This is a genomic window from Bacteroides sp. AM41-16, assembly GCF_003603495.1.
In the GTDB taxonomy this organism is placed as follows: domain Bacteria; phylum Bacteroidota; class Bacteroidia; order Bacteroidales; family Bacteroidaceae; genus Bacteroides; species Bacteroides uniformis.
The window spans coordinates 1-230,686 of the sequence record NZ_QTNE01000004.1; the positions used below are offsets into that span (position 1 = coordinate 1).

General features: G+C 46.9%; 202 protein-coding genes, 2 tRNA genes and 2 pseudogenes (1 of these 206 cut by a window edge). 85 read left to right on the plus strand and 121 right to left on the minus strand.

All coding sequences use genetic code 11. The features are described from left to right. Positions 1-254 precede the first annotated feature (254 nt). Both DW896_RS04975 and DW896_RS04980 read right to left on the minus strand, forming a co-directional pair. Positions 255-800 (minus strand): BRCT domain-containing protein, encoded by a 546-nt coding sequence (locus DW896_RS04975; protein ID WP_005807148.1) that lies wholly within the window; start codon positions 798-800, stop codon positions 255-257. A 69-nt stretch (positions 801-869) separates the two neighbouring features. Then, positions 870-1,778, minus strand: a complete 909-nt coding sequence (locus DW896_RS04980) for an IS1595-like element ISBbi1 family transposase (protein WP_005807145.1) — start codon at positions 1,776-1,778, stop codon at positions 870-872. 12 nt (positions 1,779-1,790) lie between these two features. Between DW896_RS04980 and DW896_RS04985 the strand changes: the two genes are divergently transcribed. Continuing rightward, positions 1,791-3,020: a hypothetical protein gene (locus DW896_RS04985; protein ID WP_227250250.1), complete on the plus strand. Its 1,230-nt coding sequence runs from the start codon at positions 1,791-1,793 to the stop codon at positions 3,018-3,020. 165 nt (positions 3,021-3,185) lie between these two features. Here DW896_RS04985 and DW896_RS21360 read toward each other — a convergent pair whose 3' ends face one another. Further along, positions 3,186-3,383 carry a hypothetical protein gene (locus DW896_RS21360; RefSeq protein ID WP_032534579.1) on the minus strand — a complete coding sequence of 66 codons (198 nt, stop codon included), beginning with the start codon at positions 3,381-3,383 and terminating at the stop codon, positions 3,186-3,188. Between the two features lie 403 nt (positions 3,384-3,786). Between DW896_RS21360 and DW896_RS04990 the strand changes: the two genes are divergently transcribed. The 13 genes from DW896_RS04990 (at position 3,787) to DW896_RS05055 (ending at position 12,334) form a co-directional block, all read left to right on the plus strand. Then, a complete protein-coding gene (locus DW896_RS04990; RefSeq protein WP_005807140.1) occupies positions 3,787-4,200 on the plus strand; it encodes a single-stranded DNA-binding protein in 414 nt (137 codons plus the stop codon). Between the two features lie 234 nt (positions 4,201-4,434). After that, a complete protein-coding gene (locus tag DW896_RS04995) occupies positions 4,435-5,190 on the plus strand; it encodes a ParA family protein (protein ID WP_005807138.1) in 756 nt (251 codons plus the stop codon). Between the two features lie 7 nt (positions 5,191-5,197). Then, entirely contained in the window at positions 5,198-5,452 is a 255-nt protein-coding gene (locus DW896_RS05000; protein WP_005807137.1) for a hypothetical protein, read from the plus strand. A 22-nt stretch (positions 5,453-5,474) separates the two neighbouring features. Continuing rightward, positions 5,475-6,095, plus strand: a complete 621-nt coding sequence (locus tag DW896_RS05005) for a CatA-like O-acetyltransferase, family 2 (RefSeq protein WP_005807135.1) — start codon at positions 5,475-5,477, stop codon at positions 6,093-6,095. Positions 6,096-6,097: 2 nt separating this feature from the next. After that, the gene (locus tag DW896_RS05010; protein ID WP_005807134.1) at positions 6,098-6,637 is read left to right on the plus strand and encodes a GNAT family N-acetyltransferase; all 540 of its coding nucleotides are present in this window, start codon (positions 6,098-6,100) and stop codon (positions 6,635-6,637) included. Positions 6,638-6,657: 20 nt separating this feature from the next. Continuing rightward, positions 6,658-7,056 carry an SRPBCC family protein gene (locus tag DW896_RS05015; RefSeq protein ID WP_005807132.1) on the plus strand — a complete coding sequence of 133 codons (399 nt, stop codon included), beginning with the start codon at positions 6,658-6,660 and terminating at the stop codon, positions 7,054-7,056. After that, on the plus strand, positions 7,053-7,550 hold the full coding sequence (locus tag DW896_RS05020) for a GNAT family N-acetyltransferase (protein ID WP_005807130.1): 498 nt from the start codon (positions 7,053-7,055) through the stop codon (positions 7,548-7,550). The genes DW896_RS05015 and DW896_RS05020 overlap by 4 nt, the downstream gene beginning before the upstream one ends. A gap of 392 nt (positions 7,551-7,942) precedes the next feature. Further along, entirely contained in the window at positions 7,943-8,200 is a 258-nt protein-coding gene (locus DW896_RS05030) for a hypothetical protein (RefSeq protein ID WP_005807128.1), read from the plus strand. 45 nt (positions 8,201-8,245) lie between these two features. After that, a complete protein-coding gene (locus DW896_RS05035) occupies positions 8,246-9,976 on the plus strand; it encodes a ParB/RepB/Spo0J family partition protein (RefSeq protein WP_005807126.1) in 1,731 nt (576 codons plus the stop codon). A gap of 422 nt (positions 9,977-10,398) precedes the next feature. Next, entirely contained in the window at positions 10,399-10,842 is a 444-nt protein-coding gene (locus tag DW896_RS05040; RefSeq protein WP_005807125.1) for a JAB domain-containing protein, read from the plus strand. A gap of 531 nt (positions 10,843-11,373) precedes the next feature. After that, positions 11,374-11,652: a hypothetical protein gene (locus DW896_RS05045; RefSeq protein ID WP_005807124.1), complete on the plus strand. Its 279-nt coding sequence runs from the start codon at positions 11,374-11,376 to the stop codon at positions 11,650-11,652. A gap of 7 nt (positions 11,653-11,659) precedes the next feature. Then, positions 11,660-11,932 (plus strand): hypothetical protein, encoded by a 273-nt coding sequence (locus tag DW896_RS05050; protein ID WP_005807122.1) that lies wholly within the window; start codon positions 11,660-11,662, stop codon positions 11,930-11,932. Between the two features lie 33 nt (positions 11,933-11,965). Then, positions 11,966-12,334, plus strand: coding sequence for a hypothetical protein (locus tag DW896_RS05055; RefSeq protein WP_005807120.1), 369 nt, complete (start codon positions 11,966-11,968; stop codon positions 12,332-12,334). Between the two features lie 65 nt (positions 12,335-12,399). Here the strand turns inward: DW896_RS05055 and DW896_RS05060 are convergent, their stop codons facing one another. The 3 genes from DW896_RS05060 to DW896_RS05070 all read right to left on the minus strand — a co-directional run bounded on the left by DW896_RS05060 (position 12,400) and on the right by DW896_RS05070 (position 15,826). After that, a complete protein-coding gene (locus DW896_RS05060) occupies positions 12,400-12,789 on the minus strand; it encodes a WG repeat-containing protein (protein ID WP_018666016.1) in 390 nt (129 codons plus the stop codon). A gap of 320 nt (positions 12,790-13,109) precedes the next feature. Further along, positions 13,110-13,643 carry a glycoside hydrolase family protein gene (locus DW896_RS05065; RefSeq protein ID WP_005807116.1) on the minus strand — a complete coding sequence of 178 codons (534 nt, stop codon included), beginning with the start codon at positions 13,641-13,643 and terminating at the stop codon, positions 13,110-13,112. Further along, positions 13,640-15,826 carry a type IV secretory system conjugative DNA transfer family protein gene (locus tag DW896_RS05070; RefSeq protein WP_005807115.1) on the minus strand — a complete coding sequence of 729 codons (2,187 nt, stop codon included), beginning with the start codon at positions 15,824-15,826 and terminating at the stop codon, positions 13,640-13,642. Before DW896_RS05070 ends, DW896_RS05065 begins: the two co-directional genes overlap by 4 nt. 151 nt (positions 15,827-15,977) lie before the next feature. On the opposite strand from DW896_RS05070, the gene DW896_RS05075 reads away from it, so the two are divergent. Together DW896_RS05075 and DW896_RS05080 are read left to right on the plus strand one after the other, a co-directional pair. Next, positions 15,978-16,697 (plus strand): DUF6088 family protein, encoded by a 720-nt coding sequence (locus tag DW896_RS05075; RefSeq protein ID WP_005816027.1) that lies wholly within the window; start codon positions 15,978-15,980, stop codon positions 16,695-16,697. Continuing rightward, positions 16,694-17,686: a nucleotidyl transferase AbiEii/AbiGii toxin family protein gene (locus DW896_RS05080; RefSeq protein WP_005807111.1), complete on the plus strand. Its 993-nt coding sequence runs from the start codon at positions 16,694-16,696 to the stop codon at positions 17,684-17,686. The genes DW896_RS05075 and DW896_RS05080 overlap by 4 nt, the downstream gene beginning before the upstream one ends. A gap of 48 nt (positions 17,687-17,734) precedes the next feature. Here the strand turns inward: DW896_RS05080 and DW896_RS05085 are convergent, their stop codons facing one another. From DW896_RS05085 to DW896_RS05220, 27 genes are all read right to left on the minus strand, one after another. Further along, positions 17,735-18,406 (minus strand): DUF1566 domain-containing protein, encoded by a 672-nt coding sequence (locus tag DW896_RS05085; protein ID WP_005807109.1) that lies wholly within the window; start codon positions 18,404-18,406, stop codon positions 17,735-17,737. Between the two features lie 8 nt (positions 18,407-18,414). Next, positions 18,415-18,927, minus strand: coding sequence for a hypothetical protein (locus DW896_RS05090; RefSeq protein WP_005807106.1), 513 nt, complete (start codon positions 18,925-18,927; stop codon positions 18,415-18,417). Next, the gene (gene traN / locus DW896_RS05095; protein WP_032534606.1) at positions 18,924-19,775 is read right to left on the minus strand and encodes a conjugative transposon protein TraN; all 852 of its coding nucleotides are present in this window, start codon (positions 19,773-19,775) and stop codon (positions 18,924-18,926) included. Before traN ends, DW896_RS05090 begins: the two co-directional genes overlap by 4 nt. Before the next feature lie 46 nt (positions 19,776-19,821). Beyond that, on the minus strand, positions 19,822-20,601 hold the full coding sequence (locus DW896_RS05100; protein ID WP_005807102.1) for a site-specific DNA-methyltransferase: 780 nt from the start codon (positions 20,599-20,601) through the stop codon (positions 19,822-19,824). Then, positions 20,598-20,951 carry a hypothetical protein gene (locus tag DW896_RS05105; RefSeq protein WP_005807100.1) on the minus strand — a complete coding sequence of 118 codons (354 nt, stop codon included), beginning with the start codon at positions 20,949-20,951 and terminating at the stop codon, positions 20,598-20,600. The genes DW896_RS05100 and DW896_RS05105 overlap by 4 nt, the downstream gene beginning before the upstream one ends. 14 nt (positions 20,952-20,965) lie before the next feature. Further along, positions 20,966-22,111 (minus strand): conjugative transposon protein TraM, encoded by a 1,146-nt coding sequence (gene traM / locus DW896_RS05110; protein ID WP_005807097.1) that lies wholly within the window; start codon positions 22,109-22,111, stop codon positions 20,966-20,968. Next, complete coding sequence (locus tag DW896_RS05115; RefSeq protein ID WP_005807095.1) at positions 22,108-22,497, minus strand: hypothetical protein; 390 nt, start codon at positions 22,495-22,497, stop codon at positions 22,108-22,110. The genes traM and DW896_RS05115 overlap by 4 nt, the downstream gene beginning before the upstream one ends. A gap of 12 nt (positions 22,498-22,509) precedes the next feature. Then, positions 22,510-23,124 carry a conjugative transposon protein TraK gene (traK, locus tag DW896_RS05120; protein WP_005807093.1) on the minus strand — a complete coding sequence of 205 codons (615 nt, stop codon included), beginning with the start codon at positions 23,122-23,124 and terminating at the stop codon, positions 22,510-22,512. A gap of 6 nt (positions 23,125-23,130) precedes the next feature. After that, complete coding sequence (locus DW896_RS05125; RefSeq protein WP_005807091.1) at positions 23,131-23,523, minus strand: hypothetical protein; 393 nt, start codon at positions 23,521-23,523, stop codon at positions 23,131-23,133. 42 nt (positions 23,524-23,565) lie between these two features. Further along, positions 23,566-24,699 carry a hypothetical protein gene (locus DW896_RS05130; protein ID WP_005807089.1) on the minus strand — a complete coding sequence of 378 codons (1,134 nt, stop codon included), beginning with the start codon at positions 24,697-24,699 and terminating at the stop codon, positions 23,566-23,568. Positions 24,700-24,720: 21 nt separating this feature from the next. Continuing rightward, entirely contained in the window at positions 24,721-25,479 is a 759-nt protein-coding gene (locus DW896_RS05135) for a DUF5045 domain-containing protein (protein WP_005807087.1), read from the minus strand. 18 nt (positions 25,480-25,497) lie between these two features. Continuing rightward, entirely contained in the window at positions 25,498-26,223 is a 726-nt protein-coding gene (locus DW896_RS05140; RefSeq protein WP_005807085.1) for a hypothetical protein, read from the minus strand. After that, on the minus strand, positions 26,220-28,751 hold the full coding sequence (locus tag DW896_RS05145; RefSeq protein WP_026314711.1) for a hypothetical protein: 2,532 nt from the start codon (positions 28,749-28,751) through the stop codon (positions 26,220-26,222). Before DW896_RS05145 ends, DW896_RS05140 begins: the two co-directional genes overlap by 4 nt. An 11-nt stretch (positions 28,752-28,762) precedes the next feature. After that, complete coding sequence (locus DW896_RS05150) at positions 28,763-29,242, minus strand: DNA-directed RNA polymerase subunit alpha C-terminal domain-containing protein (protein WP_005807080.1); 480 nt, start codon at positions 29,240-29,242, stop codon at positions 28,763-28,765. An 11-nt stretch (positions 29,243-29,253) separates the two neighbouring features. After that, complete coding sequence (locus DW896_RS05155; protein WP_005807078.1) at positions 29,254-31,959, minus strand: helicase HerA domain-containing protein; 2,706 nt, start codon at positions 31,957-31,959, stop codon at positions 29,254-29,256. Positions 31,960-32,063: 104 nt separating this feature from the next. Beyond that, positions 32,064-32,360, minus strand: a complete 297-nt coding sequence (locus DW896_RS05160; RefSeq protein WP_005807076.1) for a hypothetical protein — start codon at positions 32,358-32,360, stop codon at positions 32,064-32,066. Positions 32,361-32,372: 12 nt separating this feature from the next. Further along, entirely contained in the window at positions 32,373-32,750 is a 378-nt protein-coding gene (locus tag DW896_RS05165) for a DUF4134 domain-containing protein (protein ID WP_005807074.1), read from the minus strand. Positions 32,751-32,799: 49 nt separating this feature from the next. Further along, the gene (locus tag DW896_RS05170; protein ID WP_005807072.1) at positions 32,800-33,123 is read right to left on the minus strand and encodes a DUF4134 domain-containing protein; all 324 of its coding nucleotides are present in this window, start codon (positions 33,121-33,123) and stop codon (positions 32,800-32,802) included. Between the two features lies 1 nt (position 33,124). Further along, positions 33,125-33,580: a hypothetical protein gene (locus DW896_RS05175; RefSeq protein ID WP_005807070.1), complete on the minus strand. Its 456-nt coding sequence runs from the start codon at positions 33,578-33,580 to the stop codon at positions 33,125-33,127. A 246-nt stretch (positions 33,581-33,826) separates the two neighbouring features. Then, a complete protein-coding gene (locus DW896_RS05185) occupies positions 33,827-34,714 on the minus strand; it encodes a toprim domain-containing protein (protein ID WP_005807068.1) in 888 nt (295 codons plus the stop codon). Positions 34,715-34,819: 105 nt separating this feature from the next. Next, the gene (locus DW896_RS05190; RefSeq protein WP_005807066.1) at positions 34,820-35,920 is read right to left on the minus strand and encodes an AAA family ATPase; all 1,101 of its coding nucleotides are present in this window, start codon (positions 35,918-35,920) and stop codon (positions 34,820-34,822) included. Then, positions 35,898-36,293, minus strand: a complete 396-nt coding sequence (locus tag DW896_RS05195) for a helix-turn-helix domain-containing protein (RefSeq protein WP_005807064.1) — start codon at positions 36,291-36,293, stop codon at positions 35,898-35,900. Before DW896_RS05195 ends, DW896_RS05190 begins: the two co-directional genes overlap by 23 nt. 179 nt (positions 36,294-36,472) lie before the next feature. Continuing rightward, positions 36,473-37,165 (minus strand): hypothetical protein, encoded by a 693-nt coding sequence (locus tag DW896_RS05200; RefSeq protein ID WP_008781591.1) that lies wholly within the window; start codon positions 37,163-37,165, stop codon positions 36,473-36,475. Positions 37,166-37,370: 205 nt separating this feature from the next. Further along, positions 37,371-38,504: a site-specific integrase gene (locus tag DW896_RS05205; RefSeq protein ID WP_005807062.1), complete on the minus strand. Its 1,134-nt coding sequence runs from the start codon at positions 38,502-38,504 to the stop codon at positions 37,371-37,373. Positions 38,505-38,758: 254 nt separating this feature from the next. Then, positions 38,759-38,902, minus strand: coding sequence for a hypothetical protein (locus DW896_RS21440; RefSeq protein ID WP_165860114.1), 144 nt, complete (start codon positions 38,900-38,902; stop codon positions 38,759-38,761). A 248-nt stretch (positions 38,903-39,150) separates the two neighbouring features. Next, a complete protein-coding gene (locus DW896_RS05215) occupies positions 39,151-39,798 on the minus strand; it encodes a hypothetical protein (protein ID WP_119992932.1) in 648 nt (215 codons plus the stop codon). Between the two features lie 105 nt (positions 39,799-39,903). Continuing rightward, positions 39,904-40,830: a site-specific integrase gene (locus DW896_RS05220; protein ID WP_119992934.1), complete on the minus strand. Its 927-nt coding sequence runs from the start codon at positions 40,828-40,830 to the stop codon at positions 39,904-39,906. A 58-nt stretch (positions 40,831-40,888) separates the two neighbouring features. On the opposite strand from DW896_RS05220, the gene DW896_RS05225 reads away from it, so the two are divergent. Continuing rightward, entirely contained in the window at positions 40,889-42,034 is a 1,146-nt protein-coding gene (locus DW896_RS05225; RefSeq protein WP_165860115.1) for a restriction endonuclease subunit S, read from the plus strand. On the opposite strand, the gene DW896_RS05230 is transcribed toward DW896_RS05225, so the two are convergent. Then, the gene (locus DW896_RS05230; RefSeq protein ID WP_243634822.1) at positions 42,027-42,680 is read right to left on the minus strand and encodes a restriction endonuclease subunit S; all 654 of its coding nucleotides are present in this window, start codon (positions 42,678-42,680) and stop codon (positions 42,027-42,029) included. The genes DW896_RS05225 and DW896_RS05230 overlap by 8 nt on opposite strands. On the opposite strand from DW896_RS05230, the gene DW896_RS05235 reads away from it, so the two are divergent. Beyond that, positions 42,670-43,254 (plus strand): restriction endonuclease subunit S, encoded by a 585-nt coding sequence (locus DW896_RS05235; protein WP_119992940.1) that lies wholly within the window; start codon positions 42,670-42,672, stop codon positions 43,252-43,254. The two genes, DW896_RS05230 and DW896_RS05235, sit on opposite strands and share 11 nt — an antisense overlap. Here DW896_RS05235 and DW896_RS05240 read toward each other — a convergent pair. The 11 genes from DW896_RS05240 to DW896_RS05300 all read right to left on the minus strand — a co-directional run bounded on the left by DW896_RS05240 (position 43,247) and on the right by DW896_RS05300 (position 59,905). After that, the gene (locus DW896_RS05240) at positions 43,247-44,437 is read right to left on the minus strand and encodes a restriction endonuclease subunit S (protein WP_119993033.1); all 1,191 of its coding nucleotides are present in this window, start codon (positions 44,435-44,437) and stop codon (positions 43,247-43,249) included. The genes DW896_RS05235 and DW896_RS05240 overlap by 8 nt on opposite strands. A 5-nt stretch (positions 44,438-44,442) precedes the next feature. Then, positions 44,443-45,849, minus strand: coding sequence for a RhuM family protein (rhuM, locus tag DW896_RS05245; RefSeq protein ID WP_165860116.1), 1,407 nt, complete (start codon positions 45,847-45,849; stop codon positions 44,443-44,445). A gap of 7 nt (positions 45,850-45,856) precedes the next feature. Then, complete coding sequence (locus DW896_RS05250) at positions 45,857-47,410, minus strand: type I restriction-modification system subunit M (RefSeq protein WP_119992942.1); 1,554 nt, start codon at positions 47,408-47,410, stop codon at positions 45,857-45,859. 4 nt (positions 47,411-47,414) lie between these two features. Further along, positions 47,415-48,119, minus strand: a complete 705-nt coding sequence (locus DW896_RS05255) for a GIY-YIG nuclease family protein (RefSeq protein ID WP_119992945.1) — start codon at positions 48,117-48,119, stop codon at positions 47,415-47,417. 13 nt (positions 48,120-48,132) lie between these two features. After that, positions 48,133-50,961 carry a type I restriction endonuclease subunit R gene (locus DW896_RS05260; protein ID WP_119992946.1) on the minus strand — a complete coding sequence of 943 codons (2,829 nt, stop codon included), beginning with the start codon at positions 50,959-50,961 and terminating at the stop codon, positions 48,133-48,135. Between the two features lie 25 nt (positions 50,962-50,986). Continuing rightward, positions 50,987-51,268, minus strand: a complete 282-nt coding sequence (locus tag DW896_RS05265) for a helix-turn-helix transcriptional regulator (protein WP_119993037.1) — start codon at positions 51,266-51,268, stop codon at positions 50,987-50,989. Positions 51,269-51,423: 155 nt separating this feature from the next. After that, positions 51,424-55,050 carry a hypothetical protein gene (locus DW896_RS05270; protein ID WP_119992948.1) on the minus strand — a complete coding sequence of 1,209 codons (3,627 nt, stop codon included), beginning with the start codon at positions 55,048-55,050 and terminating at the stop codon, positions 51,424-51,426. A 157-nt stretch (positions 55,051-55,207) separates the two neighbouring features. Then, positions 55,208-56,485, minus strand: coding sequence for a type II toxin-antitoxin system HipA family toxin (locus DW896_RS05275; RefSeq protein ID WP_119992950.1), 1,278 nt, complete (start codon positions 56,483-56,485; stop codon positions 55,208-55,210). Between the two features lie 3 nt (positions 56,486-56,488). After that, positions 56,489-56,809 (minus strand): helix-turn-helix domain-containing protein, encoded by a 321-nt coding sequence (locus tag DW896_RS05280; RefSeq protein ID WP_119992951.1) that lies wholly within the window; start codon positions 56,807-56,809, stop codon positions 56,489-56,491. A 154-nt stretch (positions 56,810-56,963) separates the two neighbouring features. Beyond that, positions 56,964-57,239 (minus strand): hypothetical protein, encoded by a 276-nt coding sequence (locus DW896_RS05285; RefSeq protein ID WP_119992953.1) that lies wholly within the window; start codon positions 57,237-57,239, stop codon positions 56,964-56,966. A gap of 965 nt (positions 57,240-58,204) precedes the next feature. Beyond that, the gene (locus DW896_RS05300) at positions 58,205-59,905 is read right to left on the minus strand and encodes a response regulator (RefSeq protein WP_005835907.1); all 1,701 of its coding nucleotides are present in this window, start codon (positions 59,903-59,905) and stop codon (positions 58,205-58,207) included. Between the two features lie 407 nt (positions 59,906-60,312). On the opposite strand from DW896_RS05300, the gene DW896_RS05305 reads away from it, so the two are divergent. From DW896_RS05305 to DW896_RS05320, 4 genes are all read left to right on the plus strand, one after another. Next, entirely contained in the window at positions 60,313-61,488 is a 1,176-nt protein-coding gene (locus DW896_RS05305) for an MFS transporter (RefSeq protein WP_005826523.1), read from the plus strand. A gap of 168 nt (positions 61,489-61,656) precedes the next feature. Continuing rightward, positions 61,657-63,093, plus strand: coding sequence for a Na+/H+ antiporter NhaC (gene nhaC, locus DW896_RS05310; RefSeq protein WP_005835906.1), 1,437 nt, complete (start codon positions 61,657-61,659; stop codon positions 63,091-63,093). Between the two features lie 66 nt (positions 63,094-63,159). Next, on the plus strand, positions 63,160-63,750 hold the full coding sequence (locus tag DW896_RS05315; protein ID WP_005826513.1) for a DUF4251 domain-containing protein: 591 nt from the start codon (positions 63,160-63,162) through the stop codon (positions 63,748-63,750). A gap of 90 nt (positions 63,751-63,840) precedes the next feature. Further along, entirely contained in the window at positions 63,841-64,503 is a 663-nt protein-coding gene (locus DW896_RS05320; protein ID WP_005826511.1) for a response regulator transcription factor, read from the plus strand. Here the strand turns inward: DW896_RS05320 and mnmA are convergent. After that, positions 64,494-65,558, minus strand: a complete 1,065-nt coding sequence (gene mnmA / locus DW896_RS05325; RefSeq protein WP_005826509.1) for a tRNA 2-thiouridine(34) synthase MnmA — start codon at positions 65,556-65,558, stop codon at positions 64,494-64,496. The genes DW896_RS05320 and mnmA overlap by 10 nt on opposite strands. 22 nt (positions 65,559-65,580) lie before the next feature. Then, entirely contained in the window at positions 65,581-66,867 is a 1,287-nt protein-coding gene (locus tag DW896_RS05330; RefSeq protein ID WP_009036643.1) for an O-acetylhomoserine aminocarboxypropyltransferase/cysteine synthase family protein, read from the minus strand. Positions 66,868-67,051: 184 nt separating this feature from the next. Between DW896_RS05330 and DW896_RS05335 the strand changes: the two genes are divergently transcribed. Together DW896_RS05335 and DW896_RS05340 are read left to right on the plus strand one after the other, a co-directional pair. Further along, positions 67,052-68,473 carry a S41 family peptidase gene (locus tag DW896_RS05335; protein WP_050756838.1) on the plus strand — a complete coding sequence of 474 codons (1,422 nt, stop codon included), beginning with the start codon at positions 67,052-67,054 and terminating at the stop codon, positions 68,471-68,473. 13 nt (positions 68,474-68,486) lie between these two features. Next, complete coding sequence (locus DW896_RS05340) at positions 68,487-69,392, plus strand: DUF4595 domain-containing protein (protein ID WP_009036641.1); 906 nt, start codon at positions 68,487-68,489, stop codon at positions 69,390-69,392. A gap of 8 nt (positions 69,393-69,400) precedes the next feature. On the opposite strand, the gene DW896_RS05345 is transcribed toward DW896_RS05340, so the two are convergent. Continuing rightward, positions 69,401-70,213, minus strand: coding sequence for an alpha/beta hydrolase family protein (locus tag DW896_RS05345; protein ID WP_005826503.1), 813 nt, complete (start codon positions 70,211-70,213; stop codon positions 69,401-69,403). A 94-nt stretch (positions 70,214-70,307) separates the two neighbouring features. On the opposite strand from DW896_RS05345, the gene DW896_RS05350 reads away from it, so the two are divergent. The 9 genes from DW896_RS05350 to aat all read left to right on the plus strand — a co-directional run bounded on the left by DW896_RS05350 (position 70,308) and on the right by aat (position 78,507). Continuing rightward, complete coding sequence (locus DW896_RS05350; RefSeq protein ID WP_005826501.1) at positions 70,308-71,600, plus strand: hemolysin family protein; 1,293 nt, start codon at positions 70,308-70,310, stop codon at positions 71,598-71,600. Positions 71,601-71,644: 44 nt separating this feature from the next. Next, a complete protein-coding gene (locus DW896_RS05355; protein WP_005826499.1) occupies positions 71,645-72,124 on the plus strand; it encodes a copper resistance protein NlpE N-terminal domain-containing protein in 480 nt (159 codons plus the stop codon). A 160-nt stretch (positions 72,125-72,284) separates the two neighbouring features. Beyond that, positions 72,285-72,719, plus strand: coding sequence for a DUF6078 family protein (locus DW896_RS05360; RefSeq protein WP_008663796.1), 435 nt, complete (start codon positions 72,285-72,287; stop codon positions 72,717-72,719). A 503-nt stretch (positions 72,720-73,222) separates the two neighbouring features. After that, the gene (locus DW896_RS05370; RefSeq protein ID WP_009036640.1) at positions 73,223-73,672 is read left to right on the plus strand and encodes a DUF1016 N-terminal domain-containing protein; all 450 of its coding nucleotides are present in this window, start codon (positions 73,223-73,225) and stop codon (positions 73,670-73,672) included. Continuing rightward, the gene (locus DW896_RS05375; protein WP_022401630.1) at positions 73,662-74,519 is read left to right on the plus strand and encodes an SDR family NAD(P)-dependent oxidoreductase; all 858 of its coding nucleotides are present in this window, start codon (positions 73,662-73,664) and stop codon (positions 74,517-74,519) included. Before DW896_RS05370 ends, DW896_RS05375 begins: the two co-directional genes overlap by 11 nt. 43 nt (positions 74,520-74,562) lie before the next feature. Next, entirely contained in the window at positions 74,563-75,252 is a 690-nt protein-coding gene (locus DW896_RS05380; protein ID WP_119992959.1) for a glycine zipper family protein, read from the plus strand. Between the two features lie 32 nt (positions 75,253-75,284). Continuing rightward, on the plus strand, positions 75,285-75,596 hold the full coding sequence (locus tag DW896_RS05385) for an ATP-dependent Clp protease adaptor ClpS (protein ID WP_008663802.1): 312 nt from the start codon (positions 75,285-75,287) through the stop codon (positions 75,594-75,596). 15 nt (positions 75,597-75,611) lie between these two features. Next, entirely contained in the window at positions 75,612-77,852 is a 2,241-nt protein-coding gene (locus DW896_RS05390) for an AAA family ATPase (protein WP_119992960.1), read from the plus strand. 4 nt (positions 77,853-77,856) lie between these two features. Next, positions 77,857-78,507 carry a leucyl/phenylalanyl-tRNA--protein transferase gene (gene aat, locus DW896_RS05395; RefSeq protein WP_008663806.1) on the plus strand — a complete coding sequence of 217 codons (651 nt, stop codon included), beginning with the start codon at positions 77,857-77,859 and terminating at the stop codon, positions 78,505-78,507. 90 nt (positions 78,508-78,597) lie between these two features. Here aat and DW896_RS05400 read toward each other — a convergent pair whose 3' ends face one another. From DW896_RS05400 to DW896_RS21865, 3 genes and pseudogenes are all read right to left on the minus strand, one after another. Beyond that, complete coding sequence (locus DW896_RS05400) at positions 78,598-79,455, minus strand: MBL fold metallo-hydrolase (RefSeq protein WP_009036635.1); 858 nt, start codon at positions 79,453-79,455, stop codon at positions 78,598-78,600. A 58-nt stretch (positions 79,456-79,513) separates the two neighbouring features. After that, positions 79,514-80,854 (minus strand): sensor histidine kinase KdpD, encoded by a 1,341-nt coding sequence (locus DW896_RS05405; RefSeq protein WP_119992962.1) that lies wholly within the window; start codon positions 80,852-80,854, stop codon positions 79,514-79,516. Between the two features lie 63 nt (positions 80,855-80,917). Continuing rightward, positions 80,918-81,110, minus strand: a pseudogene (locus tag DW896_RS21865) (hypothetical protein); the annotation flags it as partial. Between the two features lie 451 nt (positions 81,111-81,561). Here DW896_RS21865 and DW896_RS05420 point away from each other — a divergent pair. From DW896_RS05420 to DW896_RS05430, 3 genes are read left to right on the plus strand one after another with little or no spacing between them, the layout of a single operon-like run. Then, the gene (locus DW896_RS05420; RefSeq protein WP_165852961.1) at positions 81,562-83,190 is read left to right on the plus strand and encodes an RluA family pseudouridine synthase; all 1,629 of its coding nucleotides are present in this window, start codon (positions 81,562-81,564) and stop codon (positions 83,188-83,190) included. A gap of 38 nt (positions 83,191-83,228) precedes the next feature. Then, positions 83,229-83,699, plus strand: a complete 471-nt coding sequence (locus tag DW896_RS05425; protein ID WP_057097627.1) for a GNAT family N-acetyltransferase — start codon at positions 83,229-83,231, stop codon at positions 83,697-83,699. A gap of 12 nt (positions 83,700-83,711) precedes the next feature. Next, on the plus strand, positions 83,712-84,101 hold the full coding sequence (locus DW896_RS05430; protein WP_005826473.1) for a VOC family protein: 390 nt from the start codon (positions 83,712-83,714) through the stop codon (positions 84,099-84,101). Positions 84,102-84,105: 4 nt separating this feature from the next. Here the strand turns inward: DW896_RS05430 and nfo are convergent, their stop codons facing one another. From nfo to DW896_RS05445, 3 genes are read right to left on the minus strand one after another with little or no spacing between them, the layout of a single operon-like run. Continuing rightward, entirely contained in the window at positions 84,106-84,948 is an 843-nt protein-coding gene (gene nfo, locus DW896_RS05435; protein ID WP_005835868.1) for a deoxyribonuclease IV, read from the minus strand. Positions 84,949-84,952: 4 nt separating this feature from the next. Continuing rightward, positions 84,953-85,270 carry an MGMT family protein gene (locus tag DW896_RS05440; protein ID WP_005826471.1) on the minus strand — a complete coding sequence of 106 codons (318 nt, stop codon included), beginning with the start codon at positions 85,268-85,270 and terminating at the stop codon, positions 84,953-84,955. A gap of 58 nt (positions 85,271-85,328) precedes the next feature. After that, a complete protein-coding gene (locus tag DW896_RS05445) occupies positions 85,329-85,811 on the minus strand; it encodes a PepSY-like domain-containing protein (protein WP_035449484.1) in 483 nt (160 codons plus the stop codon). Positions 85,812-85,956: 145 nt separating this feature from the next. Between DW896_RS05445 and DW896_RS05455 the strand changes: the two genes are divergently transcribed. Genes DW896_RS05455 through DW896_RS05465 form a run of 3 tightly spaced genes read left to right on the plus strand, consistent with a single transcriptional unit; the run spans position 85,957 to position 87,089 of the window. Then, positions 85,957-86,415, plus strand: a complete 459-nt coding sequence (locus DW896_RS05455) for a GNAT family N-acetyltransferase (protein ID WP_005835863.1) — start codon at positions 85,957-85,959, stop codon at positions 86,413-86,415. A gap of 36 nt (positions 86,416-86,451) precedes the next feature. Continuing rightward, entirely contained in the window at positions 86,452-86,730 is a 279-nt protein-coding gene (locus DW896_RS05460; protein WP_005835861.1) for a zinc ribbon domain-containing protein, read from the plus strand. Between the two features lie 2 nt (positions 86,731-86,732). After that, entirely contained in the window at positions 86,733-87,089 is a 357-nt protein-coding gene (locus DW896_RS05465; protein ID WP_008663812.1) for a nitrous oxide-stimulated promoter family protein, read from the plus strand. On the opposite strand, the gene DW896_RS05470 is transcribed toward DW896_RS05465, so the two are convergent. From DW896_RS05470 to DW896_RS05480, 3 genes are read right to left on the minus strand one after another with little or no spacing between them, the layout of a single operon-like run. Next, complete coding sequence (locus tag DW896_RS05470) at positions 87,035-87,241, minus strand: hypothetical protein (RefSeq protein ID WP_005835857.1); 207 nt, start codon at positions 87,239-87,241, stop codon at positions 87,035-87,037. The two genes, DW896_RS05465 and DW896_RS05470, sit on opposite strands and share 55 nt — an antisense overlap. Positions 87,242-87,243: 2 nt before the next feature. Then, a complete protein-coding gene (locus DW896_RS05475; RefSeq protein WP_005826461.1) occupies positions 87,244-87,708 on the minus strand; it encodes a MaoC family dehydratase in 465 nt (154 codons plus the stop codon). A 22-nt stretch (positions 87,709-87,730) separates the two neighbouring features. Further along, positions 87,731-88,477: an SGNH/GDSL hydrolase family protein gene (locus DW896_RS05480; protein WP_098032588.1), complete on the minus strand. Its 747-nt coding sequence runs from the start codon at positions 88,475-88,477 to the stop codon at positions 87,731-87,733. A gap of 212 nt (positions 88,478-88,689) precedes the next feature. On the opposite strand from DW896_RS05480, the gene DW896_RS05490 reads away from it, so the two are divergent. From DW896_RS05490 to DW896_RS05510, 5 genes are read left to right on the plus strand one after another with little or no spacing between them, the layout of a single operon-like run. Beyond that, positions 88,690-90,561 (plus strand): PAS domain-containing protein, encoded by a 1,872-nt coding sequence (locus DW896_RS05490; RefSeq protein WP_119992964.1) that lies wholly within the window; start codon positions 88,690-88,692, stop codon positions 90,559-90,561. A 23-nt stretch (positions 90,562-90,584) separates the two neighbouring features. Continuing rightward, a complete protein-coding gene (locus DW896_RS05495) occupies positions 90,585-90,995 on the plus strand; it encodes a secondary thiamine-phosphate synthase enzyme YjbQ (RefSeq protein ID WP_005826454.1) in 411 nt (136 codons plus the stop codon). Positions 90,996-91,007: 12 nt separating this feature from the next. Then, on the plus strand, positions 91,008-91,733 hold the full coding sequence (locus DW896_RS05500) for an SDR family oxidoreductase (RefSeq protein WP_005826453.1): 726 nt from the start codon (positions 91,008-91,010) through the stop codon (positions 91,731-91,733). Positions 91,734-91,775: 42 nt separating this feature from the next. Then, positions 91,776-92,756, plus strand: coding sequence for a lytic transglycosylase domain-containing protein (locus DW896_RS05505; RefSeq protein WP_005826452.1), 981 nt, complete (start codon positions 91,776-91,778; stop codon positions 92,754-92,756). Positions 92,757-92,781: 25 nt separating this feature from the next. After that, on the plus strand, positions 92,782-93,450 hold the full coding sequence (locus DW896_RS05510; protein ID WP_009036622.1) for an MgtC/SapB family protein: 669 nt from the start codon (positions 92,782-92,784) through the stop codon (positions 93,448-93,450). 6 nt (positions 93,451-93,456) lie between these two features. On the opposite strand, the gene DW896_RS05515 is transcribed toward DW896_RS05510, so the two are convergent. The 3 genes from DW896_RS05515 to DW896_RS05525 form a co-directional block, all read right to left on the minus strand. After that, the gene (locus DW896_RS05515) at positions 93,457-94,230 is read right to left on the minus strand and encodes a TIGR03915 family putative DNA repair protein (protein WP_009036621.1); all 774 of its coding nucleotides are present in this window, start codon (positions 94,228-94,230) and stop codon (positions 93,457-93,459) included. Continuing rightward, complete coding sequence (locus DW896_RS05520; RefSeq protein WP_008663816.1) at positions 94,227-95,492, minus strand: putative DNA modification/repair radical SAM protein; 1,266 nt, start codon at positions 95,490-95,492, stop codon at positions 94,227-94,229. Before DW896_RS05520 ends, DW896_RS05515 begins: the two co-directional genes overlap by 4 nt. Positions 95,493-95,586: 94 nt before the next feature. Beyond that, the gene (locus tag DW896_RS05525; RefSeq protein WP_005826447.1) at positions 95,587-95,763 is read right to left on the minus strand and encodes a histone H1; all 177 of its coding nucleotides are present in this window, start codon (positions 95,761-95,763) and stop codon (positions 95,587-95,589) included. A 149-nt stretch (positions 95,764-95,912) separates the two neighbouring features. Between DW896_RS05525 and DW896_RS05530 the strand changes: the two genes are divergently transcribed. From DW896_RS05530 to DW896_RS05555, 6 genes are all read left to right on the plus strand, one after another. After that, entirely contained in the window at positions 95,913-96,554 is a 642-nt protein-coding gene (locus DW896_RS05530; protein ID WP_008663818.1) for a helix-turn-helix domain-containing protein, read from the plus strand. A gap of 220 nt (positions 96,555-96,774) precedes the next feature. Continuing rightward, on the plus strand, positions 96,775-98,163 hold the full coding sequence (locus DW896_RS05535; RefSeq protein WP_005826443.1) for a sodium:alanine symporter family protein: 1,389 nt from the start codon (positions 96,775-96,777) through the stop codon (positions 98,161-98,163). Between the two features lie 86 nt (positions 98,164-98,249). Further along, positions 98,250-98,876, plus strand: coding sequence for a hypothetical protein (locus DW896_RS05540; RefSeq protein ID WP_005826441.1), 627 nt, complete (start codon positions 98,250-98,252; stop codon positions 98,874-98,876). A 163-nt stretch (positions 98,877-99,039) separates the two neighbouring features. Then, positions 99,040-101,136 (plus strand): KamA family radical SAM protein, encoded by a 2,097-nt coding sequence (locus tag DW896_RS05545; protein ID WP_119992966.1) that lies wholly within the window; start codon positions 99,040-99,042, stop codon positions 101,134-101,136. A gap of 54 nt (positions 101,137-101,190) precedes the next feature. After that, positions 101,191-101,766 carry a uracil-DNA glycosylase family protein gene (locus DW896_RS05550; protein WP_016273281.1) on the plus strand — a complete coding sequence of 192 codons (576 nt, stop codon included), beginning with the start codon at positions 101,191-101,193 and terminating at the stop codon, positions 101,764-101,766. Between the two features lie 75 nt (positions 101,767-101,841). Next, positions 101,842-101,914, plus strand: a tRNA-Trp gene (locus DW896_RS05555). A gap of 57 nt (positions 101,915-101,971) precedes the next feature. On the opposite strand, the gene DW896_RS05560 is transcribed toward DW896_RS05555, so the two are convergent. The 4 genes from DW896_RS05560 to DW896_RS05575 all read right to left on the minus strand — a co-directional run bounded on the left by DW896_RS05560 (position 101,972) and on the right by DW896_RS05575 (position 104,668). Continuing rightward, positions 101,972-102,517, minus strand: coding sequence for a radical SAM protein (locus DW896_RS05560; RefSeq protein WP_005826427.1), 546 nt, complete (start codon positions 102,515-102,517; stop codon positions 101,972-101,974). Next, entirely contained in the window at positions 102,504-102,836 is a 333-nt protein-coding gene (queD, locus tag DW896_RS05565; protein WP_005826426.1) for a 6-carboxytetrahydropterin synthase QueD, read from the minus strand. Before queD ends, DW896_RS05560 begins: the two co-directional genes overlap by 14 nt. A gap of 105 nt (positions 102,837-102,941) precedes the next feature. Beyond that, positions 102,942-103,775, minus strand: a complete 834-nt coding sequence (locus DW896_RS05570; RefSeq protein WP_117719936.1) for a phosphodiester glycosidase family protein — start codon at positions 103,773-103,775, stop codon at positions 102,942-102,944. Between the two features lie 20 nt (positions 103,776-103,795). Then, positions 103,796-104,668: a pyridoxamine kinase gene (locus DW896_RS05575; protein ID WP_022401645.1), complete on the minus strand. Its 873-nt coding sequence runs from the start codon at positions 104,666-104,668 to the stop codon at positions 103,796-103,798. A gap of 35 nt (positions 104,669-104,703) precedes the next feature. Here DW896_RS05575 and DW896_RS05580 point away from each other — a divergent pair, with 35 nt between their 5' ends. Beyond that, complete coding sequence (locus tag DW896_RS05580) at positions 104,704-105,063, plus strand: YbaN family protein (protein WP_009036614.1); 360 nt, start codon at positions 104,704-104,706, stop codon at positions 105,061-105,063. Positions 105,064-105,172: 109 nt separating this feature from the next. Here DW896_RS05580 and DW896_RS05585 read toward each other — a convergent pair whose 3' ends face one another. The 4 genes from DW896_RS05585 to DW896_RS05600 all read right to left on the minus strand — a co-directional run bounded on the left by DW896_RS05585 (position 105,173) and on the right by DW896_RS05600 (position 107,188). Then, positions 105,173-105,751 (minus strand): nucleosidase, encoded by a 579-nt coding sequence (locus DW896_RS05585; RefSeq protein ID WP_119992968.1) that lies wholly within the window; start codon positions 105,749-105,751, stop codon positions 105,173-105,175. A gap of 158 nt (positions 105,752-105,909) precedes the next feature. Continuing rightward, positions 105,910-106,200, minus strand: coding sequence for a transcriptional regulator (locus DW896_RS05590; protein ID WP_005826416.1), 291 nt, complete (start codon positions 106,198-106,200; stop codon positions 105,910-105,912). A gap of 16 nt (positions 106,201-106,216) precedes the next feature. Next, on the minus strand, positions 106,217-106,801 hold the full coding sequence (locus DW896_RS05595; RefSeq protein WP_005826414.1) for a hypothetical protein: 585 nt from the start codon (positions 106,799-106,801) through the stop codon (positions 106,217-106,219). A gap of 12 nt (positions 106,802-106,813) precedes the next feature. Continuing rightward, the gene (locus DW896_RS05600) at positions 106,814-107,188 is read right to left on the minus strand and encodes a DUF2141 domain-containing protein (protein ID WP_034525507.1); all 375 of its coding nucleotides are present in this window, start codon (positions 107,186-107,188) and stop codon (positions 106,814-106,816) included. A gap of 529 nt (positions 107,189-107,717) precedes the next feature. Here DW896_RS05600 and DW896_RS05610 point away from each other — a divergent pair. The 4 genes from DW896_RS05610 to DW896_RS05625 all read left to right on the plus strand — a co-directional run bounded on the left by DW896_RS05610 (position 107,718) and on the right by DW896_RS05625 (position 110,857). Then, a complete protein-coding gene (locus DW896_RS05610; RefSeq protein ID WP_005835817.1) occupies positions 107,718-108,032 on the plus strand; it encodes a hypothetical protein in 315 nt (104 codons plus the stop codon). Between the two features lie 14 nt (positions 108,033-108,046). Continuing rightward, positions 108,047-108,337, plus strand: coding sequence for a cell division protein ZapA (locus DW896_RS05615; RefSeq protein WP_005826408.1), 291 nt, complete (start codon positions 108,047-108,049; stop codon positions 108,335-108,337). A 125-nt stretch (positions 108,338-108,462) separates the two neighbouring features. Further along, positions 108,463-110,001, plus strand: coding sequence for a ribonuclease Y (gene rny, locus DW896_RS05620; RefSeq protein WP_005835816.1), 1,539 nt, complete (start codon positions 108,463-108,465; stop codon positions 109,999-110,001). Between the two features lie 85 nt (positions 110,002-110,086). Further along, positions 110,087-110,857 carry a copper homeostasis protein CutC gene (locus tag DW896_RS05625; protein WP_008663843.1) on the plus strand — a complete coding sequence of 257 codons (771 nt, stop codon included), beginning with the start codon at positions 110,087-110,089 and terminating at the stop codon, positions 110,855-110,857. A gap of 256 nt (positions 110,858-111,113) precedes the next feature. Here DW896_RS05625 and DW896_RS05630 read toward each other — a convergent pair whose 3' ends face one another. Together DW896_RS05630 and DW896_RS05635 are read right to left on the minus strand one after the other, a co-directional pair. Beyond that, positions 111,114-111,716: an OmpH family outer membrane protein gene (locus DW896_RS05630; protein ID WP_005835815.1), complete on the minus strand. Its 603-nt coding sequence runs from the start codon at positions 111,714-111,716 to the stop codon at positions 111,114-111,116. Positions 111,717-111,741: 25 nt separating this feature from the next. Continuing rightward, positions 111,742-111,975 (minus strand): hypothetical protein, encoded by a 234-nt coding sequence (locus DW896_RS05635; RefSeq protein WP_005835814.1) that lies wholly within the window; start codon positions 111,973-111,975, stop codon positions 111,742-111,744. A 238-nt stretch (positions 111,976-112,213) separates the two neighbouring features. Here DW896_RS05635 and DW896_RS05640 point away from each other — a divergent pair, with 238 nt between their 5' ends. Together DW896_RS05640 and DW896_RS05645 are read left to right on the plus strand one after the other, a co-directional pair. Next, a complete protein-coding gene (locus tag DW896_RS05640; RefSeq protein ID WP_117652687.1) occupies positions 112,214-113,671 on the plus strand; it encodes an aminoacyl-histidine dipeptidase in 1,458 nt (485 codons plus the stop codon). Positions 113,672-113,710: 39 nt separating this feature from the next. After that, entirely contained in the window at positions 113,711-114,769 is a 1,059-nt protein-coding gene (locus DW896_RS05645; protein WP_005826396.1) for an endonuclease/exonuclease/phosphatase family protein, read from the plus strand. Here DW896_RS05645 and DW896_RS05650 read toward each other — a convergent pair. Genes DW896_RS05650 through DW896_RS05660 form a run of 3 tightly spaced genes read right to left on the minus strand, consistent with a single transcriptional unit; the run spans position 114,766 to position 118,170 of the window. Further along, positions 114,766-115,935: a mechanosensitive ion channel family protein gene (locus tag DW896_RS05650; RefSeq protein WP_008663850.1), complete on the minus strand. Its 1,170-nt coding sequence runs from the start codon at positions 115,933-115,935 to the stop codon at positions 114,766-114,768. The genes DW896_RS05645 and DW896_RS05650 overlap by 4 nt on opposite strands. 58 nt (positions 115,936-115,993) lie before the next feature. Further along, positions 115,994-116,677, minus strand: coding sequence for a response regulator transcription factor (locus DW896_RS05655; protein ID WP_098032583.1), 684 nt, complete (start codon positions 116,675-116,677; stop codon positions 115,994-115,996). Between the two features lie 38 nt (positions 116,678-116,715). After that, positions 116,716-118,170, minus strand: coding sequence for a sensor histidine kinase KdpD (locus tag DW896_RS05660; RefSeq protein WP_035449511.1), 1,455 nt, complete (start codon positions 118,168-118,170; stop codon positions 116,716-116,718). Positions 118,171-118,368: 198 nt separating this feature from the next. Here DW896_RS05660 and DW896_RS05665 point away from each other — a divergent pair, with 198 nt between their 5' ends. Both DW896_RS05665 and DW896_RS05670 read left to right on the plus strand, forming a co-directional pair. Continuing rightward, positions 118,369-119,235: a GLPGLI family protein gene (locus tag DW896_RS05665; protein WP_008663855.1), complete on the plus strand. Its 867-nt coding sequence runs from the start codon at positions 118,369-118,371 to the stop codon at positions 119,233-119,235. Positions 119,236-119,254: 19 nt separating this feature from the next. Continuing rightward, entirely contained in the window at positions 119,255-121,852 is a 2,598-nt protein-coding gene (locus tag DW896_RS05670; RefSeq protein WP_098032581.1) for a carboxypeptidase-like regulatory domain-containing protein, read from the plus strand. Between the two features lie 10 nt (positions 121,853-121,862). Here the strand turns inward: DW896_RS05670 and DW896_RS05675 are convergent, their stop codons facing one another. The 7 genes from DW896_RS05675 to DW896_RS05705 all read right to left on the minus strand — a co-directional run bounded on the left by DW896_RS05675 (position 121,863) and on the right by DW896_RS05705 (position 129,703). Next, the gene (locus DW896_RS05675) at positions 121,863-122,540 is read right to left on the minus strand and encodes a phosphatase PAP2 family protein (protein WP_098032580.1); all 678 of its coding nucleotides are present in this window, start codon (positions 122,538-122,540) and stop codon (positions 121,863-121,865) included. 3 nt (positions 122,541-122,543) lie between these two features. Further along, complete coding sequence (locus tag DW896_RS05680) at positions 122,544-124,442, minus strand: LTA synthase family protein (protein ID WP_035449516.1); 1,899 nt, start codon at positions 124,440-124,442, stop codon at positions 122,544-122,546. Between the two features lie 115 nt (positions 124,443-124,557). Further along, on the minus strand, positions 124,558-125,214 hold the full coding sequence (gene fsa / locus DW896_RS05685; RefSeq protein ID WP_005826385.1) for a fructose-6-phosphate aldolase: 657 nt from the start codon (positions 125,212-125,214) through the stop codon (positions 124,558-124,560). A gap of 102 nt (positions 125,215-125,316) precedes the next feature. Further along, a complete protein-coding gene (locus DW896_RS05690) occupies positions 125,317-126,789 on the minus strand; it encodes an ATP-binding cassette domain-containing protein (RefSeq protein ID WP_034532826.1) in 1,473 nt (490 codons plus the stop codon). Between the two features lie 10 nt (positions 126,790-126,799). Beyond that, the gene (gene pulA, locus DW896_RS05695) at positions 126,800-128,797 is read right to left on the minus strand and encodes a type I pullulanase (protein WP_035449519.1); all 1,998 of its coding nucleotides are present in this window, start codon (positions 128,795-128,797) and stop codon (positions 126,800-126,802) included. Positions 128,798-128,831: 34 nt separating this feature from the next. Further along, a complete protein-coding gene (ruvC, locus tag DW896_RS05700) occupies positions 128,832-129,401 on the minus strand; it encodes a crossover junction endodeoxyribonuclease RuvC (protein ID WP_005826381.1) in 570 nt (189 codons plus the stop codon). Further along, positions 129,398-129,703 (minus strand): DUF4286 family protein, encoded by a 306-nt coding sequence (locus tag DW896_RS05705; RefSeq protein ID WP_005826379.1) that lies wholly within the window; start codon positions 129,701-129,703, stop codon positions 129,398-129,400. Before DW896_RS05705 ends, ruvC begins: the two co-directional genes overlap by 4 nt. 103 nt (positions 129,704-129,806) lie before the next feature. Between DW896_RS05705 and DW896_RS05710 the strand changes: the two genes are divergently transcribed. Beyond that, a tRNA-Ala gene (locus DW896_RS05710) sits at positions 129,807-129,880 on the plus strand. Positions 129,881-129,974: 94 nt separating this feature from the next. Continuing rightward, positions 129,975-130,897, plus strand: a pseudogene (locus DW896_RS05715) (urea transporter). Here the strand turns inward: DW896_RS05715 and DW896_RS05720 are convergent. The 4 genes from DW896_RS05720 to DW896_RS05735 all read right to left on the minus strand — a co-directional run bounded on the left by DW896_RS05720 (position 130,825) and on the right by DW896_RS05735 (position 139,472). Continuing rightward, positions 130,825-132,021 carry an MFS transporter gene (locus DW896_RS05720; protein ID WP_119992970.1) on the minus strand — a complete coding sequence of 399 codons (1,197 nt, stop codon included), beginning with the start codon at positions 132,019-132,021 and terminating at the stop codon, positions 130,825-130,827. The pseudogene DW896_RS05715 and the gene DW896_RS05720 sit on opposite strands and share 73 nt — an antisense overlap. Before the next feature lie 114 nt (positions 132,022-132,135). After that, positions 132,136-133,473 carry a RagB/SusD family nutrient uptake outer membrane protein gene (locus DW896_RS05725; protein WP_119992972.1) on the minus strand — a complete coding sequence of 446 codons (1,338 nt, stop codon included), beginning with the start codon at positions 133,471-133,473 and terminating at the stop codon, positions 132,136-132,138. A gap of 19 nt (positions 133,474-133,492) precedes the next feature. Beyond that, complete coding sequence (locus DW896_RS05730) at positions 133,493-136,786, minus strand: SusC/RagA family TonB-linked outer membrane protein (protein ID WP_119992974.1); 3,294 nt, start codon at positions 136,784-136,786, stop codon at positions 133,493-133,495. Positions 136,787-136,829: 43 nt separating this feature from the next. Continuing rightward, positions 136,830-139,472: a zinc-dependent metalloprotease gene (locus DW896_RS05735; protein ID WP_009036591.1), complete on the minus strand. Its 2,643-nt coding sequence runs from the start codon at positions 139,470-139,472 to the stop codon at positions 136,830-136,832. Between the two features lie 356 nt (positions 139,473-139,828). Here DW896_RS05735 and pheS point away from each other — a divergent pair, with 356 nt between their 5' ends. The 6 genes from pheS to DW896_RS05765 all read left to right on the plus strand — a co-directional run bounded on the left by pheS (position 139,829) and on the right by DW896_RS05765 (position 147,559). Beyond that, positions 139,829-140,863 (plus strand): phenylalanine--tRNA ligase subunit alpha, encoded by a 1,035-nt coding sequence (pheS, locus tag DW896_RS05740; protein ID WP_005826371.1) that lies wholly within the window; start codon positions 139,829-139,831, stop codon positions 140,861-140,863. A 106-nt stretch (positions 140,864-140,969) separates the two neighbouring features. Next, on the plus strand, positions 140,970-142,166 hold the full coding sequence (locus DW896_RS05745; RefSeq protein WP_005826370.1) for an MFS transporter: 1,197 nt from the start codon (positions 140,970-140,972) through the stop codon (positions 142,164-142,166). Further along, the gene (nth, locus tag DW896_RS05750; protein WP_005826369.1) at positions 142,163-142,837 is read left to right on the plus strand and encodes an endonuclease III; all 675 of its coding nucleotides are present in this window, start codon (positions 142,163-142,165) and stop codon (positions 142,835-142,837) included. Before DW896_RS05745 ends, nth begins: the two co-directional genes overlap by 4 nt. A gap of 88 nt (positions 142,838-142,925) precedes the next feature. Next, positions 142,926-144,185 (plus strand): phosphoglycerate kinase, encoded by a 1,260-nt coding sequence (pgk, locus tag DW896_RS05755; protein ID WP_085929901.1) that lies wholly within the window; start codon positions 142,926-142,928, stop codon positions 144,183-144,185. Positions 144,186-144,259: 74 nt separating this feature from the next. After that, a complete protein-coding gene (locus DW896_RS05760; RefSeq protein ID WP_005826362.1) occupies positions 144,260-145,285 on the plus strand; it encodes a porin in 1,026 nt (341 codons plus the stop codon). Positions 145,286-145,366: 81 nt separating this feature from the next. After that, entirely contained in the window at positions 145,367-147,559 is a 2,193-nt protein-coding gene (locus DW896_RS05765) for a tetratricopeptide repeat protein (RefSeq protein WP_005826360.1), read from the plus strand. Here DW896_RS05765 and DW896_RS05770 read toward each other — a convergent pair. From DW896_RS05770 to DW896_RS05795, 6 genes are all read right to left on the minus strand, one after another. Next, entirely contained in the window at positions 147,556-148,137 is a 582-nt protein-coding gene (locus DW896_RS05770; RefSeq protein WP_005835770.1) for a Maf-like protein, read from the minus strand. The two genes, DW896_RS05765 and DW896_RS05770, sit on opposite strands and share 4 nt — an antisense overlap. A 46-nt stretch (positions 148,138-148,183) precedes the next feature. After that, positions 148,184-148,714, minus strand: a complete 531-nt coding sequence (locus DW896_RS05775) for an HAD family hydrolase (RefSeq protein ID WP_005826358.1) — start codon at positions 148,712-148,714, stop codon at positions 148,184-148,186. A gap of 79 nt (positions 148,715-148,793) precedes the next feature. Beyond that, positions 148,794-149,591, minus strand: a complete 798-nt coding sequence (locus tag DW896_RS05780) for a Rossmann-like and DUF2520 domain-containing protein (RefSeq protein ID WP_119992976.1) — start codon at positions 149,589-149,591, stop codon at positions 148,794-148,796. A 4-nt stretch (positions 149,592-149,595) separates the two neighbouring features. Next, positions 149,596-149,931: a hypothetical protein gene (locus DW896_RS05785; protein ID WP_022401668.1), complete on the minus strand. Its 336-nt coding sequence runs from the start codon at positions 149,929-149,931 to the stop codon at positions 149,596-149,598. 2 nt (positions 149,932-149,933) lie between these two features. After that, complete coding sequence (locus tag DW896_RS05790) at positions 149,934-150,470, minus strand: nitroreductase family protein (RefSeq protein ID WP_119992978.1); 537 nt, start codon at positions 150,468-150,470, stop codon at positions 149,934-149,936. Between the two features lie 93 nt (positions 150,471-150,563). After that, positions 150,564-151,844, minus strand: a complete 1,281-nt coding sequence (locus tag DW896_RS05795) for a DUF4026 domain-containing protein (protein ID WP_165852959.1) — start codon at positions 151,842-151,844, stop codon at positions 150,564-150,566. 102 nt (positions 151,845-151,946) lie between these two features. Between DW896_RS05795 and DW896_RS05800 the strand changes: the two genes are divergently transcribed. Continuing rightward, positions 151,947-152,930: a GNAT family N-acetyltransferase gene (locus DW896_RS05800; protein ID WP_034532827.1), complete on the plus strand. Its 984-nt coding sequence runs from the start codon at positions 151,947-151,949 to the stop codon at positions 152,928-152,930. A gap of 12 nt (positions 152,931-152,942) precedes the next feature. Here DW896_RS05800 and DW896_RS05805 read toward each other — a convergent pair whose 3' ends face one another. From DW896_RS05805 to DW896_RS05835, 7 genes are all read right to left on the minus strand, one after another. Then, entirely contained in the window at positions 152,943-155,522 is a 2,580-nt protein-coding gene (locus DW896_RS05805) for an alpha-amylase family glycosyl hydrolase (protein WP_119992982.1), read from the minus strand. Positions 155,523-155,698: 176 nt separating this feature from the next. After that, entirely contained in the window at positions 155,699-157,024 is a 1,326-nt protein-coding gene (locus tag DW896_RS05810) for an alpha-amylase family glycosyl hydrolase (RefSeq protein ID WP_005826350.1), read from the minus strand. Between the two features lie 81 nt (positions 157,025-157,105). Further along, positions 157,106-158,716, minus strand: a complete 1,611-nt coding sequence (locus DW896_RS05815; RefSeq protein WP_119992984.1) for a SusE domain-containing protein — start codon at positions 158,714-158,716, stop codon at positions 157,106-157,108. A gap of 24 nt (positions 158,717-158,740) precedes the next feature. Further along, on the minus strand, positions 158,741-160,360 hold the full coding sequence (locus DW896_RS05820) for a RagB/SusD family nutrient uptake outer membrane protein (RefSeq protein WP_005826347.1): 1,620 nt from the start codon (positions 160,358-160,360) through the stop codon (positions 158,741-158,743). 11 nt (positions 160,361-160,371) lie between these two features. Beyond that, on the minus strand, positions 160,372-163,374 hold the full coding sequence (locus DW896_RS05825) for a TonB-dependent receptor (protein WP_057256366.1): 3,003 nt from the start codon (positions 163,372-163,374) through the stop codon (positions 160,372-160,374). A 719-nt stretch (positions 163,375-164,093) separates the two neighbouring features. Beyond that, entirely contained in the window at positions 164,094-166,571 is a 2,478-nt protein-coding gene (locus DW896_RS05830) for a glycoside hydrolase family 2 TIM barrel-domain containing protein (RefSeq protein WP_119992986.1), read from the minus strand. A 28-nt stretch (positions 166,572-166,599) separates the two neighbouring features. Next, on the minus strand, positions 166,600-167,775 hold the full coding sequence (locus DW896_RS05835) for a glycosyl hydrolase 53 family protein (RefSeq protein ID WP_098032306.1): 1,176 nt from the start codon (positions 167,773-167,775) through the stop codon (positions 166,600-166,602). A 215-nt stretch (positions 167,776-167,990) separates the two neighbouring features. On the opposite strand from DW896_RS05835, the gene DW896_RS05840 reads away from it, so the two are divergent. The 6 genes from DW896_RS05840 (at position 167,991) to DW896_RS05865 (ending at position 178,627) form a co-directional block, all read left to right on the plus strand. Next, positions 167,991-168,995 carry a LacI family DNA-binding transcriptional regulator gene (locus DW896_RS05840; protein ID WP_008663890.1) on the plus strand — a complete coding sequence of 335 codons (1,005 nt, stop codon included), beginning with the start codon at positions 167,991-167,993 and terminating at the stop codon, positions 168,993-168,995. Positions 168,996-169,014: 19 nt separating this feature from the next. Further along, positions 169,015-170,388, plus strand: a complete 1,374-nt coding sequence (locus DW896_RS05845) for an MFS transporter (RefSeq protein WP_035449528.1) — start codon at positions 169,015-169,017, stop codon at positions 170,386-170,388. A gap of 321 nt (positions 170,389-170,709) precedes the next feature. Then, a complete protein-coding gene (locus tag DW896_RS05850; RefSeq protein ID WP_098032307.1) occupies positions 170,710-173,028 on the plus strand; it encodes a family 65 glycosyl hydrolase domain-containing protein in 2,319 nt (772 codons plus the stop codon). Between the two features lie 157 nt (positions 173,029-173,185). Continuing rightward, a complete protein-coding gene (locus tag DW896_RS05855) occupies positions 173,186-174,238 on the plus strand; it encodes an efflux RND transporter periplasmic adaptor subunit (protein WP_034523118.1) in 1,053 nt (350 codons plus the stop codon). Positions 174,239-174,288: 50 nt separating this feature from the next. Further along, entirely contained in the window at positions 174,289-177,318 is a 3,030-nt protein-coding gene (locus DW896_RS05860; RefSeq protein WP_098032308.1) for an efflux RND transporter permease subunit, read from the plus strand. Positions 177,319-177,352: 34 nt separating this feature from the next. Beyond that, complete coding sequence (locus DW896_RS05865; RefSeq protein WP_098032309.1) at positions 177,353-178,627, plus strand: TolC family protein; 1,275 nt, start codon at positions 177,353-177,355, stop codon at positions 178,625-178,627. Between the two features lie 89 nt (positions 178,628-178,716). On the opposite strand, the gene DW896_RS05870 is transcribed toward DW896_RS05865, so the two are convergent. From DW896_RS05870 to DW896_RS05910, 9 genes are all read right to left on the minus strand, one after another. Beyond that, the gene (locus DW896_RS05870) at positions 178,717-179,952 is read right to left on the minus strand and encodes a sodium ion-translocating decarboxylase subunit beta (RefSeq protein WP_005826328.1); all 1,236 of its coding nucleotides are present in this window, start codon (positions 179,950-179,952) and stop codon (positions 178,717-178,719) included. After that, the gene (locus DW896_RS05875; protein WP_005826327.1) at positions 179,952-181,790 is read right to left on the minus strand and encodes a biotin/lipoyl-containing protein; all 1,839 of its coding nucleotides are present in this window, start codon (positions 181,788-181,790) and stop codon (positions 179,952-179,954) included. The genes DW896_RS05870 and DW896_RS05875 overlap by 1 nt, the downstream gene beginning before the upstream one ends. A gap of 39 nt (positions 181,791-181,829) precedes the next feature. After that, positions 181,830-182,087, minus strand: coding sequence for an OadG family protein (locus DW896_RS05880; protein ID WP_005835732.1), 258 nt, complete (start codon positions 182,085-182,087; stop codon positions 181,830-181,832). A gap of 192 nt (positions 182,088-182,279) precedes the next feature. Next, complete coding sequence (locus tag DW896_RS05885) at positions 182,280-182,771, minus strand: HU family DNA-binding protein (RefSeq protein WP_005835731.1); 492 nt, start codon at positions 182,769-182,771, stop codon at positions 182,280-182,282. Between the two features lie 451 nt (positions 182,772-183,222). Then, positions 183,223-183,357 (minus strand): hypothetical protein, encoded by a 135-nt coding sequence (locus DW896_RS21810; RefSeq protein ID WP_005826323.1) that lies wholly within the window; start codon positions 183,355-183,357, stop codon positions 183,223-183,225. 221 nt (positions 183,358-183,578) lie between these two features. Further along, the gene (locus DW896_RS05895; RefSeq protein WP_005835727.1) at positions 183,579-185,153 is read right to left on the minus strand and encodes a peptide chain release factor 3; all 1,575 of its coding nucleotides are present in this window, start codon (positions 185,151-185,153) and stop codon (positions 183,579-183,581) included. 21 nt (positions 185,154-185,174) lie between these two features. Further along, positions 185,175-186,029 carry a dTDP-4-dehydrorhamnose reductase gene (gene rfbD / locus DW896_RS05900; protein WP_005826319.1) on the minus strand — a complete coding sequence of 285 codons (855 nt, stop codon included), beginning with the start codon at positions 186,027-186,029 and terminating at the stop codon, positions 185,175-185,177. A 60-nt stretch (positions 186,030-186,089) separates the two neighbouring features. Then, positions 186,090-186,635, minus strand: coding sequence for a DUF4924 family protein (locus DW896_RS05905; protein ID WP_005826317.1), 546 nt, complete (start codon positions 186,633-186,635; stop codon positions 186,090-186,092). A gap of 37 nt (positions 186,636-186,672) precedes the next feature. Further along, a complete protein-coding gene (locus tag DW896_RS05910) occupies positions 186,673-187,326 on the minus strand; it encodes a LysE family translocator (RefSeq protein ID WP_005826316.1) in 654 nt (217 codons plus the stop codon). A gap of 140 nt (positions 187,327-187,466) precedes the next feature. Here DW896_RS05910 and DW896_RS05915 point away from each other — a divergent pair, with 140 nt between their 5' ends. From DW896_RS05915 to DW896_RS05940, 5 genes are all read left to right on the plus strand, one after another. Continuing rightward, complete coding sequence (locus DW896_RS05915; RefSeq protein WP_005835722.1) at positions 187,467-189,719, plus strand: family 20 glycosylhydrolase; 2,253 nt, start codon at positions 187,467-187,469, stop codon at positions 189,717-189,719. Positions 189,720-189,907: 188 nt separating this feature from the next. Continuing rightward, a complete protein-coding gene (gene purL / locus DW896_RS05925; RefSeq protein WP_119992989.1) occupies positions 189,908-193,612 on the plus strand; it encodes a phosphoribosylformylglycinamidine synthase in 3,705 nt (1,234 codons plus the stop codon). Positions 193,613-193,785: 173 nt separating this feature from the next. After that, the gene (locus DW896_RS05930) at positions 193,786-197,829 is read left to right on the plus strand and encodes a two-component regulator propeller domain-containing protein (protein WP_117703682.1); all 4,044 of its coding nucleotides are present in this window, start codon (positions 193,786-193,788) and stop codon (positions 197,827-197,829) included. 17 nt (positions 197,830-197,846) lie between these two features. Then, complete coding sequence (locus tag DW896_RS05935) at positions 197,847-198,389, plus strand: chromate transporter (protein ID WP_034528571.1); 543 nt, start codon at positions 197,847-197,849, stop codon at positions 198,387-198,389. A gap of 70 nt (positions 198,390-198,459) precedes the next feature. Continuing rightward, the gene (locus DW896_RS05940; protein ID WP_005835643.1) at positions 198,460-199,029 is read left to right on the plus strand and encodes a chromate transporter; all 570 of its coding nucleotides are present in this window, start codon (positions 198,460-198,462) and stop codon (positions 199,027-199,029) included. A gap of 52 nt (positions 199,030-199,081) precedes the next feature. Here the strand turns inward: DW896_RS05940 and DW896_RS05945 are convergent, their stop codons facing one another. Beyond that, positions 199,082-200,593, minus strand: a complete 1,512-nt coding sequence (locus tag DW896_RS05945; RefSeq protein ID WP_119992992.1) for a glycoside hydrolase family 10 protein — start codon at positions 200,591-200,593, stop codon at positions 199,082-199,084. A 40-nt stretch (positions 200,594-200,633) separates the two neighbouring features. Beyond that, positions 200,634-202,583: a sensor histidine kinase KdpD gene (locus DW896_RS05950; protein ID WP_119992994.1), complete on the minus strand. Its 1,950-nt coding sequence runs from the start codon at positions 202,581-202,583 to the stop codon at positions 200,634-200,636. Positions 202,584-202,767: 184 nt separating this feature from the next. Here DW896_RS05950 and uvrA point away from each other — a divergent pair, with 184 nt between their 5' ends. Beyond that, positions 202,768-205,551, plus strand: a complete 2,784-nt coding sequence (gene uvrA / locus DW896_RS05955) for an excinuclease ABC subunit UvrA (protein WP_119992997.1) — start codon at positions 202,768-202,770, stop codon at positions 205,549-205,551. Positions 205,552-205,650: 99 nt separating this feature from the next. Here uvrA and DW896_RS05960 read toward each other — a convergent pair whose 3' ends face one another. Further along, the gene (locus DW896_RS05960) at positions 205,651-206,829 is read right to left on the minus strand and encodes an energy transducer TonB (RefSeq protein WP_119992999.1); all 1,179 of its coding nucleotides are present in this window, start codon (positions 206,827-206,829) and stop codon (positions 205,651-205,653) included. Between the two features lie 112 nt (positions 206,830-206,941). Between DW896_RS05960 and DW896_RS21445 the strand changes: the two genes are divergently transcribed. Beyond that, positions 206,942-207,124 (plus strand): hypothetical protein, encoded by a 183-nt coding sequence (locus DW896_RS21445; RefSeq protein WP_044467943.1) that lies wholly within the window; start codon positions 206,942-206,944, stop codon positions 207,122-207,124. Positions 207,125-207,332: 208 nt separating this feature from the next. On the opposite strand, the gene DW896_RS05965 is transcribed toward DW896_RS21445, so the two are convergent. Genes DW896_RS05965 through DW896_RS05975 form a run of 3 tightly spaced genes read right to left on the minus strand, consistent with a single transcriptional unit; the run spans position 207,333 to position 209,498 of the window. Continuing rightward, complete coding sequence (locus DW896_RS05965) at positions 207,333-207,821, minus strand: outer membrane beta-barrel protein (protein ID WP_044467944.1); 489 nt, start codon at positions 207,819-207,821, stop codon at positions 207,333-207,335. A gap of 25 nt (positions 207,822-207,846) precedes the next feature. Then, positions 207,847-208,068 carry a hypothetical protein gene (locus DW896_RS05970; protein ID WP_005826297.1) on the minus strand — a complete coding sequence of 74 codons (222 nt, stop codon included), beginning with the start codon at positions 208,066-208,068 and terminating at the stop codon, positions 207,847-207,849. Then, positions 208,068-209,498 (minus strand): carbon starvation protein A, encoded by a 1,431-nt coding sequence (locus tag DW896_RS05975; protein ID WP_008663941.1) that lies wholly within the window; start codon positions 209,496-209,498, stop codon positions 208,068-208,070. Before DW896_RS05975 ends, DW896_RS05970 begins: the two co-directional genes overlap by 1 nt. Positions 209,499-209,620: 122 nt before the next feature. On the opposite strand from DW896_RS05975, the gene DW896_RS05980 reads away from it, so the two are divergent. Further along, entirely contained in the window at positions 209,621-211,078 is a 1,458-nt protein-coding gene (locus DW896_RS05980) for a glycoside hydrolase family 10 protein (RefSeq protein ID WP_234130887.1), read from the plus strand. On the opposite strand, the gene DW896_RS05985 is transcribed toward DW896_RS05980, so the two are convergent. Then, on the minus strand, positions 211,062-212,270 hold the full coding sequence (locus DW896_RS05985; RefSeq protein ID WP_044467947.1) for a hypothetical protein: 1,209 nt from the start codon (positions 212,268-212,270) through the stop codon (positions 211,062-211,064). The two genes, DW896_RS05980 and DW896_RS05985, sit on opposite strands and share 17 nt — an antisense overlap. A gap of 128 nt (positions 212,271-212,398) precedes the next feature. Here DW896_RS05985 and DW896_RS05990 point away from each other — a divergent pair, with 128 nt between their 5' ends. From DW896_RS05990 to DW896_RS06000, 3 genes are all read left to right on the plus strand, one after another. Continuing rightward, positions 212,399-213,577: an ATP-binding protein gene (locus DW896_RS05990; protein ID WP_005826292.1), complete on the plus strand. Its 1,179-nt coding sequence runs from the start codon at positions 212,399-212,401 to the stop codon at positions 213,575-213,577. 41 nt (positions 213,578-213,618) lie between these two features. Continuing rightward, positions 213,619-217,176: a pyruvate:ferredoxin (flavodoxin) oxidoreductase gene (gene nifJ, locus DW896_RS05995; RefSeq protein ID WP_119993003.1), complete on the plus strand. Its 3,558-nt coding sequence runs from the start codon at positions 213,619-213,621 to the stop codon at positions 217,174-217,176. A gap of 92 nt (positions 217,177-217,268) precedes the next feature. Then, positions 217,269-217,457, plus strand: a complete 189-nt coding sequence (locus DW896_RS06000; RefSeq protein ID WP_117601458.1) for a hypothetical protein — start codon at positions 217,269-217,271, stop codon at positions 217,455-217,457. Positions 217,458-217,519: 62 nt separating this feature from the next. Here DW896_RS06000 and DW896_RS06005 read toward each other — a convergent pair whose 3' ends face one another. The 8 genes from DW896_RS06005 to DW896_RS06045 form a co-directional block, all read right to left on the minus strand. Further along, on the minus strand, positions 217,520-220,279 hold the full coding sequence (locus DW896_RS06005) for a substrate-binding domain-containing protein (RefSeq protein WP_119993006.1): 2,760 nt from the start codon (positions 220,277-220,279) through the stop codon (positions 217,520-217,522). Positions 220,280-220,350: 71 nt separating this feature from the next. Then, complete coding sequence (locus DW896_RS06010; protein WP_005826288.1) at positions 220,351-221,238, minus strand: carbohydrate kinase; 888 nt, start codon at positions 221,236-221,238, stop codon at positions 220,351-220,353. Between the two features lie 234 nt (positions 221,239-221,472). After that, positions 221,473-222,639: an MFS transporter gene (locus tag DW896_RS06020; RefSeq protein ID WP_035449592.1), complete on the minus strand. Its 1,167-nt coding sequence runs from the start codon at positions 222,637-222,639 to the stop codon at positions 221,473-221,475. A gap of 18 nt (positions 222,640-222,657) precedes the next feature. Continuing rightward, the gene (locus tag DW896_RS06025; RefSeq protein WP_117749336.1) at positions 222,658-224,472 is read right to left on the minus strand and encodes a GH32 C-terminal domain-containing protein; all 1,815 of its coding nucleotides are present in this window, start codon (positions 224,470-224,472) and stop codon (positions 222,658-222,660) included. Between the two features lie 136 nt (positions 224,473-224,608). Next, complete coding sequence (locus DW896_RS06030) at positions 224,609-226,093, minus strand: glycoside hydrolase family 32 protein (protein ID WP_119993008.1); 1,485 nt, start codon at positions 226,091-226,093, stop codon at positions 224,609-224,611. Continuing rightward, entirely contained in the window at positions 226,093-228,228 is a 2,136-nt protein-coding gene (locus DW896_RS06035) for a glycoside hydrolase family 32 protein (RefSeq protein WP_119993010.1), read from the minus strand. Before DW896_RS06035 ends, DW896_RS06030 begins: the two co-directional genes overlap by 1 nt. A gap of 73 nt (positions 228,229-228,301) precedes the next feature. Next, positions 228,302-230,086: a RagB/SusD family nutrient uptake outer membrane protein gene (locus DW896_RS06040; protein WP_119993012.1), complete on the minus strand. Its 1,785-nt coding sequence runs from the start codon at positions 230,084-230,086 to the stop codon at positions 228,302-228,304. A gap of 19 nt (positions 230,087-230,105) precedes the next feature. Continuing rightward, on the minus strand, positions 230,106-230,686 hold the 3' portion of the coding sequence (locus DW896_RS06045) for a TonB-dependent receptor (RefSeq protein WP_119993015.1). 2,491 nt of this gene lie beyond the right edge of the window; only the last 581 of its 3,072 coding nucleotides appear in the window; its start codon lies beyond the right edge, outside the window — the gene reads right to left on this strand; it ends in the stop codon at positions 230,106-230,108.

Sequence of the window (230,686 nt, forward strand, 5' to 3'; positions counted from 1 at the left end):
TTAGACGCAAGAAGGACGCTGAAGAGCTTAGTTGCGGATTTGAGGTTATCGTTTGTTTTTGTTGCCACTAACGGGAAACGCATTGGCGAAGTGGCGGATAAATTGGACAAAAAGTTCAATTTAGCAGTGACGTAGCCGATGTGTTTCCACAGAAGCTAAATTATTAAAAAAAGCTGAATGTGGAACACATTCGGCGGAATAAAATGCACAAAAGTTGAGTTTGGCACTTAACCCGCCATTTTGCCAATGCGATGTTATATGCCGTATTTTTTGATAAGATAATTTAAGTCAGCTTCGTTTAAAATTCTAATGTTTGCTTTTTTTGATTGGTTTAAGTCGTTTATTTTTTGGATTTTTGACCAACCACAATCTTCACCTGCAAAAACAAAATCTACTTTACCTGTTATTCCTGATTTTATTTGTCCACCAATTTTCATTAGAAAAGTTTTTATTTCTTCTCTTTCTATTGAAAAGTTGCCCGTAATAACTATTCCTTTTCCTATTAAATCAATGTTTTCAAGTTCGTTTTGAGTTATTTGATAATTTGATAAATGCTCTTCATTTTCTTCTAAAACATCTTCACTTGGTTGATTGAAATAATTATTATTTGTTTTAGGCTGGTCATCAATTTTTCTTATTAGTTCTTGATAACTTGGATACTTGTCAGTCAATTCGCCAAATATTAAAGCACAAAGTTTTGCATCGAATTCTGGGTCGTGATGATTTGTTACTTCTAAGTCCAAACTCTCTGCTAAATCTTTTATTTTTTTAGGCATCCCAAGTTTATCTGCAAATAACATTGTGTCAATATAACTTATGACATATGGTTTTAAATTATAATGTTCATATAGATTTTTCTGATTATCCGTTTATGCACCTGTTATATTCGCAATTACTAGTCTGTCAAAGAGTTTGTCTCCAAAATACCGTCTGTTTAATTTGTAAATAAACTCGTTGAGATACAACTGTAAGTATTTCCTTTTGATTTTATGGTAGTTGCCCAGCAATGTCCGTTTTGCATTACTGATTGCGATATGCACCCATTTGAGTGTTTCCTTGGTGGTTTTGGCGTCTGATTTCTCGGTGACGTGCAATTCCACCAGATCGGAGATGTCAACGTAAGAAGTGCTTTTGTCCGAAAATACGATGGCATCATCCTCCATGCAGTCCCTGACCACGCCGTTGATTCCTTCACTTTGATGGCTATCCAGTACCCTGGCCTTGAAATAACGCACATGCTTCTCCTTTTTGCCCGTTTCGATATCTTCCAACGGGGTGCTTTCGGCCATCACCGCAACGTTCTGCTTTCCCTCGGCTCCCCGGCCACGTGTACCCTTGCCTCGCTCGATTTCCTTACTGGCCACCGAAAAGTAACCCTCATCCAGTTCTATCATCCCTTCCAGTGTATACCTTGCATCCCGGTTGCCCATCGCCCTGCGGAGTTTGTGTACCATCGCCCATACCGGTTCGTAACGCTTCAATCCTAATTGCTTCTGGAGTTCGTTGGTGGAGAATCCCTTTTTTGTGCAACTCATCAGGAACATCGTTTTGTACCACACCAGAAACGGCAGCTTGGAGCTCTCCATGATCGTACCGCTGCGCAACGAGGTGCGGAAACGGCAACCTTTGCATTCATAACTCCATTTACCCTGTAACCAATAATGGGAAGTGCCCCCGCATCGCTTGCAGACAACCCCTTCCTTATCACGCTGCTCCTTGAAATGCAAACGACAATCTTCCTCCGAACCGAAATGAGCCGTAAAACTGAATATGTTCATAATCCCTGCTTTTTGAGCGCTAATATACTAAAAATATTAGGTGTGTTTGCGGAGAATCAGATTAACAAAGATTCTGTAAAAATATTGAATCAATATCTTGTAGAATTTATGGCCGCTAAAAGAATGGATTTGATATGTTGTTGCCAGTCAGAAATTGAATTTGATTTAGGAGCTATTGATTTGCCATTCGAAATAGAATGTACAAATGGTAAATTTAAGGATATCAGCCCAAATGCTAAATCTAACTATCAAATCTGTATATCACCACACTTTGCTAAAATTCAAAGCTGGTTTAATGGTAAGATCATATTTAACCATGAATCATTGAAAAGTATTATTGAACGGATGAAGACAAGTGTCAACTATATTATAGGAACAGATGTTAATGGTGCTCCGATAGCTTCTACGGTTGCAACAGATCCTTATACTCCTGTTTTTTTTGATAAAAAAGTACAAGCGTATTATAATTATCAAGGATGCCGTATAGAAGAATTACGTATCATAAGTCCTAACTTCACCTTAAGGTGCGATAATGACCATAATGATTATGTGGTGGTGTTTTTACGTGATATTCAAGACCTTCCTTATCGCGAACAATGTATATGGAAAGGTTTTAATATTACTCCTGACGGCAGAACATTTAGCAAACTTTTTCAAAAAACGATAATTGAAGGCAAATGGAATGGTGTTGCACAGTCTATAGACTTTGTCTTTCGAGATTTGTATAAAACCTTTGTCGCTAAATGGGAGGAGAAGTATGGTTGGAAACTGTTTAAGTCATTAAATGGAATCCAGGCAGAATATTTCAATCAAATTTGTATTCTAAATAGAGATGATTATGAAGCTCTTACTGACCTTGTAAAATATTTATCACTATTGCTACAAGAAAGCCTTGATTTGGAAATGATGGAAATGATTATTCCTGCTAAAACTGAAATCAAAGAAAAAGTAGTAAATGGTGAAAAAACTAAGGAATCAACTAAAGAAAAACCCTTATCACATCTTGATAGAATTTTAGAAACACTCAATATTGAAGGCTACAATTTTATTGTATTTCTCAGGAATCTTCAATCCTTACGTTCCTATATGCTTCATCGAAATAGTAAGAAATTAGATAAAGACAAAAAAAGGGCTTTTGAGTATTTCGGCTTAAATGAAGATAAATCAAATTCCCAGTCGGTTTCAAATAATGTATTATCGCTCGGTGCAACAGCTATTTCAAATATGATAAAACAATTGTAAATACATGTGTTATTACATCAAGATCTACATCTTTCAAAATTGAATCCTTTTCTATCCGGCTTTCCCCACCCGAAAATTAAGGTATGATGTCTGTGCCGCGGTCCGCCCTCCACTCCAAGGTACGGAAGGCTGTGCCCGATCAACGGCAGTCTGCATCATACCGCTTCATGCCGGAGCTTCGACCTGTCGAAACAACCGGTATTCCGCTATATGGGCATCCTGCCTGGTTGTTGCTCCGGCACATTCCGCCTTCTGTCCGTAGCTTTTCTTTCCGGGCCGACGGCGTCGTGGGCAAACGGTGACACATTCTGCTTGTGCCGTCCGTCGTGCCTCCGGCATGTCACAGGCAGAAAGAGTCCCCATTTTGTTTGCCCGGCAGACCGTTTCTTTTACCCGCCCAAGCCGTCATTCATCACTTTTATAAACATCCCCTTATATATACGGGACAATTCTGCCTTTTATATCTGTATCGGGATTACCTTCTCTCGTCATACCTTGCCTGCCGCCGCGTAGGTTTTATCAGGTGCGAATGTAGGCTGTCGCGCCTGATTCTTCCGTTTTGAAGTGCATTTTGAAGGAAAATCTTCCTTGCCGGGCAAGAGTATTTTGCTTCAAAAAAACGTCGAATGGGCTGTACCGACATCCTTGTCATGCACCATAAAACCCCAAGGCGGTCCGGCAGAAAGGATCCGACCAGAGGGAAGAAAAAAACAAAGTCACAGGTAATGGCAGGACTAACCACCTTGCCGCAAAACATTTTCAAATTATGCTATACATTCACACTATCGGTCGCATCGGAAAGGATTGTCAGGTTATCGAGGGTACACACGGTTCGTTTATTGCTTTTGACATGGCAGTAGATGACTTCTCGCACGGAAACGCCGTTACCACATGGGTAAGGGTACGCAGCAACAAGGAAAACCATATCCGCCTCTCCGAATACCTCACCAAAGGGCGCATGGTCCTTGTCGGGGGAACATTGTCAACTTCACTGTGGAAGGACAAAAACGGCGACAGCCAGATCCAGCTCTCCATCACGGCGGATGCCCTGGAGTTCATCAATACCGGTAAACGGGAAGGTACAACCTCCGAAGCCGACGGCCAAGCCGCAGCTGCCGATAACGCACCAGTTCCTCCGGCGGACATGCCACAGGACGGGGAGGAAGACCTTCCGTTCTGACATCTTCCGGAAAACGGTCACGGATGTAGTATTTACTAATTGTAGTAATTTAGGAGATTAGTAAATCCCGGGTTACGAAAAATAGTAGATACTACATTTAGTGGCTAAGTCTTTTAGTAGAGTAGTAAATACTACGATACTAAAATATGTTATAGTAGTAAAATAGTAAATACTAATTGTAGTGAAGACTAAAAATAGTATTATCTTTGTACCAGAACATTAAGACTCTGAATCATGACAAAAATTATAGCAGTTCTGAATCATAAAGGTGGGGTCGGAAAGACAACCACTACCATAAATCTCGCTGCCGCACTGCAGCTGAAGAAAAAACGTGTGCTCCTGATCGACATGGACGGTCAGGCAAACCTCACGGAATCCTGCGGCCTGTCCATCGAGGAAGAACAGACCGTGTACGGGGCGATGAAGGGCGAATACCCTTTGCCGCTGGTCGAACTGAACAACGGCCTTGCCATCGTTCCCTCGTGCCTTGACCTGTCGGCTGCCGAATCGGAACTTATCAACGAACCTGGCCGGGAACTGATACTGAAAGGGCTGATTGCGAAGCTGCTTGACAGCCGGAAATTCGACTATATACTGATTGACTGTCCGCCATCGCTGGGACTGCTCACGCTCAATGCGCTTACCGCATCGGACTTCCTGATTATCCCGGTACAGGCACAGTTCCTCGCCATGCGCGGTATGGCAAAGATTACGAATGTGGTTAAAATCGTCAGGGAACGCCTGAATCCGGGACTGAGCATCGGAGGTATCGTGATCACCCAGTTCGACAAGCGCAAGACGCTTAACAAAAGCGTGTCCGAGCTCATCAACGATTCTTTCTGCGACAAGGTGTTCAAGACCGTCATCCGGGACAACGTGGCTCTGGCGGAAGCTCCTATCAAGGGTCTGAACATTTTCGAGTATAACAAAAACAGCAACGGGGCCAAGGATTATATGGACTTGGCGCTGGAGGTACTGAAACTAAAGTAAAAACAATATGGGCAAAAGCGATTTATTGAAAGACGGTATGAAAAGCGGCCTTGACGGGCTGCTTTCATCAACCAAAAAATCCCCGCAGAAAAAAGAAACGGTTCCGGCCAAGGCGGAAAAGGAACCGGCGGTGCATTGCAACTTCGTCATTAACAAGAGCATTCATACCAGGATGAAATACCTGGCCATCGAAAAGAACATGTCTCTCCGTGACATCGTCAACGAGGCCATGAGAGAATATCTGGAGAAGCATGAAAAATGATTGAAAATTTGAAAGACGCACTATGAGAGAAATAAATCCCAAAGAAACCACCCGTGCATACGCATTTGAGCTTTGGATGAAAGCCCCGATGCCGATGGTTACATTTTTCAAGACTTTGGATGTCAGTCGTCTGGTCAAAATCAGCAAAAAGTCAGGTATGAAATTCAATATGCTGATGTGCTGGTGCATCGGCAAGGCGGCAAGCGGTATCAAGGAATTTTATATGCTGCCTGTCGGAGACAAATTGATGCAATATGATGCCATTGCGGTTAATACCATTGTTATGAACAAGGACAATGAGGTCAGTTCATGCGATGTGCCCTTTTCTGATGATTTGCAGCTATTCAATGAAGATTATCTGAAATTGACAACGGAAGTAGCACAAAGCTGTGAGAACCACGACTTGACTGAAAGCATGGTAATAGGAACTTCCGCACTGGCCCAATATGAAATTGACGGTGCGGTAGGTATGTACAGCGGTATCTTCAACAATCCGTTTATAATATGGGGCAAGTACCGTAAGGGGTTCTTCAGGACGACACTGACGGTTTCATTCCAATTCCATCACACTCAAATGGATGGGGCACATGCTGCAAAGTTCCTGGATCGCTTGCAGCAGGAAATCAATAAATTACTTGTATAGCGATGAATATGGAAACACAAAGATTGATACTTCGTCCCTGGACAGAAAACGATGCAGAGTCTCTTTATAATTATGCCAAAGATCCTGCTATCGGCCCCATTGCCGGGTGGCCTCCTCATACATCTGTGGAAAACAGCAGAGAAATAATACGCGATATCCTTTCTGCACCCGAGACATACGCTGTAGTATTGAAAGAAACCAATGAACCGATAGGCAGTGTCGGAATTATGTTCGCTGATGGCGTACACAGTGCGGATATGCAGGATGGAGATGCAGAAATAGGATATTGGATAGGTGTTCCTTATTGGGGACAGGGACTTATACCGGAAGCCGTACAACGTTTGTTGAAGCGTTGCTTCGTCGAACTTGATGTGAAACGGGTCTGGTGTGGACATTATGACGGAAACATCAAATCCCGCAGGGTAATGGAAAAATGTGGATTCAAGTACCATCACACAGAAGAAGGAAAGACTTCTCCGTTAGGAGATATCCGTACAGAACATTTTACTTTGCTTACCAGAGAGGACTGGAAAAAACGGTAAGAGAAATATAAAAATGTCCCATGATAAGAACTACGATAAAATCATTTATACAGGCTGATTTGGAATCTGTCTGGCATTCTGTCACTTCACTTTACGACTATTCATGGCGAAGTGACATAAAGGACATAGAAGTTTCCGACGAGCGCCATTTCAGGGAGATAAGTAATGAAGGCTATGTCACCTGTTTTACTGTTACTGTTATAGAGCCTTTTCTAAAATATTCATTTCTTATGGATAATGTGAACTTTTCCGGGGAGTGGACGGGACATTTCAGACAGGCTGAAAATGGAACGGAAGTGATTTTTACAGAGTCAATTAGCCTAAAGAAATGGTGGTTATATCCTTTTGCATTGTTGTATTTGAAATTACAGCAGAAACGGTATATAGCTGACCTGAAAAGAAAATGTGAACAAGAATGAACGGATCGGCCAAGTATATAATACGCCATTTGCAAGGTAGTGAGAACCATTTGCTAAGAGAATTTCTTTACGAAGCGATTTATATCCCTGAAGGAGTCAAACCGCCCTCAAAGGACGTGGTGGATTTACCTGAACTGAAACTGTATATTGAGGACTTCGGAAAGAAAAAAGATGACTTTTGTCTGGTCGCAGACTGTGAAGGGAAAGTGGTCGGTGCAGTATGGGTACGTATTATGAATGATTACGGACATGTGGATGACAGGACCCCATCGCTCTCCATATCCCTATATAAGGAATACAGGAGTAAAGGCATAGGAAGCCATCTTATGCGTGAAATGTTTCGATTACTTGAGAGCAAAGGATATAGTCGCGTCTCTCTGTCCGTACAAAAGGCGAACTATGCCGTCCGAATGTATCTAAAACTTGGATTTAAGATCATCCATGAGACTGAAGAGGAGTTTGTCATGCTTAAAGATCTCTCACTATCCTACTAAAGACGGACAACCTCTTATATATGTCATCTTCTTCAAGAAGACATCTCCCTATTATATTATAGATTACCGGTAAATTATCGGTAATCTTTTTCTTTTATAGTTCCATAGAACATTTCTTTTATAATTCATCTTTTACCGCTTTCCGGCTTCATTCCCGCCGCACCGGCCTTGGTTTTATCAGATGCAAAGGTCTGCTGTCGCGCTTGATCCTCCGGCTTGAAGTGCATTTCCTGCAAATTCTTCCTTTCTGTGAAAGAGTAATTGGCAGGAAAAGCCGTCGTATGAAGCTGTACCGACAGCTGTAAACCGCATCCATAAAACCCCAAGGCGGTTCAAACGGGAAAAGAACCGACCAGAGGGAAATAAAAAAACAATTCAAAATTGACATCGACATGGATAAAATAAGATTGGTAGTTTACAACGAATATGCACTGGGCTATATCATGCCCCAACAACCCGACAAGGTTTGCACATTGGCAGACAGGACTACGCTCGGCGCACCGTTCCGGACAATGCTTGAACCCTATTTCATCGGAAAGAACGATACCGTAAGGCTGGCCGGCAGGAAAGACTTCGACACGTTCCGGCTATCGTTCGGGGGGTACGACAATACGCAAATGTACGAGTATGACACCAACCAACAGGAATAGCAGTAATCAGAAAATCAATGTATAACAAATCAAAATTTATGAATTATGGAAACAATGAACATTCAATCAGTAGCAGAGAAGAACATCGTATCAGTAGTTTTGGCAGATATTCAGCCGAGTAACTATAACCCACGCAAGAATTTTGATGTAGCAAGCCTTGCGGAATTGGCGGAAAGCATCCGTCAGCAGGGCGTCCTCCAGCCTATCGGGGTGCGTCCCATTGCGGAGAACCGCTTTGAAATCATATTCGGGGAACGCAGGTATCGTGCCTCACTCATGGCAGGACTGGAAGAAATTCCGGCAATCGTTCTGAATGTTTCGGACGAGACCGCCGAAGAAATGGCGGTGACGGAAAACCTGCAACGCAAGGATGTAACCCCTATCGAGGAAGCAAACGCCTATCAGAGGCTGATAGAAAGCGGACGGCACGACATTCAGTCTTTGGCCATGCAGTTCGGCAAGAACGAGACCTATATCCGCACCCGACTGAAGTTCGTCTCCCTTATCCCCGAAATAGCAGAATTGTTGGAAAAGGATGAAATCACTATCAGCGTGGCAAGCGAAATTTGCCGATATGGCGAGGACATCCAGAGAGAGGTTTTCGACAAGCACTTGAAAGAGGGTATCATGTTTGGCAGTTGGCGAGGCATGAAAGCGACCGAGGTGGCAAAGAACATCGAGCGCCACTTCACGACAGACCTTGAACGCTACAACTTTGACAAGACCCTTTGCCTGTCATGCCCCCATAATACCAACAACATGACATTGTTCTGTGAGGGAACATGCGGAAAATGCGCCAACAAAGGCTGTCTTGATGAAATGAATGCCGCATTTTTGACGGAAAAGGCAATAGAGACCATTAAGGCTTATCCTGCACTATCTCTAAGCCATGACGCATATTGCTATAATGCGGATGCGGTTAATCGCCTCAAGGAAATGGGCTATGAGGTTGTGGCACTGCAATGCAGATACAAAGACTACCCGACACTTCCCGAAGAGCCTGAAGCCGGAGAATATGATACGGAAGACGAATATAAGGAAGCTAAGGTTGAGTATGAGCAGGATATGAACGATTATATGGAAGAGGGCAAGGAACTTGTACGCAGGGCAGAAGTAGGCGAAATATCGCTCTTCGCACGGATTGGGAACGAAGACATTGTCAAATGTTATGTGGAGAATTCCATGATGAATGCCGTCAGTGGACAACAGGCAGGACAGGAACAGCTTTCCCCGATTGAAAAACTGGACAAGCAGGACAAGCGAAACAAGGAGATTGCCAGGGAAAAGACCGTGGAAGATACCAAAAAACAGATTTTGGAAGTGGATATGACCGAAACCAAGTTCGGGGCTGACGAAGAAAAGATGATTTATTTCTTCCTGCTTTCATCGTTGAGAAAGGAACACTTTGCCGCCGTTGGCATAGAGGGAGAACATTCGCCCTATCTGTCCAACGAGGACAAGACAAATATTGTGGCCAATCTTACCCCAAAGGCAAAAGCCGTCATCCGCAGGGATTTCCTGATTGAGAATTTCAAGAACGCATACGGAAGCAACGCCATAGCCGACATGTTGCTTGAATTTGCAGGAAAACACATGCCGGAAAGACTTGCCGACATCGAGAACGGACATAATGAAGTTTACGAAAAAAGACATCAGCGCATCGAAGAAAAGAAAGCCGTCCTTTTGGTGCAGGAACAGGCCAAACAGGAAGCAGAGCAGACTGAAGCCGATGCGGACAACGAAAAACAACCTCAATCCCAAGAGGTTGCTGCTTGACCATAATTCATAGTTGATTTCAGATGCAGGGCGGAGAAATCCGTCCTGCTTTTCTGTTGAGTGCCGGAGGCAGACCGGCGCCGCCTGACCTTTTTTATACACCTCCCTGTCTTTCGGCAGTCTCCGTCTGCTGAAACAGTACGGACCGGGTTCTGGCTGATTCCTACAGGCCGCACGGGCGGTCTTCCGTCATCGGCCGGCCCGGATAACCTTTATAGCCGGACCTCTTATAATACCCCGGTAGTCTCAACATTTGTTTTCAGCGAAGTTACAGCATCTTTCCGGACAAACGCAAGATCCGGGTGAATTTGGGAAACAATCTCCAATCCTGCGGATAGTATTCTTTCCCAAAATCTTGCACGAAGTCCAGACAGAGCTGTGCACGGGCGAAAAAAATTGTTTCACCTTAAATCTTCGTTATTATGAATACATTTTCTTTCCCTCAGATTTCAGTAAATTACAAGGATGCCGATGCTGCAAAACGTACCTTGGTAAACTCCTCCAGAGTGAGCTACGACATCTTCAAGGAGGCATACGATGAATGTATGCAGCATCATGAGGAATGCTGGGTGATGTTCCTCAATCAAGCCAACAGGCTTCTCGGACTCTCCTGCATATCAAAATGCGGCATCAGCCAGACCGTTGTGGATGTCCGTATCATCCTGCAGACGGCTCTTCTGGCCCATGCCTCGGGCATAATCCTCAGCCACAACCACCCGTCAGGCAACATGGTGGCCAGCTCCAGTGACAATGCCATCACAAGCAAACTCAAGAAAGCCTGCGAAATCCTTGACATCACTCTCCTTGACCATATCATCCTCTCGGATACAGGCTATCTGAGCTACGCGGACGAAGGGATGCTTTGACAGCATCTCTTTTCACGGCAAATCCCGTTATACTGCCGCCCTCATGTGCGCCAGGCGGAGACTGTTATAAAACCTTCATGCACGACGGCAGCCCTGGGCTGCTGTAAGCACTCCGGTCCGGATCTGTGGCTGATGACGGAATCCGGCACGGGCCGTATTCTGCCATCGGCCGCTCCGGGAACCTTTATAGCGGCACCTGTTTTAACGCCGTCCGTCATAAGCCCCCGCCACCACCCTTATCCCTTTCTATTTTCCCTCTTGTATTGACATGAGAGTCATTTCTTCTTTCGTCGTCCTTCCCGTCGCCGCGTGGACTTTACTGGTGCGAATGTAGGCGGTCGAGCCTGTTCCCTCCGTTTTGAAGTGCATTTCCTGCAAATTCTTCCTTTCTCTGAAAGAGTAATTGGCAGGAAAAAACATCGGGAGAGGCTTTGACGACCGTCTATCGATGCACCGTAAATCCCGAAGCGGCTCCTCCGAAAAGGAGGCCGAACAGAGGGAAGAAAAACAAAATCGTTAAATATCAGAATTATGGACAAGGACATCAAAGAAAGCAGAGAGTACCGTCTCGCTAAAGACTGGGAAATGGCAGTCAACAATTACAGTTTCAATCCGGCTCGATTTGCAGCAGCAATACCGACCATGCACCCGACACTGCAGCAAAGCCTGTATAGGTTGATTAAAGAGTGCATCAAGGTTATGGCGGATGACAGCCGCAGGTACGACGAACGCAATATGGCTTCGCACGAGGAAGCGAAATGTATCATGGAGTACCTGAAAGAACACGGGAGAAACATACCATTAAAGTGATAGACCGATGAAAAAGAAAGAGGTGGAATTTGCCGGCAGAACTTATTCTTGCCGTGTGGTGAAATCAAATGAAGGTGAAGAACTCCTTATCGGCTCAACAGGTTTGCTTGACGCACTCCAGCCCGGTAGTTTCGACAGCGAGAACGAGGGCTTTGCGAGTAAGGAGGCTGAGAAATTATACGATGAGATTTTTTTCTTCACCGATGCCGGAAGTCTTGAGCTGCCGGATGACGAGCTGGTTGAGATGCTGAAAGAAGACAACCCGGAATGGTTTGAATAAAATGAATATATAAATCTATTAAAAATCAAGATTATGGATAAAGAGTATGTAATGAGAGTGGCTGCGACAATTCGCGAACAGCTGGTAACGATGACCGACACGCCGGTCCTTATGTCATGGGGCATCGGGGAGTTTATGGCAACAGTATTCAATGACCTGCCGGGACTGAAATTCCATGTAAACGGAAGACTCTTCCAAGGGGAAGTGCTGATCTGTCTGAACGGCTCGGACTATTATGAAGTATATCTCCGGAACGGGACAGACATAGAGTGCCTCAGTGACGAAGTCTGCTTCGATGAACTGGGAGAACTGATAGACCGCCATATTGAAAGCGGAACTGACAAAGAGGAATATGCACGCTTCTGTGAACAGGCAGCCATGTCATTCGGATTTGGCAATTGAGGAAGTACTGTACTTATAGGCTAACCCCGAAGGCTCGCATCTGAACCTCCGGGGTTATTGCTGTGTTATGGATGTGTTTTGTCCTTGTCTGTATCTTGATTCTCACACCGGTTCCCTTGTTTGTCAATGTAGTACCAGTCATCACTTTCCCAATACCAGTGCTCGCTGCCGGAGCCTGCCACCTCTTTCCGTTCCCCCGAATCGGTGACTTTCGCCTTGCCACCCTCGAATGGATAGCCGAAGGCAAAACGAGGACGGATGACGGTCTTGCCTGTCTCGTCTGCGTAACCGATACGCCCTTTCCGGTCCACTATGCGGTACAGTCCTTCACTTACATAGTCGTCTCCGTTGTCATATTGAAACGCTGCATAATGTCTTGCACTGCCGCAACTGCACAGCAGCAATACGGCACTCAGATAAATGATAATCTTGTTCATGATGCGGGTTGTTTTCATTTGATAATCTGTATTTGTTAATGTCAAGGCAGCAGGAACTGCATGTTGAAACGGCAGAACAGCATCCTTCTTTCCCTGATTATATTCATGTCTTCTTTTCTCCATATTCCATTCAATGATACCAAGTAAAAAGCCAGAAGATTAAACACAAATCAATCAGCCACAGACCAAGCGGCAATAGTAACTGAAGCCAGAAATATTTTTTATCCTTTTTTTTCAGGATATCGGCGGTAATAGGCTTGTTCTCTCGCTTTTGTGAAATATTTCTTTTCTATCCTGGAAAATTGACGGAAATACACCGAAAGATTCTCCCTTCTTTTTTACTCTTCAAAAAGCAGCAGATATTCCACCTTCCTTCTCCGCTCGATGCTCGGAACTACCTTGCCTTTATAGCAGCGGAAGGAAATGTACTCCTTGTAAATATCCCTGTTTCCGGCTTCCAGTTTTTGTATCAGCTTGCTTTTGGGAAAGTCTTTGCTACCTAAAAGCCGGTACGGGCCTACCTGGTAGGCAAGACACGAGAGCAACGTAGAATCACGCCCGAATCTGCTGAACAGACGGCAAAGTTTCATCATGTCCGCTCGCAGGATGGAGTCTCCCTGAGCTTTTGTGATGTCGTTGGTAAAACTCTCTCCGGGAAGAACCTTATGACCCCATCCCACATAGGGCCAATGTTTTTTCTCACCATGCCAACCCTCATAGTATTTCGTGCATCTGATTGCCCTCTCCAGCGGTGGCAGCTTGTATATGGACAGTTGGGCAGTTCCCGTTTCTGTCCCATGCCTTTCCTTCCCATAGACTGTTGCCACTGCAGATACCAGCAGTATGATGACAAACATCCTTACGTGCTTCATTTCGCACCCCGTTTGTTCAACACATCCTTGATCATCTCCTTCACGTCCTGACCCACCTGCACGAAGTTCTTGTACAGGATGCGTTCCCGTTCCTCCCTCGATTTGAAGGTGTAGAATCTCGGCAGCGGCACATACGCGGCTTCCTCTTTCTTTATCTCTCCCATATCGAAGTCCGTCTTGCAGAAAAACTTTGTGGTCTTGAACTCTTCCGACTCCTGAATGTTCATCGAGCCGCCTACGCCGGTCTTGGTTTTCACGAAGTCCCTCGCTGTCTGCCCGCATATCCATCCCGTTGCCATATCGGAAATCTTTGATGCCGGCACCAGACTGTCCATGTTCTCGTTCAGGTTAATGCTGGTCTTGTCACGGTCAATGGTCACGCCCTTCTTCACTTGCACGACCTTACCGAAAATGTCATTCGACAGCCATTCCAGTGTCTCTTTCGAGCGGGCCGAACCGCTGACCACGTTACCCACGGTCGTGATGATCTTCTGCATACCTACCTTGCCGTAGTCGGCCTCCAGCTGCGGCAGCTCCTGGAATCCCAAGGTCACGCTCACCTTGTTGCTTCGGGCAGTTCCTATCAGTCGGTCTATCTTGTGGAAATACAGCGTCGGCAGCTCGTCCACGATGATGCTCACCGGGATGTTCTTCCCTTGGCCTGTATTCACTCGGGTGACAAGACGGTTCAGGATAAGGGCGTTCAGCGCACCGATAATGCTCTCCATCTCCGGGTCGTTGGCGATGAGCAGGTAGCTCGGGTTCTTCGGATCGCTCACCTTCAGGTCAAAGTCATCCCCGTCACGGTGGAATATCCAGTACGATTCCTTGGTCGCCAGACGGGACGTATAGACACGCAGCGTACCGATCATACCTTCCAACTGCTCCATGGCCTTGTTCCTGAAGGCAGTCTGGAACGGCCCGAGCAGCGGTGCCACCTCGTTGTCAGTCTCCAGTACCTCAAAGATGGTCTGATAACTTTCGTTCAGGAACGATAATATGTGCGGCATGTCCGAATACTTTCCCAGCCAGTAGGCCGGCTCCACGATGTTGCCGCCCTCTTTGTCACGCACGACTCCGGTCGGCTTCCAGAATTTGGTTTCCGGGTCCTGACGTTTCTCCGCATACAGCATGTTTCCGTCCTTGTCATACGGCTCCCGTTCGTAATTGACAAAGAAATAGATGCAGGCAGCAAGGAAGTTCACAGCGGATGTCTGGAAAAACTGGTCGCTTCCGCCGCCACCTTCCTTCTTGCCCTTCTGCAATGACTCGAGCAGGGTTTCCGCCGTCTCACTGGCTGCCGCCAGGTTGTTGATGTATTTTGCCTGAATAGGATTGACACGACGGCTGTATTCCACGTCCACGAAGTTGATCATGTTGAACTTGCACCCCTTGGGAACTCTTCCAAGTTTCTCGTTCAGCTTGTAATGGTAGTAAAGTTTCGTGGCAAGTGTCGGGAATTTATAGTCATATACAACCATGGCAAACCCCTTGGCACTGTGCTGACGGATGAACGGTTCAATGATACTGAATGTTTTACCCGAGCCGGGAGTTCCCACGACCCACGTCCCGCGGAAAGGGTTGCTGATACTGACCCATCCCTTGCGGAACTTCCCCTTGTAATAGTAGCGCATCGGGATATTCACGCTGTATTTGTTCTCCTGAATCTCTTCGCTCTGCTCGAAACTCTCGTTCTCGAAGTTGAAGCGGTCCTTCATCAGGCCCTCCTTGATGAACTTGGAGATATTGTCCAGGGCTATATGTACCAGTATCACTCCCACGAGCGAAGCCGCCATGTATAGGATACGGTTCAGCGGCAGCGTATAGAGCCGCATTTCCATCGGATGTCCGAACAGCCATACGGACAGGACAAGCAGAAGCAGTCCGCCGGTCAGGGGAAAAATCACCTGCTTGCGGGCGTTGAACTCCAGATGCTTCTTGTTCCTCGTACCGATACAGGTGATGCAGATCAGCAGTATCGTGGCTATCTTGCTGTACACGAGATGGCCGTCCTGATAGATCGTCCATCGCTTGATACGTCCGTGGATGTCAGTCAGTATGCCGCCCCACTGGTCGAATACTGCCGGGTCAATGGCATACTCGAAGAACTCCAGCAGAACCGACACATAGACGACTGCACGGAATATCTTGTAGAATCCTTGTAACTCTTTGCTTTCTTCCATTTTTTATAGCTTTTTTATTGGGTTGTGGTTCTGATCGCCTCGGATATTGTTGGACTTGATTATTTTGATTCAGACGAAAATAAATGTCATGTTTTTGCAGTAAAAAACAAGACTTTTCTTATATTTGCATCCGGAACAAAACGATTCGATTATGGTGATTACTAAACAGGTACAGGAAATACTGGACGCCACGCCTCCGGGCAAGGTGCTTACCATTGCCGATTTCAATGTGCTGCCGGAGTACCAGCCTGCGTTGGTCAAGGCACTCAGCCGTCTGGTGGCAGAAGGCTCTATCTGCAAGATTGCCAAAGGACGGTACTACAAGCCTAAACAGACGGTGTTCGGCACATTGAAGCCTCCGGTGGCAGAGGTGGTCAAGGACCTTCTGGAACGTAACGGCAAGCCAATCGGCTATATGACCGGTACGGCAGCATTTGCGCAGTTGGGGTTGACGACACAGATCACATCGGCCATTACGATAGGCACGAACAAATACCGCCGGCCTATGAAACGGGGCGAATACAGCGTGTCCTTCCTTGTACAGCCTAATGCAATCACACGGGAGAACATTCCTCTGCTGCTGATCCTTGACGCGCTCAAATTGCTCCGTGAGATTCCGGCAACATCACCTGACGATTGTGTGCGGGGCGTTGCTCGGCTGATAGCCGCTCTGTCCGAAGGCGATCTGGAGAAACTGGCGGACCTGGCCGAAAATTACCAGCCGTATGTCCGGGCATTGCTGGGTGCCATTCTGGACAGTCTTGGAGCTGACACCCGACAATTGCGTGCGACACTCAATGGGGTCACGACCTACAAACTTCCTGTCACCGCACAGGCTTTACCCACCAAATTAAAATGGAACATCGTATGAGACTACACGAGAATCAGCAACTGTTTGCCGATGCCATAGAAGCGGCTGCACGTCCGGTACAGGACGGCGGACTCGGCATCAAGAGTATCTTTATCGAGAAAGACTATTGGATCTGTCGTTCGCTGTCGCTTATGGCTACCGGAGACAAGGATAATCGTGCCATTTTCAAGGGCGGAACTTCCCTGACCAAGGCCTACGGCATCGGGGCACGTTTCTCCGAGGACATTGACGTGGCCATCGCCGAAGCATGGACACTGAGCGGAAACCAGCTAAAGAACCTCATACGCCGTACATCGAAGAATATGACAGCCGGACTGGAGGAACTGGTCATCCCCGGCATGACAAGCAAGGGATCGCATTACCACAAGGCGTTTTACACCTATCCACGGGCCATAGATACGGAACAGGTCGGAGCAATCCGGGCTGGGCAACTCCTGGTAGAAATCAACAGTTTTGCCAATCCATATCCTTTCGAGCGGCGTTCTCTCTGCAGTTTCCTGACAGAGTTCCTGCAGGCTACCGGCAACAACCGTATGATAGAGGAATACGGGATGCAGCCGTTCGAGGTCAATGTGCTTGACCGTCGCCGCACGCTGACCGAGAAATTGGTGTCACTCATCCGATGCTCGCTGGCCAATCTGTATATGCCGCAGTTGACGGCCAAAATCCGTCATTTCTACGATCTGCATCATCTGCTGAAAGATGAAGAGTGCCTCACGTATCTTCATAGCGATGCTTTCCCCGAAGATTTCAGGTCACTGCTCGAACACGACCGGCAGAGCTTTGACAAGCCCGAAGGCTGGCGTGACCGGCGACTGGAGGAGTCCCCGTTGATGACAGATCTGCCGCAGGTTTGGGGCAACTTGCAGACAGTTTACATGGGTGAACTCCCGGATTTGGCATATCGTGCCATTCCGGCCCCCTCGGATGTCGAGGAAAGCATACGTCGCTTGATGGCATTACTGCGTGAATTCGGCTCTGGTTTGTAATCGTATGTTGTCCAACAATGTCAAAGAACGCAATCGTATATCTCTGGTTTACCGGTTGATGGTTATAATCGGGCGTACCTTGTGCGCCTGTGTCTTGGGTGTTTCCTGTATGGCTCCGCTGCCCATCGAGTAAAGCCAGGCTTTTGCCGTTTCCTGTTCGGCCACTTCCGTGGATGTCCAGTACCAGCAGTCGCCGTCGGTCAGGGGCAACGGATCGCCCCCGCACTGTTCGATGACAGGATTTACCGTTTCCCGGATAGTATATAGCAGACGCATCTGTGCCACCGACGGAACGTATGCGCTCTGCCCGTAACACCAGAGGTCAAAGACCGCTTCCGCCATCGGCGAAGCCGTTTCCTTCGTTTCATATAGAGCGAATGTATTGGCATTGCCGTCATGTGCCGCGAGGTCCGCAGATGTGCCTTGGGCAATACCGAGGCTGTCGGCAAATGCCTGCGGGGTGATGTCCCACAGGTAAACCGCGTAGCCGTTTCCTTCCGCACCCTCATGCTGCCGGGTGTCGAACACGACGGCCACAGCCTTTTTCCCGGATTGCTGGTATTCCGTGTAGGACAAGGCCGTTCCGTCCTCGCACAGGACATGTCCCGGGCGGACAGCCGTGTCCGGTACGTCTATATGCGCGTCACAACCTGTCACGGCGACTGCTGCGACAAGTACCGGTACGAACCGGCTCACCTTTCTGAAAATGTTCTGTTTCATCTTTTCCCTTATTTTATCGGTAGTTTCACACCAAGGGCTACACCTACCCGAAGCAGATCCGCGCCCTTTATCATCAAATCACTCTTCGCCTGCCAGTACAGCGTCCATCCGGACCGCAGCACGTAATTGTGCTCGTAACCGAAATGCAGGCCGCCCAGGAACTTCTTCGTGTCGCTTCCTGCCGAAGCTCCTATACGCAGGTTGCCGTAATGATTGCGGCCCCGTACCACGCAAGGCTTGTATGCCACGCCAAAGCCATAGGTGCGGTAGTTGCGCCAGAAGGATTCCGGACAGATATGGCCGCACGGGCCGCATTCGGCCCACTGCAGGTAGCCGTTGGCAAAGAACTCCCACGCGTGCCGGTAGTTCATTTCATGTTCGTATGAAAACGTCACGTCCATACCGTTCCTGTAAAGCAGCCCGACCCCCAGTGAAAGACGGCCGCTGTTGCGTTGTGCGTTCGCGCTGAAGGCAAGGCACATGCAGGCAAACATCAGAATCAGAGTCTTTCTCATAATCATTCCTCCTCCAGCAGGTCAGCGTTAAACGAATCGGCAGACAACACATCCTCATAATCGATGTTCAGGCTGATATTGCGGCCGCTGATTTGCTTTTCCGTCATTTCGACAGTCAGCAGCTTGTCGTTCGGGAAGGTCATCTTCTTGATGACAAGCACATTCCTGTAGCCATGTCGGAATGTCTTTCCCGGTTCCAGTATCATCGCCGGAGTAAGCTCGATAGTCTGGGCGTTGGTGGCCTTGGCGAGTTTCTTGTCAACGAGCTTTACCCTGATCTCATCGATGTCGAAACGGATGTTCGTCTTGTTCTCTATGGAAAAGTCTATGAAGAAGTAGTCCCCGACAGAGTATATGTTGTTCAGGCGCATCACCATACGGTGTGCCTTGGTGGCCACATTCCTGATTCTCGCCGGAGAGTTCCAGATCCGTCTGGCAAAGCGCGTCATCTCGGCGGTTGACATCGATACTGCCGGATTGTTGTAGGCGTTGCGCTCGTGAGGGAGTATCTCCTTGTCCGTTACGGCTTCCTTAAGCCGTGTGGTGTAAACCAGCGCGTATTGCGTGCGGTAGCGTTCCGTGATGACGGTCACGATGGCAATCACCTCGCCGTCCTCGTGCCCGGCTTCTTTGGGTTTCAGCCGTACAATGTTGTCCAAAGGCTGGTCGCCAACCACCTTGTCGGTGGAAATGTCCACCATGCGTACCGGCTCCGATGCCGTGATGACGGTCGTCACCTGTTCGTTGACCGTCAGTTGTTCCATTTCCTCGTAGGTCGTCTGCGCCTGTGCATTCCGCGTTCCCAGCAGTCCGGCTGTCAGAAGAAATACCGTTCCGATTTTCTTGAGATTCATATTCATGTCGTTGATTGTTTATATTCCATTTGTTTTTCTTTTACCCTTATGTCGTCGTATGTATTCGCTCCAGTTCTTCCCGGATACGGAGTTCGGCGATGTCGCAGTACTCCTTCACGGTCTCGAATCCGATATAGTGCCGTCCCGAACGGATTGCGGCAATGGCAGTCGTTCCGGACCCGATGCAGTTGTCCAGCACGGTGTCCCCCTCGTCGGTGTAGGTGCGTATCAGGTACTCGACCAGTGCCACAGGCTTCTGGGTCGGATGATAGAATGCCCCTGTCTTGTGTTCTTTCGGGATGAAAATGACCGATGTCGGATATTTGTTGTCCGCCATGCGTACCGGTACCAGCTTCATCTCCCCGTAGCACCGGTTCGTGAAACTGCCTTCCGTCATGCTGCGTCCATGGTTTCTCCTTTCGGGAGGGCACGGTGTCATCTGCGGATGATACACGGGCTGCTTCATGTAGAACACCAGAATGTCCTCATGCTGGCGCAACGGCATCCGGTTGGCATTGAGATGGCCCGTAACACGGTCCTTCTGCCATACGAGGTTATAACGCCAGATTCCCGGTTGGGAAAGCATGAGATGCGCGGAGAATATTCCCTGGGCGAACAGGATTATCGGACTGTCCGGCTTGATAATCCTACGGTACTGCTCCCACAGCGGACCGAGGGGTATCTGCCTGTCCCAACATGCTGACCGGTTGCCGCGGTTCAATACACCGTAAGGCAGGTCGGCGATGATGGCATCGACGCTTCCCTCCGGCATACGGCTCATGCCTTCCAGGCAGTCCATGTTGTATATCTTGTCCGTCTCTATCATATCGCGTTGTTTTTCGGCCCTCCAAGCTGCAGGGCACTCGCCCAAGTACAACGTCCCTTCCGGTTTTCCCGGACCTCACACTCCCAGAAGGTATTCATCTCCGCGTGCTTGAAATTGACCGCCCCGTCTCCCGGCCCGTAAAAGCCGGTGTATTTCTGGAAGGCGAACAAGGCGATTTTCCGCCCGTCCTCTGCCAGAAAGTTGCATATTAGGGCGAAGCGTCCACCTTTCTGCCACCATTGGGTACTCACGAGTTGCCCGACGAATGTTTCGGCCTTGTCGGGAGCGAGGAAGTCATCGTAGTAAAAGCCGTCCGTTCCCTCATGTAGTTTTGAAATATCTGTTTCCATTGTCTCGAACCTTTTTATTTCCTTTTTTCCTGACCATTGACCAGATAGACGAAAGTCCCGTATTTCAGCTTGACCTTGTTTTTCTTGATGGCCTTGCTGATGGCGTTGCTCGTCTTCTGGTAAGCGTTGTTCACCGCCTGCATTCCCCATTGGGCGAGGCTGTTCCCTGTAGTTCCGGTACTCATGCTCATGTTGCCCGACATGGCACTGCTGGCCACATCCTTGCTCGTTTCCCGGAACTGGCTGTTCGGTACATACAGGCCCTCCATACCGTCCGTGTCATAAAGCGCGAGACTGACCTTCACAAGCTCGTCGTCCACAAGGATGCTGTTGATGTTTCCCTTGACACGTCCGGACGAGAAGCCGCTTACCGTGGCGTACAGGTACGTACCCCGTTTCACTACGCACTCGTCTATTTCCACGTCATCCAGCAGGCGCAGCCTGATGCGCGAGCCGTCCACAGCCTTGATGTCCTCGTCTATGATGGCCTGGATCAGCTTCGGTTCACGGGCATCCTTCGCCAGCGTGTTGAAATAGTCCGAGGTGGTCTTCACCTTGCGGACTACCGCGCTGGGCGGTTCGTCTGCCGACGGTGCTTGCACCGGACGTTTCTCCTCGTCGATGGTGCCGGCCTCCGGTACATTCTGCGGCGGAACGGTGTCCGTGGTATCCGCCTCTTCAGGGGGCATCACCATGTTCTGTCCTTTCAGCCGTGCTTCGGCAAGGGCCTTTTCCAACTCCGCGAGTGCTTCCTGTTCACGCTCTTTGGCGGCGGCAATTTCCGCTGCCGCTGCTTTTTCCTGCTGTTGCTCATCGAGCAGGGCGATGTCATCCTGCGTGTATTGTGATTCATATTCTTCCTTGTTTTCATCAGGTTCGTCTCTTTCTATGTTGCCGACCGCCGAGTAGTCCTGTATCTTGCCCCACGATTTCTCCATGTTCTCGTATTTGCTGCCAATGCCGTCATCCTTGATCTGCGCTTCCGGCAGTTCCGGATTCAGGAATTCCGTTGTCTGCAGCGTCTTGTCCGGTATATCCGCCGTTTCAGTATGAAACAGGTCGAATATGAAGTAGGACGCACCGAGCAGAGGGATATAAAGAATGGCAGGGAGCATGTACTTCGGCTGTCTGAAATTGATTTTCTCAAATATCTTTTTCATGGCAAGTCTGTTTTGCTACGGTTTGTATTTCCTGTCCCGGTTTCCCTCAGTTCCTCTTCCTGCAACATCCTGTGCCGCTCCCTCAATACCGAATCCTGCATCTCTGTCGCTGTCCTCTCCGCCGGCTGGTGACGATATACCACTGTTATACGGTAGATGTTCCATGCCAGCCCGCCCAGCACGAAAGCGAACACGATGACCAGAAAAAGAGTACGGTGCACGTTGGCAAAGCCCTGCACCTTGGCTGCCGCCTTGTCTATACGGGTCGCCTTGGCAAACTTGCGTCCGGCTTCCACATCACGCTCATAGCGTTCCTTGTACTTCGGATCATTCCTGTCAGGCATCTTTTCGCCCAGCAGCATCCGTCTGAATCCCTTGATGTTCATATCCTTGATTGTTTAATAGTTGCTCTTGCTTTTCTGTTCTATATCCTTGTTAAGGAGAGTGCGCCAGTTCACTATCAGCAGACCGTGAGGGTTGTTCTCCGTTCTCGGTACACGCTTGAGCTGACCGGCTGTCACCAGCTCACGCATCAGGATGTTGCTTCTGCGTTCGATTCGCTGGCGGCCGTAATAGGTGAACTCCATGGTGCTCTTGTCAAAGCGGATGCTGTCACAATAAATCGAGAACACGGCACTCGTGCCGAGGATGTTGGAGTAAAAACCTTTCTCCTTAAGAGTGTTATATTGCGCCAGACCTGTTTCGTCCACCAGATACATCGCCTTTTCCATCGTGTATTTGATGTATTTATCATCAGGCGGCAAGGTGAAGAAATAGTGGTGGAACATCTCCACATGGCTTTTGGCTTCCACATCGAGCGTTTCCTCCATTGTGGTGCGGTTGACAAGAATGGGCACGTTGCCGTCCAGCACGTACACCTTTTTCTGTGCATCCGACACCATTGTCCTGGCTGTCCAGATGCTCGATACGCTGATGATGACACATCCCACGAGAAAAGCCGTGCAGATAATGCCCACCAGCCGTATCTTGTTTTCCAGATGCTTGATAATCATATCGGTTTATTGTCTTATTCTATTCAACTTCATTACATATTCATTGTGCAGCATCGGTATGATTGCTCCGTATGACTCCTTTTGGAGTTTCTCAAACTCCTTGGTGGTGATTTCCGTATAAAGTCTCAGTATGACTATCTGCACAAACACCCACCAGATGCCACGCCTGCGTTTCGATCTGTTTTTCTGCAACTTGGCGAGTTGCAGGCGATAGGTCAGATAAGTCGTCAGTGGGACGAAATACCGATCATCCAGGTCAAAGGCATCGTCCAGTTCCTTGTACTTCTGGTCGGGACGTTGTTCCGATACATGACGGATTTCTTCTTGTACGCGCATATTCACATAGTTCACGAACCGTCTGTCTTGATACCATTCTTTGATTTGTTCTTGTACGTTCATACTTTTTTATTTTTAAGGATTGTTGTTTATATGTTTTTTATCTTATCTCATGATTGCCCCGATACCGCCTGTCGCTGTCATCTTGGCCTGCTGTGCCACGCCTTCTCCAAAATTTCTCGTACTGAAGGCCGTGTCGCCCTCCGGTATCATCCACGCCGCAAGGTCAGGTACAAGGTTCAGACATTTCAAGGCTACAATGCTTGCCGCCATCAGATAACCGGCGGAGAAGAAACTGTTCTGCAGGTAGGCCGCCATTGTCTGCTCGCTGGCCGTGATTGCGGTCAGGTTTTCCACCTGGATGCACAGCACGATGTCGAAAAGGAGCAATACATAGAAGCCCACGAAGTAGAGCATGGCCCCGTAGAAATGTACCGTCAGGTAACGTGTCAGCCATTTTGCCCAGGAACCTTCCCATTTCGGCAGCAGAGAGAACGCCCATTGCAACGGGCCGAATATCGTCAGCATACCGAGCAATATCTGCTGGCAGTAGATCGTCGCCCACCAGCCTATGCGGAACACGACAAGGGCAATCAGCATGATGATTTTGTCTATTCCCACGACGACACCGGCCGTCAAGGAGGTGAACCACAGTTCCGCCGCATCCTTTTCCATGCTGGTCACTTCATCCACACCGGTCTGTTCCATGGTCGCCTCGATAAGGTTGGGGTCTGATGTTCCCGTGTGGGCGACATCCGCCTGTGCCTGCAGGCTGTGGTACATCGTGTCCCTTACGTGGATGAGCTGCTGCACTTCCTCGAACTTGTCCGCTATCTGTGTGGCTTCCGCCTCGTACAGGTCATGCGTGTACGAACCGATGCAGTTCGGGATGTAGGATAGGAAGTCCAGAAAACACCAGTTGCTTCCGCTGCCGGCCATACCCGTGTCTGCAGGCGGATACCACCAGCAGAGAACGATGGAAACAGCCAGCGGTCTGAACAGCTTCATCACATCCAGCGGCTCATGCTTCACCATCATCTTGTAGGCCATACCTGCCGCCATGACAAGCGAGAACAAGGCGGCCAGAGCCATGCACATCTGCAGTATCCACCAGAACGGCCCCTGCGAACCCGTAAACGTCGCGTCCGTGAGGAACTCGTTCGTTTGAAAAATCACATCGTCAATCTCCTCCTCAAGAAGATTGATACCGAAATCAGTGAGTATATTTCCGTCTGCCATTTGCCGTCTGTCTTTTTAGTTTCACCTGTTTACACTCTCTTCACCGTCACCTCCGGAACTGCCGCCCGACTGTGAGCCACGCACCGCGAGACGCGATTCGTTCCAGCGGCTCATGGCTTCCCTGATGACGCTGCCTTTGTCCAAGGTACGGTCCGAGGTCGCGTTCAGCAGGTTGCTCGTCAGGGTGGCATTCTGCCGTTTGGCGAGATAGCTGACAAGAATCTCATTCTGCTGCACCACGTCTTCGTAGATTCGCAGATACTCTTTCTTCCGCTGCGCATTGGGCATATAGGCATCCCTGGTAGCATCAATGGCGCACTGGAAAACATGGTAGTATTCCGTCCAGCGTTCCCTGTCCTCCGGGGTGCCCCCGGCAGGAAGGATACGGTCGATGTTACGCTTCATCCTTTCCATCTGGCCGTTGATCTTGTCACCTTCGGCAAGCCAGGCGATATCAGCCTGTCGGTCTGCCACGTTCAGGGCCTCTATTTTCGCGCGGCTCACCAATGCCGAATCGATGGATTCGGCTTCGTCCGTCTGGTTATAGAGGTTGATGCCGGCTGTCGTGCGGAACCCCAGTTTGTTCTTTGCCGCTGCCGATTTCTTGTATTTGTTGTGTAATGCCCAGTAGTACAGTTCCGGCGTGAGGGAGCCCGCACCGGTTTCCATGACCGTAATCTGGTTCTGCTTCGGCGAGTCGTGGTTATAGGTCACATACTGCGCCTGTGCCGTTGCTGTTGCAATGATCGCAACCGTCATGAGCATGAGTTTTCTGTTCATCTTTTTTCCCTTTTATCGTTAGTAATCCAGCCTTCCGGAGTTGCGCCAACGTCCGAAGGCTCCTTCAATTATCTCCTGTTTGGTATGTTCACGGTATATCTTCGACTTCCAGTAGCCGATTCTTACCTGTATGTATCGCCAGGTCTCCATATAGGCCCGGTTCAGATGCCGTTCGATGTCGTCCAGAGACCTGTTCACGGCCTCCAGCACCATCAGCAGATCCGAAGTGGAGCAGGCCGCCGCTCCCGTGGCATACAGCGCCAGGTCGCTGACCGACTTGTAGAGTTGCTCCCCGTCATGGGCTATATCCCGTATGGCTTTCTCGTTGATGGTGATGAGCAGGGCGTCGGAGGGTTCGATGCGTCCGCGTTTCAGCACCTTCTCGTGAAATGCCTCCAGCATCGACTTGTAGTCCGCTATCCGGTCACTTACCGTATTGTAGGTGTTCTTTGCGTTCAATACCGTGCGTAACGACTGGTACATCACATCAATGACATCAAAGGCACGGGTGTACCGGTCAAGGTCGATATTCAGTTCCTTGTATTCGCCGACCTCCTTGCGGCTGTATTCGTGCAGCAGCTGGTTGCTGTACTCAAGGGTACTTCGGGCCAGCAACAAGCTACGCTGCTTCTTATGGTCATTGATATAGGCTTCAACGGACACCACGTCGAATGTCCATTGTGCTTTGACGACATCAGGCAGGAGTGCAAGCAGCACTATGGTTATCAGCAAGGCCCGTTTCATGGTCTTTCCTCCTTTCTCCCGCTTCGCAGGCTACGGGCGTTTTCCACCCAACGGTCATGGCATTCTTCCACGAGAGTGAGGCGTCGCCCTTCGTCCATATTCAGATCCGGAAGGACATCCTTCAGCACGTCGATGATGCTGCGCTTGTAATGCATCATCTTTTCCAGGGATACCAGGTCGGCGTATATCTGCGTAATCCGGGAATCCACTTCACGCGCGATTTCAAGACGGTCACTTGACCACAGCAGGTGGTACACCTCTCCGGTAGAGGTATCTTCCATCGGGGTGGTACGGGCATATTCCGTCGTGATCTTGCATGACGGATGCTCCCGGGCGATTTCCGCGATACGTTCATTCACGATCCGCTCTTTTTCTTCTTCCGGAAGGTCCGGGTCGAATGTCAGCACGTCGGCCACATACGTGTCGGTGTATTGCGAGGTCAGTTCCCAGCTGATCTGTACAATGGCACGGTGAATCTTGATGCCGAGGAAGTATTTCGGCTTGCGTGCTATGCTGATGGTTGCCTTGAAAGTTATCTCGCCGTCTATATTCGGCATGGTCGCCTTGCGGACGAACGTGTATCCGTTCCACGAACCGCCGTCCTGCCACGACAGACTGTAGGCAGTCTTGCAGTCCTGCATGATGGCCGGGATACGGTAGTAGTCGTCCGTCGGCACGTCATTGTCGTTTGCCGCTTCCTGCTTCGCATCCGCGTATTCCTTCTGTTTCTTCTGCCACTCGGCCAGTTCTGCCTTCAACTCTCCGATACGCGTCAGGTTGGCGTTGTACTGCTGCCTGTAAACGGCAGCATCCTCCACACTGGCCTCGGATATTTTCTTCAGCAGCTCCTTGTTCTCATCCTCCAGTGCCTTGATCTGTGATTGAAGCATGGCTACCTGGTTGTCTGCCTCCCGTATCAGCTCATCCAATTCCGAAAAGTCAAGTTCATTTTCCGTCACGGAGGTCTGCATGGAGCAATCCTTGGTATGGGCATTGGGTGAACCGCCGCATTTCCTGCATTTGTACTGGGTCGAACCTTGGCCCAGAGTAGCCCCGTCCGAGCAGGTGACGCTGATGGTCACGCTCTCGCATCCTTTAAGTTTGGCGGCATCCGTTGCCTGATAGTAGTTCCACGCGTCGGAAGCTATGTAATAGACATAGCCGTCCTCGTTTTCGTTGAATTCCGACAGACGGGCATTGAGCTGCGCCTTGAAGGTCTCCAGATCCATAGTGTAGGAATCGAATATCTCTTCATACACGATTTCCTCATGGTTCCAGCTTTTCTTGACATGTATCTCGTAGGCGTAAGCCTTCTTTGTCTGCTTGCCGCCGCGGCTGATGATGTAGGCGTTCTGCCAGTAGTTGATGCTGTAAGTGTTGCCGTCATTCTGGTTGTTGAGCTGCTGTACACGGTTTCTCGACCATCCGGCATATCGTTCCGAGTTGGAGAGAGCCTGTTCCCGCTGCGAGGCATTGGGATAAAAACCGGGGTCGCTCGTTTCGAAACGGGTCCACTCACCGCCGTTCAGGATGCTGTTGTCGTCCGTGGGCGGGTAATAGTCACACAATGACACGCTGCCCTGGTCACGTCTGGCGATGTACCAGCGCTGCGTGTAATAAGTCCCGGCTTCGTCGTCTATATAGTCACTGATCCAGCCGGCAAGGTCGTAATCCCCGAACTCGAACAGGCCGGCCACGTTGTCAGGACCGCCGATCTTGTCCAGCAGCAGGTTCCCGATACCTTGTTCCGCTTCCTCGAACAGGCCGGAGTAATGGTCGTACAGGTTGGCAATCTCGCTGACCTTGCCCGAAAGCAGGTTATGGAACATACTTTCAGGCAGCAGGGCATCGCCGAGATTACCCGCACCGGCCGTTGCCAGACCGACACCCAGATTGTAGAGATTGTCAAGGTCGCTTTGCAGGTTCTCCCGTGTAAAGCGGTCAGGAATCCGGGAAAAATCGTCCAGCATCCGCTGCCAGTCTATACCGCCCAGTTCCGAAAGTTTCAGCAGAGGCACGACCTCGCTGTTGATCTCCAGAAAAGCGATGTCCGAGAACGAAAGTGTACTGTTTGTCACAACGCTTTCGAACTGCATACACAGGCTCTTCGTCTCATCGCACACCTTCATCAGGTAGCTACCCCAGTGGATCGCTGTCTGCGGGGAGTGAAGCATCTGCTTTGCCACCACCCAGATTTTCGGTATGATCTTGTCGGCCACCATGTGGTAGATACGGCGGTAATAGTAGTTTTCCGTGCTGCTACACCAGATACCGAGGTCCGAGAGTGCTTTGTGTTCCAGAAATTTGGAAGAGAAAATTCCGGCTGCCGCCACCTCCGCCGCCGTATAGTGCTTCAGGATGTCATCGACCTGCTCACGGTAGTAGCTTTCAGCCACGACCTCCGTACCGAACGCGGCTGCCATTGCCGCCACGGTACGTGCGTCATAGTTCACGCTGTAATACTGGGCGTGGACATGCTGCGTGAAGGCAAGCAGCAGAACTGCAAAGACAAGTGACAGTCGCTTCATGTTCATTCTGTTCAACGGTTGAAAATATTACCTCTCCGCTTGCTGCGGTTGTTCTTCTCAGGTACTCCCTGCAGGGCCAGTATCAGCTTCTCTGCTTCCTCCATAGCCTCGTATGGGGACAGACCCCTGTATCTGACATACAGGTCTCTGGCTACTTCATACCGGCGCTGGTCCCACTTGACCTCCTCCGATTCCTCGAAACGCATGATGGTAGTGACGTCTTTGTCATCCTCGGTTTCAAATCTCATATATGCGTCCAGATCCTCTTCGGTCATGCCCAGTCGCAATCCGAAATTGCCCAGCATTTCTTCCATGTGCGCGATGCTCCTTTCCCCCAAATGGCGGAAATGAAGCAAGTCCCAGTTGCTGTGCAGGCACAGTTCCCGGATGGTGGCAATATCGTGGCTGTTGCACACGTTGCGGATGCGGAGAGCGTAAGGCTCAACACTGAACAGTTCCGCTATAGGTCGGTCTATATCAAATTTTCCCATTGTATCTGATTTTATTGTTTTGCTTTCAGGTTCAGTACCCGTCCGGCCTCGTTGACCTTCTGGGCGAATGTCAGGGACTTGCTGATGCCGCTGGCATCCCAGTCCCGGCAATAGGCTTCGATGGCTTCCTGATGGCTGCACCGGAGCTCCCTCTTGTAGAGTTTCAGGGCTTCCTTCTCAGCACGTTCGGTCGTGTAGGTCATGTAGCATTCATGCGGCTCTTCCACGCCATACACGCCGCTTGTCGTTCCCCTTCGTATGAATACCTCCCGGAAGAACGAACGGCCGTCCTTGTTGTCCAGACGGTTGATCGTGAATATCTTCTTGCAGTCAACATCGGTGAGCCCGAGAATGGCCTTGATGGTGTCGAAACGCTCCTTGAACTTGCTTTGGTCAAGCAGCATCACCACGTCGCTGTTGTTGATGATGGCCTCTTTAACGATTTCACTGCCGATGATGTCCTGTATCTCCTGTGTCACAACGCCCACGCTGGCCCAGAACTTACGGGCCGTCTTGTACATGAACTTGATGTACTCGGCCATCAGCGGACTGGCAATGGCTTTCCAGGCTTCCTCGATGACAAGCACCTTGCGGTTCTTCTTGATTCGCATCTTCTGCAGGAACACGTCCATGATTATCAGCGTGACAAGCGGGAACAGCAGCGGATCATCCTTTATACTGTCAATCTCGAACACCACGAAGGTCTCGTCGAACAGCGAACTGTCCATGTTCTCGTTCAGGGTCTTTTCATGGTTGCCGCCCCTGTAGAAGTCCTTCATCATGTAGCGGTAAGTCGAGAGGTCTATGCCCGAAATGTGGTTCTCGTGACAGATGTCCGGAATACGCTGGACGGAGTATTCGTAAAATGAATTGAACGAGAGTTCTTCCACCTTCAACTCCTTGCGCCTGCGTTCCATTTCGTCTATCATGCACTCGATACGGCTGTTCCGTTCCTGCTCGCTTTCCTCACGGTTCCCGTCACGGTTGCGTTCGTCTATGGCGAGGCTTTTTCTCAGGTCTTCCCGCTGCATGGGCGTGAAGCCGTCGAAGCCGTTGAAATACGCATCGTAATAATCGGTGATTACATTTTCCACCAGACGGTCTTCCGTCTTCGTGACTGTTCCCTGCGTGCCCTTCCAGATCAGCAGGACAAGATTCTTTAGGAAGCCGGTCTTTTCCACGTTCATCTCTTCCTTGTGGATACGAAACGGGTTCATCGTGATGGGGCGTTCCTCCGTGTAGCTGATGTACTTGCCTCCCAGATACTCGCACAATCCCTCGTAGGAGTTTCCGGTATCGACCATTACGATGTCTGTACCCTGTTCGTGCAGCTGGCGCACGACAGAGTTCATGTGGAAGGATTTCCCGGAACCGCTCGGCCCGAGGGCAAAAAAGTTCGAGTTGTCCGTCAGCTTCTGTCTGCCTTCCTTGCCGGTGATGTCGATGGCGACAGGCACTCCCTGGCGGTCAGTGTAATAGACTTTCACCGGGGTGTCTTCGCTGTGCTGCACACGTTCCTTGTACATCAGGCACATCGCCGCGTCCGATAGGGTCAGGAACCGGTCATACTCTTCATTCAGGCTGTAGCAGTTGCCCGGGAACGAGCCGACGAACAGCTCCAGCTGGTTGTAGGCTCGTTTGGAAATATGGATTCCCATTCTACCGAAAGCATTCTCCAGATGATTCGTACACTTCTGCAGGTCCGTATCGCCGGACACGGCCACTATAAGGTTGAAATGGCTGTACACGAGCTGCTTGCTCTCGCGGGCAATCACCTCCTGTACACGTTTTATGTCTTCGACCGCTGCCTGGTTGCTCGGGTTGGGAATGCTCGCGTGCCGGTTCTTCTTCTTGTCCAGCAGCGAAAGTTCACGCTTCTGGTTGGGAAGGAAGATGACCTGGTTATAGACCACTGTATCGGCATTCGGAATGCTGTCAATGGCCGAGACAAGATCCACGGGCATTTCCGTGTTGTTCACTTCTATATTGGTATAGGGTCTGATCATCGAAGGCAGCGAGATGCAGTCCACGTCCACGAGACTGTACACCTTGCAGCGCTTGTCACCCATCGAGACGCTCTCGTCGTCCGACTTGAAGTTCGTCATCGAGATAATACGGTCCTTGAAGTTCATGGCGAAATACCGGTCCACGTAATCGCTTGCCTCGGATTTGTTCAGGAAACGCGCCTGCACGCCGCTGTCCCGCAACTGGTCCTGTACCTTGCGGATCTTGACAAGGAAATCACGCCATTTCTTGTTGTCGAACGAGAAAAGGCGGCTTTTCCTGGCTTCCTGCGTGATGGTCAGGTAACACATGCTGTCCGTGTACGCCCTTCCCTTGAAATACCGGAAATACGATTCAGAAAGGAACTCCTGCTTCCCGGTATCCTCGTTGACAAAACGCTTCCTCACGAAGATGTCCTGCTTGTGAATGGCATAACCTTCTCCCAAGGTCAGGGCAAGGGCGGAGAACAGATGCGTGAAATCGTAGTAGCTGTCTATGTTCGCCGAATACTTCTGTACCGGATTCTCGATCTTCAGCATGGCGGAATATTCGCCCGTCTTGGTGTACAGGACACCCACGCCTTCCGTGTCTTCCACCGAGAAATAGATGTCCTGGAAGATACGCTTGCGCTTGCCTCCGGTACCGAACGCATGGACGGATATGGCCATACCCGCGCATAAGGCAACGAAAATCAGGATAATGTATAGGGTCATTTCAATATACGTTCAATTAAATAGGGGTAGGCCCGTATCTCATACGAACCTACCCGCGTTCAACATTCAATATAGCCACACATTGCTGTGATGGTTTAATTTTGTCAGACCTTACGCGAGTAGGCATAGACGAACACGCCTCGGTCCGTTCTCTTGCTGTGCAGACCTTTCCGCTGCTTGAAGATGATTAGCACGATGCCCACCGACAGAATGACTGTCAGCGCGGCCAGTCCGGCCACGAATCCGGCAAGGCAGTAAGCGGCTATGAAGCCCGCGATGGCTCCGCCTGCCGTTCCTGCCGCCCAATAGATGTAGCGGCCCTGCAATCCCATCACTTCAAGAGGACGTTGCAGCCCCTTGAACAGCGGATAGTCCGGATAACGTGTTTCCTTGCTTTTCATCCCTCGGTACTTTTATGCGTCAATGCCGAAAAACAAAGGAAGAGCCTGTGCTGCTGCAATCAGGAAAAGACATGCACCAACCACCATCATGATCTTCTTTTTGACATCCTGCTCTTCGTTGTTCATGGCGATGTAAACGGAGATGGCGCCGATAATGGCGACTACACCGGCGATGGCATAGCAGAGCTTGACCATGACTGGTACATACTTGACAATTTCCTCCGCCACGGTAGATAGTGCGGTAGTACCGGCTGAATAGTCGCCGGCCGTACTCTGGGCCATTGCCGTGGTACCAGAGAACAAAGTGAGTGCAAGCATCTTCACTTTGGTGGAAACACCTTGGATGAATCCTTTTGCCTTTCGGCACATTTGTTTTACTTTCTGAAACATACTTGATCGTTTTTGAGTTAATATTTATGTATTGGATTGTTAAACAGCCTTATATGCGATAACCGAAAAATGCCGGAAGTACGATGGAGGCCCCGATGATGAACAGGCACGCGCCAAGCAGCGATAAAAAGGATTTGACGATGCCGTCCTCTCCAGTGTTCATCTTGATGTAGATCTGGAAGGCGGACACGATGACCAGAACGGATGCGATGGAGTAGCATATATACAGGACATACAGCATCATCGTGACCACGAAGTCGTGCATCGTGGCCAGCGCATCCGCTCCCCAGCTGTAGTTCACGCTGCCGCTCTTGGCGAAAGCCGCATAGGGTACAAGAATTAACAGGCATACTATCTTTTGCTTAATCGACATGCTACAATTTGTCTTTAATTGGTTTCCAGGCCATCTCCGGACGATTTTCCAGTTTGCCCCTGGAAAGCATCGCCTTGTACATTTCATCTGCACTGAAGCCATCAGACAGGTAGGGCGTGGTTTCCTCCATCTTTTCCTCCGCCTTGGCTTTGAGACGCTCCAGTCTTTCTTCCGGGGTCTCCTTTGTCTCCGGCTTTTTGTCCGCCGGCTTCTGGTCGGTGGCAGAATCGCCGCCTGATGCTGTTTCAGTATCGTATTGCTCGTTGCCGACACGGAACCCGGTTTCACTCTCGCTCACGGCAACACTCTCTTCGTCCTCCAGTGTGCCGAGGTCGAAAACTTCCTCCTCTGTCTTGCCGGTTCTCCTTTTTCCATAGAGATCCTGCATAATGATGACCGCGTAATAAATGAGGTACGCGACCGTCAGAACAATGGCAAAAATGAAATATGATCTCATATCTTTTAGTATGGATATTGAATTTTGTATTAGTTTGATTTCACAAATAAAAAAGGAGAATTTCGAACTACGAAATAATTGTGTATTAAACGGATGTTTTCTTTACAAGATTTATATCGATTTTGAAAATCGTACTATAAAATCGTACTATATCGCCTTAATGAACGGGAAAAATGAAGAAGTCAGGGCATAAAAAAAGCCCTCCGTTCAGGAGGGCTTCCATTGGCAGATTCGCTTTTTTTTAGGTCAGCGTTTCTTGCCTCGCAAGCAATCATTCAGATCCTTGTATTCGCTATATCGGACAGCTTCGTTGCTGACCCGTTCGCCGTATAGTCCGGCTATGGTTTCCACGGTCTTTTGCCCGGCAAGGTCGTTGTCGAGATAACAATGTATATGCAGGTATCTCTGCAGGTACATCAATGCCTTTTTCAGGTTGTTTACGGAGTTCATGACAAGGTAGTCGCAAGGCTGGTCTATACAAATGGTCCAGTTGCATGACTGCTTCAATGTCAGGTAAGACAGAAAGTCCATGAACCCCTCGAACACGCAGACCCGTTCCTGTATCTCTCCGCACTGATGTCCGATCAGGGAGATGTCCTTGTTCTTGATACATCCTTTATAATAGGCGTTGCGCATTTCATATCCGCCCGAAACATTACCGAACGCGAGGGCAAAATAATGCCGGTCACGCAATTCATAATGGATTTCCTTGCAGAACATACGTCCTATGTCAGCATCTATTTTCCGGGACTGAAGGTAAGAGTATAACGCGTGATGCCGTAACGGGACGACAATCAGATTTTTCATATCCGATTCCACGGGACGGGGCGGAAGAGCCTGGAAACGGACTTTCGGCAAAGGCATATCGCTGGAATGCCGCCCGATGTATGCCAGTACCTCGCTTACACTTTCAGTCTGGTAAAGGTATTTACCCAATTCCACGAGGTCGCCTCCGGTGGCCGCCCCAAAATCATACCATTCGTTCAACCGGTCATTGACCTTGAACGACGGCGACTGCTCATCCCTTAACGGCGAGAGATACCAGTACTGATCCGATTTAACGTATTGCGCATGGTGGCCGAGCTGCGCCAGAAAGTCCACTATGCGTACCTGTTTTGCTTCTTCTATAGTCATGGCTGTTTTCTTTCACTTGTTCACACGGAAATGGTTTAGTTTAGTTTTATTCCCTATATATATACATACTAAAGTAAACTGAAATATATATGCCCGCGCCCGGCTTCATTCTTCATCAAAAAGCCTTGCTTCCGCGGGGGTCATGTCATAGTAGAACAGCTTGTCCTGCTTGACAACAAGTTTAAGGTTGTCCGTCAGGTACTGCAGCAGTTTTATCATGACACTGCGGCCACGTTTGAAGCCTATGTTTTCATAAGAGGCGATCAGACGTTGCAGTACATTCTCAAAGCCCCTGATGGGTTTGCCGTCAAAGGCAGCGGAAAGGGCTTCCCGGTGCTGCTCGATGCTCAGCTCCGTAAAGCTTGTCCGTTGCCTGGGCTTCGGGGTGTCACCGAACGTGTGCCCTTCGGCGATGACCGGGAGCCCGTTGTCGTCCACGGTGAACGCGAAGGGTTTGAACTCCTTTTCCCGGATATGCAGGGCATGGACTTCACTGACAGACGGATTCTCGTTGCATTTGCTGATGACCAGTACTGTTTCCGCCTTGTTGCTCATCTCCGTACCGATATGGCCTCGTACATTGTTGTCCCCTTTGTTCAGGTGCAGCACGCAATGGATATGCAGGTCGTAACGAGAGGACCATTCCATCATTTTGTTGATTACCTCCACCGATTCGCTGGTGCTGTTGATGTCCAGCATAAGGTCGCGGATACCGTCAATGATAACCAGCCCGTAACCTTTACCCTGACGAAGGGCATAGTCTATCACACTTATACGGACTGTCGGAGAATACTCCCGCAGGCAGATGAAATCAAGGTTCTCGCTGTCTGCTGTGGTAGGAAGCCCGGCCAGACGCAGAATACGTTCCAGCACCGTGTGACAATGATAGCGGCTCTGCTCGGTATCGACATACAGGATCCGGCGTTTGCCTTCCGGCAGATGCGCCCGGTAGTTCAGCACCTGCTTACCTGCCAGGGAAGCGGCGACAAGGGCGGAGACATTGAATGTCTTCTTGGATTTTGCCTTGCCGGTCGATGCACTGAAATTGCCGAGAGTCGCTATGGTCGAATTGTCAATCCAGATAATTTGCGGCGGGGTCTCGTATGTATCCGTCGCCTTGATTTGGGAAGCTGAAAGAATATCTGACAGACGGGTCTCTTCCAATCCCATTCCCGTCTTCTGGTCAGTTCTTCTTTCGTTTTCCATGGCGTTTCTCGTTTAAGAAGGGTTGTACTGCTGCCGCCTCGTGTGCCATCCGCGTGGCATCATCGACGGCAAGTTCATGATTCTGCAGGAGCCATTCGTCCAGTTCCTCCTTGGCAAAGTAGATCATCTTGCCGCGAGGCTTGTAGTGAGGAATCTCCTTGTTGGCCGTAAGTTTATACAGCATACTTTCTGATACCCCGATGTACATGCAGGCTTCCGAAAAAGTAAAGACCTTTTTGGTCGCGTAAATGTTCTTTTCCAGCAATTCCACCCGTTCCAGAAAGCTCTCGACCGGTTCCAATTTCCGGATAATCGCTTCAAGGGCCGTGAGCCGTTCGCTCAACCTTTCCATGAATGTCAATCTGTTGGACATATTATTCGTGATTAAATTAGACAATAAGAGATGCACCTCTGTTTGTAACGCGTTGTATACAGAGGCAAAGGTAGAGTGTGAATATCTAAAAGCATTGGATGACAGTATGATACCGGTTTGGTAGCATATCAGTTATCATACTTTTGCTTTTCACATGGTTGACTTCTTAGCACTTCCTTTCATTCCTTCAGTTGGCTTACAAACTTTCTGATATTGTAAGCGGTTGAAGTCATTTTGTTCCTGACCAACGAAAGCGTGGTGGATATGCTCGTTGCGGATATGAAGTGCGAGCCGTCCTTGGATTGCAGGAAACGCCCTCTTTCGAGGACTGATTGCCAGTAAGGCTGAATGAATGAATTCTCAAGAAGGGCATCGAACAGGATAGCCACACGGCGCACGCTGTTCACCCGAAGACAGAAACCTATCTTGCAGGAGAAGAGAGATTCCATGTCGTCAATAGTTACGGGAGAACAGAACAGATGATAAGTATTGGCGCAAGAAACGATACCGGCCAGTTGTTTGCGCGAAAGACTGCAGTCAAAAGAAAGAAATGAAAACTTTGCCGGATTACAATCGGAAGATGCCAGTTCCGATGTGTCATACTTCCGCTTTAGTTCCATGCACTCCTCGAAAGAGAGGCTCGGGGCGGAAAAAAGCGGTTGGATAAGGTAGGGGCAGTCGGTCAGCAGTCCCTTGACGATGTGGATGTTCATTTCGTGGCAGTTCCGACAGACCGCGTTATCGCAGTCAATATACCGGTGACTGTTCACAAAATCCTCCACATAACGGCGATACTGTTTGCCGTGGATTTTGACCTCCTGGAGATAAACTGTTTTTGCTTCGGTAAGCAGGGCGAAAAGTTCTTCCGCCACGTCCTGTGCCGATTCAATGTGATGCGGGTGTTTGCTCCCCTCAAAAAGAGAGAAGGCCTTTGTCAGCTCTTGTCATGTCGATTTACATTTTATTGGTTTATAATAATATATCATCATAAAGGTATCGTTTTTCGATTGTATCTGCAATCGATGACGCCCTTAAAATATCTACTTGTAAATTTGACATGATATGGTATATCATTGGTCACTCAAACAATCCGTTGACCAGGTTGACCGCATCATCCTTTTTCTGGTTGATGATTTTGGCGTACACCTGTGTCATTTTCACGTCAGCATGGCCGAGCAGCTTGGATGTCGTATATAAGTCTGCTCCGAGTGTCAGCATCATCGTCGCGAACGTGTGCCGCGCCGTATGGAATGTAAAACGCTTGTTTATTCCCGCCGCTTTTGCCCATGGTTTGATAAGAATATTGACCATTGCTGGGGACGGCAGGTCAAACACATGGTCATCAGGAGTTTTGTCTCCACGCGCAGGCATCCACTTCAACGCTTCCGGGGAAAGCGGAAGATAAATCGGTTCCTTGGTTTTCTGCATTGAAACCGACAGACGGTATTGTCCACGATCAACGAATACATCTTTCCATTGCAACTTGATTATATCACTGATTCGCAGACCGCAGAAACAAGAGAACAGATAGGCACCTTTCACGGATTCATTTTTCATCGGGGTTGCGATCAATGCACGCACCTCTTCAATGGTCATGTATGACCGTTTGCTTTCAGGCAGACGGATCTTTTCCGACTTGCTGATTTTCGTGAAAGGATTGGACTTGATGATCTCGGCCCTGACAGCCGCATTCAAGGCTCCGTTCAATACCCGGTAATAAGTATGCAGTGTGTAATTCGACACTCGTTTGCCTCTGGAACGGTATTCGGACTGAAGGTAGTCAAGATAATTCTGGCAGAATGTCTTGTCTATTTGATCCATCAACATACGTTCTCCCGCATAATCCTTCAAGATGCGTATAGTGATGTCAATTTGATAACCGTCCTTTTTGCCACGCTTGGCCTGGTTCTCCTTGTAGGTATTCATCCAGTCAAGCAGGTAAACTCTCTCTTTGGTTTCTATACCGGCCTCGCCGTTGGTCAGCTCGATAATACGTTTGGACTTGATGGCATTGGCGGCATTCATAGTCGCCTGATTCTGCCGACGGGCATTGTTATCCGTTTCCGGAATGAGATACAACTTAAGATATTCGTATGTTCGTTTTCCGAAACGGTATATATCAAGATACAGACTTTGGCTTCCATCTGCCAGCTTCTTTGTCCGAAGGCGGACAGGCTCTTTTACTTTTGTAGGCTTCTTTACTCGTGGCATATCGATCCCTTCATAATTTTGTTTCTGTTGCAAAGATATGAATAAAGGTCGATATTGAGAAACAAACGAGAAACAAAATTGTACCGAAAAAGAACCAATCAACTGAAAAGAAAGAAAACAACTGAAAACATCAAGTACACTATAATCAATTGTAAATAAGCGGTTTTATTTGCACTTGTTTAGCTCTTGTTTTCATTTTAGGGCTTTACTTTATAAATCTGGACAATTTACTTAAATTTCTACGGGAGTATAAGTTAACTACTGCCCAAAGTACGCAGGAGCAAGCCGAAAAATTCGGGCAATCTGTACTTGATAAGTTCCTTGGCCAAATTCAAGACAAATGGGATGAAACTGAACGGAAAATCCACCAGGCAGACAACTATATTCTCATACCGCATTCGGTATTCTATATTCTGATTATCATTCTGGTTGTCCTCTCTTCTTTTTTCGCCGGCATTATAATAGCTAATGCAGAGATTTTGCACTCGGTATTGATTTGGAAAGTTGCTATTGGTTGTATTCTCATAGCTGTTTGGGGGATTGGAATAGCGGTAATTGTGCAGAAGTTTTTGGCTAGGCGTAAATAAACGAAAAGTCTCAATTGGATAGAATTACTATCGGTTGAGACTTTATTTTCATACTTGAATTAATCTTCTAAATCCCTTGCAACTTCAGGGAAATTATCTTTAATAGTTCCTTTAATACCGCCATGTATAGAATACTGCTTGATTTGAGTAGTTTGAGCTTTTGAAGATTCATGCTCTTCTTTTGAATACAGAATAGGAATTGGTTCAGACTGATAGTAGTTTATCCTATCTGTATTTATATATCTTACCTCATATGCCTCTTCAAAAGGAGTTATGAGATATATCTTTATTGATGCATCAAATGTGTATATCTGTTGACGGCATAATTCTCCGGGCAAAATAGCCTTTGTTTCTCCTTGCCGTATTTGAATATAATCGCTTTTTGGTTTTAACCTTACATCTAAATGATGACGAGCCTCATTTATCATAATGCGATACACTTCTACCGGATACGAATTATTTTTAATCTGGATCTTCAATCCCCACATCGTATCATTCTTCAAACTTATCTGAATTTTGGGATATATGTTACTTCCAGCTTGAATGCGCTCTAATTGATAATGACGTGAGTACATCTCAGCCATTTGCGACAAACTATCAATCTGTTTCTGAGTCCCTTTCTGATTTATTAAGACAAGAATAAAAGTTGCAGCTGTAGCCAAGGCTCCCAAGGCCATAATACAATCAACAATAATCTCAAATAACATAACTACCTCCTAAAACGACATTCAAATATACAACATAATTCTGAATCACAGAACAATTGAGAGCGAAGAAATTACAGTATTAATTCCCTCGCTCTATACATAACTTTATTTACCCAGTGACTTGAAAACCTTGGTAATGCAACGCTTTTTCTGCTCCATATTGGGATGAACATATAAATCCAACGTAGTTGAAATGTTGGAATGCCCTAATAATACGCTGACTGTTTTATAGTCACAACCGACTTCTATACAGCGAGTCGCGAAACTGTGGCGAAGTCCATGATACTTCAGCTTGGGAATATCAAGTTTCTCCATAAGCCTTTTATAGTAGTTGCGATATGTGCGTGGCTCTGTCGGACGCTCATCATTAGTAAGAATGTAATAATCGTCATTAATTACTTTTTTCAAAGGCTTTAACATAGTAAGCAATTCTTTGTTTATCGGGATTTCACGGCAAGAGTTTTTTGTCTTTGGCGTGTTGATGACCAGCTCTGTATGTTTTCTCTCTCCTTCTATGATATAGATGCGTTCTATCGTCCGGTTAACGGTTAGAATCCCGTCATATACATTGATGTCGCTCCATTTCAAAGCACAGATCTCCCCTATACGCAGACCGGTACTAAGGCTGATATAGATACCAAGTCCCGGAAAGGAAAAGTGGCTCTGAATATAGTTCAGAATCTTTTTATGATTTGCCACGGACAAGACCTCCAACTTTTTACCAGCAACGTCTGTTGGGTACTTAATATCCCATTCGTAATAGTTCATCCATTCGTTTTTCACCCCGAATTTCATAACCATCTTCAGAACAATCAAAATGTCTTTAACAGATTTTACGCTCAATCCGCCTTCCAACTTTTCAAGTACAAATCCTTGTACATCATGTTCATGAAGTTCGTTACTCTCACCAAACTTTGGCAAAATATGATTTTCGAGAATCAACATATAAGCTGCCATTGTTGACTGTTTTACATACGGTCGCTTGTCTTCTCGCCATGCGTCCGAAATTTCTCTAATTGTCTTCTGAATCATAATCTCGAATTTAATTGGTTCTAATAATTAGAGAAATATAATAGGTAATGTTCCCCATTTGAGATTTCCTGAGTTTAGTGGGGAGTGGAAACGAGTCGAGCTTAAAGATGTCGCTGAGTTCCAAAAATCAAGGATTCCCGCAGATAGTTTAGACGCATCCTGTTATATCTCTACCGAGAATCTTATCCCAAATTTTGGAGGAATTAAGGAGGCTTCCTCAATTCCCACCGATGGAAATGTAATGGCAATTAAACCTAATGATATTCTTATATCTAACATCCGCCCATATCTGAAAAAGGTATGGCAGTCTGACCGATTTGGTGGTTGTAGTGCCGATGTGTTTGTTCTTAGGACTACTCGATGTCAAAGCGACTTCTTGTATAATATCATTGCCTCAGACAAATTCATAAACTACGCAATGTCAGGGGCAAAAGGCGTAAAAATGCCAAGAGGTGATAAACGACAAATGGAAGAATTTGAGTTCTCAATACCAGCTATAGAGGAACAGAATAGAATATCCCGTTTACTTAGCCTCCTCGATGAGCGCATCGCTACCCAAAACAAAATCATTGAGAAATATGAATCCTTAATTCAGGCAATTATTTATCAGAAAAAGACAGCTGGAATAAGCAAAGGTGATTGGCAGAAAACGGAATTAAGCAACGTTCTGCAAGAACGAATCGAAAAGAATATAAATGGTCACATCATTTGTTCTGTTTCCGTCAGTAAAGGTGTCGTTAATCAGATTGAATATCTTGGACGTTCTTTTGCGGCAAAAGAAACACTTCATTACAATGTCGTTAAATACGGTGACATTGTTTACACGAAAAGCCCTACCGGAGATTTTCCGTATGGTATCGTGAAACGCAGCTATATTAAAAATGACGTTGCGGTTTCACCACTATACGGTGTCTATATGCCGGTAAATGACTACATCGGGGTTATTCTGCACTTCTATTTCATGCAACCAAGCAACGCTTTCAATTATTTGCATCCACTTATACAGAAAGGGGCAAAGAATACCATCAACATTACTAACGAACGTTTTTTGAAAAACTCTATCCCTCTCCCCAAAGCAGAGAATGAAGCAATCTATATTGCGAATACCTTGATAAGCATTCAGAAAAAGATTGATATAGAGAAAAAAATGTTGCGGTCATATGAAAAGGAGAAACAATATTTGCTGAGTAAGATGTTTATATAAACAACTGGCTTAAGAGGTGATTTTTCTGTTCACAAAGCAGCTTGGCTATGCTCTTTTCAACGGAAAGTTTATCTGAATAGGTTTTGAGGGCTGAATATATCTTCCTCTGCCTTTCTACTGTTGGAAAAGAAAAAACTTTCTTCATAAAGTCATTCTTTTGTAGATTAAAGCGTGTACTGCCTTGCGCCAGCGGAAAAACCACCTTTCTAAACGATTTTGTTGAAACATAAAATGCTAAGAAAGGAGGGAAAATCTTATTTTCATCTATAATATGGATGCCAAAGCAGAAACTATTTAGGTATAATGGATAAGTGTCTCCCAAATACACAGCTCCCATTCCAACTTCCTCTGCCGTTTCAGATGACAAGGTGAAAAGAATATCGCCATAATGGACAACTGATTGTTGTTCTGTTTCATTGATTTTGACTAAACCTACATTAGCCGTATCAATGATTTGATTCTGATAGACATTCATATATGTTATGTACGGACAGCCTTCACCAAAATCTTCTGCACTTTTACCTAATAAGCCGGAATACGGTTCTCCAAAATCGTTAAAGGACAATTTAACTTTATGTTGTTCTGATTCTATTAAAGCATCACACATTGCCTGAATTAAGGATGATTTTTCGGTTATGTCCGCCATTGTTGATAGACTCTATTCATCTATAAATGGCGAGACTTATTCTTTTCATCAACTTTTTGAAGTAGCCAATGAGAAGAATAAAAAACTTATCTATAAGAATGTTCTTTCTGCCAGCCAAGAACTTGGTATGATTGAGCGTAGCGATATAAACATAGACATCAAATTTGAACAAGACAGTATTAGTGGGTATAAGATTGTCCGCAATGGTGATTATGTAGTACATCTTCGTTCATTTCAAGGAGGTTTTGCTTTCTCTGATAGAACAGGAATATGTAGTCCGGCGTATACAATCCTACGTCCAAATGATTTAGTGGGATATGGTTATCTGTCTCATTTTTTCACATCAAAACTGTTTATTAAGTCTCTTAAACTTGTAACATACGGCATACGTGATGGACGCTCTATCAATGTGGACGAATGGCTGAATATGACAGTTACCCTTCCAAACATACAGGAACAGGTACGCATCCTTACAATAATAAACGCCATTGATGCAAAACTTCACATTGAAATTAAGAAACAATCCTGTTTGTTTAGACAAAAGTCTTATTTACTGAATACCATGTTTATATGAACATCTGTTTCAGTAAATGTGATTTTTGTGTGGAGCACGACATTTGTAAACATTTATTTACTGCTAATGTTTTCTCTATCGTTTCAAGGATAAAAATGATTGATTTAGATTTTTCTTTCTCCATCACAGGAAAACTCATATTCAATATGTCATCGCCATTGAGATTTGCAATAGCTCCATTACCCCCTTGCAGTGATTGATACACTAACCTCTTGTATCTTCGTGATTGCATTAACCATTTTGCAAGGGGATGTGATGTCCGATAGATACCGCAAAATGCACCTACTGTAGATTGTCCATCGTTAAATGGGTAATATGAGTTTTTTCCTACAAGTGCAGAAGAGCCATTAGCCATACAAATAACAATATCCCCTTTTCGTAGAATTTGGCTTGTAGCAGGTGTCCTACTCACATAAACGACTTCTCCTTTGTCTACATGGTTACCATAATTCAAATTATTTGCTCGGATTACAGCCGTGGCAGCTTTATTTTCTGTAACATCTTCATTTGCATAAGTTAATCCTCTTACAAAATAACCTATATCGCCTAATTTGAGCAATTCACTATTTCGATTACACAATAGCATTTCAACAATGGCGGACTTTAATTTCTTCAAATCCTTAATGATTTTGTTTTGGGTGGCGATGCGCTCATCAAGTAACGAAATGAACTTTGCCAATTTCATTTGTTCGCTACTATTTGCAAAATAGAAAGAAATATTCTTCACAATATCAGCGGATAAGTTACCCTGACCACCTTGTAGATAAGTTTGAAGTAACTTTTCGACATGCTTTTTCCAAACAGACTCAATGAACTTCTTATTCTGTGTTGTACGAATACATAATATAGCCTGATTAATAGCCCCCTTAATTTGACCAATTGCAATATCACCACTTGTAGCTCCATATAATGCTAAAAGTAAATCACCAATCTCCACCATTTTAGCAGCAGAATTATTCAAACCTTCTTCGGTTATAAAAAGTTCTGTCTTATTCATATGCAATTCTCCTGAACGAATAAAAGGAATACTGCCATCGTAATATTCTTTCTTTGAAGAAGACGGTGTTCCTCCTGAAAAGAAAGAGCATACATCTGATAACTTATATTTTCCCCACTCATCCGTAAACTCAGGAAATCTCAAATGGGGAACATTAAGGACTTTATTTTCGTTATTATCTGCCATAATCATTATTCTTTATCGGGATTGATATCAAACGGCAACAATTTGTCACCATCATTAAACCGGTCAAAATCAGAGACAAACGAACGGTCTTGAATCACTTTGTATTTTTCATACTCACCATACGCCTTCTTTTGTGCTTCTTCTTGAGAAACTTTACCGGCTGAATCTTGTGCTTGATAGTCCATTGTAGCAAGAAACTGTTCAAGACGTTGCTTCCAGTCGGCCATCGTTGTAATGATATGGCGTTGGGCTCGCAGCTCTGCAAATTCAAGAAATGCGTTAGTTACGCCGTTAAGTTCGGAAACCTCTTTGTCTGACAAGTAGTTCTTTGCCACAATCGTATCGGATTTCTGGACTCTGCCATCGGGAGCTTTCTTCCAAGTGGTCAGTCCCATGTGCGGCATTTCCGAGTCGGCACGTTCATATACTATTTCGGCAGCAGTACGATGAGTTACAGCCAAGTGCATCATGTTTTGCACCATTTTGAAGAACAATTTGGTACAATCCGACTTCGGGTCGTAATCCGCACTGCATTCGGCATAGATGTCTGTTATCTTTTGGTAGTATCTGCGCTCTGAGGTACGTATCTCACGAATACGCTCCAGTAAATCGTCAAAATAATCTTTGCCAAAGTGTTTTCCCTGCTTCAAGCGTTCGTCATCAAGCGCATATCCTTTAATGATAAATTCCTTCAATACAGATGTAGCCCAGATACGGAACTGGGTGGCTTGATAGCTATTGACACGATAACCTACCGCAATAATAGCATCCAAATTATAGAACAGCGGTGTACGTTCCACATCCCTTTCTCCCTCTGATTGAACTATCTCAATTTTTCGGATAGTTGCCTCTTTGGTAAGCTCGCCTGTTTCGTAAATCTGACCAAGATGATAGTTGACAGTCCGTACATCCACCCCGAACAAATCGGCCATACGCTTTTGTGACATCCAAAATGTTTCACTGTTGAATATCACTTCTATTCGTGCCTCGCCTTGCGCCGTTTTATACAGCAAAATGTTAGAACTCAACGAATTTCGCATCAATTCGTTTGTCGAAATTGTTCGAGTAAAATAATCGCGAGCTTGTTGTACCAACACTTTTTTGACATCGGCATTTTCGGCAACAATCATACATGCCATACGAGACAGACGGAAGATATTGACCTTACGGAATGAACCGCTTCCAATCCTTACCATATCAACCGCTTGGTTGAAATGGTCGTCTACATTCATTCCTTTTTCACCTGCCACCTTGATAGCCTTGTCTATGACTCTTTGGAATTTCCAATAAGCCGAATAGCCCATAGCAGCGCACAGGTCGCGAGAACTCCAGTATTCGTTTCCGCCCTCATCCTGACGGCGTATATTGCCGAATGATGGACGCATTTCGGGGATGTTGTCTATCTCTGCCATAGTGTAATTATTCAACCAGCCCCAATTCTTTCAAATATACCTCTATCTCCTTATCCAATTCGGCTCGCTTGGCTTCCAATTCCTTTATTTCAGCCATCACAGCTTTGATGTCGATAGGCTCTTCTTCCTCAAAAGTATCGACATAGCGAGGAATATTCAGATTATAGTCATTTTCGGCAACCTCCTGTAAAGTAGCAAGATGACTATACTTTTCAATTTCCTTGCGGTCACGGTAGGTTTCTACAATCTTCTGTATATGCTGAGGGCGGAGTTTGTTTTGGGTCTTGACCTTTTCAAACTCTTTGCTGGCATCAATGAACAAGATATTATCGTCTTCCTTACGGCATTTCTTCAATACGAGAATACAGGTCGGAATACTTGTACCATAGAATATATTGGCTGGCAAACCGATAATAGCATCGATATAGTTTTTCTTCTCTATCAGGAAGCGGCGTATAACACCCTCTGCATTCCCTCGGAACAGAACTCCGTGCGGAGCAACGCAAGCCATCGTACCACCTTCATTGAGGTGATGAACCATATGCAGAATAAAAGCATAGTCGGCTGTTTTCTTAGGTGCAAGTCGTCCTGCTTTACTGAAACGGTCGTCGTTGTTGAATTTGTCGGCAGCACTCCATTCGGCAGAGAACGGAGGATTTGCAACCACTGCATCGAACTGCATATCATCGAATGCGTCCCATTCAAGCGTATCGCCATTCTCTATTTTGAAGCTGCTGAATCGGATACCGTGCAGCAACATATTCATTCGGGCAAGGTTGTAAGTAGTCGGATTTTTCTCTTGTCCGTAGATATATGCTGCCTTACCAATACTTGCCGCACGGAGCAATAGCGAACCACTACCACAAGTAGGATCATAAACATTACGCAACCGGTTATGCCCAAGAGTAACAATCTCCGCCAATATGCGGCTGACCTCTTGCGGAGTATAGAACTCACCGGCTTTCTTGCCTGCACCGGCAGCAAACTGACTGATCATATACTCATAAGCATCGCCCAAAATATCAATCTCCTGAGAGGCCTCCACTCCGAATTTTATATCATCAAGTGCAAGCAGAACATTGCTTACAAGCGTATTCTTGTCATCGGCTGTCTTTCCGAGCTTAGGGGAAGCAAGGTCAATATCCGAAAACAGACCACCAAAATCCTCTTCGCTGTCACGTCCGAGCGTACTATCCTCAATGCGTTTCAATGAACGTTCCAGCATCGGAAGGATATTTTCTTTCCGCTTGATAGCTTCGATTACAGACGAAAACAAGAATTTCGGCTCAATGAAATAGCCTATATTTTCCAAGCACTGGTTCTTGACCTCTTCCTGCAATTCCGCAGCATCCGAATCGGTCATTTCCCATAATTCCTTGAATGTAACTTCATCATCCTCCAATGCACTGTTGGCGTATGTTTCTATCTTCTCCGACAGGTATTTGTAGAAAATGAAGCCCAAGGTAAAATACATGAAATCGCTTGCCGACATATTGCCGCGCAAACGGTTTGCGACCTCCCAAAGCTGGTCACGGAGTTTCTGTTGCAGTTCTTCGCTCATATCTTTATTGCTCTATATTATCTTGTATTACATCACTTTCCGGCAATGGTATATTGCTCTCTATTATACTTCTCAGGTCATCTAGCACTTTCCCTTTATATGAGAAATATTTTGCCCCTTGATATGCACCCGATGTATTCCGTTTCTCTTCCGGCATAAACGTACCGACAAAAGGGGACAATTTATAAATACGCCCTTCGTATTCAACGGAATCATCGCTTGCCACCTTGACTTCCGTATCCGTAGGAATAAATGTAACGCATTCTCCTATTTTAATACCGACCATACTGAATTTGAAACGGCCTCGCTTTACGGTTCGTTTCTGCACGACAGGCAATGAATCTTTTTCGTTATGGCAAACCGGTTTATTATCTACATAGACCGTAACAACCGCATCATCAATCATCTTGGCTATGTCATTGAATATATCCAAAGCTATTTGCGGCGGCACATTGAAAAACTCCCGATTCTGACGAATACGCAAATCCGTCAACCGATCAATAGTCTTATGTACATGCTTTTCAACATCGTTATATTTGATCGTCTGAATAGTTGCATAAATCTCAAAAGGCAACGGAACAGCCGTATTATCAAGTTCCTTGGAACGTATATCTACAGGCCGCGCACTTTTACCGATTTTGACCCAATCCTCACGAAAACTTGGATTAGTCAAGATATACACATATCCGGGTTCATTTGTCTTTACCATATCAGTATTTCTTTTAATCCCAACTGAAAGTGCGTATGATATTACGCAATCTGTCTAAAATCCTCGTCAACGCCTTTCTCGTCTTTATCAGTCCGAGATGCTTCTCTTTCAACGCCTTCTGTATGATTTCCGGCTGTTCTTTTTGCAGATAATCATATTCTTTGAGAAAGTGATTCAATACTGATGACGATATATCCTCTTCCTCAGCCAATGAGTTGACGGCATTTTCTCGTTCAACGGCAATATAGCGGTTCAACCGTTCTTCCAAATCGCTTGTACCGTCAACCTTGCCTCGCTGCATCATGAAGTTTTCCTTATCGTCATCCACATTCTTTTGAATGAAGCCATCGATAAGTTTGGCCTTGCTGCGCATTTCAGCATCTTTAATCATCGTGTCAATGATATTTTGGCGGCGTTCCGCGTAATCGGCACTATATGGGTCAAGTTCTGCAATGAGTTCAAGGATATATGCCACATTGATAACGTCGCTATGCAAAAGTTCAAGGCAGAAATCAACATCGCCGAGGTCTCCATCATCCGGAGTATCTGTATTATCATCCGGTTTGGGTGACGGTGCTGGATCGACAAGTGCAAAAGTATCATGGATATCAAGATACTTACTTCTGAAATCCATAAACTGCTGTTCCGTCATGCCGAGATCATCAGACTCTTCATTATAATCCTCGTATATCTGTATTTCAGCATGTTTACGGATAATATCACGGAATGCCAAGACAAACTCCTTCTTAGCTTTTTCACTCTGCAAAAGGTCTATGCAATTTGTGTCCGGATATTTCTTCAGGAAATCGGTAGCAAGCACCTTGTATTCCTGTTTGACTTCTTCAAACGGAGGTCGCACTATTTCTTCCGGATTGTTGCTGTTGCTGAATAATTTGATAGCTGCATCTACATTGCTTTTCAAATCACGGAAACATACAATCTTTCCGAAGCGTTTCTTTTCATTCAGCACACGGTTCGTCCGGCTGAATGCCTGCAACAAACCGTGGTATTCCATATTCTTGTCAACATAGAGCGTATTGAGTTTCTTGCTGTCGAAACCGGTAAGGAACATTCCGACAACAAGGCAAAGATCAAGCGGCTTCATATCAGCTCGCTTCTTTTTCATACGCAGGTTGATGTCATCGTAATATGCACGGAAGTTCTCTGTCGTAAACGATGTACCGAACATTTCGTTATAGTCATCCATGATAGCTTGCAGCTCATCGACTTCGCCTGCACTGTCATTCAGATAAGAACCTGTACCCATTCCTGTCAGTTCATCATCCTGACTTCCATTGGCTGCATAGGTAAATACTGCCCCTATACGAATCTTGGGATTCAGTTCCTTGAATATCTTGTAATAGCGGATAAGCATCGGCACTGACTGCACAGCAAACAGCGCATCGAACTCTCCGTCAAATGTTGACTTATTGAAATTATTAAGGATGAATTTGGCAATTTCCGTCATGCGGTTGGTACTGCCGTTCTGCACTTCCTCACTGCCATGATAGTACTCCACGAGGAAGCCAAGTACATTTTCATCAGCAATGGCGTCCTTAATCAGATAACGATGCAGACAGTTGCCGAACACCTCTTTGGTCGTATGACCATCAACTGCATTCTCTGTAAAAATAGGAGTTCCGGTAAATCCGAATATCTGGGCATTATCGAAGAATTGCATAATCTTCTTATGGCTCTCCCCAAAGTGGCTGCGGTGGCACTCATCGAATATCATCACGATACGAGAATGGCGTATCGAATCAATCTTGCTGCTATACCAAGTTTTGCTTACGGCAGCATTGAGTTTCTGAATGGTGGTAATGATAATCTTGGAGTTACTATGTAAGCGTTTTACCAGTTCATCGGTATTGTCTGTGCCGTCAACGGCTCCAGGTTCGAAGGCTTCGTATTCCGACTGTGTTTGTGTATCAAGATCATGTCGGTCGACAACGAACATTACCTTATCTACATCATCCAACTCCGAAACAAGCTGTGCAGTCTTGAATGAAGTCAATGTTTTTCCTGCTCCTGTCGTATGCCAGATATAACCGTTATCATTGGAGTTCTGTACCCGATCCAATATCTTTTCTACAGCATAGAACTGGTATGGGCGCAACACCATCAAGCACTTATCACCCTCATGCAATACGATGTATTTCCCGATAATCTTGCCGAGCGTACATTTTTCCAAGAAAAACACAGCAAACTTATCCAGTTCATTGAACGGCAGATTTGCAGCATCCGTCCAGTTGAATGTAAACTTATATCCGCCATTGGGATTGTTGGCAAAATAGCGAGTATTTACGCCATTGGAGATAACAAACAGCTGAATATAGTCGAACAGCCCATGAAAGGATGTCTTATGATAACGTTGAATCTGATTGTATGCTTGTTTGAGTTCTACACCCCGACGTTTCAATTCAATCTGAACCAAAGGGAGACCATTGATAAGAATCGTCACATCATAGCGACACTTTTTTCGCCCCTCCACCGTAATCTGGTTCGAAACCTGAAACTCGTTCTGACACCATTGGGTACGATTAAGGAATTCTACCCAAATGCGCTGTCCGTTAGCAGTATCAAGAGGATATAGGTCACGAAGTTTCTTTGCCTTTTCAAAGCGAGTACCACCTTCCAGATATATCAATATCTTCTCAAACTCTTCATCCGTAAATGAGTTACGACCAACTTCCGCCAGCTGTTTCTTGTTGTGAATTTCCAACTGCCGCTTGAAATTGGCATAAAGATTATCTTCTTCGGTAATCTGAACATACTCGTAGTCCATTTGCCGAAGTGTGGCTATCAGTCCGGCTTCCAATGCCGCTTCGCTCTGTATTGACATATTCTTGCACCCTGTTATAGTGTTATTACTTATCTATTCCGGCTTGCAGTATTCTGACACCTAATGCATTTTCTATTTTGCACAAGGTTTCCAATGACAGATTCTCGCGACCTTTCAACACCTTGGAGACATATTGCTGAGTGCAATTCATCTTCTCGGCCAACGCTCGTTGTGTCATGCCAAGTTCTCCCATTCGGTTCGACATGATTGCTGCTATAGCCTGCGAATGGCACATCCACTTTTCGTCTTTAGTTTCCACCGTTTCTACGTCAAATCCTAAAACCGTGTCTATCTGTTCTTCAGCCATTGTGTACATCAAAAATACCTTTGCCTTACTCTGTAGGCAAAGGTACTATAAATAATCGAGACGGCACAACTTTCAGGTTGTTTTTACTATCACTAAATTAACATATACTATTTGCAGAATAAATATCATATGATTATCATCAATTTATTTTTTTATTAAGAGAGAATTATCAACGGGTGACTAATCCGAAGTGCGTCCATTAGACACTGATGCCATATATCGTTTTTATAACAAATAAATTCTTTTTGAATTAACGACACACAAATTTCTGGAGTTATCGAAGAGAACATCACGGATAGCATATTTGTTGCACCTGCGATTTTTGAAGGCTCAATTATCCCTTCAATCAAACTCTTAGCTGCATCTAGACCACTTACAATAGATTCAGGGTTATATTTCACATTTTTCAAACATGTTTGATAATTATTCGGATTGTTATTGGACATTAAATCATATTGAGACCGAATATATTCAGATAGTATAGGATAACCGACATTTCCACACTCAAGCATAAACTGTCCCCATGTATCTGCATTCTCAATATCCATTAATGTCAGCCACTGATATACTGAAAGTGTTGGGAATAGATTTATGAAACGCTTCTGAAAACACCAATCTTCCGTTAGTAACAACATTCCTTTTCGTATAAGCAGCAAACTTTCCACTTCTATTCTCCATAACTGACTGTCATTTTGTGCAAGATCCATATTGATAATTTCCTCTATAGTCTCAACACAACAATGTTTTCCAATCCAATTTTCAAGCGACTTTAACTTATTCCAAAGAATAGTTTTACGTTCATCAATCACATCATAGCCAATCTTGTCAACAATATGTTGAGATATAAACTTAGGCGTTCCTTTTTCCTCGTTGAGAAGTTGCTCTCTTATAAGTAAAGATACAGATTTGGGCAAGAAGAATTGTTTGTCATACTTAAGCCCATATCTACGGTCAAATTCGTAGAGCGACACCAAAGAGGTTATATCCAGTGCTATTTCTTTTTGCTCCCATCCTTTACATTTTTCAAAGACAAGCTTAAAAAATTTGACAGGTATAGAACAAACCATGAATTGTTGCCCAAATAACTTTTCGTATGTATCCGACATCCATTCATGATCGTTAATAAAATTGATAAGAGACATCTCTCCATTTTGATATTGAGCAAGCAATGCCTTTTCCTTTGCAATAACATCGTCTGTCTTTCCTGCCATTTTACGAAGGGCTCCAATCGGATCATTTGCAAAATCAAAGTCATCTACGGAAAACATTTTAATATTTTTACTACCCTGATTATCACTAATATCCTTTAAAATATCACGTAATAATTTGAAGTATTTTGAATGTATTGCTTGAACTTCAACCAAAACAGGCACTTTAATAATAATCTCTTTCTTATCTCCAATTCTACAACCTATTAATTCTTCATAGATAGAACCTTTAGACACAACACACTCTTTTGTATTACCTTCATAGAATAATGTAATAAAATCTCCGCATTCAACAGAATCTTTCTCTTCTGAAACCAACTTATCCACGCCAGGATTTATGTGCATAGTGAACAAGAAATCTTTAAGATTTTGATCTTGAGTTCGAACAATCTGGTCATAAAGTAAGTCAAGAGCAAAAGGAGTTTCATTGATGGCATGATAAACATTAAATAAGATTATTGTTGTTTGAGCCGGAAGAACCTTATTTACAAACTTAGTCTTCAGTTCTATTATTTCACTTTCATGTCCTTCACATCGATATAATGACAGAACATGGTTTACCCATGCATTTATGTCATCTGGAATTTGTTTGACTAATTCAGATGTTATTAAAAGACAGCTTTCATAATTTCCTATTTGGTTAGATATATCCAATTCAAGAGACAGCGTATTTGGGTCCATCTGCCCAACCTCGCGAAGTTCGATGAGCAAATGATATAATTTTTGACTATATGATTTATCATATTGATAGTACTCTATCAATAGATGTGTTCGAATATCAAGAACCTTGTGGTCTGCAGTAGATTCAAGAATTTCAATAGCATCAGGAAGATTTCCCTTCTCTTTTACTATAATAGCCATATAAGGTGCAATAGAATCAGGAAAATCATCTTTATGCTGTAAAATAAAATCCGTATCAACTTTATTGCCATCCTTGAAGTCTAAAAACAAAGAGAAAGCAGTTTTAGCCATCTCACTTTCAAAACGTAGATTGTAAACATATTCCTTTGTAGAATCGTAGAAATTATATATAGTTGCAAAAAAATAGTGAGCAAAGTGATCAGGAATTGAGATTTTTTTCTCGCAAGCGCATTTTAGTATCTCAATGCACTCCGGTAAGTCATTATGTCTTATAGCAAGAACGAATCTCATATTCAAGATTGAAACAAGGCTATCTCCTGTATACAGACCAAGCAACTCCTTAGCCTTATTATATTGTCCTACATCACTAAGTAAAATAGCATATGCAAGGTTGTATATTTCCTCCATGCCTTTTGATGGTTTAAAACTTGTAAATGCAGTAAGCCAAGACTTATCTTGATTACCGAAATATCCGGTTACCGCATGCAGAAATATAGTATCGGGAAGAGGATTCTCAATTTCCGTTTTTCCCAATTCAGTCAAAAACTTATCCAAAAGTCCAAAGAGTTCCTTGCACTGAAGAGTATTCATGTCTCTTACATTCTTATAAAGAATAAAAGACTGGCAGAAACGAGTTGTTGCTACAGACAAATCCATTATCCATAACACAAAGTTCTCTATAGTAATGGAATTAAGGGAATGATAATGATAACAGGCAATATCAACTCCTAAATCATCATTCTTTCCACCTCCAAGCATAATACAAGTCGCCAACGCTTTCTCTAAGTCAATATTTGCAGGAATTGCTTTAACGGCCTCAGTCAAATCGTCTGTCTGCATTAATTCCGATACATATCCCCAAAAATTATAGGGAGCAACACTTCTCAACTCCTTTGAGTATATATCAGCATTAGCATAATCACGAGAACGACAGGCTTCATAAATTGCTCCTGTAAGAATATGCTCATCACTTTTTTCTGCCTTTTTCATCAAATTATACGCACATTCATGATATGATTTACTATTACCACCCTTTGCAAAACGAGCACACTCTCCCTGTAAATATAAGATGGTTGCCTGCAGAGAATAGTCATCTTGATAATGAACCTGTACCTCACTCCATATCGTATCTAGATATTTACTGGCAGTTTCAACTTTTAGTGTATTAATACTCTCTTTTAGATTGGGTAATAAGCTCTTAACAGACGATGACGTACTTCCTAACCTAGAAAGAATCTCATTCAACTTTTCGCCCATATTTTTATCATTAGAAAGGAGTTGCTCATTCTGCTTTTCAATATTTTTTGTACGATGCAATATTTTTTTTATCGTTTCAGTAACATCATCACTCCTGTATCGCCAAAAATAAAATATCACGACCAAACTGTTGATTATTAAAAATATGTAAGAAGAAGCGCTTCCAAAAGAATCCCATTGAAATTCAAGAAATAATTTTCCAAAGCCATTCTGCTTGTCGTACTCTAGCACAGCACGGATAATAGGATAAGCCAACGAAGCTCCACCATAAAGGATGCACGAAGTTTTCAAATACAACATTACTACTTTTGTTGGTGTACCTTTACAAAAGTAATCTGTCACCTTCAATGTGACAACTCGAAGTAAATCTTGCCAAAAAGACACATCTTGATTGCGATGTCTAAACCGAAGAATGCTGAAAATAATGAATAATATTATAAAATAAATAATCGTCATACCAACCTTTTAGTTTCTATTCATAACACTCCATATTTTACAAATCGTTTGGGGATTATTATGTCACACAAACATTATGTTTTTGTTGCATAATCTAAAACCTAATCCCTATTATTGCGTGTAAAACAAATCAACAGCCTCATCTCACTCGAAATTTTTATGCACAAGAATATTTATGCCACTTACACCGTTCATCTATTACGCCCGCAAACATATCCACCTCTCTCTTGGAAATACTTAATCGTGTTGCCAACTCTCTCCATCCTTTTACAGCTTCAATTACCTCAAAAATAATTTTTTCTGCTGTTTTGCGATTTAGCATGTAGTCTTCGCAAACATCCAGCAAAATACTCAGTTCTGCTTTATTAGAGGTTGATGAAACCAGCAGACTTTGATACTCATTCAAAGTGGGGTTCATATCGTATGCAGGAGAAAGTGTCCAACCTTTTGCTGTCAAAAGAAAACCGTGATTGCGGAAATGGTCATCACTATTGCCAATGCAGATATTGAAAGCAACACGGCGATAAAGTTCATGCAGATTCTCTTCCACGTTTGTACAGTTCTGGATTATGAAATCGACAATATCCAGATAACCGTATCCTGTAGTTGCGTTATCGCCGTCATTGAGTCCCAATAAAGTCATTGCAGAAGCAAAGTGAATTCGTTTTCCCTCTTGGACTCTATCGAAGCGTTGAGAAAGCAATGTGTGGTATTTCTCTCCGGTAGCCAGCACTTTGGTCTTGGCGGCATTTATACCGGCTTTTGCAGCAAGAAGGTGGCTAAAATGCTCCCAAAGTCCGGCATCGTAATCATCCTTACGAGAAGGGAACTTCGCAATATAAAGTGTTTTATCCGTGTCAATCACACTGGCTTTAGGTCTTGCACCTCCCAATGAAGAACCGGGTTGCACGAGTTGGGCAACCCATTTCCTGTCAGGCAGGACATTCCCCTCTTCGCTTTTCTCAATTTCCGCACTGGCTGCAATCAACTCCCTTATATCCGTCAGAGGTGGGATTTTCAAAGACTCACTTACATTTATAAATCCTCCGTCTTTTGACTCCTTGAAACGGAAAGCACCCATCCGGGAAAAGTCATCTATACCTATCAAATAGTCGAAAGAAGACAATCTCCGCACCGGTCGCTTCTCTTCCATCGCAGCAATCTGCTCACGTCGCAACAACAGTGTTCGCCCCCAACGATCCGGCAAAGCATCCGAAAAACATCCGAATATATCTTTCTCCGGTTGCGTATATTGCTGTCCCGGATAATTATTGAGGTCATCACTCAGGAACAAATCTCCGTGTTTCTTCAACCATCCATCGTTGAAGGTAAAACAATAGCTGTCCGAGCCACGAAGAGATTCATAGCTTAACTCGCCAACGAGTTCTGTTTCCTTGAGCCAATCAAAATCGGCATATACATATAGTGTCTTCATCGTTTACTCCTTTTTTGAAGCACGTTCCCTCGTCTTCAAACTCAAATCCTGCAAGGCTTTTCCCAATTTGTCTTCTTTGGCCAGCCACAGAATATCATCGTCAAGCTGTAAAGCATACAGCACACGCAAGTAGATTCCGATTGCTACTGTCGGTGCGCCTTTCTCTATTCGGGATACGGTCAACGGAGAACAGGTGGCACGTTCAGCCACCTGAGCCACACTCAGATTCCTGCGCAAGCGAGCCAGTTTAATTTGCTCTCCCACAACCAACATCTTCTGCTCCAATTTCCGGGGCAACTTGGTCCCCATTGTATTTTTAGACATATTCAACACATCATATAATATGCAAAGATATTACTTTTTATCTATTTAATGATATGTTGAAGGTAAAAAATCACAAGATTAAAAGAAGTAGCCCTTCATAATAAGAACTGAACCTATGCAATTAATGCACAGATTCAGTTCCCAGTCATTTAGCTTACTCCATTGATTCCCGAATAATTCGCAGAGTATCTTTCTTATACTCCTTGCGGTCATATTCAAATCCTCTGCACATCCAACAACTACACGGAGTACCTGTTGTTTTGTAAACTTGTGCCCATTTCTCTTTTGCCAATTCAAACCAACGGGGATGCTCATAATAGCTTCCATCCTCACGAATGATGCAATGACCATAAGCGGCATAAAGAATCATGCGAGCCTTAAACACACGAGCCATTTGTTGGCGTCTCCAAAATTTGTTTCTTTTGTCCATCGTCTCTTTCTATTAAAGTTAGGATGAACGATGATGTTACTTTGGTGAGACTTAATATATCCATAGAATTATACCTTTGAATGTTATTCAGTTTGATGACGCAGAATCTCTTTATATCTTTCCGGGTACAAAGTTGGCACAAATATTCGATATTATATCAGTATAGGTATAATTTATAGAGACTTTGAGTCGCAAATTATGAAGGCTAAGACAAGCACAATACAAGGGTTCTACACTTTTTCAAGCGAATAAATCGGATTCGTTACACTTTTCCCAACGAATCACCTCCATTGCACAACATTTTTTCAAGCGAATCACAGCGTAAATTACCAAAACCAACTTTACTTTATCTCCGTACTCATATATACGTGCATTAAAGTAAAGCTAACAAAGGGAGAAAAAGAGATGGCTTCGCCATGACTGAGTCAAATCAGACCTACAGACACTCTCTTTTGGCTGCGAAAAATAGAAATAACCTAAATCAAAAACAGAGCAAAACACAATTCCGACCAAGGCACAAAATGATGACAAAAGCTAATCCGAAAATCCGTGAATCCGCCTTCCATTTTGCAGCCCGAATCGGCGAAATAATCACCGATATGCCTTATCTTTGCGAACTGGAGGTTTCGGGGCGAAAGAGAGCGATTTTCCCCATTTTCCCTCTGTTTTGAGATTAGTAACGAAGAAAAGTGTTAAATCTGCGATTTTTGACGAAAAAACAAGTGAATTTTCGAGCAGTCTATCTTTTAATCCATAAACTATTGATAGTCAACTGACATAATATGCTGCATCGGCAAGTAAAGCTAATCATATATACCCAGTTATCCCCAAAACGAAAACGATGAGAGATTTTCCTTTATAGATAGCTTAGGATGTTCAGTTCTCCTATCTCCCATTTCAAAACAAAGGCTGTCCATTATCTAATATGTGACAGCCTTTCTATGAAAGTTTTCTTCAGATAAATATCATACTTTTTTCATAAACTCCTTCGGTGTTTTTCCAAAATACTCCTTATACCTGCCTCTGAAGTTTTTCAGATTTCGCATACCCACCATTTCAGCAACCATAGTCACAGAAAATTTTCCGCTTTCCAAAAGTTCCCGTGCCTTCTCCATCCTGATTCTCGAAATCAAATATTTGGGTGCTTCTCCCGTCAACAACTTCCACTTATTATAAAAGGTTGTCCGGCTCATGCACATCCTGGAGGCAATATCATCTACTGTCAAATCCTCTTTATCCATATTCTCCATAATGTAAAGCTTCACTTCATTCAAAAATGCCAGATTGGCATCCTGCTGAGCCCGCTCCATAGGTTTCGTTAAAAAATCTTCTCCAAAAACTTTCTGAAGAAATGTCTTCCGAAGAAAACGGCTATTATTTATCAATATGGATATTTCCACTTTAAGGTCCTCCAGATTAAAGGGCTTACATACAAAGAGATCAGCCTGAGAAGAACAACGCTTTTCCCGCCGTTTCACATCAATGTGCGCCCCCATCAATATCACCGGAATAAAGGAGGTGTCCCTCGACGTCTTCAGTTTAGAAGAAAGTTCCTCACCGCTCATACCTTTCAACATGATATCACAAATCACCAAATCCGGATACTCTTCACATATTACCTCCAATGCTTCCTGACCGTCATCAAAGCTCCTCACTACAAAACATTCCGATAAACGTTTCTCAAGATAATCCTTGAATCCCTTGTCATTATCCGCAAGTATCACTAAAGGTCTATCCATATTTTTTTTCTTCGAGAAACCATGGAAAGCTATTTCCGACTCATTCACCTGAAAAGTGTCCGGAATATTTAAGGATGTATACCCCCCCGAAACCGCACACGAACATCTTATGGGAAATCGAAGCAGAGCCTCCTTTTCCAAAGTCAGTATTTTCCCGTCACATATATTCATCAACTTGTCAAAAAACACACCGCCCATGCCATACTGCTTGCCATGCAGAGGTCGCAGAATAGGAAGCCGCGACGAGTACCATCTGCAACATTTCAGAAATCGCTTGTTGCCTGTATCCTTAATCCTGATTGCCCAGTAATCTCCCTTCAACGAAACCTGCATCGAGAGATGCGTTTCCGGCAGAGAACACTCGATGGCACTCAATACAAACCGGTCGATAACCGGAGATATCTTTCCCGGATCAAACCAAGCGCTTGCATAGTCAAAATCCGGAACCAAATCCAGCTTCATCTGTAACCCGGCCACATGAGACTGTAAAAAAGACACTTTCTTCCTCATAAATGCGCCGATTTCATGTTCTGCAACTACCAGGCTACCAGAATTGCCAAATAGTCGTTTCAACTCCATCAACGCTATCAAGTGCTGCTCCAGCCCGCCTATATGATGAAGTGCAACAGCCAGTTCCTTCTTTATGTCTTCCGGACAGTCTCCTTCGTAAACTGCCCCTAACGGTGTCTTAATCAAAGAAATGGGATTACGTATGTTTTGAAAGGTATCAATGAAATACTGATTTCCCTCTTTCAGTAAATCTCTTTCTTCACTGATACAGAGTAAATGGAACAAAAGCCAACATAATATACAGATTCCACTAGCCACTATTGGCAGAACAGACCAGGGAACCTTATGATATACGCCGATGGATAGCAGGAAAACGCATAATGACACTACTATTATTATTATCGATAAATGTTTCATACTATTATAAGTTTAAGTAATAATGATTCATACTAATATATACCCGAGTTTTCAGTCAATAGCAGGATAATCCCAAGTATGTCATCAGGAGGCGGTCTAATGGGGGAACGGTAGGTTCCTTGAGTCATCGAATTCACCTTACCAACCCTCGTTTGCTAGCAGAGCCTGCATTTCGTCCACCTGTATTTCATACCCAGCAACTCTCTAAACCATTCATTTCCCATGCCCAACGTATCTTTAAATATCAATACAACATTCCGCTTATCCAAGATAGCTCCAATCAATTATTCTCAAACAAAATAATAGTATAACAAACGGAAAGGCTAAAAAGATGATACCACTTCACACATATTCTTATCATACTCACATATCTTGCGCATGAAACAGAAAGACATTATCTTTGCAGCATGAAACAAGAACTGAAAGAAAACGGAGGATTACCGGCACATATACTCTGGACACTTGCTATCGTAGCTGGCGTGTCCGTAGCCAACTTGTATTACAATCAACCCCTGCTTAATATCATGCGGCATGAATTGGAAGTTTCTGAATTCAAAACGAACCTCATTGCCATGATTACACAAATCGGATATGCGCTGGGATTATTGTTCATCGTCCCATTAGGAGACCTCTATCGACGCAAGAATATCATCCTAACGAATTTCTTCCTACTCATATTTTCCCTTCTAGCCATTGCCATGGCACCGAACATCTACATCATCTGGGCAGCATCACTCATTACCGGCATCTGCTCCATGATACCCCAAATATTTGTACCGATTGCCTCGCAATTCTCACGCCCCGAAAACAAGGGACGGAATGTAGGTGTCGTCATCTCAGGATTACTGACTGGAATACTTGCATCACGTGTTGTCAGCGGATTTGTGGGTGAAGTGCTTGGCTGGCGTGAAATGTACTTCATCGCCGCTGGAATGATGTTACTATGCGCTATCGTTGTATTAAAGGTACTACCGGACATACAACCGACTTTCCAAGGCAAATATTCCGGGCTGATGAAGTCTCTTTTCTCATTAGTAAGAGAATACCCCTCTCTACGAATCTACTCGATACGTGCAGGACTGGCCTTTGGCTCATTCCTTGCCATGTGGTCCTGCCTTGCATTCAAAATGGGAGAAGCCCCGTTCCATGCATCCAGCGATGTCATCGGCATACTAGGGCTCTGCGGCATTGCCGGAGCCTTAACCGCATCTTTTGTAGGAAAATATGTAAAAAAGGTAGGCATACGCAATTTCAACTTTATCGGTTGCGGAATGATTCTGCTTGCATGGGCCTCGCTCTTTTTCTGCGGAAACAACTATGCAGGTATCATTACCGGTGTCATTCTTATAGACATAGGCATGCAATGTATCCAACTCAGCAACCAGACCAGTATTTTCGACATCTACCCGTCTGCCTCCAATCGGGTAAATACGATTTTCATGACCACTTACTTCATCGGCGGCTCTTTGGGTACCTTCCTTGCAGGAAGCAGTTGGCAGACTTGGGGATGGAGTGGCGTGGTCGGCACCGGCGTTATTTTAACAATAATATCGTTGTCCATCACCCTTTACAGCAAGAAATAACAAGGATACTATCATTTTTCCAAGCAAACGCAAAGATTTGATAATTTTTATTTGTCATGCAAAGGATAAGGAAGATATTGAACAGAATTGTTATACCTTTGTCGCATCAAACTATAAACGACAGATTGATAATAGATTCGTCAACCAAGCATAGTCAAAAACAACCCTATGAATTCAGCAAAGAAAATACCCTCTCCACTCGTTTCTCTATTTCCCATCGCTTTTCTCGTAGGAATGCTGTTCGCCACCATCCATACTTTCGGAAGTGACGCCTTGAGTGGAGGAAGCCAGATTTCCCTGCTTGCCACCACTGGTATGTGTGTCTTTATCGGCATGACTTTCTACCGCATCCCTTGGAAAGATTATGAACTTGCCATCACCAACAACATTTCAGGTGTTGCCACAGCTATCATTATTCTATTGATTATCGGTGCTTTGAGCGGCACATGGATGATAAGTGGGGTGGTACCTACCCTTATATATTATGGTATGCAGATTATCCATCCGAATTTTTTCCTTGCTTCTACCTGCATTATTTGTGCATTGGTATCAGTAATGACGGGAAGTTCATGGACCACTATCGCCACCATCGGTATCGCCCTTTTGGGCATAGGTAAGGCACAAGGTTTTGAAGAGGGATGGATAGCCGGTGCCATCATTTCGGGAGCCTATTTCGGAGACAAAATTTCACCGTTATCGGATACCACGGTCCTTGCCTCATCCGTAACGGAAACACCGTTATTCAGCCATATCCGCTATATGATGATCACCACCGTCCCCTCTCTCCTCATCACCCTTGTCATCTTTACAGTAATGGGACTCACACACGAAACGAACAATACACAACAGATCGCGGAATTTACGGCAGCATTGGACGCCAAATTCAACATTACTCCCTGGTTACTGGCTGTTCCCGTGATTACGGGAATACTGATTGCCCGGAGAGTGCCTTCCGTCATCACACTCTTTCTCTCCACTCTGCTGGCAGGGATATTCGCCTTCATCTTCCAACCGGGACTACTGAATGAGATAGCGGAAGGTGGGAATATGTTCAAAGGGATAATGATGACATTCTATGGCAGTACCAGTCTACAAACTGACAGTGACATGTTGACAGAACTGATTGCCACACGAGGTATGGCAGGAATGATGAATACCATCTGGCTCATCATCTGCGCCATGTGTTTCGGTGGAGCCATGACGGCAAGCGGCATGCTAGGAAGCATCACTTCCCTATTCGTCCGCTTCATGAAGAATACAGCCAGCATGGTAGCATCCACCGTATGTTCCGGATTGTTCCTGAACCTTGCCACGGCAGACCAGTACATCAGCATTATCCTCACCGGAAACATGTTCAGCAACGTTTACGCAAAGAAAGGCTACGAAAGCCGGCTACTTAGCCGTACCACGGAAGATGCCGTTACCGTCACCTCCCCGCTTATCCCATGGAACACCTGCGGCATGACGCAAGCCACCATTTTGAGTGTACCCACACTGACCTACCTTCCCTATTGCTTCTTCAACCTTATCAGTCCGGTAATGAGTATCTTTATTGCTGCTATCGGATATAAAATAATTAAAAAACCGGTGAACAATCCTGGATAGGCATTGTTCTTGCAATAAACTTATAACGAACAATTTATTTAAACCTAAACAAAAAAAGATTCGATTATGAAAAAGTTTATTGCATTAGCAGCAGTAGTATTGGTAAGCATGGCAACAACGACCATGTATGCACAAGAGAGTAGAGCTGAAAAGCGCGCAGACCGTAAAGCCCAAAGAGACGCAGAACGTGCACGCCTGAAAGCTGAAGAACAAGCACAGGATGCCATTTCGTACGATGACGCAATGGCGGCCTTGAAAGCTCACCAGTTCGTAATGGAGGCAGACCAAGTGATGTTCCGCAACGGACAGACCGCATTTGTAAACTCCAACACCAACTTCGTATTGGTCAACCAAGGACGTGGCACCGTGCAGGTAGCCTTCAACACCGTATACCCAGGTCCTAACGGCATTGGCGGTGTAACAGTAGACGGAACCGTATCGGACATCCAAATGACTACCGACAAACGGGGCAACGTGAATTGTAACTTCAGCATCCAGGGTATCGGCATTTCCGCCCAGATATTCCTTACGCTGACCGATGGCGGGAACAACGCAACCGTAACCATCAGCCCGAACTTCAACTCCAACACCATGACTTTGAGCGGGAACCTGGTTCCGCTGGAACAATCCAACATATTCAAGGGACGTTCCTGGTAAAACCCTTATATAAATATATATATTCCCACTCCGCCACAAATCACACTAAAAAGTGTACATTTGTAGCGGAGTTTTTTATATACCAATGTCATGAGAGAATTTATCATTGCAGACAATCAAGATATCACCAAAGCAGGCATGATGTTCCTATTGGGCAGACAGAAAGACACCTCCCTGCTGCTGGAAGCCGACAACAAGGCAGAACTGATACAGCAACTACGCCTGCATCCCACCGCCGTTGTCATTCTGGACTATACCCTTTTTGATTTTTCGGGAGCTGAAGAGCTAATGGTACTTCACGAACGCTTCAAGGAAGCCGATTGGCTACTCTTTTCCGACGAATTGAGCCTACCGTTCCTGCGCCAGGTATTGTTCAGCAGCATGGCATTCGGCGTAGCGCTGAAGGATAATTCCAAAGAAGAGATACTGACCGCACTACAATGCGCCTCACGCAAGGAGCGATTCATCTGTAATCACGTCAGTAACCTGCTGCTCGCAGGCAACGGTTCCTCCTCCCCCACTCATCCTACCATCAAAGATGATTTACTGACTACTGCCGAACGGAGCATCCTAAAAGAGATAGCCCTGGGGAAAACAACCAAAGAAATAGCTGCCGAACGAAACCTCAGCTTCCATACGGTAAACAGCCACCGGAAGAATATCTTCCGGAAACTGGGTGTAAACAATGCGCACGAAGCCACCAAATATGCCATGAAGGCAGGCATCGTAGACTTGGTGGAATATTATATATAAATCTCCCCGCTCCCGACACACAGCCGGGCATCAGCATCATACACCACTCCGAACTGGCCCGGAGCAATGCCTTGCAGCTTTTCTTCCGAAACAATGCGGTAACCCTCCGCCTCCTTTTGCAACCTGCCTTTGACAAACTCCGGCGTATGGCGTATCTTGAAAGTCACCTCCACCTCTTCCTGCGCTCCCTTCCAGGGATTATCCGTAATGAAATGAAAATCGTACATACGGAATTCATAGCCGTATTGCAATGCCGTATCACATCCGCGGGACACGTAAATCACATTCTCCTCCACATCCTTGCGGACAACAAACCACGGTCCTCCACCCAACCCCAATCCTTTACGCTGGCCGATGGTATGAAACCAATAGCCCCGATGCTTGCCCAACTTTCTACCCGTTTCCAACTCCACAATATCCCCTTCCCTTTCGCCAAGGAAACGGCGCACAAAATCATTATAATCAATCTTTCCCAGAAAGCAGATGCCCTGACTGTCACGACGTCTGGCGCTGGGCAATCCGGCACGCAGGGCTATGTCACGAACCTCATTCTTCATCAGTCTGCCCAATGGAAACATCAGTTTGGAAACTTGCAGATAATCTATCTGTGCCAGAAAGTCGGTCTGGTCTTTCACGGAATCGGCAGCGGTACCGAGCCATGTCTTTCCATCCCTCAACACCGTAGTGGCGTAGTGCCCGGTTGCCGTGACATCGAAATCCTTCCCCACACGTTGCTCAAAGCACCCGAACTTTATCAGCTTGTTGCACATCACATCCGGATTGGGAGTCAAGCCACGTCTTATTTTATCAATGGCATAAGCCGCCACCTGGTCCCAATACTCCCGGTGCAGGTCCACTACTTCCAACGATAATCCATAACGCCGGGCAATGGCAGAAGCCATCTCCATATCCTCTTCCGCAGAGCAGTCCATATAATCGGCATCGTCCCTCCCTATTTTGATATAAAATAGAGAAGGACGGTAACCTTGTTCGCAAAGGAGATGTACCACCACGGAGCTGTCTACACCTCCCGACAATAATACAGCAATATTCATTCTATCGTATACTGTTATTCTTTTAAATTCTGTCAAATGCCTGGGACAAGTCGTCCAGCAAATCATCGATATGTTCTGTCCCGATGGAGAGGCGGACCGTGCCCGGTTTGATGCCTTGTTCTTCCAATTCCCGTGCACTCAATTGGGAATGGGTAGTGGTGGCAGGATGGATAACCAGGGATTTCACATCAGCCACATTGGCAAGCAACGAGAATATCTGTAAACTGTCAATAAACGTCTGCGCTTCCTTCACACCGCCCCGCACCTCAAACGTAAAGATAGAACCGCCTCCATTCGGAAAGTATTTCCCGTAAAGCGCGTGGTCAGGATGCTCGGGCAGGGACGGGTGGTTCACGGCAACCACTTTGGGATGCTTCTTCAAGAATTCAACCACTTTCAAGGCATTCTCCACATGACGTTCCACGCGAAGCGACAACGTCTCCAATCCTTGCAACAGAATGAAAGCATTGAAAGGACTGATTGTGGCACCGGTATCACGCAACAATACGGCACGGATACGGATGGCATAGGCAGCAGGACCGGCAGCGTCGACGAAACGTACTCCATGATAACTCGGGTCCGGTTCCGTCAGTTGGGGAAACTTCCCCGAGGCCACCCAGTCGAACTTGCCGCTATCTACAATAACACCACCCAAGGACGTACCATGCCCTCCGATGAACTTCGTTGCCGAATGGACTACAATATCTGCCCCATGCTCTATGGGACGAATCAAGTAAGGAGTACCGAAGGTGTTATCTATAATCAGAGGAATCCGGTGACGGTGTGCTATTTCAGCAACGGCATCAATGTCAATGATGTTGCAATTCGGATTTCCCAGCGTTTCAATGAATACTGCCTTGGTATTCTCCTGAATCGCTTTCTCGAAATTGTCCAGATTGCCCGGGTCCACAAAAGTAGTGGTAACCCCGTAGACAGGCAATGTGTGGGCCAGCAGATTATACGTTCCACCGTAGATGGTCTTAGCTGCCACGATATGGTCGCCTGCACGGGTGATATTCTCAAAGGCATAAGTGATGGCTGCCGCACCCGAGGCTACGGCCAATCCGGCAACACCGCCTTCCAGAGCCGCCACACGTTTCTCGAACACATCCTGGGTGGAATTCGTCAACCGCCCGTAAATATTCCCCGGGTCCTGCAAGCCAAAGCGGGCTGCCGCATGGGCCGAATTACGGAATACATACGAAGTTGTCTGATAGATAGGTACGGCGCGGGCATCAGTTGCCGGGTCGGGTTGTTCTTGTCCAACGTGAAGTTGTAGAGTCTCAAAGTGCAATTTCTTTGTTTCCATTGTCGTTTGTATTTTAGGTGAATAAACCGTTTCTCATTCGGATGTTGCAAAGATAGAGCGATAAGCCGGGGCAGACAATGACACAGATTAGGGAATTTTATACCACAATTGTGGTAGATAAGCAAGCTATTTTCTATCTTTAGATAAGATAGACTGCATTTCGGCAAAACTTTTTCATGCAAGCATGAAAGTTCTGCACTCAATTTGCACTATCTTTGCCCCCATGAAAGCAAGAAATATACTGATACTCATATTGGGAACCCTGATTCTTCCCATTTATCTGACTTCCTGCGGGGTGGACCGCTGGAAAGAGTATGCCGGACAGACCCAGACAGACCGCTGGATTGACGATACCATGCGTGTGTGGTACTATTGGGTAGACGCTATCCCCCATACCAACGACTTGAACTATTTTCAAGCCCCTTTCACTTTCTTTGCCTCGCTCAAATCCGAAGAAGACAAATTCTCCACCATCGACAGTCTGGTCAGCATCACCACTACCCGCAGCATCCCCTATACGGATTACAGCTACGGATTCCAGTTCACTACCAACCAGATAGAAGTAGAAGGAGAAGAGAATGCCATTGTTGCACAGATTCTTTACGTTGCCGACGGAAGCCCGGCCTCGGAAATCGGGCTAAAACGGGGTGACTGGATTATGAAGATGGACGGGAACTTTATTACTGAACAGAATTATAAGAAACTGTATGGAAGTAGTGCCATGGAACTTACAGTAGGTTATTACGACGTGGAGAAAAATGCCATCGTTGCTTACGACAAACCCAGACAGATAGCATCGGCGCGTCCCGTCAACGACAACCCGGTGCACTATAAGAATGTATATACATCAGGCAGCAAGAAAATAGGTTATCTGGTCTACAACCACTTCAGTTCCGGCCCCACGGACAACAGTAATGAATATGACAACGACCTGCGCAGCGCATTCCAATATTTCGCATCACAGCAAGTCAACGAATTCATCCTTGACTTGCGCTACAACAACGGTGGATTACTGAGTTGCGCAGAATTGCTGTGTACCATGCTTGCACCTTCCTCCGCCTTGGGACAAGAGTTGGGGTACCTGGAATTCAACAACCGCTTCAATCCGCAGATAGTACCGTTCACCCTGAATTCCGGACTCATCGGAAACGGAGCAAACCTAAACCTGAATACTCTCTACGTACTTACCAGCAGCCAGACTGCCTCCGCCTCCGAAATGGTGATTAACTGCCTCGACCCGTATATGGATGTTGTCATAATCGGCGGTACTACCGTAGGCAAGAATGTAGGTTCCAGGAATTTCTCCAGCCCCGAACTGATGATAACGATGAATCCCATCGTCTGCAAGATATACAATTCGGAAGGGAAATCTGATTATGAATCCGGATTCCAACCGGCCTACTCGGGATATGTAGTGAATGAGATGAGCGACATGTCACGTTTCCTGCCCTTTGGAGATACCAACGAAGCCTTATTGAGCACTGCACTCGGCGCCATCGACGGAAGCATACAACCGCCCGCACAAGAAGATACCCGTTCTTTAAGAGTGACCACTCTCGCAAACTCCATTGAACGTCGGGCAAGCCATGCCGTACGCATCAAATAAAAAGACAAATAGGATGAAACTAAACAGAAGAGTTACAATCATCACCCGATTTTCGGGAATCATGTTCAGCCTGCTGTTGCTCGGCGGACTGGCAGCTTGCAGCGATGATAACAATGGCAGTGATACGCCAGAACCGGAGCCGTCAACCTACCCCACCACTCCTTTCTCCAAAATCGAACTCAAAGAAGTGATAGAGAGCGATGCGCAACCGGTTACTGCCACCCACACCTACCTTTACAACAGTGCAGGCAGGCTGACCAGCTACACCGGCAAACAGAGCTTTACAGCAGGAGACGAACTCTTCGAGATAGAGAATACCACTACTGTCGAATACAAGGACCATCAAGCCGTGATAACCGACGAAGCAGGTACAGTATCAACCTACACGCTGAATGACAAAGGTTATGCCACCACTTGTACCAGTCAGGATATGGCAGGAAATACCCGTACTTACACCTTCTCCTACCTCATCAACACCGAAGACAAATACTATCTGGAAAACATCACAGAAAAGCTGGACGACGGAAAAGAATACTCATTCATTACAATAGACTACAGCAACTTCCGGGCATTGCGCATACAGCAAAAGGTTGACACTTTTGAGCACAACAGTACGGCTACCACACCATCAGACAATGAAATTGCAAATATCTCCGAAATACCAAGCCTATTCATTACGGACATGTATCCGCTTTCCATGCATGCGGTTGCCATATACGGGAAGATATTGGGAGAACCTGCAAACTATCTGATTACCCAACTCATCCCGGACAGCAACGGAGAAAGTGAAGAGACCACCACCTATACTTATACGTTAGATAACCGGGGTATCGTCACTTCCTGCCATGCAGTCGTCAGGCATATAAGGAACGGCTACGAGCAGGACTACACACGCACCGTGAACTATACCATCGAATAATAAGTTACTTACTTCTTAAAGAACTTGTCGAAGAAAAGGACGTGATAGTCTATGGAGTTGTTCCAATACGTTCCGGTATGTCCACCGGGACGGGTGATGAAGTCATGGTCTATCTTCCTTGCCAGCAGCCGGTTGTGCAAGTCCTTGTTCACTTCAAGAAAGAAATCGGCCTCACCGCAGTCGATGATTAGCGCCAAGTCTCCATTTACAATCTTATCCAGCTGGTTGACCACCGTATGCGCATCCCAAGATGCCTTGTTGGCAGCAAACTCTCCCAACTGCTTGTTCATTTCCCAATTCTGGGGGAACGGCCGTATATCCACTCCTCCACTCATACTGCCCGCTGCACCGAACACATCCTTATGACGGATAGCACTCCACAAAGCACCGTGGCCGCCCATACTCAATCCACTGATGGCACGCGCCTTTCTATCGGGAATGGTAGCATAGTTCCCGTCTGTATACTTCACCAATTCCGAGGTGACAAAAGTCTCATAACGGTAGGCAGGATTCTCCGGACTGTCCCAATACCAACTGTTCTTGCCGTCCGGACATACAAATATGATTCCTTTCTCATCTGCCATCTGCGGCAATTCCGGCTTCAGCTGCACCCAGCTCCGCGCATTGCCGCCATAACCGTGCAACAGATAAACCACCGGACAAGCCTGCTTGCCGATAGCCTTATCAGGCAATACATACACAACTTTTACATCCTTATTCATGGCTGCACTTCTTACCAACACCGTGTCTACACGTGCCGCCTGCAACATCACGGCAGACAGACACCACAAAAGCCCCAAGGCAATAATTCTTTTTTTCATCTATTTATTGTTTATTTTTTCTAACGGATGGCAATATTAACAATAAATACTGAAAAATCATTATCTTTGCCTCACAAACTATTCAAAATCCACTATGGAGTTTATTATCATTCTACTTTTACTTATTCTGAACGGCATTTTTGCCATGTATGAAATCGCTTTAGTCTCCTCAAGTAAAGCACGCCTTGAAACTCTTGTCGGAAAAGGGAACAAAAGAGCCAAAGGAGTATTGAAACAACTGGAAGAACCCGAAAAATTCCTCTCCACCATCCAAATCGGTATTACTCTTATCGGTATCGTATCCGGTGCCTATGGTGGTGCCACCATCGCTGATGACGTAGAACCGCTGTTCGCCCTCATTCCGGGAGTAGCCGCCTATGCCAAGACTCTCGCCATGATTACCGTAGTAGCCATCATCACCTATCTGTCGCTCATCATAGGCGAACTGGTGCCCAAGTCCATCGCCTTGAACAACCCGGAACGATGGGCCACCATGCTCAGCCCCTTCATGATTGTGCTGACCAAGATTTCCTATCCGTTTGTATGCCTGCTGAGCGCTTCCACCAAACTGATGAACAAACTCATCGGACTGAACAGCGGCGAAGAACGCCAAATGACACAAGACGAACTGAAGATGATTCTGCACCAAAGCTCGGAACAAGGCGTCATCGACAAAGACGAAACGGAAATGTTGCGTGACGTGTTCCGCTTCTCGGACAAAAGAGCGAATGACCTGATGACCTATCGCCGCGACATCGTCGTGCTCCATCCCACAGACACACCGGAAGAGGTGCTGCGTATCATCCACGAAGAACACTTCAGCAAATATCTCCTGGTGGAGCGGGGAAAGGACGAGATTATCGGTGTGGTTTCCGTAAAGGACATCATCTTGATGATGGGCGGCGAACAACCCTTCAACTTACGTAGTATTGCACGCCCTGCTTTGTTTATTCCGGAAAGTTTGTATGCAAAGAAAGTTTTAGAGCTGTTTAAGAAGAACAAAAACAAGTTCGGAGTTGTTGTAGACGAGTATGGAAATACAGAAGGTATCATCACCCTGCACGATTTGACGGAAAGTATCTTCGGAGACATCCTCGAAGAGAATGAAACGGAAGAAGAGGAAATCGTTGTTCGTCAAGACGGTTCCATGCTGGTGGAAGCTTCCATGAATCTGGATGACTTTATGGAGGCGATGGGCATTATGAACTATGATGACCTGAAAGAAGAAGACTTCACCACCTTGAGCGGTCTTGCCATGTTCTTGATAGGACGGGTGCCGAAAGCCGGAGACTTGTTCAGCTACAAAAACCTGGACTTCGAAGTGGTGGATATGGACCGCGGACGGGTGGACAAGCTGCTCGTCATCAAGAAAGAAGAAGATGAATAACAAACGCTATTGCGTCTTTATAATTAACTTAAACCATTAAAGCAATGAAAAAAGTAATGATGATTGCAGCCCTTGCCGCTGCATTGGTATCCTGCCAATCAAAAGGAACTCAGAACAATGACGCCGTCGCCATGGACGAAAGTGTAATGGCTGTTACCGGCAATGACTCGTCTGCCGTAGCCGTATACGAAGGAATCCTTCCCGCCGCCGACGGTCCGGGCATCCAGTATGTATTGAGCGTAGACAGTGTAGGTCCCGACGGAGAAAGCGGCTACACGCTGGTAACAACTTATCTGGATGCCGAAGGCCCCGGAAAGAACAAGAGCTTTACTTCCAAAGGAAAGAAAGAAGTTATCCAGAAAGACGTCGACAACAAGAAGAAAACAGCCATCAAGCTGACCCCGAACGACGGGGACACTCCGGTGTACTTCGTAGTAGTGAACGACACAACCCTGCGCCTTGTCAACGACAGCCTGCAGGAAGCAGTGAGTGACTTGAATTATGACATCATCCAGGTGAAATAGTCCATCCATACTTATAAGAAAGAACGGTACAGCCGGAATTACTGAATTCAGTGGTTCCGGCTGCTGTTTTTTCAATGAGGGGGCATTTCAAACAAGAGAACAGAAGGCTATATCAAAAAGTTAGTGCTATCTTTGTCGCTTCATCAAAGTATATATAAACATGAAACATTCTTCCGAGAAACCTTTAGCACCTGCCAACTACTCACGCTGTTTCAACAACCAATGCCCGAAAGCCGACAACTGCCTGCATCGCTTAGCCGCCCTTCGCGATACCCCCGAGTACCCGTCCATCCGCATCATCAATCCACTGTGTATTCCAGAGGATAGCAGCCAATGCGCCTATTTTCAATCGACACAAAAGATACATGTCGCGTGGGGAATCAGCCACTTGCTCGATGAAGTTCCCTACAAGAATCTCCAACCTCTGAAAAGCCAGTTGATAGCCCATTTCGGCCGCGGAAAATACTACCGCTTCTACCGGGAAGAATCTTACCTTTCCCCCGAAGACCAGAACTATATCCGCAGAACTTTCCACCAATACAACATTCCGGGAGAACCGGCTTTCGACTCTTACAGCGAGGAATACAAATGGTAGAAAGGTAATCTTCAGCCCCCTTTTCATATCATTTTATCACTGAAAATATAGATAACACTTTAGTTCACAACGGTGAACACTTTGTTACAACAGTAAGAAACAAAGTGTTCACATACTATGAAACAAACTGTTTTCTTTAACGGAACAAACTGTTTCCTACTAATGAAACAAACTGTTCTCCATATTGAAACAAACCGTTCTCCTTAGGGAAACAGACGGATTCCCTTTTGAAGCCCTACAAGGGGAATAATTATCGCCTGCGAAAATATAGGAGGAAATACAGCGACATAGTGCGATACCTATTCTCTGCAAAACGGGTGAACGTGTTCGGGAGGATATTGCAGCAACACGGGATGAGGTAAAGGAAAGAGAGGGGGAGATGGTATATTGTGTGGTAAAAGTGGAGAGGTAGAAAAGACGGAAAGGATTACAGTTGAAATAAATTCTTTTTCTTAACTTTGTGAAATAGAAACATCGAATATGACGATGAAGAAAATAAAAAGATGAAAACAACACTATCTATAAATCAACCGTTCAAGGATTGGGTAAACCACCTAAAACAAGACATTCGTAGTGCACAGATTAAAGCGGCTGTACGCGTGAACAGCGAACTGCTTCACCTTTACTGGCAACTGGGGGCAGAAATTATAGAACGGCAGAAAGAAATGACTTGGGGAAGCGGATTTCTCGAAGAGTTGAGTCGTGAGCTGATGGCAGAATTTCCTGATATGAAAGGGTTCTCATATAGAAACATACGCAGTATAAAGCAGTGGTATCTATTTTATAATGAGCCATATACAATTTGGCAACAAGTTGTTTCCAAATTAGGTGAAGAGAAATTTTTCTCCATCCCTTGGGGGCATCATCTCTATATCATCTCCCAATGCAAGGAAGTGAACTTATTCGGAGAAAGACAGTTAAACAATAAAACCGGAAACATATATGGCCGATAATTATCTTGAAAATCAGTACGAGCAATACCGGGCACGCAAAGCAGCTTGGGAGAAAGCGAAAAAATCCGGTAAGGCACAAACGCTACATAAGCCGACACTTCCCCTCAAAAAAGGCGGAAAGAAAGTTTTCGTGACCGGAGGTGCCGGGGGTATTGGCAAAGCCATTGTAGAAGCCTTCTGCAAGCTTAATTACCAAGTAGCCTTTTGTGACAAGAATGAACTGGAAGGACAACAAACCGCCCAAGCCACCGGAGCACAATTCTATCCCGTCGACCTAAACAGCAAAGAAGCATTGGAACTTTGCCTGCAAAATATTTTCAAGGAATGGGGGGATATTGACATCATTATAAACAATGCCGGCATCAGTGAATTCTCTCCCATCACAGAAACGAGTGTGGAGACGTTCGATAAAATATTGTCTGTGAATTTACGTCCGGTGTTCATTACTTCACATGCGTTGGCAGTACACCGCAAAAGTCAAAACAGCACGAATACCTACGGAAGAATCATTAATCTCTGTTCTACCCGCTATCTGATGAGTGAACCGGGCAGTGAAGGATATGCAGCTTCCAAAGGAGGTATCTATTCATTGACGCATGCGTTGGCTTTATCGCTTGCAGAGTGGCACATCACGGTCAACTCCATCTCTCCGGGCTGGATTCAGACACACGATTATGAACAATTACGGGCAGAAGACCATTCACAACATCCCTCCGGACGGGTTGGCAAACCGGAAGATATTGCCCGTATGTGCCTATTCCTATGTCAAGACGAGAACGACTTCATCAATGGCGAAAACATCACCATTGACGGAGGCATGACCAAAAAGATGATTTATCGGGAATAGCCCTTTTATAAAACAATCTGTCCAACATAATAATGATAGGCTTATGAACATGAAAAAGTCTTTTATAGGAATCCTGGCAGCAACCATCATCCTCAGCGGATGCGGCACAAGCCAGATGGCTGCAGGCGACCCTAACGCAGTGCTTGCAGGAGCTGCCATCGGAAGCAATGTAGGCGGTGCCATCGGCGGGCTGATAGGTGACAGTAACGGAGGCTGGCGAGGAGGATACCGGGGTTCCGCCATAGGCACCATCATCGGGACCATTGCGGGAGCTGCCATTGCCAATGCAGCCACAGCCCCCCAAAAGCAGGAGGAGTACAGCTACCGGATAGAAAGGACACAGCCCTATCCCCCGCAATCCGGAAGACAGCCGCAAGCATCGGCCATCGACCACTTGAGGATACGGAATATACGTTTCATTGACGACAACCGCAACCACGTCATCAATTCGGGCGAAAACTGTAAAGTGATTTTTGAAATCATGAACGAAGGAAACAAAACAGCCTACAACGTAGTGCCGGTGGTGGTGGAAACCACGGGCATGAAGCGTATTTACATATCGCCGTCGGTCATGATAGAGCAAATAACTCCGCGCAACGGTGTGAAATACACCGCCAACATCAGTGCCGGAGAACGGATAAAGACGGGTAACGTCACCATACGCATAGCCATAGCCGACGAGTACGGAGACGAATATGACTGGCAGGAGTTTTCGTTGCCCACACAACGGTAGAACAATGTCTTAACAGTAGTTTTTAAAAAGAAATGGAACAACAGCAATCTTCTTTCAAAGAAAAAGAACGCATAGAATTACGGGAACCCCGACGCTTTAAAGTCACCATCTACAATGATGACTTCACCACCATGGAGTTTGTGGTAAAAGTACTCACCACCGTCTTTTACAAATCATCGGTAGAAGCGGAAACACTGATGCTGCAGGTGCACAAGAGCAACTCCGCGGTAGTGGGCATCTACTCATACGACATCGCCCACTCCAAAGTACAGAAAGCCACCCGCATGGCACGCAATGAAGGTTTCCCCCTCCGGCTCACCGTCACCCCGGAGGAAGAAGAATAAGAAGAAAGAAACAATATGGATATAAAAAATACGATATTCGTAAACCAAGCATTCGCTTCCGCACAAAGAAAGGCCGAGTCTTACCGGCACGAGTTCATCATGCCCGAACATCTGCTGAGCGCCATTATAGAGCAGGAACCCTTTATCCACACCCTGCAAGATACCTTCTACAATTATGTGGAGCTCAGCATCTCGCTGGAAAACTATCTGACGGAAGAAGTGGACACTGTCCCCGACAATGTGGAATACGAGTTGGGACTTTCCGTCCAGCTCAGCTCACTCCTGCAACATGCCTATACGGTGACAGAGTATTCCAGCGCCGAAGAGCTGGATGTTCCTCATCTGATACAAGGCTTGCTGCAACTGGAAGATTCCTGGGCATGCCATTTCCTGAAGGAAGCAGTCGGCGGCGACCTGCCCGAATTCCTCAGCCTGCTCATCACCCACTACGAAGAAGCGGAGCTGGCAGAAGAAGCAGGCGGTACGCCATCTCCCGATGAACAAGAGAAAACAGAACCGTGGCGTAACTACGTGACCTGCCTCAACGACCATCTGGCAGGCCACAACCCGCTTATCGGCAGGGAGATGGAGTTGGAGCGAACCATACAAGTGCTCTGCCGCAAAGAAAAGAACAACCCGTTGCATGTGGGCGAACCCGGTGTAGGCAAAACAGCCCTTGCCTATGGGCTTGCCGCCCGTATCGAAGCGGGCAACGTCCCCGAACGGCTTGCCGGCTTCCGCATTTATGAGCTGGACTTGGGCAGTCTACTGGCAGGCACACAATATCGCGGCGATTTCGAGAAGCGGCTGAAAAGTATCATGGAAGGCATCGGTCGTGAGGGAAATGCCATCGTCTACATCGACGAGATACACAACCTGATAGGCGCCGGACGCACGGGTGAAGGCTCCATGGATGCCTCCAACATGCTGAAACCCTATCTGGAAACCGGGGTAATACGTTTCATCGGCTCTACCACCTACGACGAGTACAACCGCTACTTCGCACGCAGCAAGGGACTGGTACGCCGCTTCCAGCAGATAGACATACTGGAACCGAACATTGAAGAAGCCATACATATCGTAGAAGGCCTGAAAGAGAAATACGAAACCTACCACGGCGTCACCTACGAGCCCGACGTCATCCCCTATGCCGTAAAGGCAAGCGCCCGCTACATCAGCGACCGTTTCCTGCCCGACAAAGCCATCGACCTGGTGGACGAAGCAGGAGCTTACCGGGAAATACATCCCACAGACTCCGGAGAACAGACCGTGGACAAGGCACTGATAACCGACATACTGGCACGTACCTGCAAAGTCAATGCCCTCGCCATGAAAGAGGACGACACCACCGCCTTGGAAAGCCTGCACGAACGCATCAGCTCCCGCATCTACGGGCAGGAAGAAGCCGTCCGTCAGGTGGTGGAAGCTGTGCAAATGTCCAAAGCCGGACTGCTGGACGAAAACAAACCGCTGGCAAGCCTGCTCTTTGTAGGCCCCACCGGAGTAGGAAAGACCGAAGTTGCCAAAGTGCTCGCCGCCGAGCTGGGCATCGCCCTGCAACGTTTTGACATGAGCGAATATACCGAAAAGCATACCGTAGCCAAACTGATTGGCTCGCCTGCCGGCTACGTGGGTTACGAGGACGGCGGCCTGCTGACCGACGCCATACGCAAGACTCCAAACTGCGTACTATTGCTCGATGAAATAGAAAAAGCGCATCCCGACGTATTCAACATCCTGCTGCAAGTAATGGACTATGCCGTACTGACCGACAACAAAGGACGGAAAGCCGACTGCCGACACGTGGTCCTCATCATGACCTCCAATGCCGGAGCACAATATGCCCGCCAAGCGTCCATCGGCTTCAACAGTCAGGTCACCGCCGGAGAAGCCATGCTGAAACAAGTCAAGAAAACCTTTAAGCCCGAATTCATCAACCGCCTCTCTGCCACGGTGGTCTTTCATGACATGGACCGCCCGATGGCATCACTTATCCTCGACAAGAAACTCGGAGAACTAGGCAGCAAGCTGTCTTCCCGCCAGGTGGAAATGGTATTGAGCCAGGAAGCACACGAATGGCTGCTCCAACGGGGTTTTATTCCCGAATACGGCGCCCGGGAGATGGACCGCGTGATAGCCGCCCACTTGAAACCCTTGCTGATGCGCGAAATTCTGTTCGGTACATTGAAGGCAGGAGGAAAAGTCCGCGTGCAAGTGGAAAACGGAGCATTGAAACTACAACCCGCAACCGAATAACGATATGGTCTTTCAACTGACGGATAAACTTGCTTTCCCCGACCCTCACTACGGCGACCCCGACGGGTTGCTCGCTGTGGGCGGTGACCTATCCATTGACCGCCTCATCCTGGCGTACTCCAACGGCATCTTCCCCTGGTACGCATTTCGGGAAGAACTGATACAATGGTGGTGCCCGATGGACCGTTTCGTCATCTTTCCGGACGAAATCCATATCTCCCACTCCATGCGTACGCTCATCAACAAAGGAAAGTACGAAATCACCTTCAACGAAGCTTTCCAAGACATCATACAAACCTGCGGAGAATTGCGGATGGAACAAGAAGGAGCCTGGCTCGGAACGAAGATGATGGAAGCCTATACGCACCTGCACGAACAAGGATTCGCCGCCAGCGTGGAAGTATGGGAAGAAGAGCAATTGGTAGGTGGGCTGTACGGAGTGACCCTGGGACGTTGTTTCTTTGGAGAGAGCATGTTCTCACTTGTTCCCAGCGCCTCGAAGCTGGCCCTCATCCATCTGGCCCAATTCTTCAGGGAACATGGAGGCGTCATGATAGATTGCCAGTTCGAAACCCCTCACCTCAAAACAATGGGAGGCAGGCACATCAGTTACGACGAATATATGACATACATCGAACAAGACTGCCGCTTCTAAAAGTAAAAAGGAATAACGAGGGGCTCAGAACTATCCGCGCCTAAATATAGCATAATGAAAGTACTCATATACTTTTGACACTCTCCCATTCTATTTGAAGGCCGGAGCAGGAAGATGCATACCTGCCATCGTCAATTGGTTGTCCTTGGCATATTGGAGGAAATACTTGCGTGCTTTCACGGCAGCTTCCTTATCCATATCATAGGAAGCGCAGTATTCCGGATGCTCCAACTGAAGGGCCGCACCATGGATGAGGTCACCAATCACCAGTAACTTGCCACTCTGGAAAACCGTATGACCGGGAGTATGACCGACTGCCTCCATGGCAACCACATTACCCGGCAAGGTATCGCCAAACTCAAACAGATGCAGCCGTTCCTTATAGGCATCCATCGTCTTTACGACCTGCGCCTTCCTTTCGGCAGGCATTGCCATCCAGGCATCATATTCCACTTTTGATGCGTACACTTCGGCATTCGGGAAGACTACACTGTCTCCCTTCATCATTCCACCGATATGGTCGCCATGGAAATGGGTAAGATACAGATATCCAATATCTGCCGGAGAGATACCCAAAGATTGTAATCCGGGCAACAGACGACTGCCGGGAGCTCCCATTCCCGTATCAAAAAGGATACGGATACCATTCGTATCTACCAGGAAGGTGCTCATGGAAGAAGGAATACCGCCTTGAAGCGACAAACTTTCCATCAATTCATCGCTTGCATCCGGGAAAATCGTTCTCGGCATCAAATGCTCACCAGCATTATCCTGAATCCAAGTGACCTGCACTCCCTCCAGTTGCAAGGTCTTTACGCCACTGCATGTTACACCGACACTATCCATACTTACATCTTCATTTGTTTGTTTCTTTGTCCTGCTGCCGCAACCCGCCATCAGCAATGCTGCTGACACAACAACCAGGCACGTCCATGTCTTGTTTTTCATCGGTACAGAGTTTTTTATCCATAAATATTGAAGTTCGCACAAATATAGGCAAATAAAATCATTCGGCACACGGATGTCTGAACCAAAAACGGCTGCCGACTCCCAATTCCGACTCAGCACCGATAGTCCCGCCAAGATGCTCAATGATACTTTTACAGATGGACAAGCCTAAACCCGTGCCCTTCGCAAAGGTATTAAGCTTTACAAAGCGGTCGAACACAGTAGCCACGGCATCCGGAGCAATACCCATACCGGTGTCCGTCACAGAAAACTCTATCTGACCGGTACCTTCCACCGGATGATATTCCAAAAGGATCTGCCCTTCACTGGTGAACTTCAAAGCGTTGTTTATAAAATTGGTGACCACCTGCATCAGACGTTTCTTGTCGGTATAGATACGGTAATCGGGCAAGTCGGGAGCCAACAGAACCGGTACAGCCTTGTCTTCCTTTATATCATAGTTGCGCATCACGTCCTTACAGAAGTCACTGACATCCACATACCCCATATTATAATCAAGTGTTCCCGCTTCTATCTTTGCCAAATCCAGAATGTCGGATATCAGTTGCAAGAGCAGTTCCGTATTCTCCTGCATGATGGCAAGGTATTCCTGGCGTTCTTCCCTATCGTCCAGTTCGGCAATGATGCTTGCAAAACCGACAATGGAATTGAGCGGAGTACGGATTTCATGACTCATATTGGCCAGGAAAGCAGACTTCAAGCGGTCCAGATGTTCTGCCTTATCCTTGGCGACCCGCAATTCCTCCTCTATCTTTTTCTGATGGTCGATATCCACACTGGTAATGACATGCGCCATCTGCCCGTCCACCCAAGCAAAGGCTGCACTGAACACGCGAAACCAACACTTGTCAAATGGCCGTTGATAATCCCACGAATAGACTTTGGTGGGGTGTCCGTTTTCATCTATCAAATGCCTCTTTGGGCAGAACTCACACTCCCCCGTCTTGTCCGAGTAGAGGGCCTCCCAGCATTTTTTCCCCCAGAAATGCTCGATACCGCCATATGGTTCCACCATAGACCTATTGGCATACAACATATCGTGGGAATCGAAAGAGTTGACGTAAATATCAACGCCCATATTATTCATGATACTGCCTAATGTATTGCTGGCCCTCACTTCCCTTTCCTTATATTCCCTGACCGCAATTTCCTTAGAGAACGAGCCCAGCAAGAGATGAATGATTTGCAACTCCTCTTCCGTGAGATAGGTCTCTTCCTCCCTGCCTGCAAAACCTATGAATCCGATGATTTTACCCTCAGTATCTTCAAAATGCCTGATTAACAAAGAATCCTCACCGTAGAAATCAAGAATGTCAATATCGTCCCATGAAGCATCCGCATTTCTGTTTCCATAGAAAGGTTTATCCCGAGCTTTCATAGCATCGACATGCTCCTTTTTTCAACTCTCCCATATCGAAACGGGGTTTCATAGTCCCACCTTCATTTCCAATCGTTTCTTTCAATAAGAAATAACGGAATCCGTCAGTCTGATAGATAAACCCTTTCGTAAAGTCATAGTAGTTGCAGAAATCGGTCAACGATTCAATAACTTTCCTTTCATTGGGTTCATTGCTATTCAACCGTTCTAAAAAATGAAGCAAGAATATGTTTAATTTCTCTTTGTTTTTGCCCATATAATCTTTTGAAAAACTTTAAGGCGCTAATATACAACTTTTTAAAGAGAAATAAGTTTCTTTTATATATCCAGGAAGTTTAAAAAACAACCATTCCCCAATAAAACAAAAAAGGCAATAACTTAATTTATTTTACAAGTATCACTAAGGCAAAAGCTCTTCATCCGTATTCATACGACAGCATAACATCTAAAGTATACAAAAAGAAGTCTATGGAAGAAGAAAATATCCGAGACAGATTAATAGTCATTTTTTAAGGATAACAGAGTTGCCAATTTATCAAAAACAAAGTTAATTCACACATATATACATATTTGTATAAACGGAGAATAAGTAAAACTTTCCCAAAGATGTTTTTTTCTTCATAAGCGCTACAACCTATATACAACGAAATAAAGATTTGCAGTACAAACGGTCTGTTATGAGAGAAATATAGTATCTTTGCAACATGATGTTGCACCGTTTTACTACTTCCATAACCGACATTCCGCTTCCGGAAAGGTTCACCTATCCTTTCTGCTATACTCCGCACCCATTATGTATATTGGCAGCCAAAGAAGTACAAAGCTATCTTACCCGACAAACTGCATGGAAGGACGAACTGCGCCAAGGCAAAATGTTCGGGGTACTGATTGTACAAACCGAGCATGGAGAAACCGGATATTTAGCTGCATTCTCAGGCATATTGGCCGGAAAGAACCTACATCCCTTTTTTGTTCCTCCCGTATATGACTTGCTACAGCCACAAGGCTTTTTCAAGATAGAAGAAGAGAACATCTCTTCCATCAACCGCAACATCCGGCAACTGGAAAATGACAAAGCATATGCCGCCTTATCAGCAGAGCTTGCCCGGACCATTCAGTCAGCAGAAAACATACTGGCAACAGCCAAAGCACAGTTGAAAGAAGCCAAAACAGCCAGAGAACAGCGCAGAAAAGAAAAAGAACTCAATGCGCAGGAAGAAGCCGAACTGATACGGGAAAGCCAGTTCCAAAAGGCAGAATATAAACGCCTGGAACGTTCATGGAAAGCAAGGATTACCACACTGCAAACGCAGACAGAAGACTGGGAAAGACGGATTTCAGCATTGAAGTCTGAACGTAAAACCCGCTCTGCAGCATTGCAGCAAAAGCTATTCGAACAGTTCGGGATGCTGAATTACCGGGGAGAAGTCAAGAATCTCTGTGAGATATTCGGGCAGACCGTGCACAAGACACCTCCTGCCGGCGCAGGTGAATGTGCGGCCCCCAAACTGCTGCAACAAGCTTATCTGCACGGATGGAAACCTATTGCCATGGCCGAGTTCTGGTGGGGTGATTCCCCCAAGACAGAGATACGCCATCACGGCCACTATTATCCGGCTTGCAAAGGAAAGTGCGAACCTATACTGCAACACATGCTGCAAGGTCTACAAGTAGAGGAAAACCCCATGTTGAAAAGAATGCAGGTACCCTCCCAAAATTTGGAGATTGTTTATGAGGACCCATGGCTTTCGGTCATCAACAAACCGGCAGGAATGCTGTCTGTTCCCGGCAAGGAAGATGCAGTCTCCGTCTATAGCCTGATGCGTGAGCAATATCCCGAAGCTGACGGTCCCCTGACGGTGCATCGTCTCGACATGGCCACTTCCGGTTTAATGCTCATTGCCAAGACCAAGCGTGTACACCAGAACCTGCAGGCCCAGTTCAAGAACCGCCTGGTCAGGAAACGTTATGTCGCATTGCTCGAGGGTATTGTCCCAAAGGACAAAGGTACGGTCGACCTCCCGCTTTGCCTGAATCCACTTGACCGCCCACGGCAAATGGTACACACCGAACACGGAAAGCCCGCCATCACCGATTATCAAGTTCTGGAACGTCTGGACGGGAAACGGACCCGTATCGCTTTCTATCCGCGCACGGGAAGAACCCATCAGCTACGTATACATGCAGCACACCCGCTTGGCTTGCACTGCCCCATCATCGGTGATGAACTTTACGGGGAGAAAGCAGACCGGCTTTATCTGCATGCCGAATACTTAGAATTTACCCACCCTATAACGGGAGAAACCGTAAGGATTACCAAAGAAGCTGAATTCTGACTGCCTACTGATTAATAACCAGCAAAGTAATGCAATAAATGATGATACTCCGACCTACCCCACAAGATTATGACGAACTGTTGACCGTCTGGGAAGCCTCTGTCCGCAGCACACACCACTTCCTGGCAGAAAAGGATATACAGTTTTACAAACCACTGATAAGAGAGCAGTACTTTCTTGCCGTAGAGCTTTACATCATCCGCAACGAAAAAGAAGAAATTGCCGCCTTTATGGGACTGAGCGATGAACTCATCGAGATGTTGTTTGTCCGTCCCGACCAACAAGGTAAGGGATACGGAAAACGGCTCATGGAGTACGCCGTCCACCAAAAACACATCCACAAAGTGGATGTAAACGAGCAGAACGGACAAGCTTGCCGATTTTACCAACATATGGGATTCCAAGTGGCCGGCCGGGACGAAACCGACCCGATGGGAAAGCCTTTCCCTATTCTGCACCTGCAATTACCAACCCCACCACAGATTACTCAGATTGAACACAGATTATAATTTAGCAAACTTATGAAGATACATCACATCGCCATCTGGACCTTCCAACTGGAAGAGATGAAAGAGTTCTACACACGTTACTTCAACGGGAGCAGCAATGAAAAGTACATCAACCCCAAAAAAGGATTCGAATCTTATTTCCTTCACTTCGATGAAGGAACGGATTTGGAACTGATGAGCCGTACGGACATACAGAATACCCCTATTGAGGAAAACAGACTGGGACTGACCCACTTTGCCTTTGCCTTCGACAGCCAGGAAGCTGTCCTCCGACAGACAGAACGGCTACGTACAGCGGGATATACCATCGCAGGAGAGCCCCGTACCTCCGGCGACGGATATTTTGAAAGTGTCGTCCTCGACCCGGACGGTAACCGTATAGAATGTGTATTCAGGGCATAGTCTCTCAATCAGAGGAGACAAAGCTTCTCAACAGTTTTATCTCCTCTGCCCAAAGCGATTCATCGGGCGTCTCCAAAATAATAGGTATACCGTCAAAACGCACATCTTGCATAAAGCGCCGGAAGAAATCCATACCTATCAGCCCCTTGCCGATGCTGTCGTGACGGTCTACTCTGGAGCCGAGTGCTTTCTTGGAGTCATTCAGGTGTATACCACGCAGATAGCCGAAACCTACCGCTGTGTCAAACTCCTCAAACACCTTGTCATACTCATTCACTATATCATAGCCTGCTGTATACGTGTGGCAGGTATCAAGGCAAACTCCAACGCGAGACTTGTCATCCACCCGGTCAATGATATGTCCCAGCTGCCAGAACTCATTTCCCACATTGCTACCCTGCCCGGCTGTGTTCTCTATGACAGCCACCACATCGTGCGTCTTGCCCAATATAAGATTAATGGATTCAGCGACCTTGTCCAGACACTCTTCCACGGAAATCTTATTCAGATGGCTGCCCGGATGAAAATTCAGTAACTTCAGCCCTAATTGTTCGCAGCGCTGCATCTCATCCAGAAAAGCGGCACGGCTTTTCTGTAACCCTTCTTCTTCGGGATGCCCTAAATTTATCAGATAACTGTCGTGAGGCAGGATATAGCGGGAATCGAAGCCAAGCTTCCCACAATTTTCCTTAAACACCCTGATACTCTCCTCCGTCAGCGGCCTTGCCACCCACTGACGCTGGTTCTTGGTAAACAAGGCAAAAGCATTTGCCCCTATCTCACTGGCATTGACGGGAGCCGCTTCCACTCCCCCACTGGCCGATACATGTGCACCTATAAATTTCATAATCTTATTGTATTTGCTCTTTCATGAATTCCCACTGGCATTTTTTCATGTCCACACACCCATTCTTTCTGAACGTCACGCCCTCTGCCTCCAGCAAAGCCCGCTGTTCCGCCCAGCACGGTGCCAGCCTGCCCTGGCTGTTCACTACCCGATGGCAGGGCAAACACATGCCGTCGGGCACATCGTGCATAGCATGTCCCACCATGCGCGAACATTGAGGTCTTCCGACAAGATAGGCTATCTGTCCGTACGTCACCACCCGCCCCGGAGGGATTGCGGCCACTACATTATAAACCTCCTGCTGAAAAGTGTCTTTGTCCATAAAAGTCTGGTTTGGGAAGGCAAAGATATGATAAATTCAGCAGGTATGCGAACAGACGTTACAAGAAAGTGGCTGCGCCGAGCGGATTGTATGTATAGGTGACATTACGGGCACGGATGATTTCGCCCGTCGGGGTAAACAATATCTGATATTTCGTCTGGAGATTTGCCATCCCTACCTCTACCGCCACGATGGACTGCCATTTGGGAAACTGTACCCAAGTGACATTCTGCACCATCCCTCCGGAATATTCACTGGCGGCAAAAGCATTGTAAACGGCAGGGGGCACTTCGTCCATTGTCTCCCAGTCCGTCTGTTGCATTACCCATTGCGCCTGCCCGTCAAACCAGACTTTCGTATCAAAACCGTTCATCAGGAAATCTGCCACATAATAAGATTCATCATGTGACCAGGCAACATCATCTACCGTAGGATACATTTTCTTCAGTGCAGCCTGTACATCAGCAGGTGCCCAATCGGCAGAAGCCGAGACTGATACCATCAGCATCAAAACCAGAAAAGAGAATTTCAACTTACTCATAACTTCATCAGATTATCATGTTATGAGAAGAACGGCGTATGGCAGATTTTGTTCACCGGCAACTCTCAACCATTCAACAGTTAAAAAGAGATATCCATTGTAATTCAATAGAAAATGACTAACTTCACACCAGAAATTCAGAAATATGATAAGAATACATCCCATATCCGGCAACAAAAAGCAATATCTTGACCTGCTGCTGCTTGCCGACGAACAAGAGTCCATGATTGACCGTTATCTGGAACGGGGAGAGATGTTCATCCTATCCGATAATGATACAGTCAAAGCGTCTTGTGTAATCACCTGCGAGGATAAAGGAATCTACGAAATAAAGAGCATAGCTGTCTATCCGGAATACCAGCGCCAGGGATATGGAAGACAACTGATAGCATTCGTTCTTGAACATTATAAAGACCGGTGCCATACTATGCTTGTCGGCACTGGAGACAGTCCGCTAACCATCCCCTTCTATGAAAGCTGCGGATTTGCATACTCACACCGGGTACCCGATTTCTTTATCGATAATTACGACCACCCCATATTTGAAGGAGGCAAGCAACTGAAAGACATGATTTATCTGAAAAGGACGCTTCAACCAAAATAATATTCTATATTTGCATATCACTTAACTCCACACATTATGGAAGCTAAACTTTGCCAAAGCTGCGGAATGCCCTTGTCATCTGCAGAAGTACTCGGAACCAATGCCGACGGTAGCCTCAACGAGGAATATTGCACCTATTGCTACCAGCACGGCAATTTTGCACAAGACTGCACTATGGACGAAATGATAGAACATTGTGCACAGTTCACCGACGAATTCAACAAGGATTCCGGAATGAATTTCACTAAAGAGGAAGCCATTGCCGGTATGAAAGAATTCTTCCCGACCTTGAAACGCTGGCAGTCCAAACAATAAACATGCCATCCCGTATCGAGCAGGAAAAACAGACAGTAGAACGGATGGTCCGCCTCTACTGCCGGAAAAAGGAAGGTAACAAGCAATTGTGTCCCCGATGCGAGGAATTGCTGGGATATGCCCGCATTCGTCTTTCACGCTGTCCTTTCGGTGAGAATAAATCCACCTGCAGGCAATGCAGCATTCACTGCTACAAGCCCGAAATGAAAGAACGGATGCGTGAAGTCATGCGGTATGCCGGACCACGGATGCTGTTGTACCATCCCGTGGCGGCACTCCGCCATTTGTGGCAGGAGTATGTCCATCAGTATTTCACCAAACGTTTCGGAGTCCCGCGCCAGGAACAGCACAAACAATAAACCGTATCCTGGTCGTATCCCTCCAACGAGGAGGTGCCGTCCTTAGGTACAATCTCACCTTTGTCAGAGATGTAGACCGGCAGGCGCTCACCTTGTCCGTTCATCACAAAAAATGCCCCCACCTTGCATTGGGGGCATACCATCTTACGCATAATCAATTGAAATAATACAAAAATATAGCCACCCCTTCCAGTGCCTTCTTCTTTTCACCTTGTATTTCGATGGCAAACTTTATTTCCGCCTTTGCCACACCGCGCAGATTCGACAGAGATTGCAAATGGGCAACCAGTCGGATGCTCTGTCCGGACAATACCGCCTGACCGAACTTCATCTTGTCCATACCATAATTAATCATCATCTTCAGGTTGTTCACTTCAATAATCTGGTTCCACAGATATGGCAACATGGACAAGGTGAGATACCCATGTGCAATAGTGCTCTTAAAAGGACTTTCCACTTTGGCGCGTTCCGTATCGACGTGTATCCACTGATGGTCCAATGTCGCATCAGCAAACAGATTGATACGCTCCTGAGGGAGCTCTACATATTCCGAAACACCGATTTGCTGGCCTACCAGCTTTTCAAAATCCTCGTACGAGTTGATAATCACTTTTTCCATTACTCTCTATTTTATTGATAAATTATAAATTCACGCGCTTTATCCACATATCCGCCATTCGTTTATGCCCTGCAGGAGTAGGATGGATACCGTCCCAAATCCAATAGGTGTCCTGAGAAGCCGGAGCAGTGCCGAGAATTTCATCGAACATCGCATTATAAGGAAGAAATACCGTCTGATAGTCCTTCGCTATCCTCTCTACGATGGCGGCACAGCGACGCACCAGACTATCACGTTCTGCAAAGTCCTCACTCTTACGCATATTGCCGACATTGACAACAAAAGGAGTGCCCAGCACTATCTTCAATTCCGGATTGGCCTGCAAAGAACGGTCAAGCAAGGAACGGTAACATTTCTCCCATCCTTCAAAATCAAAAGGCTCTTTTTTGTCACCCTGCAGATAGTAATGTACATCGTTTGTCCCCACCAAGACGGAAAGCACATCCGGTTTCATTCCAATGACATCCTCTTCCCAGCGTTTCTCCAAATCCCGGAGAGTGTTTCCACTGATGCCACGGTTAAAAAAAGCATATTCCTTTTCCGGGAAATCTCCTTGATAATGACTTGCACACAAATACATATAGCCGCTACCGTAAATATGGTTCATATCCCAAAGGCTTCGTTCCGCAGTCGGTTTGGGCATCCCGCAGGCATTTCCCCAGTTACCGTCCGTGATAGAATCTCCGATAAACAAGACACGCGGGCCGCTTGCATGGAGTAAGAGTGATATGCAGAAAAAAACTATTACAAAGAGTCCAATACGCTTCATGGCATTTTCTTGTTAGAATGTAAAAATTGCAACAAATATACGTCTTATTCCGGCAAGTACAAAAACTCGGGTACCTTTTTCCCATTTCCCAAAAACACATATAACCCTTATTTTTATTTCCGTTCATCACAGATTAATTTGGAAATAATGTATCTTTGTCAATATCTTAATTGTTGTGACAGAACAAAAACATCACTATCAAAGATTCCGGTATGAATTCTAAATTTGATTATGACTTACTGTCAGCAATGATGACCAATGCCAATATGGGATGGTGGGAAGCTGATTTAAAGACCGAAAGCTACATTTGCTCCGAATATATCTCCCGGTTGCTGGGACTGGATGAGGATGGAACCATCAGCTTTAAAGATTTCAACAAACGTATCCTGAAAGAGGAACAACGGCATACTACCACACATTCCTTCGACAATATCCGGCAGACACAAGAGACTGTATATCTGCTCAACACAGTAGAGGGTCCAACGTGGATAAGAAGCAAGATATGCCTGCAGAGAACCGATGAAAACGGTAATGTCAAAGTCTACGGCATTGCCGAAACACAAGACGGTCCCGACATGTCATCGGCATCCCAAGCCTTACAAGAGCGTAACCGTCTCCTCCATAATATTTATAAATATCTTCCGGTAGGAATTGAGCTCTATAACCGAGAGGGAATATTGATAGATATGAATGACAAAGAGCAGGAAATGTTCCATCTCAAACAGAAAGAAGATCTACTTGGAATTAATATTTTCGAGAATCCGATTTTCCCGGAAGAGATGAAAAGCAAGTTAAGAAAACATGAAAATGCAGACTTCACTTTCCGGTATGACTTCTCTAAAATAGGCAATTACTACAAGACACAGAAGAAGACGGGCACCATAGACCTTGTAACCAAAGTCACAAGCCTTTACGACGATAATCACAACCTAACCAACTATCTGCTAATCAACGCAGACAAAACGGAAACGACCGTCGCTTACAACAAAATACAAGAGTTCGAGAGCCACTTTGAGCTTATAGGTGACTATGCCAAAGTGGGATATGCCAATTATGACCTTCTTAATGAGCAAGGCTATGCCCAACGCAGCTGGTACAAGAACTTGGGTGAGAAAACAGAAACACCGTTGTCCGAAATCATCGGAACCTACAATCATCTTCACCCTGACGACCGTACTATCATGCTTGACTTCCTACAGAACGTAAAGAGAGGACTGGCACACAAGCTCAGCCGGGAAGTACGTGTTCTTAAAGAAGACGGTTCTTTCATGTGGACCCACGTCAACATCATTGTAGAACGCTACATGCCTGAACAGAACATCATAGAGATTATCTGCATCAATTACGACATCACCCAATTAAAGCAGACGGAGGCAATGCTGATACAAGCCAAGGAAAAGGCCGAAGAGGCAGACCGGCTGAAATCCGCTTTCCTTGCCAATATGAGCCATGAAATCCGCACGCCGCTAAATGCGATTATCGGTTTCTCCAGCCTGCTGCACTATGTGGAAAACGAGCAGGAAAGGGAACAGTACATCTCTTTGATAAACCACAACAACCAACTGTTGCTCAAACTAATCAACGACGTTCTGGACCTTTCCAAAATAGAGGCCGGACACATAGAGCTCCATTCCGAATGGTTCAATCCGGCAGAACTCATCAAGGAAAGTATTACCGAGTACGAACGGAACGTTCCGGCAGGAGTGAAACTCTTTGCCAGGTATCCGGTAACCCCCGGCCAGATAGAGCACGACCCGATGCGCATCAAACAGATACTGAACAACTTCATATCGAATGCACTGAAAAACACCGTGCAGGGACATATCGAAGTGTACTACGAAACGGACACAGACGGAATAAGAATCAGTGTTTCCGATACTGGATGCGGTATTCCCCCCGACAAACCGGGAATGATATTCAAACGGTTCGAAAAGGTGGACTCTTTTGCCCAAGGTGCCGGATTAGGACTCTCCATCTGCAAATCCATCGTTGAGAAAATGAATGGAGTGATTACCGTAGATTCGACAATGGGAGTGGGAAGCACATTCACCGTGGAACTGCCCTGCCGGACAAGACCATCCTGACAACAAACGAAAAACAATGATTTATGACCGCACAGAAAGAATTTACCCTAACCCCTCGCCGGCGTGGCTTTCACCTGGTGACAGAGGAGATTATACGCAACCTTCCACCGCTTCCGTCTGCCGGAATCCTGCATCTGTTCATCAAGCATACAAGCGCAGGCCTCACCATCAACGAGAATGCAGACCCTGACGTACAGACAGATATGGAAGCCATCTTCAACCGCCTCGTAAAAGAACGGGAACCTTATTACCAACATACATGCGAAGGCGATGACGATATGCCCGCCCATGCCAAGGCAACCCTCAGCGGAACCAGCCTCACCATCCCCATCACCAATGGGCGTCTGAACATAGGTATCTGGCAAGGCATCTATCTCTGCGAGTTCCGCAACCGGGGCGGAGGAAGAAGAATTGTAGCAACCGTCATCGGATAATCCCCTATCATCATGCAGAAAGCCATCATCATCGGTGCCACTTCAGGCATCGGACAAGAAGTAGCCAGGATACTTGTACAACAAGGCTGGCATATAGGTATTGCCGGCAGAAGAGAGGAAGCATTGCATGCCCTGCAAGCCACCGCACCCGACCGGATAGTCACGGAACAGCTGGACGTTACGGAAGAGACAGCGACTCTACACCTCCATAACCTGATAAAAAAGCTGGGAGGCATAGACCTGTTTTTCCTCAGTTCCGGCGTGGGACATCAAAACCGGGACTTACAACCGGACATCGAACTGAACACGGCACGTACCAATGTAGAGGGATTTACCCGCATGGTGACTGCCGCCTTCAACTATTTCAAGGAAAAAGGCTCCGGACATATTGCTGTCATCAGTTCCATTGCAGGCACTAAAGGACTGGGCGTTGCACCGGCCTACTCTGCCACCAAACGCTTCCAGAATACCTATATCGAAGCGCTGGCACAACTTGCCCGGATGCAGCATCTTGATATACACTTCACCGACATCCGTCCGGGATTTGTTGCCACCGATTTATTGAAAAGCGGGAAATACCCGATGCTGATGAAAGCAGACCGTGTAGCACAGCACATAATCAAGGCTTTAAGAGAAAAGAGACGGGTAGTTGTCATTGACGGACGCTACCGGGTACTGGTATTTTTTTGGCGTATGATTCCACGATGGCTATGGGAAAGGTTGCCTATAACGAATTGATTTCGTATCTTCACGTCTCCAAACAGAAATATACATACAGACATGAAGAAAAATTCAAAATATATCGTGCTTACCGCTGCCATTGCACTGTGCGCAGGTTCCAGCCTCCCCTTCCTCGCAGGCAGCAGTACGCTGAATCCCGAACGCGATTCCGTGAAATCCGAAGTTCCCTACTGCGTGACCTCCCCCAGCGTACCGGACAAGATCACTTTTGCCGGACAAGCTATTGACCTGCTTCGCTACGACCACCGCGAACGTATGGACCGCGAACTGATGTCCTTCACCTACATGCACTCCACCACCATGCTCATGGTGAAGCGTGCCAACCGCTACTTCCCCGTCATAGAGCCTATACTAAAAGCCAACGGCCTTCCCGATGACTTCAAGTACCTCGCTGTGATAGAAAGCAACCTGAACCCGCTTGCCAAATCGCCTGCGGGTGCCGCCGGCCTATGGCAGTTCATGCCTGCCACCGGACGCGAATTCGGACTGGAGGTGAACAGCAACATCGACGAACGATACCATATCGAGAAAGAGACCAAAGCAGCCTGCAAGTACCTGAAAGATGCTTATCAGAAATACGGGAACTGGCTGTGCGTAGCCGCCGCCTACAATGCCGGGCAAGGACGCATCTCCACACAGCTGCAGAAGCAAATGGTGGACCAGGCTGTCGACTTATGGCTGGTAGAAGAGACTTCGCGCTACATGTTCCGCCTGCTGGCAGCCAAAGCAGTCATCAGCAATCCACAGCAGTACGGCTTTCTGTTGAAACGGGAACATCTTTATCCGCCCATCCCCTACACGGAAGTGACCGTCACAACGGGCATCGGCAACCTGGCACAGTTTGCCAAAGATAAAGGCATCACCTATGCCCAACTGAAAGATGCCAATCCGTGGCTGCGGGATACCTCGCTGATGAATAAAAGCGGACGTACATACATACTAAAAATACCGACACAAGCCGGAATGCATTACAACCCCAAGAAAACAGTGCCCCACAATAAGAATTGGGTCATCAATTAATAAAAAAGAAAGAGAGGATACGATGATGATGTTAAACTTTGATTTTGTGCTCAGGTTGCTGGTAGCCGGAATATTGGGTGCCATTATCGGACTGGACCGGGAATACCGTGCCAAAGAAGCAGGCTACCGCACCCATTTCCTGGTATCATTGGGAAGCGCGCTCATCATGATTGTATCCCAATATGGTTTTCAGGAAATCATCAAGGAAAGCAGTGTGACGCTGGACCCCAGCCGTGTTGCCGCACAAGTAGTCAGCGGTATCGGATTCATCGGTGCGGGTACCATCATTTTCCAGAAACAGATAGTCAGGGGACTGACAACAGCCGCAGGAATATGGGCTACTGCAGGCATCGGATTGGCAGTAGGTGCAGGAATGTACACCATCAGCATTGCCGCCACCCTGCTGACTCTGGCAGGGCTCGAACTGTTGAGCCTTATTTTCAAAAGCATTGGCATGAAAAGTTCCGTGATAACCTTTTCCACTTCCAGCAAAGAGATACTGCCGCAAGTGTCCCGGCGATTCAACTCCAAAGACTATCTGGTGGTGTCCTACAACCTGGACCGGCAAGTGCAGGGAGAGTACACCAACTATCAAGTGACCATGGTCATCAAATCCAAGAAAAGCTATGATGAGGGATATTTGCTGCAACTGATGCAGGAATTTCCCGAAGTGACAGTGGAGAAAATCGAATAAAGGGAATCACTGCTGTTTTTCCGTCAGATATTTCCAATAGCGCACGGGCATGTCCTGCTTGTGCTTCCGGGGATTGAGGCGTTCCTTGATGCAGATTGCCTTGAAATAGGTTTTCCAGAGAGACTGGAAAAGCTGTTCGTCTCCGTCCATCAGACTTTCGTCGAGCATGCCGGTGACAAGATGTCCTTCGCGACTGTCCTCACCAAAAGTCACCTGGCGCACCTCCTTCAAGTCGTAATAGTACCCATAGGCTCGCCTGATGTCATAAATCAACCAACGCTGGTCGGCAAAACGGTCCTTGAAATGCCCCGTCACCAAAGGAAGGGCATTCTTTTCGGGCTCGATGGCAGCAAAGAAAGTACCGTCCGCAGCCTTCTGGAAGCGGACAAACTGAAGCAGGCGTATACGCTCCCAATCCACCCGCTTCCACATACGGGAGAACTCTAGCACATCAGGGTCGGCAAAGTTCGTTTCAATGGAGCGAGGAGCATCTATCGCCTTGCGGATATAGCGGAACAGCAGCATGGGAGTTTCCGGTTCCTCTGCCAGCCAGCATTGGGCGAGGCAGGCAAGTGCCGCAGACGACAGCTTCTTCTGCAATCCGCGCCAGACGCGACCGGACTTCTCCTCATCGGTTATCACTGTAAATATTTCATCGTAGAACAATGGTAGAGGCTCTCCCTCCAACAACAGTGCATCGGGGAAAATGCGGCGGGAATAGGCTTCAAAAACAGAAGTCAGCAATCCCTCAAAAGTCTTATCGTATAAAAAGATATTCATTCGCCAAAATCAAGCATCAACTGCCTCTCATCCACTTTTTTCTTGTTCGGTTTGGGCAACAGCAGACTGCGTACCCCTTGCGGAGTCAGCTCATTGACCGTGCGCATCGGCAACTCGCAGCAGGTAATGAAATACTGCGCCTTCTTCATCACCACCCCTATCTTCTTCAACTGGTAGAAACCTATCTTGGAGAAACGTCGGGAAGCCACTATCAGCCGTGCCGACTTCACGCCGATGCCCGGCACGCGGAGCAACATCTCATAATCCACCTTGTTCACATCGATTGGAAACTGCTCGGGATGGCGCAAAGCCCAGGACAGCTTGGGGTCAACCTCCAAATCAAGGTCTGGGTAGGCATCATCCACTATTTCCTCCACCTTGAACTGATAGAAGCGCATCAGCCAGTCGGCTTGGTAAAGGCGGTTTTCGCGCACCAAAGGGGGCTGTTTCAATGCCGGCAGGCGCTTATCGTAGGTATTGACGGAAATATAGCCCGAATAGTAGACACGCCGCATCGTAGGTCCCTTATAGAGGGCCGACGAAAGATACAGAATATCCTTGTCCGTCTCGGCGGTAGCGCCTACTATCATCTGTGTGCTTTGTCCTGCAGGAGCGAAACGAGGAGCGTGGCGGTGTTTCTTGCGTTCTTCCGAACTTTCAAGGACTCCCTGCTGGATGTAGCGCATAGGCGCATATACACTCTTATGGTCTTTCTCCGGGGCAAGCAGTTTCAGGTTCTCCTCCTTCGGTATCTCGACATTGACGCTGAGACGGTCGGCATAAAGTCCTGCCTCATTCACCAGTTCGCGGCTGGCACCGGGAATGCTCTTCAGATGGATATATCCGTTGAAACGATGGATAGTGCGGAGGTCCTTGGCAACGCGCACCAGGCGTTCCATCGTGTAATCGGGATTACGCACCACCCCACTGCTCAGGAAAAGCCCTTCGATATAGTTGCGGCGATAGAACTCCATGGTGAGGTCTACAAGCTCGGCCACCGACAGCGTGGCACGCGGCAGGTCGTTGCTGCGGCGGTTGATGCAGTAGGCGCAGTCGTAGATGCAATAATTGGTAAGCATCACTTTGAGCAGGGAGATACAACGGCCGTCCTCGGCAAAACTATGGCAGATGCCCCAGCCACCCACAGTGTTCCCCAGCATGCCTGCCTTGCCGGAGCGCACCGTACCACTGGAGGAGCAAGAGACGTCATACTTTGCCGACTCTGCCAGTATCTTCAGTTTATTGAGAACGTTTTCATCCATAATACCTGCGTCAAAAGTAGCAATAATACTTTTCAAAAACAAAAAAGACCGCCAGTAGTGGCAGTCTTTCGCAGCATCAAATATGCTTTTTTTCTTACTTCTTAGAAGCTTCTAAAGATGCTTTGCGGAATTCCTTCATAGCTTTTTCGATTTCCAAAGAAGCCTTACGAGCGCGAGTTCCTGCTGCCTTGTTACCGTTTTCCAACTGAGCGTTTGCATCTTTTGAGAAGTCTGCATACAATGCAGCTACTTTTTCAACTAATTCTTTCATAATCCTTTTTAAATTACTTCGTTAATAATGTCTGGCAAAAATACATTCTTTCTTGAAATAAATGCAGAAAAACGATATTTTTTTTGAAATATTCGGTAAAATCGCCGCAAAAAGGGGCTCTTACGCATTTTTTATCTACTTTTGCAAGCATGAAAACGCTTACTGACACCGAATATATACACGCTCTCATAGCCGAAGGAGAGCACCAACAGCAGGATTTCAAGTTCGAAATATCCGACGCCCGCAAGATAGCCAAAACCCTTTCAGCCTTTGCCAATACAGACGGTGGAAAACTGCTTATCGGAGTGAAAGATAACGGGAAAATTGCCGGTGTCCGTTCGGACGAAGAACAATATATGATAGAAGCGGCTGCCGGACTTTATTGCAGCCCCGAAGTGAACTATACCATGCAGACCTATCAGGTGGAAGGCCGTAGTGTGCTGGTGGTACAAATCGAGGAAAGTGACCGGAAGCCGGTATATGCCAAGGACGAAACGGGAAAATATCTTGCCTATCTCCGTATCAAGGATGAAAACATCCTTGCCACTCCCGTCCATCTACGTGTCTGGCAACAAAGCGAAAGTCCGAAAGGAGAACTGATAGAATATACCGAACGGGAACAGCTGCTGCTCAATCTGCTGGAAGAGAACGACCGCCTGTCATTGAACCGTTACTGCCGCCTGGCGCATCTTTCCCGACGCGCCGCCGAACATCTGCTGGCAAAGTTTGTTCGTTATGACATAGTGGAACCGGTGTTTGAAGGACACAAATTTCACTTCAAGCTGAAATAGGCAAGGAGATTCCGTCAGGTTTGTCCAGATTTGTCCATGGTACAAATCGCAGCACACGAGTTTATACCACGTTGATTATCACCGACTTGCAAGAAATCTATCTCAGTTAACGACAGAGGTAGCCTAAAGTAACGACAGAGACCACCTTAGATAACGACAGAGGGTAGCACTTGTTTTGTGTGAGTTTTTTACTACAAATAGATAACTGTACATATACATTATGGGAATAATAAATCTGATAAACGACCTGCTCTGGACCTACATCCTCGTTGCCCTGCTGTTGGGATGCGCCGTATGGTTTACGCTGAGAACCCGCTTTGTACAGTTCCGGATGATAAAGGAAATGGTACGTCTGCTGGGCGACTCGGGCGGGAAAGGCGATGCCAAGGAAAAGCATATCTCATCGTTCCAGGCATTTGCCATCTCCATTGCCAGCCGTGTAGGTACGGGCAATCTTGCAGGGGTTGCCACCGCCATTGCAGTAGGCGGTCCGGGCGCTGTATTCTGGATGTGGGTGATTGCCCTCCTGGGTGCTTCCAGCTCGTTTGTAGAATCTACACTGGCCCAATTGTATAAGATAAAGGGCAAAGACTCCTTTATCGGCGGCCCGGCCTACTATATGCGTAAGGGACTGAAACAGCCGTGGATGGGGGCACTGTTTGCCGTACTTATCACCATTACCTTCGGATTTGCATTCAACTCGGTACAGAGCAATACACTGTGTGCCGCTTTCGAAGGCGCTTTCGGGTTCGACCATGCCGTTGTGGGAGGGATCATCACCGCACTCACGCTGACAATCATCTTTGGAGGCGTACAGCGCATAGCCAAAGTCAGCAGCATCATCGTCCCCATCATGGCGTTGGGATACATTGCACTGGCACTTATCATCGTTCTGTTGAACATCAAAGAGCTGCCGGGAGTCCTGGCACTCATTGTCGGCCACGCCTTCGGATGGGAGCAGGCTTTGGGAGGGGGTGTCGGCATGGCGCTGATGCAGGGCATCAAACGCGGGCTGTTCAGCAACGAGGCCGGTATGGGGTCCGCCCCCAATGTGGCGGCAACCGCACACGTCAGCCACCCCGTGAAGCAAGGCTTGATTCAGACGCTGGGAGTATTTACCGATACGCTGATTATATGTACCTGCACCGCTTTCATCATTCTGTTCAGCGGTGCTCCACTGGATGGTTCCACAAACGGCGTACAGCTTACCCAGCATGCGCTGACCAACGAGATAGGACCTTTGGGAGCCATCTTCGTTGCGGTAGCCTTGTTCTTCTTCGCATTCAGCAGCATTCTGGGAAATTATTATTACGGAGAAGCCAATGTGCGCTACCTTACCCACCGTAAATGGGTGCTCAACATCTACCGTATACTGGTGGGCGGCATGGTCATGTTCGGTGCTGTTGCCACCCTCGACCTGGCATGGAGCCTTGCCGACGTCACTATGGGACTCATGGCGCTCTGCAATCTTATCGCCATCAGCCTGCTCGGAAAATACGCTTTCAGGCTGCTTGAAGACTACCGCGCACAGAAAAGCGCCGGTATCAAAGACCCCGTTTTCACCAAGAACCGCCTGAAAGAGGTAGAAAAAGACATAGAGTGCTGGTGATAACCAACTTATTTCGTACTTTTGCAGCCGGAACCGCTGGATGACCTGCGGTCTTGTAATTTGTAATCAGTAATTCGTAATTTGATATGAGTTTATTTGCCAAACTATTCAACAAGAATACCGGAGAAGTATCTTCGAAGAATGTGGAAGACTTCGTGTCACTGACACGCGTCTACTTCCAGTCTGTAATAGCCGCCAACCTGGGCATCACCAATATCCGCTTTGTGCCGGATGTAGCCAACTTCAAGCGTCTGTTCAAAATCCCCACGCAGGGAGGCCGCCTGGGACAAGCGGAAAAGGCCGCTTCGCGCAAGATGCTGATGCAGGACTACGGCATCAGTGAAAACTTCTTCAAGGAAATTGATACTTCCGTCAAGAAGCACTGCCGTACGCAGAACGACGTACAAGGTTATCTCTTTATGTATCAAGGCTTCTCCAATGACTTGATGATGCTGATGGGAAACCTGATGCAGTGGAAATTCCGCATGCCTTCCATCTTCAAGGGAGCACTGCGCAGCATGACCGAAAAAACCGTACACGACGTCTGTACAAAAACCGTATGGAAAAAGGACGATGTACACAAAACGGCAGCGGCAGTACGCCAGTACAAAGAGCGTCTGGGATATTCGGAACAATGGATGACCGAGTACGTTTACAACGTAGTGATGCTGGCCAAAAAGGAACCGAAACAGAAAGCCAACGAAGAGAAATAAAAGAAAAAGAATTCTAAAGAACTTTAGAAACAAGAAGGCGGGAAAGAAATTTCCCGCTTTTTTTTGTTATTTTTAGCAAATGAAATCATTTTCCCCTCACGGAACACAAGGACGCACCCCGCGTCAACCATCATAAATATTAACTTCAAAAAAACAACCGCTTATGAAACAAAAGAAAATGCTTGCACTCACTCTCTCACAACTGGAACAACTTTATCGGCACGAACTCCCTGAACTGGTCAGCATCGCCGTTCAAAGCGACGATGCGGAAGCCTTCAAAGCCAACCTGGCGGAGTACATTGCCGGACATCCGGAAGTGGACAGCGAGGCCGGTAAGCAAATTCGACTCTTGATTGAATTTGACGGGCAGGAAGTACACGAGCTCTCCATCGGAGAACAGCTGCCCATATCAACTTTATCAATGCTGCATTCCTTCCTCACGGGACAATGGGAAGAGGAAACGGAAACGGACCTGTTCATCGACTTGTTCCAGCAGTTCAAACGCCTCCACCAACCCGCCCCCGCTCTGCCCTCCGCACAGAAAATCAAAACCCTGACCGAACGCTGGCCCAGCGGACTGGATGAAGACGTGCAGCATATCCGTGCAAAGAACAAGGAACGCATCCTGCATGCACTAGTGCAGAAGATTGAGCACCGCAAGAACCCGGCTTCCCGCTTCCATTTCGAAGAGGGACTCAGCTACGAGGAGAAGTTCAACCTCGTCAGCGAATGGTGGAATGACTTCCGTTTCCATCTTGCCATGGCCGTCAAAAGCCCTACGGAGCTAAACCGTCTTCTCGGCAACTCCCTTTCTGCCGAAACCATGTACCTGCTCTCAAAAGCCCGCAAGAAGGGAATGCCTTTCTTCGCCACCCCCTATTATCTGTCACTGCTGAACTGCACCGGCAGCGGATACGACGACGAGGCCCTGCGCAGCTATATACTCTATTCACCCCAACTGGTGGAAACCTACGGACAGATACGTGCCTGGGAACGGGAGGATATCGTAGAACCAGGTAAACCCAATGCCGCCGGCTGGCTGCTGCCCGACGGGCATAACATCCACCGCCGTTATCCGGAAGTGGCCATCCTCATCCCCGACACCATGGGACGCGCCTGCGGAGGACTCTGCGCATCTTGTCAGCGTATGTACGACTTTCAAAGCAAACGGCTCAATTTTGAGTTTGACACCCTGCGTCCCAAGGAAACATGGGAAAAGAAGCTGCGTCGGCTGATGGCCTATTTTGAGGAAGACACGCAACTGCGGGACATTCTCATCACCGGCGGTGACGCACTGATGAGCCAAAACAAGACGCTGGGCAACATATTAGACGCCGTCTACCGCATGGCAGTCCGCAAGCGGAAAGCCAATCAGGAACGGCCCGAAGGAGAAAAGTATGCAGAGCTGCAACGTGTACGCCTCGGCTCACGCCTCCCCGCCTACCTGCCCATGCGCATCAATGACGGGCTGGTGGAGATTCTAAGGGAATTCAAGGAAAAGGCGTCTACCATCGGCATCCACCAGTTCATTATCCAGACACATTTCCAAACCCCGCTCGAAGTCACTCCGGAAGCTGCCGAAGGAATACGCAAACTGCTGGCGGCAGGCTGGCTCATTGACAACCAACTGGTATACAACGTAGCTGCATCCCGCCGGGGGCATACTACCCGCCTGCGGCAAGTGCTCAATCAGTTGGGAGTGGTTTGCTACTACACCTTCTCCGTGAAAGGTTTTGAAGAAAACAATGCCGTGTTTACCCCCAACAGCCGTTCCGTACAAGAGCAACGGGAAGAAAAGCGCTTCGGGAAGCTGACCAAGGAAGATGCCCATAATCTGTCCGTACTGCTTGGAACCGTCCATGACCCGGCAGCCTGCATCCGGCGTTTCCTGAAAACGCACCACCTGCCTTTCCTCGCCACCGACCGCAATGTGCTCAACCTGCCCGCCATCGGCAAGAGCATGACCTTCAACATGGTAGGCATCACTCCCGAAGGCAAGCGCATCCTGCGTTTCGACCATGACAGCACCCGGCGCCACAGCCCTATAATAGACCGGCTGGGACAAATATATATCGTAGAGAACAAGTCCATAGCCTCCTACCTCCGCCAACTGCAGGCCATGGGAGAAGACGCCGAAGAATATGCCACCATCTGGAACTATACGGAAGGCAAGACAGAATCCCGGTTCAGCCTCTACGAATATCCTGATTTCCCCTTCCAAATCACCGACAGAATGAGCAATCAGGACATTGCAGGATAGCATATCCAAGATATATTCCGTACTTTTGCAGGCAGAACAATGAAATTGGAAAGTATGGAAATAGAACAACACCCTTTAGAACCCTTCCTTCCCGGCAACGCCCGTCTGCTGATGCTGGGAAGCTTTCCTCCGCAGAAAAAGCGGTGGTCCATGGAGTTTTACTACCCCAACTGGAACAATGACATGTGGAGGATTACCGGGTTCCTTTTCTTCAATGACAAGGATTATTTTGTAGACAAGACGAAGAAGGCTTTCTGCAAAGAACGCCTCATCAGTTTCCTGCAGGAAAAGGGTATTGCCTTGTTCGACACAGCCTCTGCCATACGGCGCCTGCAGGACAACGCCTCGGATAAGTTTCTGGAAGTGGTGCAACCCACGGACGTCCCTGCCCTGCTACACCGGATACCGCAATGCAAGGCTATCGTCACCACCGGTGAGAAGGCAACGGACACGCTGTGCACGCAGTTCTCCATCGACAAGCCCAAAGTAGGTGACTTCACGGAGTTTCTTTTCGAAAACCATCCGATGCGCCTCTACCGGATGCCTTCTTCCTCAAGAGCCTACCCGCTGGCACTGGAAAAAAAAGCAGCAGCGTATCGCATTATGTATCAGGACTTACAGATGTTGTAAGCAACTTTCTTTATAAAATAAGTACGTCTGTTACTTGCATATTTGAAAGTTTGCATTACCTTTGCAGCCGCAAACACGGGAGTAGCTCAGTTGGTAGAGCACCGGTCTCCAAAACCGGGTGTCGGGAGTTCGAGCCTCTCCTCCCGTGCATGAACGAATAATGGCTGTAAGCATTGCTTACAGCCATTATTCGTTTTATAAATGCCTACCGGATATCTATCAGCTTATGTGTCTGCAAACTAAGTCTCCACTTAGGATGCTTCATCACGCAATCCACCGTTTCGGCCGTATTGCTGCAAGAGCAAGGCTGAAGAAAGAAATGCCCGGCGGGCAACTGCTCATAAACAGTAATATCCTGCCCTTCATACACCACCTTCACTTCATTCATACGCGTAATTTCCAGCTTTACCCCCTGCTTGGGAGAGCAGGTCACCCAATCTATATTATCCGGCAGCGGATGGGTACCGTTTGTTTCAATGCAGACATACTTTCCCGCCTGGTGCAGACAATCCACAAATTCACGGTCAATCCAAAGGGAGGGTTCTCCACCGGTCAGTATCACGGTAGCGGCAGGGTATCTACTAACTTCTGTTACGATATCTTCATCGGACATCAGTATGCCGTCCTCATGCTGCGTATCACAGAAGGGGCACTTCAGGTTACAACCGGAAAAACGGATAAAGACAGCCGGGGTACCCGTATGGTATCCTTCTCCCTGCAAACTGTAGAATATCTCATTAATCTTCCTCATAGACGGCAATGTTTGATTCCGACTCCTGCACCTCTACCTTGAAGCAAGTGGGTATCTGGTCGCATATCCAACGGGCTATGTTCTCGGCTGTGGGATTGAAGGACAGCACTTCATTAAGATTATGATGATCCAGCTGTTCCTTTACCACCTGCTTGATGTGACTGAAGTCTACCACCATTCCGTCCGCATTCAGCTCTTTGGAACGGCAATAGACAGTGATAATCCAGTTGTGACCGTGCAGATTCTCACACTTACTGCGATAAGAAAGTTTCAGGCTATGGGCAGCCGACACTTCCATACGTTTGATGACTGTGTACATATTGTTAATACGCTAATTAATATAATAAGTTGCCGCATCTAATGTCACCTCGATGCGACGGCAAAATTACAAAAAACTTAAGATTTATCCATTTACTTCCCTAACTTATTCGTACACACAAAGAGAATTGGCAACCTTACGCTCTGCACTGCCACTCGGGGTATTGGCTATTCCCTTATCCGGCAACGCCCCACTCCACAGCGTAGAAGAACCGCCGCCGTCCAGATTCAACGCATCCTCCCCGCCCAATATACGAATCATATGGGCAAGCTCGGGTATATTGATACCTTCCGCTTTTCCCTTCCGACGTCCGTCAACAACAATAAGCAGGATTTTTCCTTCTCTTGTCAGCGCCACAGCACTGCGGGGATGCTTGGTATTTACAAAATTCCGATTAGTCCCGGACAAGTCGCACACTTGCCCGTCCTTCAGCATCAAAGGGCCGGAAGCCAGCACAGTGCCTTTTTTCAAAGTACATGCCTTTTCTTCCTGCTTGCTCCAGGGAATCAGTTCCAGCCTGCCCTTCTTTATAAGTACAGCTCCATTGGACACTGTTGCCAGAACCCCAGTAGAGGTAGTATCTATCACCACCCCGTCCTTACGCAGATAGCAGACGGAATTTCCGGCTTTCATATCAAAATAGGAGCCATTGATGGCCGCCACCGCACCTGCATGCCGGGCGGCTATACTGGTCTCCTCCTTGGGATTGTGGACGAGCACATCGAAACGGTAGCGCTTCGGGGATATTTCAAAAATAGACACTTCCTGAGGAACTCCATACAAAGAACTGAATACTGCCTTTTTATAAAGCATCCCTTTCTGCAGGGGCTCAGTCTGCCAATCGGCAGAAACGATGGCAAGAGAGTCGGCAGCAGTCTGCGCCATTGCTGCAAACATGCCGCAACAGAGAAACACTGCCAGGAATATTTTCTTTTTCATATAGAATAGATGGGATTGGTTTAAATTAATTCATAGCTGCAGATTTGAATCGGCATGTCGAGATTATGCAACACCTTTTCAAGCTGTATACCTTCACGGTTGTCGTACTCGTATCCGAAAGTAGCACGGATACCTTGCAGAATGAACTGCGTGGCACGGTCCAGGGCAATGGGCAAACTGTCGCCTTGCAACAGTGCTCCGGTGATGACACTGGTAAACGTATCCCCCGTTCCGGGATAATGGGCCGGCAGGTAAGGACACGTAACCTTCCAGTAGCGGTTACCGTTCCGGTTATAGGCATACACGGACGTCTTATGCTTATCATCCCGTACGGGCACACTGGTAATAATCACCACTTCGGGACCACAATCGGAAAGCCGGCGAAGGTATGACTTCAATTCCTCATCCGTATTCATCTCCTTATAAGGAATACCCAGCAGATAGAACAGCTCCGTCAGATTGGGAGTAACGACATCGGCCTTGGTGATGAGATGTTTCATTTCATCAATCATGGACTCGTGGAAGTTCGCATAAAGCCGTCCGTTATCACCCAACACCGGGTCTACCACAACCAGACCGTCCGGTCGGCGGAAGTCATCAATAAAGTCAGAAACAATATGTATCTGCCGCGGAGAACCCAGATAGCCGGTATAAAAGGCATCAAACTGTACTTCCAGCTTCTTCCACTCGGAAATAATCTTCGGCATTTCATCCGTCAAGTCCAGAAAAGAGAACTCCGGATACTGGGTATGGCTCGACAATACGGCTGTAGGCAACGGACACACCTGAAAGCCCATAGACGAAAGGATGGGAATGACCACCGTCAGAGACACCCGTCCGACTCCCGACAAGTCGTGGACGGCAACAACCTTCTTTACTTTATTCGCATACATATTATCTATATTATTATTTTTCCTACATTTGCCGCATGAAAACCGTCTGCATCATTTTGGGAACAGTTTCTTTGGCACTCGGCATCATCGGCATCTTCCTGCCGTTGCTGCCCACCACGCCTTTCCTGCTGCTCACGGCAGCACTCTACTTCAGAGGCTCACCCAGACTGTACCAATGGTTGCTGAACCACAAATGCCTCGGTCCCTACATCCGCAGCTTCCGCGAGAACAAAGCCATCCCTCTACGTGCCAAAATCATCTCCCTACTGCTGATGTGGGGAACAATGGTTTACTGCATCTTCTTCCTGATTCCACTAACAGAAATAAAGACAGTATTGTTCCTTGTCGCTGTGGGGGTGACTTGGCATATACTGTCATTCAAGACGTTGAGATAAATGAATGTGCTAATGTGGTTAATGTGCTAATGTGCCAATGACCTGCGGTGTGAGAGTCTAATATACACATAGCGCAGCCAATTAGCACATTGGCATATTAGCACATTAATCAAACTCCTTCCAATTTTTCGAAGAATTCTCCCAACCCCTTCCGAGCATCGGCAAGCTTGTCTTCCCAATGTTTCACGGAGTTCTGCCCGATAATATCCGTCACGTACTTCACCGAAATGAAAGGAACATTCTTGGCACGGCATACCAAAGCCTGGGCATAGGCTTCCATATCCACAACATCACCGGACACATCCGAGAGTTCTGTCAAGAAAGTATCCCCCGTATTGCATACACCGCCTGCCGGCCAGTGTAAACAATATCCTTTTTGGGACAACAAATCCATTGAATCAATCTCATACTCCATACCAAGCTCCACCAGCTTCTGCATATCACGGTCTACAAAATGACGGCATACGAAAATATCTCCTACCCGATGACGGATAGTCCCTGCCGTACCTACATTGACCACCAAGTCCGGTTGCGCATGGCTTATCGCTTCAGAAAGATAAAAAGCCGATTTCACCTTTCCCACACCGGTACGGAGATAGCCTATCTGCACCTCTTCCTCCCCTATCAGTCCGGGAAATTTCAATTCCGTAAATTCGCCTTGTACGGCATAAGTGACTAAAATTCTCATATCATTCTATCTTTTTAGAGTCTGTTTAAATTTTGTCCGGCATGAGGGTGGCAAAACGGTTGATGACACACCCTCCTCCTTCTCATGAAAAAGGCAAAGATAGAAACCTTTTTCAGAAGATTTCCATCTTTACCCCATAAATGTAAAGTCACCCACACTCACAACCTCCCTGCCAGATAAGATTTCAATGACTCTACATATTCCTCAAATGCGTCTACTCCTTGCGGAGTGATCTTACAAATCGTACAAGGCATCTTTCCTTTAAAAGTCTTTGTCACCTCCACATATCCCGCCTTGCTGAGTTTGTCTATCTGCACGCTCAGGTTTCCTGCCGTAGCTTTGGTCTGCTGGCGGATATAGACAAAGTCCGCCTCCTCGACACTAATAAGCAACGACATCACCGCAAGCCGCAGTTCGCTATGGAGCAAAGGGTTCAGTTCTTTAAACATATATCATCCTCTTCTTTTATTGTTTGTGACGCTTCGCCACACTGTTCATGTAATGTCCGGGAATCACCATCATAAAGACGAACGCCAATGCAAAAAACAGTATCTGGTCTATGCCGGGCATATAGAAACATCCCAACGAGAGCAAGGCTCCCAGCACTCCCCCTATCGTAACCACTTTCGTGTTCACAATCAGTCCCGTCAGGGCAGTTCCCATCCCCATCATCAGCAAAATGACAAACAGAATAGGAATCTTCCATACAAATATGGCGGTACACGATACCAAGAAAGCACCCAGTCCAAATACCGTCCACACATAATCCACAACACGGTCTATGTAGGTCTTCAACATTTTCCGAGCCTTCCGCTGACTCCACAACGTAGCAGGAAAGGCTATGACTGGAAGCAGGAACCATAGGAATTGCCAATTGTTATTGCCCGTTTCCTTCAATAGAAACCAAACCAGCAACGAGATAATTACCGTTACATATCCCCACAGCAAAAAAGGTGTCCCTGAATTTTCCGCCATTCTGTCCTTCGTGTTCTGTATCATCCGAGTGATGAGTTCTAAACTCTCTTTCTCATTCAATTTTCTTTCTTCCATTTTCCTGCCGCCTTATTTGTTGCTTCCTTTTAATACCCGCTTAAGTGCTATCTCCACCTGCTTCGTGTCGGCGCTCACCTCCACATCCGCTATCGCGCAATACTCAGATGGAATTCCGTCTTCCCTATCCAACTGATAATTGTTGTTTTCATCATGATAGACATAAAGCTTATATTTACCCACTGTCACATCTTTCAGTTCCAGTACCGCCTCCGTGCCCTTGGCATCTACCATACCATACTGCCCCTTGTCAGTGGCAATCATTATCTTTCCCACAGCAGAAGGTATGTTCATCACCTTCACTTTCAGAACATCTTGCGCAGACACCCCCAATGCAAATACACAAAGAAGAGCTGCCGCCATACTTCTACAAACAATCGTTTTCATAATCATTCTCTTTAAGTTATACATACCAAAATCACATTTCGGGTTCGAACTCCGATACAAAGATAAAAGGTTTATTTTATAAACCAAATTATTATATAAATTATTTTATTTATTTCTTAGCATCTCCTCCTTCCTTTACTACATACTATTCCAACCGCACCTAAAGAGTAGTGCCTAAAACAGCAAAAAGTAATTTCGGCCTTACTAAACAGTAATCGTCCAACAACCGTTCAATTATCGTCCAACATCTGTTTAATTATCGTCCAACAACTGTCGGACGATAATTAAACAAGCGTCGGACGATTACTATTTAGTAACGGAGATACTAAGCTTTCGAAAAGCAAGAAATAAAATCCTTCTAAAAAGCAAATTGTTCCATACCTATCCACATCTCTTGAAAAGCCAGCCTCCGCCACCCTTTTTCAATCCCTCAAAACCAGTACTTCATAGGCCACTTCGGTTATTTCGGCACTTCTACAGCATATTTTCCCCGAAAAGTTTTTGTAATCTCCAAGTAAATTGTATTTTTGTGTACAATTTTGGTGTAGTGATGACAGACGAAGAAAAGAAGCTATTAAGTACCTTTGAAGCCAGACTGCGGCATTTAATCTATCTGCACGATGAATTAAAACGCGAAAATGCTGAGCTAAAGCAACTTCTTGAAGCCAAAGAGGAGGAATACGGGAAGGTACAAGCTGAATACCGGGAACTGGAACTTAACTACACGAACCTAAAAACAGCTACGACAATCAGCCTTAACGGCAGTGACGTGAAAGAGACGAAACTGCGATTGTCCAAATTAGTGCGTGAAGTCGATAAATGCATCGCTTTGTTGAATGAATAAAGAGAAGAGGATGTATGAACGATAAGATAAAGATAAACCTGCAGATGGCAGGAGCCTCCTACCCTCTCACAATCAACCGTGAGGACGAGGAAATGGTAAGAGAAGCCGCCAAGCAGGTAGATATCAGGCTCAATGCGTATCGGGAGCATTATCAGAATGTGTCTCTAGAGAGAATTATAGCCATGGTGGCCTATCAGTTCGCTTTAGAAAACCTTCAGTTGAAGGACCGTAATGATACTGAACCCTATACAGCTAAAATAAAGGAACTGACAGAGGTATTGGAGACCTATTTCAAGGAACAATAAGCTGCAATCCCTCCGTCGGGTCGGTAAAAGAGAGAAATTCGCGCACTGTACAAAAGTTTGCCCTTCATCAAAGCAAGCTTTTATGCAGTGCTTTTTTATTTATATACTAAAAACAAATTAATAAAATGACAGTAGTTACAATAGTATTATCCATTGCCTGCTTCATTGTCGGAGGGTTTGCCTCGTACTTGTTCTTCAAGCACGGGCTGAAAAACAAATACGACGGTATCCTGAGAGATGCGGAAGCGGAAGCGGAAGTGATTAAGAAGAATAAGTTGCTGGAAGTAAAGGAAAAATTCCTGAACAAGAAGGCAGACTTGGAAAAAGAAGTGGCCCAACGTAACCAAAAGATACAGCAGGCAGAAAACAAGCTGAAACAACGTGAATTGGTACTGAACCAACGCCAGGAAGAAATCCAGCGCAAGAAGATGGAAGCAGAAGCCGTGAAAGAAAATCTGGAAGCCCAACTGTCCATCGTAGACAAGAAGAAAGAAGAACTGGAGCACATGCAGCGCCAGGAAATAGAAAAGCTGGAAGCCATTTCCGGACTTTCTGCCGAAGAAGCCAAAGAGCGCATGGTGGAATCCCTGAAGGAAGAAGCCAAAACGCAAGCCCAGTCCTACATCAACGACATCATGGACGACGCCAAGCTGACGGCAAGCAAAGAGGCCAAGCGCATCGTGATACAGAGCATCCAACGTGTGGCTACGGAAACAGCCATTGAAAACTCAGTAACCGTATTCCACATCGAATCAGATGAAATCAAGGGACGTATCATCGGTCGCGAAGGCCGCAACATCCGCGCCCTGGAAGCTGCCACCGGTGTGGAAATTGTGGTAGACGATACTCCGGAAGCTATCGTATTGTCAGCTTTCGACCCGGTTCGCCGTGAGATTGCACGTCTGGCATTGCACCAGTTAGTAACAGACGGACGTATCCACCCAGCACGCATCGAAGAGGTAGTTGCCAAAGTACGCAAGCAGGTAGAAGAGGAAATCATCGAAACCGGTAAACGCACTACTATCGACCTGGGCATCCACGGTCTGCATCCGGAACTTATCCGCATTATCGGTAAGATGAAATACCGTTCTTCATACGGCCAGAACCTTTTGCAGCATGCACGCGAGACAGCCAATCTTTGCGCTGTGATGGCATCAGAGCTGGGACTCAACCCGAAGAAAGCAAAACGTGCCGGACTGCTGCATGATATAGGTAAGGTACCCGATGAGGAACCGGAATTGCCGCATGCACTCTATGGTATGAAGCTGGCAGAAAAGTTCAAGGAAAAGCCAGACATCTGCAACGCCATCGGTGCCCACCACGACGAAGTGGAAATGACCAGCCTGCTGGCCCCCATCGTACAAGTATGCGATGCCATTTCAGGAGCACGCCCGGGAGCACGCCGCGAAATTGTAGAAGCATACATCAAGCGCCTGAACGACCTTGAGCAACTGGCCATGTCCTATCCGGGAGTGACAAAGACATATGCCATCCAGGCAGGCCGTGAGTTGCGTGTCATTGTCGGTGCAGACAAGATTGACGACAAGCAGACGGAGAACCTTTCCGGTGAAATCGCCAAGAAGATTCAGGACGAAATGACTTATCCGGGTCAGGTGAAGATTACCGTTATCCGTGAGACACGTGCGGTGAGCTACGCAAAGTAACATCAGAAAAGAAAATAAATGCAGAAAAGGGTGAATTCGTATTCACCCTTTTCTTATTTTTGCACCACAACCATAACTTTACAAAATGAAAGATTATCAGTTTGAAGTTTGTGCCAACTCCGTAGAGAGTTGTATTGCCGCACAAGCCGGCGGAGCAGACCGGGTGGAACTATGCGCAGGCATCCCCGAGGGAGGAACAACCCCCTCATACGGCGATATCCTCATCGCACGGGAAGTATTGCAGCAGACCAAATTGCATATCATTGTCCGTCCCCGTGGAGGAGACTTCCTTTACTCCTCCACCGAACAGCGCATCATGCTGAAAGACATAGAGAATGCCCGCCGCCTAGGCGCTGACGGAGTCGTGTTCGGTTGCCTGACGGCAGAAGGAGATGTAGACATTCCATTGATGGAGCAGCTTATGAAAGCCTCACAAGGGATGTCCGTCACCTTCCACCGTGCTTTCGATGTATGCAGAAATCCACAAAAAGCAATAGAAGATATTATCGCATTAGGATGCAACCGCATCCTAACTTCCGGACAGCAATCTACAGCAGAGCAAGGCATTCCCCTTTTGAAAGAGCTCCAACAACAAGCATCAGGCCGAATCATTCTATTGGCAGGCTGTGGGGTGAATGAAGCCAACATAGCCCACATTGCCCGAGAAACCGGTATCCGCGAGTTTCATTTCTCCGCCAGGGAAAATATCGAAAGCTCCATGCTCTATCACAATTCCGCCGTCTCTATGGGAGGAACGGTACATATTGATGAATACACACACACCATCACTACTGCGGAGCGGGTAAAGCGTACAATCGGAGCATTAAAAGCCTCTCCCCTAGCCCCTCCCCCGTAGGGAGGGGGACAGAGATAGTCCTACAAAATACAAACACTTCAAAACTCCCCTCCCTACGGGGGAGGGGGACAGAGATAGTCCTACAAAATACAAACACTTCAAAACTCCCCTCCCTACGGGGGAGGGGGACAGAGATAGTCCTACAAAATACAAACACTTCAAAACTCCCCTCCCTACGGGGGAGGGGGCGAGGGAGAGGCCTATAAAAAAAGGATGTACTTTTCAGCACATCCTTTTTTATATCATAGGATAAATATTATTTCTTCACCGGAGAAGAGTATCTTGCATTCAGACCATCCAGAATCTCACGGGTGATGTTGTAGACACTGTCTGCATAGAGCAGGTTGTCAAAACCCGTATTGCTGATAATCATGCTGTAACCTTTTGTCTTATTGTACTCCTTCAGGAAAGCATTGATAGAATCACGCAGTTGCAGGCTGTTCTTTTCATTCTCACTCATCAGCTCAGACTGCAGCTTGTTGCTCAGGTTCTGCAAATCCTGCTCCAACTTTGCAATGCGGTTGTATTCCTGCTGTGCTCTCTCCTGAGAAAGATAAGCGTTGTTCTGATACTTTGTCTGGAATTCCTGCTTCTGCTTCTCCAGTTCGCTGGCTTTCTGGTTCAATGTCAGACGGACATTCTCGCCCTTCTTCACCATAGCCTCATTCAAGTCTATGCAATAGTTGTATTTTGCCAAAAGCGTATCTATTTCAACATAAGCAATTTTCATTTCCGATAATCCGCCGGCTTGTGCAGGAGCGCTTGTCGTCTGTTTATCAGTATTGCCGGCACATTGAGCAAATAAAACGATCAGTGCGAGAGCTGCCAGACCGTTCATGAGGTAGTTTAATCTCTTCATAATTGATAAATATTGTTTTTTAAAATTAGTTCATACTATCGTTTAAGGCTTTTTCCAGTTCATCAATGGAAAAACGGGACTTGCGTTGTGCTTCCCTATCCTGCGACTGCACACAGCCGATACCTCTATCGCGCATTGCCTTATTGCCACTGACATGCCCGTTAGGGAACCTGCCGCCTTTCACAAAAAAGACCTTTACACCCAATAAAACAATGCAAATAGCAACTATTAACAGAGTTATCAATATTGTATCAAGCATTTCCATTAATTTTGTTACATGAAAATAGTGTTTTTACTATTTTTGTGGGTGCAAATATAGGGCTTTGGTTGGACTAACTCGCCTTTTTTACTCTAAAAAAAGAGAAAGGGGAATAAAATAGTCAATCAATTTAACCATATTTAGCAATAAGTGGTTAATTTAATGGAGAATTGATATTTGACAATTGATAATGAAGGCTGCATAAACACATGTAAGGCAGCCGCTAATTCAGATAATTATGGAAAAAAAAGACTTGAAACCGGCTGGTGTATTTCACTATTTTGAGGAAATCTGCCAAGTGCCGCGCCCTTCGAAGAAGGAAGAGAAAATCATTGCTTACTTAAAAGCATTCGGAGAAAAACATAAGTTGGAAACGAAGGTGGACGAAGCCGGAAACGTTCTGATAAAGAAACCCGCTACTCCGGGTATGGAAAACCGCAAGACTGTCGTACTTCAATCGCACATCGACATGGTATGTGAAAAGAACAACGACGTGAAGCACGACTTCCTGACCGACCCTATCGAAACCGAAATTGACGGTGAATGGCTGAAAGCCAAAGGTACAACCTTGGGAGCCGACAACGGCATCGGTGTAGCCACCGAACTGGCTATCCTTGCCGACGACAGCATCGAGCACGGTCCTATCGAATGCCTCTTCACCGTGGACGAGGAGACCGGACTGACCGGTGCCTTCGCCCTGAAAGAAGGCTTCATGAACGGAGACATTCTGTTGAACCTCGATTCCGAGGATGAAGGCGAGCTCTTCATCGGCTGTGCAGGCGGTATAGATTCCGTTGCCGAATTCACCTACCGGGAAGTGGACGTACCGGCAGGGTATTTCTGCTGCAAAGTGCAGGTAAAGGGGCTGAAAGGCGGACACTCCGGCGGCGACATACACCTGGGGCGCGGCAATGCCAACAAACTGCTGAACCGCTTCCTGAGCCAGGCATCCCAGAAGTACGACATGTACCTTTGCGAAATAGACGGTGGTAACCTGCGCAACGCCATTGCCCGCGAAGCACACGCGGTAATTGCCATACCCGATGCCGACAAGCATGCCCTGCGCACAGACTTGAATGTCTTTGCCGCCGAAGTGGAGGCAGAATATGCCGTCGTTGACCCGGACCTCCAATTCGTGCTTGAATCGGAAGCAGCCCGTCCCAAAGCCATTGACAAAGATACCGCCAAGCGCTTGCTGCAAACCATCTATGCCACACCTCACGGTGTGTATGCCATGAGCCAAGACATTCCGGGGCTGGTGGAAACCTCCACCAATCTGGCCTCCGTAAAGATGAAACCCGGCCATATCATCCGTATCGAGACCAGCCAGCGCAGCTCTACCGCCTCCTCCAAACAAGACATTGCCAATATGGTGCGTACTGTATTCGAAATGGGTGGAGCAGCCGTATCTTTCGGCGACGGATATCCGGGCTGGAAGCCCAACCCGCATTCAGAAATCCTGGAAGTGGCTGTTGAGTCCTACAAACGTTTGTTCGGTGTAGATGCCAAGGTAAAAGCTATCCATGCAGGTTTGGAATGCGGACTGTTCCTTGACAAATACCCGGCACTGGACATGATTTCCTTCGGACCTACCCTGCAGGGTGTGCACTCTCCCGACGAACGGATGCTGATTCCTACCGTACAGAAGTTCTGGGAACATCTGCTGGATATACTGAAGCACATTCCGGTGAAATAAATATCCCGCGTTCCTTAAAGGGGAACGGGAATCGTTTGTATGAACGTTATCCATAAGATAGGAGTTATACTCTTCCTTCTCTGCCCGTACATCAGTCTGTACGGGCAAGAAGGAAAAGATACCCTCACGTTTCGGATAGTAAGCTACAATGTAGAAAACCTATTCGACTCCCGACATGACACACTAAAGAATGACTACGAGTTCCTGCCGGATGCCACCCGGCATTGGAATTACTCTAAATACAGAAAGAAACTGGATAATATAGCCCGCGTCATCATCGCCACCGGAGGATGGACGCCGCCCGCCCTTGTTGCCTTGTGTGAGGTGGAGAATGACAGTGTGATGCGCGACCTTACCCGCTACTCTGCCTTGCGCGAAGCAGACTACCGGTATGTGATGACACAATCTCCCGACAAACGCGGCATCGACGTAGCGCTGTTGTATCAACGTAATCTTTTCAAACTGCTTTCCTATCAGAGCCTCCCCGTAGACAAGCCCCGGAAGAATAGCCGTCCCACACGGGACATTCTTCACGTCAGCGGATTGTTGCTGAACCGGGATACGCTTGATGTACTGGTAGCTCACTTCCCATCCCGTTCGGGAGGGGCAAGAGAGTCTGAACCTTACCGGCTACTGGCTGCCCGAAAGGTGAAGCATGCCATAGACAGCCTATACACGATACGCCGACATCCGCAAATTGTCCTTTTAGGGGATTTCAACGATTATCCGGAGAATAAATCGGTAAAGGAGGTGTTGGAGGCAGCAGCACCGTCAACATTGCAAGACTCTCTACGTCCACAAAAACTTTACCATCTACTGGCAGGAAAAGCCAAAACACGCAAGCACTTCGGCAGCTACAAGTATCAAGGAGAATGGGGACTACTGGACCACATCATCGTATCGGGTACGTTGCTGCAAGAACACGCACCGCTATATACAGAGGAAGCAAAGGCAGACGTATTCTGCCTGCCCTTCCTACTGACAAGAGACAAGAAATACGGAGGGCAGCAACCCTTCCGCACCTACTACGGGATGAAGTATCAAGGAGGATACAGCGACCACTTGCCTGTATATGCGGAGTTCCGGTTGATATATTAGTCGGAATACTGATACAGTTTCAAGTCAAACTTCTGTACCATCACCAGCAAGTGGTCGAAGATGTCGGACTGAATGCGCTCGTACTCTTTCCATACCTTGTTGCGAGAGAAGAAATATACCTGGATGGGTACCCCATACGTCGTGGGTTCCTTCTGGCTGATAATCAAGTCCATCTCCTGGTTCACCACCGGCAGGCTGCACAAATAGCGTTCGATGTAGATACGATAGAGCTGCGCATTGGTTGGCACCTCTTCTTCTGCTGGCTGATAGTCGGCCATCAAGGGGACTTCCTTGCGGATATTATCCAGCATTTCCGGAGTGCAGAACTTCAGGGTAGTCATATCCAGAAAGATATTCTTGTTTACCCGTCGCCCGCCACTTTCCTGCATGCCGCGCCAGTTCTGAAAAGAGTTGTTCACCAGGGTATACGGTGGTACGGTCGAGATGGTTTCGTCCCAGTTGCGTATCTTGACCGTGTTCAGCGTAATCTCCTCTACAACTCCATTGGCAACGCCACCCGGCAGCGCTATCCAGTCCCCTATCCGCAACATGTCGTTGGCAGAGAGCTGCACGCCGGCCACAAACCCCAGAATGCTGTCCTTAAATACCAGCATCAGTACAGCTGCAGATGCGCCCAGACCGGCAAACAAGGTCATAGGAGACTTGCCTATCAGCACTGAAACCACTATGATACCTCCGATAAAAAACAGCAGCACTTGCAATACCTGCACGAAGCCTTTCAGCGGACGGTTCTTCTGCTTGTCCTTCATGTTATAAACATCGAGCAGTACCAGCAACAAGCCGTTAATAGTAAGCAGCACCGCCACAATGATATAGACAGCACACACCTTTTGTGAGAACTCAAGCATCTCCTTTCCACGCACAAAGGCCATGGGCAGCAGGTAGTAGATGAGGATTCCCGGCAGAATATGTATCAAATGGTGTATCACCCTGCGTTTCATCAGCAACGTATTCCACTGATGGGGAGAGCGTCGGGTATAATGCTTCATACCGCCAACGAAGATTGCCTGGCACAAATAGTCCAGCCCTATCGAAAGCCCCACCATCAGCAGTGCAATAATCGTCTCGTCAAACATATCGGCAAACTTCGGGTCTATCCCCCAACCTATCAAGATTTTATTCATCCATCCTCCTAAACTCATCATAAGCTCTCTTTTTTTTGAAGTGTCTTGTTTGTATAACAATCCAAAGATAAAGATGTTTTCAGAGAACGGCAAGCATATACCCTTTTTTCATCAACGACTCAATCCTCACGCTCGGGTCGTTTTTTAGCGACCGCCGCAGATAGGACATCTGTACATTCAAGGCAAGGGAGTTGGCATATGAGGCAGTGCCCCACACAGCATCCAGTAACGTATCGCGACTGACAGTCTTATTCACATTCAGCGCCAGCAAGCGAAGAATATCGGCTTGACGGGAAGTAATCAGCACCTTACTATTTCCCGTACGAATCTCGTTCGTACTGTAATTGAATACGGAATGGCCGAAAGCATACATCTCATCCTCTGCCACGCCGGACAACTGCGAAGTGAAACGCTCGCGGATACGCGCCGTAAGCTCTTCCGGATAGAAAGGTTTGGCAAGGTAATCGTTCGCCTTCAGTTGGAATCCTTGCAGGCGGTCAGCCTTGTCGCTGCGGTCGGAAAGAAAAAAGATGAGGACATGCTTGTCCGCCTCCCGGATTCGTTCTGCCACTTCAAAACCATTGAGCCCGGGCATATTGATGTCAAGCAAGACAAGGTCCGGTTTGACAAGAGGAAACTGGTCGAGGGCGATAAGGCCATTTCCGGCATAGGTCACTTCATAACCCTCTTTCTCCAGGAAGCGTTTCAGAAGCATGGAATACTTCAGGTCATCGTCAGCAAAAAGAATTTTCAGTGGTTTCATGAGTTGCTATTTATATTCTCGATATCCATCTGTGCAGATTATTGTGGAATGGTTATTTCCACCGTCGTCCCCCTCCCAATCTGACTGGTCAGAAAGACGGTTCCCCTATGAGCCTCAACCAACAACTTGACATAACTCAACCCCAAACCGATGCCCGGCAAGGAACGGTCAGGCAAGTTGCTGCTACGGTAAAACTTATCGAATACCCGTCCCTGCTCGGAAACAGGGATACCAATGCCGTCATCGGAAACTTTCAATGTGAGCTCGTGGCCATGCAGGCGGCATTCTACCCGGATACTGACGGAGCTTCCCGAATATTTCACGGCATTTTCCATCAGATTACTGATGATATTTGCCATGTGCACGGGGTCGGCCGTAACCAGCAGGTTGTCCGTGAAATGTGTCTCGAAAGATACTTGTTTTCCTCCAGGAGCATGCTGCAGGCGTATCAACTTCTCCACAACCGGTTTCAAATCGAAAGTACTGAGGGAAAGTTGTGTCTGCTCATCGTCAGCACGGGTCATGTCGCGCAGCTTCCGGAGGTAGGCGGAAAGGTTGTCCAGCTCGGAAACGGAATCACGCACCACTTCATCCATGGCCTGCTCGTCGGTACGCATTGTTTTGTCATTGAGAAAAGAGACGCACATCTTCAAGGCCTGCACGGGACGTTTCAACTCGTGTATCATGGTGTTGACAAAGCTTTTCCGCAACTCGTCCACACGGTGCTGCTTCAAAATGGTCTTTATCTGGAACAGCAGACAGACAGACAGCAGAAGAATCAATACCAAGCTGCCCAGAAGTTGCCAGCCCATACGGAGCAAAAGAGTATGCGGCATCACCTGCACATCCACTTGTACCAACTCCCGCTTCAGCGGATTGTAAGGATAAACCAGACGGATGACCGGATGCAAATCACTCCCCAGCCGTTCTACGGTTTCCACCCATTGATAGAGGCTGTCGCGCGGCGTGACTAGTCCGGTAGTGAAAGACATGCCGTCCAGTTTAGTCGCCAGCACCGAATCGAAGCGCTGCAACGTAAAAGGGACATCTATCTGCAACTGATAAGCAACTATCGCCTCGCTGAAGCTCATGTTGAAAAGCAGCTTGTCTTCGCCATGTATCACAATCTTGTCCTTATAGACAATACTATCCTTCATTGCCGTGGATAGAACGGATTTATCTGCCATGGCCCCCACCACAAACGTACGCGTATAGCGCTCTTTGAGCTTGTTGGTCAATGAATCCCTATCCGTATGCATGTCCACATTGGTGTTGAAAAAGGATATATTAGGCTTGTTGAACACTTTCTTCGGCTGTTCACGCCGGATAGAGTCGTTCACTGCCACGGCATCCATGACAAGGCGGTGTATCTCTTCTTCATATTCCTCATTCTTATACTGATACTGGTTCCACAACCAATATCCCTGCCCTGCTACAAGTAGCAGCATGGATATCAGTGACAATGCCCATACTATTCTGATTCGTTTTTCCATCTCAGAGTCTGTTCTTCTTTTATACTATACAAAGGTAAGGGTTTCCTCCAATCAGAGGTACGCGCGAGGCGGCTATTCTCATTTGAGTAACATTTCAGTAATAACTTTCTCACTCCGGAAAGACAAATTCCGCATAGATTTGCGACGACAGGACACATGACACGTCCTCGAAACAGTAATTCCTAACAACGAAAAAGTATGAAAAAGCAGATTCTACTCACCGCCATGCTGTTGATAACCACCACAACCGCCTGCGCACAGTTTAACATCAAAATCGGCTCCGGCAAGACGTTCAGAAAAGATACCATAGACCAGACTGTACTCATGGTGCAGTATGAAGTGGACGGCTGTACGGACACACTGTCGGAAGAGCGTTTCCAGGAAACCATGATGTTGGAAATCGGCAAGAAATGCTCCAAGTTCTACAGTTACACAAAGTATGTGGGCGACTCGGTATTTGCTGCCGACATTGCCAATAACGCCTCGCAAGAAACGATGATTGAACACGCCAAACAGTTCGGAAAAAGCAAGCTGAACGAACAGACCTACAAGAGATACCCCGTAGGCAAAGTGACCACACTGGATGAAATTGCCGGAGACATCAACAGACTCCGGTGCGAGGAACCGGAAGAGTGCCCACAGTGGACGCTGCAGACAGACACGGCAACCATCCTCTCGTATCTCTGCCAAAAAGCAGAATGCGTGTTTAAGGGACGCAGATGGATTGTCTGGTACAGTCCGGAGATTTCCTCCAGCGAAGGGCCGTGGAAGCTGTTCGGACTGCCCGGACTGATACTGAAAGCAGAAGACAACAGGGGGCATTATCTCTTTACCTGCACCGGTATGGAGCAATGCCATTCCTACCGACCTATCCTCTTCAACGGAAAAGATTATGAACCCGTAAACCGCAAGGCGTACAACAAAATCCACGAAAGATACTATGCCGACCCGGTAGGATTCATTATGGGCAACACGCCTAACGTACGTATCACCATACGCGACAACCAGGGCAATGAAGCCAGGAAGCCGAAGAATATAGCCCACAATCCGCTGGAACTTGACTGATTCATCCCATCGAACTCCAATGGATATACACTTCAAGAAACTCTTGCTGCCAATCCTTGCCTTGTTTGCAATGACAGCGCATGCACAGTCTCTCAGTGGCTTGGTAACGGACGAAGAAACCGGACAACCGCTGGAAGCCGTAATGATTAGTGTGCTGCGAAACGGCACCATGATAGATTACGCCCTGACCGATGCCCGGGGGAGATATTCCCTGCCATGGAAATACAACGGCAACCTGCAAGTCAGCGTATCACTGCTGGGCTATAGACGGGAAATACGCAACATATCGGCAGCAGGAACACTCCATATTCGTCTGCATCCCGAAGCCATTGCACTAAAAGAAGTCCAAATACGTCCCGGCCGCATTCATGGCAGGAAAGATACCGTAAGGTATAATCTGGCAGAGTTTGCCTCTTCCAAGGACGTACACATCAAGGATGTTCTGAAAAAGCTCCCCGGTGTGGATATTGACGACAACGGGCAGGTGAAATATAAAGGTAAAGCCATCGACCACTATTTTGTGGAGGGTATGGACGTGACGGGTGGACGCTACAGCCAAATCAACAACAACCTCAGTGCCAAAGCCGTAAAATCGGCAGAAATTATGGAGAACTACCAATCGGTCAAGGCATTGAAAGGAAAACTCAGTTCGGATGAAATAGCCCTGAACCTGAAACTCGACCCACAGGCACGCAACCAATGGATTGTCAACGGTACCCTGGGGACAGGCTGGAGCGATGGAACACAAGAAACGACCGGAACGGCACAAACGAAGAGGGACAAAGGAACGCTTCTTTGGGAAAACGCCGCCAATGCCCTCCAACTGGGTAAAGGCAAGCAAAGCATCTACGGCTACAAGAGCAACAACAACGGTACCGACCTTAGCCGTGAGCAACATATACTGACAAACAACACATCCCAACAGATTCCCCTGCACGGCTTTCTGGTACAACCGGGCATCAGCGCTCCCCTCGACAAGCAACGGCTGCTCTTCAACGAAACCCATACACTGAACGCCAACCGCATGTATAAATGGAACGACGAACGTTCCCTGCGCCTGCAAGCCGGATATACCCATAACCGGATTACCCAGCAACGGGGCAACTCGCAAGTCTACTACCAGCCCGATGACACCATACGCATGGATGAAGCCTACCACTACTGCCTGCAGAACGATGCCGCCCATATGGAAATGCACTATGAGGATAACAAGACCATCCACTATCTGTCGAACCGCTTCCTGGCAGAAAGTGAAACGAACCGCGGCACCTCCCACGAGTTGCAGCAAACGATGCGCACCTCCCAGTTTACGGCAAAGAATTTCTTCAGCCTTATCCGCAATGGAGAGAAAAGCACATGGAAGTTCAATTCTGCCACACAGTATGCCTATCTACCCTCCTCCTTGTCACTACACGACGGGAAAGACAAATTCATCCAGCACAGCCTTTACAACGACAATAAGGCCAGCCACCTAAGAAAACACAACGGTTTCACCCGGCAATACACCGCCGGTATAAAGGGCGAATGGGCATCGGTAAAGCACCATTCCACCCGGATGGAAACATTTGGCGCATCCAGTTTTTCTCCCTACCTCTCCCCCTACTTCCAGTTGGAGCAAGGCAAGTGGCAGGGAAGTCTGTCACTCCCTCTCAGCTATAAGCGCTACTTCTCGCAACAGCGCTCTTTTCTCTTTTTCAATCCGTCGCTCTATCTGCGCTATCAGCCGGACTACCATTGGAAAATTTCCCTCTACGGCAGTTTACACCGCTCAGCAGGAGATGTCACAGACCTCTGCCCTTTTACCTATCGGACAGACTACCGTACCTGGAAAAACACTGACGGCCTCTTCCCCGTCAGTACACGCCAACAATACAACCTTTATGGAGAATACAAGAATACCGTGCAGGAATTTTTCGCCACCGCCACTTTGTCCTACCGGCATGTACACTACAACACCTTGAATGAACAGAGTATCTCTGAAAACCGCATTGTCCACACCCTTCGCCTACATTCCAACAGTACACAAAGTTGGTTCCTGCTCAGCACTCTCTCCAAGGGATTTTTCGACTGGAATCTGAAAACCTCACTTGACTTACAACTGAGCCGCAATACCGGCTGGCAGTTGACACGGGTTTCAGATACAGACGCCCTCACTCCACAAACGGAAACAGCCGGAAACGGCCCGCCTCAAAAATACCGTTATGACTATCTTAAGATGGAACCCAAACTGATATGGTCGCCCGCCGAAGCTTTCGAAGCCGAATATCATGCCACAATCAACTATGGCGGCAGTAAAATAGGGAACGACACGCACCTTGCTCCTCTACTGGACTTCGTACAGCGTATGCACCTCACATTCAGCATCGGACACGTCGACCTCTGCCTTTCCGGAGAACATTACCGGAACGATTTAAACAGCGATACGCATCTCAACACACTGTTTGTAGACGCATCACTCATTTATAAGACAAGGAAATGGAGAGTGGAAGCCAGCCTCAGCAATCTGTTCAACAAGAAAGAGTATGCCTATACTACCTACTCGGCCACACAAAGCTATACTTCACGGTTGAATATCCGTCCACGGGAGGTTATGGTGACTGCCGGTTATCAGTTCTAAAGACTGTCATCTACAACAATGTCCGTATTCCGGCATAAACCAGCATCCCCGCTATCGTCAGCAACCCTACCCATATAGGAGCATAGACATGAGTGACATGCTCGACACGCTTATATCCGCTAACCTTCACAAACAAGCGGTAAATCAGCCAGGCACCAATCAGCCCCACAATAGTCCCTGCCAACAAATCACCCGGATAATGCACACCGAGATATACGCGCGAATAGCACGTCAGCAACGCCCAGGCCATAATGAAAAGAGTAAGCCACCGCTTGCGGAATAGAAAGAACAGGAAAAACGCCAATCCGAAGGTATTGGCGGCATGACACGAAGGAAAACCATAACGCCCTCCACGATGATTGTTGACGATATGCACCATCTCCGAAATGGGATTATTCAGATTAGAAGGACGCATACGCTCCACATAGGGACGTATCCAAGTGGCACATGCCTGGTCGGCAAAAGTAATGGTGAGCGCAAGGCCTATCATGCAAAACAGTGTGACCTTCCAATGAAAATTGCGCAACATCACATACCAGATGGCAGCATACATGGGAATCCAAACCCACTTACCGCTATAAGCGCTCATAAAATAATCGAAATACATGTTGTGCATCCGATTGATGGAAAAAAATATGTTTGTGTCTACATCTATTGCCCCTTGCAAGGCGTCCATAAGTGCTGTCATACGTTATCTTTTGGCTATATCATCATATAATTTTTGCAAATAGGCTTTGCCCAACGGCAGGTTCTTCCCTTTTGCTGTGCCCTCATCCACTACCACAGTACCCGCCTGGCAATTGAATATCACTTGATTGTCCGCTGTCACCATACCGAAAGCATCGGGTACGGTAAAGAACGCGAAATGAGGGGAAGCGGGATTAAGCATATCTTTACTGAAAACAAACTCATCATGGGGCAGCGCCAATTGAGCCAGCAACGTGGCTGCAATATCATGTTGCGAGCCATAGACGTCAATGCGCCTCGGCTCTCGGACAGCACCGCCCACCATCAACAGAGGTATCCGGTAGCGTTCTACCGACAAATTGTCGATATGTTCGGGATAAGCTCCCAAGTGGTCTGGAACAAACACAATCACCGTATTCTTCCACTGGGGAAGCTCACGGAACTGTCTTACAAAATCGCCTGCACAACTATCCGTATAGGCAAAGGCGTTCAGCCGGTCATTCTCCAGACGACGGAAAGGTACTTCAAAAGGCTCGTGGCTGCTGGAGGTCTGCAAGACACGGAAATGAGGAGTTTTCTCTTCGGCAGTTCCTTCGGCAGCTTCGGCTTTCAAGTCTTCCAGCAGACGGTTGAATACGAGATGGTCGTGCGCCCCCCACTTACTTAAACGTTCCGTTACGGGAAAATCCTGGTCGGAAACAATGTCTTCAAAGCCTGATGACATCAGGTAGGAACGCATATTGGTAAAGTCGGCATCACCGCCATAATAATACTTGGTACCATAACCCGCCTTCCGCAAGCTGCCTGCAATGGCAGGAATGGACTGCGTTTTACGGGGATACTTCATAATACTAGTAGTGGGCTGGGCAGGATAGCCACTCAAGATAGCCACCAGCCCACGGTCCGTACGGAAACTGTTGGCGTAGAAGTTCGTAAAGAGCACCCCTTCCTTACTCAAGCTATCCAGATGGACGGCAATATTCGGCTCACCTCCCAAAGCTGTCATCAACCTGGAGGAAAAACTCTCAAGAATCACAAAGAGTACATCGGGACGCTGAGTATTGAATAAAGTATGCAGTGAATCGGCAGGTTGCAGCACAGAATCTGTCTCTTCCGTTTGACCACCGGCACCTGCGGGTTCAAGCATGTCTTTAAAAAGCCGGTCGGCCTCCGCAGCTTCCATAAAACGGTACTGCTTGCTGAAGTCCTTCTGCTTGGCAAGAGATTCCATCAGACTGAATGCAGGGTTGATAGCTGCATGGTTCAGACGCTGCTCGGCACTGAAATAGACTTTCCCCACATTCATGGTAGATACTGTAAAGCCTCCACGGATAGGAATAAACAGTAACCCCGTCATCAGCAACAATATACCTGACACCTTCAGGCGACGATAAGGCAGTTTCATCCGCAGCAACAGCTTCTTCTGCAGCAAGATGCCGTAGAAAACAGCATACAGCACGACAGCATAAACAGCCATTGCCACAATTCCCCCCAGCACCATCCAAATGCTGACACTGGCCACTGCGTCTTTAGGGGAGGAAAAGAAATAGAATAACGGAGTAGCATCCAAACGGAACCCCCAATACTCGTATAATCCTAAATCGACAGTAAAAATTATGGAGATAAGTACTGAAATGAAGAGGAAATAGCCGCACCAGATGCGATGAAGGGATTTAGAAAGTGTCCATACAGAGGTTATGAAAAGAAAACCGGGAATAGCTGTCAGATAACCAGCCAGAGATAGGTCTAAAGGTAACCCATGCCAAATGACACTGAACCAGTCCGCACACGAGGCATCCGGATACAGCGATTTGTAAAACAGCATAAATAGTGGTTTCTGCAACACAAAAATGCAGACAAACAAGCAGTATGTCTTAATAAATCCTATGAGCCTATCTTTCATCGGTGCCTTATTGTATATCTAAATATAAGGTGCAAAAATAAATCTTTTTATTCTATTTCTCACCAATATTAGTCAATAATTACATTGAAAGATAGGCTTATAGGATATTTTAAGTTTATCCGTTCACGCGTTTGTAATCTTCAAGGAACTTCTTCAGACCGGAATCGGTCAGCGGATGATTAAGTAAACCCTTAATGGCCGAAAGCGGACAAGTAGCCACATCAGCACCCACCTCTATACACTGCATGATATGTGCCGTATGACGGATAGAGGCGGCAAGTACCTGGGTGGTATATCCATAATAACGGTACATCTCTACAATCTTCGCAACCAATGCAATGCCATCCTCACAGATGTCATCGAGACGCCCCACAAACGGAGAAACATACGTTGCACCTGCCTTGGCTGCAAGCAATGCCTGACCGACAGAAAATACCAGAGTACAATTTGTACGGATACCTTTGCCCGAGAAGTATTTAACGGCCTTGATACCTTCTGCAATGCAAGGCACCTTCACTACGATATGCGGATTCAAGGCTGCCAATTCTTCACCCTCTTTAATCATGCCTTCATAGTCGGTAGCTATCACCTCGGCACTCACATCGCCTTGCACAATATTACAGATGTCCACATAGTGCTTACGCTGGTTCTCCACTCCTTTGATACCTTCTTTTGCCATAAGCGAAGGATTAGTGGTAACTCCGTCGAGTACGCCCAAGTCATAGGCCTCCCGAATCTGTTCTAAATTTGCCGTATCAATAAAAAACTTCATGATATAAATGTTTAGATGGTTGATATTACAAATATAACGATTTACACCATAAATGGTTCCTGCTAGTCCTTTATTATCTTTGCTTGACTAATTATTATCTGGTCAGCGGTTTCGCTTCAAGAATAAACGGTTAGTAATTGTTTGCGGCAATTCATTCTCATAGTGGGTTACCATAATCATCGTTTTATCCCGACGATGGCAGAATGCCTCTATAATCTTCTTGACCCGACGGCGGTTGTATGTATCGAGTCCATGAAGCGGTTCATCCAATATCAGCAGTTCCGGGTCCTTGACAAAAGCACGTGCCAATAATGCCAGACGCTGTTCCCCGCTGGAGAGTTGCAGAAAAGGACTGTCTTTCAAGGCGGCAATACCGAAAATCTCCATCCACCACTCACATACCGACATCTGTTCGGCATGAGGACGTTTATACAATCCGATGCTGTCGTGCAGACCGGAAGCGACAATCTCTATGGCAGGCAGATTCTTCAGATAAGCACGATGCATTTCCGGACTGACATAACCGATGTGTTTCTTGATTTCCCAAATACTCTCCCCCGTTCCGCGCTTCCGTCCGAAAAGACTGATATCGCAGGCGTATGACTGCGGATTATCCGCACAAACCAAACTAAGCAAGGTAGACTTGCCGGCACCGTTCTCGCCACTCAGCGCCCACTTCTCACCACGCATCACTGTCCAATCCAGCTCCTTCAGAATGGTACGGTCATCGTAACGGATGCTAACCCCGTTCAATTTCACCACTTCGTCCGAAGTGAAATTCGCATGTTCGTAGGGCAAATCGAGAATACACCGCTGCAATTCCTCCAACGCTCCGGCCTCTTCCTGAATACGCATCTGATTGCCCGCACAGAATGCCTGCACATACTCCTCACGTTCCATCTTTTCGCCCACCTTCATGTCCTCTACCGGCACAACATGTGTAATAAATGAAGGTATGTCATCCAACATGGAAAGCACAAGGACAATCTGCAACTCGCCCAGCCGGGTAAGCCGCTCCAGCAAATTAAAAAGCAGTTCACGGGTAGGCGCATCCAGCCCTATGAAAGGATTGTCCATGATAAGAATTCGGGGAACAGTCAGTAAAGCTTTAGTCAACTGAAACCTGCGCAGCTCCCCACTGCTGAGAAGAATGATTTTCTTGTCAAGCATCGGCTCTATGCTGAAAAGTTCAAATAGCTGCCGCCTCAAGACATCGTCTTTTACCTCTCCCAGCACTTCGCGTACTAGCGGAGCATCCTCCTGGTCGTGGGCATTCCAACGCTGTTGATAGTAATAATTGGCATCGGCAGAACCGTAAGTATCACGGAAAGCAATGTATTTGATATTGTCATAGGCAGTTTTCGTGAGGGAGGGAGAGAAATCATAGGTAAGCTCACCATCACGCAAAGGATACTTTTCCGTCAGCATATCCACCAGGAGGCTCTTTCCGGCTCCGTTCGGTCCTACAATGGCAATGTGTTCTCCTGCCAGGAAATCAAGGGTGACAGGCTCTGTCAAACGAACAAGCGGGTTGCGTACTACGCCCCCCGCTATGTGTATTGTATGTTGTTGCATCATCCAATCATCATTTATACATAATCAGTGCCGATTGGGCCGGAACAACAACTTCGGGGCCGTACAGTGTGCCCAAACCTTGTTCATTGATAAAGCCATCCTTGCAGACCACTGTATATTTACCTTCGGGTACGGTAAGTTTGGCAGGCTCCTTACGGGCATTCAAGACTAGTATAATATCTCCCCATGCATCACCGTTGGCATTTTCTTTCAGACGGTAAACCACCACATTGCTGCCGTCAACCGGTAGAAATTCCAAATGCTTACGCACCAAATCCGCATCACCCATACGGAAAGCCGGATGCTTCTTACGAAGCTGTATCAACCCTTTATAATAAGCAAATACATCTGCATGCTCCGCCTTTCGTCTCCAATCAATCGCATTGATGGAATCGGGACTCTCAAAACTATTGTGTACTCCCTTCTTGTCACGCATCACTTCCTCACCGGCATAAATAAACGGTACACCTTGGGAAGTGAATACGGCTGTTTGCGCCAGTTTGTCAAGCTTTGCCAATTCTACGGGAGTAATACCCGGGATACTTGCTTTCAGCCTATCCACCAAGCACATATCATCATGGCAGGAAACATAGCTGATCATCTGTGTAGGTTGTTCCGCCCACGGAGCCTTACTATAATTCACAGAGTCATTATTTACTTGCGGATGCCTGATGGCTCCTACAATACCAAACTTTATGCTCTCCTCTCCTCCCGGCAATCCAGCAAGGAAAGCACCTTGATGATTGTCATTAAACGGACCGCGTAAAGCATCACGCATTTCGTCAGAGAAAGCAGCAACACCCGGCATCTTATAAGTATTGGCTTTCATTGCCAGAGAATCTTCCGCCATCTGTGGAGCCGATGCCGCCCATCCTTCACCATATATAAATATAGTCGGATCTACAGACGTTGCCGCCTTACGGATTTCGTTCATTGTCTCGATGTCATGAATACCCATCAGGTCAAAACGGAATCCGTCAATGTGATATTCATTAATCCAATGTAATACAGACTCTATCATGTATTTACGCATCATCGGACGGTTGCTGGCAGTTTCATTGCCACAAGCCGAACCGTCTGCATACGTTCCGTCTGGTCGCTGACGGTAAAAGTATCCCGGCACTGTACGTTCAAAATTACTGTCGGATGTATTGAAAGTATGGTTATACACCACATCCAGAACAACACGGATACCTGCTTTGTGCAAAGCCTGCACCATCTGCTTGAATTCCCGGATACGAACATCCGGTTTGTAGGGGTCGGTAGAATAAGAGCCATCAGGCACATTGTAATTCTGCGGATCATATCCCCAATTATACTTGTTCTCGTCCAGCTTTGTCTCATCAACGGAGGCATAGTCATAAGACGGAAGGAGATGTACATGTGTCACCCCCAATTCTTTCAGATGGTCAATGCCGGTTGCCAGCTTGTCGGGACTTACCGTTCCTTGTTCTGTCAGTGCCAGGAACTTTCCTTTATGCTCAATGCCCGACGACGGTTCGATGGACATATCACGATGGTGCATTTCATAAAGAATCACATCGGCAGGAGAGGCCAATGCCGGACGTTTATCATCTGCCCATCCTTCGGGGTCCGTGGATTTCATGTCGATGATGGCGGCACGTTTTCCATTCACCCCTACAGCTTTGGCATTGATACCCGGAGTATCCCCCAGCCACTTATCATTGATTTTCACATTGAATGTGTAGAATTTACCCATCAAGTCCTTTTCAACTTTAGTTTTCCAAGTTCCTTCTTCAGAGGGTTCCATTGAAATAGTTTCATAGGCATGCCCTCCATCTCCTGCTTCGAACAACATCAGGCGAACTTCATCTGCCGTAGGTGCCCACAATGTGAATTGCGTGGCAGCAGGTGTATATTCCATCTCTGTCAGACTACCCGAACGGACAGGGTAAAGTTCGTACGAAGCATACTCCGTCTTCGCGGGAGTGCAGCTTACAATCGTCGTTGCAGCCACTCCAATGATAGCAAGTTCATTCAATTTCATGATATTATTTTTAGATTCTACATTTCAATTCTTATCACTTCTTCACCTTATCCGGATTTTTGGCAATAAAGTCTTTCCAGCCATGATAGCCTTTCTCCACCGTGGGACGCCCCATCTGCAGAAAGTGACAATAGGCAGCAGCAAGCCCGTCCGTTGCATCCATAAAAGTAGGCATATCCTCTTTAGGAAAATGCAGCATACGCTGCAACATGTCCGCCACCTGTTCCTTGGATGCTTGTCCGTTTCCGGTGATAGCCATCTTTATTTTTAAAGGAGCATATTCCGTAATGGGAATATCCCTGCTCAAAGCAGCTGCCATTGCTACGCCTTGCGCACGCCCCAACTTCAACATGGACTGTACATTCTTTCCGAAGAAAGGGGCCTCAATAGCGAGCTCGTCAGGCAAATAACTCTCTATGATACTCAGTACCCGTTCATGAATATGGCGTAACTTCAGATAGTGGTCTCCAAATTTGCGGAGGTCGATAATTCCCATGGCTATCATTTCCGGCTTGACACCTGCCACACGCAATACTCCATACCCCATAATGGTGGTACCAGGGTCTATACCCAATATTATTTTCTCTTTGACCGGTTGTATCACACTATTACCTCCATCAATGTAGGAAAGCCAATCACTTTATCTTTAAAGATATTCAGTAATTCCTCGTTCAGTTTCACTCCTTGCTCTTGATGCCAACGATGCAGTTTGGCAGAGTTTTCCACCTCAAACTGAACAGAATAGCAGATGCTTCCTTCTTCAATATGACTCAAGATACGGGCTATACGTGGAGCATACAATGTTCCGTTCTTTTCTACCTCGGGAAGATAGTGTTCCTGCATCCATATCAGGAAGTTTTTGTCTTCTCCTTCCTCTACATGATAAGTGGTATTATATATCAGCATAACTTATTTTTTCAAATTCTTTCGCAAACATAGCAATTATTTCAGAATAATGCATTATATTTGCACCATCAAAAACGAAAGCAAGCCTGCAAACGTTGGCAACGGGGCGTTAGCTCATCTGGCTAGAGCGCGACACTGGCAGTGTCGAGGTGATGAGTTCGAGTCTCATACGCTCCACAAAAATTAAAACGGTTAGATTAGTCTAATCGTTTTTTTTGTACGTATTAACGAGCTATAAATTTACATATAGTCCATTTTCATTCGACAACTCATGAAAGAAGCTTTTACACACAAGTCATTACTTATTTTAGGACGTGGCATAGGGCAAGTCATGTTCCAAAACAATGCATTGTCCGGATTATTGATGCTGATTGGAATCTTTTTGAATTCATGGCAAATGGGCCTATTGGCTGTAAGTGGCAACATAATAAGTACATCGACAGGCCGTATCTCAGGATATGACCGTGATGATATAAAAAATGGATTATATGGTTTTAACGGTACACTGGTAGGAATAGCCGTAGGGGGCTTTATGCATCTGACTGTAAATTCCTTGATACTAATGGCTATTGCCTCGTGTGCATCTACCTACATTGCACGGTTTTTCAACATGCAACGCATGTTGCCCGGATTCACTACCCTTTTTATCCTTTCTGTATGGATGCTGCTGGGATTGTGCAGTTGGCTGATGCCTGACATGCTACTCGTCTCTGATACAGAAACACCTGCTTCTTCCTCCATAAATTACTTACAATGTTTCAGTATGAGTATAGGCCAGGTGATGTTTCAAGGAAACATAATGACCGGACTATTTTTCCTTGCAGGCATTCTCGTGAATTCTCGGAATGCAGCAGTATATACCATATTGGGGGTACTTCTCCCCCTCCCCCTAGCCATATTATTGGGAGCAGATTCCGAAGCTTTGAATATAGGCCTGATGGGATATAATGGCGTATTGTGTGCCATTGCTTTAGGAGGTAAAAGCTGGATGAGCTTATATGGGCTGTATGTTCCGTTTTACTCTCTGTTGTATTGCAAATTGTGGGAATGAGTTGGGGAATTATTACATTGACCGCACCTTTCGTTCTTTCCGTATGGCTGACAATGGGAATAAAAAAACTTTATCTCCTCTTCAAATTAGGCAGAAAGCAAGCCACCAACCCCAACAAAGGCATAAAGGCACATACATTATAAACAGCCTCTATACCATATTTATCAGCCATGCCTCCCAATACAGCCGAAGCAATACCGGCAATTCCAAAAGCGAAACCAAAGAACAACCCGGAAATCAACCCCAGCTTATTGGGTAGCAATTCCTGGGCGTACAGCAATATGGCAGGAAAAGCGGAAGAAAGCATCAGACCGACACAGAAGCTCAGCACTACTGTCCATGCAAGCCCTACGTGAGGCATCATCATACTAAATGGAGCCGTTCCAAGAATGGAAGCCCAGATGACATATTTACGTCCTACCCTGTCACCTACGGGACCTCCCACCAATGTTCCGATGGCAGTGGCTACCAGAAAGACAAACAAGAAAAGCTGTGAAGCCTGAACAGTAACACCAAATTTATGGATCAGATAGAATGTATAGTAGCTCGTCAAACTTGCCATATAGATATATTTGGAGAAGATAAGTATCAGCAGAATACTTATGGCAAACACCGTCATCTTTGAGGAAAGAGGGCGTTCTATCTTTCCTGCCACAAGCATCGGGCGTTTCTTGATGTGGTTCAAGTAGGAACGGAACCAACGACATATAGGAATCATCACCACGATGGCAATCAAGGCAAAAACCGTGAACAAGGCAATGTGATGCCTCCCGTAAGGAGCTACCAGCAAAGCCACCAGTAACGGTCCAAGCGAGCCTCCCAAATTCCCGCCCACCTGAAATAGAGACTGCGCCAGTCCGCGTTTTCCGCCGGAAGCCAGAAAAGTAATACGTGACGCCTCCGGATGGAGTACAGACGAACCGATACCCACAATGAATACCGAAGCCAGCAACCAATACAGATTAGTAGCAAAAGCCAGATTCATGATACCGACCAAAGTAAAGCCCATACCTATCGGCAATGACCAGGCAATGGGGCGCTTATCAAAGAACAATCCCATTAGAGGCTGAAACACGGACGCCGACATCTGATACACTAACGTAATCAGACCAATCTGGGCAAAACTCAAGGATAAATCCTCCTTGAACAAAGGGTATACTGCCGAAATAACCGATTGCAGCATATCGTTCAAACAATGCGAAATACTCAATGCTATAAGAATAGGAAAAGCAATTCTATGGATAGGAGGTCTCTGATTCTGTATCATCTTATACTGTCTATTACAAAAAACGGTGCAAAGGTACGTAAAAAATACATATCCAATCCACATAAAGACAAAACTCCCCGATTCTCGTCAATACAGAATCGGGGAGTATCTTTATCAGTTCAGCAATCCCGGATTGGCTTCTATGGCTTCTTTCGGAATGGCCAATGTATAACGGGCATCATTCTCTTCGAGTACATAACGCGTACCATCAAGCACTTTCTCCAAACGCGGACGGGTGGAACGACGAAGGTCAAACCAACGATGTCCTTCAAAAGCAAGTTCACGGGCACGTTCATCTAATATTTCCTGTACCAACGCTTCCTTATCCATGGCATTGACAACAACGGATTTCGCTTCGTAGGCCTCCGGTGCATAACGTTTCCGCATCAGTTCCAGCAGGCGAGTACGTGCTTGAGACAGTTCTCCAAGTCGGGCAGCAGCCTCAGCAGCCGTCAGATATATTTCACCCACACGGAAAGTACACAAGTAGTTATTGCTTCCCGCCTTCTTATTCTTCCGGAAACCTTTTTCATCCGTTTCAGCAAAATATTTGTCCAGCCGAAGGTCGTTCTCAGCATAAAGGGAGAGAAAAACCGGAGTAGCCAGAGCAGCCCCATTGATTGTACTGCTCAGAGGTGTCTCCAGTGGAGTAATATTTTCCACGGAATTATAACTGTTAGGAAGAGTTGCAGCGGCATCATTCAAATCTACCAATACAGACTTCACGGCAAGCACTGCCTCAGCAGCATCCCAAGCCGCCTGCCACTCGCCCTTATAAAGGGATACGCGTGATTGAAACGCCTCTACCGAAGCCGCATTGAAACGATATGAATATCTCTGTTCCCATTCTGCCTTCATGACCAGTTTGCGTGCCTCGTCAATATCTGCTTGGATGGAAGTATAAACTTCTTCCACCGTATTGCGTTTCAGGACTTTCTCTAAATCCGTATCCAATTTCAGCGGTACCGATTTGGTATCCAAAGCTCCCTCCTTAGTATAGGGCTGTCCATAAAGATTTACCAATAAGAAATGTACATAAGCACGGAGCATATACGCTTCTCCTACAAGCTGATTTATCTCTTCCTCAGTGCCTTCCTTAATATCACTTCTGCTCTCAATAACGTGATTGGCAATAAAAAGCACATTGTAATACTTGGCCCATTCAAACGATGAGGTATAGGCATTGGGAGCAAGGTCGTTCCAGCGCTCTATATCCATATAATAATTTTGGTCATATTCATTATCCCGAACCAGCATCTCGTCGGAACGGAAACAAGCCATTCCCCGGTCACTGAATTTACTCACGTCCTTATAAGAACGGGCAAGCAACGCTCTATACTCAGCCAAAGAATTGGGAATGACACTACCGGTAGGCTGTATATCCAGATAGTTGTCGCATGCCGCAAGCAGAAGCATGCAGGCCATTATCATCAGACTTATTGTTTTCTTCATTTTCTTTCTGCTTTTGAAGTTAGAAATTCAAGTTCAAACTGAATGTAACCGACTTGGGTACGGGAGTTGCATAAGGATTGTACATCGACTCCGGATCCATGTAGTTATTATATCCCGAACCAAACACGAAGAGATTGCGTCCTTCAATAGATACCGTTGCCGAGTTCATTCCCAAACGCTTTGTCAGGAGCTCAGGGATACGGTAACCCAGACGCAGATTCTGCAAACGTACGTAGTTCAGCTTCTTCACCCAGATATCCAAATCTCTCCAGATGGTTTTAGAATCATACCAGGAGTACTCTTCCGGGTTGGAAGCACTCAGCATAAATGCCGGAAGCTCCGCATTCGGGTTTTCCGGAGTCCAGCGGTTCAGCACATCCACATTATAGTTCTTGCCATAATCCGGATTAATGATGTCATAAGAGGGCTGCGTACGTACGTACCCGCCAAACGTCAAAGAGAAATTGACATTCAGCTCCCAGTTTTTATAGCTGAAGGTATTAATCAAACCTCCCGTATAAGGAGCATCGCTACTCCCGATATACGAATAAAAGGTTCTCTCTTCGGCTGCAGTTACATCGGAAGAGGCAATACCTATCCCCCACTCGTCCTTCAGGCGGTAAAGCTCCTTCAAGGTCACTTTCTCTCCCTCCGGATTATAGAACATCATATTACCGGTTTCCTTATTCACTCCCGCAGTCTTCAGTGCGAAAATTGCCCCTACGGGATAGCCTTCACGTCCCGGAGTGGTCTGCTGCTCCGGTATGTTTTCCTGCAATACCTTATTACCGTTATAGGCAAAATTGAAATTTGTGTACCAGGAGAAGTTTTTTGTCGTTATGTTACGGGTAGACAAGCTGATTTCCACACCTTTGTTCTCCATACTTGCCCAGTTGACGTTCATTGAAGTAAAGCCCGTCTCCAGAGGAAGCATGCGCAAAGCTATCAAATCGGTACCCTTACGGTAATAATAGTCCACGCTCAGATTGATAGCCTGGTTCAATACAGAAAAATCAAAGCCGGCATTGACAGACTGCGTCTTTTCCCAACGCAACTTCTTGTTGGGAGCGGAATTAATAATAATTACATCTTCCGATACTCCGGGCAAAATACTTTCCGACCGATATGTACCCAACAGGAACGGAGAAGTATTCTTGTCAATATTTCCCTGCAGACCGTAAGATGCACGGAACACCAGGTTATCCACCCACTTGGCCTGCTGCATAAACGGTTCTTGTGACAGACGCCACAAGGCACTGACAGAATAAAGAGGAAGATAGCGGTACTTCTTATCCACACCGAAAAGGTCGGAACCGTCAAAGCGGATACTTCCTCCCACCGTGTAGCGGTTCAACAAAGAGTAAGAGGCCGTAGAGTAGAAAGATACATAAGCATTCTCCTTATACGTTGTCTGATGGAGCGGGAAAGACGTGGCGTAACTTTCGTTGGGGAAAATCACCGGTTTGGTCGTCAACGTCTTGCGGTCGAAGCCATACCCTGCCGAGAACAAGGTTTCATACCAGGTCTTGCGCAGCTCGGTACCCGCCATCACTTCCAGTTCATGAATATCATTGAAACTGTCGCGATATTCTCCCATCGCCTTCCAAGTAATCTGTGAATTGGAGTTTTCATAAGACTTCTGCATACCTCCTTCGGGCAGGAAGTGTTTGGTTTCTCCGCCCTGGGAGTATTCGCTCAACTTATAGTAATAGCGCATGGCATAGCTTTCCCAGTCCGCTATTTCTTCTCTGGAAGTCTTTTCCAACTGATAGCCAAACTGGGAAGTCAGCTTCCACTTGTCATTGAACCGTAGCTCCGCATCAAATATAGATGAAAAAGAATTCACCACGCTTTCATTAGACGTGTTCTGCCGTTCTTCAAAGATGTTGAATCCTAAATCCTTATCAGTGTTGTTCTGAATATCGTAGTCGTAATTATAGTTGCCATTCTTGTCATAAAGTTCAAAATACGGATTAGCCTTGCGTGAATAGAACACGGGATTCGACATACCGTATGCATCTGTCAGATAATTGGTATTTTTGCGACGGTTGGCAAACATGGAGGCACCCACTTTCAGTATACTGTTCACCTTATAGGAAGTCTTTCCTACCAAGTTGAAACGGTCCATACCCACACCGTCCACATTTCCATCCTCTTTATAATAGCCGAAAGAGGTATAATACGTAACCCTTTCCGTACCGCCGGAAAGGCTCAAGTTATATTCCTGGCTGAAAGCATCGCGGAAAAGGATATCTCCCCAGTTTGTATTAACACTCTTCAAACGGTTGATGGCAGCTTGTGTATCACTGCTCAAGGCATCCCATCCTCCATTCTGAAAAGCAGACAACTCATTGTAATTGGAAAGAATATTATATACGCCTCCTTTATGATTGTCCGGAGAATAGTTATTACGGATCATATCCATTTCCAATCCTACTTTCTCCGCTGAGTTCAGCAAGTTCAACCGGTCAAGGCTCAATGTAGGAGTATAGGTAAACCGGGACGAGAAATTGATAACCGGTTTACCGACCTTACCCTTCTTTGTTGTAATCACAATGACGCCATTGGCTGCCCTCGCACCATAGATGGCAGTGGCTGCCGCATCCTTCAGGATGGTGATATTCTCAATATCTGCCGGATTCAGGCCTGCAATGGAAGATTGCTTCATGTTGGTGATGTCATTCAGCTCATCCGGTTCGGGAACATCCGTTCCCTCCAAAGGAATGCCGTCCAGCACCCACAAAGGGTCTTGTGTACCATTCAATGAAGCAGTACCGCGAATGCGTATCTTTGCCGGAGCACCCGGAGCACCGGAAGTCGGGCTGACAGAAAGTCCGGCAATTTGTCCGGCAAGTGCCTGGTCGATACTTTTTACTGCACCGATGGTCTCGTCCGATATATCCAGTTTGGATACCGCTGCCGTCAGCTTGCGGCGCTCCACTGTCTGGTAACCCGTCACAACAACGGCATCGAGCATTTGGGAAGATGCATGAAGTGTTATTTCATAATGTTCCTTTCCCGGAACAAGCTTCACTTCCAATACGTCATATCCCACGTAGCTACAAAAGAAACGGGTTATCCCCGCAGGTATAGCGATAGAGAACTGACCATCCACATCAGTGATGACCCCCATTGTAGTCTGAGCACTCCCCGCCTTTTTCAAGTCTTCCGCAGTCACATAAACGGAAGCACCGATAAGCGGTAGGTTATCCTCTGAAGATATTACTACGCCCTGGACTTTTTTCTCTGCAGCAAAAGCAGATGACAAAGCTCCTACAAAGCATAGCAAAACGATTAATACACGTTTTTTCATGCGTTACATATAAAATTAATTAATACTCTATTGAAAAGAAAAATCACTTTACTCCTAATGCAGTATTGATACGCAAAATCAAATCCTTATAATGATATTTAGTGGCTATATCCGATGCACCCAGACGATTTTGGAGCAATTCTTTGATGCGAAGCAACTCACCACGCTTCACGGAGATGACATCAGATACGCGGTTTATCTGCGAACCGTAGAAGTTCAGTTCGCGGTGTGCACCCATACGGTCGGCATCCAAAGTCTTACCGGCATGCTCGTCACAGCTGCAAAGGGCAGTCTGATGGTCCAGCAAGAAGTGGTTGTCCATCAGTTTTTTGTTTATTTTCACTCCTTCGCTTTCGGCAGCTGCTGTAATCAGTGCATCTACGAAGTTCTTCTGCAAGGCGCGTGTCATGACGTCCGGCAAGGCACCGCGTTCCGTAGTGGCAAAGATGTTGCGATGCAGGCCATCCACCAGCTCTACCACCGTGAAAGCCTTTTTGCCGTTCACCGATTCGTTCTCCAACATACGCATCAGGCGGTTGTTGCCCAGCAAATCCCAAAGGATATAGGATTGGGCATTCTTCAACACTTGTGTCGGTGCATTTTCCACTACGCCCAGCGGAGTGTTGCGCAGCAAGTAAGTGTACTCTCCCACTTCTGTGTCGAACAGCCATTTGGGATAGGTCAGCACTTCATCCAGCAGGAACTTCAAGGCTGCTTGCTGCTTCTCTTTCTCCACAAAGGTATAGGTTTTCTGTCCGTCTCCCACAACCGTGTTCTCTATATAGATACCACCGATATTTGCCAATACATGATAAAGATAATTGTTCCATTGGTTGATAACCGCATAGTATAGGCGGGAAGCTTCTTCATAAGTCTGTCCTTTCTCGCCGGTAGTAGTCCATTGGATGATTTGAGGAACAATACGCTTCAAGTTCTCAATACCCAGCAGAGACGAGCGGACAGCATCATCGCCCAAATCTTCATTCTGCGCACGCGGGTCTACGGCATCACGTACATCCTGCGCCTCACTATATTTATATAAACGGTCTGCATGACGGCTCAGAAAGTCGGCAAGCAAGTCCTTCTCTGCTTCTGGGGTTTCTTTACCATACCAACGATAACCGTATTCTATGGCAAACATATCATACGGGCCTATATGGGGAGAAAGTGCCGTAACGCCGTCACCCGGCTGTGCCACATAATTGAAACGTGCATAGTCCATAATAGAGGAGGAAGTGGTATTCATACGGTCCGTAAATGTTTTGGAACGCAGGGAATCTGTCGGAAAAGTCCAGGAAGCAATCATATTGTGACGCAAGCCCAGCGAGTGACCCACTTCATGGCATGCCACAAAACGCATGGCATCACCCATCAGTTCATCCGGCAGCCTTACTCCTCTTGCTTCGGGACGTACGACACCGGTTTGCACTGTAATCCATTCCTGAAGCATGCCCAGCACATTATGCCACCACATGATGTCCGCTTCCAATATCTCACCCGAACGGGGGTCGAGGATAGAGGGGCCCATGGCATTGGCTTTGGTGGAGGCGGCATAGGTCAGCACGGAGTAGTTCACGTCATCCTTATCCACATTCATGCTGTCCGTCAACTCCCTTGCAACGATGGCATTCTTGAATCCGGCACGTTCAAAAGCAGCCTGCCAATCCTCGATTCCCTGCTTGATATATTTCCGCCAACGACTGGGAGTGGAGTTCTCGATGTAGAACACAATCGGTTTGGCCGGTTCCACCAATTCACCGCGAAGGTAACGCTCCCGGTCTTCCGGTTTCGGTTCCAGACGCCAGCGGGTGATGAACGGTTTCTTGTCTACACGCTGCTGACCGTCACTGTAATTTAATAACGGATTAGTAAAATAACCTACACGCGGACTATCCAGACGTCCCATCATCGGTTTCTCCGGCAACAGCAACAGAGAGGAACTGACTTCGACCGTAACAAACACAGTCGTTGTTCCCTCAGTCACCTTAGTTGTCAGCTCGGAAGTAGCTACCACATTGTTCTCAAAAGCTTTGATAGATAAAATGCGGGAGAGATTCTTGATGGCCGAAGTTCCCAGGTTGATATTCGTAAAGACATTATTGATACTCGTCTCCGTACCATCATAAATATCGTTGACCTTGACCACTATCATGGTAGAGTCATTATTGAATGCCTCTATCTTGAAGCCGGCTATCAGCGGAGAAATATAATTATCCAGTACGGACTGCCGTATGGCATCCTCGTCCGGTGCCAACGGAAGAGGACGGCTCTGACGTACCAACAGCTTGTTGGCAGCCTTGTCCAATTCAAAACGCACCATCTGATTTTCGTAATTCGTACCACGGTTCACACCCGCCTCATTCAGTTCGGAAGGCACACGTTGTAATTTATTTACTACCAGCATATCACGTCCCAACAGCCTTGCCGGCACTTCAAAGTAATAATCGCTCTTCTTCTGGTAAACATTGAACATTCCCTTGCGGGCAATAGCATCGGAACCAGTCAATTTTTCGTAGTCGCTCTTGGATTGAACGCTGTCCTTGGTTTCACTCTTCTTTTTCTTACGGAACCATCCCATAGCTTCGGGAGAAGCAAAATCAGATGTACCGGCATGCAACAATACGGCAGGCTCACACATGAGTACTCCCGCAACTGCCACGACTGGCAGGATTGTCTTCAATTTCATCAATTCAAACTCTAACTTTAATGCAACAATTACTCCGTTAACTCTCTCTCTTTGACGTATGTTAATAAATACCAACCGCCAGTTTGTTCTACCTCCATAGAACAGTAAACGGGGCGCAAAGATACGAAAAGTATATTTTAAAAGTCACTAAACAACGCTCATTTATGTTTTTTCCATAAACAATATGAAGACTTTTACATATATATCATTTTTTCTCCCATCCTCTATCATTTCTTCTTCACATAAAATTTTGTACCACTGATACCAAATTATCTTCCCCAAGTGGAGGCAAAACAATGATAATATTGTATCTTTGCACCGTTTTTAACTTAGAAAATAAATAAGATAACAACGATATGATAGCTAAAATCAATCAGCTTCTGCAGGAAGTAGAGGCGCTGAAAGCCGCTAACGCCGAGGAATTAGAGGCACTCCGCATCAAGTACCTCAGTAAAAAAGGAGCCATCAATGACTTGATGGCAGATTTCCGCAATGTAGCCGCCGAACAGAAAAAAGAGGTGGGTATGCGCTTGAACGAACTGAAAAACAAAGCACAAGAAAAGATTGCCGCTTTGAAAGAACAGTTCGAAAGCCAAGATACCGGCTGTGACGATATTGACTTGACCCGTTCAGCCTACCCGATAGAATTAGGAACCCGCCATCCGCTCTCCATCGTGAGAAACGAAATCATCGATATATTTGCCCGTATGGGATTCAATATCGCCGATGGACCGGAAATGGAAGACGACTGGCACGTATTCTCCTCCATGAATTTTGCCGAAGACCATCCGGCACGCGACATGCAGGATACATTCTTCATCGAAAATGATACAGAAAACGTATCGCACAGCATCATTCTTCGCACACACACATCCAGCGTGCAAAGCCGTGTTATGGAGACTACACAGCCTCCTATCCGCGTGCTTTGTCCGGGACGTGTATACCGTAATGAAGCCATCAGCTACCGTGCACACGCATTCTTCCATCAGGTAGAAGCCTTATACGTAGACCGCAATGTGTCTTTCACTGACTTGAAGCAGGCCTTATTGCTCTTTGCTCAAGAGATGTTCGGCAGTGACACCAAGATTCGTCTGCGTCCTTCCTACTTCCCCTTCACCGAGCCGAGTGCCGAAATGGACATCAGCTGTAACATCTGCGGCGGCAAGGGTTGTCCTTTCTGCAAACATACGGGTTGGGTAGAAATTCTGGGATGCGGTATGGTAGATCCGAATGTATTGGAGCTGAACGGAATAGACAGTAAAGTGTATAGCGGGTATGCCCTGGGTATGGGTATAGAACGCATCACCAACTTGAAATACCAGGTGAAAGACCTTCGTATGTTCTCTGAAAATGACACACGCTTCCTGAAAGAATTCGAGAGCGCTTACTAAATATAGTGAATAACGGCTAGTGATTAGTGATTAATAAGTTGCGCATTTTCAGCATATCATTAATCACTCATCGCTAACCACTCATCGCTAACCACTATTTTTCGCTATGGCAAAAGACAAACTTGTAACTTCCGGCTATTGCCTTATCCTGGCTGCCAATTTCCTTTTGTATTTTGCCTTTTATCTGATACTACCGGTTCTTCCATTCTACCTGACTGAGGTATTCCATACCGGAAATGCAGCAGTAGGTGTCATCTTGTCATGCTACACCATTGCCTCGCTCTGCATACGCCCGTTTTCGGGATACCTGCTCGACACGCTAGCCCGCAAGCCTCTTTATCTGGTGGCATACTTCATCTTTATCACCATTTTCGCAGGTTACATGTTAGCGGGAGTCCTATCTTTATTCATCATGTTGCGGGTTGTCCACGGCCTTGCATTTGGAATGGTGACCGTAGCGGGAAATACAATTGTGATTGACATTACCCCTTCGTCCCGTCGCGGCGAAGCCGTAGGATATTATGGACTGATGAACAATACAGCCATGAGCTTCGGCCCGATGATTGGTCTTTTCATGCATGACATATATTCCTTTGAAACGATTTTTGCCTGCTCGCTCATATCAGGAACTATCGGTTTTGTTGCCGCATGCCTCGTCAAGACCCCACCCAAACAACCAGTCAAACGAGAACCTATCTCATTGGACCGCTTTGTGCTGCTGAAAGGTATCCCGGCAGGAATCGCACTGCTATTGCTCTCCATACCATATGGCATGACAAGCACTTATGTAGCCATGTATGCCAAAGAAATAGGAATTACCTTGAATTCCGGATTGTTTTTTACTTTTATGGCCGTCGGCATGGCAGTGTCCCGTATGTTCTCCGGCAAACAAGTGGATAAAGGACGTATCACCCAAGTCATAACTTTAGGACTATATCTGGTATGTAGCTGTTTCTTCATATTGTCCGCTTGCGGACTACTGATGAAGACCGTCCCGGAACTGACAAACATATTGTTTTTTATGGTTGCCCTCCTATTGGGAGTAGGCTTCGGGACGATGTTCCCCGCCTTCAATACGCTGTTCGTAAACCTGGCCCCCAACAACCAGCGCGGAACAGCCACCTCTACCTACCTGACTTCATGGGATGTAGGCATTGGTATAGGTCTGACAGCAGGAGGTTATATCGCACAGATTACCTCATTCGATATGGCATATTTTTTCGGAGCCTGCCTCACGGTTATCTCCATCTTCTATTTCAATCTGAAAGTATCTCCTCACTATCATAAAAACAAATTAAGATGAGAAAGAAAGAGCGTTATGAAAAAATCCTTGCTTGGTTTAGGGAGAACGTTCCCGTAGCCGAAACAGAGTTGCATTATGACAATCCGTTCGAGCTGTTGATAGCAGTTATTCTCTCTGCACAATGTACGGACAAACGCGTCAATATGATTACCCCCGCCCTTTACCGGGACTTCCCTACTCCCGAAGCACTCGCCGCTACTACTCCCGACGTGGTATACGAGTATATCCGCAGCGTCTCCTATCCCAACAACAAAGCTAAACATCTTGTAGGCATGGCACAGATGTTGGTGAAAGAATTCAACAGTGAGGTACCCGATACCCTTGAAGAACTGGTAAAACTGCCCGGCGTAGGCCGCAAAACAGCCAATGTCATCCAATCCGTTGTTTTCAATAAAGCGGCTATGGCAGTAGACACACACGTGTTCCGCGTCAGCCATCGCCTGGGTCTCGTATCAGATAAATGTACAACTCCGTTCAGTGTCGAAAAAGAATTGGTAAAACATATACCGGAAACAGACATCCCCATAGCTCACCACTGGCTTATCCTGCACGGTCGCTATGTATGCCAGGCACGTACTCCACAATGTGATACCTGCGGTTTGCAATTAATGTGCAAATATTACTGCCAGAAATATAAAGTTAGCAAAGAGAGCGGCAAAGACAAAGAATAAACAACGGTTTCATAGCAAAAAAAAGAAATAAATGCTAACTTTGCGCTCACTAAAAAGAAATTAGTAACACTTTTAAATAAAATAGAGTATTATGACAATTGATCAATTTAACTTTGCCGGAAAAAAGGCATTCGTTCGTGTGGACTTCAACGTACCCTTGGACGAAAACTTCAACATTACAGATGATACCCGTATGCGTGCCGCTCTTCCTACATTGAAGAAGATTTTGGCCGATGGCGGTAGTGTAATTATCGGTTCTCACCTCGGTCGTCCGAAAGGCCCGGCTGACAAGTTCTCCTTGAAGCACATTCTGAAGCATCTCGAAGAGTTGTTGGGTGTTGAGGTGCAATTTGCTAACGACTGTATGGGCGAAGAAGCTGCCGTAAAGGCTGCTGCTCTGCAACCGGGTGAAGTGTTGTTGCTCGAGAACCTCCGTTTCTACGCTGAAGAGGAAGGCAAACCCCGCGGTTTGGCTGAAGATGCTACAGACGAAGAAAAGAAGGCTGCCAAAGCTGCTGTTAAGGAAAGCCAGAAAGAATTCACCAAGAAATTGGCTTCTTATGCAGATTGCTATGTAAACGACGCTTTCGGTACCGCTCACCGTGCACACGCTTCTACTGCATTGATCGCTAAATATTTCGACAAGGACAACAAAATGTTCGGTTACCTGATGGAAAAAGAAGTAAAGGCTGTTGATAAAGTTTTGAACGATATCCAACGTCCGTTTACTGCCATCATGGGTGGTTCCAAAGTTTCTTCCAAGATTGAAATCATTGAAAACCTGCTGAACAAGGTAGACAACCTGATTATTGCCGGCGGTATGACTTATACTTTCACCAAAGCCATGGGCGGCAAAATCGGTATTTCTATCTGCGAAGATGACAAACTGGATTTGGCTCTTGACCTGGTGAAGAAAGCAAAAGAAAAAGGCGTAAACCTTGTTTTGGCTGTTGATGCCAAGATTGCCGATTCTTTCTCCAACGATGCCAACACCAAGTTCTGCCCGGTTGACGAAATTCCTGATGGCTGGGAAGGTCTTGATATCGGTCCTGAGACTGAAAAGATCTTTGCAGATGTCATCAAGAACTCCAAGACTATCCTTTGGAACGGTCCGACGGGTGTATTCGAATTCGAGAACTTCACTCACGGTTCACGCGCTGTAGGCGAAGCTATCGTAGAAGCTACCAAGAACGGTGCTTTCTCACTCGTAGGTGGCGGTGACTCTGTAGCTTGTGTCAACAAGTTCGGCTTGGCAAGCGGCGTGTCTTACGTATCTACCGGTGGCGGTGCATTGCTTGAAGCAATCGAAGGAAAAATCCTTCCGGGTATCGCTGCTATCAACGAATAAAAACAAGCAAAATAACACCCAAAGGCAGCTCTTTGAAAAAAGGGTTGCCTTTTTTACTACTATCCATCCCTATAATGAGACGAATTCTACTATCCTGCATCCTTTTATCAGCCACATGCATCCTGAAAGCACAAGATGCTTGTCTGAATGATGTAGTCAACACTTTAAAAGACCGCATTTCACTCTCCGGCTATGCCCAAGTGGGATATACATACGATGATGCGGGCGAAGGTACCAGCAATACTTTCGATATAAAGAGAGTTATCTTTATGGCGCGCGGTAAAATCACCGATAAATGGTCGGCTTACTTCATGTACAGCTTTGCCAATACCGGAAAAATTCTGGAAGCCTACACGGAATACCGCTTTCTCCCTCAACTCACAGCACGTATCGGACAGTTCAAAACCATGTATACCATTGAGAACCCGATGTCTCCCTGCTTTGTCGAATTAATAAACTGTTATTCTCAAGCCGTCAATTACCTGGCCGGTATCAATGGCAGTGATCCGTTGTATGGCTCTGCAAGCGGTCGTGATATGGGATTGTTAATTTATGGAGACTTGTTCGACTCTTTGATGACTTATAACCTTGCCATCATGAACGGACAAGGCATCAACCTAAAAGATAAAAACAATCAGAAAGATATTGTAGGCAGCCTTATGGTACATCCATTGAAATGGTTGTCCGTCGGCGGTTCCTTTGTTAAAGGGAAAGGATGCGCCGTAGCCGTTTCTTCCATTAATCCAGACATAGCCATAGGAGAGAATTACACCCGAAACCGCTGGTCGGCAGGTGCCACCATCAAAACAAAATCCGTAGATGTACGTACAGAATACTTGGCCGGAAAAGACGGACACGTTAAAAGTGACGGTTACTATGCAACCGTATCTGCCCATGTGCTTCCCAAATTTGACGTAATAGCCTCTTATGACTATTTCAACAAAAATAAAACTATTTCCGATAAACAGACCAATTATGTAGCAGGTGTACAGTATTGGTTCTATCCCAAATGCCGTCTGCAAGCCCAGTATACATACTGTAACCGCCATAAAGGAGAAAACTCAAACCTGCTTCAAGCACAGTTGCAAGTTCGTTTCTGAGCTGGGGAAATGGAAATTTATGAACTTTTTGGCATCCTTTTTGTAGTTTTATAAGATACATACCCAAAAAGAGACTGATTTATGAACGAACAAGCCATACAAGAACAATATCAGCATATCGTTACTCTACTCAAGCAGCAACGGCTGAAGGAAGCACAATCCCAACTGGAAGCCTTTCTTTGGAACAGCGGTGACTGGACACTCCGCAACCGCTTGGAACAAGCTCAGACATCCTATCAGTACATGCTGCAATACATGCGCCAGGGAATCGACGATCCTGAACGACAGAAACTATATCGCCAGATTCTGACCGAAACTTGGGAAGTCGCTGACCAGGCACGTCTGTCTCTCCTTGACGGAGTTTCCACGCACTATTACCATTCCCTGCGCAATAACCGGGAACGCCTCCCCAAAGAATACAATATTGCCGCACTGCAGAAGGTATTGGAATCTTTCCCTGATGACCTGGCCGTTTGTCAGCTGATGCCGGATAACCAAGGCATGGACGCCGTACTGCAACGGCACGAACAAACCGCCCAGGTTCTTTTCCTTTCCACATGGAGTAACAGTGACTGGTCTGCAGAAGACGAACAGCAAGCCAAAGGATTACTGGAATCAGAAATGCTTCCCGTCAATGATTTGTGCCTGTTCACCAGTGCCGTCATGCTCAGTCTGATGGAATGCTTCGATACCCGCAAATTCTCATGGTTGCTAGACGCCGTAACGCATGCAAATACGCAAGTAAACCAACGGGCTTTGGTAGGTATCGCTTTCGCACTTCTTTTTCATCCCACCCGTCTGTCGCTTTATCCCGAATTGACAGCCCGCCTTTCCCTGCTCAACGAAGACGGCAGTTTCGGCAAGCAACTGAACCGTATTTACATCGAACTGCTCCGTAGCCAGGAAACGGAAAAGATAGACAAGAAGATGCGTGAAGAAATCATTCCGGAGATGATGAGGAATGTGAACATCATGCGCAACATGAAGTTCGGTTTTGAAGAGAACCCTGAGGAAAACGATCTTAATCCGGATTGGGAGAAAGCTTTTGAAAGTTCCGGACTGGGAGACAAGATACGGGAGATGAACGAATTACAGCTGGAAGGCGCTGACGTCTATATGAGTACGTTTGCACAACTCAAGACTTATCCGTTCTTTAAGGAACCGTACAACTGGTTCTATCCGTTCGACATGCATCACTCCAGCATCATCAAGGAATTCGGATTCAAGCCTACCGGAGACAATGCCATCCTCTCCCTTATCCTCCAATCCGGTTTCTTCTGCAATAGTGACAAGTATTCCCTTTGCTTTACAATGGCACATATACCACAGTCACAGCGTACGATGATGCTCAGCCAGATGACTTCCCAGGATTTGGATGCACTCATGGACGAAAGCAAATCTTCCGCTTTACGGCAGTATGCCGAACGACCGGATGTCATCAGCAACCAGTATGTCCACGACTTATACCGTTTCTTCAAGTTAAGCCAGCGCAGACACGAGTTCCGTGACATCTTCAAGGAAGAGATTGCCCTGCACCGTATCCCGGCACTCAAAGATATTCTGTGCAAACCCGAGCTGCTGATTACCATCGCCGATTTCCACTTCCGCAAAGAACACCCGGCAGAAGCATTGGAGCTTTATAAGGAATTGATAGCCTTGAACCATGCAAATGCAGACATTTTCCAAAAGGCTGGCTATTGCCTGCAAAAGGAAAAGAGGTATAAGGAAGCGATAGACGCCTACCTGAAAGCCGATGTACTAAAGCCCGACCATGTCTGGACAATCCGCCATCTCGCTACGTGCTACAGGCAGATAAGGGACTTTGCCTCTGCACTGGAATACTACAAGAAAGTGGAGGCAATCCAGCCGGAAAACCATAATATCCTTTTCTACGCCGGAAGCTGCCTTGCCGAACTGGAAAGATATGAAGAGGCTCTGCAATATTTCTTCAAGCTTGATTTCATCGAAAGCAATTGTATCAAAGCATGGCGTGCTATAGGCTGGTGTTCGTTTGTCAACGGCAAGTATGAGCAAGCAATGAAGTATTACGAAAAGATACTCGCCTCCAAACCACTCGCAGCAGACTATCTCAATGCCGGACATGTTGCTTGGAGAACGGGCAAAATAGAAAAAGCTGCAGAACTTTACAGTAAAGCAGCTTTGGAATATGGCGGGCAGGAGATTTTTAGAGAAATGTTCGGTAAAGACAAAGAAACACTTGTCAGACAAGGAATCAGTGAAAAAGATATCCCTCTAATGATGGATCTGGTTTAGATCTCCAACAACTCCCTGTACAGTCTCTGTACGGGGAGCCCCATTATATTATAGTAACTCCCGGATATGTTTTCCACCCCAATGAATCCAATCCACTCTTGTACACCATAAGCTCCGGCTTTATCCATGGGTTGGTATTTGTCCACATAATAGGCAATTTCCTCTTCGCTCAGTTTAGCAAAACGCACTTCTGTTGCCGCTGCAAAACTGCGTTGCCACTCAGTAGTAGTGATGCACACACCGGTAAACACTTCATGGGTACGTCCGGACATGTCGCGCAACATCTGCATGGCTTCTTCCCTATTCTTGGGCTTTCCGAGAACTTGTCCATCCAGCCAGACAATGGTATCTGCCGTAATCATCAATTCGTCCGGATGCATCATATCACGGTAGGCATCCGCCTTTTCCCTGGATATGTAGAGAGGAATATCCGCTCCCCGCAATGTCTCGGGATAAGATTCATCCACATCGGGCAAAGTTCTTACTTCATATTCCACTCCCAAACCAGCCAGCAATTCTTTCCTTCGCGGAGAATTGGAGGCGAGAATCACCTTATATTTCTTCAGATTATCTAACATCATATCATTTACGATTTGACGATTTACAATTTAACGATTGAAACAACTACCAACCAAAAGCTTTTTCATCTGCCATCCAAAGCCCTTGCACTTTCAATACCTGTTCCACAATGTCGCGACCACAGCCATAACCGCCTTCTGCATACGAAATATAGCGAGCCACAGCCTTTACCTCAGGCACAGCATCCTTAGGACAACATGGCAAACCACACTCACGCATCACCTCCAAATCGGGAATATCATCACCTACATACAATATTTCCTCGTCCTTCAAGCCATGACGGTCACGGAAGTCATGGTAATCATGGATTTTAACAGAAGAACCCATATAGATATTTCCATCCTCAAAACCTAAAGAAGTAAAACGCTTGCGGACTGCTTCTGTACGTCCACCCGTAATTATACCCAGCAACACACCTTGCTTAGCAGCCAGATGCAGGGAATAACCATCCTTTATGTTAACCGTACGCAGAGGTTCACCCTCCGAACTCATAGGGATAACATTGGCACTCAGCACACCGTCCACATCAAAAACAAGGGCTTTTATCTTTTTCAAATCATAGTTTATGGTACTCATTGCACTTTTTTCTTGTTCATTATAATATACCTATATGCAGCAAAACATTAGTTCAAAAGAGGCAAGCATCGGCATCCGGTTATCTTATTGCCAACCGATGTATATTCTCGCTAATCTCCCGATACAGTTCCAGCATTTGCGGCTCATCAGCAAGCATCCGCAGATGCTCGTCAATGACATTCTCATCATAGCGCACAGCCGGTCCTGTCTGTGCGGCAAGCGGTTCCAGCTCATGCACCTTGCGGGCCGTCTCGTCTATCAAGGGGAGCATTGCCTCGAACGGCAACCCGTACTTTTTCAGCAGTTCAGCAGCCAACACATACATGTGATTGGTAAAATTGCACGTAAACACAGCCGCCAGATGCAAACTTTTGCGCTGCTCAGAACTTGCTTCATACACTTTTTCCGATAGGGCGGAAGCAATGTCCTTCAGAAGCTGCACATCCTCTTCCGAGTTGCTTTCCACAAAACACGGTATCTGTCCAAAATCCACTTCACGCTGCTTACTGAAAGTCTGCATCGGATAAAGCACTCCATAACGCACTACATGCCCCTGCCAAATATTCATAGGAATACTGCCGGCTGTATGCACCCATAAAGCATTCTCCTTTCCAGAAACAATCTGGGGTAATAATTCTACAAAAGCCGCGTCCTTCAGCGAAACGATATAAAGCTGCGCCTCCTTCGTAACCGCCTGCAGCTCCGTGGTATATGCAGCTTCCACCGTCTGTGCCAATTCCTGCGCCGATTCTTTTGTACGGCTGTAGACCTGCACAATACGAAACCCTTTCCGATAAAGAGCCTTTGCCAGATTAGTAGCCAGATTTCCGGCACCGATAAAGGCAATGGACATATCTTCTATACTTCTTCCTGCCATACACTTATCTTGTTGCCAACCAATACAGAATAGCCCCTAATACCAGCAACGCCAACGGCAGCAGATAAGCGGACATCGTACCGAGTAAGGCAGTTATCAACCCGAAGTTCAATATCAGCCACAAACCTATCAATACCAATCCCACTGACTTGTCATGCTTGAACAGCAGAAAAATCACTGCGGTATACAATAGAAAATTATCCTTATTCATCACCCACGGCAAGCCGATTGCAGAAAAATGCACCAATTTGTCCACCAAGTAAAGAATGCCGAATACAATCAGTGTGATGGCAGTGGCCTTATATGTATCACGGTTATTGTTTGCTTTTGCTGCACTCACTGTTACTTTCCTCCGTACTTATTGATATGTATCTTTTCCCACTGCAGATTGTCTTCGTTGAAAGGCTTGCGCTCCATCCCCTTATGGCCGATAGCAATAACACTAAGCACCTGCAGCTGTAAAGGAATATCCAACACCTCGTGCACATACTCGCCGGAAGGCATACCGGAAGCCGTAAAACGTTCGCGCACCTGCACCCAGCAGCTTCCCAGCCCCATATCTTCGGCCTGAAGTTGCAGGTAGATGGAAGCAATGGAGGCATCTTCTATCCACACGTCGCTTGCCAGCGGGTCGGCAACAACCACTACTGCCAGTGCCGCATCGGCAATAAACTGCGATGCCTGCTCCTTGCAATAGGACAATTCCTTCAATTTATTCTTCTCGTCCACCACTATGAACTGCCATGCATTGCTGCGTTTCGACGTGGGTGCCATCAGGGCTGCTTTCATCAAAGTAACGACTTGTTCTTGTGTCAATTCTTCTTCTGTAAACTTCCGCATGCTGCGGCGTGCTTTTATCAATTCACTGAAACTTTCCATAACATATTCGTGTTTAGCGAAGGCAAATTTAGATAAAATATCCGGGAATGGCGAATAAAAGCCCTTACAATCTTCTCCCCGCTTCCTTTTGTATCAGACAAGCAGATAGGCGGTATCCGGAACAACCGAAAATTCCTCTAAATAGATTATCCAGTCGGTCACATCCTCTACCGTAAACCACCCTTCATCACCCTCGTGCATGTGGCTGACGTCGTAAGGTTCTTGTATAAGCTGTCCCTTGAAACGCTCTCCATCAAACTCCAACAGCTTAAACCAAATATGTTCGCGGTCGTCAGCCTGCTCGGCACTGTCTGTCTTCAAGCCAATTTTAAGCAAGATAGAGTCTTCGTCCTTCTTTGCCATGTATTTCACAAGACCGAAACGCTCGCGAGCCAACGCACTCATGCGATTGGTTTCACGGGTACTAATAAAGAATAGCGGATTCTCACCCCACATGCTATCGTATTCGGACACCTTCCGCAGTCTGCCTTTCTTCTCGTCGTCCTCACTCGTATAGATGAACACGGGTGCCGTGCGGCCGTTGTGTCCCTCCTCACGGTCGTCCGCACTGCCAAGAACGAGGCTTCGGTACTCATCCAGCGCCTTTGTCCACGAAACGTAGGTGGCCACTATCGGCAAACGGTCATTCAACATCCCGATATATACGCCAACACCAGGTTCGGAAGTCCTATCGTCTTTATCGAGCAGATGACTAGCAAGGGCGGAAATCAAGTAATAATGGTTGTTGTAATTCTCCTTGTCTGATTTCAGAATCTCAAGTTCATACAAACCGCAACGGTTCAATCCGTGCGTATGCAACCACACCTCGCCTCCTTCATCGGTCACAGCATGTACCGTGAACAAAACACTCGTTCCGGGAACTACCGCCGAGTCGGCAGCCAGAGTGGCCCACCGAGCACAAACCAGTTTCTCGGCACTTTCGTCCACAATGGCAAGCAGGTCGGGCACCATAGCTACAGCAATCTTCAGTTGCAGATGGTAGGACTTCTGCCCGTCAACGCCGAACTTCATGAACACCGTAAGTGCCCTATCGGCTCTGCCAATAGCATATAGTTCTTCGTCAGTGAAATAATAATCCCGACGATTAAACATATCAGGCATTGAAAAATCACCTTCATAGAAGCCTATTTCATACACTTCGCCATCATATCCTACTTCCATATATCCCGGTTCGTCTTCATCAGGCAAACGTTTTTTCAACAATTCCACTCCAGAGATAGCAGCCACGCGCTCAAAAAGCCGTACCGACAAATCCATTCCACCCCCCTTAGGCACTGCCATCATATAAGAGGACTCTTCCCAGTAGCACAGCGGCTGTTCTTCGAGAACCGTTTTCTTTTTCTTAAAAATCATATCCATTCTTTTTATGTAAGACTTCAGCTATAGTGACAAATTTAATAAAAAAGCCTACCCATGCCAACCGAAATTTCAGTTTTTTTGTTAAGTTTGCAAGCAATGCCCCTCAAACTCACTACATATTACCGTGGGAGCAAGGTTCCTGACCTGCCAGGCACCAACACCTTCCATTCCACAGAGTTGTTCCGAATCTACGAGGCAACTCCGGGGTATACCCCCATACTCATTGTGGCATCCGAAGATGACAAGCCCGTTGCGAAACTGCTTGCCGCCATACGTAAAAGTGTCCGCATGTTTCCACCCGGCATCATCAAAAGATGTGAGGTGTACGGTACGGGAGAATATTTCAATAACGAGGCAGACAAAGAGATTATCTTCAGTGACATGCTGCAAAGGCTTACCAATGAAGCATTGCGCGATTCTTTTCTCATCGAGTTCCGCAACCTGGAAAATGCCATGTTCGGATACAAATCTTTCCGAGACAACCAATACATCGCCATCAATTGGCTGCGGGTACGCAACTCGCTGCACAGCGTCGAAAAGGTGGAAGAGCGTTTCAGCCCGTCACGTATCCGGCAAATAAAGAAAGGGCTCAAAAACGGCGCCCAAGTACGGGAAGCACGTACCAAAGAGGAGATTCTCTGTTTTGCCCAGATGTTGCGCCACGTATATTCTTCCAAGATACGGCGCCACTTCCCCAGCATCAAGTTCTTTCAGCATCTCGAAAACCAGTTGACAAAAGGGCAGCAAAGCAAAATCTTCATCGTCATTTATAAGGAGAAGATTATCGGTGGCAGCGCATGCATTTATTCAGATGACAGCGCCTATCTATGGTTCTCTGGTGGCATGCGCAAGACTTATGCCCTGCAATATCCGGGGATTCTTGCCGTATGGAAAGCACTGGATGATGCCAAACAACGCGGATACCGCCACTTAGAGTTCATGGACGTGGGACTTCCCTTCCGTAAACATGGCTACCGTGAGTTCGTTCTCCGCTTTGGAGGAAAACAAAGCAGCACCCGACGCTGGTTCCGTTTCCGTTGGAACTGGCTGAATCGGGTGCTGATAAAGATGTATGAATGATTCTTACCGAAATCAGAAATTAGTGTAGACCACATATCCATGAGCCGGTACATTAACCTGTTTATTTACGGTTTCACTTTTTCCTGTAAAGTAATTGGTCCAGTTACCAGGAGTGGCAGGGAAAACAATATCAGTAGCGGTATGTGTAAAGTTACCCACCACCACCAGTTGCTTACCCGTTATACTTTTTACCAATAATGTACGACCGTTGTCCCAATCAGAAGTTTCCACCTTCCATGTCAAAGTTGCATTTGCATCAAACAACTCCGGATGAGCATTGCGCAGCTTCATCAAACCTGCATAAACATCGTGCAGCCCTTTACGATCGGCGTTATCTAAATATTCCCAATGCAAAGGCTTCCTACCGGTACGGCCATTCTCTTCAATAGAGATGTCATATCCCATCTCTCCGAACTGCCAAACCATCTTAGGACCAGGAACGGTAAGGAAGAAAGTTGTATTTAGTGCCAACTGATTCATACGGGCATCAAGGTCGGTTTTCAGCACACCATCACCCCATTGCGACTGTTTGTAAGCTGTGCGTTCTTCATCATGGCTTTCCATAAAACCTACCCATGCAGTGTTTTTCTCATAAAGGCTACTAAAAGAACTATTTTCAGCATACCCCATAGCCGACTGACAATAGGCATTATTCAAGTTACGCCATAAGTGCATACCATCAGCTGCCAGTTCATTTTCTTCCTTTGAATCACAGAAATGCTCCAAGATAACATAAGAGTCCTTTTTCACTTCCTTGATGGCCGCATTATAATCCTTTAGGACGGCAATGCGACCCGCATCGTAATTGGATGCTGTACTTTCAGTGCAAGAGGTTTGTGTGAACCCTTTCGTCAAATCAAAACGAAAGCCATCCACCTTATATTCCTTCAACAAGAATTGCAGATTACGCTTCACAAACTTACGCACCAATGGGCTTTCATGATTGAAATCATGGAACACGCTATAAGGATGAGGTGCTTCCACATTGAAGTATGGATTATTCTTTGCAGTCTTATCACCATCCCAATAGAGTTTAGCCAGCGGATTATTTCCTGTAGCATGATTATAAACCACATCCAGAATAACTGCCATACCAGCCTCATGACAAGCATCAATGAACTGCTTATACATTGTTTTTGTCCCATAAGCTTTATCCATCGCAAAGAAAAAACAAGGATTATACCCCCAACTGTCATTGCCGTCAAACTCCTGCACCGGCATCAACTCAATAGCGTTGACACCCATTTCTTTCAAGTAAGAAAGCTTTCCCATCGCACCGTTAATGTCACTCGTAGCCGTAAAGTCGCGCAAGTGCAATTCATATATCACTAATTGCTCAGGATTTGCTATTTTAAAATCATTATACTTCCAGTTATAACTATCTTTCTGTATCTTGAAGGTCGAAACGATTCCTACCCCTCCCTTAGGATAAACCAGGTTTTCATTATAGGTAGAAGCTGAAATATCTTTATCATTATCAGGATCCAGTATTTTTTCAGTATAAGCATCTGCCAAATGAATTACTTCACCTTCCTTTGTACCCACATAGTATTGGAAAGCATACTCTTTACCAGCATCTAACCCCGCCAACGTAATCCACCAACATCCGGAAGCATCATCACGATACATCTGCGACTTTTCGTCATTACTTAAAGTCCAATTGTTAAAGTCACCCACAACATGTGCAAAATCCTTATGATTTCCATTCACATCTTTATCATAAAGTACCAGTGTCACTGTAGAATTATCCATTATGTTGATACCTTCGACCATATCAGCCGGTACAGCGGCAGTTTTAATCTCACCGGGTACAAATCCTTCATATTTTGTATCAGTTACCGCTATAAAGGAATCAGTATCTATTCCTTTTTTACTACCATCCGCACTACGAATCACTATTCCAAGTTGGTTCACCGGTGTCTTTCCACTCCCAAACCACTCCCGGATATTCGGACTCAATGTAATACTCCAAATATTAGCCTCAGATAAAGTCATCTTACATTTATCTTTGTTTTCTGCCCACTCTGCAGGCACGAATTGCCAACGACCTTCACTGACAACACCAATATGTACATACACATCTCCTTTATACTCATAGAGGGCAGACTTTGTATCCGCTTTAAACGTAATGACAAGAGGCTGATCAGCATCTGGTACCACCGGTGTATAACTCAGACCAGCAGGAATTGCAATTGCATTGGCAGCTTGAGTGACGGATATTTCTTCCCTTTTTGAACCGGATATAATATTCAATTGTGCTGTACGCGCTATTCCAGTTTCATTTTTAGCAACAGAAACCATAATCGTAGCTTTTCCTGACAAGCCTTTTGCCGGATTGATACTGCACCAGCCAATATCCTCACCACTCAGCTCAGCAGTCCATTGATATCCGGCCTCAAAACTGACACTTTGTGAAGAAGCAGCTTCAGCAAAGCTAAAACCTTGTTCAAAAATAGCTTCACTACCGGAGGCAGGAGTCAAATATTCCTGAAACTCCTCTTTGTTGTCACTACATGCCGTGAATGCCAGCAGCACGCTGAAGCATATCAAATGCCATAAAACAAGATTCTCACGTTGAACGATAATTTTCATAATATGAAGTATTTAAAGTTATCACTTCACAAATATAACCGGAAAAGAAAGGGCAAATCAATTAACGTAAAGGAAAACGAGAACAATATCACGAAAACGTTTGCATATCAAACAGAAAGAGGAGACCTTACACAATATAATAGTATAGGGTCTCCTCTTTTATTAAAATCCAGCCGTCAGAATCTAATTATTCTATACTCTAATGCATTCAGTTTAATTTCATTCATCAATTCCAGAGGTTTATTTTCGTAAATATCAGTAGCTACATGATGCTTCCAACCCTCCGGTAAAATAACAGAAACATCTCTATTACGCACATTAACCAATATCATAAAAGCATCTTTACCATCACTTTTCTGATACATCAAGACGTCTGAAGCAGGATACCCAGTTAATATTCCTTTCCGAAGTGCAGGATATTTATTATACAATCCCATTAAACACCCATATTCTTGATAAATATCCGAACATTCGGACCAATCCACGGATGTATATGCAAAAAAATTAATAGGAGCCTCATGTCCAATTTCTTGTGAACTATAAATCAATGCTCCACCATGCAAAAAAACGGTTCCAACAAAAGCAGCCATAGCTGCCCTTTCACTTCCTAACTCCACAATTGGCGACATTTTAGAAGCCTCATCATGATTGGTAATAAAACGTAATTTCATTTTTCCTGCCGGAATTGAGTCATACTCGCTCCAATCCACCTCCAACAAGCGTGCCGCACTACTATCATTAACGAAAACATCCCGCATCGCCTCCATCAAATCCCAAGCATAGTTCATATCAAATCCTGCATCAAAATGATCTTTGCGCTTACCTTCTGCCAACATTAACAATTTCCGATTTGGAATAGCCCTCAGAGAATCAACAGCTTGCTTCCAGAAAGTATATGGAACATAATCAGCAGCATCACAGCGAAAACCATCTACACCAACTTCTTGTATCCAATATTTCATAGCATCAATCATTGCAAGGCACATATCTGCATTATCGTAGTTCAAATCTGCCACATCATTCCATCCCGTTCCTGCAGGAGAAATTATATTTCCGATACTATCCTGAGTATACCACTCTTTATGTTCTTTAATCCAAGCATGGTCCCAAGATGTATGATTAGCAACCCAATCTAAAATTACACTTATTCCTTTTTCATGGCATAATTCCACTAAACGCTTAAATTCTTCTACTGTTCCAAATTCAGGATTTATTCTTTTATAATCTTTGATACAATAAGGAGAATTCACCGTATTTACCTCACCAATCTCATAGATTGGCATAAACCAAACAACATTAACACCCAAAAACTGAATAGAATCAAGATGTTTTGATATGACATTAAATGCATTCTTCAGAGCAAAAACACGTGGATTGATTTCGTACATCACAACGTCTTCTACAGCAGGTAATACTTGCTTTTGTTCAGTAACTATCTCGCGTTTTCCGGCACAAGCATACACTGTCAATAATACAAGTATAGTATAAAATAAATTCCTCATCTATTTACAATTCATTGGTCTGACAAATAAAAAAGGATTAAAGGTCCCCCCCTTAATCCTTTTTCTATAAATAAGAGAGCCTTAATTGGCTGTCATTGTAGCATTCTTAGCTTCTGGATCCAATACAATCGTGTATGTTCCAGCTGAAACTTTAATATTTCCACCATCCTGCGTCAGCGCACCTAAACTACCACCAAAGTTTATAGTCCAAGCTGCATCCCATCTGAATTTCATTTCACCATCACCTAATGTAACAGTCACCGACCACTTTTGCGTTTCAGCATCATAATCCATTAAAGTGCCTTTATCCCATCCACCAGGAGTAGCATCACCAATAATCTCCCAACCTGTCTTATCCAAAGTAGCAACCATCTTCTTAGTATCGGCACCTACTCGATAATAACCGGCAGCCTCAATCTTAACATTACCGCCATCACCGATAACAAACGTAGTTGATGTCTTAGCCTCATTCCAAGTAATATCTCCAACAACACCAATCCACGTACCAGAATCATAGAACTTGAATTCTGTATCGGCAGGGAAATAGTGAGTGCCAGTATATTTGAAATCACGAGCTGCAGATTCTACCTTATAGCAATCATCAGCTTCCGGCTTCCAACCATCACCACTCTGATAGCTACCAGGCAATGTCATTGCAGAGCTAGAAAGCTCAATCGTTGTTTCTTCCATACTATAAGTATATTTTCCTGCATTAGTCAAATTTAAAGTAATAATATAGGGACTTGCCTTTACCACTTTGAAATTTTGACCTCCAGCAACCAAGTTACCGGCCAACTCAGAAAGTTTACCTTCTTCTGCTCCATAATTGAATCCCCAGTCATTATTGGCTCTAAATTTGAATTCCTTATCGAGCAACGGAGTAACCACTGTCCAAAGACGAGTAGTGGTATCGTATTCCATCTGGGTATCTTTGTCCCAACCACTAGACGTAGCATCTCCAATTACTCCCCAAACCAGCCCTTTCTCTGATTGGGTTACCTTACCTTCTGCATCTAAAGTAATTTCAATGAAACCTTTACCATCAGCAGTAACTTGCTGATCTTTAGCCAATACTTTCGTAAGGTCTGCACCATCAATGATTGCATAAGAAACAGCACCATCAAAATTGGCATAACCACTATAAATGCCATCACCGTCAGGGTCACCTATCAAATAGGCAGTAGTGTAGTCCCAATCAGGATAGCCAACAGCTACATAAGCATACTTCCATGTAATATTATCTACATTAGGGTCATAAGGTGTAGCCTTAAAAGTTATTGAGTTACTAGCTGCATCAGTATAAGCATCATATGCCTCAGAAACCAAAGAAACAGTAAAATCATACGTTTGCCCCGGATATGCTCCTACCTTAGCCAATAAAGAATTCATTTCACTATTTGTAAATGCCAGTTTTGCATCCCCTGTTTCTCCTATTACAATACTCTTATTGGTAGAAGTATTTGTTAGAGTTACAACATAATTAACTACTGCAGAAACTCCATAATCTGCCTTATCCCAAGCTATTTCCGGAAATTGCGCATCCTTATTGTCTTTAGTAATAGTAATGTCTGTTTGGGAAAGCGCATGCAATGCAGCAGCAGTCTTCAATTCCAATATGGGGGTAGCATCCTCCTCACAAGACATCAATGCGAAGATTCCAGCCAAAAGTAAATAAATATATTTTGTCTTCATATCATTCATGTTTAATCATTAATATTAGTATCCTTCATTCTGTACCAGGTTCTGATTAGAACCAACATCGTCTGAAGGCAAGGGGAACACTTGATAAAAGCTTTCAACAGATTTTCCTGCCGCAACTCCACCCTTCCATGGCCAAACATAATCAGCAGAAGTATATTTACCGAAGCGAATCAAATCTGTACGTCTTTGAGCTTCGTAGAATAGCTCACGTGCGCGTTCATCCATCATAAAGTCCAAAGTAAAATCACTATCGGAAATAGGTGCGGACGCCTTGTCTGAATATGCACGTTTACGCAAATCATTTACATATCCCAAAGCCTCTGTTTTTGTTGCTCCTTGTCCGCCACGAAGAACAGCTTCTGCTAAATTCAAATAGATTTCACCTAAACGGAATAATGGATAATCTGTCCAAGCTTCCGCAGATGCAGGTTTACTTCCATCTTTATTCACATTATAAAACTTGGTAACGGGAATGCCATTATTGACAAAATCAGCTTCATTTGTGATCTCAATATTTGTGGTAGCTTCTGTACGCAACATTGCTTTACGAGTATCCTTATCACTGCTATCCTCTTTTTCAAAGATATTATATAAAGACGACTTAGCTCTAACACCTTGCCAACCTCCCTTTGCATTCGTTTCTTCTTGAAAATCAGCAGAACCCCAGCATAACAAAGCTGTCATACCTCCCCAGGTCATTGTATCTTCACCTTCATATCTCAATGGGAAAATCATCTCTTTGGATTGGTCATTATCAGCTTTGAACATATCGCCATAAACCGGTTCCAATTGGTAACCTGCTGAAATAATCTTTTTAGAATAAGTCACACATTCAGTATATTTATTTACACCTACATACGTGTCTGCATTCAAATACAAGCGAGACAATGCAGCCCACAGAGCAGCTTTATTAGCATGTCCATAATTATCATTAAATCCAACTACAGGATCAAGCATATCACTTTCACATGCCAACATTTCACTTTCAATGTATTCAAATAATTGATCTTTCATAATTTGTTGTGGACGAACGCTACCAATAGGGCTGTTTTCATCTACAAACGGAACATTACGATACAAATCCAAAGCATACAGATACATCAAAGCACGCATAAAACGAGCTTCTGCACGGAAAGTTTTAATAGAAGCCTTTACTTGCTCTGAACAACCTCGTGAGGCAAGTTTATCATCAGTTGTTTCACGTAAAAACGCATTTGACAAGTTAATCTGATAATACAAACGATAATATGATCCTTTGATCCATGGACTTGAAGCAGCCCAAGAAATATGATTGAAGTCTGGAATACCAGGATCATTCCAGCAACAATGAGCGATATCAGAAGCCAATTCCTGCATATTCCACAATACGCGAATAAATGAAGCCTGAGAACCACCGTCAATGCCGACAACATCCTGGTCTGAGTCTCCACCTGCATTACCACCTATTACCAAACCTGCATATATTTTAGCCAAACTTTGTTCATAAGCTCCTATCTCCTTTCCAAAAACGACATCCGAAACCAATTCATCCTTATCCAATGGAACCGTATCCAGATCGTTCACACAAGAGGTAACCCCTAACATCGTACTCAAAAGGGCTGCCGACAATATATATTTATATTTTAATATTTTCATAACTTCATTGATTAAAAATTAAGATTCAAGCCTAACATAAATACACGAGGGCGAGGATAGATATTATTATCAACTCCACTACCGCTAATTTCAGGATCCAAACCATCATATTTGGTAATAACAAACGGATTCTGTACCGTGACATAAACACGTGCACTTTGTTTATCATTGAACAGCTTGTTAAAAGTGTATCCTAATGAAATATTGTCCATCCGTACAAAAGAAGCATTCTGAACATAGTAACTAGAACGATATTGCCCTGTCTTGAAATTTGTTTTCCATGCAGAAGTCAAACGATTTTTCAAGAAACCAGTTTGGTCATACATTTGTGAACCATCCCAAGCCTCACGATTGGATTGTACATTGTTATAAGCATAGTTTCCAATACTTGCACGCAAAGCAAATGACAAATCCCAATTCTTATAAGACAATTGAGAAGTTAATCCCATAAATACGTCAGGAGCAGACTTTTTGTAAGCGACCAAATCTTCTTCGTCTATTTTATTATCCCCATTTTGATCAACATAAGCACCTTCTATCGGATTTCCAGCCTTATCATAAAGTTGTTCCCATACATAGAATGAATTATAAGGATGATCAACAGCATTTATCATGATATTATAACCGGTTGCTCCATCAATACCAGTATGAATCACACCTTTATAAGCCGGGTCATCATTAAATGTCAATTTGGTAATTTCATTTTTATTATAAGAGATGTTATAACTCAATGTCCAGTCCCAATCTTTTGTCGTGATAGGATGAGCCGTCAAAGTAAGTTCAATACCTTTATTCTCCAATGTACCTACATTCGTCAACAACTGGTTACTAAAGTTTGTACCGGCAGGAGCTGTAACCGTATTCAGCAAATCATCAGTTTTACGATAATACAAATCAAGAGTACCTGTCAATTTGTTGTTCAATACACCGAAATCCAATCCAATATTGTAAGTTGTAGTTTCTTCCCATTTCAAGTTTTCATCATAAGCTTGAGGAGCAATCAATGAATACTTGTTATTACCAAAATAATAATTTGCTCCAGCTTTGGAATACATATAGCGAGCCATATAAGGATAGTCACCATTATTCAGGTTTTGCTGACCAGTAATACCATAGCCCAAACGCAACTTCAAATCAGAAAGCCAATCCACTCCCTTCAAGAAATTCTCTTCTTTCATCTTCCATGCCAAAGCAACTGAAGGAAATAATCCCCAACGATTGTCTTTATTGAAACGTGAAGAACCATCATTACGCAAGGTAAATGTCACCAAATAACGATTCAATAATGTATAATTCAAACGCCCAAAGAAAGAAACAAGATAGTTTTCAGTTGAATAATCTTCCATATCCTTATAGAATTCCTTACCAGTTTCTTCAGCTTTTACTGTAGAATAAGGATATTTGGTCCATGTAGAATTATAGAAATGCTGCCAAGAATAACCGCCCATAACATCGACATGATGTGCACCAAACTCTTTAGCATAATTCAAATAGAAATCCAGCAATGTATTCCGCTTCAATTGATAATAGCTGCTATTTTCCCCAAACCCAGTTTTATAGTTACCTTGGCACCAAGTCATAGGAGCATTATCTTCTATAATAACATCACCTTCACTCTTAGACACGTCGTAACCTAAATTCAAGTTTGCTCTCAATTCGGGCAGGAAATGAAACTTATAGTCAATTTGTGCATTACCAATACTTCTATAAACAGTTGATTCGTCATGCTTTGAATCTAAAATAGAAACGGGATTAGCCAAACCAATATCAACCGGTGTAGGATTATTGCCACTTTTCATATACATAAAGTAGCCGTTACCATAGGGATTTCCATCCATGTAAATAGGCTGTGTCGGATCATATTGCGTCGCCATACCTATTGCACCAGTATCTGCAAAACGGTTTGTATTATAAATACCTTTCACATTCAACTGAATATTCAATTTCTTATCAAAGAAATTAGGATTCAAGCTAATAGCACCAGTCAAACGCTCCATATTAGAAGTCTTCAATATACCATTTTCATTGGTATAAGAAACTGATACACGATAGGGCATGTGTGGTATAGCACCAGAAACATTAACATTGTGGTCTGTACTGAAAGAGGTTTTGAATATTTCATCCTGCCAATCAGTATTTGCCTGACCTAATGCTTTAAACTGAGCACTTGATTCACCGAATTTAGAAGTCACAAATTCTCTAAATTCATTTGCAGACATTACATCTACTTTATTGGGTCTTGTATTAATAGAGAATGTACCACTATAACCAACTTGTACACGTCCAGACTTTCCTTTTTTAGTATTAATAATAATAACACCGTTAGATGCACGAGAACCATAAATGGCTGTTGCAGAAGCATCTTTCAAAATAGTAAAAGTCTCAATATCATTGGGATGGACAGTAGCCAAAGGATTTGACATACCATTAATACCACCGTCATCTACAGGCACACCGTCAATAACAATCAACGGATTATTGGATGCAGACATAGAAGAACCGCCACGCACACGAATTGTAGCACCAGCTCCCGGAGCACCACCGTCAGTAATCACACTTACACCGGCAGCTTTACCAACCAACATATCAGTAGCAGATGTAACAGCACCTTTTACCATTTTATCTGCACTAATAGCCGTAACAGACCCAGTCAAATCATTCTTTTTGGCTGTACCGTAACCAATTACGACCACCTCGCCCAACAATTCCGCATCATCTTGTAATGTAATAATTACTGAAGGAGCAGCAGCTACTTCTTGCGTCTTGTATCCGATAAAAGACACGACCAACGTAGCTCCCTGAGGAACTGTCAATGTAAAATTACCATCAAGGTCAGTGATTGTACCATTCGTGGAATTTCCTTTTTCCACTACATTTGCGCCTATCACTCCTCCCAAAGCATCTTTTACATGCCCTTTCACGGTGATGTTCTGTGCATAAGCGCCTACAGACAAGAATAACCCTAACATTAGGGTAAGAATCGTTTGACAGATTCTAAGATTAACTTGCTTCATGCATTTAATAAATTAAAGTTAACAATATTAATTACCTATATATATTATTCGAAAAATAATTTTCGTACTTTCGCTTTCTAACGTCTTTCAAGTACCCAAAGCATGACGCAACAAAAATATGCTTTATTACCTTAGTAAAGTATAAAGAGAGTGTAAAATGTGGGAAACGAACAGTGCAAACGATTGCATGCGGTTGCACAAGATAGAAAAATCACTTGATATATCATAATACAGCGCTTCTCTCCACTCTACATGTGGCATTCTTGCACATAACATATATGTTTATTCTGCTGAAGTACAGAGATTTTCACCGCCTAACGACCGTTAGGCGATTTGTTGACGGCCGTAAAGCGATCTGCCAACGGCCATCAACAAATCGCTTTACGACCGTTAAGCACTACACAACATCAAGACAAAACAAAAGAAACACAAAGCTTTTACTGAAGAAATGCCATGCATGTATAAACCAAGCAACATACTTTCAGGATATGAATAACGTGTCTGCACAATATTAATATGCCATTAACACGATATTAACAAAATGGCCGACATGATATTAACTTGTTACATTACAACAAGTTAACATCATATCGGCCCTAAAAACAGAGGTGGAAGCAAAATTTGCTTCCACCTTTTTCTGTTGCTTCCACCGCACCTCAAACACCGATGAACAAAGGGTTACAGAGCAGGTGTGGTAGAGTGGAAGCAAATAGTGCTATTTATTTCTCTGAAGTATAAAGTACCAGCTTTCCGGACTTCAATCCTTTAGCCCTTGCCTCAAACACAATCTCACCGGCTTGCTCGCCACTCTGCACAATAGCCGTCAGCTGACCGCTGAAAGCCGGCATCTTGGGCAAATGGAACAAATCGAGGCTGGTAGCATCTCCATTGGCAGCAGCGCGATATTTTCCGGCACCCTTCACCGAGAAGTTTACCATGCGGCTGTCTGCCGGACAAAGGTTACCGTCCTTATCCACGACACGGACTGTGATATATGCCAGGTCCTTACCATCGGCAGACAAGCGGGTGCGGTCGGCAACCAGCTCCAGATGATGGGGCTTGCCAGCGGTACGAATCACCTTTTCTTCTGCAGGCTTGCCGGAAGCATCATAAGCTACCACTTTCACTTCGCCCGGTTCATAAGGAACATCCATCCACATCAAGCGATAGCGACGCTGCAAAGCAAGGGAGTCCTGACCTTCCAAAGCACGGCTTTCATCAGCAGTAAGTTTCCGCTGTTTGCCATAACTCTTTCCGTTGACGAACAGTTCGGCACTGGGATAGCTGGTGTAAACAAAAACCGGAGTATTCTCCCCTTCCCTGCCCGGCCACGTCCAGTGCGGAAGGACATGCAAGGTATTTGCCTGCTTGTTCCATAGGCTGCGGTACAGATAGAAACGGTCTTTGGGGAGACTTGCCAAGTCTATGATACCGAAAACGGAGCTGTGGCTGGGCCAGGAATCCGTACTATAAGGAGAAGGTTCACCCAAATAATCAAAACCTGTCCAGACGAACTGTCCGATTGTCCAGTCATAATCATCAGCCAAAGCAAAATCCTCATCGGGAAGATTCGACCAGGAACAACACTCCACATCATAACCGGAGCACTGATGGTCATCGTACATCACACTGGCTCCCTTCTGTACGGGAAATTTATAGACACCACGGGAACTTACAGTGGAAGCCGTCTCCGAACCGAGCACAATATTCTGTGGAAGAGTCTCATAAGACTCCACATAGCGGTGAGCCCGATAATTAAGACCGGGTACATCAATCATTGCCGCAAACCCGTTGGCAAGCACACACGTCACTTGGTCCATACCGCAAGTAACGGGGCGTGTAGGGTCTTCGCGATGGCAAATATCCTGCAGGAAAGAAGCCACTTTGTAGCCCTCGGGACTACATTGGGTAGGAACCTCATTTCCTATACTCCACATTACCACACAAGGATTGTTCCGATACTGATGCAGCATATTTATCATATCCTTTTCTGCCCATTCGTTGAAATAGCGGTGATATCCATTCTCACATTTGGCAATATCCCATTCATCGAAAGGTTCCAACATCATCATGAAGCCCATCTCGTCACAGAGTTCCACCAATTCGGGGGCAGGCATATTGTGGGAGGTACGGACTGCATCACATCCCATATCCTTCAATAATGTCAACTGACGGCGAAGAGCAGCCACATTGACAGCCGCACCCAACGGGCCCAAATCGTGGTGATTGCATACCCCCTGGAATTTACGGTGCTTACCATTCAGGAAGAATCCCTTATCAGCTATAATCTCAATGCTGCGGATACCAAAACGCGTGGTATATTCGTCAGTCTGTTTGCCATCTACATAAATCTTAGATACTGCCTTATATAAATAAGGTGTCTCAGGGGACCACAGAGACGGAGCATTTATCAGAAAATTCTGCTCAAATGGCTGTCCGTGATTAATTTTCCGGCTATTATCCTTACGGGATACTATCTTACCGTCCGGCGCAATAATATCAGTAGAAATACGAACATCCGCATCACCGGCATTCCGTATTGTAGTACGCAGACGCACGGAAGCGTATTCAGCAGAAACATGCGGTGTGGTGAGCTGTGTACCCCAAACCGGAACATGGACACGTTCCGTAGTAACCAGGCGGACATTGCGATACAATCCCGCCCCCGGATACCAACGGGAGGACTGGGGTCTGTTTTCCAGACGGACAGCCAGCACATTGTCTTTACCGTCGGCATTCAGCAAACCGGTAACATCGCAATGAAAAGAGTTATATCCGAAAGGCCAGAAACAAGCTTCTTTCCCATTGACATAGACCCGAGCCTCACTCATAGCACCGTCGAAAACCAGAGTGACCTGCTTGTCGGCAGGAGCATCAAAAGCCGTACGATACCAACCGACACCCACATAAGGCAACCCTCCGGTACGCCCGGTCTTTACGGAAGCTTGCTTTTCAAGGTCTTGCGTAACCGCTACCTCCTGCAAATCGTTGTTGCGGTCGAACGGACCAAAGATGGCCCAATCATGAGGAATGGTCACTGTTTCCCACTTACTGTCGTCGAAATTTGTTTGTGTTGCTTCGGGAACATCTCCCTTGGTGAACTTCCAGTTCTTTTCCAACAATGCTTCTGTACGCTGCGCCATTGCCGCCAAGGCAAAAAAGGCGCAGCAGGAAAAGATAAGTATTGTCTTTCTCATTCTTCTTTAAAAGATTTTGTTAATATAATTATTTAAAAGCATCCATTATCACAGTGGGGCGACCATCTTCAGTGAATGCCCCCAGCCGATATTGGTTCGGCCTGCATTCCGGTTCCCAGTAGAACACACCCTTGCAACGTCCGCTGGTATTCTCCTTGCACTCTTTCAGGACGCGGGCCAGTTGGCGTTTCCCTTCTGCCAGTACGGAAGCACTTGCCAGATTCCCTTTGTCGTCAGCACACTCCATGCCGGTTTCCACCACCATCACGTCACAGTTGTATTTCCGGGCTACACTATTAATATTGGCAATACACTCGGTGATAGTTCTATCAGCTGTATATTCCTTGTGCTCGAGCATCGTCCAGTAAGGATAGAGCGACATGCCTATCATATCCCACTTACCGCCATTGGCTTTCAGTTCATTAAAGAACCAGGTATACAATTCGTTGTCATATCCATTGTCCAGATGGACGATGACAATGGCATCGTCGAAGACGGACTTTACCGCATCGTATCCTACATTGATAAAAGCAGCCAGGTTGGCAAAGTTCTTACGGTATTTCACTTTCTCGGAAGTGCTGTTGGAACCCTTTACATCACATTCCCTCACATCATAGGACGCACCGCTCAACGCAGCATCTTCATCCCAAAGCATCCCCGGACGGATTTCATTACCTACCTGAACCCACTTGGGAGTAACTCCTGCCGCTTTCAGCGCATTAAGTACATCGGCAGTATGGTCGGCGATGGCTTTCTTCAAGTCGGCCAAGTTCAGTCCTTTCCATGCAGCAGGCTTATGCTGCTGTCCAGGGTCGGCCCACCAGTCACTGTAATGGAAGTCTACCATTACGTCCATGCCCAGCTCTGCGGCACGTTTGGCTTTCGTCACCAAATCGGCCATATTGCACCAGTTATCGTGTTCTTTGGGGTCGACCCATACTCTGAGTCGAACCGCATTCAGGCCCAAATCCTTCATCAGCTGGAAACAATCGGTCTCCACACCGGAGGTATTGTAAAATTTCATACCCTTATGTTCCATCTCCGTCACCCAACTGATGTCGGCACCTTTAGCAAAGTCCGTAACCAGAGGTTCCTCCTTATCGGGAAGTCCACCAGCATTGGGGTCTGTCTCATTATTGCTGCTGCATGCAAATACTGCAAAGGCAATACAAAAAAAGAAAGTCAAAAACTTCATGTGTTTCATGGCGTTATCATCATTAATTGCGTACTGCAAATATAAGCATTTAGGGAATATAGAACTATATATCACCTTAATTTGTCAAAATACGGGTATCTGCAATCGTTTGCACAAACTTACAACCCGATAAACCTCAACGGATAAGCACAATTTACCTTATTACGTTATTTTTGCAATCGGATTAGGGAAGTTTACCTTATCTTTGTCCTCAAAACTATACCATGAATAAACCGCAGATTACCATCAAGGATATTGCCCGGGCGCTGAATGTCTCCCCCTCCACTGTGTCGAGGGCGCTGAAAGACAATCCGGACATCAGCAAGGAAACACGTGACCTTGTCCATGCCTATGCGCGCGAGCATAACTACAAGCCCAACGTACTTGCCGTAAATCTCCGCGCAAGCCGCAGCAATACCATCGGCGTCATTGTCCCCCAACTGGTACACCACTTCTTTTCCTGCGTATTGAGCGGAATTGAGAAAGCAGCGGCGGATGCCGGATATAATATCATAGTGGCGCAGAGCAGCGAATCGTACGAGCAGGAAGTGAAAATTGTACATTCTTTCCTTGCCGCCCGTGTCTGCGGAGTCATCGCTTCACTTGCCAAGGACACTTCCCAATACGACCATTACCAGGAGCTGCTGAACAACGATATTCCCATTGTCTTTTACGACCGTATATGTACGGGGCTGAAAACCGAGCGAGTGGTGGTGGACGACTATGCCGGCTCCTTTGCAGCCGTGGAATACATGATACAGACCGGATGCAAGCGTATCCTTTTCTATGGTGCGGCTCCCCACCTAGAGATTACCAAGAATCGCCGGAACGGCTACCTGGATGCCATGAAGAAGTATAAAATTCCGGTGGACGACAGCATGATTCTGTTGTGCGACACCCGTGAACGCGCCATCTCCATCACTCCCGACCTGCTGGAAAGCGAAAACCGCCCTGACGGTTTCTTTGCCATCAACGACGAGACAGCTTCGGGCATACTGTATGCCTGCAAACTGGTCGGCGTAAAAGTTCCCGATGAAGTATCCATCTGCGGATTCACCGACGGAGCCATTGCCCAAAGCACCGACCCGAAGCTGACTACCGTGGAGCAGCATGGCGAGGAAGTAGGTAAAAGCGCTTTCAGCATTCTGACCGGAAAGCTGGAGAGAGAAGAGAAAAGCAACAACAAGATAGTACGTACCAATCTGGTGATAAGAGGAACTACGAAATAATAAAACATATTAAACCATCATGAAAGTAAAACCCGATTTAAGTTTCTGGAAGCTGTGGAACATCAGCTTTGGTTTTTTCGGCGTACAGATTGCATATGCTTTGCAGAGTGCAAACATCAGCCGTATCTTTTCCACTTTGGGTGCAGACCCGCATAATTTGAGTTATTTCTGGATATTACCTCCGTTGGCAGGTATCATTGTACAACCCATCGTGGGGGCCGCCAGTGACAAGACCTGGACACGCTTCGGACGGCGCATCCCTTATCTGTTTATAGGTTCGTTGGTGGCCGTACTCGTCATGTGCCTGCTACCCAATGCCGGAAGCTTCGGCATGGCAGTAAGTACAGCCATGATTTTCGGACTGGTATCGCTGATGTTCCTCGACACCTCCATCAATATGGCCATGCAACCCTTCAAAATGATGGTGGGCGACATGGTGAATGAGAAACAAAAAGGACTCGCCTACTCCATCCAGAGTTTTCTCTGCAATGCAGGCAGCCTGGTGGGATATCTCTTCCCGTTCATCTTTGCATGGATTGGCATCAGCAATACAGCTCCCCAAGGAGTAATCCCCGACTCGGTGATTTACTCATTCTACATCGGAGCGGCCATCCTTATCTTCTGCGTCATCTACACTTCGGTCAAAGTAAAAGAGATGCCGCCTGCCGAATATGCAGAGTATCACGGCATCACCGAAGAAGAGGAACATGAAAAGACCAACATGCTGAAGCTGCTCATCAAGGCTCCGAAAGCATTCTGGACTATCGGACTGGTACAGTTCTTCTGCTGGTTTGCTTTTATGTTCATGTGGACCTATACCAACGGCAGCATCGCTGCCAATGCTTTTGACGCTCCTACAGTAGAGCACCTGGTAGATGGTGTCACCAAAGTGGTACTCGACACCAAGAGCCTGCAATATCAGAATGCCGCCGACTGGGTAGGCGTACTGTTTGCCGTACAAGCCATCGGCTCTGTGCTTTGGGCCATCTGCATACCGATGTTCAAGGACCGTCGCCGGGTCTACTCACTCAGCCTTGTTCTGGGAGGTATAGGTTTCATTTCCACCTACTTCATACACGACCCTTATATGCTCTTCATTTCCTTCTTGCTGATAGGTTGTGCATGGGCTGCCATGCTGGCACTGCCGTTCACCATCCTGACCAACGCACTGAGCGGAGGACACATGGGTACTTATCTGGGACTTTTCAACGGTACTATCTGTATCCCGCAGATTATAGCAGCTGCTTTGGGCGGCACCATCCTTGCCTTGTTTACTCCCCAAGGAGGACTGCCTCCTGAAATCAATATGCTTGTGCTGGCAGGAATCATGCTGATAATCGGCGCCGCCTGCGTATACCTCATCAAAGAGAACCAAGGAGAAAAAAGCAAGTAAGCACACGCCTCCGAAACATAACACACAAAGAACCGAGACCGGCACACCGTACAAAGGACAGCCGTTATCTTTGTAATAAAGACATGAATCATACCGTATGATTACCATAATCATATCGTATGATTCATGCTTTCATACCGTATGATTGTTACCTCTTCTTCTGACCGTACATAGCATCTGTTATTGACGAGCCTACCAGCCCTCCGGCAAGAAAGCAGGTAAAAAAAAGCCTACCGCACGTTTGTTTTTTTCCTTTCCATTTCTTCTTTATTTCCGCATATTGCTTAACTTTACGGCGATAACTACAGAAAACACGTCGCCATGAAGAAATACCTCAAGACCGATGAATGGAACATCATCGAAGACCAATTCCACCCCGACCGTCAACGGATGTCGGAAAGTATATTCAGTCTCGGAAACGGACGTTTCGGGCAACGGGGGTATTTTGAGGAGCCTTACAGCAGTGACAGTTACCGTGGTTCATTTGTGGCCGGCATCACTTTCCTGGACAAAACCCGCGTAGGATGGTGGAAGAACGGATTTCCCCCATATTACACCCGTATACCCAAGGCTGCTGACTGGAGCCGCATCAACCTGCGCCTCATCGATGAGGAACTCGATTTGGCAGGCTGGGATGTCGACAGCTTCAACCGCCGCCTGGATATGAAGGAAGGTATCTTCTACCGGGACATGGAGGTGACGTCTCCTCGCGGAAACCAGCTCCGCATCCATGTAGAGCATATCACAAATATGGCAAGACCCAACCTCTGTCTCATCAAGTACAGCGTGTCTTCCATCAACTATACCGGCAGAATCTCACTCGTGCCCATCCTTGACGGGAATATAGTAGACGATGCCGATCTGCCAAACCTGAAAATATGGAACATACTGCGTTCCGGTTCTACCAGCAGCTGTGCCTATCTCTGGACACAGACCCGCCGGGAAGATGCACAAGTGTGCTACGCCATGACTTACCAATTCTTCAAAAACAACAAGGAAACCACTGCCAACCTCATACGGATAGAAAAGGAAAAGCAGACCGGTTTCAGCGTAGGTGCCGACGTGAAACCCGGAGACAACGTGACACTCATCAAATACACCGCCATTGCTTCTTCTCTCTACCACGAACGGAGTGAATTGGTGGAACACTCCGTGGCCGAGGCACGCGAAGCCAAGAGCATAGGCTGGAATACGCTGGTAGAAGAGCATCGAAGGGCCTGGCAGGAAATCTGGGACGAAACGGATGTCGTCATCGAAGGGGATCCGGAAGCGCAACAAGGTATCCGGTACAACATATTCCAGCTGTATCAGACTTACCGGGGAGATGATCCGCGCCTAAACATCGGCCCCAAAGGATTCACCGGAGAAAAATATGGCGGAAATACTTATTGGAACACGGAACTGTGTTGTGTACCGTTTTTTCTGCTCTCCACTCCCAAAGAGATTGCAAAGAACTTGCTGGCATATCGGTACAACCAGCTTCCCAAAGCCATCGAAAACGCCCGTAAACTGGGTTTCAAGGACGGTGCAGCGTTGTTTCCGCAGGTAACCAACAACGGAGAGGAATGCCACAGCGAATGGGAAATAACCTTCGAGGAAATCCATCGCAACAATATCATTGTTTATGCCATCGTTCAGCATGCAGTACTGACGGGTAATATGGACTATATCGCCCAATATGGCCTGGAAGTTATGATTGCCGTCAGCCGCTTCTGGAGCCAACGGGTATCCTTCTCCCAACCCAAACAGAAATATGTCATACTGGGAGTTACCGGCCCGGATGAATACGAAAACAATGTGGACAACAACTGGTACACCAACTATTCCTGCATACAATGCCTCAAGATGACCCTCCGTTTTCTGGAAATGATAGCACAGCAATATCCGGACGAATATGCCCGCATACGCCGCATCACCAATCTCGACCAAGTAAAGGAAAGCGCCCGGTGGAGAGACATCATCGAACACATGTATCTGCCGGAAGACAAGGAACGGGGAATTTTTATCCAGAATGACGGCTATATGGATAAAGTACTGGAAAGTACCGATAACATTCCTGCCGAAGAACGCCCCATCAACCAACATTGGTCATGGGATCGCATTCTGCGCTCTTGCTACATCAAGCAAAGCGACGTGTTGCTCGGACTTTACCTTTATTATTTCTATTTCGACACGGAAACCGTCCGCCGCAATTTCGAGTTCTATGAGCCGATGACCGTACACGAATCCTCCCTTTCTCCCCACATCCATTCCATCCTGGCTGCACGCATCGGCAAAGTGGAAAAAGCTTACCAGCTTTTCCTGCATGCCACGCGGCTTGACCTGGACGACTACAACAACGAAGCGGACCAAGGCCTGCACATAACCAGTATGCCCGGCAGCTGGCTGGCCATTGTACGCGGATTTGCAGGTATGCAGGTGCTGAAGGAGACGTTGTGTTTCTCCCCTGTCATACCGCAAAAATGGGACAGCTATTCATTCAAGGTGAATTATCTGAAAAACACACTTCACATACGGGTAGGAAAAGAAATCGAAATCTCGCTTACAGCAGGCAGCAAAGTGGACATACAAGTCTACGGACACCCATATACGCTGGAACGGGGGACGGAATTGAAAATTAATATGCCAATGTGCCAATGACCTGCGGCGTGATAGCGCAGCATAAACATTGCGCAGCCAATTAGCACATTGGCACATTAAATCATCATTTATCCTATAACCGGGAGAACATTTGGTTGTTTTCCCGGTTTTATGTTTTTATATATACCTGAACGAATAACTATATACTTGTTTACCAATGAAAAAAATGTTTCTTTTCGCCCTGGTTACGACGTTGTTCATCACGTCGTGCGGGCAAAAACAAAAGGGTAGCAATACCCTTATCCGACCGGTGAAGACTGCGCAAATCAGTTCACAGTCGGTTATCCGCAAAGACTTCTCCGGAATAGTGGAAGCCGTGGAATATGTGAGACTTGCCTTCCGCGTCAGCGGACAAATCATCAGCCTCCCGGTTGTAGAGGGACAGCGGGTAAAAAAGGGGCAACTGATTGCCGCCATCGACCCACGCGACATCTCCCTGCAATATGCAGCCGACAAGGCTGCCTACGAAACAGCTGCCGCACAAGTGGAACGTAACAAACGGCTGCTTGGCCGCCAGGCTATCTCCGTGCAGGAATACGAAATCAGCGTAGCCAACTATCAGAAAGCAAAATCCACTTACGAGTTGTCCGGCAACAATATGCGGGATACGCGGCTGACAGCCCCTTTCGAGGGTTCCATCGAAAAACGGCTGGTAGAGAACTATCAGCGTGTCAATGCAGGAGAAGGGGTTGTACAGCTGGTAAATACACAGAAGCTACGAATCAAGTTCACCGTACCGGATGATTATCTCTATCTGCTCCGTGCCAAGGACGTAAAGTTCAAGGTGGTGTTCGACAGTTACCCTGCAGAGGCTTTCGATGCCAGACTGGAAGAGTATCTTGACATCTCCACAGCAGGGACGGGTATTCCGGTGACAATAACAATTGACGACCCGCACTTTGACCGTACACGTTATGACGTAAAACCGGGATTCACATGCAAAATAAAGCTGGCATCGGATGTCGCTCCCTTTCTGGAAGAAAAGCTGATGAATGTACCGTTAAGCGCCGTATTTGGCGACAGTGAAAACCGGAAAACGTATGTATGGGTGGTGGAAGGTAATAAAGTCAGTCGCCGCGAAGTGACCGTTTATTCTCCAACGGGAGAGGCAAACCTGCTTATTTCTAAAGGGTTGGAACCGGGAGAAACCGTTGTGACGGCCGGAGTATACCAGCTGACAGAAGGAGAAGCAATAAAGGTACTAATGTGATTAATCACATTGGCACATTACATTCCCCATTTATCTAAAAAATATTCATTATGAATCTAGCCCAATATTCATTAGACAACACGAAGATAGTCTACTTCTTTCTGGCTGTGCTGCTTATCGGCGGTATACTGTCATTCGGCAGGTTGGGAAAGAAGGAAGACGCACCTTTCGTCATCAAGTCGGCAGTCATCATGACACGCTACCCGGGAGCGGAGCCGGCAGAAGTGGAACGGCTCGTCACCGAACCCATCTCCCGAGAAATACAGTCGATGAGCGGCGTCTACAAGATAAAGTCAGAGTCTATGTACGGACTCTCCAAGATAACCTTCGAACTGCAACCGTCACTCTCTGCCACATCCATTCCGCAGAAGTGGGACGAACTGCGGCGTAAAGTGCTCAACATACAGCCCCAACTGCCCGCAGGCTCTTCTGTACCGACCGTCTCGGATGATTTTGGAGACGTTTTCGGCATCTATTACGGCCTGGTGGGTGACGACGGTTTCTCTTATGAAGAAATGAGAAACTGGGCGGAACGAATCAAGACACAAGTCATCACGGCAGACGGTGTGATGAAGGTAGCCCTTTTCGGTACACAGACAGAGGTCATCCATATATTCATCTCCGTAAACAAGCTGGCAGGAATGGGTATCGACCCCAAGCAGCTGGCCAGCCTGCTACAATCGCAGAACCAGATTATCAATACGGGTGAAATCAGCGCCGGAGAACAACAGTTACGCATTGTGGCCAACGGTACCTACACGACTGTCGATGATATCCGCAACCAGGTTATCACTACCTCCGGCGGACAAGTCAAGCTGGGTGACATCGCCATCATTGAAAAGGGATACATGGAACCTCCCGGCAATATCATGCACGTCAACGGAAAGCGCGCCATCGGTATCGGCATCTCCACCGACCCGACAAAGGATGTGGTAAAAACCGGTGAACTGGTAGACCGGAGGCTTGCCGAACTCATGCCCCTCATCCCCGTGGGGCTGGAACTGGAAAGTCTGTATCCCGAAAACGTGATTGCCAAAGAAGCCAACAACGGGTTCATCATCAATCTGATAGAATCCATCCTGATTGTGATTGTAATCATCATGCTGGTGATGGGCATGCGTGCAGGAGTACTGATTGGCTCTTCCCTTATATTCTCTATCGGAGGCACACTGCTCATTATGTCGTTTCTTGGCGTAGGTCTGAACCGGACCTCCCTCGCCGGATTCATCATAGCCATGGGAATGCTGGTGGACAATGCCATCGTGGTGACAGATAATGCCCAAATTGCCATTGCCCGCGGCATCGACCGCCGAAAAGCGCTGATAGACGGTGCCACCGGTCCCCAATGGGGATTGCTGGGAGCAACGTTCATTGCCATCTGTTCGTTTCTGCCACTGTATCTGGCTCCCTCTTCCGTAGCCGAAATCGTGAAACCGCTATTCGTAGTGTTGGCCATTTCCCTGGGATTAAGTTGGGTGCTGGCGTTGACACAAACCACTACATTCGGCAACTTCATACTGAAAGCAAAGGCTAAAGATGGTGATAAAGACCCATACGACAAGCCTTTCTACCATAAATTCGCCTCCATCCTCGGCACACTGATACGCAAGAAGGCGTTGACCCTTGGAAGCATTACAGCACTGTTCATCCTCTCCCTCATCGTCATGGGACTGATGCCCCAGAACTTCTTCCCTTCTCTGGACAAGCCCTACTTTCGGGCAGATGTATTCTATCCGGACGGGTACAGCATCCGCGAAGTAGAAACCGAAATGAAAAAGGTGGAAGCGCATCTGATGCAGCAGCCGGAAGTGAAACGGGTATCCGTCACATTCGGCAGCACACCGTTGCGTTACTATCTGGCCTCCACTTCCGTCGGCCCCAAACCTAACTTCGCCAATATCCTGGTGGAAGTAACGGACAGCAAATATACCAAGAAGCAGGAAGAGAACCTTGATGCCTACATGAAGGCCAACTATCCCAATGCCATCACCCGTACCATGTTGTTCAAACTCTCTCCTGCTGTAGATGCCGCCATTGAAATCGGGTTCATCGGCAATAACACGGATACGCTGGTCATGTTGACCAACAAGGCTCTGGACATCATGCACCGTGACGGCGAACTTATCAACGTGCGCAACTCCTGGGGCAATAAGATACCGGTATGGCATCCCGTTTACAGTCAGGAGCGTGCACAACCGTTGGGTATCTCCCGTCAAAGCATGGCACAGAGTATCCAGATCGGTACGAACGGCATGACACTTGGGGAATACAGGGAAGGAGACCAGGTACTTCCCGTTCTGTTGAAGGATAAAACTATCGACTCTTTCCGCATCAACGACTTGCGTACACTCCCCGTATTCGGCACTGCACGCGAAACAACCACTCTGGAACAAGTCGTCAGCCGGTTCGACTTCCAGTACAAGTTCTCCAATGTGAAAGACTACAACCGGCAGATGGTGATGATGGCGCAGGCCGACCCACGCCGCGGTGTGAATGCCATTGCCGCCTTCAACCGTATATGGAAGCAAGTGCAAGAAGAGATTGATGTGCCCGAAGGTTACACCATGAAATACTTCGGAGAGCAGGAAAGCCAGGCAGAAAGCAATGCCGCACTGGCAGCTAACCTGCCGCTGACATTCTTCCTTATGTTCGTCACCTTGCTGTTTCTGTTCCGCAGCTACCGGAAGCCGATTGTTATCCTGCTGATGCTGCCGCTTATCTTTATAGGTATTGTACTGGGACTGGTGGTATTGGGGAAATCATTCGACTTCTTCTCCATCCTCGGCTTGCTGGGGCTGATTGGAATGAATATCAAGAATGCCATCGTGCTGGTGGACCAGATTGATACGGAAACCGCTGCCGGAAAAGCACCGCGTGAAGCCGTTATCAGTGCAACGACCACCCGTATTGTCCCGGTGGCCATGGCATCGGGTACCACTATCCTGGGAATGTTGCCGTTATTGTTCGACGCCATGTTCGGCGGCATGGCGGCAACCATCATGGGTGGTTTGCTGGTAGCCTCGGCATTGACACTATTCGTGCTGCCGGTGGCTTATTGCGCCATTCATAAAATCAAGTGAGAGAACATTCAACAATTTACAGTTTACCAATTGAATGATGAAAACAAATATACTTATTCTATCATTACTGTGCTCAGGACTGAATGCCGGGGCACAACAAGCATATCTGAGCCGCGAAGAATACCGCGACAAGGTAGAAGCATACAGCCAGATTCTGAAACAACAGCATCTGAAAACATTCGCCAGTACCGAGGCACGCAAGATTGCCTCCACCGGTTTCCTGCCCCAGATTGACATCACTGCCGAGGGTACCGCCAATCTCAATCATCTGGACCAATGGAACAGTCCGAAAGGAGACTACCACCCTTATACCTATCAGGCACTTGCCACCTTGACGCAGCCGCTTTATACCGGAGGTTCCCTAATAGCCCAAAAGAAAGTGGCGCAAGCCGAAGAGGCACTGGACCAACTTACCACAGAGCTGACCCTCGACCAGATACACTATCAAAGTGACGCCGTCTATTGGAATGCCTCTGCCGCCCGTGCCGGTCTGAAAGCCGCGGCTACCTTTCAGGATATTGTACAACAGCAGTACGACATCATCCAAGACCGCTTTGATGACGGTGCCATCAGCCGCACAGACTTGCTGATGATTTCCACCCGACGTAAGGAAGCCGAATTGCAGTACATCAAGGCACGCCAAAACCATACCCTTGCCCTGCAAAAACTGAATATCCTTATGGGCTCGGAACCGGACGCTCCCATAGACAGCATAGCCGAAATAGATATACCGACTGCCTCCATCATACCTCTGGGCCTGGATGATGTGCTGCTTCGCCGGGCAGAATATGCCAGTACCTCCGTGAACATCGCCCGCAGTGAAGCGCAACGGCATGCCGCCCTCAGCCGCTACAACCCACAAGTCAGCATGTTTCTCGCTACCGGTTGGGATACGGGAATCACCTATATGGGGCAGGATGTACCTCATACTCCCGTCGTAGGAGTCAATGTCAGCATCCCCATCTTCCGTTGGGGAGCCCGCTTCAAGACAAACCGCCAACAGAAAGCCTATATCGGCATACAGAAGCTGCAACAAAGCTATGTAACGGACAATATTCTGGAAGAGCTCTCCGCAGCCACCACAAAACTGACGGAAACTGAACAGCAAGTCAAGACGGCCCAGGAGAATATGATACTCGCCGAAGAGAATCTGGGCCTTGTCACCTTCTCTTATAATGAAGGAAAAGCCAGCATGGCAGATGTGTTGTCCGCACAACTCTCGTGGACGCAGGCACACACCAACCTGATTGATGCGTATCTGGCGGAGAAGATGGCGATGGCTGAATATTGGAAGGTGGTTAGTGAATGAAATGCCCCTCAAAGAAAAACATACAAAAAACTCCGGCATAGCTTTACAAAGCCATACCAGAGTTTCTTTATATTTTTCCTACTGACCGTTTATCCCAGGAATGAAATCAGCACACCCGCCGCAACAGCCGAGCCGATTACGCCGGAGATATTACTGGACATACAGTAATTCAGCACATGGTTTTTCGGGTCATACTTCGTTGCTATTTCATTGCAGACACGGCTTGCCATGGGTACGGCACTCAGGCCGGTAGCACCAATCAGCGGATTGATCTTCTTCTTGCTGAATAGGTTGAACAGCTTCACAAAGAAAATACCTCCCGTAATGGACAATGCAAATGCCAAGAAACCACCAATCACAATACCGATAGTCGTCCAATTCAGGAATGCCTCACTGGTCATCGTGGCGCCAACGCTCAATCCTAAGAAGATGGTAGCTGCATTCATGATACTATTAGCAGCAGCATCAAACAAGCGGCTTGTATCCGAACCGATTTCCTTAATCAAGTTACCGAACATCAACATACCAATCAAAGGTACTGCTGTGGGCACAAATAAAGCAACAATCGTAGTCACTGCAATCGGGAAGATAATCTTCAATACACGCAGATTCTTAATCTCGGTTTTCGAAGGATACAGCTTCTCCTGCTCCTTCATGTTAATCATCAATTCCTTCTTGGTACAGAACAGCTTCACCACCATCGGAATGATGACCGGTACCAGCGCCATATAAGAATAAGCAGCAATGGCAATCGGTCCCAACAGATGGGGAGCCAGCTTGATGGTAGTAAAGATAGCCGTAGGACCATCGGCACCACCGATAATGCCCAACGCACCTGCTTCCTGCGGAGTGAACCCTATCATCACAGCACAAAGCAGTACGGTGAAAATACCTAACTGCGCAGCCGCACCGAATATGGAGAGACGCAAGTTACGGAGCATCGGACCGAAGTCTGTCAGCGCACCCACACCCATAAAGATAACAGGCGGCAGAAAGCCGGTCTTAATCAGCATATAATAAATGAAGTTCATCAGTCCGAGGTCGTGCGCAATCTCGTGCAACGGCATCTCCCAAATATTCTTCATCACCCCGCCTACCATGACCATTCCGTTTTCATCTGCCTGAATCACCCCCATCTCGCCGCCGGGAAAGTTGGCAATGAGCACACCGAAAGCGATGGGTACCAACAACAATGGTTCATAGTGTTTCTTGATACCTAAATAAAGCAGGATGAAAGCGATGGCATACATCACGAGGAACGACGGATCAGCAATGATGTTACTGAAGGCCGTCATATCATAGAGTTTTGCAAATATATCTTCCATTATCCTATCTTCATTAATACATCATCTTCAGAAACAGAGTCACCCGGATTGACACAGATGGCAACAACCGTTCCATCAAAGTCTGCGCGGATGGCATTGTATGTCTTCATAGCTTCGATATAGCAGAGGAGGTCGCCACTCTTCACCTTGTCACCCACTTTCAACGGGGTTTCCTGCGCATTCTTTGTCAGGAAGAACTTGCCTTCGAGCGGAGCCGGAACGTCCTGACCTTCGCCTACGGGGGGAGCTGTCACCTTTTCGGTGGCCGAAGCGGGCAGGTCGATGTCACCGTATGCCACCGTCACGCGGTAAGCCTGACCGTCCACCTGCACAGTGAGCGTCTTGGGTTTGGCATCGTCCAGCGGAGACTTGTCACGTTCGGCACGGCGTTTCTCCACATCCTCCAGGAAGTCCTGCTTGGCCTTGCCACTCTTGTAAGCCTCGTATTGAGCCGGGTGCATGGCGTATTCGAAGAGCTCTTCGTCGTCCTCGCCCAGTTCCCACTTGTTCTCCTTCATCAGCTTGCGGTACTTGTCCAGAGCATCGGGATAGTTGTCCTGCGGATTGCCGGTGAAGAACTTGCGTCCTTCGCGTTCGGCCTTCTCTATGATTTCGGGAGCCAGCTGACCCGGCAGCTTACCTGCCTTGCCCAACAGCATATCCCAAATGTCATCGGCAATCATACCCCAGCGTTCCTTGCCTTTCTCCATAGCAATGACGTTCATCATGGAAAGGTTCTTGACGTACTGGCTGAACGGAGTCACCAACGGGGGATAACCCACGCGCGGCCAAACATATGCCACTTCGTTGAACAACTTGATGAGCAGTTCATCCTGCTTCATGAAGGGCAGGTTGCGTTTTGCCTTGTATTTGTTGATGGACTCCAGATTGGATTCCAAGTCTGCCATCAGACTGCCCATCATGCCACCCGGCAGTCCGGGACCAATCAGCAGGGAGTTCATCAGGCGGTTGCGCGGGCTGATGTACAAGCCAAGGAAGTCGTCCATAAACTCCTGGATGAGTGCGCGTACCTTCATATATGCCTCCATATTGACTTCGGGCACCTGGAAGCCTGCATCCTTCAGCATGGCCTGCACACTGAGCAAGTCGGCATGTCCCGTACCCCAGGAAAGCGGCTCCATGCCTACGTCGATATAGTCGCAACCCGCTTCGCACACTTCAAGAATACTTGCCATATTGAAACCGGGACCCGCATGACTATGATACTGGATAGGAATATCGGGATGCGCCGCCTTGATATTGGCCACAATCTTGCCCAAAGAAACCGGACGTCCGATACCTGCCATATCCTTGATGCAGATTTCGTCGGCACCTGCCTTGATAAGCTTCAGTGCCATCTCCGTGTAGTATTCTACGGTATGGATGGGTGAATGGGTGATGCAGAGCGAGCATTGGGAAATCATTCCGGCATCGTGTGCATAGCCAATAGAAGGAATGATATTGCGGGTATCGTTCAGACCGCAGAAAGTACGCGTGATGTCCGTACCTTGCGCTTTCTTCACCTTATAGAACAGCTTGCGCACATCGGCGGGCACGGGACTCATGCGGAGGCCATTCAGGGCACGGTCCAACATGTGGGTCTGGATACCGGCTTCATGGAACGGCTTCGTCCACTCGCGCACGGCTTTATTCGGATTCTCCCCAAACAGCAGATTTACTTGTTCAAAACCTCCACCATTGGTTTCCACGCGCGCAAAACAACCCATCTCAATGATGGCGGGAGCTACTTTCACCAGTTGGTCAACACGGGGTACATATTTTCCGGCACTCTGCCACATGTCCCTGAATACCAAACTGAACTTAATTTCCTTTTTCATACTAAATTATTCGGTGTGTTTTTATATAAGATTATTATTTCAGATTTTTTCTACCTTAGCAACTTTACCCTTACCTTGTGTCACTACTGTTACGGCTGCACTGATAGCTGCCAGAATATTACCGGGGACAGGTGCGGGACCATTTGCCGCAGCTTTAGCCGGTGTCACCTCTTCGGGCGCATATTTATTCACCAATGCAATAAGAGATTTTCCTAAGTTAATAACAATCAGCAGGATAGCGAAGACTGTTGCCATACCTACCACCATCAGCAAAAGTGCTGTATTCAAGTTTTCCATATTATAAATTATTAGTTATTCAGCCGAATTTACGAAAAATCGCTCGAAATTAGCGATAATCCATTAAAGAAAGGCAGAGAAGAATGATAAAAGATGCTAAAAAGTAAAGCTTCCCGCACAACCAATGAGGCGGTACAGGAAACTTTTAGCATAAAACGGTGTCAGTCATCAATTGCTTTCAAGGAAGGAGAATCAGCCCAACGGATTCTCACCCTGGTCGCCGTCGTTGCCGCCGGGGGTTCCACCGGTATTGTCGCCGGGAGTAGTACCGGTGGAGGTAGAAGTCTTACCCCACTCTTTCCAAACAATCTTTGTATTCACCATGCTGCGGGTAGTCACCTGATTGCCACTATTACGCTCCACTTCGGGCAGGAAACGGACACGTACTCCGTTTATCAGCGAAGCGCTTACCTCCTCAGCCGTCGGCACCCCTCTTTTGGTAGAGGTAGCAGTATAGTAGAAAGTGCCTATACCGTCTATCTTCACAGTACGTCCCTGCCCCATGAAATTGCTCAATACACGCCCCAAGTTCTCCATCACCGCATACGTGTCACCACGGGTCACGGTAGAAATGAAAGACAGTTCATCTGCCACTTCACGGGTAGTAACCGCCTTGCCCCAGGTTACTGATTGAGGATACCACAAATCGTTTACTTTTTTTTGAACTCTTTTAAAAAATGCCATAATCGTAATGTTTTAAATGATTAATAATAGGTATATTCTGTTTCTCTTGTCTCACCCGAGAAGCAGAAGTTTTCATCGTGAGGCCTCAACGATTCAGCCGTCTGCTTTTCTCAAATTCGATGTTGCAAAGTTAGGGTGGGAAACAAGGGAAAACAAGAAAATGGCATCTACAACCGATTTTCACAAATCACTCAAAAACAAAGGATTACAAAAACCATATCTCTACAAGAAGAAGGGGGGAAATAAAGCTTAAATAAGAGGAATAAGGTGATAATCTCTACAAGCGACACACGCAAACCCCTGATAATGAAGCCACCTGTATCTTCCTATCTCTACAAGGTAATTGTTATAAGTTATTCTTTGCAATATGACATCATTTATGAGTTTATGCCAGTGAAAAGAAAGAATAAACACATAGAGAGAATGTGCCTCTCTACGTGTTTGGCTGATTTTACTTTGTTACCGCATTATACAAATCCTGATAGGTTTTCACCACACTATACACCAAAGTTCTATCGGCAGGTTTCGAGCAGGCTGTCAGCCCCAGAAGGAGAATCAGCAGGAGAAAAAGGAAGGTATGTTTCATCTTGAAATTTTGTGTTTATAATAAGTAAGGTGTAAAATCGGTAAGGAACGAGCTTACTTCAACAGTTTTCATAATCAATGCATATTAATCGTTGCAGAAACAAAGGTAACACTTTCTTCCCACAATAAATAAAGAGGTACAAAGTTTTTCATTACTTTGTACCTCCTCTTTTTCTTCGACTTGCATCATTTATAGCCGTGAGTCAGCAAAAATCGTATAGCTTAGAACTCGCTCGTAAAGTGGAACTTGATATGCTTGAAGTCCATCTGCGCCATCTGCAACACATATCCGCTGTCCGCCAGGAACACATCCCTACCCTCGCGGTCTTTCGCCATGTACTGGTATTTGCGCTTCTTGAAGGCTTCCAGTTCAGCCGCATCATCGCTCTCAATCCAGCAGGCTTTATACAGACTGAGCGGCTCCCAACGGCACTTCGCACTGTATTCGTTCTCCAGACGATACTGGATGACCTCGAACTGCAACTGCCCCACCGTACCGATAATCTTACGCCCGTTGAACTGGTTGACGAACAACTGCGCCACACCTTCGTCCATCAACTGGTCGATACCCTTGGCAAGCTGTTTCTGCTTCATCGGGTCGGCATTCTCAATGTACTTGAACATCTCCGGAGAGAAACTCGGAAGCCCCTTGAAGTGAAGCGCCTCGCCTTCGGTCAGCGTATCGCCAATCTTAAACGTACCGTTATCCGGCAGGCCGATAATATCTCCCGCCCAAGCCTCATCGACAGTTGTCTTGCGCTGCGCCATGAACTGCGTAGGCGACGAGAAACGCATCGTCTTGCCATGACGTACATGCAAGTACGGGGCATTGCGTACAAACTTCCCGGAGCAGATTTTGCAGAAAGCGATACATGAACGGTGATTCGGGTCGATATTGGCGGTTATCTTGAAGATGAATCCGGTAAATTTAGGTTCTTCCGGCTCCACCTCACGTTCTTCCGCCTTCACGGAACGGGGACTGGGAGCAATCTCCACAAAGCAATCCAGCAGTTCCTGCACACCGAAATTATTCAGTGCCGAACCGAAGAACACAGGAGCCAGCTCACCCTTCAGATATTCCTCCTTATCGAATTCGGGATAAACACCGTCTATCAGTTCCAGTTCGCCACGCAGCTTATCGGCCAGCTGGGCACCAATCCGGTTGTCCAATTCCTCGGTATGGATGTCCACTTCCACCTTCTCCGTCACTACCTGCTTGCTGGGCTGGTAGAGGTTGAGGTTATGCTCGTAGATATTGTAGACACCCTTGAAACGGACACCGCTCTCGATAGGCCACGTCAAGGGACGCACGTGGATGTGCAGTTCCTCCTCCAGCTCGTCCAACAGGTCGAACGGGTCTTTGGCTTCACGGTCCATCTTGTTGATGAAGATAATCACCGGCGTATTACGCATACGGCAGACCTCCATCAGCTTGCGTGTCTGCGTTTCCACACCTTTCGCACCGTCCACCACGATGATAACACTGTCCACAGCCGTCAGCGTGCGGTAGGTATCTTCAGCAAAGTCCTGGTGACCCGGAGTATCAAGGATGTTGACCTTGTAGTCATGGTAGTCGAACTCCATTACAGAAGTGGTAACGGAAATACCACGCTGTTTTTCAATATCCATCCAGTCCGACGTTGCCGTCTTCTTTATCTTATTGCTCTTTACGGCACCCGCCACCTGGATTTGTCCACCAAAAAGCAACAGCTTCTCGGTCAATGATGTCTTACCGGCATCCGGATGCGCAATAATCGCAAACGTTCTCCGTCTCTCTATTTCGTTGTTATTGGCCATATATCAATTAGTCAGTAATAATCACTCTTCCAAATTCTTCATGCAGACGGCAAGGCTCGCCTCCCAATGGGGTATATCGATGCCGAATGTCTTCTTTATCTTTGTCTTGTCCAACACAGAATAATGCGGACGCGGTGCCTTGGCAGGGAATTCGTCCGTATGCAGCGGACTTACCTTGCAGCTCTTGATACCTGCCAGACGATGGATAGCCAACGTAAAATCATACCACGAGCAGACTCCCTCGTTGCTGAAGTGATAGATGCCGGGCACGATTCCCTGGCTGATAGCCGCAAAGATGGCGCGTGCCAAATCATTGGCGTATGTCGGCGTACCTATCTGGTCGAATACAACTCCCAGCGTCTCGCGCTCGCGTCCCAAACGGAGCATCGTCTTCACAAAATTATTTCCATAAATGGAATAGAGCCACGCCGTACGGATGATCATGGCACGGCTGCAATACTTCATCACCGCCTGCTCACCCGCCAGTTTGGTAAAACCATATACTGAATTGGGACAAGTAGCCGCCTCTTCCGTATAGGGGGTGTGTCCGGTTCCGTCAAAAACATAGTCGGTAGACACTTGTATCAATGCAGCACCGCAAGCTTCGGCAGCGGCAGCCAGATAGCCCGGAGCGACATGGTTCAGCTTGTCGCAAAGCTCCTGATTGTCTTCCGCCTTGTCTACAGCCGTATAAGCGGCGCAATTCACGATTACATCTATCCGGTTGTCCTTCACAAACCCGTGCACAGCTTGTTCGTCGCAAATGTCCAATTCCTGCACGTCAGTGAAAAAATAAGCATGTTGTCCGTTTTCTTTCGACAACACTCGCATTTCATTGCCAAGTTGACCGTTGGCACCGGTTATCAGAATATTCATTTAATAAAGTTACACTTATATATAGAATGTTACGATGAACAATATTTTCCTCCATAATTATCAATTATCCATCAACTCCAATTCTCCCCGCTTCTCCTTGTCATAATAGTTGGCAAGCAACGAGACGAAACCGCTGATGGCCTCCATAGCCTTTGCCGTGCCCTGACTGATTTCCTTCTTCTGCAAGCGCAACAGCAGCACTCCATAAAGCGCCTCGAAACAAGTGTCTACCTCAGGCTCCTCTTTCCGGCCGCTCTTCTGGCGCAGCTCCACGATAAAAGGCAGTGCCTTGAAATAAGCCGCATTATAGAACGGATATTTCGTAGAAGCCAGTAATTCGCCATGCAGCTCCGTCAGGTTCAGAATGACATTCCGGTTGATTTGCAGATGTCCTTTTTCCGTTACGCCTTCCGCACGCATCATATCTGCCAGATTTCCATACCATTCTTCCAACGCAGGCCGTTCCTCCTCCGGATAGCGCAAAATGATGTTCTGGCGTATCCGGTCTATGTCACAGCCGTTGGCACGGAGCAAATCCTCCACCTGCCACATATATATAAGGTATTCGGCTATATTCTTTTCTTTCAGTTGTTGCGCAATCTTCACGATAAAATGTATGAATTATGATTTTTCACCTTCCCACTCAATACAGCGATTCACCCATCAGCGTAAACACCAATCCCACCACAGACACCACAATGACAATGCTCCCGATAATACGGTTCAGCATCCAGATGCCACGCAAGTTGAATTGTGTACGGACTTTATTGACAAAAAAGGTAATGCCAAACCACCATGCCAAAGCGCCCAATGCGATGGCCAAGTATCCGGTAACGGCCTCGAATACCAGCACTCCCTCACTTACAAAAGCGAAGCGGGCGAAAAGGCCTACAAAAAGGAATATAATCAGAGGATTGGAAAGCGTGACGGCAAACGCCGTTATGAAGTTATGAAAATAGGAACCCTTGTTGATGGATACCGGACGGATGGACTGTACCGGATTGCTGCGGAACGTATAAACGCCAAACGCCAACAGAAGAATGCTTCCGAAAAGTTGCAGGTAAAAGATGTTCTTGTTGACATAATCAAAAACGAAACTCATCCCGTAGCCCGTCAGCAAAGCATATGCAATATCGCTTAGCGAAGCTCCTATCCCCGTTACGAAACCATACCACCGTCCTTTATTCAAAGTACGCTGAATACACAATACTCCTACAGGACCCAATGGCGCGGACACAATGACGCCGATAATGAACCCCTTCCACAATATGTCAAATATGGTCTCTATCTGAATCATGGCTGCAAATATCGGACTTTTTTATGAGACGAACGAATAGTGTTAACGTTTTTTCGACGGAAAAGGATTTTAAGAAGTAAAGATTATCCATTTTACATATTATTCCGTATATTTACCTCCGAACTTAACAATACCCCCTTATGAAACGAATAAAAAAAACTCTAACACTCGTTTCCATGGCCGTCTTACTACTGACGGCATGCGAAGCCCCCAAGGAACTCGGTGTGGTTCCATATCCGCAGTATGCCCAAACAACGTCAAAAACAGTAGAACTGCCATCTACGGTAACCTTCTCGACCAATCTGGCGAAATCCGACATGAATGACCTGCTGGCCTATCTGCCGGACTTTGCCATCCCCATGAAGCTTGTCGACAAGAACCCTTTTGTAACGATAGAAATAACGGACGCAACGGATAATCCAATCGCTGCCGAAGGCTACAACCTGACAGTCAGCAAACAAGGTGTAAACATTCAGGCCTCCTCCGCTGCAGGTGCCTTCTATGGACTGCAAACCCTGGCACAACTTGCCCGTAACGGGAAGAAACTGCCAGTCACGACCATCAAGGACGAACCCAGATTCCCCTATCGTGGGCTGCACCTGGATGTTTCAAGACACTTCTTTAACACGGACTATGTCAAGAAACAAATAGACCTGGTAGCCACCTACAAAATCAACCGCCTGCATTGGCATCTGACCGACGGTGCCGGATGGCGGCTGGAGATTCCGGGCTATCCCCGCCTGACAGAATTCGCAGCCTGGAGAAAAGCCGCCAATCTGCAGGATTGGGGGAAATATGACCATCACTTCTGCGAGAAGGATGAAGAAGGAGCCTATGGAGGCTACTATACGGAAGCGGATGTACGTGAGGTTCTGGAATATGCCCGCTTGAGGCATGTCACCGTTATCCCCGAAATAGAAATGCCGGGACACTCGGGAGAAGTACTGGCAGCCTATCCACAGCTGTCCTGTACCGGCAAGCCTTATACATCCGGCGAAGTCTGTATCGGAAACGAAGAGACCTTCAAGTTCTTCGAAGATGTGCTGGATGAAGTGATACGGCTGTTCCCTTCCCGGTATATCCATATTGGAGGTGATGAAGCCAGCAGACGCCACTGGAAGGCATGCCCCAAATGCCAGAAGCGCATGAAGGAAGAAGGGCTCAAAGATGAAAGTGAGCTGCAAAGCTATATGATAGTCCGCATAGAGAAGTACCTCAACGACAAAGGGCGTGAAATCATCGGCTGGGACGAGATACTGGATGGAGGCCTGGCCCCCAACGCAACCGTCATGTCGTGGCGGGGTACGGAGGGTGGCATTGCCGCCGCCCGCATGGGGCATTACGCCATCATGACACCGGAGAGCCACTGCTATCTGGACCACTACCAGGATGACCCTGAGACACAGCCGCTGGCGTTTGGCGCCTGCATCCCCATCGGACAGACCTACTCCTACGACCCGGCTCCCGATTCATTGGGAAGTGATATCTGCAAATACATATTAGGCGTGCAAGGCAATGTATGGGCTGAATATCTGCCCACTTACGAACATGCCGAATATATGATATACCCACGCATCATCGCTCTGGCAGAAGTAGGCTGGACTCCCATGGAGAACAAGCATCCGGAGAGTTTCAAGAGACGTATCAACAACGAAATACGATACATCCGGACGAAAGGGTACAACCCGTTCACCTTGTCGGAACAAGTGCAGACCAGCCAGACCGTTGACTATGCCAAGAAAAAAATCATGCTGTCCCTCACCTCCGAAAAACATCCGATTGACATCCGCTACACAACGGACGGCTCCGAACCGACTGTATCTTCCAAGTTATACAAGAAACCGTTTGCCGTAAAAGACTCCATATTGCTGACCGCACGCCTTTTCGACGGAGAAAAGCCTATCGGAAAAAGCCTTCACCTGCGCACCGACTACCATAAGGGCATAGGCAAAAAGATAACCTATGCACCGGGCGGCAGATACTATCAGCATAAAGAAGTATACAAAGGCGGCGGTGACGCCGGTCTCCTCGACGGACTTCGCGGCGGCAAAAGCTACATGGACGGACGATGGCAGGGCTTCTGCCCCAATGATTTGGATGCCATTATCGACCTGGGCGAAGTGACCGCCATACATCGGGTCATGGCCAACTTCATGCAAATCCGTACCCCACAAGTATTTCTCCCTGCCAAAGTGGAAGTATGGGCATCTGTTGATGGCAAGAACTTCACCCTGCTGGGCAGTGATATCTGCAGCGAGGAAGAGGCCGGAAAGGACGTGATATTCCGTGATTTCGGCTGGATTGGCACCCCCACTGAGACACGATATGTACGCTTCCATGCCATACAAGGGAAGAAGCAATTCTTATTTACGGATGAAATCGTCATACAATAACACACATCCGGTTTTTATGAAACAGAACAAAAAACGCATACGAGTAAAATTGCATGCGTTTTTTGTTTTCCTTTTTTTCTCCTCCCCACCGATTTTACGTATCTTTGCCCCCAAGAAGAAAAGATGAAGATACTCAAAGAAGTAACTTCAATCGTAAAATCGTAAATCGTAAAATCGTAAATATAACTATGATTCTTTTTTTCAGAACCCCATCCAAGAGTGTGATTGCCGTAGAATGTAATCATGAACTCCCCCAGGCAGACAGCGACAAACTCTGCTGGCTTTTTGGAGAAGCCACCCCCGAAAGTGAAGACAACCTGAAAGGACATTTCGTCGGCCCGCGCCGTGAGATGATTACTCCTTGGAGTACAAACGCCGTAGAAATCACCCAGAATATGGGGCTGGACGGCATCATACGCATCGAAGAGTACTTCCCCGTAAAAGATGAGAACGCAGACCACGACCCGATGCTGCAACGTATGTACAAGGGGCTGGACCAGAATGTATTTACAACCAACCGGCAACCGGAACCGATTGTACACATCAAAGACCTGGAGGCATACAATGAGAATGAAGGTCTGGCACTTTCCAAAGAGGAAATGGATTACCTCAAGAAGGTAGAGAAAGATCTCGGGCGCCCTCTGACAGACTCCGAAGTATTCGGCTTCGCGCAAATCAACTCCGAGCACTGCCGTCACAAAATCTTCGGTGGAACATTCATCATCGATGGAGTGGAACAGGAATCTTCACTTTTCCAAATGATAAAGAAGACCACCCAAGAGAATCCCAACAAGATTATCTCTGCCTACAAAGACAATGTAGCCTTTGCCGAAGGTCCGGTTATCGAACAGTTTGCTCCGGCAGACCACTCCAAGCCCGACTATTTCCAAGTAAAAGACATCAAGAGTGTCATCTCCCTCAAAGCGGAAACACATAACTTTCCCACTACCGTAGAACCGTTCAACGGTGCGTCTACCGGTACAGGCGGTGAGATTCGTGACCGTATGGGCGGCGGTAAGGGTTCTTGGCCGATTGCCGGAACTGCCGTTTACATGACCTCCTACCCCCGTGCGGAAGAAGGACGTCCCTGGGAAGAGATTCTGCCGGTACGCAAATGGCTGTATCAGACTCCCGAACAAATACTAATCAAGGCCTCCAATGGTGCCAGTGATTTCGGAAACAAATTCGGCCAACCGCTAATCTGCGGTTCCGTGCTCACTTTCGAACATAAGGAAAAAGATGAAGTCTATGGTTACGACAAAGTGATTATGCTTGCCGGAGGCGTAGGCTACGGTACCCAGCGTGACTGTTTGAAAGGTACACCGGAAGCCGGCAACAAAGTGGTTGTCATCGGTGGAGACAATTATCGCATCGGTTTGGGCGGTGGCTCCGTGTCTTCTGTAGATACCGGACGCTACAGCAGTGGCATTGAGCTGAATGCCGTACAACGCGCCAACGCCGAAATGCAGAAACGCGCCTACAACGTGGTACGCGCACTTTGTGAGGAAGAGACCAATCCGGTGGTTTCCATTCACGACCACGGCTCTGCCGGACATGTAAACTGTCTGTCTGAATTGGTAGAGGAATGCGGCGGTCTGATTGACATGAGCAAGTTGCCCATCGGTGACACGACTCTGTCCGCCAAGGAAATCATTGCCAACGAAAGCCAGGAACGCATGGGCTTGCTGATTCAGGAAGAGGCCATCGAACATGTACGCAAGGTAGCCGAACGCGAACGCGCTCCGATGTACGTAGTAGGTGAAACCACCGGTGACCATCGCTTTGCCTTCCAGCAAGCTGACGGTGTACGTCCGTTTGACCTCGCCGTAGAACAGATGTTCGGCTCTTCCCCCAAGACCTATATGGTGGACAAGACCGTGGAACGTCACTACGAAATGCCCCAATACGAACTTTCCCAACTACATGAATACCTCACCAATGTGCTCCAACTGGAAGCTGTGGCTTGTAAAGACTGGTTGACAAACAAGGTAGACCGTTCTGTAACAGGCAAGATTGCCCGCCAGCAGTGCCAGGGTGAATTGCAGTTGCCTCTGAGCGATTGTGGTGTGGTAGCTTTGGACTATCGCGGCGAAAAGGGTATCGCAACCTCTCTGGGCCATGCTCCCCAGGCGGCACTTGCCGACCCGGCAGCCGGCTCCGTTCTTTCCGTCAGCGAAGCATTGACCAACTTGGTTTGGGCACCGCTTGCCGAAGGTCTGGACAGCGTTTCCCTTTCTGCCAACTGGATGTGGCCTTGCCGTTCGCAAGAAGGTGAAGATGCCCGTCTGTACACGGCAGTAAAGGCATTGAGTGACTTCTGCTGTTCCCTGCAAATCAATGTTCCGACTGGTAAAGACTCTCTTTCCATGACACAGAAATACCCCGACGGCAGCAAAGTTATTTCTCCGGGCACGGTAATTGTTTCTGCCGGTGGAGAAGTTTCCGACGTCAAGAAAGTCGTATCTCCGGTGCTGGTTAACAATGAAAAGACTACCATTTATCATATAGACTTCAGTTTCGACAACCTGAAACTCGGCGGTTCCGCCTTTGCTCAGACCCTGGGCAAGGTAGGTGACGAAGTTCCCAGCGTGCAAGATGCCGAATACTTCCGCGATGCTTTCCTTGCCGTGCAGGAGCTGGTCAACAAGGGACTGATTCTTGCCGGACATGATATTTCTGCCGGTGGTCTTATCACTACACTGCTTGAAATGTGCTTTGCCAATGTGGAAGGCGGTATGGAAATCAACTTGGATAAAATCAAGGAGCAAGACCTTATCAAGATTTTGTTTGCAGAGAACCCGGGTATCGTCATCCAGGTGAGCGACAAGCATAAGGAAGCAGTGAAACAAATCCTGGAAGATGCAGGCGTAGGTTACGTGAAGCTCGGCAAACCGACAGACGAACGCCATATTCTTGTATCAAAAGGCGATGCTACTTATCAGTTTGGCATAGACTATATGCGTGATGTATGGTACTCTACTTCTTATCTCCTTGACCGTAAGCAGTCCATGAACGGCTCTGCCAAGAAGCGTTTCGAAAACTACAAGATGCAACCGGTGGAATTCGCCTTCATGCCGGACTTCAAAGGCAAGTTCTCACAATACGGCATCGACCCGGACCGCCGCACACCTTCCGGTATCCGCGCCGCCATCATCCGTGAAAAAGGAACCAACGGCGAACGCGAAATGGCCTACTCACTCTATCTGGCAGGCTTCGATGTGAAGGACGTTACCATGACCGACCTTATCAGCGGTCGCGAAACGTTGGAAGATGTAAACATGATTGTTTACTGCGGTGGTTTCTCCAACTCCGACGTCCTCGGTTCTGCCAAGGGTTGGGCCGGTGCTTTCCTGTTCAATCCGAAAGCGAAAGAGGCGCTCGACAAATATTATGCACGCGAGGATACGCTTTCACTGGGTGTCTGCAACGGCTGCCAGCTCATGATGGAACTTAATCTTATCAATCCCGAGCACAAGAAAAACGGCAAGATGCTTCATAACGACTCACACAAGTTTGAATCCAGATTCCTCGGTGTTACTGTCCCCACCAACCGCAGCGTAATGCTCGGCTCACTGAGTGGAAGCAAACTGGGTATCTGGGTAGCTCACGGTGAAGGAAAATTCTCCTTGCCATACGACGAGGACAAATACAACGTCGTGCTGAAATACTCATACGACGAATACCCTTCCAACCCCAACGGCTCAGATTATTCCATAGCCGGATTGGCAAGTGCCGACGGACGTCATCTGGCCATGATGCCCCACTTGGAACGTGCCATCTTCCCCTGGCAGAACGGTTGCTACCCCGCAGACCGCGTAAACAGCGACCAAATCACTCCTTGGGTAGAAGCATTTGTCAATGCACGCAAGTGGGTGGAAGCCAATAAAAAATGAACTGAACTTCCTTTTTTATAGAAATGTAACAAGCGCGGGTTATGAATAATCCCGCGCTTGTTACATTTCTATTCTTCGCTTTCTTTTTTTGCTTTTCTCAAACAAAAGCATTATTTTTGTGTTTATTTTCAACTCTCCCTCAGTACAACATTCAAAAAAACCGCTCGACAATTATGAAAAAGTACTTCTTTTTCTGCATACTACTATTATTGCCAATTATAGGCATTGCACAAACATACAAATACATCGGTGTGGAAGACGGTTTGAGCAACAGACGGGTATATGCTATTCAAAAGGGACCCAAAGGTTACATGTGGTTTCTTACCCACGACGGCATCGACCGATACAACGGAAAAGAATTCAAGCCGTACAAACTGATGGATGGAGATGAGGAAGTGAATTCCATGATGAACCTGAACTGGCTCTATGTGGATTCCAAAGGAACCATATGGGAAATTGGCAAGAAAGGACGCGTGTTCCGCTATGATACAAAACACGACCGTTTTGTCCTGGTATACAAGCTACCCGAAAGCGAAGTGAAAGGACGTCCAACCCCTATCAGTTACGGTTTTGTGGATGCCAACAGCGTAATATGGCTTTGCAATGAAGATGCTCTATATCTGTACGACAGCAATACCCAGAAGGTGACATTCATTCAAAACGAAATAGGAGAACGAATTACGGATATCGCACAGATTGATTCGACCCACTTCTTCATCGGGACCGACATCGGCATACATTATGCTGAGCTGGCCAACAACACCCTCACCCTCAGTCCCTGCAACCAATTGGACACCTTGAAGATACAAATCAACGAACTATACTATCATAAACCGTCTCACAAGGTTTTTATCGGTACTTTCCAACGGGGAATATTTACCTATGACCTGAATGAGCACAAAGTCATGCATATCCCATCCGGACTGATGGACGTTAGCATTAACTGTATCCGTGCCTACAATAACAATGAAATCCTCATAGCTACAGACGGGGCCGGTGTCTACAAAATGAATACCGATACCTATGAATCTATACCATACATTGTTGCTGACTATAACCGGTACAACTCAATGAACGGAAATACCATCAATGATATCTACATTGACAGTGAACAACGCATCTGGATGGCTAATTATCCCATTGGTATAACTGTACGCAACAACCGATATGCCGATTATCAATGGATAAAACACTCTATCGGCAATAAACAGTCACTCATCAATGACCAGGTAAATGCCATCATTGAAGACCATGACGGCGATTTATGGTTTGCCACCAATAACGGCATCAGCCTTTATTATAGCAAGACGAAACAATGGCATTCTTTTCTCAGCAGTTTCGACACCGCAAGCCATAGTAAAAACCATATCTTCATCTCATTGTGCGAAGTGGAGCCCGGCATCATCTGGGCCGGAGGATATAGTTCCGGCATCTACCAGATCAACAAGAAACTACTGTCCACAGAGTTCTTTACTCCGTCTTTATTCAGTAATCTGAATATCCGGCCGGACAAGTATATCCGTTCCATTATGAAAGATTCTTCAGGAAACATCTGGTCCGGAGGGTATTATAACTTAAAAGAAATAGATTATTCCAGAAAAAATATACGCCATTTCCCGGGCTTGAATGGTATCACTGCCATCATAGAGAAAGACTCCACACATATGTGGATAGGCACTTCCACCGGCTTGTACCTGTTGGAAAAAGCAACCGGTAAGTATACCTATATCCAGATGCCGGTAGAATCCTACTACATCTACTCCCTATGCCAAGCTTCCGACGGAATGCTGTATATCGGTACCAACAATGCCGGTTTACTGGTATATGATACGACCAAAAACACATTCAGACATTATCATAGAGACAACTGCGCCTTGATTTCCAATAATATCTATACACTATTGTCTGATGGTAAAGGAAATATCTTTCTGAGTACAGAACACGGTCTGTCCACCTTCTATCCTGTCGAAGAGACATTCCATAACTGGACCAAAGAACAAGGACTGAAGTCTGACCATTTCAACGCAGCCTCAGGCACCTTGAGGAAAAACGGCAATTTCATTTTCGGCAGTACGGATGGAGCCATAGAATTCAACAAAGACATGATCCTGCCTCGCGACTATAAGTTCAAAATGGTATTCAGTGACCTGCGGGTATTCTATCAGACCGTTTATCCCAAGGATGAAGGTTCTCCACTTATTCTGGATATTGACGAGACAAAAACCTTGCGTTTGAAGTACAACCAGAACATCTTCTCATTGCAGGTCTCAGACATCAACTATGACTATCCTTCCCTAATTCTGTACTCCTGGAAACTGGAAGGCTTCTATGAGGGTTGGAGCCGTCCGGGAGAGGAAAACGTCATCCGTTTTACCAACCTGAGTCCGGGCAACTATACCCTCCGCGTACGTGCCATCTCCAACGAAGACCGTCGTATTGTCCTGGAGGAACGCAGTATGGACATCATTATCGAGCAACCCCTCTGGCTCAGTTTCTGGGCGCTGATACTCTATGCAGTGATTATCATATCCATTGCAAGCATCACTCTACGAATAATAGTCTTGAGAAAACAGCGGAAAGAATCCGATGAGAAAATACGCTTCTTCGTCAATACAGCGCATGATATACGTACTCCACTGACGCTCATCAAAGCACCCTTGGAAGAAATCACCGAACGCGAGCAACTGACTTCCAGCGGACAGAGCAACATCAATACAGCCCTGCGAAACGTAAATGCCTTGTTGCGCCTGACCACCAACCTTATTAATTTCGAACGCGCAGACACCTATTCCGGAAGTCTATACGTATCCGAATACGAACTGAGCACATATATGGAAGAGACGATCGATGCTTTCCGTTCATACGCAAACATAAAACACATCAACCTGACCTACGAAAGCAGCTTCCGTTATCTGAACGTATGGTTAGATAAGGACAAGATGGATTCCATTTTGAAAAATATCATATCCAACGCACTGAAATATACACCGGACGGCGGCAATGTACATGTCTTTACTTCCGAGACAGAAGATACCTGGAGTATTGAGGTGAAAGATACCGGTATCGGAATTCCGGCTTCAGAACAGAAAAAGCTGTTCAAGATGCATTTCCGTGGCAGTAATGCTATCAATTCCAAAGTTACCGGCAGCGGCATCGGACTACTTCTGGTAGGGAAACTTGTACGCTTACATAAAGGAAAGCTCAACTTCAGCAGCATGGAAGGGAAAGGCTCTTGCATCAAAATCACGTTCCCCAAAGGGAACAAGCATTTCCGCAAAGCAATCCAACGCCCTCAACCCAAAAACGAACGGATTGTTTATTCGGCTTCCGGAGTGCCTATCAATGCCTCTACTACATCATCCCCTGCTTCCAGTGGAATCTACGACAAGACGCAACAACAGTCACAAAACAACAGTAACCACCAGAAAATTCTTATTGTAGAGGACAATGACGAATTAAGGGAATATCTGCGCAGAACATTGTCTGAACAATACAACATACAAGTATGCTCCAATGGAAAAGAAGCACTGACCATTGTCAAGGAGTATATGCCCAACCTCGTCATTTCAGACATTATGATGCCGGAAATGAGAGGAGACGAATTGTGTCATATCCTGAAGAACGACATCGAGACATCACATATCCCCATCATCCTGCTCACAGCACTGAATACCGACAAGAATATCATCGAGGGACTGCAAAGCGGAGCGGATGAATATATTGTGAAACCCTTCAATATCGGTATATTGCGGGCAAACATTGCCAACCTGCTGACTAACCGGGCACTGTTGCGCCACAAATATGCCAGCCTGGACCTGAACGACGAGAAGAACAATACGGATTGCATCAACTGCTCCAACGACTTGGACTGGAAATTCATTGCAACCGTCAAAAAGAGCGTCGAAGACAATATGGACAACCCAAGCTTCAACGTCGACGTGCTCTGCAACCTGCTGAATATGAGTAGGACCAGCTTCTACAATAAGATAAAGGCACTGACCGACCAAGCTCCGGCTGACTACATCCGGCTGATTCGACTGAAACATGCTGCCCAACTTCTGAAAGAACAAAAGCATACCATCACCGAGATTTCAGAGCTGACCGGTTTCAGTGATGCGAAATATTTCCGTGAAGTATTCAAGAAACATTTCAATATGAGCCCAAGCCAGTATGCCAAGAGAGGGAAGGAAGGGAAAGATGATAAAGAAATAAAGTAAATTACAACATTTTGAATATGAATATATATCTTGAAGCATTCTCCATTTTCTTTAAGATAGGAGCCTTTACCATCGGCGGCGGTTATGCTATGGTACCGCTGATAGAAAACGAAATCGTAACCAAACGAAACTGGATAGCCAAAGAAGATTTCATTGACCTGCTTGCTATATCACAGTCCGCTCCGGGCATCCTTGCCGTCAATATATCCATTTTTATAGGGTACCGGCTACGGGGAATACGAGGGAGCATAATCACTGCATTGGGAACCATACTTCCTTCGTTTCTCATCATCCTCGCCATAGCGTTGTTCTTTCACAACTTCAAGGACAACATCATTGTGGAACGTATATTCAAAGGTATTCGCCCGGCAGTGGTTGCATTGATTGCAGCCCCTACATTCAGCATGGCTAAATCGGCCCGGATAAACCGATACAACATATGGATACCGGTGGTTTCAGCACTGCTCATCTGGCTGTTGGGCTTCTCTCCCATCTGGATTATCATTGCGGCAGGTGTAGGAGGATACTGCTTCGGACGTTTTCAACGTCCGAAGAATTAAAAATTAAAGAATTAAAAATTAAAAAGGATAGCAACATTAATCACTAACCATTTATCATTAATTACTAATCATGGTTTTCTTACAGTTATTCTATACATTCTTTAAGATTGGGCTTTTCGGCTTTGGTGGCGGATATGCCATGTTGTCTATGATACAAGGTGAAGTAGTTACCCGTTACGGTTGGCTTACAGCGCAGGAATTTACTGATATTGTGGCAATCAGCCAGATGACACCCGGTCCGATAGGAATCAATTCGGCAACTTATGTGGGTTATACTACGATAGCTGATTGCTACGGTACAAGCTATGGTATTTTAGGTTCTATTATTGCTACGTTTGCCGTGGTGCTTCCTTCTTTCCTACTGATGCTGACCATCAGCAAATTCTTTCTGAAATACCAAAAACATCCTTCCGTGGAAGCGGTATTCAGTGGGCTCCGCCCGGCAGTGGTCGGTCTGCTGGCCTCAGCCGCGCTGGTATTGATGAATTCGGAAAACTTCAGTTCTCCCAAAGAAGACATATATTCCTTCGTCATCAGCTGCCTCATCTTCCTCGTGGCATTTATAGGCACAAAGAAATATAAACTGAACCCGATAGGAATGATTGTAGCTTGTGGAATAGCAGGATTGATACTTTATTAGGGATTAAGGATTAAACGTTAATGATTAATCCCTAATCCTTAATCCCTAATTTTTAAAGTTTAATCTTCTTTCCAACGGATTTCGATTCATTATGCAGACGGTCCAAGGCTGTCACCACATAGCGGTACTTTGTCTTTCCGTCTTCATAAGGAAGTTTATAGAAATTATCGCGCGTGATGGCTACAATATGGGAAGGGTCATCTATATTCACTTTCTCTTTGTCATTAAAGCGATAGACCACATATTGGACGGCACGGTTCATTTCCTCTTTATACTTGGGAGCTGTCCAGAAAAGAATATATCCGTCTTCCGTCCACACCGATTTCATCCTACGTACCTTTGCCGGGGCTTCGTTATCCATGAAATCGAAAACGGGAGGCAGCGCCGGATACTTATGATATTCGGCAATCAGGGCATCGCGATACTTGCCTGCATTCTCTACAACCGCACTGGCAGGCCACTGGCAACTGCCACCGATGGTCTGATAGGCCCGTTGCAAGGCCATTTTGCGAGGAAGCTGATTTATCGACGGGTTCTTGGGGTCGGCATTCTGCACGGTGTTCATCACGGACTGGCCAATAAACAAGGGGCGGTTTTCCGTATTCCTGGCCCACCACTTCACCAGTGTCTCATAGTCGGCAACCGGATGTCCTATATGCCAATAAATCTGCGGAATATTATAGTCTATCCAACCTTCACGGGCCCACAGCAACACGTCCGCATAAAGGTCATCGTAGTTTTGCAGGCCTTTGGTCTTACTGCCAAGCGGGTCACTGCTTTCATTCCGGTAAATGCCAAACGGAGAAACCCCGAACTTCACCCACGGCTTGATTTCACGAATTGTTTCATGCAGTTTCTTAATCAGCACATTCACGTTGCTCCGGCGCCAGTCTCCTTTATTGCTGAAACCTCCGCCAAAACGTGCAAAACTTGCATCGTCAGGGAAATCCTTTCCCTTAATGGGATAAGGATAAAAGTAATCGTCCATATGAATGGCATCCACATCATAGCGGGAAACGATGTCGCTCACCACCATGCAGATGTGCCGGCGGCTCTCAGGCAGTGCCGGGTCAAAATACAACTGGTCGCCATAAGTGACAAACCATTCCGGATGGATATTGTACACATGATTGGGAGCCAACTCACTCTTCAAGGTCGTCTTCGTGCGATACGGATTAATCCATGCATGAAACTCCATACCACGCTTATGGCATTCATCAATCATAAACTGCATAGGGTCCCAATAGGGTTCGGGCGCTTTACCCTGCACTCCGGTAAGGAAACGACTCCACGGTTCCAGTCTGGAAGCATACAGAGCATCCGCTTCGGGACGTACCTGGAAAATTATGGCGTTGATTCCCGCCTTCTGCAAGGAATTCAACTGCCCGATCAGATTCTGCTTCAGTTTTTCGGTCGGCATTCCACGGAACTGTCCGTTTACTGACTGTATCCATGCTGCACGAAATTCACGTTTAGGATAGGCAGACCCGGTCTGCACTTGCGCAAATACTCCTCCCGCCATTAGCAGCAAGAAGAATACACATAAAAGGGATTTTACTCTCATTCTCTAATTACAGCTTTTTAATATTTAAAATAGTTTATAATTAAGGTTTGTCCTTCATCGGCCATTCCACAATAAAGCGGCATCCTCCGCAATAGGTGTCATCCAGATAAATCCGGCCTCCCACCAACTCCATTATCTCATTGGCTATGGCAAGCCCCAATCCGGACCCTTTGGTAAACGTGTCCACTTTATAAAAACGTTCGAAAATACGGTCCGATTCGTCCGGCCTGATGCCTATACCGGTATCCTCTATCACGAAGCGCAATACATGTCGGGACTTATCTTCCTCGCAGGAAACGCGTATATGACCTTCTTCCGTAAACTTCACCGCATTATCCAACAAAGACACCAGCACCATTTTCAGCCATTGCCGGGCTGCATAAAAGGCCGCAATACCGGAAGCAGGCACATATTCCAGTTCAACTCCCGGCTTCAGTTCCGGGCGGAAGCCCTCAATACATTCCTTGCAACACGCATCCACTTCTATCTCCTCCCGCGGCATCTCCCACACTCGCGAATCCATATCCGCAATATTGAGTATGTTCTCCATCAGACTCAACAGATATGTATTGTTGCCCTCCACTTGTTCAACATACTCGCGTTTCTCCACATCATCCAGTTTCTCTTGAGCCAGCAAGGTAGAAAAGCCGACGATGGAATTCAACGGAGTACGGATTTCATGGGTGATATGCTGTATAAAGGAACTTTTGACCTGGCTCATTTTTTCCACCGCCCTGCGTGCAGCTTCCAACTTGCGGTTCATGGAGAGGGTGCGGATATACAGATAAGTAATGAGCAGCAAGAGCAGCAATACCAGTCCGCCAACGACCAAGGCTATCATCAGTCTTTCCTTGTTCAATCTGGCACTCAGTTCCAGTTTCTCCATCTTCAGCCGGTCCACTTCAAACTGTGCCGTATATTTGCTTAGCTTGTCATCCATTTCTGCCGTACGCACGGAGTCACTCACGGCGCCATATCTGGCATAACTGCGGCAAGCCGCACGATAATCGCCCAACTGTTCCTGCAGTTCTCCTTTCATATAATGGTTATAAGGATAGCAAAGCCCCAGTGAATGCTGATAATCCATGAGTGAATCCACGTAAGCAATGTTACCTTTCAAATCACCGAGGATACGGCAACACATTATCTTATAGCCAAACCATGCTTCGGGCGTCGAGCTCTCCGGATGTTGACGGTAGAAGCGGTCGGTCTCCTCAATATAAGGCTCAGCAGCCTTTCTACCTTCATTGGCCAATAAGCCTATAACCCTGAATTCACAGAAACGCAGGTGCAGGGAAGGGTCTATGCCGACTTGTTTACGGTCCAGTTTGTCCTCCAGTTGCGACAATTTACTCAGATACTCGCCGGCTTCCGCATACTCACTGCGTGAAAGATAAGTCTGGATAATATTAAGCAACACCACGTATGCGTCACGATAATAGCTGCCCTCCTCGAAAAGTTTCAGTGCATTGTTGTAATTCTCTATACACAGTTTTACGTTGTTTCCAAAGACCCGATGGTTATACCCGATGCACATTTCGCCACATGCCAATCCGTATTTGTCCCGGGCTTGCTCGGCATCCTGATGGAGCCTGACGGTTTCAGCCATCGCCTCCTCCTGCATACCTTTCTCCGTCATGCGCTGAATGTACTGCCGCCACGCCATATACCGGTCTCGTGTCCGTTGGTATTTCCGGCACCAGTCCATATATTCATAGGTTGCGGCTTTCAAGTGGTCAATGTCCCCCAACTGATAATAATGAGAAATCAAGTTGTTATGGGCATCACTAATCTGTACCGTATCGTTCAGTTCGCGGGCAAGTTTTATCCACCGGGCATTGATGGAAGGCAGTCGGTCTTGTCCCAACACTTTCTGCGCACTATCTGCCAGAGCTTTCATCTCTCCATAAGGGTCTTCGGCATGCAGGATTGAGGGGCATAAACCTAACACCAGCACAACAAGAAGCCATTTTATATTACGCTTTACCATGTTCGGACATTAAAAGGAGTCGGACGCGAATTTAACGCTTTTATTTAATGTAAATTAGCAGTCATCCTAAAGTATAACAAATCTTAACCTTGCCTATCTGATGCGATTTTTCCAGCAGGTTCGTTTTATTCTACCCCGGTTTGCATTATCTTTGCAAATCCTAAATCACATAAGTGACTTTTATATGGCAGAAAATACATCGATTATCATAAAGGGAGCCCGTGTCAATAACCTCAAGAACATTGACGTAGAGATTCCCCGTAACAAACTCGTAGTCATCACCGGACTGTCCGGTTCCGGAAAATCCTCACTTGCTTTCGATACATTATATGCCGAGGGGCAGCGCCGCTACGTGGAGAGCTTGAGCAGTTATGCCCGCCAGTTTTTGGGACGTATGAGCAAGCCTGAATGCGATTTCATCAAAGGGATTCCACCTGCCATTGCCATTGAGCAGAAAGTAAGCAGCCGTAACCCACGGTCCACCGTGGGTACCTCCACCGAAATATACGAATATCTGCGGTTGCTCTATGCACGCGTGGGGAAAACCTTCAGCCCGGTCAGCGGACAGGAAGTGAAGAAACACTCGGCAGAAGACATCGTGAAATGCATGCTGGAGCATCCGGAAGGGACCAGGTATACTGTGCTCGCTCCGATATTGCTGCGCGAAGACCGCACGCTGCAACAACAACTGGAGATAGACATGAAGCAAGGTTTCACCCGTCTGGAAGTGAACGGTGAAATGATGCGCATCGACGAATACAAGCCAAAAACCGGAGACACCGTTTTTCTGTTGATTGACCGTATGACAGCCTCTTCAGAAAAGGATTCCGTCAGCCGCCTCACCGACTCGGCCGAAACAGCCATGTACGAAGGAGACGGCGCCTGCCTGCTGCGTTTCTACCAGCCCGACGGGAGTACCTGCCTCTATCGTTTCAGTACCAAGTTCGAGGCAGACGGCATCACCTTCGAAGAACCGAACGACCAGATGTTCTCCTTCAACTCTCCCATCGGCGCATGCCCCGTATGCGAGGGATTCGGACGGGTCATCGGCATCGACGAGCATCTCGTGATACCCGACCGTTCCTTGTCCGTCTATGACGGAGCCGTCGTATGCTGGCGGGGCGAAAAGATGGGCGAATGGAGGGATATGGTGATACACGGAGCCGAGAAAGCCGGCTTCCCCATCTTCACTCCCTATTATGAACTGACCGACGAGCAACGCCGGATGCTGTGGGAAGGGACACCCTACTTTGAGGGCATCAACGCCTTCTTCAAGATGGTGCAGGAAAATCAGTACAAGATACAATACCGTGTGATGCTGGCACGCTACCGCGGAAAGACGCTCTGCCCCAAATGCCACGGCACCCGCCTGAAGCCCGAAGCAAACTACGTACGCGTGGGAGGACGCAACATCTCCGAACTGGTAGATTTGCCCATCACTGAGTTGAAGCTCTTCTTCGACAACCTGCAGCTAGACCCGCATGACGCCGACATAGCCCGCCGCATCCTGACAGAAATCAACAGCCGCATCCAATTCCTATTGGATGTCGGTTTGGGATACCTCACGCTGAACCGCCTCAGCAACTCGCTCTCCGGCGGTGAAAGCCAGCGAATCAACCTTGCCACTTCACTGGGTAGCAGCTTAGTGGGCAGCCTGTATATTCTTGACGAACCGAGCATCGGCCTGCATAGCCGCGATACGGACAAACTGATACACGTGCTCCGCCAGCTGCAACAGTTGGGCAATACGGTAGTGGTAGTGGAACACGACGAAGAGATTATCCGCGCTGCCGACTATATCATCGACATCGGTCCCCGGGCAGGCCGCCTGGGAGGGGAGGTCGTCTACCAAGGAGATATGAAAGACCTTCAGAAAGACAGTGACAGCTATACCGTGCGCTATCTGCTGGGCGAAGAAACCATCCCCCTGCCGGAACACCGCCGCCCGTGGAACAACTACATAGAAATAAAAGGCGCGCGCGAAAACAACCTGAAGGGTGTAGAGGCACGGTTCCCGCTGAATGTAATGACCGTAGTCACCGGTGTCAGCGGTTCGGGCAAGAGTACGCTGGTGCGCGACATCTTCTACCGCGCCCTGAAACGAGAGTTGGATGAATGCAACGAACGCCCGGGCGAGTTCTCCTCCATCGGAGGAGACTTGCAGAACCTGCGCAATGTAGAGTTTGTTGACCAGAATCCTATCGGGAAGTCATCGAGAAGTAACCCCGTGACCTACATCAAGGCCTACGATGAAATCCGTAAACTATGGGCGGACCAACCACTTGCCAAGCAGATGGGATACAGTGCCGGATACTTCAGCTTCAACAGCGAAGGCGGCCGTTGCGAAGAATGCAAGGGTGAAGGTACCATCACTGTGGAAATGCAATTCATGGCAGACCTTGTACTGGAATGCGAATCCTGCCACGGCAAACGTTTCAAAGCAGACACGCTGGAAGTAAAGTTCCACGACATGAATATCTACGACGTATTGGAGATGACCGTAAACCAAGCCATCGAATTCTTTACGCAACACGGACAGAAAAAGATTGTGAAGAAGCTGCAACCCTTGCAGGATGTAGGTTTGGGATATATCAAACTGGGGCAAGCCTCCTCCACCCTCTCCGGTGGAGAGAACCAGCGCGTGAAACTCGCCTTCTACCTCAGCCAGGAGAAAGCAGACCCGACCATGTTCATCTTCGATGAACCGACCACCGGACTACACTTCCATGACATCAAGAAACTGCTCGAAGCCTTCGATGCCCTGATACGCCGCGGGCACAGCATTGTCATCATCGAACATAATCTGGATGTGGTGAAGTGTGCGGACCATGTGATAGACCTGGGGCCCGAAGGAGGGGACAAAGGAGGAAACATCGTAGCTACCGGTACACCGGAGGAAGTGGCGAAGTGTGCGGCAAGTTATACGGGACAATTCTTGCAAGAGAAATTACACCCCTCGCTTCCTTAAATAGAACACAGAGGCACGGAGACACAGAGATATTAAATTCAAGGAAAAAGAATAAAACTCTATGCCTCCGTGTCTTTGTGCTTAATCTTACCGGTGCTACTACTCCAATTTAAAAGTAACCGGAAAAGTAAATTCCACCTTCACGGCTTTACCCTGCTGCATCCCCGGTTTCCATTGTGGCATCAATCCTACAATCCGTAATGCTTCCTCATCCAAGGCAGGATACCTGCTGCGCATAATAACGGGGGCCGTCACACGACCATTCTCGTCAATCACCACGCTGACAGCAACTCTTCCCTGAATGCCATTCTTACGGGCTTCTTCCGGATAACGGATATTCTTTTGAATAAAATCCATTAAGGCTTTCATACCTCCCGGAAACTCGGGCATCACTTCCACTACTTTATAGACCGGTTCCTCCATTGGCTCTTCCGTTATCAATTGTGGGCTTCCGCCCTTCCCTGCATCCGAAATATAAGGGGAAAGAGATGTCTTTTCCGCCGTTCTCCATTCTTCCTCATTGTCCGTCAATCTGAACTCAGCCATCATCAAGACAGGTTTCCTCTTGATGGTTATCTCATAAAAGTAACGGTAGCGTCCCGGCTTGTTGGGATGCACATCCGGATAAAGAGAGGCTTTCATAACCCTTTCCTCCCCATCCCGCAGCACATAGGCGATGTCCCAAAAGGCAGCGTTTATCGGCAATTCCCGCCAGGTACCTTTTTCGTCTTCGAACGTCAGGTAGTAATGCTCGCCGCAGGTCAAATCTCCGCCACTGTGATTGCTGAGGATGAATGTCGCATGAGGCGCTTTCGTTGAAAAGACTGGATATTCGGGACGGATATGGATGCCACGAATATGATTCCTGCCTACTCTCTCGTTGATGACGGGGACTTCTACACCATGAAAACAGAAAACGGGGGAGTCCATTATCTCCTCCCGGAACTCTTTCCGTTTTTCAGGAGTATTCACAATCAAATCTATATCTATGCAATGCATCCCCACCCCATATCCGGTCACATTCCTCCGGATGTGTGTGTAGGTTGTGTTTTCCAACCGCTTTCTCAGTTCGTCGTGAATGGCAAGCAATTGTTTTTGCAAGCAGTCACCGTCATCCACGAGCCCTATCTTGAGGCTATCGCTCACTGATTTTTCCTGCAACCGTCGGTCTAACCCTACCGTATCTACAGAATCTTCAGGCATTTCTACGCGTTCCGTCTTATTCATCTTGCAGGATGAAAGGCAACAAAGCAATAGGAGAAAACAAACTCTGTTCATAGCATTTTGTATTTCAAGTCCATAGCATCAAATATACTCATTTTCGCAATCATAATCAAAAATAGAACCCCTAATCTCATAAGACTATATTAGGAATACATGTAATAACGGTATGAGAATAGAAAAGATTACGGCTAAAAGACACTGCATCGCCACTGCAAAGTCACTGCATTCCTTTTGCAGTGCTGCTGCACGCCCATTGCAGTACGACTGCAACCGTATTGCAGAGCTACTGCAAGCCTCATGCAGTGACACTGCAAAAAGCGTGCAGAACTTTGCAGTAGGAAAGAACTGATAACTAAGATAATAGCGCCAATGAAAGAAGTATGCAGTACAATTGAAATGGAAACGAAATGGGCGTGACAGATAAGTGTAACGATTCTTATCTATCACGCCTATCTATCACGCGGTAAGGTATTTGTAATCAATAGAATATACCCCTCCGCGTGATAGCATGACAGATGTTTTGCAAAAACAAACTCTGTGGTAGTAGCAAAATGAGATTAGAAATAGAATCCGAAACCTACTTTCAGACCAAATTTAGAACGGTCGTCGTTAATGTTCCAATAAGCAGCAGGCTCAATGGTTACCGTACGCGTCAGGAAGAACGCATAACCGGCTTCCAGACCGAAAGAGAACTTGGTATCATCCAAATCATGTCCCCAATCCCAACGGTCCACATTGACATCGGCACCCAGATACACGCCAATCTTGTCGAAATAATAACGTCCACCTACACCCAGCGTATAGACATCGAGGTCAGACCCTCCGGTATTCCAAGCAGCCCCGGCATGCACCAGCAAGGCGATGTTGTCGAGCAGGAAAGCACCTCCCTTGGCTTCAAGGCCAAAACTTGTCTTGTCGGTTCCCGTGTCATGAGAAAATTCCAAACCGGTGATGGACGGGTTCAAAATCCACTTACCTTTTTCAAACTGTGCCTGAGCTGCCACTGTGACAACAAGCAAGCAAACGAATAATGCCAGTTTTTTCATCTTGTTCTGTTTTTTGAGTAAATAATCAATGTTGTTTATTGTCTTCTTCGAATCGCTTGCGTTGCAGCGCCTCCTTCTTGCGAAGCACCAGCCACAGCACAAATACAATGAGGTACGAAGCAGCTACGGTGACATACTTCTCAGTATCGCTGATTTCCGTATTGCGGGGAAGGAAATAAGCGGCAGTAGCAGAAACGTAAATAAGCAGGGCCAACGTGAGCCCGGTAGATTTCTTGATTTTCTTCATTACCAAAGTTTTTTAGTCGTCTTAAAATACCAAATATTAAACCAAATAGCAGCCAGCACAACAGCTATCAAGGCTATGCCCAGCGCATAATTCGGACCGAGCCCGAAACCTTCGGGAGCAATGCAGATGTAAGTGGTACACACAGCCGTCATGAATAATGCCGGGAAATAGGTGACGTAATAATAACGTCCTTTCTTCTCGCGTACCAGATAGACCGTAATGGCCCACAACGTAAAGACGGACAGAGTCTGATTGGCCCAGGCAAAATAACGCCAAATCATATCAAATCCATCCTTGTCCCGCAGGCTGTAAAGCAACAAGCTAATGGCTACCAGGAACATCGGGATGCATATATATAAACGGCGACGCATGGATTTTTGTTCCATTCCCAAGAAATCCGCCACAATGAGGCGCGCTGAACGGAAAGCCGTGTCGCCACTGGTAATAGGCGCGGCAATAACACCCAGAATGGCCAATACGCCACCTACGGCACCCAGCCAGTCTTTTGTAATGGCGTCTACAATGATAGAGGCATTCGTCTCCCCCATCCCGTTCTCGTGGAAGAAATAAGTGGCGGCGGCAGCCCATATCAGAGCTACAATGCCTTCGGTTATCATTGCCCCATAGAAAACGGGGCGTCCGTGGCGCTCGCTTGTCATGCAACGTGCCATCAGCGGACTCTGCGTGGCATGGAAGCCACTGATGGCACCGCAGGCAATGCTGACGAACATGATGGGGAAGATGGGCAATGCAACCGCATCGGGATGCGTGTTCTGCAATCCGTCCCATATCTCCGGCAATGCAGGATGGTTGACGTAAAGCATTACCAGAATACCGACCGCCATGAACAGCAGGGCAACGGCGAACAGCGGGTATATCTTACCGATAATCTTATCTACCGGCAGCAAAGTGGCAAAGATATAATAAGCGAAAACAACAATAATCCAGAAGGTGGTATCCAAGCTGTCGGGGGTCAGCTTGGCAAGCAGTCCGGCCGGTCCTGCCACAAAGACAGCTCCCACCAATATCATCAGGATGACGGTAAAGCCGCGCATCACCTGCTTGGTGGTCAGCCCCAGATAGCGTCCGATGATTTCCGGCAGGCTTTCCCCGTCATGCCGCAAGGAGAGCATACCGGCAAGATAGTCGTGCACTGCACCGGCAAAGATACTGCCAAGTACAATCCACAGATAGGATGCCGTACCGAACTTAGCTCCCATGATGGCACCGAAGATAGGTCCCAACCCGGCAATATTGAGAAACTGTATCATAAAGATTTTCCAAGTAGGCAGTGGAATGTAATCCACACCATCGGCTTTGGTAAGGGCGGGTGTTTTGCGGTCATCGGGACCAAAGACGCGTTCTATGAAGCGTCCGTAGATAAAATAGCCGGCTATCAACGCCAGCAGGCAAAGCGTAAATGTAATCATGGCGTGTTAATATCTTTAATGTATGCAAATGTAACAGTTTCCAAGTAAACAGCACAAAATAATCGGGTGTTTTGCTTATCTTCGCCGAGAAATATGACAGAAATAAAGAAGAAAAGAGAAAAATGAAACGAATTATTTCCATTTTACTATATATGGCCGTCTTGCTGCCACTGGCTGCGCAACCGCCCAAGCATGAAGTGCGTGCCGCCTGGATAACTGCCGTCTATGGCCTGGACTGGCCGCAGACACGCACCACTTCGCCCGAAGGCATCCGCAAGCAACAGGCCGAACTGATTGAAATATTGGACAGACTGAAAGCCGCCAATTTCAACACAGTACTGTTCCAGACCCGTACACGGGGAGATGTCCTCTACAAATCAGCCATCGAGCCCTACAACTCCATACTGACCGGAAAGGTGGGCGGCGACCCCGGCTACGATCCGCTGGCTTTTGCCATAGCCGAATGCCACAAGCGCGGTATGGAGTGCCATGCCTGGATGGTGACCATCCCTCTGGGCAACCGCAAGCATGTAGCCGCCCTCGGTAAAGAGTCCGTCACCAAAAAGAAACGCGCCATCTGCGTACCCTACAAACGCGAATACTTCCTGAATCCCGGACATCCGCAAACCAAAGAGTACCTGATGAGCCTTGTCCGCGAAGTGGTGGAACGCTACGATGTAGACGGGATACACTTCGACTACCTGCGCTATCCGGAAAACGCCCCCCGTTTTCCCGACAGCTACGACTACCGCAAATACAGCAAAGGACGCAGCCTTGCCCAATGGCGCAGAGACAACCTGACGGAAATAGTACGCTATATATATAAAGGTGTAAAAGCCATGAAACCCTGGGTAAAGGTCAGCACCTGCCCGGTAGGAAAATACAAAGACACTTCCCGCTACCCCTCCCGTGGCTGGAATGCCTTCCACACCGTCTATCAAGACGTGCAGGGTTGGCTGGGCGAGGGCATCCAGGACCAGATTTATCCGATGCTCTATTTCCGTGGCAATCATTTCTATCCCTTTGCCCTCGACTGGCAGGAACAAAGTAACGGACGCCAAATCATTCCCGGTCTGGGCATCTACTTCCTCGACCCCAGCGAAGGGAACTGGACGCTGGACGAGATTGAACGGCAGATGCACTTTATCCGCGCCCACGGTCTGGCGGGCGAGGCACACTACCGCGTGAAGTATCTGATGGACAATACGCAAGGGCTTTATGATGCGCTAGAAGAAGACTACTATACCGCCCCGGCCCTGCAACCCGCCATGCCGTGGATAGACAATGCAGCTCCTACACCTCCCTCCGGACTCACGGTGGAAACACCGGAAAACGGCTATTGGAAACTAAGCTGGCAACCCGCCACGGACAATGACAAGCGGAATGCTCCGATGTATGTAATCTACGGTTCGGACACCTATCCCGTAGATACCTCCAATCCGGAGAATATCCTGGCACAACGAGTACAAGGCACGGAATATACCTATGCCCCCATCCGCCCGTGGACTGCCCGAAAATATTTTGCCGTGACAGCCATAGACCGTTGCGGAAACGAAAGCGAAGCTATTCAGCAGCAGTGACACAGACAAAAGCCCGGTAACGGCTCTTCGGAGTGACCGGTACCAGAGGCAGATAGCCGGAAACAACCCTGCCGTCCTTCACCACCAGCGGATAGCTTTGCATATCCTGCTCATGCCGCTCCATCAAAGCTTCATGGGTCGGAAAACAATCAATGGAGAAACGTCCCTCCCCACCGGGGACAATGAAATGATCACTAAGCACATGGGAAACGATTCCCATATTCATCCGTAGATTTATTTCGACATGGGGGTTGATGGCATACGGATGCCCTTCCTTCTGACGGCAGACCATCATGTCCACACCCAAGAAACCCATATAAGATGTAGCATAACTCGTTTCCAATGCTTTCTGCATCATATTGCGTATGCGTACAAATGCTTCAAAGGGTACATATTGCTGAATCCATTCCTCCACTTGCTCATCCGAAGTAAGGATATTACCACGATATGCCCCTTTGTCATCCGTAACAAAACGGGAATAGCCGACAAAAAGAAGCTTTCCCCGACCATCCGAATAAAATTCCATGGCAAAGTCTTCCACCTTATCAAATATAGGCTCCATCACAAAACCTCTATTTTCTTTCAGCGCCCTACTACACCAATCGGAAACATTTTTCGTAAAGCCATGACGGCACCAGCACAATCCCTTTCCACTTCCCGACCAAAGTGATTTGAACACACATCCCTCCTTGTAACGATCAACAATATCCGGAGAGATATCCGTCATTCTACCATCAGCCTCCACCAAGCAACAACCGTCACCACAAGTATAATCTATTTTATTGAAATAGAAAAGTGCGCGAAAAGCCAAAGCGTTACTACGGGCAGCCTTCATACGATATTTATCCAAAGCATCCGGCGTAGGAAGATTTTTTTCCAGAACACCGCCTTTCAACATCCGTTTACGGATAGCGGGGTTCCATCCCCAAGGCATTACCCGCACATCAGCATAATCGGGTAGCTCCGGCTCTGTCACCAAATGCACATCCAGCCGGAACAACTGTTGCATCTGTTTCAGATAATCTGCATTATAGGCGGAAGAGGCCAGTACCCCACTACCCGGCTGGGCATACCAAATCGGCAACAAAGCCAAGTCTTCAGCCATACGGCGGATGGTAGCGGGCGCCATATAATTTTCTTCATTATTTCCCAATGCCATATCTGCATCAGGATTGAACACATAAAGTTTCATCTTTCAAATGTTAACCAATTACTCACGTTTTGTATGAGAGTGCAAAGTTATATAATATTTTGCCATCTCTACTTTGCAAATCTATAAAAAAGCCGTATATTTGTCGCCCAATAAACCGAATTTAAAGCATGGAAGCATTTTACCGTACACACGCTTATCTCGTAGAGCATACCAATGCCCCCGTACGCCGCGACCTAATGGACGAAATAGACTGGAATGACCGTCTTATCGGTATCAAAGGCACAAGAGGCGTAGGTAAGACTACTTTCTTGCTGCAATATGCCAAAGAGAAATTCGGCACAGACCGCTCCTGCCTCTTCATCAACATGAACAACTTCTACTTCTCCGGACATGGCATCGTGGAGTTCGCCGCCGAATTCCAGCGCCGCGGAGGAAAAGTGCTGTTGATAGACCAAGTATTCAAGTACCCGGAATGGAGCAAGGAACTGCGTATGTGCTACGACCGCTTCCCCAACCTGAAAATCGTGTTCACCGGCTCGTCCGTGATGCGTCTGAAAGAGGAGAATATGGAGTTGCGCGACATCGTGAAGAGCTACAACCTGCGCGGCTTCTCCTTCCGCGAATACCTGAACCTGCAGACGGGCATGAAGTTCCATGCCTATCCGTTGGAAGAAATCCTGAGCAACCACGAACAGATAGCCAAAGGCATCCTCTCCAAAGTACGTCCATTGGACTACATGCAAGACTATATGCACCACGGCTTCTACCCTTTCTTCCTTGAAAAGCGTAACTTTTCGGAGAATCTGCTCAAGACGATGAACATGATGGTGGAAGTGGATATCCTGCTCATCAAACAAATTGAGCTGAAATACCTTTCGAAGATAAAGAAATTACTATATTTGTTGGCCGTGGACGGGCCGAAAGCGCCGAATGTCAGCCAACTGGCAAACGACATACAGACCTCCCGCGCCACAGTAATGAATTACATCAAGTATCTGGCAGACGCACGACTCATCAATATGGTCTATCCGAAAGGAGAAGAATTCCCCAAGAAGCCGTCGAAGATAATGATGCACAATTCAAATCTGATGTATTCCATCTATCCCGTCAAGGTGGAAGAGCAAGACGTACTGGACACTTTCTTTGCCAACACAATGTGGAAGGACCACAAGGTGAACAAGGGCGACAAGAACATCTCGTTCATGGTAGATGAGGTGATGCCTTTCAAGATTTGTCCGGAAGGAACAAAGATAAAGAATAATCCGGGAGTTACTTATGTACTGCATAAGGCAGAAATAGGCCGAGGCAACCAAATACCTCTCTGGTTATTCGGTTTCTTGTATTAAGAGAGAGATTTTTTTACTTAAATAAATAATTCAATTTAGTTATGACTAAACAGAAGAAATTCATTACTTGTGATGGTAACCAGGCTGCTGCACATATCTCGTATATGTTCTCCGAAGTAGCTGCCATCTACCCCATCACCCCCTCTTCTACGATGGCTGAATACGTAGACGAATGGGCTGCCGCAGGTCGCAAGAACATCTTCGGCGAAACAGTATTGGTACAGGAAATGCAGTCAGAAGGCGGTGCTGCAGGTGCCGTCCACGGCTCTCTGCAAGCCGGTGCGCTGACTACTACTTACACAGCTTCACAAGGTCTGTTGCTGATGATCCCGAACATGTACAAGATTGCCGGTGAATTCCTGCCTTGTGTATTCCACGTATCAGCACGTACATTGGCAAGCCATGCACTGTGTATCTTCGGTGACCACCAGGACGTTATGTCTGCACGCCAGACAGGTTTCGCCATGTTGGCCGAAGGTTCTGTACAAGAAGTTATGGACTTGGCAGGTGTTGCCCACCTAGCCACCATCAAGGCCCGTGTTCCGTTTATGAACTTCTTCGACGGCTTCCGTACTTCTCACGAAATCCAGAAGATTGAAATGTTGGAGAACGAAGACCTCGCTCCGCTTATCGACCAGGAAGCTTTGGCTGAATTCCGCGCACGTGCATTGAACCCGATGAACCCGGTTGCCCGTGGTATGGCCGAAAATCCTGACCACTTCTTCCAACACCGTGAATCTTGCAACAACTACTATGAAGCAGTTCCGGCTATCGTTGAGGAATACATGAACGAGATTTCCAAAATCACAGGCCGCAAGTACGGTTTGTTCGATTACTACGGTGCAGAAGATGCAGAACGCGTTATCATCGCCATGGGTTCTGTAACGGAAGCTGCCCGCGAAGCTATCGACCACCTCGTTGCCAATGGCGAAAAGGTTGGTTTGGTTGCCGTTCACTTGTATCGTCCGTTCTCTGCCAAGCACTTCCTTGCCGCCGTTCCCAAGACTGCCAAGAAGATTGCCGTACTGGACCGTACGAAAGAACCGGGTGCTAACGGCGAACCGTTGTACCTCGACGTAAAAGACTGCTTCTACGGTGCAGAGAATGCTCCGGTTATCGTAGGCGGCCGCTATGGTTTGGGTTCCAAGGATACTACTCCTGCTCAAATCCTCGCCGTTTACAAGAATCTGGCTATGCCGATGCCGAAGAACCACTTCACTATCGGTATCGTGGACGACGTTACCTTCACTTCTCTGCCCCAGGAAGAAGAAATCGCATTGGGCGGCGAAGGTATGTTCGAAGCCAAATTTTACGGTTTGGGCGCTGACGGTACAGTAGGTGCCAACAAGAACTCTGTGAAGATTATCGGTGACAACACCGACAAGCACTGCCAGGCCTATTTCTCTTACGACTCCAAGAAATCAGGCGGTTTCACTTGCTCGCACCTGCGTTTCGGCGACACTCCTATCCGCTCTACATACCTGGTAAATACGCCTAACTTCGTGGCTTGCCACGTTCAGGCTTACCTGCACATGTACGACGTAACCCGCGGCTTGCGTAAGAACGGCTCTTTCTTGCTGAACACCATCTGGGAAGGCGAAGAGCTTGCCAAGAACCTGCCCAACAAGGTGAAGAAGTACTTTGCACAGAACAATATCACTGTTTACTATATCAATGCAACCCAGATTGCACAGGAAATCGGTTTGGGCAACCGTACCAACACCATCCTGCAATCCGCATTCTTCCGTATCACCGGCGTTATTCCGGTTGACCTGGCTGTAGAACAGATGAAGAAATTCATCGTTAAGTCTTACGGCAAGAAGGGTGAAGACGTTGTCAACAAGAACTACGCAGCAGTTGACCGTGGCGGCGAATACAAGCAACTGACCGTTGACCCGGCTTGGGCCAATCTGGCAGACGACGCCAAGGCTGAAAACAACGATCCTGCATTCATCAACGAAGTGGTTCGTCCTATCAACGCACAAGACGGTGACTTATTGCCGGTATCCGCTTTCAAGGGTATTGAAGACGGTACTTGGGAACAAGGCACTGCCAAATATGAGAAACGTGGTGTAGCCGCATTCGTTCCCGAATGGAACGCTGAGAACTGTATCCAGTGTAACAAGTGTGCTTACGTTTGTCCTCACGCTTCCATCCGTCCGTTCGTACTCGATGCTGAAGAGCAGAAGGGTGCCAACTTCACTCAACTGAAGGCTGTAGGTAAAGCATTCGACGGTATGACATTCCGTATTCAGGTAGACGTTCTCGACTGTCTGGGTTGTGGCAACTGTGCCGATGTCTGTCCGGGCAACCCGAAGAAGGGTGGCAAGGCTCTGACTATGAAGCACCTCGAAAGCCAATTGCCGGAAGCTGCCAACTGGACCTACTGTGCTGAAAACGTGAAGAGCAAACAACATTTGGTTGACATCAAGGCCAACGTGAAGAACTCTCAGTTCGCTACTCCGTTGTTCGAGTTCTCAGGCGCTTGCTCCGGTTGTGGTGAAACTCCGTACGTTAAACTGATTTCCCAGTTGTTCGGTGACCGCGAAATGGTAGCCAACGCAACAGGATGTTCTTCCATCTACTCCGGTTCAGTACCTTCTACTCCTTATACTAAGAACGAAAAGGGTCACGGTCCTGCTTGGGCAAACTCATTGTTCGAGGACTTCTGCGAATTCGGTTTGGGTATGGAGCTTGCCAACGAAAAGATGCGCGCTCGTATCGTGAAGGCTATGGAAGATGCCATCGCAGCAGAAGGAACTCCGGCTGAATACAAAGAAGTATTCCAGGCTTGGATTGAAAACATGTACGATGCAGACAAGACCAAGGAACTGGCCGAAAAGATCATCCCGATGGTAGAAGCAGCCAAAGACAAATGCGACAGCTGCAAGACTATCGCCGGTCTGTCTCAATACCTGGTTAAACGCAGCCAGTGGATTATCGGTGGTGACGGTGCCTCTTACGACATCGGTTACGGTGGTCTCGACCATGTAATTGCAAGCGGTAAGGACGTCAACATCCTCGTACTGGATACTGAGGTTTACTCCAATACAGGTGGTCAGTCTTCCAAGGCTACTCCGGTAGGCGCCATCGCCAAGTTTGCCGCTGCCGGTAAACGCGTACGTAAGAAAGACCTCGGTCTGATGGCTACTACTTACGGTTATGTATATGTTGCTCAAATCGCTATGGGTGCCGACCAGGCTCAAACCTTGAAGGCTATCCGCGAGGCAGAAGCATATCCCGGCCCGTCACTCATCATCGCTTACGCTCCGTGTATCAATCACGGTCTGAAGGCAGGCATGGGCAAGAGCCAGGCAGAAGAGGAAAAGGCCGTTAAGTGCGGTTACTGGCACTTGTGGCGTTACAACCCGGCTTTGGAAGCCGAAGGCAAGAATCCGTTCACGCTGGATAGCAAGGAACCGGATTGGAGCGGATTCCAAGACTTCCTGAAGGGTGAAGTTCGTTACGCATCCGTAATGAAGCAATATCCGCAGGAAGCCGAAGAGCTGTTCAAGGCCGCCGAAGAAAACGCTAAATGGCGCTACAACAGCTACAAGCGTCTTTCCAAAGAAAACTGGGGCGCTGAAGTTACAGAGTAATTCCTTAATTACTAAATAGAAAATAGAGGCTGTTCCCGAACCGGATGCAGCCTCTATTTGTTTTAAATAAAAACATTAAATATCAAAAAGTTATGATCGGATTTATTATTTGGGTTATTGGGGTGGTCCTTGCAGTCAAGGCTGTACTCGAAATCATGAGATGGCCGGTAGACGGAGTAAAGAAGCTCTTGGTCGCAATCATCATCCTGCTCACAAGCTGGATTGGAATCTGTGTTTACTACTTCTGGGGAAGGGAAAACCTGCCTCAAATACTGAAATAAGTTCCAGTATCATTTACAGAAGTAAACAGACGTGTATTAAGAACAAGGGGGATAGACAACAGCTATCCCCTTCTTTTCAGAAACTCGGTAGGACTCTCCCCAAACTGTTCCTTATAGCATTTCGTGAAATAGGAAGGTGACGAAAAGCCCACTTCATAGGCAATCTCCGCTACCGTCATGTCAGAGGAGGCAAGCAGTGAGGCAGCCTTTTTCAACCTCATCTGGCGCAGCAGCTCATTCGGCGAATAGTTGGTCAGCGATTTCAGCTTACGGTAAAGCTGCACACGGCTCATACCCATATTCCGTCCCAAATCCTCCACATTGAGTTCCGCATCTTTCATCCTCTCCTCGACAAGCGATTTGAAGCGGGAGACGAAACCCTTATCCAAATCACTGATGGTTTCCTTCTCGATAGTCTGGTTATCTCCGAAGAACTGCCTCAACTGACGGCGGTTTGCAATGAGATTGCGGACACGAGACAAGAGCAACTGCGAATTGAATGGTTTGGAAATATAAGAATCGGCACCGCCATCATAGCCCTGGATACGCTGTTCGTCCAGCGAGCAGGCCGTCAGCAGAATCACCGGGATATGGCATGTCTGTAACTCCCCCTTCAAGCGGCGGCAACATTCCACACCATCCATACCGGGCATCATTACATCCGAAATAACCACATCCGGCACATACTTCATGGCCAGCCGGATACCCTCTGTCCCGTCCGCAGCATCCAGCACGCGAAATTCTTGCGTCAACAGTGACTTCACATAGTTGCGAATATCAGCATTATCGTCAATTACCAGCACAGTAGGACAATCAGCCTCAACCACCTCTTCGCATGCCTTCACTTCCGTATCTATCAGGGTGGACGACACGTCCTTCTCTTCGGCAGGCAACGTCACTATGGTGGGATGGTACTGCGAAACATCCTGCTGCGGGAAAGTAACGATGAAAGTAGTGCCTTTCTCGTCACTGCGTGCCGTAATGTTACCGCCATGCATCTCTACAAAGGCACGTACCAGCGCCAGTCCGATACCGGTACCGGCTTGATGCCCGTCCACTTGATAGAAGCGCTCGAAGATGGCTTCCACATCGGTCGAAGAAATGTAGCTGCCGGAATTGAAGACGGACAGACTGTAGTTCTGTTCCGACTTTAACAACCGTACGGTGATTTTCCCGTTCTCCGGCGTATACTTCACGGCATTGGAGAAGAGATTGAAGTAAATGCGCTCCATCTTCTCCGCATCTGCCATCATCCGGAAGTCCGTATCGGAAGATGCCTCAAAGCTGAAAGCAATATGTTTCTTCAGCAACGCCATGCGGAAAGAGTCGTTCCAGCCCCGGAAGCTGTCGAGCAAATCAAAAGGTTCGAGATGGAGCTCCATGCGCCCGTTCTCCACCTTCCGGAAATCAAGTATCTGGTTGACCAGGCGAAGCAGGATATGCACATTCTTTTTCATCAGCTCGAGGAGCTGGCGCGGCTGTCCGTCGAGGGTGCGGTTGGCAAGAAGCTGCTCTATGGGATCGGCTATCAGCGTCAGCGGAGTACGGAAATCATGCGAAATATTCGTGAAGAACACCAGCTTGGCGTGCGTAGCCTCCTCCAGTTCATGGGAAAGCTGTTCCAACTGCGACTTCTGCACTTCCAACAGTTCCTTCTGCTGTATCAACTGAGTTTTCTGTTCTTCCAGTTTCTTTTTCTGCATGGACAGCTCACGGTTCAACCGGTTCTTGGCACGCAAGGAGAGGTAGACAGCCACCAACAAACCGACCAGCAACAATAGGGCAGACAGACTGCCATACAAGACAACCTGCTGCGTGGCATAACTGGCCAAATACTGGTTTATCTTTCCGTTCAGGGTTTCTATCTTTCCATCCAGGGTGCCGATGTGGGCGGTCTGCATCTTCATGATGAGAGCATTGTCGTGGTCGACGACGGAAGTGCCCAGGATAGTTTCACGGGGGAAATCACGCTTGTTCAGAATATCCATGGCAATCTGCATCACGCGGTCGCCACCGGTAGGATATATAAACGTGGCATCCAGTTCGCCGGCAAGCACTTTCTCCACTCCATAGTCCTTGCCGGGCAGGGCATCTATGCCGATGAACCGCATATCCTTTTCCCGCCCCTCTCGGGCAGCGGCAGCATAGGCTCCGGCCGCCATACGGTCATTCTGAGCATACACCAGGTCGATATGCGGAAAGCGGCTCAGCAGGGTATCCATTTTCTCTCCGGCCTTGAGTTGCAACCAGGCACCGTCTTCAACGGCCAGCAACCGGATACCGGGATAAGCGGATATAGCCTTCACAAATCCTTGATGACGGTCTACGGCAGGTGTGGAGCCCACCAAACCTGAGATTTCCACCACATCTCCCTGCCCATGCAGCACATTGGCCACATACTCTCCCACAGCTTTCCCTATCTCGTAGTTGTCTGCACCGACGTAGGCCGTGTATTTGTCCGAAAGGATTTTACGGTCCACTACAATCACCGGAATGCCCCGGTTGTATGCCTCCTCCACAACCGGAGTTATCGGAGTGGCTTCATTAGGGGCCACAATCAGCAGATCCACCCCTTCGGCTATCAGCTCACGAATGTCTTTTGCCTGACGGTCATTATCGTCGACGGCAGTACGGATGTCCACCTCCACATCCTCGTAGAAATGGGCTTCACGGAGTATCTCACTGTTCATCTGGCGCCGCCATTCATCCTCGCTACATTGGGAAACGCCGATACGGAAACGTGCCTCGCGCCGGGAGCAGGCAACCGCCACTCCCCAAAGCACGAGCAAAAAGAATAAAATCCGAAGGTTATGCTGTCTCATCTTCACTTTCCTCTGATTTAAGATTGCAGATGAGCAAAGATAACGAAAAATGTGAAAAGAATAAGAAAAATCTATGCCAGCCTTTCTTTCAAGGCCACCGGCAATTCCGGCATGGCACCGCTCTGGGTACATACATAGGCAGAGACTTCCACCGCCAGTTTATGGGCATCGGGCACCTGCTTCCCGCTGAGAATGGCAGCGGTGAAGGCTGCCGTGAACGAGTCACCGGCTCCAACGGTGTCCGCCACCGGTACCTTGGGCGTCTCCTGGAAGGAAACCACTCCCGGAGTGAACACATAGCTGCCGTTCGTTCCGCAAGTCAAGATAAGCATCTTCAGGTTATACTTGGCCAGCAGAATCCAGCATTTGTCCTGCAAGTCGATGCCCGGGTAGCCGAAAATACGGCTGATGGTCACCAGCTCCTCATCGTTTATCTTGAGGATGTTGCAGCGGCGCATGGATTCGCAGAGTATCTCTTTGGTATAGAACCCTTGGCGGAGATTGATGTCGAATATCTTCAGTTGCCCCTCCGCATCGGGCATCGTGTCGAGAAAACGGTTGATGGTGATGCGGCTTGTTTCACTGCGTTGCGCCAAAGAGCCGAAACATACGGCACGCGTGTTCAGTGCCAGACGCTTCAGTTCGTCGGTAAAGGGAATGTTGTCCCAGGCCACGCCTTCTTTTATCTCATAGCACGGCACGCCCACGGCATCGAGCGTCACCTGCACCGTTCCCGTGGGGTAAGGCACGCGCTCAATCTGCGTGCGCAGCCCCTTCCGGGCGAACACATCCAGAATCTCGTCCCCATCCGCATCGGCACCTACGGCACTGACCACACGGCTGTCGAAACCAAACTGCGATGCATGGTAAGCAAAGTTTGCCGGAGCACCGCCTATCTTCTTTCCTTCGGGGAGACAGTCCCACAGAGCCTCGCCCATACCTACTATTATCTTATTCATAATATTATATTGTTTAATGAATGATATATTTTATTCACGGCAAACTCAATGTCCTACCCGCTGCAAACCTAATAAAAAAGTTCCTAACTATAGAATGAAAAGTTGCCAATTATCTATTAAAAAGTCTCTAAGAACTAAGGATTATCTCTATCCCAAGGCTTGGGATAGACATCCGCAACCTTGGGACAGATATCCGCAGCCTTGGGATATGTGTCCGCAGCCTGCGAACAAAGATTACCGCTTCATACGCAGCATATAGAAGAACAAGTACACTACCCCCACCGTCATTACAGCCACGGCACCGCTTTGTCCTACAGCATCACTTGCCAAGCCCATTGCTATCGGAAATACCGTACCGCCGAAGAGCCCCATAATCATCAAGCCGGAAACCTCGTTCTTCTTTTGTGGCATAGCAAGCAACGCTTGGGAGAAGATAACCGGAAAGATGTTCGAATTGCCGAAACCGATAAGGGCAATGCAGATGTATATCATTGCCTTTTCATGGAAAACGAACAACCCTACCATCGCAGCCAACATACATAACACGCTGATGCCGAAGAAGGTTCGGGGAGCCATCTTCTGAAGGATGAAGGCTCCGAGAAAGCAACCCGCCGTGCGGAAGATGAAGTAAAGGCTGGTGGCAAAGCCGGCATCGGCCAGCGTCATGCCCAGACGCTCCATCAGGATTTTGGGCGCTGTGGTATTCGTACCTACATCAATGCCCACATGGCACATGATGCCCAGGAAGCAGAGAAAGATAAACGGCTTGCCCAGCAGAGCGAGGCACTCCCCGAAGGTGGAAGGGCGTCCCTCTTCCTTTTCCTCGCGGATGGAAGTACCGCTCAGCCAGAGAATGGCAATCACCGCAATGACCATATAGACCGGGAACAGCACCCTCCAGCCCATGCCCAGAGACGGAATGGCCTGCGTAGCTCCCCACATGGCGATGTATGGAGCCAGAAACGAAGCAATGGCTTTTACAAACTGTCCGAAGGTGAGCGAACTTGCCAGCCGCTCGCCGCTTACGATATTGGAAAGCAGCGGGTTGAGCGACGTTTGCATCAGCGCATTGCCGATGCCCAGCAATGAGAACGAGAGCAGCATCAGCACGTAGCCGTCTCCGAAAACCGGGAGAAGCAAAGAGGCAAACGTGATGACAAGGCTGAGAAGCACCGTCTTCTTGCGTCCGATGCGGTTCATCAGCATACCCGTAGGTACGGAGAAGATGAGGAACCAGAAGAACACCAGAGACGGGAATATGTTGGCTTGCGAGTCGGTCAGGTTCAAGTCGGCCTTCACGTAGTTGGAGGCGATGCCCACCAAATCCACAAAGCCCATGGCGAAGAAGCAAAGCATGACCGGAAAGAGCTTTGCCAAGGAAGAATTCTTAGTATTTTCCATGCTGAAGATTATTATCTGTTATTTTAATCCGAGTTTGTACACAGTAAACGAGGTGACATTGCAGCTTCCACCTTTAGCATAGAAACTGATGCGGTTGTAAGGTTCCGACGGGAATACAAGATTTGTCATGGCAAAACGTCCGTCGTTGCCAAACGCTTCAATGCTCGACTTGTCTACGAACAAGCGGAGTTTCATTTCATTGCCACCCTCGACAGGAGCCACGGTCACTGCAGGGAAGTCCTTGCTGAACGACACCTCACCACTCTTGGTACGGTCCATGGTGAACGTCTTTTCCGCCAGGTTATAGTACATCTCCACCTCCTCGCCTTTCGAGTTAAAGAGCTGGAATCCTATCACATCCGCATCCTTGTTCTTGATGGTCATTTCGATTTCATACGTTCCGGAATTGTCATTCAGCAGTTTGTCCAGATTATACGTGCGGTCTACCTTGAAAGCACGCTTCTTGCTGCCTTTATCCCTCAGTTTCAGCAATTCGGGAGACGGGGTTACCTTTACATAGGTTTCACCCTCCGAGGTATAGAGCGAAAGGTCACGCGGCACGGAGTTGGCACTACGGTATTGACGGGTGGGCACATCATTGGCATATTGCCAGTTGCTCATCCATGCCAATGCAATGGCACGTCCTGCAGGAGCATTGCTCCAAGTGACAGTTGCATAATGGTCTTTTCCCCAGTCCATCCATTTCGTCACTGCGGGAGACTCGTTCACGAATTTCTTACCGTCAAATGTCCCTACGAAATATTGTGTGGCAGAGCCACCGAACGGTCCGCCCGGATTGAGGTTACAGACGAGTACCCACTTCTTCAGTTCCGTACCTTCAACCGGCAGTTCAAGCAGGTCGGGACACTCCCAGACTCCGCCGTGAGCACCTTGTCCTTCACCGAATTTGCTCTCCAGCGTCCAGTTCTTCAGGTCGGCAGAAGAGTATATCTCCATTTCCTGCCCTACGGCAAGAACCATAATCCATTTCTTGGTATCTTCGTGCCAGATGACTTTAGGGTCACGGAAGTCGCGCTGCGTGGAAGTCAGGATGGGATTTCGCGCATACTTCTTGAAGGTTTTTCCGTTGTCAAGACTATAGGCCATGCTCTGCACTTGACGGTCGCTTGCCGATGTATAGAAGGCAATGACGGCACCGGCACCGAACCCGGCCGTATTATCCTTGTCGACAACACAAGAGCCACTGAAAATTGTTCCCAGCGCATCGGGCGAAATGGCATCTCCGTGATGCTCCCAAGTGACGAGGTCCGTACTGGTGGCATGTCCCCAATGCATGTTCCCCCACATGGAGCCGTAGGGATTATGCTGGTAGAACAAATGGTAGACCCCGTCTTTGTAGAACATTCCGTTAGGATCATTCATCCAACCGTAAGCCGGGCTGAAATGATACACCGGACGGTACTTCTCCCGGTTCGAAACATCGAATTCATCCGACAGTTTCATTTCTTCCCAGCATAAGGCCGAATCCGGAATAAGCTGGAAGTTGAAAGAGAGATGTTTATTATCGAAGCCGGTCAAATCGACCGGAACAAAATAGTCAACCTTATCCACTGCCAATCGCACGTTCATACTGCGTACAACATCATTGTCCGCTATCATATACAATTTTGCCTCCGGAGAAGCCTCTTCCACCGGCAGCAGCAAAAACTTCTTCTGCTCGTCAATTTGGACGATACTCTGTCCGTCACCCAGATGTTTAATCACGAAAGGAGGATTTATGGCCTGGCATGTGAAGACAGCCACGGTAGTTCCTAATATAAATACGGTAAGCGTCCTTCTGATTGTCCGCCAAAAGTCTTTTAAATGAATCATGTTTCTGTTGGTATTAAATTAATTATGTTTTTCTACCATGCAAAGATACGCCACCAAGCAGCAGGAGACTATCTTTTTTGTTTCAAAGCATACTACAAATGTTACATTCAGTCTAAAATAATACAAATTAAATTCCTCATCTCCATATTGATTTAAGCATCCAGGCATCCAACTCCATCTTCGTCCCCTTCTTCTGCGCAAAAAGTTCGATACCGGTTTGAGCCTCGCCCGGATAGGTTAATAATGTGAATACATCCTTCCCGTCATTGGCAAAGATTTCAATACTCGATTTGTCTACAAATATATGCAAACGTATCTTATTATCTACCGGTTCCACCCTGGCATATGCCATACGGCTGAATTTAGGAATCTGCACATCGGAGCAATGGGTACGGTCAATCACCAGATTATGTGAATCCGTATCATAGCTGACCACCACTTTGCGCCCTTCACCCACACACAAATTCAAGCCAAAGGTGTTGGATACGTCAGTAGCAAACGAAGCATCGAGTTCGTAGACATTCTCATCGGGAACAAAGCCGGGTAACCTCTGTGTCCCCACCGATAAAGCACGTTTCACCGATGCAGGCTTATAGCGAAGTGTTTGCAACTGTTCCACCGGTTTCTGCACCAGCCTCACACCTTCCTTGTATGTCTTCAGTTCCAGGTTGCGGGGAATGGACCAAAAGCCCTTCCCATACTTCGATGGAGCTACCGGTGCATAGTCCCAGGTTGCAACCCAGCCCATCGAAATTTTGGAATCCAACGTTCCGTCAAAATCCTGAAATGTGCGGGATGCATAAAAGTCCAGCCCTTTGTCCACATATAGAGGCTCTGCAGGATGGTTATCCATCAGCTTAAAAGAAGTGCCGTCGAAGTCTCCTATAAAGTATTGTTCTTGCGCCCAGTTTACAGATACAACCATCACCCACCTTTTCTTGTCAGAATCCCCGTCAACCGGCAACTGGAATAAATCCGGGCACTCCCAAGACTTTTCACTGTCACCGGCAGGGCCGAAATCACTGGTCCAAGTCCAGCTCTTCAAATCAGGAGAGGTATAAAACTTTATTTTCTTCTCCAGGGCCTTGGCTACAACCATCACCCATTTTTGGGTCGGCTCGTGCCAGAAGACGGTAGGGTCCCTGAATTCCGTACTCCAAAGGTCCAGAACCGGGTTACCTTCATAATAATGAAATGTCTTTCCGTCATGACTGAAAGAGATGCCCTGCGCCTGTTTCTTGGAGTCCTTCTCAAAAACGGTGTAAGCCGCCACATAAGCACCCTTGCCGAAGCCGGCCGTGTTGTTCTTGTCTACGACTGCAGAACCGGTGAAGTAACTGATATTGTCATCCGCTCCGGTCATGGCATAAGGGGTTATCTGTTGGTAATGTACCAAATCTGTAGATTCGACTTTGCCCCACCAGTACATATGATATTTACCCTGATAGTACATGAATCCCGAGGGGTCACCAATCCATCCCTTCTCCGGACTGAAATGATACTGAGGACGATAAGGCTCTTTGTATAAACTGTCTGAATTCATTTGTGCACCGGCAGACAATGTTCCTGCCACTAAAAGTGCACCCAATATAGCTGGTATCTTCATTTTCTGTATTTTCATTAAAAGTTCATCTTTACCTTTGCATCTTTCAGTTTCCAAACTTCGGCAGCAACTTCCGTTGTTTTTCCATCAGAGAATAGTTCCAATAGCGTACTGTTTTCTTTCAGAGGAAAGATTCTTGTAGTGAATGCATCCTCATCATTAATAAATCCTTCCACCACAGAACCGTCTATAAATAGACGAATCTCCACCGGCTTGGTTGTATCCAACCGATACCAGTCCTTGCGGAGCTTCAAAGGAATGTGTGCACGCAAGGAAGAATGCGTCTGGTCCACAATAAGTTCCTCCTTTTCCACATCATAATAAATCAGGCTATATTCGCTATTATCCGGATTCTTACACAATGTAAATCCAAACCGTTTTGCGTCACCGGGATAAAAAGTCGCCTTGACTTCAAGCTGATGTTCCCTTCTGCTCACAATGTGCGGTTTCGCAGCAGTCAATGCCTGTCTGGAATAAACCGTCGGTTGTTCACGCAATTGTTTCATCACGGGATGGGGTGTTTGGCATAGTTTCCCATCTTTCAGCTGCCATCTTCTGGGCATACTGTAGAGATGTGCCCATCCTTGTTCATAAGTGGCCTCCCCTCCTATTTCATCGGGTATAATGGCAATGGCAGCAACATCCCCTTCCGGAGTCTCAACAACAGAGGGGGACAGCAAGCGGTTGATGACCTCCAGATTTTGAGGGACTGGGTTGTCCGGTATAAACTTTTCATTCTTGAAATCTCCTATCCAATACTGGCAACGCGCAGGTATGCCTTTATGAGGAACCCTATTCACCAAAAGAACATACTTGCCGCCCATCTTCTTAAAGACCGGCATTTCCCAGAAAATACCGGAGTCATCCACTTCCGGATTGCCCTCAAACAGCAAATGTACAAAATCCCATCTCTTCAAGTCCGCCGATTTATAAAGCAGCAAAGCCCCGTGGGGTGTATCGGTCTGCTCAATGCCGAAACCGATAATCATATACCAGACATCACCCTCTTTCCAGACATACTGGTCACGCATGTCCGTACGGGTATATCCGGCAGGCTTCTCGGCAATAACCGGATTACCCGCATATTTCTCCCATTCTATCAACGCAGTATCTTTTGGAAAAGCAATACCCACTCCCATCTTGTCTCCACCGGCTGTGTATATCAGCTGGGGGATACCGTCATCATTGATAACAGCATGCCCGGACCATATTCCATTCTTGTCATAAGCAGCATCAGGAGTCAAAGCCGGCTTTTCCTCCGTCCAATGAAGCATATCGGGACTGCTGAAATGTCCCCAATTTATCTGTCCCAGGAAGATTGCAGAAGCATTCTTCTGATTGAATATATGATATTTACCTTTATAAAGAAGTAAACCATGCGTCTCATTCGTCCAGTTGGCAGCCGGCAACAGATGATAGCGGGGACGGTTGAAGTCCTTCGCAAAACGGGTTTCCGGAATAGCCAAAACCGAAGTCTTCTTCAATCCTAAGGCAATCTCGTCTCTCCATGCAGACGAATCATCGGAAAAGGGAGTGAGGCTTATCCCGTCAATCAACCCGTTTATAGCCGTAACATCGTACATCCAAACCTTCTTTTCCCTGAAATCCTTACCTACCCGAAGTATCATTTCACCATCTTGCAAGTTCCGGGGCCATACCTCTGCACTCATCCTCTGCCCATTCAGGCAAACCGATTCATTACTTAAATCAAGGACCACATGCAGCCACTTGAAACGGTCGACTTTTGTCTTTAATGAACAGTAAGAGTATGAGCCATTCTGCCCCATTCCCAACAGCAACTCACCATAACGGTCTACACATACCGCTACAGATGTTCCTGCCATGTCTCTGATTCCCATAAAGGCAGCAGTATCCGTCGGATAAGATTCCAGAGCAAACCATCCGGACAACGACGAAACATCTCCTTCCGTGGTTGTATCCATCCAAGTGGAATACCCGTCTGTACGAAGGGCTTTACCTTCGACTCCGGTAACAAATTCCGGTATTTCCTTTATAGTGTACAAATTCAACAATGACTTGCCGTCACTGGAAAGTAAGGGGTCCTGCCCGTCAAACGACCATGTTTTTTGAGCAAAAGCTGCATTCAAAGAAAGCAATAGACAGCCCAATATAGAATAGGCAAAGTGTTTCATAATAAAAGATTGTTTAAAGGAAGAGGGGGAAACAAACGTTTCCCCTCCCTTGCGTTTTCATTTCAAAATATAATTAGTTGAACGGAGCATAACCGGGATTCTGTACATACTTGCCTCCAGAAAATCCGTATTGATTGTTCGGAACCGGATAATACTCATCCTTTCCACCCGTAAAGTGCGCATTGGCATAATAAATGCGATTGTCTGACTCCGCGGTAATGTACTTGTTCATGGTTGTTTCCACTATGCCCCAACGGACCAGGTCGAAGAAACGTTCACCTTCCAAAGCCTTCTCCAGACGTGTTTCCCAACGGAGGGCCTGACGGGCATAATCCTGATTCCAGACATCAGCAGGATAAGGATTGACAAGGTAGTTGGCCGCATATTTGGAATGGTCGTTGAAATCCTTTACATAGGCGCTGTTCCGGGCACGATTGCGTATCTGATTAATCAAATCACGGGCAGTTTCGAGTCCATCGCCTTCATTGAGTTCAATAAGAGCCTCAGCTTTCCAAAGAAGAATATCTGCGTAACGTATAATCTGCCAGTTCAACTGTGAAGCCCCCCAAGGCCAGCCATTAAACATATCACTACTTTCCGGAGAAACCCAGAAGCGCTTCGCGCAATTATAGCCATAAGTTTCCTTATCACGCACCCATCCCTCACATGGCTTGTCTGGGTAAGTTTTCCAAGTTATAGTAGGACGGCCCACAACAAAATCGAGACGCGGGTCTACATTGGGAGTCGTGTTTTGTAAAGTATAAACCCCATTGTTCAATACCGCCCAACTATAATCAGACTTTGACTGATAATTAAAATCGGGCAGACCGTTTGCATCTGTCTGATAAGCATTAATCAGGTCTTGGCTGGGCAGGAAGAAACCGTCACCTCCGTAAGGGCTGCCTCCACCCGGAGAATTCAACAGATTGCTCCAGTTGATGCGGCCGGCACTTTCGGTACCGTCATTCATGGAATATTGAATGGCAAAAACAGACTCTTTACCGTTTTCATTAGCTACTAAATCCAATCCCTGGAAATCGTCAAGCAAACCGTAACGGTTGCTGGCAGTCACTTGGTCGCAAAGCGAAACGACTTCCCTCAGCAGCTCTTTATTGATGGAAGTTACGGCATGCGTAGTCTCATCTTGCTGATACGCTTGGTACAGCTTGATTTTAGCCGCATAGGCCAGTGCTATGTATTTATGAATACGCCCTACCTCCGACTGTGATGCAGGAAGCAGTTCGGCGGCATCAAGCATCTCCTTGGCCAGCATACTCAGAATCTCGTCACGGGTAAACTCATTGTTCGGAATATCCGGATATTGGGAAATCTCAACGTTCTCATCAAAATAAGGTATCTTGTTGAAAAGGCGGCTCAATTCAAAGTAATAATGGGCACGAAGCACTTTCATCTCCGCAATACGGGATACACGTCCGTTCACCTGCTCATCTGTTGCAGCATTCAGAACGCGCAATGCAGAGTTACAACGCTGTACACTGCAATATAGATGGTACCACTTGCTGTCCAGAAATCCATTGGTTGCATCCATATCAAATGTCTCCATACGGTGCACTTCATTAAGGTCACCAACACCACCACCGCCTTTATAGGCATTATCCGAACGTACCTCACCATAGGTCCAATTGGAAGTAGGATGACACCATACACTCCAGCTCTGTCCTTCGGGACCACCCAAAGCTGCATACGCGGCATTCACCAAAAGGTCGGCACCTTCTGTAGAAGTCATAATATCTTCGTTCAAGCTACCCTGGGGCTTCAAATCCAGGAAACGGTCTTCATTACAGCTTGCAGTCATCAGCGCTACTGCGCCAAGCATATATAAATGTTTCAATTTCATGATAGTATAGTTTTAAAGTTTAGAAACCAAATGATAATCCCAAAGAGAACGTACGGGGCAACGGATAAGGATAACCCAGACCTTCAGGGTCGGCACCCGTATAACCGGTAATCGTAAACAAATTCTGAGCCTGGAAATAAATGCGTGCATGACGCATCTTCATCTTGTCGAGAACTGCTTTAGGAAGCGTGTAACCCAATGTCAAGCTTTTCAGCTTGATATACGAACCATTTTCAATATAGAACTCAGATACTTCGTGCTCATTGTTGCTGTTAAGAGTGGTCAAAGCAGGTACACTGCTATTGTAAACACCCGTCTTTTCAAAGTTCTCGTAAGCATGCATGGCATCGAGCAGGCGGGTAGAGTGATTACCGGTCCAGCATTGGAATAAATCCGTATAATATTTGGAATTGTTATAGGCATCACGAATCATACCGTTGAAGAACATGCTGAGGTCAAAGCCTTTCCAAGATGCCCCAAGATTCAGACCTGCAATCACTTTCGGATTGTCAGAACCCAACCATACACGGTCGTTCGTATCAATCGTACCGTTACCATCAGCATCCACGTATTTGATACGTCCTACTCCGGGAGCGCCAA

Coding starts and splice junctions, on each gene's coding strand:
- rhuM (WP_165860116.1), bottom strand. CDS start 45,849: ATGGCAGAGATAGACAACATCCCCGAAATGCGTCCATCATTCGGCAAT.
- DW896_RS05315 (WP_005826513.1), top strand. CDS start 63,160: ATGAAAAAGTTTATTGCATTAGCAGCAGTAGTATTGGTAAGCATGGCA.
- DW896_RS05460 (WP_005835861.1), top strand. CDS start 86,452: ATGGAAGCTAAACTTTGCCAAAGCTGCGGAATGCCCTTGTCATCTGCA.
- DW896_RS05335 (WP_050756838.1), top strand. CDS start 67,052: ATGAAAGTTCTGCACTCAATTTGCACTATCTTTGCCCCCATGAAAGCA.
- DW896_RS05230 (WP_243634822.1), bottom strand. CDS start 42,680: ATGGCGGACATAACCGAAAAATCATCCTTAATTCAGGCAATGTGTGAT.
- DW896_RS05250 (WP_119992942.1), bottom strand. CDS start 47,410: ATGAGCGAAGAACTGCAACAGAAACTCCGTGACCAGCTTTGGGAGGTC.
- DW896_RS05320 (WP_005826511.1), top strand. CDS start 63,841: ATGAGAGAATTTATCATTGCAGACAATCAAGATATCACCAAAGCAGGC.
- DW896_RS05190 (WP_005807066.1), bottom strand. CDS start 35,920: ATGGAAAACGAAAGAAGAACTGACCAGAAGACGGGAATGGGATTGGAA.
- DW896_RS05000 (WP_005807137.1), top strand. CDS start 5,198: ATGGGCAAAAGCGATTTATTGAAAGACGGTATGAAAAGCGGCCTTGAC.
- DW896_RS21440 (WP_165860114.1), bottom strand. CDS start 38,902: ATGCGGTATGAGAATATAGTTGTCTGCCTGGTGGATTTTCCGTTCAGT.
- DW896_RS05850 (WP_098032307.1), top strand. CDS start 170,710: ATGAAGAAATACCTCAAGACCGATGAATGGAACATCATCGAAGACCAA.
- DW896_RS05835 (WP_098032306.1), bottom strand. CDS start 167,775: ATGAAACACATGAAGTTTTTGACTTTCTTTTTTTGTATTGCCTTTGCA.
- DW896_RS05895 (WP_005835727.1), bottom strand. CDS start 185,153: ATGGCCAATAACAACGAAATAGAGAGACGGAGAACGTTTGCGATTATT.
- DW896_RS05975 (WP_008663941.1), bottom strand. CDS start 209,498: ATGATTACATTTACGCTTTGCCTGCTGGCGTTGATAGCCGGCTATTTT.
- DW896_RS05820 (WP_005826347.1), bottom strand. CDS start 160,360: ATGAAAATATTAAAATATAAATATATATTGTCGGCAGCCCTTTTGAGT.
- pheS (WP_005826371.1), top strand. CDS start 139,829: ATGATAGCTAAAATCAATCAGCTTCTGCAGGAAGTAGAGGCGCTGAAA.
- DW896_RS05510 (WP_009036622.1), top strand. CDS start 92,782: ATGATGTTAAACTTTGATTTTGTGCTCAGGTTGCTGGTAGCCGGAATA.
- DW896_RS05075 (WP_005816027.1), top strand. CDS start 15,978: ATGGTGATTACTAAACAGGTACAGGAAATACTGGACGCCACGCCTCCG.
- DW896_RS05655 (WP_098032583.1), bottom strand. CDS start 116,677: ATGAAACCACTGAAAATTCTTTTTGCTGACGATGACCTGAAGTATTCC.
- DW896_RS05935 (WP_034528571.1), top strand. CDS start 197,847: ATGAATATATATCTTGAAGCATTCTCCATTTTCTTTAAGATAGGAGCC.
- DW896_RS05990 (WP_005826292.1), top strand. CDS start 212,399: ATGGAAGCATTTTACCGTACACACGCTTATCTCGTAGAGCATACCAAT.
- nfo (WP_005835868.1), bottom strand. CDS start 84,948: ATGAAATTTATAGGTGCACATGTATCGGCCAGTGGGGGAGTGGAAGCG.
- DW896_RS05115 (WP_005807095.1), bottom strand. CDS start 22,497: ATGAACATCAAGGGATTCAGACGGATGCTGCTGGGCGAAAAGATGCCT.
- mnmA (WP_005826509.1), bottom strand. CDS start 65,558: ATGAATATTGCTGTATTATTGTCGGGAGGTGTAGACAGCTCCGTGGTG.
- DW896_RS05885 (WP_005835731.1), bottom strand. CDS start 182,771: ATGGCATTTTTTAAAAGAGTTCAAAAAAAAGTAAACGATTTGTGGTAT.
- DW896_RS05640 (WP_117652687.1), top strand. CDS start 112,214: ATGGAAAAAAAAGACTTGAAACCGGCTGGTGTATTTCACTATTTTGAG.
- DW896_RS05720 (WP_119992970.1), bottom strand. CDS start 132,021: ATGATACAGAATCAGAGACCTCCTATCCATAGAATTGCTTTTCCTATT.
- DW896_RS05840 (WP_008663890.1), top strand. CDS start 167,991: ATGAATAAACCGCAGATTACCATCAAGGATATTGCCCGGGCGCTGAAT.
- DW896_RS05880 (WP_005835732.1), bottom strand. CDS start 182,087: ATGGAAAACTTGAATACAGCACTTTTGCTGATGGTGGTAGGTATGGCA.
- DW896_RS05675 (WP_098032580.1), bottom strand. CDS start 122,540: ATGACAGCACTTATGGACGCCTTGCAAGGGGCAATAGATGTAGACACA.
- DW896_RS05160 (WP_005807076.1), bottom strand. CDS start 32,360: ATGAAAAGCAAGGAAACACGTTATCCGGACTATCCGCTGTTCAAGGGG.
- DW896_RS05645 (WP_005826396.1), top strand. CDS start 113,711: ATGAACGTTATCCATAAGATAGGAGTTATACTCTTCCTTCTCTGCCCG.
- DW896_RS05285 (WP_119992953.1), bottom strand. CDS start 57,239: ATGGACAAAAGAAACAAATTTTGGAGACGCCAACAAATGGCTCGTGTG.
- purL (WP_119992989.1), top strand. CDS start 189,908: ATGATTCTTTTTTTCAGAACCCCATCCAAGAGTGTGATTGCCGTAGAA.
- DW896_RS05270 (WP_119992948.1), bottom strand. CDS start 55,050: ATGACGATTATTTATTTTATAATATTATTCATTATTTTCAGCATTCTT.
- DW896_RS05220 (WP_119992934.1), bottom strand. CDS start 40,830: ATGATTCAGAAGACAATTAGAGAAATTTCGGACGCATGGCGAGAAGAC.
- DW896_RS05775 (WP_005826358.1), bottom strand. CDS start 148,714: ATGAGTACCATAAACTATGATTTGAAAAAGATAAAAGCCCTTGTTTTT.
- DW896_RS05805 (WP_119992982.1), bottom strand. CDS start 155,522: ATGAAAATTATCGTTCAACGTGAGAATCTTGTTTTATGGCATTTGATA.
- DW896_RS05790 (WP_119992978.1), bottom strand. CDS start 150,470: ATGGAAAGTTTCAGTGAATTGATAAAAGCACGCCGCAGCATGCGGAAG.
- DW896_RS05615 (WP_005826408.1), top strand. CDS start 108,047: ATGAACGATAAGATAAAGATAAACCTGCAGATGGCAGGAGCCTCCTAC.
- DW896_RS05795 (WP_165852959.1), bottom strand. CDS start 151,844: ATGATTTTTAAGAAAAAGAAAACGGTTCTCGAAGAACAGCCGCTGTGC.
- DW896_RS05145 (WP_026314711.1), bottom strand. CDS start 28,751: ATGAAGCGACTGTCACTTGTCTTTGCAGTTCTGCTGCTTGCCTTCACG.
- DW896_RS05465 (WP_008663812.1), top strand. CDS start 86,733: ATGCCATCCCGTATCGAGCAGGAAAAACAGACAGTAGAACGGATGGTC.
- DW896_RS21445 (WP_044467943.1), top strand. CDS start 206,942: ATGAGAATAGAAAAGATTACGGCTAAAAGACACTGCATCGCCACTGCA.
- traK (WP_005807093.1), bottom strand. CDS start 23,124: ATGATTATCAAGCATCTGGAAAACAAGATACGGCTGGTGGGCATTATC.
- nth (WP_005826369.1), top strand. CDS start 142,163: ATGAGAAAGAAAGAGCGTTATGAAAAAATCCTTGCTTGGTTTAGGGAG.
- DW896_RS05725 (WP_119992972.1), bottom strand. CDS start 133,473: ATGAAGAAAACAATAAGTCTGATGATAATGGCCTGCATGCTTCTGCTT.
- DW896_RS05475 (WP_005826461.1), bottom strand. CDS start 87,708: ATGGAAAAAGTGATTATCAACTCGTACGAGGATTTTGAAAAGCTGGTA.
- DW896_RS05100 (WP_005807102.1), bottom strand. CDS start 20,601: ATGATAGAGACGGACAAGATATACAACATGGACTGCCTGGAAGGCATG.
- uvrA (WP_119992997.1), top strand. CDS start 202,768: ATGGCAGAAAATACATCGATTATCATAAAGGGAGCCCGTGTCAATAAC.
- DW896_RS05585 (WP_119992968.1), bottom strand. CDS start 105,751: ATGAGAATTTTAGTCACTTATGCCGTACAAGGCGAATTTACGGAATTG.
- DW896_RS05490 (WP_119992964.1), top strand. CDS start 88,690: ATGAATTCTAAATTTGATTATGACTTACTGTCAGCAATGATGACCAAT.
- DW896_RS04975 (WP_005807148.1), bottom strand. CDS start 800: ATGTTATTTGCAGATAAACTTGGGATGCCTAAAAAAATAAAAGATTTA.
- DW896_RS05800 (WP_034532827.1), top strand. CDS start 151,947: ATGCCCCTCAAACTCACTACATATTACCGTGGGAGCAAGGTTCCTGAC.
- DW896_RS05910 (WP_005826316.1), bottom strand. CDS start 187,326: ATGATTCAGATAGAGACCATATTTGACATATTGTGGAAGGGGTTCATT.
- DW896_RS05070 (WP_005807115.1), bottom strand. CDS start 15,826: ATGGAAGAAAGCAAAGAGTTACAAGGATTCTACAAGATATTCCGTGCA.
- DW896_RS05405 (WP_119992962.1), bottom strand. CDS start 80,854: ATGAAAGCTCGGGATAAACCTTTCTATGGAAACAGAAATGCGGATGCT.
- DW896_RS04995 (WP_005807138.1), top strand. CDS start 4,435: ATGACAAAAATTATAGCAGTTCTGAATCATAAAGGTGGGGTCGGAAAG.
- DW896_RS05560 (WP_005826427.1), bottom strand. CDS start 102,517: ATGAGGAAGATTAATGAGATATTCTACAGTTTGCAGGGAGAAGGATAC.
- DW896_RS05860 (WP_098032308.1), top strand. CDS start 174,289: ATGAATCTAGCCCAATATTCATTAGACAACACGAAGATAGTCTACTTC.
- DW896_RS05590 (WP_005826416.1), bottom strand. CDS start 106,200: ATGTTTAAAGAACTGAACCCTTTGCTCCATAGCGAACTGCGGCTTGCG.
- DW896_RS05845 (WP_035449528.1), top strand. CDS start 169,015: ATGAAAGTAAAACCCGATTTAAGTTTCTGGAAGCTGTGGAACATCAGC.
- DW896_RS05205 (WP_005807062.1), bottom strand. CDS start 38,504: ATGCCACGAGTAAAGAAGCCTACAAAAGTAAAAGAGCCTGTCCGCCTT.
- DW896_RS06000 (WP_117601458.1), top strand. CDS start 217,269: ATGATCGGATTTATTATTTGGGTTATTGGGGTGGTCCTTGCAGTCAAG.
- DW896_RS06030 (WP_119993008.1), bottom strand. CDS start 226,093: ATGAAAATACAGAAAATGAAGATACCAGCTATATTGGGTGCACTTTTA.
- DW896_RS05235 (WP_119992940.1), top strand. CDS start 42,670: ATGTCCGCCATTGTTGATAGACTCTATTCATCTATAAATGGCGAGACT.
- DW896_RS05370 (WP_009036640.1), top strand. CDS start 73,223: ATGAAAACAACACTATCTATAAATCAACCGTTCAAGGATTGGGTAAAC.
- DW896_RS05730 (WP_119992974.1), bottom strand. CDS start 136,786: ATGAAAAAACGTGTATTAATCGTTTTGCTATGCTTTGTAGGAGCTTTG.
- DW896_RS05280 (WP_119992951.1), bottom strand. CDS start 56,809: ATGTCTAAAAATACAATGGGGACCAAGTTGCCCCGGAAATTGGAGCAG.
- DW896_RS05445 (WP_035449484.1), bottom strand. CDS start 85,811: ATGAGTAAGTTGAAATTCTCTTTTCTGGTTTTGATGCTGATGGTATCA.
- DW896_RS05600 (WP_034525507.1), bottom strand. CDS start 107,188: ATGAAAACGATTGTTTGTAGAAGTATGGCGGCAGCTCTTCTTTGTGTA.
- DW896_RS05440 (WP_005826471.1), bottom strand. CDS start 85,270: ATGGACAAAGACACTTTTCAGCAGGAGGTTTATAATGTAGTGGCCGCA.
- DW896_RS05830 (WP_119992986.1), bottom strand. CDS start 166,571: ATGAGAAAGACAATACTTATCTTTTCCTGCTGCGCCTTTTTTGCCTTG.
- DW896_RS05060 (WP_018666016.1), bottom strand. CDS start 12,789: ATGAAAACAACCCGCATCATGAACAAGATTATCATTTATCTGAGTGCC.
- DW896_RS05045 (WP_005807124.1), top strand. CDS start 11,374: ATGGACAAGGACATCAAAGAAAGCAGAGAGTACCGTCTCGCTAAAGAC.
- DW896_RS05065 (WP_005807116.1), bottom strand. CDS start 13,643: ATGAAGCACGTAAGGATGTTTGTCATCATACTGCTGGTATCTGCAGTG.
- DW896_RS05400 (WP_009036635.1), bottom strand. CDS start 79,455: ATGAAAAACAAGACATGGACGTGCCTGGTTGTTGTGTCAGCAGCATTG.
- DW896_RS05705 (WP_005826379.1), bottom strand. CDS start 129,703: ATGCTGATATATAATACCACTTATCATGTAGAGGAAGGAGAAGACAAA.
- pulA (WP_035449519.1), bottom strand. CDS start 128,797: ATGAAATTGAATGAACTTGCTATCATTGGAGTGGCTGCAACGACGATT.
- DW896_RS05385 (WP_008663802.1), top strand. CDS start 75,285: ATGGAACAACAGCAATCTTCTTTCAAAGAAAAAGAACGCATAGAATTA.
- DW896_RS05430 (WP_005826473.1), top strand. CDS start 83,712: ATGAAGATACATCACATCGCCATCTGGACCTTCCAACTGGAAGAGATG.
- DW896_RS05155 (WP_005807078.1), bottom strand. CDS start 31,959: ATGACCCTATACATTATCCTGATTTTCGTTGCCTTATGCGCGGGTATG.
- DW896_RS05125 (WP_005807091.1), bottom strand. CDS start 23,523: ATGAACGTACAAGAACAAATCAAAGAATGGTATCAAGACAGACGGTTC.
- DW896_RS05375 (WP_022401630.1), top strand. CDS start 73,662: ATGGCCGATAATTATCTTGAAAATCAGTACGAGCAATACCGGGCACGC.
- DW896_RS05780 (WP_119992976.1), bottom strand. CDS start 149,591: ATGGCAGGAAGAAGTATAGAAGATATGTCCATTGCCTTTATCGGTGCC.
- rny (WP_005835816.1), top strand. CDS start 108,463: ATGACAGTAGTTACAATAGTATTATCCATTGCCTGCTTCATTGTCGGA.
- DW896_RS05040 (WP_005807125.1), top strand. CDS start 10,399: ATGAATACATTTTCTTTCCCTCAGATTTCAGTAAATTACAAGGATGCC.
- DW896_RS21360 (WP_032534579.1), bottom strand. CDS start 3,383: ATGGGGACTCTTTCTGCCTGTGACATGCCGGAGGCACGACGGACGGCA.
- DW896_RS05520 (WP_008663816.1), bottom strand. CDS start 95,492: ATGGATGAAAACGTTCTCAATAAACTGAAGATACTGGCAGAGTCGGCA.
- DW896_RS05570 (WP_117719936.1), bottom strand. CDS start 103,775: ATGAAAAAGAAAATATTCCTGGCAGTGTTTCTCTGTTGCGGCATGTTT.
- DW896_RS05530 (WP_008663818.1), top strand. CDS start 95,913: ATGAAAACGCTTACTGACACCGAATATATACACGCTCTCATAGCCGAA.
- aat (WP_008663806.1), top strand. CDS start 77,857: ATGGTCTTTCAACTGACGGATAAACTTGCTTTCCCCGACCCTCACTAC.
- nhaC (WP_005835906.1), top strand. CDS start 61,657: ATGAATTCAGCAAAGAAAATACCCTCTCCACTCGTTTCTCTATTTCCC.
- nifJ (WP_119993003.1), top strand. CDS start 213,619: ATGACTAAACAGAAGAAATTCATTACTTGTGATGGTAACCAGGCTGCT.
- DW896_RS05195 (WP_005807064.1), bottom strand. CDS start 36,293: ATGTCCAACAGATTGACATTCATGGAAAGGTTGAGCGAACGGCTCACG.
- DW896_RS05525 (WP_005826447.1), bottom strand. CDS start 95,763: ATGAAAGAATTAGTTGAAAAAGTAGCTGCATTGTATGCAGACTTCTCA.
- DW896_RS05940 (WP_005835643.1), top strand. CDS start 198,460: ATGGTTTTCTTACAGTTATTCTATACATTCTTTAAGATTGGGCTTTTC.
- DW896_RS05090 (WP_005807106.1), bottom strand. CDS start 18,927: ATGATTATGAGAAAGACTCTGATTCTGATGTTTGCCTGCATGTGCCTT.
- DW896_RS05870 (WP_005826328.1), bottom strand. CDS start 179,952: ATGGAAGATATATTTGCAAAACTCTATGATATGACGGCCTTCAGTAAC.
- DW896_RS06020 (WP_035449592.1), bottom strand. CDS start 222,639: ATGGAAAATACTAAGAATTCTTCCTTGGCAAAGCTCTTTCCGGTCATG.
- DW896_RS05680 (WP_035449516.1), bottom strand. CDS start 124,442: ATGAAAGATAGGCTCATAGGATTTATTAAGACATACTGCTTGTTTGTC.
- DW896_RS05825 (WP_057256366.1), bottom strand. CDS start 163,374: ATGAAGCAAGTTAATCTTAGAATCTGTCAAACGATTCTTACCCTAATG.
- DW896_RS05595 (WP_005826414.1), bottom strand. CDS start 106,801: ATGGAAGAAAGAAAATTGAATGAGAAAGAGAGTTTAGAACTCATCACT.
- DW896_RS05765 (WP_005826360.1), top strand. CDS start 145,367: ATGAACGAACAAGCCATACAAGAACAATATCAGCATATCGTTACTCTA.
- DW896_RS05355 (WP_005826499.1), top strand. CDS start 71,645: ATGAAAAAAGTAATGATGATTGCAGCCCTTGCCGCTGCATTGGTATCC.
- DW896_RS05305 (WP_005826523.1), top strand. CDS start 60,313: ATGAAACAAGAACTGAAAGAAAACGGAGGATTACCGGCACATATACTC.
- DW896_RS05420 (WP_165852961.1), top strand. CDS start 81,562: ATGTTGCACCGTTTTACTACTTCCATAACCGACATTCCGCTTCCGGAA.
- DW896_RS05650 (WP_008663850.1), bottom strand. CDS start 115,935: ATGATGAGTTTAGGAGGATGGATGAATAAAATCTTGATAGGTTGGGGG.
- DW896_RS05495 (WP_005826454.1), top strand. CDS start 90,585: ATGACCGCACAGAAAGAATTTACCCTAACCCCTCGCCGGCGTGGCTTT.
- DW896_RS04990 (WP_005807140.1), top strand. CDS start 3,787: ATGCTATACATTCACACTATCGGTCGCATCGGAAAGGATTGTCAGGTT.
- DW896_RS05055 (WP_005807120.1), top strand. CDS start 11,966: ATGGATAAAGAGTATGTAATGAGAGTGGCTGCGACAATTCGCGAACAG.
- DW896_RS05630 (WP_005835815.1), bottom strand. CDS start 111,716: ATGAAGAGATTAAACTACCTCATGAACGGTCTGGCAGCTCTCGCACTG.
- DW896_RS05080 (WP_005807111.1), top strand. CDS start 16,694: ATGAGACTACACGAGAATCAGCAACTGTTTGCCGATGCCATAGAAGCG.
- DW896_RS05980 (WP_234130887.1), top strand. CDS start 209,621: ATGAAACGAATTATTTCCATTTTACTATATATGGCCGTCTTGCTGCCA.
- DW896_RS05670 (WP_098032581.1), top strand. CDS start 119,255: ATGGATATACACTTCAAGAAACTCTTGCTGCCAATCCTTGCCTTGTTT.
- DW896_RS05010 (WP_005807134.1), top strand. CDS start 6,098: ATGAATATGGAAACACAAAGATTGATACTTCGTCCCTGGACAGAAAAC.
- DW896_RS06025 (WP_117749336.1), bottom strand. CDS start 224,472: ATGATTCATTTAAAAGACTTTTGGCGGACAATCAGAAGGACGCTTACC.
- DW896_RS05425 (WP_057097627.1), top strand. CDS start 83,229: ATGATGATACTCCGACCTACCCCACAAGATTATGACGAACTGTTGACC.
- DW896_RS05300 (WP_005835907.1), bottom strand. CDS start 59,905: ATGAAACATTTATCGATAATAATAATAGTAGTGTCATTATGCGTTTTC.
- DW896_RS05455 (WP_005835863.1), top strand. CDS start 85,957: ATGATAAGAATACATCCCATATCCGGCAACAAAAAGCAATATCTTGAC.
- DW896_RS05050 (WP_005807122.1), top strand. CDS start 11,660: ATGAAAAAGAAAGAGGTGGAATTTGCCGGCAGAACTTATTCTTGCCGT.
- DW896_RS05875 (WP_005826327.1), bottom strand. CDS start 181,790: ATGAAAAAGGAAATTAAGTTCAGTTTGGTATTCAGGGACATGTGGCAG.
- DW896_RS05350 (WP_005826501.1), top strand. CDS start 70,308: ATGGAGTTTATTATCATTCTACTTTTACTTATTCTGAACGGCATTTTT.
- DW896_RS05500 (WP_005826453.1), top strand. CDS start 91,008: ATGCAGAAAGCCATCATCATCGGTGCCACTTCAGGCATCGGACAAGAA.
- DW896_RS05165 (WP_005807074.1), bottom strand. CDS start 32,750: ATGTTTCAGAAAGTAAAACAAATGTGCCGAAAGGCAAAAGGATTCATC.
- DW896_RS05175 (WP_005807070.1), bottom strand. CDS start 33,580: ATGAGATCATATTTCATTTTTGCCATTGTTCTGACGGTCGCGTACCTC.
- DW896_RS04980 (WP_005807145.1), bottom strand. CDS start 1,778: ATGAACATATTCAGTTTTACGGCTCATTTCGGTTCGGAGGAAGATTGT.
- DW896_RS05760 (WP_005826362.1), top strand. CDS start 144,260: ATGAGACGAATTCTACTATCCTGCATCCTTTTATCAGCCACATGCATC.
- DW896_RS05260 (WP_119992946.1), bottom strand. CDS start 50,961: ATGTCAATACAGAGCGAAGCGGCATTGGAAGCCGGACTGATAGCCACA.
- DW896_RS05965 (WP_044467944.1), bottom strand. CDS start 207,821: ATGAAAAAACTGGCATTATTCGTTTGCTTGCTTGTTGTCACAGTGGCA.
- DW896_RS05810 (WP_005826350.1), bottom strand. CDS start 157,024: ATGAGGAATTTATTTTATACTATACTTGTATTATTGACAGTGTATGCT.
- DW896_RS06010 (WP_005826288.1), bottom strand. CDS start 221,238: ATGAATAAGATAATAGTAGGTATGGGCGAGGCTCTGTGGGACTGTCTC.
- DW896_RS05505 (WP_005826452.1), top strand. CDS start 91,776: ATGAAGAAAAATTCAAAATATATCGTGCTTACCGCTGCCATTGCACTG.
- DW896_RS05215 (WP_119992932.1), bottom strand. CDS start 39,798: ATGTTATTTGAGATTATTGTTGATTGTATTATGGCCTTGGGAGCCTTG.
- DW896_RS05030 (WP_005807128.1), top strand. CDS start 7,943: ATGGATAAAATAAGATTGGTAGTTTACAACGAATATGCACTGGGCTAT.
- fsa (WP_005826385.1), bottom strand. CDS start 125,214: ATGAAGTTTTTTATTGATACGGCAAATTTAGAACAGATTCGGGAGGCC.
- DW896_RS05865 (WP_098032309.1), top strand. CDS start 177,353: ATGATGAAAACAAATATACTTATTCTATCATTACTGTGCTCAGGACTG.
- DW896_RS05275 (WP_119992950.1), bottom strand. CDS start 56,485: ATGAAGACACTATATGTATATGCCGATTTTGATTGGCTCAAGGAAACA.
- DW896_RS05020 (WP_005807130.1), top strand. CDS start 7,053: ATGAACGGATCGGCCAAGTATATAATACGCCATTTGCAAGGTAGTGAG.
- DW896_RS05185 (WP_005807068.1), bottom strand. CDS start 34,714: ATGACTATAGAAGAAGCAAAACAGGTACGCATAGTGGACTTTCTGGCG.
- DW896_RS05985 (WP_044467947.1), bottom strand. CDS start 212,270: ATGAAACTTTATGTGTTCAATCCTGATGCAGATATGGCATTGGGAAAT.
- DW896_RS05625 (WP_008663843.1), top strand. CDS start 110,087: ATGAAAGATTATCAGTTTGAAGTTTGTGCCAACTCCGTAGAGAGTTGT.
- DW896_RS05105 (WP_005807100.1), bottom strand. CDS start 20,951: ATGGAAACAGATATTTCAAAACTACATGAGGGAACGGACGGCTTTTAC.
- DW896_RS05255 (WP_119992945.1), bottom strand. CDS start 48,119: ATGGTAAAGACAAATGAACCCGGATATGTGTATATCTTGACTAATCCA.
- DW896_RS05535 (WP_005826443.1), top strand. CDS start 96,775: ATGGGAATAATAAATCTGATAAACGACCTGCTCTGGACCTACATCCTC.
- DW896_RS05580 (WP_009036614.1), top strand. CDS start 104,704: ATGAAAACCGTCTGCATCATTTTGGGAACAGTTTCTTTGGCACTCGGC.
- rfbD (WP_005826319.1), bottom strand. CDS start 186,029: ATGAATATTCTGATAACCGGTGCCAACGGTCAACTTGGCAATGAAATG.
- DW896_RS05770 (WP_005835770.1), bottom strand. CDS start 148,137: ATGTTAGATAATCTGAAGAAATATAAGGTGATTCTCGCCTCCAATTCT.
- DW896_RS06005 (WP_119993006.1), bottom strand. CDS start 220,279: ATGAGACAGCATAACCTTCGGATTTTATTCTTTTTGCTCGTGCTTTGG.
- DW896_RS05340 (WP_009036641.1), top strand. CDS start 68,487: ATGAAACTAAACAGAAGAGTTACAATCATCACCCGATTTTCGGGAATC.
- DW896_RS05345 (WP_005826503.1), bottom strand. CDS start 70,213: ATGAAAAAAAGAATTATTGCCTTGGGGCTTTTGTGGTGTCTGTCTGCC.
- DW896_RS05960 (WP_119992999.1), bottom strand. CDS start 206,829: ATGAACAGAGTTTGTTTTCTCCTATTGCTTTGTTGCCTTTCATCCTGC.
- DW896_RS05970 (WP_005826297.1), bottom strand. CDS start 208,068: ATGAAGAAAATCAAGAAATCTACCGGGCTCACGTTGGCCCTGCTTATT.
- DW896_RS05005 (WP_005807135.1), top strand. CDS start 5,475: ATGAGAGAAATAAATCCCAAAGAAACCACCCGTGCATACGCATTTGAG.
- DW896_RS05540 (WP_005826441.1), top strand. CDS start 98,250: ATGAGTTTATTTGCCAAACTATTCAACAAGAATACCGGAGAAGTATCT.
- DW896_RS05240 (WP_119993033.1), bottom strand. CDS start 44,437: ATGGCAGATAATAACGAAAATAAAGTCCTTAATGTTCCCCATTTGAGA.
- DW896_RS05745 (WP_005826370.1), top strand. CDS start 140,970: ATGGCAAAAGACAAACTTGTAACTTCCGGCTATTGCCTTATCCTGGCT.
- queD (WP_005826426.1), bottom strand. CDS start 102,836: ATGTACACAGTCATCAAACGTATGGAAGTGTCGGCTGCCCATAGCCTG.
- DW896_RS05855 (WP_034523118.1), top strand. CDS start 173,186: ATGAAAAAAATGTTTCTTTTCGCCCTGGTTACGACGTTGTTCATCACG.
- traM (WP_005807097.1), bottom strand. CDS start 22,111: ATGAAAAAGATATTTGAGAAAATCAATTTCAGACAGCCGAAGTACATG.
- DW896_RS05380 (WP_119992959.1), top strand. CDS start 74,563: ATGAACATGAAAAAGTCTTTTATAGGAATCCTGGCAGCAACCATCATC.
- DW896_RS21810 (WP_005826323.1), bottom strand. CDS start 183,357: ATGAAACATACCTTCCTTTTTCTCCTGCTGATTCTCCTTCTGGGGCTG.
- DW896_RS05575 (WP_022401645.1), bottom strand. CDS start 104,668: ATGTATGCGAATAAAGTAAAGAAGGTTGTTGCCGTCCACGACTTGTCG.
- DW896_RS05470 (WP_005835857.1), bottom strand. CDS start 87,241: ATGCGTAAGATGGTATGCCCCCAATGCAAGGTGGGGGCATTTTTTGTG.
- DW896_RS05945 (WP_119992992.1), bottom strand. CDS start 200,593: ATGAGAGTAAAATCCCTTTTATGTGTATTCTTCTTGCTGCTAATGGCG.
- DW896_RS05085 (WP_005807109.1), bottom strand. CDS start 18,406: ATGAAACAGAACATTTTCAGAAAGGTGAGCCGGTTCGTACCGGTACTT.
- DW896_RS06035 (WP_119993010.1), bottom strand. CDS start 228,228: ATGAAACACTTTGCCTATTCTATATTGGGCTGTCTATTGCTTTCTTTG.
- DW896_RS05135 (WP_005807087.1), bottom strand. CDS start 25,479: ATGAACAGAAAACTCATGCTCATGACGGTTGCGATCATTGCAACAGCA.
- DW896_RS05815 (WP_119992984.1), bottom strand. CDS start 158,716: ATGAAGACAAAATATATTTATTTACTTTTGGCTGGAATCTTCGCATTG.
- DW896_RS05035 (WP_005807126.1), top strand. CDS start 8,246: ATGGAAACAATGAACATTCAATCAGTAGCAGAGAAGAACATCGTATCA.
- DW896_RS05665 (WP_008663855.1), top strand. CDS start 118,369: ATGAAAAAGCAGATTCTACTCACCGCCATGCTGTTGATAACCACCACA.
- DW896_RS05550 (WP_016273281.1), top strand. CDS start 101,191: ATGGAAATAGAACAACACCCTTTAGAACCCTTCCTTCCCGGCAACGCC.
- DW896_RS05390 (WP_119992960.1), top strand. CDS start 75,612: ATGGATATAAAAAATACGATATTCGTAAACCAAGCATTCGCTTCCGCA.
- DW896_RS05950 (WP_119992994.1), bottom strand. CDS start 202,583: ATGGTAAAGCGTAATATAAAATGGCTTCTTGTTGTGCTGGTGTTAGGT.
- DW896_RS05360 (WP_008663796.1), top strand. CDS start 72,285: ATGAAACATTCTTCCGAGAAACCTTTAGCACCTGCCAACTACTCACGC.
- DW896_RS05015 (WP_005807132.1), top strand. CDS start 6,658: ATGATAAGAACTACGATAAAATCATTTATACAGGCTGATTTGGAATCT.
- DW896_RS05140 (WP_005807085.1), bottom strand. CDS start 26,223: ATGAAACGGGCCTTGCTGATAACCATAGTGCTGCTTGCACTCCTGCCT.
- DW896_RS05930 (WP_117703682.1), top strand. CDS start 193,786: ATGAAAAAGTACTTCTTTTTCTGCATACTACTATTATTGCCAATTATA.
- DW896_RS05735 (WP_009036591.1), bottom strand. CDS start 139,472: ATGAAATTGAAGACAATCCTGCCAGTCGTGGCAGTTGCGGGAGTACTC.
- DW896_RS05545 (WP_119992966.1), top strand. CDS start 99,040: ATGAAACAAAAGAAAATGCTTGCACTCACTCTCTCACAACTGGAACAA.
- DW896_RS06040 (WP_119993012.1), bottom strand. CDS start 230,086: ATGAAATTGAAACATTTATATATGCTTGGCGCAGTAGCGCTGATGACT.
- DW896_RS05515 (WP_009036621.1), bottom strand. CDS start 94,230: ATGAATATCTTTTTATACGATAAGACTTTTGAGGGATTGCTGACTTCT.
- DW896_RS05170 (WP_005807072.1), bottom strand. CDS start 33,123: ATGTCGATTAAGCAAAAGATAGTATGCCTGTTAATTCTTGTACCCTAT.
- DW896_RS05660 (WP_035449511.1), bottom strand. CDS start 118,170: ATGGAAAAACGAATCAGAATAGTATGGGCATTGTCACTGATATCCATG.
- DW896_RS05130 (WP_005807089.1), bottom strand. CDS start 24,699: ATGGCAGACGGAAATATACTCACTGATTTCGGTATCAATCTTCTTGAG.
- traN (WP_032534606.1), bottom strand. CDS start 19,775: ATGAATCTCAAGAAAATCGGAACGGTATTTCTTCTGACAGCCGGACTG.
- DW896_RS05150 (WP_005807080.1), bottom strand. CDS start 29,242: ATGGGAAAATTTGATATAGACCGACCTATAGCGGAACTGTTCAGTGTT.
- DW896_RS05330 (WP_009036643.1), bottom strand. CDS start 66,867: ATGGAAACAAAGAAATTGCACTTTGAGACTCTACAACTTCACGTTGGA.
- DW896_RS05915 (WP_005835722.1), top strand. CDS start 187,467: ATGAAACGAATAAAAAAAACTCTAACACTCGTTTCCATGGCCGTCTTA.
- DW896_RS05265 (WP_119993037.1), bottom strand. CDS start 51,268: ATGGCTGAAGAACAGATAGACACGGTTTTAGGATTTGACGTAGAAACG.
- DW896_RS05690 (WP_034532826.1), bottom strand. CDS start 126,789: ATGCAACAACATACAATACACATAGCGGGGGGCGTAGTACGCAACCCG.
- DW896_RS05635 (WP_005835814.1), bottom strand. CDS start 111,975: ATGCTTGATACAATATTGATAACTCTGTTAATAGTTGCTATTTGCATT.
- DW896_RS05480 (WP_098032588.1), bottom strand. CDS start 88,477: ATGAAGCGTATTGGACTCTTTGTAATAGTTTTTTTCTGCATATCACTC.